This window comes from Taibaiella chishuiensis (assembly GCF_003014535.1).
Classification (GTDB): Bacteria; Bacteroidota; Bacteroidia; order Chitinophagales; family Chitinophagaceae; genus Taibaiella; species Taibaiella chishuiensis.
On sequence record NZ_PYGD01000005.1, the window covers coordinates 57,672 to 288,357 of the forward strand.

At 48.5% G+C, this 230,686-nt stretch carries 178 protein-coding genes and 2 tRNA genes (2 of these 180 only partly in view); 83 read left to right on the plus strand and 97 right to left on the minus strand.

The genetic code is table 11. From position 1 onward, the window contains the following. Both B0I18_RS14065 and B0I18_RS14070 read right to left on the minus strand, forming a co-directional pair. A protein-coding gene (locus tag B0I18_RS14065; RefSeq protein ID WP_106523365.1) for an undecaprenyl-phosphate glucose phosphotransferase crosses the window boundary here: on the minus strand, positions 1–207 show its 5' end (the start). The gene continues 1,212 nt to the left of window position 1, outside the view; the window shows 207 of its 1,419 coding nt (coding positions 1–207); its start codon is at positions 205–207; its stop codon lies off the left edge, out of view. A gap of 488 nt (positions 208–695) precedes the next feature. Beyond that, positions 696–1,442, minus strand: coding sequence for a tyrosine-protein phosphatase (locus B0I18_RS14070; protein ID WP_106523366.1), 747 nt, complete (start codon positions 1,440–1,442; stop codon positions 696–698). 120 nt (positions 1,443–1,562) lie between these two features. Here B0I18_RS14070 and B0I18_RS14075 point away from each other — a divergent pair, with 120 nt between their 5' ends. Then, positions 1,563–1,796, plus strand: a complete 234-nt coding sequence (locus tag B0I18_RS14075) for a hypothetical protein (protein ID WP_106523367.1) — start codon at positions 1,563–1,565, stop codon at positions 1,794–1,796. A gap of 823 nt (positions 1,797–2,619) precedes the next feature. Here B0I18_RS14075 and B0I18_RS14080 read toward each other — a convergent pair. The 11 genes from B0I18_RS14080 to B0I18_RS14130 all read right to left on the minus strand — a co-directional run bounded on the left by B0I18_RS14080 (position 2,620) and on the right by B0I18_RS14130 (position 23,726). Continuing rightward, positions 2,620–3,192 (minus strand): hypothetical protein, encoded by a 573-nt coding sequence (locus B0I18_RS14080; protein WP_106523368.1) that lies wholly within the window; start codon positions 3,190–3,192, stop codon positions 2,620–2,622. Continuing rightward, entirely contained in the window at positions 3,185–4,654 is a 1,470-nt protein-coding gene (locus B0I18_RS14085; protein WP_181358474.1) for a condensation domain-containing protein, read from the minus strand. Before B0I18_RS14085 ends, B0I18_RS14080 begins: the two co-directional genes overlap by 8 nt. A gap of 11 nt (positions 4,655–4,665) precedes the next feature. Next, positions 4,666–5,922 (minus strand): condensation domain-containing protein, encoded by a 1,257-nt coding sequence (locus B0I18_RS14090; RefSeq protein ID WP_219905979.1) that lies wholly within the window; start codon positions 5,920–5,922, stop codon positions 4,666–4,668. 19 nt (positions 5,923–5,941) lie between these two features. Continuing rightward, positions 5,942–7,153: a glycosyltransferase gene (locus B0I18_RS14095; RefSeq protein ID WP_106523371.1), complete on the minus strand. Its 1,212-nt coding sequence runs from the start codon at positions 7,151–7,153 to the stop codon at positions 5,942–5,944. Positions 7,154–7,161: 8 nt separating this feature from the next. Further along, complete coding sequence (locus B0I18_RS14100; protein WP_106523372.1) at positions 7,162–8,382, minus strand: glycosyltransferase; 1,221 nt, start codon at positions 8,380–8,382, stop codon at positions 7,162–7,164. Positions 8,383–8,409: 27 nt separating this feature from the next. After that, complete coding sequence (locus tag B0I18_RS14105) at positions 8,410–9,186, minus strand: alpha/beta fold hydrolase (protein WP_106523373.1); 777 nt, start codon at positions 9,184–9,186, stop codon at positions 8,410–8,412. Continuing rightward, entirely contained in the window at positions 9,177–9,476 is a 300-nt protein-coding gene (locus B0I18_RS14110; protein WP_106523374.1) for an acyl carrier protein, read from the minus strand. The genes B0I18_RS14105 and B0I18_RS14110 overlap by 10 nt, the downstream gene beginning before the upstream one ends. Further along, positions 9,464–13,738 (minus strand): type I polyketide synthase, encoded by a 4,275-nt coding sequence (locus B0I18_RS14115; RefSeq protein WP_106523375.1) that lies wholly within the window; start codon positions 13,736–13,738, stop codon positions 9,464–9,466. The genes B0I18_RS14110 and B0I18_RS14115 overlap by 13 nt, the downstream gene beginning before the upstream one ends. An 80-nt stretch (positions 13,739–13,818) precedes the next feature. After that, the gene (locus B0I18_RS14120) at positions 13,819–20,808 is read right to left on the minus strand and encodes a type I polyketide synthase (protein ID WP_106523376.1); all 6,990 of its coding nucleotides are present in this window, start codon (positions 20,806–20,808) and stop codon (positions 13,819–13,821) included. Between the two features lie 872 nt (positions 20,809–21,680). Next, complete coding sequence (locus B0I18_RS14125; RefSeq protein WP_106523377.1) at positions 21,681–22,790, minus strand: alkaline phosphatase family protein; 1,110 nt, start codon at positions 22,788–22,790, stop codon at positions 21,681–21,683. Positions 22,791–22,871: 81 nt separating this feature from the next. After that, positions 22,872–23,726 (minus strand): phosphatidylinositol-specific phospholipase C/glycerophosphodiester phosphodiesterase family protein, encoded by an 855-nt coding sequence (locus tag B0I18_RS14130; protein WP_106523378.1) that lies wholly within the window; start codon positions 23,724–23,726, stop codon positions 22,872–22,874. 245 nt (positions 23,727–23,971) lie between these two features. Here B0I18_RS14130 and B0I18_RS14135 point away from each other — a divergent pair, with 245 nt between their 5' ends. From B0I18_RS14135 to B0I18_RS14185, 11 genes are all read left to right on the plus strand, one after another. Beyond that, positions 23,972–25,057, plus strand: a complete 1,086-nt coding sequence (locus tag B0I18_RS14135) for a hypothetical protein (protein ID WP_219905980.1) — start codon at positions 23,972–23,974, stop codon at positions 25,055–25,057. Between the two features lie 4 nt (positions 25,058–25,061). Beyond that, positions 25,062–25,874: a cytidylyltransferase domain-containing protein gene (locus B0I18_RS14140; RefSeq protein ID WP_106523379.1), complete on the plus strand. Its 813-nt coding sequence runs from the start codon at positions 25,062–25,064 to the stop codon at positions 25,872–25,874. A 21-nt stretch (positions 25,875–25,895) separates the two neighbouring features. After that, positions 25,896–26,756, plus strand: coding sequence for a transketolase (locus B0I18_RS14145; RefSeq protein ID WP_106523380.1), 861 nt, complete (start codon positions 25,896–25,898; stop codon positions 26,754–26,756). A gap of 1 nt (position 26,757) precedes the next feature. Then, complete coding sequence (locus tag B0I18_RS14150) at positions 26,758–27,693, plus strand: transketolase family protein (RefSeq protein ID WP_106523381.1); 936 nt, start codon at positions 26,758–26,760, stop codon at positions 27,691–27,693. A 26-nt stretch (positions 27,694–27,719) separates the two neighbouring features. Continuing rightward, positions 27,720–29,066: an aminotransferase class III-fold pyridoxal phosphate-dependent enzyme gene (locus B0I18_RS14155; RefSeq protein WP_106523382.1), complete on the plus strand. Its 1,347-nt coding sequence runs from the start codon at positions 27,720–27,722 to the stop codon at positions 29,064–29,066. A 1-nt stretch (position 29,067) separates the two neighbouring features. Then, positions 29,068–29,871 (plus strand): SDR family oxidoreductase, encoded by an 804-nt coding sequence (locus B0I18_RS14160; protein ID WP_106523383.1) that lies wholly within the window; start codon positions 29,068–29,070, stop codon positions 29,869–29,871. An 18-nt stretch (positions 29,872–29,889) separates the two neighbouring features. Then, positions 29,890–31,341 carry an N-acetylneuraminate synthase family protein gene (locus tag B0I18_RS14165; RefSeq protein WP_106523384.1) on the plus strand — a complete coding sequence of 484 codons (1,452 nt, stop codon included), beginning with the start codon at positions 29,890–29,892 and terminating at the stop codon, positions 31,339–31,341. Then, positions 31,338–32,315 (plus strand): sterol desaturase family protein, encoded by a 978-nt coding sequence (locus tag B0I18_RS14170; protein WP_106523385.1) that lies wholly within the window; start codon positions 31,338–31,340, stop codon positions 32,313–32,315. The genes B0I18_RS14165 and B0I18_RS14170 overlap by 4 nt, the downstream gene beginning before the upstream one ends. Further along, the gene (locus tag B0I18_RS14175) at positions 32,303–32,728 is read left to right on the plus strand and encodes a DMT family transporter (RefSeq protein ID WP_219905981.1); all 426 of its coding nucleotides are present in this window, start codon (positions 32,303–32,305) and stop codon (positions 32,726–32,728) included. The genes B0I18_RS14170 and B0I18_RS14175 overlap by 13 nt, the downstream gene beginning before the upstream one ends. A gap of 321 nt (positions 32,729–33,049) precedes the next feature. Next, on the plus strand, positions 33,050–33,604 hold the full coding sequence (locus tag B0I18_RS14180; RefSeq protein WP_106523386.1) for an RNA polymerase sigma factor: 555 nt from the start codon (positions 33,050–33,052) through the stop codon (positions 33,602–33,604). Beyond that, on the plus strand, positions 33,601–34,773 hold the full coding sequence (locus tag B0I18_RS14185) for an outer membrane beta-barrel protein (RefSeq protein WP_106523387.1): 1,173 nt from the start codon (positions 33,601–33,603) through the stop codon (positions 34,771–34,773). Before B0I18_RS14180 ends, B0I18_RS14185 begins: the two co-directional genes overlap by 4 nt. A 179-nt stretch (positions 34,774–34,952) precedes the next feature. On the opposite strand, the gene B0I18_RS14190 is transcribed toward B0I18_RS14185, so the two are convergent. From B0I18_RS14190 to B0I18_RS14230, 9 genes are all read right to left on the minus strand, one after another. Next, positions 34,953–36,224 (minus strand): beta-ketoacyl-[acyl-carrier-protein] synthase family protein, encoded by a 1,272-nt coding sequence (locus B0I18_RS14190; RefSeq protein ID WP_106523388.1) that lies wholly within the window; start codon positions 36,222–36,224, stop codon positions 34,953–34,955. Positions 36,225–36,227: 3 nt separating this feature from the next. Next, entirely contained in the window at positions 36,228–37,517 is a 1,290-nt protein-coding gene (locus tag B0I18_RS14195; protein WP_106523389.1) for a beta-ketoacyl-[acyl-carrier-protein] synthase family protein, read from the minus strand. Further along, positions 37,502–38,017: a 3-hydroxyacyl-ACP dehydratase FabZ family protein gene (locus tag B0I18_RS14200; RefSeq protein ID WP_106523390.1), complete on the minus strand. Its 516-nt coding sequence runs from the start codon at positions 38,015–38,017 to the stop codon at positions 37,502–37,504. The genes B0I18_RS14195 and B0I18_RS14200 overlap by 16 nt, the downstream gene beginning before the upstream one ends. 11 nt (positions 38,018–38,028) lie before the next feature. Beyond that, positions 38,029–39,549, minus strand: coding sequence for an apolipoprotein N-acyltransferase (gene lnt / locus B0I18_RS14205; RefSeq protein ID WP_106523391.1), 1,521 nt, complete (start codon positions 39,547–39,549; stop codon positions 38,029–38,031). 84 nt (positions 39,550–39,633) lie between these two features. After that, complete coding sequence (locus B0I18_RS14210) at positions 39,634–41,211, minus strand: T9SS type A sorting domain-containing protein (RefSeq protein WP_106523392.1); 1,578 nt, start codon at positions 41,209–41,211, stop codon at positions 39,634–39,636. An 88-nt stretch (positions 41,212–41,299) separates the two neighbouring features. Continuing rightward, a complete protein-coding gene (locus B0I18_RS14215; protein WP_106523393.1) occupies positions 41,300–42,610 on the minus strand; it encodes a hypothetical protein in 1,311 nt (436 codons plus the stop codon). 255 nt (positions 42,611–42,865) lie between these two features. Continuing rightward, positions 42,866–43,642, minus strand: a complete 777-nt coding sequence (locus B0I18_RS14220; protein WP_181358475.1) for a sensor histidine kinase — start codon at positions 43,640–43,642, stop codon at positions 42,866–42,868. A 90-nt stretch (positions 43,643–43,732) separates the two neighbouring features. Continuing rightward, on the minus strand, positions 43,733–44,362 hold the full coding sequence (locus tag B0I18_RS14225) for a response regulator transcription factor (RefSeq protein WP_106523395.1): 630 nt from the start codon (positions 44,360–44,362) through the stop codon (positions 43,733–43,735). A 320-nt stretch (positions 44,363–44,682) separates the two neighbouring features. Continuing rightward, a complete protein-coding gene (locus B0I18_RS14230; protein WP_106523396.1) occupies positions 44,683–45,405 on the minus strand; it encodes a lysophospholipid acyltransferase family protein in 723 nt (240 codons plus the stop codon). Positions 45,406–45,509: 104 nt separating this feature from the next. On the opposite strand from B0I18_RS14230, the gene B0I18_RS14235 reads away from it, so the two are divergent. Then, positions 45,510–46,337, plus strand: coding sequence for an enoyl-ACP reductase FabI (locus B0I18_RS14235; RefSeq protein ID WP_106523397.1), 828 nt, complete (start codon positions 45,510–45,512; stop codon positions 46,335–46,337). Between the two features lie 9 nt (positions 46,338–46,346). Further along, entirely contained in the window at positions 46,347–46,832 is a 486-nt protein-coding gene (locus B0I18_RS14240; protein WP_106523398.1) for an acyl carrier protein, read from the plus strand. Between the two features lie 152 nt (positions 46,833–46,984). Here the strand turns inward: B0I18_RS14240 and B0I18_RS14245 are convergent, their stop codons facing one another. The 4 genes from B0I18_RS14245 to B0I18_RS14260 all read right to left on the minus strand — a co-directional run bounded on the left by B0I18_RS14245 (position 46,985) and on the right by B0I18_RS14260 (position 51,220). Further along, on the minus strand, positions 46,985–47,788 hold the full coding sequence (locus B0I18_RS14245) for a LamG domain-containing protein (protein ID WP_181358476.1): 804 nt from the start codon (positions 47,786–47,788) through the stop codon (positions 46,985–46,987). 1,126 nt (positions 47,789–48,914) lie between these two features. Then, on the minus strand, positions 48,915–50,015 hold the full coding sequence (gene dinB, locus B0I18_RS14250; RefSeq protein ID WP_106523400.1) for a DNA polymerase IV: 1,101 nt from the start codon (positions 50,013–50,015) through the stop codon (positions 48,915–48,917). A gap of 9 nt (positions 50,016–50,024) precedes the next feature. Then, positions 50,025–50,393, minus strand: coding sequence for a YccF domain-containing protein (locus B0I18_RS14255; RefSeq protein WP_106523401.1), 369 nt, complete (start codon positions 50,391–50,393; stop codon positions 50,025–50,027). A 23-nt stretch (positions 50,394–50,416) separates the two neighbouring features. Further along, positions 50,417–51,220: an XRE family transcriptional regulator gene (locus tag B0I18_RS14260; protein WP_106523595.1), complete on the minus strand. Its 804-nt coding sequence runs from the start codon at positions 51,218–51,220 to the stop codon at positions 50,417–50,419. A 135-nt stretch (positions 51,221–51,355) separates the two neighbouring features. Between B0I18_RS14260 and B0I18_RS14265 the strand changes: the two genes are divergently transcribed. Both B0I18_RS14265 and B0I18_RS14270 read left to right on the plus strand, forming a co-directional pair. After that, positions 51,356–52,810 carry an exonuclease domain-containing protein gene (locus B0I18_RS14265; RefSeq protein ID WP_106523402.1) on the plus strand — a complete coding sequence of 485 codons (1,455 nt, stop codon included), beginning with the start codon at positions 51,356–51,358 and terminating at the stop codon, positions 52,808–52,810. Between the two features lie 1,439 nt (positions 52,811–54,249). Next, positions 54,250–60,198: a TonB-dependent receptor plug domain-containing protein gene (locus B0I18_RS14270; RefSeq protein WP_106523403.1), complete on the plus strand. Its 5,949-nt coding sequence runs from the start codon at positions 54,250–54,252 to the stop codon at positions 60,196–60,198. On the opposite strand, the gene B0I18_RS14275 is transcribed toward B0I18_RS14270, so the two are convergent. Beyond that, the gene (locus B0I18_RS14275) at positions 60,195–60,839 is read right to left on the minus strand and encodes an START domain-containing protein (protein WP_106523404.1); all 645 of its coding nucleotides are present in this window, start codon (positions 60,837–60,839) and stop codon (positions 60,195–60,197) included. The two genes, B0I18_RS14270 and B0I18_RS14275, sit on opposite strands and share 4 nt — an antisense overlap. A 125-nt stretch (positions 60,840–60,964) precedes the next feature. On the opposite strand from B0I18_RS14275, the gene B0I18_RS14280 reads away from it, so the two are divergent. Then, a complete protein-coding gene (locus B0I18_RS14280) occupies positions 60,965–62,086 on the plus strand; it encodes a vWA domain-containing protein (protein ID WP_106523596.1) in 1,122 nt (373 codons plus the stop codon). Then, positions 62,055–63,560 (plus strand): MoxR family ATPase, encoded by a 1,506-nt coding sequence (locus tag B0I18_RS14285; protein ID WP_245882100.1) that lies wholly within the window; start codon positions 62,055–62,057, stop codon positions 63,558–63,560. Before B0I18_RS14280 ends, B0I18_RS14285 begins: the two co-directional genes overlap by 32 nt. Positions 63,561–64,151: 591 nt before the next feature. On the opposite strand, the gene B0I18_RS14290 is transcribed toward B0I18_RS14285, so the two are convergent. From B0I18_RS14290 to B0I18_RS14305, 4 genes are all read right to left on the minus strand, one after another. Continuing rightward, positions 64,152–64,928, minus strand: a complete 777-nt coding sequence (locus tag B0I18_RS14290) for a hypothetical protein (protein ID WP_106523406.1) — start codon at positions 64,926–64,928, stop codon at positions 64,152–64,154. A gap of 79 nt (positions 64,929–65,007) precedes the next feature. Then, positions 65,008–65,751 carry a pseudouridine synthase gene (locus B0I18_RS14295; protein ID WP_219905982.1) on the minus strand — a complete coding sequence of 248 codons (744 nt, stop codon included), beginning with the start codon at positions 65,749–65,751 and terminating at the stop codon, positions 65,008–65,010. 202 nt (positions 65,752–65,953) lie between these two features. Next, entirely contained in the window at positions 65,954–66,802 is an 849-nt protein-coding gene (locus tag B0I18_RS14300; protein WP_106523407.1) for an oxidoreductase, read from the minus strand. Between the two features lie 67 nt (positions 66,803–66,869). After that, positions 66,870–67,469 (minus strand): TetR/AcrR family transcriptional regulator, encoded by a 600-nt coding sequence (locus B0I18_RS14305; protein WP_106523408.1) that lies wholly within the window; start codon positions 67,467–67,469, stop codon positions 66,870–66,872. A 99-nt stretch (positions 67,470–67,568) separates the two neighbouring features. On the opposite strand from B0I18_RS14305, the gene B0I18_RS14310 reads away from it, so the two are divergent. From B0I18_RS14310 to B0I18_RS14320, 3 genes are all read left to right on the plus strand, one after another. Further along, positions 67,569–68,054, plus strand: coding sequence for a DinB family protein (locus tag B0I18_RS14310; protein WP_106523409.1), 486 nt, complete (start codon positions 67,569–67,571; stop codon positions 68,052–68,054). Positions 68,055–68,179: 125 nt separating this feature from the next. Beyond that, positions 68,180–69,268, plus strand: a complete 1,089-nt coding sequence (locus B0I18_RS14315; protein WP_106523410.1) for a T9SS type A sorting domain-containing protein — start codon at positions 68,180–68,182, stop codon at positions 69,266–69,268. Between the two features lie 190 nt (positions 69,269–69,458). Next, the gene (locus B0I18_RS14320) at positions 69,459–71,204 is read left to right on the plus strand and encodes an amidohydrolase family protein (RefSeq protein WP_106523411.1); all 1,746 of its coding nucleotides are present in this window, start codon (positions 69,459–69,461) and stop codon (positions 71,202–71,204) included. A gap of 937 nt (positions 71,205–72,141) precedes the next feature. Here the strand turns inward: B0I18_RS14320 and B0I18_RS14335 are convergent. From B0I18_RS14335 to B0I18_RS14350, 4 genes are all read right to left on the minus strand, one after another. Then, positions 72,142–74,571, minus strand: coding sequence for a TonB-dependent receptor (locus B0I18_RS14335; protein ID WP_106523414.1), 2,430 nt, complete (start codon positions 74,569–74,571; stop codon positions 72,142–72,144). 250 nt (positions 74,572–74,821) lie between these two features. After that, positions 74,822–75,331 carry a hypothetical protein gene (locus B0I18_RS14340; protein ID WP_106523415.1) on the minus strand — a complete coding sequence of 170 codons (510 nt, stop codon included), beginning with the start codon at positions 75,329–75,331 and terminating at the stop codon, positions 74,822–74,824. An 83-nt stretch (positions 75,332–75,414) separates the two neighbouring features. Beyond that, positions 75,415–76,491, minus strand: a complete 1,077-nt coding sequence (locus tag B0I18_RS14345) for a sensor histidine kinase (protein ID WP_106523416.1) — start codon at positions 76,489–76,491, stop codon at positions 75,415–75,417. Positions 76,492–76,576: 85 nt separating this feature from the next. Then, positions 76,577–76,774: a class I lanthipeptide gene (locus B0I18_RS14350; RefSeq protein WP_106523417.1), complete on the minus strand. Its 198-nt coding sequence runs from the start codon at positions 76,772–76,774 to the stop codon at positions 76,577–76,579. A 1,707-nt stretch (positions 76,775–78,481) separates the two neighbouring features. Between B0I18_RS14350 and B0I18_RS14365 the strand changes: the two genes are divergently transcribed. Further along, positions 78,482–79,240 carry a hypothetical protein gene (locus tag B0I18_RS14365; RefSeq protein WP_106523420.1) on the plus strand — a complete coding sequence of 253 codons (759 nt, stop codon included), beginning with the start codon at positions 78,482–78,484 and terminating at the stop codon, positions 79,238–79,240. A gap of 163 nt (positions 79,241–79,403) precedes the next feature. On the opposite strand, the gene katG is transcribed toward B0I18_RS14365, so the two are convergent. Then, on the minus strand, positions 79,404–81,707 hold the full coding sequence (gene katG, locus B0I18_RS14370; protein ID WP_106523421.1) for a catalase/peroxidase HPI: 2,304 nt from the start codon (positions 81,705–81,707) through the stop codon (positions 79,404–79,406). A gap of 297 nt (positions 81,708–82,004) precedes the next feature. Here katG and B0I18_RS14375 point away from each other — a divergent pair, with 297 nt between their 5' ends. Continuing rightward, positions 82,005–82,967 (plus strand): NAD(P)-dependent alcohol dehydrogenase, encoded by a 963-nt coding sequence (locus tag B0I18_RS14375; protein ID WP_106523422.1) that lies wholly within the window; start codon positions 82,005–82,007, stop codon positions 82,965–82,967. Between the two features lie 85 nt (positions 82,968–83,052). On the opposite strand, the gene B0I18_RS14380 is transcribed toward B0I18_RS14375, so the two are convergent. The 6 genes from B0I18_RS14380 to B0I18_RS14405 all read right to left on the minus strand — a co-directional run bounded on the left by B0I18_RS14380 (position 83,053) and on the right by B0I18_RS14405 (position 88,509). Then, positions 83,053–83,250, minus strand: a complete 198-nt coding sequence (locus B0I18_RS14380) for a KTSC domain-containing protein (RefSeq protein WP_106523423.1) — start codon at positions 83,248–83,250, stop codon at positions 83,053–83,055. Positions 83,251–83,353: 103 nt separating this feature from the next. Beyond that, positions 83,354–84,832: a M56 family metallopeptidase gene (locus tag B0I18_RS14385; protein WP_106523424.1), complete on the minus strand. Its 1,479-nt coding sequence runs from the start codon at positions 84,830–84,832 to the stop codon at positions 83,354–83,356. A 12-nt stretch (positions 84,833–84,844) separates the two neighbouring features. Continuing rightward, on the minus strand, positions 84,845–85,207 hold the full coding sequence (locus B0I18_RS14390; RefSeq protein WP_106523425.1) for a BlaI/MecI/CopY family transcriptional regulator: 363 nt from the start codon (positions 85,205–85,207) through the stop codon (positions 84,845–84,847). Between the two features lie 181 nt (positions 85,208–85,388). Then, positions 85,389–86,501, minus strand: coding sequence for a serine hydrolase domain-containing protein (locus B0I18_RS14395; RefSeq protein WP_106523426.1), 1,113 nt, complete (start codon positions 86,499–86,501; stop codon positions 85,389–85,391). A gap of 205 nt (positions 86,502–86,706) precedes the next feature. Next, the gene (locus B0I18_RS14400) at positions 86,707–87,555 is read right to left on the minus strand and encodes an SDR family oxidoreductase (RefSeq protein ID WP_106523427.1); all 849 of its coding nucleotides are present in this window, start codon (positions 87,553–87,555) and stop codon (positions 86,707–86,709) included. 33 nt (positions 87,556–87,588) lie between these two features. Continuing rightward, positions 87,589–88,509, minus strand: coding sequence for a helix-turn-helix domain-containing protein (locus tag B0I18_RS14405; RefSeq protein ID WP_106523598.1), 921 nt, complete (start codon positions 88,507–88,509; stop codon positions 87,589–87,591). A 364-nt stretch (positions 88,510–88,873) separates the two neighbouring features. On the opposite strand from B0I18_RS14405, the gene B0I18_RS14410 reads away from it, so the two are divergent. Beyond that, a complete protein-coding gene (locus B0I18_RS14410; protein ID WP_106523428.1) occupies positions 88,874–89,782 on the plus strand; it encodes a DMT family transporter in 909 nt (302 codons plus the stop codon). Between the two features lie 130 nt (positions 89,783–89,912). Here B0I18_RS14410 and B0I18_RS14415 read toward each other — a convergent pair whose 3' ends face one another. From B0I18_RS14415 to B0I18_RS14440, 5 genes are all read right to left on the minus strand, one after another. Then, positions 89,913–90,173 carry a hypothetical protein gene (locus B0I18_RS14415; RefSeq protein WP_106523429.1) on the minus strand — a complete coding sequence of 87 codons (261 nt, stop codon included), beginning with the start codon at positions 90,171–90,173 and terminating at the stop codon, positions 89,913–89,915. A 170-nt stretch (positions 90,174–90,343) separates the two neighbouring features. Next, complete coding sequence (locus tag B0I18_RS14420; RefSeq protein ID WP_106523430.1) at positions 90,344–90,787, minus strand: hypothetical protein; 444 nt, start codon at positions 90,785–90,787, stop codon at positions 90,344–90,346. Positions 90,788–90,977: 190 nt separating this feature from the next. Then, positions 90,978–91,328, minus strand: coding sequence for a cation transporter (locus B0I18_RS14425; protein WP_106523431.1), 351 nt, complete (start codon positions 91,326–91,328; stop codon positions 90,978–90,980). Positions 91,329–91,370: 42 nt separating this feature from the next. After that, positions 91,371–91,895 (minus strand): TlpA family protein disulfide reductase, encoded by a 525-nt coding sequence (locus B0I18_RS14430; RefSeq protein ID WP_106523432.1) that lies wholly within the window; start codon positions 91,893–91,895, stop codon positions 91,371–91,373. Between the two features lie 431 nt (positions 91,896–92,326). Further along, entirely contained in the window at positions 92,327–92,878 is a 552-nt protein-coding gene (locus B0I18_RS14440; protein ID WP_106523434.1) for a toxin-antitoxin system YwqK family antitoxin, read from the minus strand. A 645-nt stretch (positions 92,879–93,523) separates the two neighbouring features. On the opposite strand from B0I18_RS14440, the gene B0I18_RS14445 reads away from it, so the two are divergent. From B0I18_RS14445 to B0I18_RS14460, 4 genes are all read left to right on the plus strand, one after another. Next, positions 93,524–96,421, plus strand: coding sequence for a sensor histidine kinase (locus B0I18_RS14445; RefSeq protein ID WP_181358477.1), 2,898 nt, complete (start codon positions 93,524–93,526; stop codon positions 96,419–96,421). After that, positions 96,396–97,163, plus strand: a complete 768-nt coding sequence (locus tag B0I18_RS14450) for a LytR/AlgR family response regulator transcription factor (RefSeq protein ID WP_106523436.1) — start codon at positions 96,396–96,398, stop codon at positions 97,161–97,163. Before B0I18_RS14445 ends, B0I18_RS14450 begins: the two co-directional genes overlap by 26 nt. Before the next feature lie 184 nt (positions 97,164–97,347). Beyond that, entirely contained in the window at positions 97,348–97,929 is a 582-nt protein-coding gene (locus B0I18_RS14455; RefSeq protein ID WP_106523437.1) for a TetR/AcrR family transcriptional regulator, read from the plus strand. 43 nt (positions 97,930–97,972) lie between these two features. Beyond that, positions 97,973–98,764, plus strand: coding sequence for an SDR family NAD(P)-dependent oxidoreductase (locus B0I18_RS14460; protein WP_106523438.1), 792 nt, complete (start codon positions 97,973–97,975; stop codon positions 98,762–98,764). A gap of 153 nt (positions 98,765–98,917) precedes the next feature. Here B0I18_RS14460 and B0I18_RS14465 read toward each other — a convergent pair whose 3' ends face one another. Further along, positions 98,918–100,357, minus strand: coding sequence for an MFS transporter (locus B0I18_RS14465; RefSeq protein WP_106523439.1), 1,440 nt, complete (start codon positions 100,355–100,357; stop codon positions 98,918–98,920). A 298-nt stretch (positions 100,358–100,655) separates the two neighbouring features. Here B0I18_RS14465 and B0I18_RS14470 point away from each other — a divergent pair, with 298 nt between their 5' ends. After that, entirely contained in the window at positions 100,656–101,285 is a 630-nt protein-coding gene (locus tag B0I18_RS14470) for a helix-turn-helix transcriptional regulator (protein ID WP_106523440.1), read from the plus strand. 5 nt (positions 101,286–101,290) lie between these two features. After that, a complete protein-coding gene (locus B0I18_RS14475) occupies positions 101,291–101,746 on the plus strand; it encodes a lysozyme inhibitor LprI family protein (protein WP_106523441.1) in 456 nt (151 codons plus the stop codon). Positions 101,747–101,847: 101 nt separating this feature from the next. Here the strand turns inward: B0I18_RS14475 and B0I18_RS14480 are convergent, their stop codons facing one another. Beyond that, positions 101,848–102,291, minus strand: coding sequence for a DUF1801 domain-containing protein (locus B0I18_RS14480; RefSeq protein ID WP_106523442.1), 444 nt, complete (start codon positions 102,289–102,291; stop codon positions 101,848–101,850). A 104-nt stretch (positions 102,292–102,395) separates the two neighbouring features. After that, on the minus strand, positions 102,396–102,797 hold the full coding sequence (locus B0I18_RS14485) for a DUF6980 family protein (RefSeq protein ID WP_146146747.1): 402 nt from the start codon (positions 102,795–102,797) through the stop codon (positions 102,396–102,398). Between the two features lie 655 nt (positions 102,798–103,452). On the opposite strand from B0I18_RS14485, the gene B0I18_RS14495 reads away from it, so the two are divergent. Next, positions 103,453–103,902 (plus strand): hypothetical protein, encoded by a 450-nt coding sequence (locus B0I18_RS14495; RefSeq protein WP_106523445.1) that lies wholly within the window; start codon positions 103,453–103,455, stop codon positions 103,900–103,902. Positions 103,903–104,014: 112 nt separating this feature from the next. Beyond that, positions 104,015–104,461: a hypothetical protein gene (locus B0I18_RS14500; RefSeq protein ID WP_106523446.1), complete on the plus strand. Its 447-nt coding sequence runs from the start codon at positions 104,015–104,017 to the stop codon at positions 104,459–104,461. A 112-nt stretch (positions 104,462–104,573) separates the two neighbouring features. Here the strand turns inward: B0I18_RS14500 and B0I18_RS14505 are convergent, their stop codons facing one another. The 3 genes from B0I18_RS14505 to B0I18_RS14515 form a co-directional block, all read right to left on the minus strand. Beyond that, positions 104,574–105,497, minus strand: a complete 924-nt coding sequence (locus B0I18_RS14505) for a helix-turn-helix domain-containing protein (RefSeq protein WP_106523447.1) — start codon at positions 105,495–105,497, stop codon at positions 104,574–104,576. Positions 105,498–105,500: 3 nt separating this feature from the next. Beyond that, positions 105,501–106,016, minus strand: coding sequence for a YceI family protein (locus tag B0I18_RS14510; protein WP_106523448.1), 516 nt, complete (start codon positions 106,014–106,016; stop codon positions 105,501–105,503). Between the two features lie 170 nt (positions 106,017–106,186). Beyond that, entirely contained in the window at positions 106,187–108,040 is a 1,854-nt protein-coding gene (locus tag B0I18_RS14515; protein ID WP_106523449.1) for an amidohydrolase, read from the minus strand. Between the two features lie 711 nt (positions 108,041–108,751). On the opposite strand from B0I18_RS14515, the gene B0I18_RS14520 reads away from it, so the two are divergent. Together B0I18_RS14520 and B0I18_RS14525 are read left to right on the plus strand one after the other, a co-directional pair. Continuing rightward, complete coding sequence (locus tag B0I18_RS14520; protein ID WP_146146748.1) at positions 108,752–109,408, plus strand: hypothetical protein; 657 nt, start codon at positions 108,752–108,754, stop codon at positions 109,406–109,408. A 135-nt stretch (positions 109,409–109,543) separates the two neighbouring features. Next, the gene (locus B0I18_RS14525) at positions 109,544–110,896 is read left to right on the plus strand and encodes a HEPN domain-containing protein (RefSeq protein ID WP_106523451.1); all 1,353 of its coding nucleotides are present in this window, start codon (positions 109,544–109,546) and stop codon (positions 110,894–110,896) included. Positions 110,897–111,408: 512 nt separating this feature from the next. Here the strand turns inward: B0I18_RS14525 and B0I18_RS14530 are convergent. Together B0I18_RS14530 and B0I18_RS14535 are read right to left on the minus strand one after the other, a co-directional pair. Continuing rightward, positions 111,409–112,731, minus strand: a complete 1,323-nt coding sequence (locus tag B0I18_RS14530) for a T9SS type A sorting domain-containing protein (protein WP_146146749.1) — start codon at positions 112,729–112,731, stop codon at positions 111,409–111,411. An 87-nt stretch (positions 112,732–112,818) separates the two neighbouring features. Continuing rightward, positions 112,819–115,362 (minus strand): T9SS type A sorting domain-containing protein, encoded by a 2,544-nt coding sequence (locus tag B0I18_RS14535; protein ID WP_106523453.1) that lies wholly within the window; start codon positions 115,360–115,362, stop codon positions 112,819–112,821. Positions 115,363–116,059: 697 nt separating this feature from the next. Between B0I18_RS14535 and B0I18_RS14545 the strand changes: the two genes are divergently transcribed. Beyond that, positions 116,060–116,527 carry a hypothetical protein gene (locus B0I18_RS14545; protein ID WP_106523455.1) on the plus strand — a complete coding sequence of 156 codons (468 nt, stop codon included), beginning with the start codon at positions 116,060–116,062 and terminating at the stop codon, positions 116,525–116,527. Positions 116,528–116,695: 168 nt separating this feature from the next. Next, positions 116,696–118,546: a sensor histidine kinase gene (locus tag B0I18_RS14550; protein WP_106523456.1), complete on the plus strand. Its 1,851-nt coding sequence runs from the start codon at positions 116,696–116,698 to the stop codon at positions 118,544–118,546. A 314-nt stretch (positions 118,547–118,860) separates the two neighbouring features. Here B0I18_RS14550 and B0I18_RS14555 read toward each other — a convergent pair whose 3' ends face one another. After that, complete coding sequence (locus B0I18_RS14555) at positions 118,861–119,424, minus strand: hypothetical protein (protein ID WP_106523457.1); 564 nt, start codon at positions 119,422–119,424, stop codon at positions 118,861–118,863. A gap of 530 nt (positions 119,425–119,954) precedes the next feature. On the opposite strand from B0I18_RS14555, the gene B0I18_RS14560 reads away from it, so the two are divergent. Next, on the plus strand, positions 119,955–120,524 hold the full coding sequence (locus B0I18_RS14560; RefSeq protein ID WP_106523458.1) for a hypothetical protein: 570 nt from the start codon (positions 119,955–119,957) through the stop codon (positions 120,522–120,524). 50 nt (positions 120,525–120,574) lie between these two features. Here the strand turns inward: B0I18_RS14560 and B0I18_RS14565 are convergent, their stop codons facing one another. From B0I18_RS14565 to B0I18_RS14600, 8 genes are all read right to left on the minus strand, one after another. Further along, positions 120,575–121,228, minus strand: a complete 654-nt coding sequence (locus B0I18_RS14565) for a response regulator (protein ID WP_106523459.1) — start codon at positions 121,226–121,228, stop codon at positions 120,575–120,577. Then, on the minus strand, positions 121,215–122,861 hold the full coding sequence (locus tag B0I18_RS14570) for a tetratricopeptide repeat-containing sensor histidine kinase (protein WP_181358478.1): 1,647 nt from the start codon (positions 122,859–122,861) through the stop codon (positions 121,215–121,217). The genes B0I18_RS14565 and B0I18_RS14570 overlap by 14 nt, the downstream gene beginning before the upstream one ends. 461 nt (positions 122,862–123,322) lie before the next feature. Continuing rightward, positions 123,323–124,888, minus strand: a complete 1,566-nt coding sequence (locus tag B0I18_RS14575; RefSeq protein ID WP_106523461.1) for an SEL1-like repeat protein — start codon at positions 124,886–124,888, stop codon at positions 123,323–123,325. 33 nt (positions 124,889–124,921) lie between these two features. Further along, entirely contained in the window at positions 124,922–125,386 is a 465-nt protein-coding gene (locus B0I18_RS14580) for a hypothetical protein (protein ID WP_146146750.1), read from the minus strand. Between the two features lie 42 nt (positions 125,387–125,428). Next, positions 125,429–125,914 (minus strand): hypothetical protein, encoded by a 486-nt coding sequence (locus tag B0I18_RS14585; RefSeq protein ID WP_106523463.1) that lies wholly within the window; start codon positions 125,912–125,914, stop codon positions 125,429–125,431. 2 nt (positions 125,915–125,916) lie between these two features. Next, positions 125,917–127,275, minus strand: coding sequence for a hypothetical protein (locus tag B0I18_RS14590; RefSeq protein WP_106523464.1), 1,359 nt, complete (start codon positions 127,273–127,275; stop codon positions 125,917–125,919). Positions 127,276–127,309: 34 nt separating this feature from the next. After that, positions 127,310–127,945, minus strand: coding sequence for a porin family protein (locus B0I18_RS14595; RefSeq protein ID WP_106523465.1), 636 nt, complete (start codon positions 127,943–127,945; stop codon positions 127,310–127,312). A 301-nt stretch (positions 127,946–128,246) separates the two neighbouring features. Next, positions 128,247–130,655 (minus strand): TonB-dependent receptor, encoded by a 2,409-nt coding sequence (locus B0I18_RS14600; protein WP_106523466.1) that lies wholly within the window; start codon positions 130,653–130,655, stop codon positions 128,247–128,249. Positions 130,656–130,802: 147 nt separating this feature from the next. Between B0I18_RS14600 and B0I18_RS14605 the strand changes: the two genes are divergently transcribed. The 3 genes from B0I18_RS14605 (at position 130,803) to B0I18_RS14615 (ending at position 134,847) form a co-directional block, all read left to right on the plus strand. Then, entirely contained in the window at positions 130,803–131,969 is a 1,167-nt protein-coding gene (locus tag B0I18_RS14605; RefSeq protein WP_106523467.1) for a sensor histidine kinase, read from the plus strand. Positions 131,970–131,973: 4 nt separating this feature from the next. Continuing rightward, positions 131,974–132,693 carry a LytR/AlgR family response regulator transcription factor gene (locus tag B0I18_RS14610; protein ID WP_106523468.1) on the plus strand — a complete coding sequence of 240 codons (720 nt, stop codon included), beginning with the start codon at positions 131,974–131,976 and terminating at the stop codon, positions 132,691–132,693. Positions 132,694–133,320: 627 nt separating this feature from the next. Beyond that, entirely contained in the window at positions 133,321–134,847 is a 1,527-nt protein-coding gene (locus tag B0I18_RS14615; protein WP_106523469.1) for a T9SS type A sorting domain-containing protein, read from the plus strand. Positions 134,848–135,272: 425 nt separating this feature from the next. Here the strand turns inward: B0I18_RS14615 and B0I18_RS14620 are convergent, their stop codons facing one another. Beyond that, the gene (locus tag B0I18_RS14620; protein WP_106523470.1) at positions 135,273–137,144 is read right to left on the minus strand and encodes a hypothetical protein; all 1,872 of its coding nucleotides are present in this window, start codon (positions 137,142–137,144) and stop codon (positions 135,273–135,275) included. Positions 137,145–137,241: 97 nt separating this feature from the next. Then, positions 137,242–139,107, minus strand: coding sequence for a BspA family leucine-rich repeat surface protein (locus B0I18_RS14625; protein ID WP_106523471.1), 1,866 nt, complete (start codon positions 139,105–139,107; stop codon positions 137,242–137,244). 587 nt (positions 139,108–139,694) lie between these two features. Here B0I18_RS14625 and B0I18_RS14630 point away from each other — a divergent pair. Then, a complete protein-coding gene (locus B0I18_RS14630; protein ID WP_146146751.1) occupies positions 139,695–141,464 on the plus strand; it encodes a tetratricopeptide repeat protein in 1,770 nt (589 codons plus the stop codon). 325 nt (positions 141,465–141,789) lie between these two features. On the opposite strand, the gene B0I18_RS14640 is transcribed toward B0I18_RS14630, so the two are convergent. Beyond that, positions 141,790–141,863 (minus strand) — tRNA-Arg (locus B0I18_RS14640). 134 nt (positions 141,864–141,997) lie between these two features. Between B0I18_RS14640 and B0I18_RS14645 the strand changes: the two genes are divergently transcribed. Together B0I18_RS14645 and B0I18_RS14650 are read left to right on the plus strand one after the other, a co-directional pair. Further along, the gene (locus tag B0I18_RS14645) at positions 141,998–143,152 is read left to right on the plus strand and encodes a cystathionine gamma-synthase (protein ID WP_106523474.1); all 1,155 of its coding nucleotides are present in this window, start codon (positions 141,998–142,000) and stop codon (positions 143,150–143,152) included. A gap of 102 nt (positions 143,153–143,254) precedes the next feature. Next, entirely contained in the window at positions 143,255–145,567 is a 2,313-nt protein-coding gene (locus tag B0I18_RS14650; protein ID WP_181358479.1) for an OstA-like protein, read from the plus strand. 51 nt (positions 145,568–145,618) lie between these two features. On the opposite strand, the gene uvrC is transcribed toward B0I18_RS14650, so the two are convergent. Beyond that, positions 145,619–147,439: an excinuclease ABC subunit UvrC gene (gene uvrC / locus B0I18_RS14655; RefSeq protein WP_106523476.1), complete on the minus strand. Its 1,821-nt coding sequence runs from the start codon at positions 147,437–147,439 to the stop codon at positions 145,619–145,621. A gap of 91 nt (positions 147,440–147,530) precedes the next feature. Here uvrC and B0I18_RS14660 point away from each other — a divergent pair, with 91 nt between their 5' ends. Beyond that, positions 147,531–148,010 carry a DinB family protein gene (locus B0I18_RS14660; RefSeq protein WP_181358480.1) on the plus strand — a complete coding sequence of 160 codons (480 nt, stop codon included), beginning with the start codon at positions 147,531–147,533 and terminating at the stop codon, positions 148,008–148,010. A 45-nt stretch (positions 148,011–148,055) separates the two neighbouring features. On the opposite strand, the gene B0I18_RS14665 is transcribed toward B0I18_RS14660, so the two are convergent. Further along, the gene (locus tag B0I18_RS14665; protein ID WP_106523478.1) at positions 148,056–149,261 is read right to left on the minus strand and encodes an NAD(P)-dependent oxidoreductase; all 1,206 of its coding nucleotides are present in this window, start codon (positions 149,259–149,261) and stop codon (positions 148,056–148,058) included. Positions 149,262–149,402: 141 nt separating this feature from the next. Here B0I18_RS14665 and B0I18_RS14670 point away from each other — a divergent pair. Next, positions 149,403–149,486: transfer RNA gene (locus B0I18_RS14670), tRNA-Leu, on the plus strand. A 222-nt stretch (positions 149,487–149,708) separates the two neighbouring features. Here B0I18_RS14670 and B0I18_RS14675 read toward each other — a convergent pair. Further along, the gene (locus B0I18_RS14675; protein WP_106523479.1) at positions 149,709–150,080 is read right to left on the minus strand and encodes a hypothetical protein; all 372 of its coding nucleotides are present in this window, start codon (positions 150,078–150,080) and stop codon (positions 149,709–149,711) included. A 321-nt stretch (positions 150,081–150,401) separates the two neighbouring features. On the opposite strand from B0I18_RS14675, the gene B0I18_RS14680 reads away from it, so the two are divergent. After that, complete coding sequence (locus B0I18_RS14680; RefSeq protein ID WP_146146752.1) at positions 150,402–150,887, plus strand: hypothetical protein; 486 nt, start codon at positions 150,402–150,404, stop codon at positions 150,885–150,887. 25 nt (positions 150,888–150,912) lie between these two features. On the opposite strand, the gene B0I18_RS14685 is transcribed toward B0I18_RS14680, so the two are convergent. The 4 genes from B0I18_RS14685 to B0I18_RS14700 form a co-directional block, all read right to left on the minus strand. Beyond that, positions 150,913–151,863, minus strand: coding sequence for a hypothetical protein (locus B0I18_RS14685; protein ID WP_106523481.1), 951 nt, complete (start codon positions 151,861–151,863; stop codon positions 150,913–150,915). Between the two features lie 411 nt (positions 151,864–152,274). Beyond that, positions 152,275–152,751 (minus strand): macro domain-containing protein, encoded by a 477-nt coding sequence (locus B0I18_RS14690; protein WP_106523482.1) that lies wholly within the window; start codon positions 152,749–152,751, stop codon positions 152,275–152,277. Positions 152,752–152,759: 8 nt separating this feature from the next. Then, positions 152,760–157,877, minus strand: a complete 5,118-nt coding sequence (locus B0I18_RS14695) for a DarT ssDNA thymidine ADP-ribosyltransferase family protein (RefSeq protein ID WP_106523483.1) — start codon at positions 157,875–157,877, stop codon at positions 152,760–152,762. A 196-nt stretch (positions 157,878–158,073) separates the two neighbouring features. Next, entirely contained in the window at positions 158,074–158,943 is an 870-nt protein-coding gene (locus B0I18_RS14700; RefSeq protein WP_106523484.1) for an SIR2 family protein, read from the minus strand. Between the two features lie 701 nt (positions 158,944–159,644). On the opposite strand from B0I18_RS14700, the gene B0I18_RS14705 reads away from it, so the two are divergent. After that, on the plus strand, positions 159,645–160,286 hold the full coding sequence (locus B0I18_RS14705; RefSeq protein WP_106523485.1) for a response regulator transcription factor: 642 nt from the start codon (positions 159,645–159,647) through the stop codon (positions 160,284–160,286). A gap of 349 nt (positions 160,287–160,635) precedes the next feature. On the opposite strand, the gene B0I18_RS14715 is transcribed toward B0I18_RS14705, so the two are convergent. After that, entirely contained in the window at positions 160,636–161,556 is a 921-nt protein-coding gene (locus tag B0I18_RS14715) for a hypothetical protein (RefSeq protein ID WP_106523487.1), read from the minus strand. Positions 161,557–162,230: 674 nt separating this feature from the next. Continuing rightward, positions 162,231–163,184, minus strand: a complete 954-nt coding sequence (locus B0I18_RS14720; RefSeq protein WP_245882101.1) for a helix-turn-helix transcriptional regulator — start codon at positions 163,182–163,184, stop codon at positions 162,231–162,233. Between the two features lie 89 nt (positions 163,185–163,273). On the opposite strand from B0I18_RS14720, the gene B0I18_RS14725 reads away from it, so the two are divergent. Next, positions 163,274–164,374 carry an FAD-dependent monooxygenase gene (locus B0I18_RS14725; protein WP_106523600.1) on the plus strand — a complete coding sequence of 367 codons (1,101 nt, stop codon included), beginning with the start codon at positions 163,274–163,276 and terminating at the stop codon, positions 164,372–164,374. 153 nt (positions 164,375–164,527) lie between these two features. Here B0I18_RS14725 and B0I18_RS14730 read toward each other — a convergent pair whose 3' ends face one another. From B0I18_RS14730 to B0I18_RS14740, 3 genes are all read right to left on the minus strand, one after another. Further along, positions 164,528–170,947: a right-handed parallel beta-helix repeat-containing protein gene (locus B0I18_RS14730; protein ID WP_106523488.1), complete on the minus strand. Its 6,420-nt coding sequence runs from the start codon at positions 170,945–170,947 to the stop codon at positions 164,528–164,530. A gap of 207 nt (positions 170,948–171,154) precedes the next feature. After that, on the minus strand, positions 171,155–171,787 hold the full coding sequence (locus tag B0I18_RS14735; RefSeq protein ID WP_106523489.1) for a response regulator: 633 nt from the start codon (positions 171,785–171,787) through the stop codon (positions 171,155–171,157). Positions 171,788–171,954: 167 nt separating this feature from the next. Next, a complete protein-coding gene (locus tag B0I18_RS14740; RefSeq protein ID WP_181358481.1) occupies positions 171,955–173,700 on the minus strand; it encodes a tetratricopeptide repeat-containing sensor histidine kinase in 1,746 nt (581 codons plus the stop codon). Positions 173,701–174,015: 315 nt separating this feature from the next. On the opposite strand from B0I18_RS14740, the gene B0I18_RS14745 reads away from it, so the two are divergent. The 16 genes from B0I18_RS14745 to B0I18_RS14820 all read left to right on the plus strand — a co-directional run bounded on the left by B0I18_RS14745 (position 174,016) and on the right by B0I18_RS14820 (position 192,468). After that, complete coding sequence (locus B0I18_RS14745) at positions 174,016–174,507, plus strand: hypothetical protein (protein WP_106523491.1); 492 nt, start codon at positions 174,016–174,018, stop codon at positions 174,505–174,507. A 172-nt stretch (positions 174,508–174,679) separates the two neighbouring features. Next, entirely contained in the window at positions 174,680–175,264 is a 585-nt protein-coding gene (locus B0I18_RS14750; protein ID WP_106523492.1) for a hypothetical protein, read from the plus strand. Between the two features lie 162 nt (positions 175,265–175,426). After that, on the plus strand, positions 175,427–176,230 hold the full coding sequence (locus B0I18_RS14755) for an AraC family transcriptional regulator (RefSeq protein WP_342749507.1): 804 nt from the start codon (positions 175,427–175,429) through the stop codon (positions 176,228–176,230). Between the two features lie 62 nt (positions 176,231–176,292). Then, positions 176,293–176,871, plus strand: coding sequence for an NADPH-dependent FMN reductase (locus B0I18_RS14760; protein ID WP_106523494.1), 579 nt, complete (start codon positions 176,293–176,295; stop codon positions 176,869–176,871). 211 nt (positions 176,872–177,082) lie between these two features. Further along, on the plus strand, positions 177,083–178,906 hold the full coding sequence (locus tag B0I18_RS14765; RefSeq protein WP_106523495.1) for a cytochrome-c peroxidase: 1,824 nt from the start codon (positions 177,083–177,085) through the stop codon (positions 178,904–178,906). A 109-nt stretch (positions 178,907–179,015) separates the two neighbouring features. Then, the gene (locus B0I18_RS14770) at positions 179,016–182,237 is read left to right on the plus strand and encodes a metallophosphoesterase (protein WP_219905983.1); all 3,222 of its coding nucleotides are present in this window, start codon (positions 179,016–179,018) and stop codon (positions 182,235–182,237) included. A gap of 460 nt (positions 182,238–182,697) precedes the next feature. Beyond that, a complete protein-coding gene (locus B0I18_RS14775; RefSeq protein WP_106523496.1) occupies positions 182,698–185,253 on the plus strand; it encodes a T9SS type A sorting domain-containing protein in 2,556 nt (851 codons plus the stop codon). A 196-nt stretch (positions 185,254–185,449) separates the two neighbouring features. After that, positions 185,450–185,977: a hypothetical protein gene (locus tag B0I18_RS14780; RefSeq protein WP_146146753.1), complete on the plus strand. Its 528-nt coding sequence runs from the start codon at positions 185,450–185,452 to the stop codon at positions 185,975–185,977. A 299-nt stretch (positions 185,978–186,276) separates the two neighbouring features. Then, positions 186,277–186,825, plus strand: coding sequence for a hypothetical protein (locus tag B0I18_RS14785; protein ID WP_106523498.1), 549 nt, complete (start codon positions 186,277–186,279; stop codon positions 186,823–186,825). Positions 186,826–187,054: 229 nt separating this feature from the next. Beyond that, positions 187,055–187,630, plus strand: coding sequence for a hypothetical protein (locus tag B0I18_RS14790; RefSeq protein ID WP_146146754.1), 576 nt, complete (start codon positions 187,055–187,057; stop codon positions 187,628–187,630). A 167-nt stretch (positions 187,631–187,797) separates the two neighbouring features. Continuing rightward, positions 187,798–188,274, plus strand: coding sequence for a VOC family protein (locus B0I18_RS25345; protein WP_245882102.1), 477 nt, complete (start codon positions 187,798–187,800; stop codon positions 188,272–188,274). A gap of 141 nt (positions 188,275–188,415) precedes the next feature. Beyond that, complete coding sequence (locus B0I18_RS14800) at positions 188,416–189,120, plus strand: hypothetical protein (RefSeq protein WP_106523500.1); 705 nt, start codon at positions 188,416–188,418, stop codon at positions 189,118–189,120. A 261-nt stretch (positions 189,121–189,381) separates the two neighbouring features. Continuing rightward, positions 189,382–189,996: a TNT domain-containing protein gene (locus B0I18_RS14805; protein WP_106523501.1), complete on the plus strand. Its 615-nt coding sequence runs from the start codon at positions 189,382–189,384 to the stop codon at positions 189,994–189,996. A gap of 5 nt (positions 189,997–190,001) precedes the next feature. Beyond that, on the plus strand, positions 190,002–190,364 hold the full coding sequence (locus B0I18_RS14810) for a hypothetical protein (RefSeq protein WP_106523502.1): 363 nt from the start codon (positions 190,002–190,004) through the stop codon (positions 190,362–190,364). 136 nt (positions 190,365–190,500) lie between these two features. Continuing rightward, complete coding sequence (locus B0I18_RS14815) at positions 190,501–190,824, plus strand: hypothetical protein (RefSeq protein WP_106523503.1); 324 nt, start codon at positions 190,501–190,503, stop codon at positions 190,822–190,824. 93 nt (positions 190,825–190,917) lie between these two features. Beyond that, complete coding sequence (locus B0I18_RS14820) at positions 190,918–192,468, plus strand: S41 family peptidase (RefSeq protein ID WP_106523504.1); 1,551 nt, start codon at positions 190,918–190,920, stop codon at positions 192,466–192,468. Positions 192,469–192,566: 98 nt separating this feature from the next. On the opposite strand, the gene B0I18_RS14825 is transcribed toward B0I18_RS14820, so the two are convergent. Continuing rightward, positions 192,567–192,980 (minus strand): hypothetical protein, encoded by a 414-nt coding sequence (locus tag B0I18_RS14825; protein WP_106523505.1) that lies wholly within the window; start codon positions 192,978–192,980, stop codon positions 192,567–192,569. A 181-nt stretch (positions 192,981–193,161) separates the two neighbouring features. Here B0I18_RS14825 and B0I18_RS14830 point away from each other — a divergent pair, with 181 nt between their 5' ends. After that, entirely contained in the window at positions 193,162–194,439 is a 1,278-nt protein-coding gene (locus B0I18_RS14830; protein ID WP_106523506.1) for an epoxide hydrolase family protein, read from the plus strand. A gap of 113 nt (positions 194,440–194,552) precedes the next feature. Here B0I18_RS14830 and B0I18_RS14835 read toward each other — a convergent pair whose 3' ends face one another. The 13 genes from B0I18_RS14835 to B0I18_RS14895 form a co-directional block, all read right to left on the minus strand. Continuing rightward, the gene (locus tag B0I18_RS14835; RefSeq protein ID WP_146146755.1) at positions 194,553–195,146 is read right to left on the minus strand and encodes a hypothetical protein; all 594 of its coding nucleotides are present in this window, start codon (positions 195,144–195,146) and stop codon (positions 194,553–194,555) included. Between the two features lie 80 nt (positions 195,147–195,226). Beyond that, a complete protein-coding gene (locus tag B0I18_RS14840; protein WP_181358483.1) occupies positions 195,227–195,922 on the minus strand; it encodes a hypothetical protein in 696 nt (231 codons plus the stop codon). A gap of 7 nt (positions 195,923–195,929) precedes the next feature. Next, on the minus strand, positions 195,930–196,811 hold the full coding sequence (locus B0I18_RS14845; RefSeq protein WP_106523509.1) for a hypothetical protein: 882 nt from the start codon (positions 196,809–196,811) through the stop codon (positions 195,930–195,932). Positions 196,812–196,940: 129 nt separating this feature from the next. Beyond that, complete coding sequence (locus tag B0I18_RS14850) at positions 196,941–198,443, minus strand: hypothetical protein (protein ID WP_106523510.1); 1,503 nt, start codon at positions 198,441–198,443, stop codon at positions 196,941–196,943. Further along, the gene (locus tag B0I18_RS14855; RefSeq protein WP_106523511.1) at positions 198,436–199,134 is read right to left on the minus strand and encodes a hypothetical protein; all 699 of its coding nucleotides are present in this window, start codon (positions 199,132–199,134) and stop codon (positions 198,436–198,438) included. The genes B0I18_RS14850 and B0I18_RS14855 overlap by 8 nt, the downstream gene beginning before the upstream one ends. Before the next feature lies 1 nt (position 199,135). After that, the gene (locus tag B0I18_RS14860; protein WP_106523512.1) at positions 199,136–199,822 is read right to left on the minus strand and encodes an Imm19 family immunity protein; all 687 of its coding nucleotides are present in this window, start codon (positions 199,820–199,822) and stop codon (positions 199,136–199,138) included. A 93-nt stretch (positions 199,823–199,915) separates the two neighbouring features. Next, entirely contained in the window at positions 199,916–200,431 is a 516-nt protein-coding gene (locus B0I18_RS14865) for a hypothetical protein (RefSeq protein ID WP_106523513.1), read from the minus strand. Positions 200,432–200,434: 3 nt separating this feature from the next. Further along, positions 200,435–201,175, minus strand: coding sequence for a DKNYY domain-containing protein (locus B0I18_RS14870; RefSeq protein ID WP_106523514.1), 741 nt, complete (start codon positions 201,173–201,175; stop codon positions 200,435–200,437). A 32-nt stretch (positions 201,176–201,207) separates the two neighbouring features. Further along, on the minus strand, positions 201,208–201,642 hold the full coding sequence (locus B0I18_RS14875; protein ID WP_106523515.1) for a hypothetical protein: 435 nt from the start codon (positions 201,640–201,642) through the stop codon (positions 201,208–201,210). Between the two features lie 13 nt (positions 201,643–201,655). Beyond that, a complete protein-coding gene (locus tag B0I18_RS14880) occupies positions 201,656–202,168 on the minus strand; it encodes a hypothetical protein (protein ID WP_106523516.1) in 513 nt (170 codons plus the stop codon). Positions 202,169–202,207: 39 nt separating this feature from the next. Next, positions 202,208–203,086 carry a hypothetical protein gene (locus tag B0I18_RS14885; protein ID WP_106523517.1) on the minus strand — a complete coding sequence of 293 codons (879 nt, stop codon included), beginning with the start codon at positions 203,084–203,086 and terminating at the stop codon, positions 202,208–202,210. A 9-nt stretch (positions 203,087–203,095) separates the two neighbouring features. Then, on the minus strand, positions 203,096–204,382 hold the full coding sequence (locus B0I18_RS14890) for a tetratricopeptide repeat protein (RefSeq protein ID WP_181358484.1): 1,287 nt from the start codon (positions 204,380–204,382) through the stop codon (positions 203,096–203,098). A 30-nt stretch (positions 204,383–204,412) separates the two neighbouring features. Continuing rightward, positions 204,413–204,925: a hypothetical protein gene (locus B0I18_RS14895; RefSeq protein ID WP_106523519.1), complete on the minus strand. Its 513-nt coding sequence runs from the start codon at positions 204,923–204,925 to the stop codon at positions 204,413–204,415. Positions 204,926–205,188: 263 nt separating this feature from the next. On the opposite strand from B0I18_RS14895, the gene B0I18_RS14900 reads away from it, so the two are divergent. The 12 genes from B0I18_RS14900 to B0I18_RS14950 all read left to right on the plus strand — a co-directional run bounded on the left by B0I18_RS14900 (position 205,189) and on the right by B0I18_RS14950 (position 217,875). Continuing rightward, positions 205,189–205,869: a TetR/AcrR family transcriptional regulator gene (locus B0I18_RS14900; RefSeq protein ID WP_106523520.1), complete on the plus strand. Its 681-nt coding sequence runs from the start codon at positions 205,189–205,191 to the stop codon at positions 205,867–205,869. A 269-nt stretch (positions 205,870–206,138) separates the two neighbouring features. Next, complete coding sequence (locus B0I18_RS14905; protein WP_106523521.1) at positions 206,139–207,635, plus strand: IMP dehydrogenase; 1,497 nt, start codon at positions 206,139–206,141, stop codon at positions 207,633–207,635. A gap of 187 nt (positions 207,636–207,822) precedes the next feature. Continuing rightward, positions 207,823–208,353 carry a GNAT family N-acetyltransferase gene (locus B0I18_RS14910; protein WP_106523522.1) on the plus strand — a complete coding sequence of 177 codons (531 nt, stop codon included), beginning with the start codon at positions 207,823–207,825 and terminating at the stop codon, positions 208,351–208,353. Positions 208,354–208,716: 363 nt separating this feature from the next. Continuing rightward, the gene (locus B0I18_RS24955; protein WP_146146757.1) at positions 208,717–208,911 is read left to right on the plus strand and encodes a class I lanthipeptide; all 195 of its coding nucleotides are present in this window, start codon (positions 208,717–208,719) and stop codon (positions 208,909–208,911) included. 381 nt (positions 208,912–209,292) lie between these two features. Next, positions 209,293–209,706, plus strand: a complete 414-nt coding sequence (locus B0I18_RS14915; RefSeq protein ID WP_106523523.1) for a hypothetical protein — start codon at positions 209,293–209,295, stop codon at positions 209,704–209,706. A gap of 23 nt (positions 209,707–209,729) precedes the next feature. Then, the gene (locus B0I18_RS14920; RefSeq protein ID WP_106523524.1) at positions 209,730–210,155 is read left to right on the plus strand and encodes a hypothetical protein; all 426 of its coding nucleotides are present in this window, start codon (positions 209,730–209,732) and stop codon (positions 210,153–210,155) included. A 512-nt stretch (positions 210,156–210,667) separates the two neighbouring features. Continuing rightward, positions 210,668–211,591 (plus strand): hypothetical protein, encoded by a 924-nt coding sequence (locus tag B0I18_RS14925; RefSeq protein ID WP_106523525.1) that lies wholly within the window; start codon positions 210,668–210,670, stop codon positions 211,589–211,591. A 23-nt stretch (positions 211,592–211,614) separates the two neighbouring features. Then, the gene (locus B0I18_RS14930; protein WP_106523526.1) at positions 211,615–212,022 is read left to right on the plus strand and encodes a hypothetical protein; all 408 of its coding nucleotides are present in this window, start codon (positions 211,615–211,617) and stop codon (positions 212,020–212,022) included. Positions 212,023–212,156: 134 nt separating this feature from the next. After that, positions 212,157–213,845 (plus strand): hypothetical protein, encoded by a 1,689-nt coding sequence (locus B0I18_RS14935; RefSeq protein ID WP_106523527.1) that lies wholly within the window; start codon positions 212,157–212,159, stop codon positions 213,843–213,845. 9 nt (positions 213,846–213,854) lie between these two features. Further along, positions 213,855–214,424, plus strand: a complete 570-nt coding sequence (locus B0I18_RS14940; RefSeq protein ID WP_106523528.1) for a hypothetical protein — start codon at positions 213,855–213,857, stop codon at positions 214,422–214,424. A gap of 184 nt (positions 214,425–214,608) precedes the next feature. Then, on the plus strand, positions 214,609–215,430 hold the full coding sequence (locus B0I18_RS14945) for an SDR family NAD(P)-dependent oxidoreductase (RefSeq protein ID WP_106523529.1): 822 nt from the start codon (positions 214,609–214,611) through the stop codon (positions 215,428–215,430). A gap of 561 nt (positions 215,431–215,991) precedes the next feature. Then, positions 215,992–217,875: a T9SS type A sorting domain-containing protein gene (locus B0I18_RS14950; RefSeq protein WP_106523530.1), complete on the plus strand. Its 1,884-nt coding sequence runs from the start codon at positions 215,992–215,994 to the stop codon at positions 217,873–217,875. Between the two features lie 172 nt (positions 217,876–218,047). Here the strand turns inward: B0I18_RS14950 and B0I18_RS14955 are convergent, their stop codons facing one another. The 4 genes from B0I18_RS14955 to B0I18_RS14970 form a co-directional block, all read right to left on the minus strand. Further along, a complete protein-coding gene (locus B0I18_RS14955; protein WP_106523531.1) occupies positions 218,048–218,422 on the minus strand; it encodes a winged helix-turn-helix transcriptional regulator in 375 nt (124 codons plus the stop codon). A 91-nt stretch (positions 218,423–218,513) separates the two neighbouring features. Then, positions 218,514–219,119, minus strand: a complete 606-nt coding sequence (locus B0I18_RS14960; protein WP_106523532.1) for an XAC2610-related protein — start codon at positions 219,117–219,119, stop codon at positions 218,514–218,516. 51 nt (positions 219,120–219,170) lie between these two features. Further along, the gene (locus B0I18_RS14965) at positions 219,171–219,926 is read right to left on the minus strand and encodes a LytR/AlgR family response regulator transcription factor (protein ID WP_106523533.1); all 756 of its coding nucleotides are present in this window, start codon (positions 219,924–219,926) and stop codon (positions 219,171–219,173) included. Continuing rightward, complete coding sequence (locus B0I18_RS14970) at positions 219,923–221,017, minus strand: sensor histidine kinase (RefSeq protein WP_106523534.1); 1,095 nt, start codon at positions 221,015–221,017, stop codon at positions 219,923–219,925. The genes B0I18_RS14965 and B0I18_RS14970 overlap by 4 nt, the downstream gene beginning before the upstream one ends. 329 nt (positions 221,018–221,346) lie before the next feature. Between B0I18_RS14970 and B0I18_RS14975 the strand changes: the two genes are divergently transcribed. From B0I18_RS14975 to B0I18_RS15000, 6 genes are all read left to right on the plus strand, one after another. After that, a complete protein-coding gene (locus tag B0I18_RS14975) occupies positions 221,347–222,486 on the plus strand; it encodes an efflux RND transporter periplasmic adaptor subunit (protein ID WP_106523535.1) in 1,140 nt (379 codons plus the stop codon). Positions 222,487–222,522: 36 nt separating this feature from the next. Then, positions 222,523–225,669, plus strand: a complete 3,147-nt coding sequence (locus B0I18_RS14980) for an efflux RND transporter permease subunit (RefSeq protein ID WP_106523536.1) — start codon at positions 222,523–222,525, stop codon at positions 225,667–225,669. Continuing rightward, positions 225,666–227,078, plus strand: coding sequence for an efflux transporter outer membrane subunit (locus B0I18_RS14985; protein WP_106523537.1), 1,413 nt, complete (start codon positions 225,666–225,668; stop codon positions 227,076–227,078). Before B0I18_RS14980 ends, B0I18_RS14985 begins: the two co-directional genes overlap by 4 nt. A gap of 269 nt (positions 227,079–227,347) precedes the next feature. Continuing rightward, complete coding sequence (locus B0I18_RS14990) at positions 227,348–229,585, plus strand: Ig-like domain-containing protein (protein WP_106523538.1); 2,238 nt, start codon at positions 227,348–227,350, stop codon at positions 229,583–229,585. Positions 229,586–229,775: 190 nt separating this feature from the next. Continuing rightward, positions 229,776–230,552 (plus strand): DUF1223 domain-containing protein, encoded by a 777-nt coding sequence (locus B0I18_RS14995; protein WP_181358485.1) that lies wholly within the window; start codon positions 229,776–229,778, stop codon positions 230,550–230,552. Positions 230,553–230,570: 18 nt separating this feature from the next. Beyond that, positions 230,571–230,686: the 5' end (the start) of an alpha/beta fold hydrolase gene (locus B0I18_RS15000; protein WP_106523540.1), read on the plus strand. It continues 658 nt past the right edge of the window; only the first 116 of its 774 coding nucleotides appear in the window; it begins with the start codon at positions 230,571–230,573; its stop codon lies off the right edge, out of view.

Here is a 230,686-nt window from a genome sequence, read left to right on the forward strand (position 1 = left end):
GCGATAGAGATAATTGTCGTAAAGCTTAAACACCACCTGGATAAAGATCCAGCCCATATTGATGATCAGGCCGTAAGGCAATGCCTGCCGCAGCAATACGATATTAGTTCCGAAGAACAGATAGTAAGCCGTCAGCAGGGACAGGTTTAAAATAAATATGTCGAAAAAGAAATTAATCCACTTAAGATAGCGTAAAACACAGGGCATAAATTATATATTTATAATTTATAAATAAATAGAGGCCCACTTAAATCCTGAATGTTGTTTTTTATGTAATAAAAAGCTATTACATAAAAAACATACATATTCTATCCCGAAATAAGGTGGACAGAATAAAAAATTAAGTGATTAAATAAGACGGGGAATCGCAAAAATCAACTTAGGCAGATTTTTTTCAGGATACGAAATTTCGTAAGTACAATAGCTGGGAGCATTGCAGGTGTTGGTTTCATAACATTTGGTTAATGTACCCGGTTGGTCAGACCGGATTGGTTAAAAAGTGGTTGGTTCTATATGCAGGAAATTATTACTGCCGAAACAAAAGTACATTTAAAATGAACATATAGCCAAATGAATTTTAATTTAACAAGAAAAAAACAATTAGTTAACATCTGAAATGATTGATTTTCCGTTAGTTGGCTATTGCTCTAGGTTAAAGAAATAGAAATATTAAAATATAGATGAAATAGATATACCTAGAGACTCGCATTCAAAAAATTACCATGTTTAATTTTTGGATAATTTTTTGAATTTAACAACATCGTAAGCGCTTTAATATGCCGTTCGTGGTGGACATCCGATCCGCAGTAGTCGTAAAGACCGGCATTCAGCAAGCGCTCGGCCGCATGTAATACCTCTTTTCCGTAATAACCGGCAAGCGCGATAACATTTAACTGCAACAAACAGCCTTTCTCCTTTAAGTTTTCAAATAAAGATAAGGGGGCATCGTGGTAGAACACATACCGCTCCGGATGGGCCAGCACCGGCACATAACCTTTTGCCTGCACCCTGAACAGGGCATTGTCCAGCATCGGCACCTCCTGCATATAACCCATTTCTACCAATACATGATTGGTATTGCCCAGCGTAAGCAGTGGCGCCGGCGCATCCAGCAGATCCATAAACCCAAAGTCGATCATATATTCGGCAGCGGCACTTATTTCGATGTCTATCCCCCGCTCAGCCACGGCGTGTTGTAGTGAAGCCAGCGCCCCGGCAATGATTTCGGGCGTATTCGGAAAAAAATCGGCATTGATATGCGGCGTGGTAACCAGCTTTTTATAGCCAAAGGCCACCATACTTTCAAGTAGCTTCAGGCTCTGTTCCAGCTCTTTCGGGCCATCGTCTATGCCCGGTATAAAATGCCCGTGCATATCCGCATATAACCAGGCGAGATCTTCCGGTTGTTGTTCTGTCTTTTTTCTTTTAAAAATATTAAACATTCTGGCGTTTATTATGTAGGTATAGGGGAAATAAAAAAAATCCCATGGAGCTGTGCCAGAAATTTGGCACGGTATTTGTTATACTTTAACATAGACACCCGTTTTCAAACTGTATCGTCCATGTCCAGGAAATTACCGATTGAAGAAGTACTGGACCAGTATCGATCTACTTCGCTGTATTTCCGGGTATTGAAAACAGGTGCCGAAATAAAGGTCAAATTTAGCTTAAAAGCATTTCTTTACCAGCAGCAAATTATCGTTGCTTTATGGTCTGATCTGAACCAACTTGGTTTTCAACCGGTAGCAAAAACGTTTTTAGGAAGAATTAGATGCATTAAAATAAAACGTCAATAACAAAGGTTTAGTTTTTTTTTAGGTAAACATTAAGATAATCATCTAGTATTACCTATCTTTGTTCGGCAGAATACCCAAAACAGTACATTTTATTTGCTATAATAAGTTAATGCTTTTATAATTTCTTCAAAAGAAAATCTATAAAAATTAGAAATTCTTGTATTTTAAAAGTATTACGAGTAAAATACATCAAAAAAACATAGGTTATTTGAACAGATCATGTACCTTTGTGTTGATCAACAAATAAGCAGAAAAGTTTGCAACAAGAAGGTTTTAGGTAGGTCGACAACAACAATAAATAATATATCAATATATAAAGATGGTTACTCCATTTGGTTATGGAGTTGGTTCTAAATGCAGCTTCTTTTCAGGAGCTGCTATTTTTTTATATATGTGCCAAATGCCGGCGCGCCGGATGCTGGATTTTAGATGTCATCTAGAGCGCAGCGAAGGAGCTCTTTTTTTTAGTATCAAGTAGCAAGTAGTAAGTAGTAAGAGGGTTGTTGTCATTGGGAGCGTAGCGAAGGATCTCATCCGTAAGCTGGCTTTATAAGCGTGTAAAGAACGAAGTATCAAGAGGGCGACTGTCATCCTGAGCGCAGCGAAGGAGCTCATCGGTAAGCTGGCTTCACCGGCGTGTGGTGCATGAAGTATCAAAAGGACGACTGTCATCCTGAGCATGGCGAAGGAGATCATTAGTTAGCTGGCTTTATGAGCGTGTAAGGCATGAAGCATCAAGAGTTCGATTGTCATCGGGAGCGTAGCGAAGGAGCTCATTAGTTAGCTGGCTTTACCGGAAACAACAAGCATTTACTATCTCCTATTACCCTCCTACCCTTATTACAGCGGCGGCCCGAAGCTGGCCGATGGTCCGGTGCATAAAATAAAGGGCTACAGCGCCGGCATAAATGCCCATCAGCCCGCTCACCCAAAAGCCATTATAGGTATACCCGGCCGGCATGGCGAATTGCAACACGGCCATTACGCATAAAGTAAGCAAAAAGGTTAAACAGGCGTTAAGCAAAGACTGTTTCCAGAGGAATTGTTTGAACCGGAATTGCTCCGGCAGGGAGAACCCGGCCACTTTTTTCCGGAATAGGGTCCGTATTTTATTACTGGTATCGATCGTGACCAGCAAGGGGATGAAAAATGCGAGGGGCAGTAAAAAGCGGGCAATGCAATAGGTACCTTGGAACAGGCTCACCGCTTCGGGTTGTTCAAAACTATGGTAGGGCACCACGGAATTGAAGAAAACATTGGTGGCTGCATAAATGCATATATTTTTCCATACAAACCGTTTCCAGGTCCTGCGATCCAGGACCATAACCTCCGCAGGGGCAGGCAGCGGCACGTTCCACAGGGTTACTTCCTGTATATTATCCTCGATCTTATTCATGGGCAAGCGCTACCGGTACAACATTGTTTTGAAGCAGGGTCATAAATACATCCCGGATCATCGCGGCCCGTTCAGCCGGTAAAAATGTTTCTTCCGAGATAAACGAAAAATCGAACTGTCCTTCGAAGCTGGTTACGACCAGGGTATTGGGATTTTTCCAGGGCAATGCCGTGCTCGGCGAATACACCCGTTTCAACATAAATCCATTATAAGCAACAGGTATATTTATTTTGCCCATATTGGAGAGGGTCACATCATGGCTTCCCGGTGTACTCCGCAGGTGTTTCAGCATTTTATCGGCAGCAGGATGAAAGTACTCCGTAAGCACCAACAGTTGATTCGGTTTTAGTTTACCTACCTTTTGCTGCAGTTCCTGCTTCATACGGCGGGCCTCCTCCCAAAAGGCGCCTGCAGCCTTACCCGCACCACGGAGCTCTACCACCGGGGCAAAGGCAAACATCATGTCTTCTTTAATACCCGGTACCGCCTTGCGGATATCGACCGGGCAGATGAGTTTATTTTTAGCCTGTGCTCCCAGCACCGTACCAAAGGCCTGCAGGAAAGCCGTACCCAGCGCTGCCTGCACCGAGGTGCCGGCAGCCTTACCCGCACCACGGAGCTCTACCACCGGGGCAAAGGCAAACATCATGTCTTCTTTAATACCCGGTACCGCCTTGCGGATATCGACCGGGCAGATGAGTTTATTTTTAGCCTGTGCTCCCAGCACCGTACCAAAGGCCTGCAGGAAAGCCGTACCCAGCGCTGCCTGCACCGAGGTGCCGGCAGCCTTGCAGGCGCTGATCAGTTGCTGCGAAAGCTCGCGGTCTACCGACCAGCGTACCATATAATGCTGCCTGCCCGTAGCTACCGTTTTATTCCGGGTAAGCAGCGAGAGTACGCCACCCGCCACACCGGACAGCAGGCGGGCCTTGAGCAATGCCCCTTTGCCGGGCAACTGCTGCTGTGCCACCAACTCGGATACGAAAGAGAACGAAAGGTAGGATCCTGCGGGTTGGTCCTGACCGGCAATACCCGCCAGCAATTCGCGCATCAGGTTCACGATGGTACCGCCGTCGCAGATACAATGCGGCAATACGATAACCAGGTCGGACACGGTTTCGCCTTTTAACCAGCAAACCCGCATCAGGGGCGCCTGCCGGTAATCGAAGGGTTGTTGCCACTGCGCCATGGCCACCTGCATCCAGTCTTCGTTGCCCTGGCGGGGCAATACCTCCACTGCAGCCTTGGGCGCGGTAGCTGCTATTTCAAAATAAGGCCGTTGCGGCTCATCTTCGCGTATGGCGGCACGCAGCAAAGGATGTTTGACCAGCAAACGGGCAAATGCGGCTTCGATCCGCTCCTGCTGCAGCCGGCCTTCCAGCGTAACCGCGAAAACACAGTTAACGGGCATCGCCCCATTGGCATACATAATGCGTTCTCCGACAATAAGTCTTCTTTTCATAAGGCAATTCATCAGGATTGAGGCTGCAGTTGTAACAGCAGGCCGGTAAGCATATCTTTTATAGCTTCGGCTTCGGTATAGGGTATATACCCTTCGCTGGACACGAAGCTGAAATCCAATTGATTTTTAAACGTAGAAGCAATAAGCGTCGTCGGGTTGCCCAGCGGACCTATTACCGAAGGACTGAAAATCGTATCTACTTTAAAGTTCCGGTATTCGTGGGGGATATTCAGCAAGCCCATATTGGAAAACATACAGTCGTTGCTCGATTTGCCGTATTTCAGGAAATCGATCATACGTGGCAGTACGGCATGCGCCTGTTCGAACATCATCAGCGAATCGTAAGCATTGAGTTTGGCGGTGCGTTTGGTCGCCAACTCCTGCATGCGTTGTGCCCTGGCTGTAAAATCGAGGCCTGGCGTTTTATCCATAGAGAGTACCAGCATCAGGCCAAAGGCAAACATCGCATCTTCCCGGATAGCCGGTGCATACCGGCGGATCTCCACGGGGCAGGTAATTTTATTAAATGCATTTTTGCCCCGCACTACGTCAAAAGCAGTGAGCACGGCCAGGCTGATGGCCGTGTTGACCGTTACACCGGCGGCTTTACATTGCCGGAGCAGGTTCGTGGTTTCGGCTTCTGATAGCTTCCAGTTCAACAGGTAATCCTGCCCGCGGTCCCGGGCTTTCTTTTTTAAAGGCAGGGCATGTAACAGCAGGTAACCTGCCTTGCCCAGCACCCGGGCCTTAATCTTCTTAGTCCGGTTACTCAGTACGGCAAGCGGCACCACATCTTCCAGCCGGGTAAATACCTGTTCGGTACCGATATCGGCGCCCGGCTCGTCCAGCAACAGGAGCAATTCCCGTACCAGCGCCACCGCCGAGCCGCCATCGCACATACAATGATGAAAGACCATCAGCAGTTCCGAAACCGAAGCGCCCTGTATCCATACCAGCCTGATCAAAGGGCCGCTGCCCGTATCGAACGCGGTATTCCATTCCTTTACGGTTTCGGTATGCCAGGTATCTTCCCGGTCGCGCATCACGGTCCTTACCGGTATGGCAGCATGATGCGCCGCGCTTTCGAACCAGGGCATGCCTTTATCGTCGAGCTGTACCGCAGCGGCCAGTATGGGATGCTTTTGCTGCAACCGTCCAAGCGCATGCTGCAACTGGCTTTCGGTAAGCGCACCCTGTATCCGCAAGGGAAACAGGCCGTTGAACGGGGTTATACCATCGTTATACATCATGCGTTCAGCGAACAGCATTTTCCTTTTTATACGGGGTTCAGTCATGGATCATCGCTGGTTTTGACATGGTTTCGGCAGTAAAATTTTCAAGCAGGGATATGGCTTTGGCACTACCGCCTGCCGCTATAAAGGTGTCGCGCACCTGCAATGCGGCTTGCCGGAACTGCGGCTCACGCAGTAAGCGCCATACCGCTTCGCGTACATCAGGCACCCGCATCCGCTTGTAACGGATCTTTAGCCCGCAGCCCGCCTTTTCGATCAATGCCGCCGTATGAAAATGATCGTAGGCAATAGGTGTGATGAGCATAGGCAGGCCGTTCATAAAAGTATCGTTCACCGTATTGAAGCCGCCATGGCAGATTACGGCATCCATATGGGGCATCAGTTCCGACTGCGGTACAAAGCCCTGCACGATAAAGTTGTCGGGCCAGGCATCGATCACCGCCGGATCGGTAGCCGCGATGATCGTAAGTGGTTCATCGCGGAAGGCTTCGACCAGGCGGGTAAAAAATTCTTTACGGATATCGACCAGTAAAGTGCCCAGCGATACGAAGACCTTTGGCGTAGTTACCCGCGACAGGCGTTCCCAATCGAAGGGCGCATGGTTAGGACGACCCTGTACGGGGCCTACAAAATGCATATGCGGCTCCGGATCGGTAAAACCTGCGAAGGCGGCGGAGGTAAAGACGATATTCATTTTATGGGAATGAACAAAAATGCCCTCTTCTTCGATACCCACCCCATATTGCAGATCGCGGATCAGCTGTTGTTGCCAGGCATATACTTTAGGCGCCTGGTTGGCCGTATCTCCCATTACATCGGGTGGTACGGGTGTTGTGGTTACACAGGGTATGCCTTTCTTATAAGCAGCCAGTGCACCGGCAAAAGCGATGCAGTCGTTCACGATCACATCCGGTTGCCACTCGTCGATAACGCGCTCCAGGCCCGGCATCATGATCCGGGCTATGGGTATATACGTTTCTTCGAGCGCCAGTCGCATAACCTCCGGGCCAGACAGGGAAGGGCCGTCATCCTGTCGTTTTAAAATGGCGGCAACCTGCTCCCGGCAGGGTTCCAGCTCTTTTTCCGGAACTATAAAAACACCGCCATCGGGCAGGTGCTCCTGTTGTACCGGAACAATGCCCAGCCAGGCTACCTGGTGGCCCCGGGCGATAAGACCCGCGCCCACGCTGAGCGTAGGACTCAGGTGTCCGAAAAAAGGCGGTACGACAAATAAGTATCTCGACATAGTATCAATTAATATGCAGCGGTTGTTGCAGCAGCAAGGACCGGCGCATTGCGGGTAAATAATGTTTCTAAATGTGCAGCGGCGGTCTTTACGCCACCCGTGGCTTCAAATGAGGTACGGATAAGGTTTGCAGCGTTACGGAAGTGATCCTCTGCCAGCACCTGCAATACCGCATCTTTAAGATGATGCGCCTTAAACCGGTTGAAATTGAGCCGCAGTCCCGCTCCTACCCTTACTACCCTGCCCGCTACATGCGACTGGTCGTAGGCAATAGGGATCACGACCATAGGCAGACCATGGCTCAGGCTTTCGCATACCGTATTGTGTCCGCCATGACAGACAACAGCCTGCAGCTGCGGCAACAGCTCCAATTGCGGCACCCGTTGCTGTATCATAAAATTGGAGGGTACGGTATCGAACAGTTCGGGATCGGAGACGACCACAACACTCAGCTCCGTATCGCCAAAGGCTTCTGCTACTTTAGCAAAGAACTGCCGCTTATGTTCATGATCGAAGGTGGTACCGATGCTGACCAGTATTCGGGGTTGTGGCATCTGCTGAAAAGCTTGCCAATCGAAGGTTGCAGCCACTTTACGGTTAGCGATTACCGGCCCCACGAACCGGAAGGGATCCGGGAGGGCCATCTCGCCGAAAAAAAGTTGCGAAGTAAACACCAGCGTTAATGCATCCGAACAATCGAGGCTTTGCTCCCCGGGCCAGCCCAACTCCTTTTGCAAGGCCACGATCTGCTGTTGCTCCCATTCGTGTACCTTGGGCAGCTCCTGCATGACCTTGATGGCGGCAGGGGCCGTAACCGAAGTGGCATACGGAATATTGAGCTGTCGTGCAGCCACAGCGCCTGCAAACATCTGGTGATCGGCAATCGCCACGTTGGGTGCGAACTGCAGCAATTGCTCCCGGATACCGGCGTACATATAGCGGTTCAGGGGTACCAGCACTTCTTCGTAAAGAAATTTAATACTGTCGATACCATATACGCTTTTGCGGGTAATGATATCTAGATAAGCTTCCGTCTCCTGCTTTTCAGCATCGCTGCTGTCGTAGCGGATCAGCAGCAATTGCCCGCCCGCAGGCAGTTTGTCCTGCAGGGCCGGGTCCAGGCTGATCCAGCCTACCTCGTGCCCCCGGTCCAGCAATTCGCTGCCCAGGCTTAGTGTGGGATTGATATGCCCGGTAAGGGGCGGTACTATAATAGCAAATTTTGCCATGTCCGTTTTTGTAGTAAATCGTTTTAGCTATACCATCGCCACCTCGGCGCAGAGAAACTGCGAAAGGCTGGCGGCTACCTGTTCGGGGGCCTGTACCGGCACGTTATGATCACCTTCAATCTCCTGTAATACAGCGCCGGGTATCCGTTGCGCCAGGAAGTAGCCGGCCTGCAGGCAATTGGAACGGTTGCCATAGATCAGCAAAGGCTGATGGATTAACGCCCTGATACCGTTATCAGCGAAAAAACCGCGCTCCGCCAGCATATCCTGTTTGATGGAGGTCTGGTAAAACAGGTATTCGTACATCCTGTGATTGCGCTCCAGCTGCCGTTTGCCCATCTGCACGCGGGTAGTATCGGTAAAGTTGCTGATATAATGCTCCAGGAATTCCCTGCTGTAATCATCGATAATACCACGGGTCTTGTCGTCGGCCGGATCGGGCGCTTCGATCATCGCCAGGCCGTTGATCCGCCCCGGGAAGCGCATCGCCGTTTTCAGACTGATCAGTGCACCGAAGCTGTAGCCGACCAGGTGTACCCTGCCCAGGCCCAGGCCGTCGATCAATGCCAGCAGGTCGTCGCTCATGGTATCGAGGTCATAACCGCCGGGCGATCTTTCGCTCATGCCATGGCTTTTAAGGTCGTACAGCACCACATGAAAGTGCGCAGCCAGCACCGGTGCTATATTGAAATAATAAACAGAGAGGTTGCTGAACATGCCATGTACCATCACAACCGTCTCCGCGGCGCCCTTATTGAGCTCCTGGATATGTACTGCTTTCCCGTTGATCTGTATTAGCGGCATACGCTGATATAATTAATAATATCGTTAAGGTTGAGGTTGATCAGCTGATCGAGGTCCATACCCGATAACCAGCCTGTAAAATCGATATGCTCCCCGAAATGCGCTTTTACCTTTTCGGAAAAAGCAACGATCTCGATGCTGTCCATTTCGAGGTCGCGGGTAAAGGAGCTGGAAGGCTGGATATCCATCTCTTCCACGAACTCTTCGCCGATCACTTCGGTAATGAACTGTTTTAAAAGATCAAAAATTGCTGTGGCAGCAGCCTGGTTGCCCGTTGTTACAGTGTCCATCCTATGATATAGTTTTTGTATTGAATTGTTTGAATTTGTGTATCGTTGATCCATAACCGGTCTTCTGTTATCCGGGTCACTTCGTATGCCCTGGGATTACCGCGGAGTCCCTGTCCCAGCATTTTGCCATAAGCTTCTTTAGCCACCCACAGGCGTGTGCTCCATTCGGCTGCCTCTCTATCCGCCACCAGCCGGCGTTCGGCATCGGTAAAGGAGAGCCGCATAAAACCTTCGGTGCGCGCTGCGATCAGCTCGATATCGATGCCCACCGGGCGGCCGTTTGCCGCAATGGCTACGGCATCGGTACCCTTATGCGCCAGCGATACCTGTATGCCCGCCACAGCATCGCCGCTTACAAAGGGTTGCCCGGTATCCTGCCTGCCGGTAGGGAAGGTGATGGGAAAACAGGAATACGCTTTTTCCTTTTGCAACAAGGCCCGTACCGCATCTTTCAGGGCTACCCTGCTGATCATCCATTCTTTTTTCTTAGCCGGTGTCAGCGACTGGTAATATTGTTTTTCCTCCTGGTTAAAATAACGTTTCAGGATAAAGTCCCAGCTTACCATACGGGTATAGGCATTGCGGAACATAAATACACCGGGAGCGATCTCTTCGGATAAAAGATTATGCAATGGCGACATGGATACTTTCCATAATGCTTCATCGATCTCCAGCCTTCGGTTTTGCCAGCCGGTAATAATGGCCCAGGTCTTGCCGTTGCGTTTCATGATGATATTGGCCGTAGCAAATTCATCGTTCAGGGCCGTCAGCACACAGGTACAGTCAAACAGGCCTTGCTGGTCCTGCATATCGCCATAGAAGGCGATTTCCTGGATCTTAACCGGGAATGCGATACGGTCTTTGGTAAGCGTTAACTGTAACCATAAGCCGAACAACTGCCCCGCATTATCCAGCAGCGAGCCTTTACCGCCTGCACCCCGTATGTTGCCTGTTATGCCTTTGTCGCCTACCCTCGTAACGGAAACGATACCCTGATAAGCCGGTCCGTGGAACATGTGCTCCTCATAGATCTTAGCGGGGCTGGTGCTTATGCCCAGATCGGTACCGGTATCTTCATCGATTTGCGGCGCGGCCGGCAATACACCGGCCAGGAGCACTTCTGCAGCGGCATAACGCTCCAGGTCCAGCATAGCCCGTCCGGGTGCTTTCCAGCTGCCTTGAATGGTCTCCCGGAACGGTTGCGCCACATTCATCCATTGCAGTACTTTTGTATTTAAGATCTTATGCACCTTGCTGCCCGGGACCTGTGCCGCGGCTGCCTCGCCGAACAGCTCAAAGATCATCGTCATCGGGATTACAGGGTCCATGTCCTGCACACAGGGCCAGTCTTTAGGTTGCCGCAGTAAAGCATGGTCTATGAGATAGGCATGATTGGTAAGATTTATATCGAGTTGTTGCGTAAAAGGTTGGTTCTCCGGTTCCGGTTGTATCGCCTGCATCACCACAGCAGGTAAAGGCTGTTCGCCGGAGGGGATAGTCCGGTTGCGGAATAAAACCATCATATCTTCCTGCATACGGATCAGTTCGTCCACATTATCCTGCATGGCCTGCATTACCGGGTGCGCCACATCGGCCATCGACAGCTCGGGCCTTGTTGCAACCGGCCTGGTATGCTGTGCCAGTTCCCGTAGCGCGGGCCAGTTCTTTACCAGGGGCAGTCCTAATGCCAGCTGTATGCCTTTTGCCGGAGGTTGTTGCTGTTGCTCATCGATTCCGAGAAAAGCCAGGTCCACCGCGCGGCCTTCGGCAAACAAGGCGGCTAATACGCGTTGTAACTGCGCTATACCGCCACGGATGGGCACACTGGAGGCAATGGCACTATAGCTTTTGCCCTTGAGCGTATCGTCGATAAAGCCGGTAAGTCCACCCGATCCGACCTGGATAAATACCCGGGCCCCTTCGTCATACAGTTTAAGGATCAGCTCGCGGAAGCGTACCGGTTGTACCAGGTGCTCCACGCTTAGTTTTTTTATAGCCTCGAAATCGTCAGGATAGGTTTCCAGGGTAGTTGCGGACCAGAGCGGGATCCTGGTTTTCTGGAAACGCATCGTATCCATACCCTTGAGCAGCACATCCAGTTTGCCGGCTACGAAGGGCGAGTGAAACCCGGACTGGAAGGGCAATACCTGGTGAAAGACCTGGCGGGCTTTCAGTATCGTTGTCAATTGTGCGATAGCCGCAGGGCTGCCGCAAAGGATGACCTGGCTGGGACAGTTATCGTTGGAAAGATAAAGCTCCGGTATGCCGGCGATAATAGGCGCCATTACATCCAGGCCACAACCAACGGCAACAAACCGCGAATCTTTCAGGTCAAAGGTTTCGGGGTCCAGCATATCCAGCAACTGCATCACCGACTCTTCTGCCGCCAGTTCCGACGACCTGGCAGCCAGCCATTCGCCTAGACTGTGCCCGGCATTCATATCCGATATAATACCCAGGCGTTTTACGGCGGTATCCAGTATGCTGCTTCGCTCCAGCACCAGTAAGGCCTGGTTCAGCAAACCCTCTCCCATGGCGGATTGCAGCGGTAGGCCAAAATGAGCGGCAACGCTTTCTATTTCGCCACCGGCCAGGCCGTCGAGACCCGGGAACACAAAAGCAAGCTGCGCATCGTTGCGTAACAGGGGCTCGTTGGTAAACCAGATATCCTGTTTGTTGCGCCAGGCTTTGTCTTTACTTACGATCTTTATGGCTTTAGCCAGGCGCTCGGGTGTAGGATCAAACAGTGCAATCCGGTAATCGCCGGCGCCTATATGGGTTTCGCCATCGGTAAGCGCCTGGAGCAACCCGGCTTGCGTAGTGCGTGCCAGTAACAACAGTTTATCGGCGTGTGTTACTACGCTCTTTATTTCGTTTTGTCGCGTATAACCTTCCAGTACCACATGGGCATTAATACCGCCGAAGCCGAATGCATTCACACCGGCATAATGTTTTAGCCCGCTATCGCTCCAGGACACAGGCTCAGACACGGGACTAAAGCGGGTTTCGACCATCAGGCCGAGGGGTTGCCGGCAATGCAGGGTCGGTGGTAAAGTATCGTGGTATAAGGCCAGCGCTGTTTTGATGAGCCCGGCAATACCCGCTGCCGGCATAGCATGACCAATATTGGATTTAACACTGCCGATGCCCGCTTTGGGCTGTCCATCCTCTTGCCGCCCAAAAACCTGTTGCAGGGTTTCCAGTTCCGTTTTATCGCCGAGCGGCGTACCGGTGCCATGCGCTTCGATATACCCGACCTCTGCCACATCGATGCCAGCCTGGTTCCAGGCCTGTTGTATCGCTTTTACCTGGCCTTTTACCGCCGGGCTCATCACGCTGGCCCCGCTGCCATCGCTACTTACGCCTACGCCCCTGATCACCGCATAGATCTTATTTTGGTCCTTTATCGCTTCATCGAGCTTTTTAAGGATCACAAAACCGCAGCCTTCGCCGATCAGCAGACCATCGGCTTCCTGGTCGAAGGGCCGTATCTCCTGTTTACGGGAGAGGGCGCCTAATTGGTTAAAGATGCTCCAGAAGGCAGCGTTCTGCGCCACATGTACGCCACCGGCAATCATCATATCGCAGCGGCCGCTGTTAATTTCCTGTATGGCCTGGTCTACGGCCAACAGCGAGCTGGCACAGGCTGCATCTACGGTGTAGGCCGCGCCACCCAGGTTCAACCGGTTGGCCACAAGCGAGGCCACCAGGTTAGGGATCAGGCCCATGGCCGTATCCGGGCCAAAGCGGCCTTTACGTTCCTGGTATTCCCTTTTTACTTTTTCTATCTCGCTTTCGGCCAGTGCCGGCAATGCATGACGTAGCACCTCCGCGATCTGTTCGCCGGTGCGTACGATCTCGATTGCCCGGGTAGCGCCGGGACCGGCATAGTTGCCTTTCCCGATAATGATACCGGTACGTTCCAACTGCTCTTTGTGTTGCAGTACACCCGCATCTTCAAGCGCCTTACAGGTAAGATCGAGGGAGAGCAACTGGTCGGGCTCCATACCCGCAACAGCCAAAGGCAATATACCGAACCGTACAGGGTCGAAGGTAACCGCGGGTATAAAACCGCCCCGGTTACAATAAAAACGGTCGGCGGCAGTAGTAGTATTATCAAAATACAAAGCATCCAGGCGCTCGTCCGGAACCGCTTGTATGGCGTCTTTTTTTGTGACTATGTTTTTCCAGAACGCGGCAAGGTCTGCTGCGCCCGGGAAAATGCAGGACATCCCGATTATGGCAATATCTGTCTGGCTCATGTAAACATTCTGGCTTTGGACAACAGCAATGGAACAACCTTGCTGCGCCCGGGTAATTATGATTGGGAACGGATGCGGGCTTACCAGGTATCACCAGCCATGATCAATACCTGGCTTTCGTTACCGTATTTCAATTCTTCTACAAAACGCTCCAGTCCATCTTCCAGCGGGATCATTGCGATACCCCTCCGGTCATATTCTTTTTCCAGCGAGGCCGAAACCATACCGGCGCCTTTCCAGGGGCCCCAGTTGATCGCGGTTACCCGGCCTTTGATTTTTTCCTTCAGGGCCCAGGTATAACGGTCCATAACACTGTTGGCCGCCGCATAGTCGGTCTGGCCCCGGTTACCGTATACCGATGCGATACTGCTGAACAGGACCACGAACTGTACATCTGCTCTCAACTCTTCGATCAGCACGCGCAGAGGCGTTACCTTGGTGGTAAATACGCGTTCGAAAGATGCTGCGGTTTTATGTTGAAAAAGTTTGTCTTCCAGCAAACCGGCACCATGTATTACACCGTCGATACGGCCATGATCTCGGTATACCTCGTGTATAAAATCGCGCAGGGCCGGCTCGTCCCTCAGGTCAAGCGAGCGGTAGGTAACCCGGGCGCCGTTGCGTTGCAATGCCTGTATCGTTTGCAGGATCTGGTTATGCTTAAACAGCTCCTGTGCTTTCTTTTCGATCCCGGCAGGCGATTTCAATACCCCTTCCGCAATCAGCTGTTTCCTGATCTCTTCCTTCGTATTGCAGGCTGTATACCGGCCATCGTTGTGCTGCTGCGGATCGGGCGAACGACCCACCAGGATATAATGACAGGGATAGTCTTTTGCGAACCGGTTGGTCAACTCCGCAGTAATGCCCTGCGCACCGCCAAACACCAGTACTACGGCCTCTTTGTCCAGGTCGGGCATTGCCGCACCGGCACTACGGACCAGGTCTGCAGGCACCAGGTTATAATAATGTCTTTCCGTACCCCGGTACACTATTTCTGCAGGAGCATCGGTATACAACAATTCCTGTAATACGATCCGGGCAAAGGCTTCGGGCTCCAGCACCGACTGCAGGCTGATCATGCGGCATCGGGTCTGCTCCAGCTCGCGGTCGAGGCTCTTCATCAGACCGGGGTAGCCCTGGTAACGACGCAGCATTTTAAGATCGCCCTGCTGGTTCATATGCCCTGTAAGATCGCTGAAGGTAAAGATCCAGGATGCCTTTTCGGGGTTGAGTTTTTTTATAAGGGAAAAACCCTCCATAATGTTATAAAGCCGGGCAGAGGCGTGCGCGTTGATAATGATCAGCCCATCGTATTGCTCCAGGTTATCGTCCATGGTTACTAAACTGGCAATTGCTCCCTGTGCTTCGAGCACCTGTTTTACGGCGATCGAAATCAGCCCCTCATCGTCGGTGATGGCCAGGCGCCGCCCCTGCAGTAATCCGGGGTCGGCCGTCGCCGTTTGTGCGGCGGTTATTTCAAAACGCATTCTCGATATCCTGCTTGCTGCATGTTTATATTCCGGTTTAATACCGTCGTCGATAATCTGTTGCGCCTCTTCGACCGGGCTGGGGTTACGGCCCTCGTTCAACCAGCCCAGCAAACCGCTCAGGGTTTTAATGGCTGCCAGTTGCTCCATCATATCCTCTTCGTTACCGTCGCTGCCGCTCCAACCTATTGCCAGTTGCAGGGCGCCGATAATCTCCATGCGTTTAATGGAGTCGATGCTCAGGTCGGCTTCCAGGTCGAGCTCGAGCCCCAGCATATCGACCGGGTATCCCGTCTTGTCGCTTACCGTCTGTAATAGTATAGAACGCAGGTCGAATGCAGGTTGCGCTGCAGGCTGCACTGTGGCCGGTTCCGCCTGTGCCGTATTTGTTTTGATCCAGCCGATCAGGCTATTTAAGGTTTTGATAGCAGCCAGTTGTTCCATCATCTGCTCTTCTGCCGCTCCCGAGGTATTAAAACCACCCAGGCGATCCCGCAACTCCCCGATAATCTCCATGCGTTTAATAGAATCGATGCTCAGGTCGGCTTCCAGGTCCATTTCCAGTCCCAGCATCTCGTTGGGATAACCGGTTTTATCGCTGACTACATCGAGCAGCAGCGCCTTTACATCGGTAACTGCCACGGGTAAGGAAGCCGCCGGTGCCGCCATCATCGTTTGTGCCGGGGCAACGGGAATTACCGGTTGCGGTTGGACAACTGGCATTGTATTCAGGTGCATAGGGGCAGTCGTCACCGGCTGTCCCAGGTAGCTCATCATGACGTCCCGCTGGGCCTGGATCATCATTTTCATACCATTCAGGTATTCCAGCATCATTTGATCGGCAGCAGCAGTATGCCCTTGTGTCATAGTAACGGTTTGATGATTGAGTTGAAGAGGTTGTACGATAGGTAACGCGCCATGCGCCGGTAGTTTGCCGGAGGCGGGCAAGGCCTTATGCCCATCCACATGCCAGAGTGCAGGGCTTTTACGGTAGCGCTCCGGTTCGTCGATCATTACCTGGCGGGTATTCCGGTCTTTAAACAACTGTTGCAACTGAACGGTACGGCCCGTAGCCTGGTAAGCCGCGATCGTGCCCAGCAGGAAGCTTATACCGCCCTGGTCCTTTTCTTCGGTATGCAATACCAACTCGTCCTTACCCAGGATCGAACGGGTAAGACCGGCCAATACTTTACCAGGGCCGGTTTCTATAAATACCCTGGCGCCGGCTGCATACATCAGTTCTATTTCTTCGGTAAACCTTACCGGTTGTACCAGGTGCTCCGCCAGTCTTTCTTTGATCGCTTGCGGTGCTGCCGGGTATACACCGGCGGTAGTATTCGACCATACCATCAGCTTCGGCGTATGGAAAGGTACCTGCTCCAGGGCTGTTGCAAACAAGGCTTTGGAACCCGACAGCAGCGGACTGTGGAAGGCGCAGGCTACCGGCAATTGTTTGAACGATATCTTTTCTGCCTTCATGCGTTCCATCAACTGTTGCATAGCGGCTGTAGTACCGGCCAGCACCGCTTGTTTGGGTGCATTAAAGTTAACGGCCCATACCTCAGGTTCGTTTTCGATAAGTTGGGCCAGCGCATCGGCAGGCAGGCTTACCGCCGCCATAATACCCTTATCGTCGCCCACGGCGTCGAGAATGGACTGCGCCCGCGCCGCGCTCAGGCCCACCAGCTCCGCGGCGTCGAAAGCACCGGCAAAACACAGGGCCGGCAACTCTCCGTAACTATGACCGGCCACCATGTCAGGCACAATACCTAATGATTTGAGGTATTCGGCAATGGCCAGGTCTACAATGCCCAATAAAGGCTGGGCATTACGGGTATCTTTTATCCGTGCTGACTGCGCTTCGCGTGCTGCATCGCTAAAGACCGCATCGGGAAACAGGACTTGCCCGTAGTGCTTATGCGTGGCCAGCAGGCGCCGCATAACCGGGAAGGCCACGAACAGCTCCCGGGCCATATCGATACGCTGGCTGCCTTGTCCTGAAAAAAGGAAAGCAAGCTTGCCTTCTTTCTTTTGTGTACGATATACACCGGCGGGCGCAAGTCCCTGTGCGGCTGCCGACATGCGGTCGAGCAGTACAGCAGCACTGCCGGCTACAATGCTCAACTGTACGGGCATTTCGTTGTATACCGCCAGGCTGTAGGCAATATCTCTTAAACTTATGGTATCGTTGCTCTGCAACAACGCCGTTACTTTGTCCATTACCTGCAGCGCTTCCTCCATGGTGGTGCCGCGGAACACGAAAAGCTCGGCCGGCCAGGCTTCCAGCGCTGTAGCATCCGGTGTGGCCTTGTGGCTTTCGAGCACGGCATGGAAATTGGTACCACCAAAACCGAAGGCACTGATGCCCGCCCGGCGCAGGCTATCGGTCCAGATGCCGGCAGCGGCGTTAAAGGCAAAAGGACTGGTGGCGGCATTGAAATAGGCATTGGGTTGTTGCAGGTGTATGGTAGCGGGTTTTACTCCGTGGTATACCGCCAGGCTGGCTTTAATAAGCCCGGCAAGCCCTGCAGCGCATTTAGTATGACCAATCTGGGTCTTTACCGATCCCAGGTGGGTTTGTGCCGGCAAGGCGCCGGCATGCAACAGCATATCCGTAAGTGCACTAAGCTCGGTTTTGTCGCCTACTACGGTACCGGTACCATGCGCCTCCAACAGGCCCAGGCTGGCCGGCGATATGCCCGCCTGTTCGTAGGCGCGCTCCAGGGCGCTGATCTGGCCTTTCTTACGGGGTGCGGTCAGTCCAAGGCTTTTGCCATCGCTGCTACCGCCCACCCCCTTTATAACGGCATATACCCGGTCGCCATCGCGTGTGGCATCTTCCAGTCTTTTCAAGACCACTATGGCCACACCTTCGCCCAGGGCAATACCGTCGGCCGCTGCGTCGAATGTAGCGCAGCGCCCTTTGCGGGACAGCGCATGGGTGCTGGAAAACATCAGGTAGTCGTTGATACCGTTGTGGAGATCTACACCACCGGCCAGCACCATATCCGACTTTTCGAGTATCAGCTCCTGGCAGGCCAGGTCTATAGCCGCAAGCGACGAAGCGCAGGCGGCGTCTACCGTATAGTTGCGGCCGCCCAGGTCAAGCCGGTTGGTAATCCTGCCGGAGATCACATTGGCCAGTACACCGGGGAAGGAGTCCTCGGTAAGCTTAGGCAGTGCACGATCCAGCTCAGCGGGCATTTCGCCGAATACCTGTTTAAAATAATTCCGGAATCCATAACTGTTGGCCAGGTCGTTGCCGCCTTCGGCGCCCAGGATCACGGATACGTTTTCTGCGTTGAAGTTGCCGTCTTTATAACCTGCGTTTTCAAGCGCCTGTTTGGCTACCAGCAAACTCAACAGCTGGCTGGGTTCGATAGCAGCAAGCGATTGCGGCGGTATACCAAATTCGAGCGGATCGAAATCGATACGCGGGATAAAGCCGCCCCATTTGGAATGCGACATATCTTCCGCATCGGACCTGGGGTTAAAATACAGGGTTTTGTTCCAACGGTCGTTGGGTACTTCGGTTACGCTGTCGGCGCCCGTAATAATATTACGCCAATAGGTTTCGATATCTTTTGCCCCGGGGTAAATACAGGCCATGCCCACAATAGCGATGTCCAGCGCTTTACCACGCTTTTCAGGCAGGGCAGGCAATACAGCCTGTTCTATAAACCGGTAAGTAGCTGTTGTTACGGATTCGTGCAGTTCGTGCAGGCTCAGGGTATCCTGGTGCATAGCCGTTACCTGCCCGATCATATACATACCGTTGTTCAGTTGTGCGGCAGCATCCAGGTTTACCAAACCGCTTTGCTGCCGTTCTATACCTTTGGCTGCGATACGCAGGCGGCCTACATTCAGCTCCTCAAGTTGCTTCCAGATCTCTTTCTTATCCAGGCCTTCGCGGTTAAGGCGTTCTTTTTCTTTATTAAAAAAATCGGCAAAGGGAGAATACAGGCAACGGGTTTCGTGACCCGGCGCCGTTTCCAGCAATACAGTTTCCTGCTGCCGGATAGCTTGCTGCTGGAATTGTTCCAGCACCGCACCGGTTTGTACCGCCTCATGGGTAAAGATATAAGCCGTGCCCATGAGCACCCCTACCTTGGCGCCCCTTGCGGTAAGCGGGGCAGACATGACGGCCACAAAGGCCGCGGATAAAGCATCGTGGATGCCACCGGCAAAAAACATACTGGTACCGGTAAGATCGTCTTCCTGCAACAGGCGTTCGATCTGTTTTTCCCAAAGCACGGTACTGGTAAGCGGACCTACGTGGCCGCCGCATTCCCGGCCTTCGAATACAAAATGCCGGGCTCCTTCGCGCAGGAACATATCAAGCAATACCACGGAGGGTACATGCAGGAATACTTTTATGCCGAGCTTTTCCAGCGGCTTGGCCTGCGAGGGCCTTCCCCCGGCAATAAGCACTACAGGCGGGCATTCTTCCCGTATCAACGCCAATTGTTCCTCGCGCAGTTCGGGCGGCGCAAAACCCAATATGCCTACTCCCCAGGTATTGCCGGCCGCCAGGGTCTTGGTTTGGCGTACCAGTTCCTGCGCCTGTGGTCCCTTAAGCAGGCTGAGCGCTACGAAGGGCAAAGCACCGGCATTGGCTACTGCTGCTGCAAACCCGGGCACATCGCTTACACGGGTCATGGGCCCCTGAGCAATAGGATAAGTAATGCCAAGGTCCTGCGCCAGCGTATTGCCGGGCCGCAGGGCGTCCTGGGCGCGGGCCTGTTGCAGGTGCCCGTGCATCGCTTCGCGCAGGGCGAATACCAGGTGTTCTATTTTTTTATAACGGTTAGCCAGGCTGGCCGCAAAAGCCACGTCCTGTCCCAATGGCAACAGGTTAGTGGTAATATCCCATCCACCGAGCAATGGCCGGATGGACTCAAAATCCGCTCCGGCGGGTAATACCGGCGAGTCGGGACGTAACAATACCCTGTAGTTATCGATGATGCGCGTTTCGCTGCCATGCAGTTTTTCCGCTATCTTTTTAATGGCTTCGGGCGCAGCGCATTCGCGAAACAGCACCAGTTGGCTATCCAGCACCACGCCTTTGGCGCCCAGTGCTTTGGCAGCCGCAGCAGTATGTATACCCATACCGCCCTGCAGGTAAATATCGATGTTGTTTACCCGGGCAATAACGCGTTGAAAAAGGATAAAAGCCGACTCTTCGCCTACTTTACCCCCGCTTTCGTTACCCTTAACGATCAATGCAGCGGCCCCGGCAGCAGCGGCATCTATGGCTTCCTGCAGCGTTGTAACCTGGTATACCCGGCTGATATGCCCCTCCATGGGTACAACCGTATGCAGGGACCAGGGTGCAATGACCAGCACTACGTTTTGCGGTAGCAGTACGGGCTCCGGTAAGGCGGTAACCATTTGGATACCGAAAAGATCACGGTCCTGTTTCGCGATCGTTTCCAACGCCTTAAGAGTTTCATCCGTATTCCAACCCAGGTGTATTACGGGGAAGGCGCCGGCCTTCGATGCGGCTAAAGCCAGGTGCACATCCGGCTTTTCAAACGGGGAAATAATCAGTATATCGGATTCGGAAAATTTATTGCGCTGCATAGGTAAAAATTGGAGATAAAATATTATCCTATTTGGTTAATGATAATATTACTTTGGTGCAATATAATATTATGTGTTTTTTTCAATATATATAAACTAAGCCGCGGGCAAAAATACTTCGAATTATCGTTATTCTGTTCATCTAAAGATGTATTATCTAAATTATTTTTTTGAAAAGCATAATTTATTAACGAAATAATAAATTATAAATAAATTATCCTAATAACCTTAAAACCAACATTTTAAATAGAAATAACTGTTTTTAAAATTCTCCTTTACGTATTAAAATATAGAATTTGAAACATACTTAAATTTCCTATTCAATCGGTATTGCAACGGCTGCTGCTACCGTTCGTTATGACGCTTTTTTGCACCAGGGAAATACAGCATCCACCGTTAAAAAACTGAAATATGTTCAAGTTTATTATTGTAATTAATTATAATAAAAAAGCCAGTAGCGGTTTTTCATAACACATTATTTAGATTGATATGCCAATACTTTATACGAATACAAAACATAAATGAAATCATAATACATATAGACTTTGTGGGTATATTTCAGAATCCCAAAATCTGAACTGATGTACTATAGATATGGCAAGCTAATTATAGATTATATTGATACCATAAAGGGTATACAAGAAAGGTAACGCCATCAACCAAACACGCATAAAATATAATTACAAGACTATATTACCAGCGATAAAATGCAGCAAAATACATGCCACAGACCACGGGCCGCAGGGACATATACAGGTGGGCAAAGACCTTTAATCAAATGCTTTCGGGGAATGTTGTAGTGTACAACGATGCGGAAGGGAACAGCGTATGCCTTAGTAGATAAGCATGCGGGTAAATCAGGCACAGATTTTTTACTGACCCGAGGCGATCATAGAGGCCGGCGCTTCTTCGGGCAGGGGAATGCCTTTGCTCACGGCGTGCTCACAAACGAAATGTTCGTCCAGCAGGCCGGCTATGGTGGCAGCAACCTGCTTCTGGTACAGCACCTGTGCTGTTTTAATCTCGCCCAGGGGTTGAATACCCGGGCCCAGCATGGCAATCCAGATCTCGCGGCTGCCACCAACCAGGAAGAGGTGATCGGTCCAGGTATTGGGTTTACGCCCGCGGCCATGATCGGTAGTAATAATAAAGGTGGTATTGTCTTTATATACCGGGTCGGCCTGGACCATATACCAGAGTTCGGCGATCATCCGGTCGACCTTGGCAATAGACTGGAGGTAACGGTCGTATTGCCCGTGGTGGGCAAACTCGTCGGACTCGCCAAAGGCAAGCAACATAACTTTGGGATGTTGCTGCTTGACATATGCTTTAGCCCCCAGGAAAGTAAGCTCGTCGTAGCGGGTATGACATTTATCGGCAACACTGTCCTGCAGCTTATTGATCGCCGCGAACACGGCATTGCTGTCCGCACCTTCGAGCGCCTCATAACCGCTGTTGACCGGGAAGCCGCTGCGTTTTTCATTAAGGATATAGGGAAAAATATTCCAGGAAGTAAAGGCAGCTACCTTGCCCTGGAAACGCGGGCGCTTGTTGAGAAATTCGAAGATATTGGTATTGCGGTTGCTTACCGGGGTATTAGGCACAAAACGCCTTGAAGCAAAACCGGTAAACATTTCGCAGTAACCGGGGTAGGAAAATTTGTAAAAATTGGAGACATTCATTTTGTTGCCCAGGCGGCGGTTGCCATACAACTGGCCTTTACCGGCAACAATGTTCCAGAGAAAAGGCATGAGCTTTTTGCGACGCTCCGTGGTATTATCGTCCCAATACATTTGCTTCAGCAAAACGGGATCGGTTACATACTCCCGGTTGCCGACAATCGCTTTATCGGCGCCACCGAATACTTCCTGCCACCGCAGGCCATCGATAGTGATTATGAAGACATGCTGTGTTTTTGGGCTGGTCTGTGCACGGACAGCAAAGGCGCCACACAACAACAGGAAAAGGACAGGCAGTTTCATCGGGGAAAGTTTTACAAAATAAAGCAGGTTATGTAACCAAACCGTAAGGAAAATGTTATGCTATTACTATGTACGCAATCATCAGTTCGTATGCGTCAGGACAGTCGTTTCCGGGTTCCGGCTTAACAGGAACATCTTAAGTTTTTCCAGTTTATTCGTATTGATCAGGTCTACCCCGCAGTCGAGCAGTGCACGCCATACCGTTTCTTTTTCGGGCGATGCCCACAGTCTTACCTTCTTACCCTGCCGGTGTGCAAACTGTACGAAAGCGCAAAGCCGCTTCTTCTGGGCCTGGGGCATACTGCCTGTACCATCCCAGTCGAGCAGCCGGGTATAACGGCAGCTGGCAATGGGAAATACATCACTTACCGAGGTATCATTAACTGTCTTACGCAGGTCCTCATCGATAAAGGCCAGCCGGTTGCGCGCTGCGAGCAGGCCGGAAGGTTTGCGGCCGGTAAGCACTACGGTAACCTGCCGTTGTATGATCTGTCCGTCGTTATACTCGGTAAGCATGTGCCGGTAGCGTTCCAGTAGCGGCGCCAGCACTTTATAGGTTTTGGAGGAATTGGTTTTAATATCGATCATAAGGATCAGCGGGCGGTTGTCGCCTGCATAGACCGAGCCGCCATGGCTGCGTACCCGCTCCTCGATAGGTTGCAGGTACAGGCGTTCGAGCGTGCGCCTGCGGTTGTAAAACACCGGGTGCAGTACATGCGTTACGATCAATGCGCCGCGTTGCAGGTAAATATCGGCCTCGACATGGGTAAAGCCGTTGTCCAGCGCATCGTGCAGGGGGCGCTTATGCCAGTAATCGTTATGGGCAAAAGCATTCGGCAATACGACACATTGTGCATGCAACTCCTTATATCTTGCCGGTATCAAAAACAGGAACAGGTACAACAGGCTGATCCTTACAGGAGCGGCAGGCGTCATGGAATATTCTTTTGTCGCAAAAGTACCCGCGCTCTGTCATCGGAATATTAATTCGGTATCAACTAATTTTTAAATGTTGCTACCATCAACTATCCTGTAATGCCCGTTCAGCAAGCCATACAGGTATAGATATAAAGTTTGTATTATCACAATATTAATTATATAATATTTCCGGGTTAGTAAAATATCATCTGTATGTTATGTTTACTTTCCGGTGATTTTACGGTGCAGGTCCTGCTATAAGTTTGCGCTCATATTACGATTACCTGATGGGCATACACAGGAAAATACTGTTCCTAACCGGCTCCCCCAACCAGACTTCCCAGATGATGCAGATTGCTGCAGCGTTGCCGGAATATGATTGCAGGTTCAGCCAGGTTTTTACCGACGCACCGCTACTCCGTTTTCTGACCGAACATACCAACCTGGTCGACAAAACAATAATCGCTAAACCTTTCCGGCAGAAGGCAGAAGCTTTGCTCCGGCAGGAAGGCAAGCGCATCGATTACCGCGCACTCGACGGCATCTACGACCTGGTTGTATTTTGCAGCGACCTTATTGTACCGCACCGCATGCGCAAAACCCGGACCCTGTGGGTACAGGAAGGCATGATCGATAAATACACCGTACTCAGCCGCCTGGTGCAAAAGCTCAACCTGCCGCCGCACCTTTGTTTCAATACTTCGCTCAACGGCTCAACCAATGCCTGCGACGTGTATTGCGCGGCTTCCGAAGGATATAAAAATTACATCTCCGGGCTGGGCACCGAGCGCGACAAGATCCTGGTGACCGGTATTCCCAATTATGATCATGTAGCCCAATACCGCGACAATGATTTCCCCTACCGCGACTACGTCATGGTGGCCACTACCGACATGCGGGAGACGGCAAGGGTGGAGAACCGTCCGCGCTTTATCCGGGAGACGGTCGCTATTGCCCAGGGCAGGCCCATGTTGTTTAAGCTGCATCCCAATGAGAAGAAAGAGCGTGCTATCAAAGAGATCCGGAAATATGCACCCGCCGATGCGCTGATCTTCCAGGAAGGCAATACACACCATATGATCGCCAATTGCAGCGAACTGATCACCCAGTACTCGACTGTGGTTTATACCGGTATCGCACTGGGTAAAAAAGTACATTCCTGGTTCGACCTGGATACGCTGAAACGCCAGGTGCCGATACAAAACCAGGGTACCTCGGCGCTCAATATCGCACAGGTATGCCGCGACTTCCTGTTATTCAAAGGACCGAAATCCGATTTTAAAACGCAGTACTCCTATCATCCTGTGGCGCTGCCGCAGTATGAACTGGCTGCCGCAGGTAATTTATAAATACATGTCGTTACAGGACCATATCGTTATCATCGTACAGGCGCGTATGTCGTCGAGCCGGCTGCCGGGTAAGGCCATGATGCCCATACTGGGCAAATCGTTGCTGGCCCGTATGGTAGAACGGCTGCAGATGAGCTATTACAAGGCCACCATCGTGATTGCGACCTCTACCGATACCGGCGACGACCTGATCGAACAGGAAGCGGCAACCATAGGCGTGCCCTGCTACCGCGGCAGTATGGACAACCTGCTGGACCGGCATTACCAGGCAGCGGTACAACACCATGCGGATGTAGTATTGAAGATCCCTTCCGACTGCCCGCTGATCGACCCGAGGATCATCGACCAGGTGCTGGACTTCTTCTTCGACCACCGCTACAGCTACGATTATGTAGGTAACCTGCACCCCGCTACCCTGCCCGATGGCAACGATGTGGAGCTTATGACCATGGCATGCCTGGAACGTACCTGGCAAGAGGCTTCGCGCCCCCTGGAGCTGGAGCATACCACACCCTATATCTGGGAAAACCCGGAGCAGTTCCGCATTGCCAATGTACCCTGGGGTACGGGGCTGAATTTTTCCATGTCGCACCGCTTTACGATCGACTATCCCGAAGACTATGCATTTATATGTAGCGTATACCAGAAACTTTACCCGCGCAGGAAAAATTTTTCGTGTAACGATATCCTGCAATTGCTGGAAAACGATCCCGCTATCTACGAGATCAATGCCCGGTATGCCGGCGTAAACTGGTACCGCAACCACCTGCAGGAACTTAAAACCATCACACCGGACCAGACACGTATTCTGTCCTGAACCGGCCCCAATACGACGAACATGCTATTCTCCACAGAACAACACCGGCTGCTTGAAGAAAAAGCCTTTACGGTAAGACAACACATTATCCGCATGGCCACAGGCGGCGGTTGCTTTATAGGCGCCTCGCTCTCTGCGGCCGACCTGCTCGTTTACCTGTACTCCGGCTTCCTCCATATCGACAAGAGCAGCCTGGACCACGAAGACCGCGACTACCTCTTCCTGTCCAAGGGGCACGATGTACCGGCTTTATACGGCACACTGGCCGAAGCCGGCATCATTAACCGCGAGCGGTTACAGAACCACCTTTCGATCGACGATCATATTTACTGGCATCCCAATACGCGGGTATCCGGCATCGAATTCCATTCGGGGTCGCTGGGGCACCTGCCTTCGGTAGCTATTGGTGTAGCCATGGACATTAAGATCAGGCAGGGCAACAACCGCGTGATCTGTATCCTGGGCGACGGCGAACTGAACGAAGGCACCTGCTGGGAAGCCATGCTGGTGGCCCAGGCCTATAAACTCGACAACCTGGTATTTGTCGTGGACCGCAACCAGTTCCAGGCCAATGTAGCCACCGAGGAACTGATCCCCCTGGAACCGCTTACCGATAAGTTTGCCGCTTTTGGCGCAGCGGTACAGCGCATCAACGGGCATGACTTTGCCGCTATAGACAAGGCTTTCAGCGCCTGTACACCACAAGGAAAACCCCATGTGATCATAGCCGATACGGTAAGAGGCAAAGGATTGCCCAGTATCGAAAGCCGCGCAGACCGCTGGTTCTGCAATTTTTCCGGCGAAGAAATCGACCAATTGCTGGCGGAGCTCGATGGTAGCCGACCGGCCCTTTTAACTTCAGAAACCTTAGTCGTACGTTAATATGCCCTACGAACAACTACTCTCCGAAACCGCCCTTGCCGACGAACGCTATGTGGTGATGACCGCGGAAAACCGCGCCCTGGTAAGGAATATGCCGCGTATACTCGGCAACCGTTTTATCGATACCGGCATTACCGAGCAAACCATGATCGGCGCTGCTGCAGGCCTGGCTTTAAGAGGCCGCATACCCGTGGTACACGCCCTTACCGCTTTTCTTACCATGCGGGCCTTTGAATTTATCCGCACCGATATCGGGATTGCCAACCTGCCGGTAAAACTCAGCGGTTTTATACCCGGCTTCCTCTCTGATGCCAACGGGCCTACCCACCAGGCTATCGAAGATATTTCGCTGATGCGCGGCATACCGCATATGGAAGTTTATGCCCCGGCCGACGAAGACGACCTGGAGCAGATGCTGCCCGCTATATGGGCTTCGCCGCATCCTGCTTATGTACGGATCAATACGCGGCCCGGAAGTTTTAAACATGAACCTTTTGAACCCGGTAAAGCTGAGCTGATAGCCACGGGCGACGACATAACCCTGCTGACCTATGGCCTGATGCTGGAACAAACCCTGCTGGCCGCCGACATCCTGCGTGGCGAAGGCAAATCGGTAGGCATCGTAAACATGCGCAGCCTGAAGCCCGTAGATGAGAAAGCTATACTGCAAGCAGCCGACAGCCGGCTGATGGTAACCATCGAAGATCACTTCCTGACCGGCGGTCTGTACAGCATCGTGGCAGAAACCCTGCTCAAACACCGCGTTACCGCCAATGTATTGCCCTTTGCCCTTAAGGATAAATGGTTTAAACCCGCACTGCTGCCCGATGTGCTGCAGTTCGAAGGTTTTACCGGCAAACAGATCGCCGAGGAGATACTCGGTTATGAAGTAGGCCGCGAAAGCGTGCGGACCCAGCCCAATGAATTTGCAGAATAACCCCGATAACTTTTACAATTTTTCCCATGGCCAATACTGTTCAGTTTAACACCAATTACCCCGACATCAGCGCATCCAATGCCCTGTACGAACGCGCACTCCAGGTGCAGCATCCCGTTACCCAAACCCTCGCCAAAGGCCCCGGCCAGTTTACGAAAGGCGTAGCGCCCATTTACCTGCAAAAAGGCAAAGGCGCCCGGGTATGGGATGTAGACGGCAACGAGTATATCGACTACAACGCAGCCATAGGCCCTATATCGTTGGGATATGCTTATCCTGCGGTAGACGAAGCCATTAAAAAACAACTGGAGGACGGCATTACCTTCTCGCTGATGTCGCCGCTGGAAGTGGAACTGTCGGAGCTGATCCGTGAAGTGATCCCGAATGCGGAAGCGGTGAAGATCACCAAAACCGGCGCCGATGCCTGTTCGGCCGCCATCCGCGTGGCCCGTGCCTTTACCGGGCGCGACAAAGTGTTCTGCTGTGGCTACCATGGCTGGCACGATTGGTATATCGGCATTACCAGCAGGCATGCCGGCATTCCCGACAGCGTACGCGACATGACCTTTACTTTTGAATACAACGATATAGAATCGGTAAAAGCTGCGCTGGACGAGGATGTGGCCGCACTGATACTCGAACCCTTCATCTTCGAAGCCCCCAAACTCGGTTATTTACAGGAGCTGGCGGCCTTATGCAAAGCCAATGGCACCCTGCTTATTTTCGACGAAATGTGGACGGGCTTCCGTATTGCCCTGGGCGGCGCCCAGGAGTACTTCGGCGTAACGCCTGACCTGGCTGTGTATTCCAAAGCCTGTGCCAATGGTATGCCCATAGCCTTGCTTACCGGCCGTACCGATGTGATGTCGCTCTTTAACAGCGAAGTATTCAGCTATACCACCTTTGGCGGCGAAGCCCTCTCGCTCGCGGCCTGCATTGCTACCATACAGGAGCTGCGAGATAAGAATGTACCGGCTTATCTCGATGAGCAGGGCGCATTGCTGAAAGACGGCTATAACCGTATCGCCACAGAGGCGGGCCTGGACAACTATACCCATTGCATTGGCTACAACTGCCGCAGCATGGTGACCTTCGCACCGGCAGCAGGCAATGCACTGGAGCTGAAAACCCTGATGCAGCAGGAAATGATCAAACGCGGTATCCTGTGGGCCGGTTTCCATAACATGTGCTACAGTCATACCAGCGCCGATATCCAATATACCCTCGACGCCTACCGTGACATAATGCCGGTGATGAAAGAAGCCATCGAAAGCGGCAACATAGCCGCCTACCTGCGCGGCGCCGTACTGGAAGCCGTATTCCGCAAAGTAAGCAACCATAACATCAAACCTAAACCGGCCGGCGCACTGTAATATGGAACTATTCTCATTAACAGGAAAAACAGCCGTGGTAACCGGCGCACTGGGTCTGCTGGGTAAAAAACATTGCGAAGCCCTGGCGGCAGCCGGCGCCCATGTAGTAGTGGCCGACCTGGACGGCGAATCGGCCGGTACTTTTGCCGACCGGTTGGGCGAGCAGCACCTGGGCATCGGGCTCGATGTTACCGATAAAAATTCGGTGCAGGAAGCCGCTCAACAGGTTACTGCCCGTTTCGGCAGGATCGATGTATTGGTCAATAACGCAGCCATCAACGACCGCTTCGAGCATCCGGCCATGGCCAAAGAGCTCTCGGCTTTCGAAAACTACCCGCTCGATGCCTTCCGGCTTTCGATCGATGTAAATATTACCGGCGTATTTCTTTGCTCCCAGGTAATCGGTACCCTGATGGCGCAGCAGGGCTCGGGCAGCATTATCAATATTGCCTCTACCTATGGCATGGTAGGTCCGGACCAGAACATCTACCGCAACGATGCCGGCGAACAGACCTTTTATAAATCGGCGGCCTATCCCATAACCAAAGGCGCCGTGCTCAATTTTACGCGTTTCCTGGCGGCCTACTGGGGCCACAGGGGCGTAAGGGTCAATACCCTGTCGCCCGGTGGTGTAGAGCACCAGCAACAGGAGTTCTTTATCCGTAATTATTCTGCTAAAACCTTATTGGGGAGAATGGCTACCGCCTCCGATTACCAGGGAGCCCTGGTATTCCTGGCCAGCGAAGCTTCGACATACATGACCGGCGCTAACCTTGTGGTAGACGGCGGTTGGACTGCAATCTAAACTATTAAAATCAATCGTATGAACAGTATCATCTTAAACGAAAAAGCGAAACAGATTCAACTGCTGCTCACAGACTGCGACGGCGTACTGACCGATGCAGGCGTATATTACAATGAATTTGGTGAAAGTCTGAAAAAATTCAACCTGCGCGACGGTATGGGTGTGGAACGGCTCCGCAAATTTGCAGGTACAGAAACCGGGATCATATCCGGGGAGAACTCTGCAGCCCTGCACCTGCGTGCCGAAAAACTGAAGATCACAGAAGTACATGCAGGTATTAAAGATAAAGCAGCGTTATTGGCCGGTATTATGCAGAAACACAACCTGCAACCGGAGCAGATAGCCTTTATTGGTGATGACCATAACGATCTCGGTATCATGCAGCTGGTAGGGTTCAGTGCCTGCCCGGCCGATGCGCTGCCCGCCGTACAACAACAAGTAGACTATATCTGCAAAAGCAAAGGCGGCGAAGGCTGCTTCCGCGAATTTGCCGAACTGATCATTACCGCACGCAACCATAACAGCGACGCCTACCAGGCCCGCAAAGGCGTAACCCTGCAAACCGGCCGCAACATCGACAAAGGACAGCCCTGTTACATTATTGCCGAGATCGGCATTAACCACAACGGTTCGCTCGAAACCGCCAAAAAGCTGATCGACGAAGCCGTGGCCGCCAAAGCCTGCGCCGTAAAGTTCCAGAAGCGTACCCCCGAAGTATGCGTACCCAAAGACCAGTGGGAAGTGATGCGTGATACGCCCTGGGGCCGCATGAGCTATATCGATTACAAAAGGAAAACCGAATTCGGTATCGAAGAGTATGCCGCCATCGACCGGTATTGTAAAGAGCTCGGTATAGACTGGTTTGTATCGCCCTGGGATACCGGCTCGGTAGACTTTATGGAGCAGTTCGATACCGTGATGTATAAACTGGCATCTGCCTGTCTTACCGACTTCGACCTGATCAAACGCATCCTGTTTACGGGCAAACCACTGATGCTGTCTACCGGCATGAGCACCATGAAGGAGATCGAAGCGGCTGTAGCCCTGATCAGGAGCTACGATGAGGCTTATCCCTTCTTTATCGCACATTCTACCTCGGCCTACCCTTGTAAACTGGAAGAGCTGAACCTGAATATGATCCCTACGCTGATGAAGAAATTCCCCGGCGTGCCTATCGGTTACTCCGGTCATGAAACCGGCCTGTCTACCACGGTAGCTGCCGTAACCCTTGGCGCCACCTTCGTAGAAAGGCACTTTACCCTGGACCGCGCCATGTGGGGTTCCGACCATGCCGCATCGGTAGAGCCCCAGGGCTTCCAGCGCCTGGTACGCGATATCCGCGATATCGAGACCGCGCTTGGAGACGGTATCAAACAGGTATACGAATCGGAAATAGGCCCGATGAAAAGGCTGCGGGTACACATCAACCCGGTTGAAGTACAGGTACAAAAAGACAAAGTGCTGGCATGAGTCAGGAAAAACTATTAATGCTGACCTCGGCGATCCTGCTGCTCTGGGCCGTAGTGATCATCGCCTGGGAACGTATTGCCCCCTACCGCAAAGGCCTTTCCTTATTCAGGGAAGGCTTTTGGGTAGACCTGGTATGGTATACCATCATCCAGAGTTTCGTACTGAAGATCGTGATCTTCGATTTTATCATCGCGCCGCTGCAGCAACATATCGATTGGTCGGACTGGCAGTTTGTAAGCAAATGGCCCATATGGGTCCAGGTTGTATTTTTCCTCGTTACCCACGACCTCTATATCTACCTGTTTCACCGCTTCCAGCACAGTAACAAGATCTTCTGGCGCATACACGAGGCGCATCATTCCGGCAAGGAGGTCGATTTCCTGGCTGGTTCGCGTTCGCATGCCCTGGAGATCATTATTAACCAGACCATCGAGTTTGCCCCGATCATCCTGTTGGGCGCCTCGCCCGAAGTTATCCCGATCAAAGCGCTTATCGATTCGATGTACGGTATGTTTATCCATGCCAATATCAATGTACGCATGGGCAGACTTAAATACTTCTTCAATTCGCCTGAGCTGCATCTCTGGCACCATGCCAATTATAAAGAAGTATTTCATGCCAACTTTGCCACCAAATTTTCCATCTGGGATCACCTGTTCGGCACGGTATACGACCCGGGGCACAAACCCGGCGACAAGCCCGAAAACTGGGGCCTCTACTACGATTACCCCAAAGACTATTTCCTGCAGCATGCTTTTTCCGTAAAACGTTTCGACGAGCAGCAACTGCTCCGCTACCCCTGGTTTAAAAAGTACTACGGGTTACGCCCGGCACTGATGCACCGGTTGGACAAATTGCTGGGCTTGTCTGCAAAACGCCATGCCCGCCAGGATACGGGCCTCCAACCGGAAACCGTAACAGAAGCCGCCACCGAAACCTCCCACACGCAAACCCCGACGCCTTGTCCAGAATAAGTACACACAGTAACCTTTACTATTGGTTGTTTTTACTGATCGCCGCACTGCTGGAAGCAGCCTGGGCTTTCTCTCTGAAATTCATGCAGGTATCGGCCCTGAAACAATTGACCTGGCAGAATTTTTACCTGCCCGGGAGCGGGCTCAAGATCCTGCTGCCTTTTGTGGGTTATGTCTTGTTTGGCGTGGGCAATGTGTATTGTTTCTCCATCGCCACCAAACAGATCCCCCTGGCCATAGCCTTTGCCGCCTGGACCGGTATCAGCCTGGCTATGATCAAACTATCGGAAGTTTTGTTTTTCCGGCAGAAAATGGCCTTGGCCGAACTTTTCTTTATGCTGCTGATCATGGTAGGTATTGTTGGATTAAGGGCATATAACCTGCGTACCAGCGGCGCTCCCGAACAGCCTTGATTTTATACCGCGATATCCGATACGATTTACGTCCGGCAGGATCTCCTGCCGGATTCTTTTTTGCCGTGCTATTGTAAAAAAATATTTATTTCGCTGCTAAGAACCGCATTATATCCTGCGTCTCTTAATTAGAACGGTGTAACCACAGCGCAGATGCGTGGCGCAATTTTGCTCCATATCATTTAAAAACAACCAAAAACAAACCGAAAAATAAAACATTAAAAAAATAGCTTACCCCAAAAGATAAAAACAAGGTACCAGGGCGGATAATTATTTCCCATCGCAAAAATCTGCAATACTATAGACGGGCACAGGTTACATATGATCATAGATGGCTGTATCAGGGGTAAGACCACGATGCAGAAGGAGTTCTATTATGCATTCTATAGCATGCTTATGAAAATTGCCATCCGTTATGCCCCCTCCCGGGAGGATGCGGAACAATGGGTACACGACGGGTTTCTGAAAGTATTTGCCCACCTCGGCCAGTTCAAGAACGAAGGCTCTTTTGAAGGCTGGATCAAGAAGGTGATGACCCGTACCTGTATCGACAACCTGCGATCGCGCAATGCCCTTAAATTCGAGGTAGACAATAAAACGGTATATAGCAATTACGAGATACCCGCACACGATCAGCCCGTCAGCAATGCCATCATCCAGAAGTTTTCGGCCGACGAGGTGCTGCGGCTCCTGAAAATACTACCGGATAAACAGCGGACTGTTTTTAACCTCCATGTTTTTGAAGAATACGGGCATAAGGAAATAGCCGAGATACTGGGTATTACAGAAAATCATTCTTACTGGCTGTTGTACCAGGCCCGCAAGAAACTGAAGGAGCGGCTTACCACCACCCCGGAAAAGAAAACAACGTTATGAAATTAACTGAATTAGAACAACGGATGAAAGCAGACTTCGACGAAAACGAATTTTCGCCGAAGGAAGGAGATTGGGAGCGAATGCAACAGGCATTGCAACCCAAACGCTCTTCTGTATTGCTGTTGCTGCCTTTCTCCAAAGCAGTGGCAGCCGCTGCCGTCCTGGTAGCACTGGGCACATCAGGCTTGTACCTGTTCTTTTCACATACGGGTAAAACGGGCAGCATAGCTCAATCGGCGCCGGCGCCGGTTAAACCCGCGGCACCATCAAAATCCCTGGCCGCGCATAAACCAGATGCTGCAGAAGAGGCGCCCTACCCCGGTTTCAGCGGGCTCGACCAGGCGAGGATAAAACCTGGCAAGACTAACGAAAACATTTCCCCCGCACCACAAGACAAAACAGATAATAAAACCAGTAACGAAACCTATACGGCACTGGCCGACCAGGACCAGGCCCAAACCACGCAGCCCCTTAAACCTGTTTCACCGGCAGACCTGCGCAACAGCGAACCCTCACCTACTTCCACAGGCCCCGCTTATACCCCCTACCAGGTGGCACAGGCCAATCCCCTCCGACTGGGCCTGGCAGCCGGTGTGGGCAAACCCAGTCTCGGTAATGTACAGTATAATGTAAGCGTCGTAGCCAGGACCCAGATTACCAACCGCCTGTTTGCCGAGGCCAATGTATCCCTGTCTTCAGGTAATATCAACTATTCGGAAAAAGGCGCTTTGCCTCCATCCGGCGGTAACGGTGGTAACGGCGGTATCCCTAGCGATGGTCTCAATAATATTGCAGAGCCGCCAAGCCTGAATTACGCCAGCAATATCATATCAGTAGGGGTAGCGCCATCGCTGGGTTATAAGATCAGCTCCAACCTCTCGGTTTCGGGCGGAGCAGATATTTATAAGGCATTGAACCGCGATCTGAAATACCAGTCTGCCGGCAATCTGCCCCCCGATAAATCGTACAGCCTGCCCATACCGCAACGCAGCATCACCGACTGGGATTTCGGTCTGAAGGCCCAGGCTGAGTTCCGCTTAAATAAAAACTTCTCGTTCAGTACCCAGTACCGCCAGGGTTTAACGCAGTATATACTCATAGATGGCCGGTCGCTCAAGAACTCAAACTTTACCGTTGGATTCCGGTATTACCTGCTTAAAGTGAAGTAGGCAAAAGTAGCGGACAACCCGGAAGAATGTACTCCTGGGCACAACAGGAGTACATTACCTATTAGATTAGAGCCAGAACCCGTTTACATCGGCGCAAGCTACGCATCAGTAAGATCCTTCGCTACGCCGAGGAGGGCAGCGGGAGCACCGGTAACAGGCCGTAACCGGTACATTATTCATTAACCGGTCCCCTTCTTCAATAGCACACAGGCATTAGCGCCGCCATAACCGGTGCTTAATTTAGCAGCGATACGCAGGGGCGCCTGTATAGCCGCCTGGCTAACGACCTTGCTTTCATCGATCAGGCTTGCTACTTCGGGATGCAAGGGCATAACATTACAGGTAGGATGCACAAAACCATGATAAAGCTGCAATACCGAAGCGATCGTTTCAATAGCGCCGGCCGCGCTCAGGCAAGTACCGATCATGGACTTGGTAGCATTCACATACGGGAAGTGCAGGCCCCTGCGGTCCAGTGCCTGCACCCAGGCCCGTATCTCATCACTATCGCGCCCGTTGGAAGCAAAGCTGCCTGATACCAGGTCTATATCGCCGGGCGCGACACCACAAGCGTCCAGGGCTTTGCTGATACAGGCCGTCATACCCGGCACCGAGTGCGCGGTAACCGGGTCGCCGGGCAGATCATGCCCCGAGGCAATATGACCACCCAGCACCTCAGCATATATCCTGGCGCCACGGCTTAACGCCGATTCCCTGCTTTCCAGTACGAGTGCGCCTGCGCCCGCACCCGGCACAGCGCCGGCAGCACGTTCGCTCAACGGCGCCAATGCATGTTGCGGTGCTGTGTTACTACCGGCATTCAGACGTTCGATCTTATCGAGGGCCGCCCATATATAAGGGCTATTGCTTTCCGAACTCCCCGCTACCATACGCGTTGCATAACCAAAACGGATACGGTCGTAGGCCATAAGCAACGCCTCTACCCCGGTAACATGATCGGATGCATTGGTCGTAACCTGGTTGCCGAGACCCAGTACACCACTCAGGTAGGCGCTTACGCCACTATTCATCGCTTGTTGGGCAGTACGGCCGCCGAGTTTTTTGACCATACCGGCATCAATATCCACGATACCGTTCCGAATAGCCTCGATACCATTACATACCGCTCCGAATATCGTGCCGCTATCCCAGTCCGGATCGGCTAAGGCAAACGGCAAACCCGCATCCCGCCAGGCTTCTACACCGGCCATACAGCCGTACAGGATGCCCGAACTCTTTAGTTTAACCAGGTTAAAGGTTTCGCAAAATGCCTGGACTTCCGCTTCCGAAAGTTCGGGAACACCGCCCAGAAGGCATTTGAAGCCGATGCTTTCCAGTTCGGGAAAGAAACGGATACCCGAACGGCCTTCCCATAAGGCCTTCCTGAAATTATCGATGCCCACACCATTGGGGCTCACTACACCAAGCCCGGTAATCACCACTCTATTCATGATCTACTCCTTGTTTTGCCATTTTTTAAAAAGTACACAGGCGTTGACATCACCAAAACCGAGACTGATCTTCGCAACGACATTCAGATCGGCCTCCAGGGTTTGCCGCGGTATTTTATCCCGGCTTACTATTTTTGCGATGTCGGGATGCACTTTCCGTACATTGAGCGATGGATGCACAAACCCCTGGTGCAGCTGTAATACTGCGGCTACCGATTCGATAGACCCTGAAGCGCTCAGGCAGTGACCGATCATGGACTTCATGGCATTTACAAAAGGGAAAGCCCTGCGCGAAAGCCCCAATGCCTGCTGCCAGGCTTGCATCTCGTTGGTATCGCCAATAGTAGAAGAGAGGTGTCCTGAAATAAGGTCGATATCGCCGGGCTTAATGCCACAGCTTTTCAGCGCCTGTTCGATACAACGTACCATACCGGCAACATTGCCTATCGTCATGGTACCATTACCGCGCTGGCCGCCTGCATTGATATGTCCGCCCAGGAGCTCAGCATAAATAAGCGCGCCCCGTTGCCGGGCCGACTCCAGCGTTTCGATAACCAGTGCACCTGCTCCCGAGCTGGGCACAAACCCGTCGGCATAAGCGCTCAATGGCCTGGATGCCTGCTGCGGGGTAGCATTGCCCGAACGGGTAAGGGCAAACAGGGAGTCGAAGGGTCCCCAGGCGTAGGGGCTGTAACTCTCACAACTGCCTACCAGCATCCGTTCGGCCTTGCCCATCCTGATGCGGGTATACCCGTCCAGCAAAGCTTCTGTGCCCGTATTACAAGCGGAGGAATTGGTCGATACCTGGTTACCCAGCCGCAGCACTTTCCCGATATAGGTACTTACACAACTGTTCAGCGATTGGATGGCGGTATACGCGTCGATACGCCCGGGCTCCCGGTTATCGACATACTGTATCGTTTTACGGGTAACATCGATACCGCTGCTGCCCGTACCAAAAATACAGCCGCTGCTTTCGTCACGCGGCGCTGCCGGATCCGGTACAGATGGCATCAAACCAGCGTCGGCCCAGGCCTCCGCAGCCGCGATGCACCCATACAATACACCGGTACTATCGATCACCTGCAGACCCGAAGTCCGGAGGAAGTCCTGTACCTGTACCGTGTCCAACCGGGGTATACCGCCTACCTGGCATTTAAAATTAAGCCGGTTCAGCTCCTCGACAAACCGGATCCCGGAGCGGCCTTCCCGGATGGCGGCTTCAAAAGCCTTTGTACCCGTGGCATTGGGGCTTATTACACCCAATCCCGTTATTACTACTCTTGACGCCATATATCCTGTTTCAAAATATTTTCTATATTGACGATGCCCGCCATGATACCTGAAGCAACAGGCTGGCCCGCGGCTGTTTCTATGCGTACATTACATTTGAGCTTATACAGTTTAAAAAAAATCTTTTCTGCATAAACCATAACACGTTCGCCGGGCCGGACGACACTTTTAAAAGCGAGGTCGGAAGAGACGAGATAAAACAAGTCGTCCATTTTAGAAGCCAGCAATTGTTCCTTATCAAAAGCGACTGCTGTTTTATGGTATTGAAGAAGACATTGTAATCCCAGGGGAATAAGCCCGATCTGCGCAGCAGTCTCCTGCAGGATAGAGCCCGGTACAACCGGGTTGCCCGGGAAATGCCCTTTAAAGAAAAAAGCATCGGGCGGGTAGGTGTAAGCGCCGGTAACCCTGCCTTCTTCCAGGGATATGATCTCGTCGACAAACTTAAAGGGTTCGGTTATCGGGAAGTGGGTAAGGATATCATCAGGTGTAAGCATCATAAAAATTCGGGTTATGTATTAAGGGTTCTGTAGCGATACACTAAAACGGTGGTAAAGGCAAGGGCCGCTATAACCAGCATCAGGTAAGGATATGCGACGGCCGGCGTCAGCCCTTCGTGGTTACGGACCAATAGCGTCTCCACATAAGGCTGATCGGTCTTTTCCCGGAAGACGATCCTGCCGCTGGCCTGCACCAGGCCGGAGTAGCCCAGGTTACTGTTCAGAATGATATCACGGCGCGTTTCGATGGCCCTTAAGCGGGCATGAAAAAAGTGTTGTTTGGGAATATACGAATCGGTGAACCAGCCATCGTTGCCCGGGTTGACCAGGAAGGTAGCGCCGGCCCTTACAGAAGCATACGCAGGCTCCGGTACCGACGATTCGTTACACAACACAATACCGGCCTTGCCATAACCGGTTATCAGCGGCTGGTCCGTAATGCCTTCTTTTACCCGGAAACCGGTACTGTTGAAGAAGGGCAGCAACATGCCGCAAAAAGGCTTTTCGATAAGGCTTAGGGCCAATCGCTTGTCGTACCTGCCGGCCACGGTATTGCCGGGCTTGATGCAGTAAACAGAGTTATAAAAGGTACTGCCCCGGTAATCGGTATTGATACCCGTGAGGTGCGTAACCCCGGATGGCCCGGTAATCTTATCGATCTCGTTGAGGAAATCATCGCCCGGCGCATAGTTCCAGGGAATAGCCGATTCCGACCATACCGCCAGGTTGGCTTTAGCTTTAGCCACCTGTACATTCAGCAGGAACATGCGTTCTGCAAAACTATTGGTATTGCCATAAGCCCATTTGAATTCAGGATTTATGTTTTCGGCAATGATTGCCGCCCTGAAGGGGGGCGGACTTCCGGTGGGTTGCCGCTGCTCGAAACGGGCAAGCAACAGCCAGCCCCAGCCCAGGTAAACCGCGATGAACAAAGGGGGGAAAAAGACGAACCGCCAAAGCCGGTAGTACAGGATATGCGCCAGGGCCGCATTGACAAATACGATAACGAAGGTAATCACCAGGGGGCCGAGTACGGTAGCGGGCTGCAGGGCAAAGATATTATCCCCGACTGCTACATAAGTTACAAACAGGGCCAGCGCGAAGCTCTTGGCCACATAGATCATAAAACCGTCGAGAAATACCCATAGTGAAGCGATAAGTGTTGCATTGACCAGGCCGGTCCGGATCGATGAGCCCCGGCATTTTAAACGGGCATACAACCAGGCGATGCCACCACAATACAGCGCGAAGAATAGAGCCAGCCCGCCAATGGCAAGTAAACCAAACAACAGGCCGGTACCCGTAAAGCGGCCGGCACTCGAAAAGAGCCAGGAGAAATTAATAACAGCCGTAACGCTACCGATCATTACACCCCGCAGGAAAGCCGTGCGGGGCGTGGCTTCTATAAAAGTAAAAAAGACGGCCACATACAACAACCACGTAAGCGGTGTATCGGCCATTTGAATACTGAGGCTTACCGGTATACAGCCCAGTATAGCGACCAGGTTAAGCTGCCTGCCGGATCGTATCATAAATTGCGGTTTTATTGCTTATGGTAAAGAGGCTGCCCCAGGTTTTCCAAGACAGCCTCCCTTTTTTACACTGAACTTATTGCACTAATATTTCACGATCTTAATCGTCTGAATAGTATTGTTGTTGTCGGTTACCGAGATCAGGTAATTACCTTTACCCAGCGCCGTTGTATTCAGCGTTTCGTTTTCAGCGCTAACCACCTGGGTCAGTACCAGCCTTCCGCTTATATCGCTCAGGCGGATCACCTGGCCGGGTTTCAGGCCATTAATCTGTACTTTGTCGTGGCAAGGGTTGGGGAAAACGTTTACAGCAGCCACCTGGCCGAAGATTACTTCGCGGATCACGGTATAACTGGATTTGCCATTCTGGCCGAGCTGTTTTAAACGATAGTAATTCACGCCCTGCAGCGGTGCTGCATCTACATAGCTGTACTTAAGGGTTTCGTTGCTGTTGCCGCCTGCAGCCAATGAAGGCGCAAAAGCGATCTTGCGGAAAGACTTACCATCGCTGCTGCGCTCGATGTCAAAGCCGGCATTTTTGCTTTCGCTGGCCGTAGCCCATTCGAGGTTTGCCTGTGTACCGGCTTTCGATGCATTGAAGTACAGCAGTTCAACTGGAAGTACAACATTGTTCTGTGCAGTAACCAGACCATCGCTACCGCTACCGTAGCTAAAGCCGGAGCCACCGGCTGAGGAGGAATTGCTGCCTGCAGTTGAAGGCCTCATAGTCATAATAGCCGTAGTGGGCACGGGGCCGGGAAAGGTTACTGACATATGGCAGATCTTAACCGGTGTGGTCGTGGTAAGGAAAGGATCTGTACCGCCGGGTACGATATTTACCGCGAACTTGGCCGATCCATTAACGCTACCACCAGCAAAATTGGTCAGGCCGCTGCAGGCGTAGTTTGGATAGAAATCAGAAGCGACCACGGTAGATTGAGCGCCGCCACTGGGCTGGCCAACATCGGTCATATTGAAACGCAGGGAAATAGCACCGCCATTTACACTGGAGGCTGCATTATAACCGGCACCGCGTTCCAGCATTACGTCGAACGTCATTACATTACCGGCTACAGATACATTCATAAAAGAAGCTTTCAGTTCCGGGGCCGAAAACCCGACGGTGTTCTGTGCAGTAACCTTACCATCGGAGCCGCCAGTATAGCTAAAGCCCGAACCGCCATTGGCAGAGGTATTGGTTCCTGCTGTCGACGCCCTCATCGTCATCACCGCTGAGTTGGGGATCGTACCGGGGAAGGTAACGGTCAGACGGCAGATCTTAACTGGCGTAGTTGCGGTAAGAAAAGGATCGGTGCCGCCGGGTATGATATTTACGGCAAACTTTGCAGCGCCTGCAACATCGCCGCCCGAAAAAGTAGTGAGACCGCTACAGGTGTAGTTGGTGTAAAAATCGGAAGCAACTACCGTAGATTGGGCGCCACCCGCAGGCTGACCTACATCCGTCATATTAAAGCGCAGGGAGATAGCGCCACCGTTTACGCTGGTGGCTGCAGTATAATTGGCTCCCGGCGCCAGCATCACATCAAATGCCAGTACACTGCCGGAAATCGATACATTGGTAAAAGAGGCCAGTAGTTCCTGGGCCGGGGCAGCGGAGAAGATTCCGCAAACAGTTGCCAGTAATAAAAGGATTCGTTTCATTGATTTTTTGTTTTTTGAGGAGGAGTGGAGCGCACTCCTTATTGAGTTTGATTAAAATAGTGGCTGAATGGCTTCAATTTATACCGGTCTAAAGATCGCCGTAGTCCATAAAAGCACCGTTCAGGAAGCTGTTTTTTACATGGCCTACGTCAGAGGCGCCGGTCTCCGCATCCATGTCCAGGTCTGCGTTATTATAGGTTCCGGCATCTCCGTTCAGGAAAGAAGCGGTAACCGGCGAGATGTCCGATGCACCCACTTCCCCGTCCTGGTTGATATCGCCGGGCCACATTACTTTGAGGGCGCCTGCTGCCTTCTGCGAGGTGGTGGTGCCGGTACTGAGGTTAACCGTAGTGGTGGTCATGGTATTATCCAGGGTTACCGCCTTTGCTGCGGCAAGGTGGTTGCGGTGTTTTACCGTAATCACAAAGTTGCCGTTTACATGCGGCAGCACCAGGTTGTTATAAGGCGACACAGGACTTACTACCGATCCGTTACTCAAAAGCAATGCAGGATAGCTATTGGTCGGTGTTCCGGGCGTTGCGGCATTGCTCAGCTGAACGGTTACCCAATCGGTTACACGTTTGCCACCTACGGTAAGTGCATTGATATTGGATACCGTAGCGCCGCCGAAGGTTGTGGGTAACAAGCCGCTATTAGCCAGCAGGGTTGTCATGGTAGAGGTTGCGGTAACAAAGGGGCCGCCCAGGAAAACGGTGAGCGCCGCGCCGGTATTGGTAACCTTGATATTAGCCCCGGTTTTGAGATTGGGCACACCACTTAAATAATTGTATGCCTGGGGTACCTGGGCTGCTCCGCCCGAAACGCCCTTATACCGGAAATAATAAACTTTGTTGTTGTCGATATTCGACGTCGGTTTAATGGTAAACTCCACTTCATAACGTTTACTGGTTTGTACCGTACTCGTAGCATAAGCAGAGGTGGTTACCGCACCGCCGGAGAAAGGATCGTTAGGCGAGGAAGCATTGCTATTCGTTCCCAACTGGTTCGTTGTCGGGCTAAAGGTACCTGTGATAAAAGCACTGGACGAAAGGGTGAACGCGGCCGTTGTTGCAGTACCCTGCGCCGGTATATCGATCCAGTTATTATCATAAACGTTGCCAAGACCGAAACCCGAAGGTGAAGCAGCATCGGCATTGGTGGTATACTGTAACATAAGCGAACCGTTATCGGATTGGTAATTGGAGTAGATACTGATCCTCAGGCGCACGGGAGCAAAAGGATCGTTGATGGTAACCTGGTTATTGGCCGCAGCTTTCCAGGTTGCCGCAGCTTCTCCGCCATCATCATTTCGCCAGCGCCAGTGGCCCACCTGCGTCGCGGTGGCAAAGGCGGTATGACTAAGCACTACCGCCAACAGCGCAAATAAAGTTTTTTTCATTTTTTGATAATTTTTAGGTTTAAATAAAGGAATCATAAAGCACAAGCGTTTAATGCACACCCGGCAACAGGACCAACAAGCCTGCCGGGTAAAAGTGTGTTGGGTAATTATAAATCGAAGCCACTCGAATGACTGTTGGCAAATGTTATTCCATTATTCGCGGCCTCCTTCGGGAATTAGTTTATAAAAACTACGGCTATCTTATTCTATGATAGAGTACAAAAAAGGCCGATAACACCGCATATGCTTCAATGCTCAAACCGGGAAAATTGCAGTCACTTCCGTTCCTTCTTTCCCGGATCTGATCTCCAATACCCCATTCATTTCCTGCATACGGCGCTTCAGCCCCTGCAGGCCTATTCCCTTTTTCCCGGGCTCCGTGCCGGTATCGAATCCTACACCATCGTCTTTAATAGTCAGTACCAGGCCCTCGATATCTTCATAGAAAAGAATGCTGACATGTTTAGCAGATGCATGTTTGCCAATATTGACCAGAACCTCCCTGATCACCAGCAGCAGGTTGAAGCGTTGGTCCAGGGGTAAGCGTTTCAGCGCAGTGGCATCAATCGAACAGGCCAGCTGGTAAAGCGGGGCAGGCAATAAGGTGTATATCATGTCGACGGCTTTGTCGGCAAATACCTGCTCTGCCCGGTCGGCTTGCCGGTAGTACAACTCGTGGCTCTCGCTCCTGGCAATGTCGTATACTTCTTTTACGGATTGCGACAACCCCGAGAGCCATTCTTGCTGGTCACTATTCTCCGTCATCAGCAGGCGCAGCTCTACCCTTCTGTGCAATACGGCAATAGCGCCTGCCAGGTGTTCATGTATCTGTGTACCCACCTCTTGCATCTCCTCGCGCAAGGCAAGCAGGTATTGCTGCTCCTGTACAATACGCTCCAGTCGCGATCCGGTAGTAATCGTTTCTATCGTTATCGATAGCCGCCTGTTTTGCCGCCATAGTACAAGTATCGTAACCAGGGCAACCATCAACAGGAAGGCCAGGCAATACAGTACAGGGGTGTTGCATATCATAGCAGCATAAAATCTTCGCATTTACGGGGCCGACCTATAGGAAGCACATCCATACCGTACTTTTCTATAAACCCATATCCCCCTTACGCTTTAGTTCAGGTTATTCTCAAACGCATACTTTACCAATTCGGCAGCGCTATGCAGGTCGAGTTTGCTCATAATATTTCTCCTGTGCGCCAGTATCGTATAGGTGCTCAGGTAGAGCATGGCAGCACTTTGTTTTACAGAATGGCCTGCTGCTATGGATTGCAGCACTTCCAGCTCTTTTTTTGTAAGTATGGATTGTTCGAGCAGCCGGGCCTCTTCGAGGAAAAGCCGGCAAATATCTGCGCTCAGCAACGGCTTCTGATCATGCCTGCTTTCAACAGCGCCACGCAACTCGTCGCAGCTGGTGCATTTACTTAAAAAACCATTCACCCCCAGCTTAAGACAATGCCTGATCTGGGACAAAGCCAATACGCTGCTCAGCATAATAATGACCAGATTCGGGTTATTATTCCTGCAATCGGCCAGGAAACTTTCCGTCAGGTAAGCCGGTTCTGCAGGAAAAAGCAGGTCGAGAAAAAGAAAATCATAACTCCTGGTCTTCAAGGCAACGAGCGCCTCCGAAGGTGTTCTGAGGGTATGCACCACGCAACCCGACCACATAGACTTAAAGACCGCTACCATACCCTCAGCAAACAAAACATGATCATCGACAACCAGTATATTGCACAACATAAAGTAGTTTTTGAAATACCTTGACCGCTAAAAGACACATACACAATGCAATAAAAGCATATAGTATGCATAAACAATGGCGGCAAAGATATTGCATGCTTAATCTATAAACATACTCTCGATAAGCTATTTTAAACGAAACAGATTAAATTGATATGAAGTCAAGAAAAGGACATTTGTATTAATTTACATTATTTAGACCTGTTTTAGGTAGCTGCAAAAAAATACATCAGCAGTCGGGTCATAACCAGGCCCGCAGTTAATCCATAAACATAATAGATAAGTCTAGTTTGTAAAAACTATTTATAACCCACAAGCTGTTATGGCTGTGCTAAAGACCATGCTTTTTCCATTACATTTATCGCATCGTTTTTTAATTGCGCCGTTTGTCCGTTATCGTACCTGCTTATGAGTATCCTGTCGGAGAAGATAACACGGACACGGCCCGGATTGAGGGAAAAGATGCTCCGGTAATGCATACGGTCGCGGTTGTCGGGAAAGAGCATGGGTTGCAGGTCGATTTTGCGGGCAAGGGCCAGCTTGAATGCCCCGTTATAAAAGGTCTTTAACACCGCGCCGGACTCGTTAAAGGTACCCTCCGGAAAAATGAGCACAGCATAACCTTTAGCCAGCGCCTTATTGAGCATGCGCACACTCATTGCCCGGTCGCTGCTATCCTGGCGATCCACACCGATCACAAGCCGCCGGTAAAAGAAGCCCAGCAGCGGGATGCGCCCCATACCGCTTTTACCCAATATGCGGTATCGCCCCCGGATCGAAGCCATAGCCGTAAGGATATCGAGATAGCTGCTGTGATTAGCAATAAGGATACGCTGCTCCCGGTTATAACGGGCTTGCCCGGTAATCCGTAACCTCAAAAAAGTGAGTCCTAACCAAAGCCGGGCTATATACCGGAGCAGCACATAGGCCAGGTTAATCGCAGCGTCGGTATTGATAAACACACAGGCAATAAACAAGGGGCCTGTAAGCAGGAAAAGCAGTACCAGGCACAACACACCATAAATAAAAAAGACGATACGCATCGCCTGCAAACATAACCAAACGACAACTTGAAAATATAGTTTCCTAAGGGTATAATTGATTGCAACATGCCCGGTGGCATGATGTTTGAAACAGATTCGACAATATGAGCAAAGCAAAATCCGGCCAGTTATTAAAAGGCAAAACGGGCATTATCCTGGGGGCGCTCAACGAACAGTCCCTGGCCTGGCATATAGCCCTGCAATGCAAGCAGGAAGGGGCACGCATCCTGCTAAGCAATAACAGGGTAGCCCTGCGGCTGGGTTGGATACATGAACTGGCAGCGCTTACCGCTGCGCCAGTAGTCTGTACCGATATGGCCGACATGGCCCAGGTAGAGCAGCTTATCGATGACGCTATGGAGCACTTCGGCGGCAAGATCGATTTTATACTGCATGGCGCTGCCATGAGTTACAACATCAGGAAACAGAATCCCTATACGGATCTCGATCATATACTGCAGCAAAAAACCATGAATGTGTCGGCGCTGAGCCTGCACAAGCTATTGCAGGCCGCCTTTCAGAAAAATGCCATTAACGAATGGGGCAGCGTGGTAGCGCTCACCTTTGCCGCGGCCCAACGCGTGTTTCCAGGCTATAACGAGATGGGCGATGCCAAGGCCCTGCTCGAAAGTATAGCCCGCAGCTTCGGTTACTATTATGGCAAAACGCATAAGGTAAGGATCAACACCATATCGCAGTCGCCTGTAAAAACCATAGCCGGCGATGTGATCGATAATTTCGACCGCTTCTTCCATTATACCGACCAGGTAAGTCCGCTGGGAAATGCGCCTGCAGCAGCTTTGGCCAAATTTTGCGTCACCCTGTTCAGCGACTATACCCGTTATCTTACCATGCAAAACATCTTTCACGACGGGGGCTTTAGCATGACCGGCATCAGCGACGATATCGAAGCATTAAACACCATAAAATAATATTGACCGATGACAGTACAGGCAACAAAAAGTCCGAAGAAAAAAACAGCGACCAAAAGCGTAACAGCCGATAAGCCGGCACGGCCGGCAAAAGCCGGGATAAGCACCGGCGACGAGAAACCCGAATCTAAAAAACCGGCTGCCGCGCCTAAAAAGGCCGCGACCAAAAGCAAGCCCAAAGCGGCAGACGTACCGGCCGTCGTTATGCCCGATGCCACACAGGACGTTGTGTTCGATCCGGAGCTGGTCGCTAAAATGAAAAAGATCATTGCCGCTTATACCGACCAGCACGCGGCCCTGGACCAGATTACAGAGGATACCGACAATAACTTTATACAGGTATTGCATATCGATTCGGTAGATGTGGTGGAGATCATTATCGATACCGAGAAAGAGTTTTCCATCACCATCGAAGATGAAGAGATCAAACATCTGAAGACCTTTAAGCTACTGTACCTGCTGGTGGAGCAGAAGATAAAGGCTGTTGCTTCATAAGCCGTCATGCTCTGCTGCATTCAGCATGACGGCCGGGAGTGATGGGATACATAACATATAAACTGAAGACGGTCGTTCTGAGCGAAGCGCAGAATCTCAGCCCCAAGCCGGCTTTGCCAACATATCCTGCCCTGTACAGGGCAGGATATGTTTTATTCCGTCAGGCAACAGGGTTCCATATCACGCAACGCGATAACCTCAGCCTGGCTAAGCGTTTTACTCAATAGCACTACATCATCCATTTTACCCTGGTATCTTCTTCCTAGTAAAAGATAACCCAAATCCTGTACTGTAGCGTTATTTACCGGGATGGTTTCTGTGTTTTGCAACACGCCATCGCGGTATATTTTAATTTGTTTTGCAGCATAGTCGTAGGTAGCTGCAAGGTGATGCCAGCTGCCTGTTCTTACCTTTACCTCATCCATGCAGGATGCTGTAGTGCCTATGGGCAGAATATTCTGGTCCCATACCGAAGTGGTATACTCAAATACGGCTTTCCGGCAATCGAACAGCGCAACTGCCCAGGAGTATTGCATAGGCGCATAACTATTAGGGGCTTGCGTACGGCAGACTAAGGTCTCTAGTGGCAGACGAGAAATACTATCAAAAGGTTTATACCAAAGGGAAATGGAAAATTGAGTAAGGCCATCTAAAAACGTGGCATCCGTCAACCCGACGTATTGGTTAAAGTTTTCCAGGCTATCGGCAAAGTTGAAAGCACAATTTGGATTGCCATTGCGGTCGGCGATGGGTCCATTATATGAGGTATTGGTAAGATGATGGCCGTTGCCCGAAAAGTCGTTAAGGCTTCCTTTATCAAAGGGGTAAAAAGCAAGCACAGAGGACTGCAGGCTGGCAGGAATACAAGGTACCGTTGTACGGCTTTTACTTTTGTTACAGGCGTTCAGCGACAGCAAAGCAAGGGCAGCCGCCAGGAAGGGGAGTTTTTTTTTCATGTCATTTTTTTTAGTGCTAACTAAGAACATAGAAAAAAAACGCAGCAATGCATTGGTTATTATAAACATTCAAATTATTTTTTGGCACACAACCTTGCCCAGGCTCTTTGTATTTATCGCATATGCCACCATGGTTACCCACAGGATATTCAAACACGCTACATTTCAGCAGTAGTACGGGCAACCGGCAAAAAAGGCGTGACACCTAAAAAGTGAGACTGTCATCCTGAGCCCCGCGAAGGATCTCATCGATTAGCTGGCTTTATTAAAGTGGCCCTATTGGAGTGTTCCTATCCTGCCGGTTAATGTACGTTTCACCTGTAATAAATGGGAACAACTTAAACCTGTATCGCATCGGAGACTCCCGACGTTAATATCCTTCGCGGGGCTCAGGATGACATAGGACTAACCTAAAATGGACAAGCTACACGTACTTCCTCCGGTAGCTGGCTTTATTGGAGCGATTGTATTAGAGGGTTGTCGTCATCGGGAGCCCCGCGAAGGATCTCGTCCGTAAGCTGGCTTTATCAGCGTGATTGTATTGGAGTGTTCCTGTCCTGTTGCGTAATGCATGTTTGGTCTGTAATAAATGTGAACAACTTAAACCTGTGTCGCATCGGTGACTCCCGACGTTAAGATCCTTCGCGGGGCTCAGGATGACATAGGACTAACCTAAAATGGACAAGCTACACGTACTTCCTCCGGTAGCTGGCTTTATTGGAGCGATTGTATTAGAGGGTTGTCGTCATCGGGAGCCCCGCGAAGGATCTCGTCCGTAAGCTGGCTTTATCAGCGTGATTGTATTGGAGTGTTCCTGTCCTGTTGCGTAATGCATGTTTGGTCTGTAATAAATGGGAACAACTTAAACCTGTGTCGCATCGGTGACTCCCGACGTTAAGATCCTTCGCGGGGCTCAGGATGACATAGGACTAAATAAAATGGACAAGCTGCGCGTACTCCCTCCAGTAGCCGGCTTTATTAACATGATTGTACCCGAGGGTTGCTGTCATCGGGAGCCCCGCGAAGGAGCTCATCGATTAGCTGCCTTTGCCAGGCAGAGGAATCCCTCTTCCGCCCTTGTTGGTGTTGTCACCAACAAGCTCCTTTACCAGGTCAGCATCCCCCCTCAAAACAACCGCAACTGTTCCCCGTCTTTGGCATCATGATGATCGGGCTCTTCGAAGTTAGAGAGGGAAATACCCAGCAGGCGCACCTTACGATCGCCAAGACCTGCACGGTCCAGCAGTTGACGGGCTGTAAGCCGTATGGTGTCCAGGTCGGCAAAGGGTATAGAAAAAGAATGATTACGGGTTATCTGCTTAAAATCGCTGAACTTGACCTTGAGCGTCAGCGTACGGCCTTTCAGGTTTCTTTTTTCCAGGCGATCCGCCACCAGCGCGGCGATGCGGTCCAGCTGCGCATAGAGCTCGTTAGATAATTCGATATCGTAGGCAAAAGTATCTTCGGCGCCCATCGATTTGATCTCGCGGTGCGGCTGTACGGCCCGGTTGTCGATACCGCGGATAATGCGGTAATAAAAACGGCCGGGCTTACCGAAGTGTTGCAGCATTTCGGCTTCGGACAATTGCTTCAGATCGGCGCCGGTAAAGAGCTGCATGCGTTTCATCTTTTCGGCGGTAACCCGGCCCACGCCAAAAAACTTCTCGACTGGTAACTGCTCCATAAATGTTTCGATCTGCGAGGGACCAATAAAGGTAAGACCATCGGGCTTGTTCATATCGCTGGCGATCTTGGCCACAAACTTACTGACCGATATCCCGGCTGAAGCCGTAAGGTTGAGTTCAGCTTTAATAGCGGCACGGATTTCTTCGGCAATGGTAATGGCCGAACCTATGCCCAGCTTATCTTCCGTAACATCTAGAAAGGCTTCGTCGAGCGAAAGCGGCTCGATAAGATCAGTATACCGCTGAAAAATTTCGCGGATATGGCGGGATACCGCTTTATATACATCGAAACGCGGATAGACAAAGATCAGTTGTGGACAAAGCTGCAAAGCCCTGCTGGAAGCCATTGCCGACCGTACGCCAAACTTACGGGCCTCGTAGCTTGCCGTAGCCACCACGCCCCTGCCCTGCGGCGAACCGCCCACAGCAATGGCTTTACCCTGCAGCTCGGGGTTATCGCGTTGTTCGATCGAAGCATAAAAAGCATCCATATCGATATGGATGATCTTACGTTGCCGGTATGGATGCACATCGTCCTCCATAATGATTACTTACACCAGTTGTTTACCAAAGGGCATCATCGAAAGCTCGAGCAGCTTCAGGTGCTGTTTGGCAAAAGGTATACCCACTACGGTAAGCGTAAGCACTACCGCCCAAAATAAATGATTAAGCGCCGTAAACAATCCGCCGGACACCAGCCAAAGCAGGTTGGCAAACAACGAAAGGCAACCGCCCGAATAAGGATGGCTTTCGATACGCAGGCCAAAAGGCGCCAGGGAAGCGGCCGCCAGCTTGAAGCATTGAAAACCGAAAGGCATGCCTACAATGGTGATACAAAGCAGGATACCGCCAAACACATAACCCAGCGCAGTAAACAGGCCACCGCAGATAAGCCAGATGAGGTTACCAATCAGGTTCATAATGATTAATAAGGTTGAGGGAATTAGTTCTTTTTCATCTTCCGTAAATCTTCCTGGATTTCCTTAATGGCCTTGGCCATTACCTGCATATCGGTTTCAGGCTCGGGCACCTCGCGGGTCTGGTAACTATAAAAGGCCCATACCTCCAGCACTTCGGCCACAGGCACCCGGTAAGGTTCGTAAATTTTATTCAACGAGGCCAGCAATACCTGCCCGTCCTTTTCAAAAGTTACCTGTTTAAATACAAAATCCTGCTCGCCTTTCAGCACCACGATGCATAAGGTAGCGGGCTTTACATCGTGCCAGTCCTGTACGAATTTGCAAATCACATCGCTGCCTTCGGGTATGGGCAGCATAGAATCTCCAGTGGTCGGAAACATACGGAAGGTGCCCGACCGGGGCAGGTTGGGCAGGGAAAATTTAGGCAAGGCGGCAATAAACTCAGGATCGTTGAACGCGGCCCGGTAACCGGCTTTGGCCTTTACGGGCACGTATTCCATATTCTCCCGGTCGTCCTTATCGACCGATACGGCCAGCACGCGCAACTGGTTGCCCGAGCGATAGCCATCGCCACCCGCTTCGAGTTCGCGCAGTTTAAAGGCGCTCAACGCCGACAGGTCGAGCCGCAACAGGTTGTCGATACTGATACGGAAGTAGTCGGAAATGCGGATCAGGTCGTCGACCGGCGGGTTTTGCGTTTGCCCGTTTTCGTGGGCATTGTACTTCGACCGGCTCATACCCAGCTGTTCCGACAAGGTATCCTGGCTTAATTTTTTCCTGGTTCTCAGAAACTTAAGATTGGTAGCCCAAAATTTTTCTACACCCATGAAGCGTGATATTATTAAAGTCGTATTTTTGTCATTGTAGGTGCCAAAAATAAATAATTTTTCGCACATTGCGGAATAAAGATATACCCTATCCCGTTTTATACAAACCAATGCGGTAATACAGGAATGCAACCTATGAAAAACAAGACGCAATATGCGATCGTGGATATCGAAACAACAGGCGGTTATGCAGCGGGCAGCGGCATTACAGAGATCGCCATATTGATACACGATGGCGAACAGGTGCTGGAACGTTTCGAAACCCTGGTCGATCCACAGCGTTATATACCACCCGCTATCGAAATGCTGACGGGTATCAGCGAAGACATGGTAAGCGGCGCCCCGGTATTCGAAGATATTGCCGAACAGGTATACTACCTGCTGGCGGGACGGGTATTTGTAGCCCATAATGTCAACTTCGATTATTCCTTTATCAAACATCATCTCGAAGCCGCGGGGTACCAGTACGCCGCCCCCAAACTGTGTACTGTAAGGCTGAGCCGTAAGATAAAACCCGGCCTGCCCTCCTACAGCCTGGGCAACCTTTGCGATGCATTGGGCATACCCATCAGCAACAGGCACCGGGCCGGCGGCGATGCCGATGCAACGGCGATCCTCTTTACCCAACTGCATGCCTGGGACGAACAGGGACACATCGGCGACATGCTGAAGAAGACCTCGAAAGAACAGGCCCTGCCGCCCAACCTGCCCCGCGAAGATTTTGAAGCGCTGCCCTCCTGCCCCGGCGTGTATTACTTCCGCAATAAAGCCGGAAAAGTGATCTATGTAGGCAAAGCGACCAACCTGCGCAAACGGGTATCCTCGCACTTTACAGGGCATAACCCCAACCCGCAACGGCAAAACTTCCTGCGTAATATTTATTCGATCGACTTTGAACGCTGTGGTACCGAGCTGATGGCCCTGCTGCTGGAGACCACCGAGATAAAACGCCTGTGGCCCGAATACAACCGGGCCATGAAGCGCCAGGAGCCTAAATTTGCGCTCTATGCCTACGAAGACCTTAACGGTTATATGCGGTTGGCCGTGGGCAAATACAACAGCAGTATGCAGGGCATCCATGTGTTTAACCGCGAAAGCGATGCCCGCGATGTACTGCACCGGCTGGTACGCAATTTCGGTCTTTGCCCGGCGCTCAGTATGCTGGGACCCTGTACAGGCAACTGTTATACCCACGAGGACCAGGAATCGGAGAACACCTGTATGTCAGTACAACATCCTGATATATACAATACCCTGGTACAGGATGCGCTGCGGCATTATGAAAACAACCTACCCTCTTTTGCCCTGTTCGACAAAGGCCGCAAAGAGGAGGAGCAAAGCTGCATCTGGGTGGAGCAAGGACGGTTTTACGGAATGGGTTATATAGACCTTTATACCGATATACAAAACCCGGCAGACCTGAAGTCGCTGTTAACGCCTTACAGCGGCAATGCCTATATGCTGCAGCTGATCCATACTTATGCCGATAAGTATCCGGCAAAAGTAAAACGCTTCGATCAACTGCAACAGCCCCCTCTTCCGGAACAAGAAGCGCCTTTGCTGGGTGCTGCGTATGGAGCAATCGGATAGCCAGCTATTGAGAGAGTACGCGCAGCTTGTCCTTTTTACTTAGTCCTATGTCATCCTCCAATACGACCACGCTGACAAAGCCAGCTAATCGATGAGATCCTTCGCGAGGCTCAGGATGACGACAATCCTCTAATACAATCACCCCAATAAAGCCGGCTACTGAGGGAGTACGCGCAGCTTGTCCATTTTAGGTTAGTCCTATGTTATCCTGAGCCTAGCGAAGGATCTTAACAGCGGGAGTCGCCGATGCGATACAGGTTTAAGTTGTTCCCATTTATTACAGGCGAAACGTACATTAACCGGCAGGATAGGAATACTCCAATAGGGCCACTTTAATAAAGCCAGCTAATCGATGAGATCCTTCACTACGCACAGGACTACAGCGTTCGCTTTGATACCTGATACTTGATACTAAAAAAATGAGATCCTTCGCGGGGCTCAGGATGACAGCAATCCTCTAATACAATTACGCTAATAAAGCCAGCTTGTTGATGAGATCCTTCGCTAGGCTCAGGATGACGACAACCCTTTAATACAATTACATTAATAAAACCAGCTACTGAAGGAGTAGGCGCAGCTTGTCCATTCTAATTAGCTCTATGTCATCCTGAGCCTAGCGAAGGATCTTAACAGCGGGAGTCGCCGATGAAATGTAGGTTTAACTTTTCTCCTATTTATCGCAGGCCGGGTATGCTGCGCTCCCGATGACAGCAACCCTTCAATACAATTACGCTAATAAAGCCAGCTACTAAGGGAGTAGGCGCAGCTTATCTTTTTTAGGTTAGTCCTATGTCATCCTGAGCCCCGCGAAGGATCTTAACAGCGGGAGTCACCGACGCGACACTGGTTTAACTTCCCCCTATTTCTCGCAAGCGAAGCATACCTTACACAATAGGACAGCAACCCTCCAGTACAATCACTCCGACAAAGCCAGCTAATCGATGAGACCCTTCGCGCGGCTCCCGATGACAGCAATCCTTTAGTACAATTACATTAATAAAGCCAGATTGGGGGGATGAGATCCTTCGCTGTGCTCAGGATGACAACAATCCCCGGATACAATCACGTTAATAAAGCCAGCTTATCGATTAGACCCTTAGCTACGCCCAGGATGACAGCATTCGCTTTAATACTTGATACCTGATACTTGATACTAAAAATGAGATCCTTCGCTAGGCTCCCGATGACAGCACCCCCTTCACATCCCACATCTCACATCTCACATCTCACATCTCACATCTCACATCTCACATCTCAATACTCATATCCAATCTATAAAATTATTACTACACCCGGTACGAAATGGCAACAGAGTTGTCCGTATAGTAGAAGGGCTTTAACATTTTATTGCACAACCGGGATTTTGTTATTATTATTACCAAAATCCTGTATGGATGCAGGTTACAGCTATAGCCAGGACATTCTAAACCGACCGTTCTATGAAATTACGACTACTCCTGTTCGTACTTGTCTTTGTAAACATAATTACCGGAGCACAGGCGCAACACCCCACACTCGACAACAGCTACAAGTCCGCTTACTATTATCGCATCAATGACCAACAGGCCCTGCAACTCTTCAGGGAGACACCCGGCATCCCGGACAGCACTTTTTTCACCAACCTGGCCTATATAAAGCCCTACCTTAGCGATAGTTTACCGCTTGCTCCCGGCAATTACCTGAGTGTGGCATTCGATGGGAGCCACCTGATCTACGCTTATCAATGCATTACGCCCTGGCGGCTTTACCTGCTCCAAAACGGCAAAGACCTGGTGGTACAGCTATTGGACCAGCACAGCCATCAAGCGATAAGCGTAAATAAAGTGAGCCTGGATAAACAGCCTATTCCCTACGACCCGGTAACACAGAGTTATACCCTGCGCGGACGAAAAAAAGGAGGCACGCTCTTTGTAACCGATGGCAACCATACCTATTACTTCAGTACCCGCAACACAGGCCCGCAAAAGATTCCGGTACTCCGGCGGCTTGCAACGCGCCGGCCCTTCCGGTATTTCCATACCCTATTCCAGCTCTATAACCAAGGCCTCTGCGATGTATTCCATTCCATAAAATACGGATATCCTTATGGCGCCGTTGCCGCCACCCGTTACGATGCCAGGTATATTGCCAACAAGATAAGTTCCCCCAGGGCGCCCCGGCAATACAAAAGTTATTTTTACTTCAGCAAACCCAAGTACCGAGAGGGCGATACCATAAAATTCAAAGCCCACCTGCTGGACGTTGCGAGCCAGAAGTGGTACGACCAGCCGCTAAAAGTCTTTATCGGCGATACATACGGACCGGATAAAGAGGACGACACCTATCTCGGTACAGCTTATTCCAGGGGGAAAGGCGCCGGGTATAGCTTCCGGTTTGTGTTACACGACAGCATGGATATATCGCTTGACGATGATTACAACATCTACCTGGAACAACCTAAGGACTCTACCGTAATCGGCAAAGGCAAATTTACTTACGAAGATTATGAATTAAAAAAAGCGATGTTTGCACTCGACCTGAAAGAAGACGAGCAGATCAAGGGCAAACCCTTTTACGTAAACCTGACCGCTAAAGATGAGAATGGCCTGCCCATGCCGGATACCCGCGTGTCGGTAACCGTAAAAGCCCAACAGGTAAACCGCGTTAAACCCGACCGGCTTTTTGTGCCCGATACCCTGTGGACCTACAGCACGACCATTACCAAAGGCGAAGACAAGTTACAAATACCCGATTCCATTTTTCCTGATGCCGCAGTACGTTACCGGTTGATCGTAGTGATGCAGAACAGCGAAAACGAACGGACCGACCTGGACCGGAGCATAGACTTCAGCCGCCGCACCGACAACCTGAGCATCAAATTACAAACAGACAGCATCCTGGTGGACCAACCGGAAAAAACGGGCGAAAAAATACAGGTATATGCCGAAGACCGGTTTGGCTTCCGTATACTCGACACCTTCGTTAAAGCACCCTGTACCCTGCCCCTGAACAACAATGCCGCTAAATATACGGGTGAAACCAAAGACGACGACCAGGAGCTGGACCTTGGAAATGCGGAGGACCTGGTAGCTGTCTATTGCAGCAAAACCATTGATTCTACTTTTATATCGATAGCCAACCCAAGGCGATTGCCAGCTATCTATCATATATACAAAAACGCTAAAGAAGTGCAACGGGGCACCTGGAAAGACTTTCCGCTGCAGTTTGCATCGCGGGAGGACGTGCTCTACAGCGTAGTGCTGGAATACGTATGGGCAGGCGAAACAAAACGGCAGCGCTACCGGCCCTTATATCCGAAAGGGAAGGTGAAATTCGACATCAAACAACCGGCAGTAATAACACCCGGCAAAGAGACCGACATACAGGTAACCGCTACCGACCAGGAAAACAGGCCCATAGCGGGTTTGAACCTGCTGGCCTACAGTTATACCCGTAAGTTTGAAAACCAGGACGAAGACCGGGACAATTCTGTGAACGACGCTCCCAACCTGCCTTTGATCGGGCTAAAAAATCCGGCCTGGAAGTTGAACCAAACTTTTGAAGTAGACGAAAAAGACAAAGTTGTACAGCAACCTTTGGATTACGCGTTCTGGAATGAGCGGATGTTATTCGATACCAATTGGGCCTATCGTTTCCGCTACCCCGCCGCCGACTCCTTCGAGTATACGACCATGGTCATGCCCGATAGCATTACGCAGGTGGCGCCCGTGGTGGTGGAAGAAGGTAATATCCAGGAAGTATACTATGTGCTGATGGATGATGTACCCGTATATTTCGGTTTTACCGATTACAAAATGCCCTATAGTTTCCAGGTCGATACCAATTTCCACAATTTCAGGATCCGTACCCGTAACCGCCTGGTGATAATCGAGCACATTAAAGTAAAGCCCGGGCACAAAACCCTGTTTTCGGTAGACCAGGGCCAGCAAAACGGTTTGTTCCGCTCCATAAACTACCCCGATAGCCTCGACATTTATGAACGGTCGCGATTACTGCCCTATATCATGGCGCTGCAAATGGAGCCGGAACAATTAAAATATGCTTATATGGAAAGCGACAGGGTAATAGACCTGAGTACCATAGGCTGGCGTGACCAAAAGACCATAGGCCCGGTAACCCAGCGCTACTGGCGCTTCCGGGCCTACGGCAAGTTTGACCGGCTCTTTGAATACGAACCGCAGTACACCTATACCTTATCGGCCAGCCTGGTAAAAATGAAGAGCAACAGCCCCAATCAGCTGTTGCCCATAAGGCCGCAATCCGGCCTGCCCGGTATCAATGATGAAGTGCTGAGCCGCGACAAACTGGTTGCCCGTTTTGAATATGACCTGCTCCAGGCCCGCAAAAGCACCTCCATCGACATGCTGAACAAGACGGTAACCGGCCCTGCCAGCCTGGATCTCGACTTTGCCACAGATCTGAAATACAGGCCGGCCAATATCATATTGGGCAAACCCAACGATTTTAATTTTCTCCGCATCTATGGCGGCAACATAAGAGATTTAGATAAAATACCAGCCGGCCAGTATCAGTTGCTATTGGTCGACGAAAACAACCAGTATAAAAAAACGGGCCTTATCGAGGTCAAAGCCAACGGCAGGAACTTCTACAGGATTACGGAAAAAGACCTGGAAACATTGCCTGCCAACGATATCAGGGATCTTAATAAAGTGCTGAGCCGCTTGTACCGTAAATCCGCGGACGAACGCGACACGTTTATCAACCTGGTTATGAAAGCCTATACCAGCGCGACCTACAAGGGGGCCTCAGCCGCCTACTCCGGTACGGTATATGATGAACGCAAAGAGCCCGTACCGGGCGCTGCCATTAAAATAGCCGGTACTTCGATAGGAACGGTATCGGATGCAGATGGGGTTTTCGAGATTGATATCCCCGGTAATATAGAGCCCCTGTTGATCATTTCAGCTACCGGTTATGGCGGGCAGAAGGTAACAGCAAAACGCAATATGGCCATCTATTTGGAAGTGAGCAGTACCATGCTCAACGAGGTCGAGATCTCCGAGCCTTACGGGCCAGCGGTAACCAAAGAAAGATATGTGGGGGCAGCGGACATCATTACCTCTAAAGAAATTTCGCTGATGCCCGTTTCGGATATTACACGGGCGGTAGAAGGCCATGCAGCCGGCATACAGGTTACCAATGGCAGCAATGGCCAACAGATCGTCAGTATAAGAGGAACCGGATCGCTTGTCGGCGATACCCTGCCCCTGATCGTGATCAACGGTATGCCCTACAATGGCGCCCTGGCCACCTTAAACACTTCGAAGATCGCCTCGATCCAGGTACTCAAAGATGCAACAGCGACAAGCCTCTATGGTTCGCGGGGGGCAAATGGCGTAATCCTGATCCTTACCCGGGAAGGCGCCGAACTGCCCGAAGAGATCAGGGCCGGCCTGCAGGAACCCGCGCCACCCATGCCCGAAGAGCTGATGGTGAGCGGCATGCGCAACAATTTCAGGGACGATGCCTACTGGCTACCCGACCTGGTAACCGATAAAGAAGGTAAAGTCAATTTCCCGGTAAAATTCCCTGACGATATCACCAACTGGAAGACCATAATCGTAGGCACCGATGATAAAAATCATACCGGCATGGATTTCGGTAATATCAAATCGTACAAGCCCCTGGGTGCATCGCTTTACCTGCCGCGCTTCCTGCTCGATGGCGATACCGCAATGCTTATCGGCAAATCGGTAAATTATACCACCGATACCCTGCCCGTTACCACCAGCTTTTACCATAATGGTATACTTAACACCGAAAGCAAAACACAACTCGCAAAGTATTACAACGACACCCTCCCGGTAAGCGCTTCGGGCATGGATTCGCTTACGCTCAAATACCTGCTGACTAAAGCCGACGGATATTTCGACGGAGAAGAAAGAACGATACCGGTACAACGTATCGGCACCAGGATCGCCAGGGGCAGCTTTATGGCATTAGACATGCCCGATACCACGTTCTCCATCCCCGCAGGCAATGCCAAAGACACGCTGCACCTGGCCGCAACGGCTTCGCTTACCGATATCGTACTGCGGGAAATTACGGTATTGCGCGACTATGGCTACCTCTGCAACGAGCAAATGGCCTCGAAAGTTATCGCCATGCTCGACAAAGAAAAGATCAGCAATATCCTGCAACAGCCTATTGACGAGAAAGACCGGACATACGTACAGGGCCTGATCGATAAAATAATTAAAAATAAAAACCAGGAAGGGCTCTGGGGCTGGTGGGGCAATGCCTATACCAGTTCCTGGATATCGGCCCATGCGCTGGAAGCCCTGCTCAGGGCAAAACAGGCGGGCTACCGGGCTTACTTCAAAGAAGACCTGTTCGTAAGCCGCTACCTCAGCAATCTCGAAAGAGATACCACCCTGGTGGATATACCCGCCCTGAAGCTGCTGGCGATGAGCTCGGCCAAACCCGACTTTGAAAAATACATCGGCCGTATGGAACGCAATAAAAACCTGTCGCTGCAGGACCGTTTCGAACTGATCGCGCTGCGCCAGAAGCTGCACCTGCCCTATAACCTGGATCGCCTGACAAAAACAATGGACAGCGATATTTTTGGTAATATCTATTGGAAAGATACCAGCGCCCTGGTGTACCGGAATGAAGTATTGACTACGCTCAGTGCTTTAAAAGTACTGCGTAACGATACCACAGCCACGATCAACAAACAAAAGGTCGTGAACTGGATGCTGCAGCAACGCAGGCCCGGGGGATGGCGCAATACCTATGAAAGCGCACAGATCATCGACGAGCTGATCCACTTCCTGCCCCTGAACAACAAAGTGGCCATGAAGCCCAGGATGCAGTTCAGCGGGGGGATAGCACAACAGGTGGATACCTTTCCCTACCACCGGTCTCTGCCGCTTACTATAGCAACTACGGTACATAAAACAGGGGCAACACCGGTTTACTTTACCTGGTACTACAGCAAGTGGGATACCTCGGCGGCCGCTTCGGGCAATAACTTCAGGCTGCAATCCTGGTTCGAGAACCGGGGTAAACACACCGGTTATTTGCCCGCGGGCGAACCGGTAACGATGAAAGTAAGGGTAGAAGTCGTAAAAAATGCAGAGTATGTGATGCTGGAATTGCCCATACCCGCCGGCTGTTCTTATAAAGACAAAAAACAACCCGGTACCAATCACGAATTACACCGGGAATATTTTGAAGACAAAGTTTCTGTTTTCTGCGAAAGACTGCCCAAAGGCACCTATGAATTTGAGGTAACGCTGTTGCCCCGGTATGCAGGACATTATACCCTCAACCCGGCCAAGGCGGAACTGATGTATTTCCCGGTATTTTATGGCAGAGAGGGTCTTAAAAAAATAAATATCCGAAACAATGAAAATCCTTAGTCCGTTATAAACCCGAGCCGGGCATTTTGGTAAACAGGACGTTTAAGCATTTCCTTCATTTTGATAAAACTATCGATAGGCCCCTGCGACGAGAGCGCATTGACCGCCCAGGCCGGAATCATGCCGCCCGGGTCGACCTGGAGGCTATAGCTAACGCTTACCCTGTTCTTGTCCAGGATGCGGATCGTCCACAAACCGATCGAATGATTGACCCGTACAATACCTTTTTTGTCGGCCACCCAGCCGGGAATAGCCGGTGCATGAACGGTTACGGTGCCGGATTCCTTGTCCTGCGATACTTTTACATGCGCCACAAAATCGCGGTTTTCGAGCGGCCAGGGCAGGTTTACCTCTGAATAGTAGTACAATTCGGCCGGCGACACCTGTTTGAGGAGCACACAGGATTTGGTATGCGACACCCAGTCTTCAGCGGCAGGCACATCGAGCAGCAAGGTCACCAGGGCCGAGGCGGTTGTATTGAGTTCACATTCGACCCTCAGGGCCTTGACCTTGGAGCCGGTAACAGGCTGGGAATAAACCTTAATACCTTGTTTTTCAGTAAGAAATTTCCAGCCCGATTGGGCCAACGCCCCGGAAACAGGGCCGAATAACAGGAGCAGACAGAGGAGGGAGCGGTACATTTGCGCGACCGAAGTTAAGGCCCCGGCCCTAAATTACCATAGTATTATCTTTGATACCGCTATCAGCAGGTTTTATGAAAGGTTAACGCCCCGTTGCCGCAGATATGTCCTAATTTTAGGTGTTTATGGAACAAGCACACAGGAAAGGTTTCCTATTCAGCAAGTATACCGCCCCCGACATAGCCCCCTTCGACAAGCTTTTCGAGATCTTTACAGAACTGATCACCCATACCTCCGGCGACCTCGACGAAGCCCTGTCCTGGCTGCGCGAACTGGACCAGGAGTATGAACTGACCGACGAAAACTATACGATCGACGACTTTATCGAGGATCTGAAAAAGAAAGGATACATCCGCCAGGAAGTGAGCAACGATGGCTCCGACGGCGGTTTAAAAATTACAGCCAAAACCGAAAGGACGATCAGGCAGCAAGCCCTAAAACAGATCTTCGGCAACCTGGGCAAAAAAGGCGCAGGCAATCACAAAACCAAATACTCCGGCAGCGGTGATGAACATACCGGCGAATTCCGCGAGTACCGCTTCGGCGACGGGCTCGACCGCATCTCGCTTACCGAAAGCCTGAAGAATGCCCAGGTCAACAACGGCTCCGACGAATTCCGGCTCACCGAAAACGACCTGGTGGTGGAAGATGCACAGTTCAAAGCCCAGATGAGCACCGTACTGATGATCGATATCAGCCACAGCATGATCCTCTATGGCGAAGACCGCATTACACCGGCAAAAAAGGTAGCCATGGCCCTGGCCGAACTCATCACGACCCGTTATCCCAAGGACACGCTCGACATACTCGTGTTTGGCGACGACGCCTGGACCATCGCTATTAAAGACCTGCCCTACCTGCAAGTGGGCCCTTACCATACCAATACGGTAGCCGGTCTGCAACTGGCCATGGACCTGCTCCGCAGGAAACGCAATACCAACAAGCAGATCTTTATGATTACCGACGGCAAGCCCAGTTGTGTACGCGAACGCGACGGCAGTTATTATATGAACAGCGTGGGACTCGACCAGTATATCGTAGAGCAATGTTATACCATGGCGCAGCAGGCGCGGAAATTGCATATCCCGATCACTACCTTTATGATTGCCAACGACCCTTACCTGCAACGTTTCGTAAACCAGTTTACCGAAGCCAACCAGGGCAAAGCATTTTATACCGGGCTTAAAGGGCTCGGCGAAATGATCTTTGAAGATTATGAAACCAACAGAAAAAAACGAATCAAATAAGCAAAACAACCCGATGGATACTACGCAGATCAAAACTTTAGGCGCCTTAAAAAAGGCCGGATATAACAGTAAAAGCATTAAAGATGAACTCCGGGATAACCTCCGGCAAAGGATCAGCAAGGGAGAAACCGTGTTTGAAGGGATATGGGGGTTTGAAAATACCGTTATACCCGAACTCGAACGCGCCATCCTCTCCCGTCACAACATAAACCTGCTGGGGCTGCGCGGCCAGGCCAAAACCAGGCTTGCGCGCCTGATGGTGAACCTGCTGGACGAATGGATTCCCTGTATTGCCGGCTCCGAGATCAATGATGATCCTTTAAAGCCCATATCCCGCTTTGCCCGCGACCTGATTGCCGAGCAGGGCGACGATACGCCCATTAGCTGGCTGCACCGCGACGAGCGCTTTTACGAAAAGCTGGCCACGCCCGATGTTACCGTAGCCGACCTGATCGGCGATATCGACCCCATCAAGGCCGCCAATTTGAAACTCTCTTACGCCGACGACCGGGTAATCCACTTCGGTATGATACCCAGGGCCAATCGCTGCATCTTCGTGATCAACGAACTGCCCGACCTGCAGGCCCGCATACAGGTGGCCCTGTTCAACATCCTGCAGGAAGGCGACATCCAGATCCGTGGTTTTAAAGTACGTATGCCGCTGGACCTGCAGTTTATTTTTACCGCCAACCCCGAAGATTATACCAACCGCGGTAGTATCGTTACACCGCTTAAGGATCGTATCGGGTCGCAGATCCTGACCCACTACCCCGAAAATATACGTATTGCCCGTACCATTACCGAACAGGAAGCCCGCCTGGACGGCCGCCAGACCGAAGGCATCCATGTACCCTCGCTGGCCCAGGACCTGCTCGAACAGATCGGTTTCGAGGCGCGCAAAAGCGAGTTTGTAGACTACAAAAGCGGTGTGAGTGCCAGGATGAGCATTACCGCTTTTGAAAACCTGCTGAGCACCGCGGAAAGAAGGGCACTGCTGGCCGGTGATAAAACCACCACAGTAAGACTTTCAGACTTTATGGGCGTGATCCCGGCTATTACCGGTAAGATAGAATTGGTATATGAAGGCGAACAGGAAGGTGCCGCCGCAGTAGCCGAACACCTGCTGGGCAATGCCATCCGTACGCTGTTTGCCGAATATTTCCCCCGGATCGAAAAGCTGGAACGCCAGCGCGAAGTAAGCCCTTACCAGGAGCTTACCGACTGGTTTACCGAAAACGAGCTCGAACTGCTGGATGAAGCCACCGATAAGGCGTACCGCAAACAACTGGATAGCGTAGCACCCTTAAAAACCTTGCAGGGCCGCTACCAGCCGCAAGTTCCGGCTGCAGACAAGTACTTCCTGCTCGAGTTCCTACTCTGGGGCCTCTCCGAACACCAGAAGCTGGGCAAGAACCGCTTTACAGAAGGCTACCAGTTCCGCGACCCGCTGGGCGCTTATATCAGCAAACTCTAAGCAATTTTTCATATCCTATACAAAAGCCTGCCTCCTATACGGGGCAGGCTTTTGTCTGTCATCATATTAAGTATCAAGTAGCAAGTATCAAGTAGCAAGTAGCAAAAGGGCGATTGTCATCCTGAGCACAGCGAAGGATCTCATTGGTTAGCTGGCTTTAATAAAGGAACGTGCATCAAAGGGAGTCTGTCATCGGGAGCCCCGCGAAGGAGCTCATTTTTTTAGTATCAAGTATCAGGTATCAAGTATTAAAGTGAACGCTGTCATCCTGAGCCTAGCGAAGGAGCTCATCAACAAGCTGGCTTTGTCGGAGTGATTGTACTGGAGGGTTACTGTCCTGCTGAGCGTAGCATACCCAGCCGGTAATAAATAGGGGAAAGTTAACCAGTGTCGCATCGGCGACTCCCGCTGTTAAGATCCTTCGCGAGGCTCAGGATGACATAGGACTAATTAAAATGGACAAGCTGCACCTACTCCCTCAGTAGCTGGCTTTATCAGCGTGTGTTATAGAGAGCATAGCGAAGGAGCTTACCGGTTAGCTGGCTTCATCAGCGTATGTTATAGAGCGCACAGCGAAGAAGCTTACCGGGCTTACATCTTCTCGAAGTACTTACCGGTGAACTTATAACGGATGGTGTTTTTCGTAACCTGGCCGTCTTCATACACTACCGGCAAGGTAATGATCTGCTGCACGGGATCATAACGGATCAGCGCATCATAAAAATGTCCTGTGTCCTCTATGGTAAAAAAGTCATACTCAAAACCGATATCATGCTGTAAGCCGGTTTTGGTTTTAATCAGCCTGGCCTTATCATCCAGGCGATCTGTAGTGATCGCAAACACCTCCAGGTTCTGGGTGCGATCCTTATTGGAAAGCCGGCTATTGCTCAATGCAAGATAATAGGTCTGTTGCGCCGCTTTAACGGTAAACAAATGAGCATAATAACCACCGGGATCCTCATCGCCGAAGTCCTGTACAAAGGTCCGGATGCCTTTTGCCGTTTTGTACTGGAATACATTTTTATAGAAATGCATGGAGCCCCCGGTCCAGGTATCCCAGCTGTAAATACGCAAGCGGCCGTCCGCCGATGTTAAGACCCAGCAGACCTGGCTATCCACAAGGGTTTTAAAAGGATATCGAAAACTTTCCGGGTGTTTGGTAAACATCGCTTTCATCCGGTTGTTAAAAGCGGCCCGGTAGTAGTCCGCGGTATCCGTATTTTCATAAGCGCCATTCACGATCGACATAAAGATCTGCGTCAGCTCTTTTTCCTCTTTGGCCAGGGAATACCCTTTCTGCGCGCAGGAAGTACCTGGCAGGGCTTGTAGCAGCAGGAAGGCAAACAGGGGTAACAGGATACGGCGCATGGTCGGCGAATTAAAAAGGAAAGGTACGCAGTACTACCGGCTATAAATACAAACAGCCGGTATTCGCCGGCTGTTTGTATTAAAACGTTTCATTATCGCGCAGGTACCGCCATTTACCAGGCGGCAATTGTCCCAGCTGTACTTTGCCCATGCGAATCCTTTTCAGGCCTACCACGTGCAGGCCAACCAGTTCGCACATCCGCCTGATCTGGCGCTTCTTGCCCTGTTTCAGGATAAACCGCAACTGGTCTTCGTTCTGCCAGCTTACCCTGGCCGGTAATAACTTTTGCCCGTCCAGGCTGAGGCCATGGTTCAGCAGTTTCAGCCCGTTGTCGCTCAGGCGGCCGGTAACCCGCACCAGGTACTCCTTTTCGGTACTACTGGTTTCGCCGATCAGTTGTTTGGCAATACGTCCATCCTGTGTCAGTACCAGCAGGCCTACAGAGTCGATATCCAACCGGCCCGCAGGCGCCAGCCCATAGCGGTGTTGCTCCCGGAACCGTATATTACTTTTATCTTCCGACCACTGGTTAGCTGCTGTAATCAGCTCCACAGCCGCTTTATAGCCTTTTTCGGGCTGTGCGCTCACGTAACCCACCGGTTTGTGCAGCAGTATCGTTACCCGGTTGGATTGTTGTTGCTGTGCCTGGTTATTCAGGGTTATCTTATCGCTCTCCGTTACCTGCATGCCTTTCTCCCGCGTTACTTCCCCGTTTACCTTTACCCAGCCTTTCAAAATATAATCATCCGCCTCCCTTCGCGAGCAAAACCCGAGATGGGCCATACGTTTGGCCAGGCGCATACTGTCTTTCTCCATATTCATAAGCAACCGGTATAAGTAAGCCGGCTTCAAAGTTTAGCCGGTAAAATTACTGCAAAAAGCCGGAACTGTATGACAGTACACAGTAGTAGGGAAATAAAACGGCCGCTTCCACGCGGGAAACAGCCGCTATCTTATAGCTCTACCCGTTAAAAGTCGGGCACAGCACCGGAATCGCACCAGAGGTCGACCCGGACCGGTATACCTACCCCTGCACGTGATCAGTAGCTTTAATAACGGGTTCCCATGCCTTTGCTTCCTCCAGGATAGCAGCGGTCTTAGCCTGCAGCATGTTCCAGGCATCGGTTCCGACCGGCAGGTGTAGAGGCGGCTGCTCCATAGCGGCAAGCCGGATCAATACCGCGGCGAGTTTAACAGGATCGCCGGGCTGGTTACCGTGCAGACCGGCAACGGCTCCGCGGGTCTTGCCCACCGTAGCCCCGTAAGCCTCCAGCGCTGTTGCAGAAAAGCGGAAAGAATCGGCGGTTACGAAGTCTGTGCTGAACAGGCCAGGGGCAACGGCGGTAACCTTTATGCCCAATGGCGCCAGTTCCTGGGCCAGGCCTTCGGTAATACCTTCAACCGCATACTTGGTTGCGCCATACAGGCCAAGACCCGGCACTGTAGCGCCGTAGCCAAACAAAGAAGAGATATTGATAATATGGCCACCCTGTTGCGCCCGCATTACCGGCAATATCGCGCGGGTAAGGTTCAGCAGGCCAAACACATTGGTATCAAATTGCTGCCGCGCCTCCGCATCGGTAACCTCTTCGGTAGCGCCCAGTAGTCCGTAACCCGCATTATTGACCAATACATCGATGTGGCCAAAATGAGCCACAGCGGCCGCTACCCCTTGTTTTACCTCGTCTTCCCGGGTTACATCCAGGGTTACCACCATCAGGTCAGCCGGGTTGCCCAACTGCTCCTGCAGCCCGGTAGCATTGCTGCGTACGGTAGCCACTACGCGGTCGCCGGCTTCCAGGGCTGCTTTTACGATCTCTTTGCCGAATCCCCGGGATGCACCGGTAACCAGCCATACTTTTTGTTTTTTCATTTTAATTGTGTTGAGACGATTTCAAAAATGACCGATCGGTCATTTTAATTATAAAAAAAACCGGGACTCAGACCAGGTGGTTCCCGATCTCTTGTTTAATGATCTTACAAACAGTCTTCATTTTAGCATTATGTCCCGCCACACGGCTCATCATTACCCCACCCTCTATAAGGGCAAACATTTTGGTGGCAAACTCTGCCGGCTGCCACCGGCTGTCGAACGAACCCGCAGCAATGCCCTTGCGTACAATACCCGCAATACGGTTCTGCGCGGCATGCAGCGCCTTATCCACCTCAGCGCGGATCGCAGGGTACAGATCGTCGGCTTCCATCCCAAAATTGAGCAGGGGACAACCGCCCGCCACCGGCGGATGCATCGGATCGGCAAATACCTCCAGAAAGGCCAATAACCGTGCAGGGGCATCGGCTACATCACGTAAAGCACGTTCTACGCTGTCATTCAACAGTTGTATATTATATTTCACTACGGCCAGGGCCAGGTCCTCTTTATCTTTAAAATGGACATACAGGCTGCCCTTGGAAAGACCCGTAACGGCCATAACATCACTCATGGCTGTAGCGGCTATGCCCTTGGTATTGAATACCGGGGCGGCCTGTGTAATGATCAGCTGGCGCGTGCGTTCTGCCTTGTCTGTAGCGGGTATCATAATAATGCAAAGATAATGACCGATCGGTCATTGCCAAAAGTTTTTACCATAGTTTTATCTTATTAAGCTATACATTTGTCATTATCACAATACGGCAATATGGACAGGATATTCAGGAAAGGCGCCTGTGGCGCATTACTGGACGAGTATGAACAGGTAATCGATACCCTGAAAAAAGTGATCCGGCCCATCCCGGACAGCGAACTGGCAACTATAATCGACCCGCATACCGCAGACGATAATTGCAGGTCCCTGCAGGCTATCCTTAGTCATGTAGTACATGCCGGCTACGGCTATGCCACCAGTATCCACAACCTTAGCGGGCCGGCGCAAACACGACCCGGTAAAGCACTGCACCCGCAGACCGCTGCCTATCTCGACGATCTCGACCATATGTTCCTGTTCACCCAACAGGTATTCCGCGCTATCGAAGATGCCGACCTGGAACAAACAGATAACCAGCGCAAAATAATGTCGGGCTGGGGACAGGTATATGATATCGAACAGATGATGGAACACGCCATCGTACATATCATGCGCCACCGGCGTCAGATCGAGCGGCTCCGGCAGCAAAAGAGCGGGTAAAAGTATCTAGCCTTGGCCTCGCTTTTCATTAAATAAAAATTACATTAAAATTTATAAACCTTTTAAAGCAAAAATGTGTTACCTCATTTTGTTGCCTCTCTTTAACGATATAAAAATGCACCATTATGAAAGCACTTTATACCCTGCTTATCCTCCTGTTGCCTTTTTCGCAAAGCCATGCACAGGAGTTCGTTTTACCCCCTTTCAGCACCGATGTGCCCTGTTATGACGGTAGCGCCTACACGCTGAACGTACGTCTTAAAGTTACCGGCGTCCGCGTGGTTAACGTTTATTCCGATAACGGCGCCAGCGGTTCTTTTTCCTTCGAATTATTATTTGAGTACATCAACCTGTTTACCGGAACGGTCGGAACCGGCGCCACCTCGTTCTATACTTATGATGTAACCTTTTACTCCGACAACCCCAACCTGGCTTCTCCCCAGATCAGTAATAACCTGCCCGTACCACTGGTAACAGATACCGGCGATAATATTTCCCTGCACAACAACAACACGTATACCGGCTCTGCGTCCGCCATGGGACTTGCAGCCAACACTACCTATAACAGCCAGTCCGTTATCGACCTCTTTGGCTTCGACAGCGTTCATGTAAACCTCGGAGCACCTTGTCTTACCGCTACCGGAACCGCCGTACCGGTAGTACCGCTGCCCGTAACCCTGAGTGCCTTCTCTGTTGCCCGGAATGGAGCCGCTTTAATATTAAACTGGACGACCCGGCAAGAGCGCAACAATAAAGGTTTCCAGCTGCAGCGGAGCCAGGACGGCAAAGACTGGAGCAACCTGGTATGGGTTAACGCGCAGACACAAAACGGCAACAGCAACGAGGAGTTAAACTATACTACCCGGGACCAGGCGCCCGCTTTGGGCGACAACATCTACCGCCTGTTGCAGACGGACCTCGATGGCCGTACCGAAATCAGCAAAACGGTCCGTTACAATTTCACCAACAGTAATAACAGCAACTCCGGGATAATGGCCTATCCTGTGCCGGCCAACGGGCTGCTTAAGATAAGGTATACCGACCCGGGCCTGATCCCGGACCAGGTAAGCCTGTATGATATGACCGGCAAAAAAGTACTCGGTTATAAACCGGCCGGAACAGAAACCACGATCAACATCTCGCAGCTTCCGAATGGCAGCTATTGGCTCCGGTCCGGCATACAGTATCTCCGGATTACTGTTATACATTATTGATATGTACCCCGCATGGGCGAAATATAAGCAGAACAGGGTCCGGCGCCGGATCCTGTTCTGCGTTTACAAGAGAGTCGTGTTTTCAAAAATCACACAGACATAATTGTTTATACAGATCATCATCTGTAATTTTGAGCCAGGGCGCAAGCGCCCGCACAAACCATAAACAACATAACCTAAAACCGCATCGATGGACAATACCGCACAACCGGAACCGGTGGTGAATTGCCATACCCATATCTTTACCGGCGACCATGTGCCGCCTTACCTGGCCAAGACCTTCCTGCCCGGCTTCCTGTACTGGTTATTGCCACTCAACCTGGTGGTATACCTCTGCCGCAAATGGTACAAACAGGTCTATCCGCTGCAGTTCCGCCCGGCTTATAAACGCCTGCAACGGGTGGTGTATACCATCCGGATCTTTATCAACCGAACCTTCCTGTTGCTGGCATTCTATTGGATATTCGGTACCTGGCTCACCTTCCAGGTTTTTAATATTGTTGCCGCTTTCTCGGGACTGCAAACATCGCTGCCCGCCTGGATCCGCAGGGTACTGGCCTTTATGGCGCAGCACCGCCTGCTGATCAAAGAGCCCGGTACGATTTCCAGCATATTGTTGGTAATGGCCTTATGGCTGTTCTTCCCTACCGGCCGCAATTTCCTGCTCTTTGTATTTAAGAAGTTCTGGAGCATACTGGGTATGATGCCGGGCAAACAGACCAAGGAACTGGCCGGGCGTTATATGAATATCGGTCGCTTTGCTTTTTATGAAAACCAGAAAGATGTATTCCGCCGTTTGCAGCACCAATATCCCGATGGTACCCGTTTCGTGATCCTGCCGATGGATATGGAGTTTATGGGCGCCGGCAAAGTAAAACAGGATTACTACCAGCAGCTTCGGGACCTGGCTGCGCTGAAACAGAACGGCGGCGATATCGTACTGCCTTTTATCTTTATCGATCCCCGCCGGATCAGGCGGGATGCGGATTTCTTCCGGTATAAGATCGAAAACGACCGGGTAGTGTTGGAAGACTGCGTTGTAAAAGAGTATATCGAAAAACAGGGATTCTGCGGCTTTAAGATTTACCCGGCACTGGGTTACTACCCTTTCGACGAGGACCTGCTGCCGGTATGGCGTTATGCAGCCGAAAACGGTATGCCCATTACCACGCATTGCATACGCGGTACTATTTTTTACCGGGGCAAAAAGAAGAAAGCCTGGGACCGCCACCCGGTATTCCAACAGGCCGACGGTAACGATCAATACAGCCCGATGTTGCTGCCCGAACGGGCCAATAAAGACTTTAGCGTCAACTTTACCCACCCGCTCAACTACCTCTGCCTGCTCGACGAAACCCTGTTATTGCGCCTTTTGTCCGGCAAAGACATCCGGCAGGAAACCCGCGACCTGTTTGGTTATACGGGGCCGGAGCAACCCTTAAAACATAACCTCTCCCAACTTAAGATCTGTTTTGCGCACTTTGGCGGCGAAGACGAATGGCAACGGTACTTTGAGCTCGATCGCGATAATTTCAGCACACAGATTGTCAAACATCCGGGTATCGGGATTACCTTTTTGAAAAATGCCAAAGGCCAGGTTACGAAAGGCAAGCTGGAAATGCTGTGGAAAGGTACCGACTGGTATTCTATAATCTGTAGCATGATGTTGCAATATGATCATGTGTACAGCGACATCAGTTATATCGCACACGACAACAACATTCACGCCCTGCTGAAAAGGACCCTGCAAAAGGAAAACAGCAAATTGCGTCGTCGCGTATTATTCGGTACCGACTTTTATGTGGTAAGGAATCACAAGTCGGAGAAGAAGATCATGGCCGATACCATTGCAGGATTGAGCACCGAAGAGTTCGACCTGATCGCCAGGCAGAACCCAAGGCGTTTTTTGAGGTTAGATGTGAGGTATGAGATGTGAGATATTAGATGTTAGATGTGAGATATTAGATGTTAGATATTAGATGTTAGATATTAGATATTAGATGTTAGATATTAGATGTGAGATGTTAGATGTGAGATGTTAGATATTAGATGTGTCATCGGGAACACACGCTATTAAAGCCAGCTAATCAATGAGAACCTTCGCTGCGCTCGGGATGACAGACTCCCTTTGAAGTACATTCCTTTATTAAAGCCAGCTAACTGGTGAGATCCTTCGCTAGACTTCCGATGACAGCGTTCACTTTAATACTTGATACCTGATACTTGATACTAAAAAAATGAGATCCTTCGCTAGGCTCAGGATGACAACAACCCTCTAATACAATTACGCTAATAAAGCCAGCTATTGGAGGAAGTACGAGCAGCTTGTCCATTTTAATTAGTCCTATGTCATCCTGAGCCCCGCGAAGGATCTTAACAGCGGGAGTCACCGATGCGGCACTGGTTAACTTTCCCCTATTTATTGCCGGCTGGGTCAGCTACGCTCCGGATGACAGCAACCCTCCAGCACAATCACTCCTGCAAAGCCAGCTTGTTGATGAGATCCTTCGCGGGGCTCAGGATGACAACGAATACGTCAACAGTTCAAAATTCAAAACTCAAAATTCAAAATTTCCCTGCTGCGCTCCCGATGACAGCAATCCTCTGTAACAGCACGCTGGTAAAGGCAGCCAAGGGGTGAGATTCCTTTAATACATGCCCCTTTATCAAAGCCAGCCAATCAATGAGATCCTTCGCTGCGCTCAGGATGACAGCGTTCACTTTAATACTTGATACCTGATACTTGTTACTAAAAAAATGAGATCCTTCGCGGGGCTCAGGATGACAACCATATCTTGATACCTAAAATCTAATATCTAATATCTAATATCTAATATCTAATATCTAATATCTAACATCTAACATCTCACCCATCAGTTACCGAAGGTATAGGCAAAGTTCAGGGTAAAGTTCCGCGGGCGCTGCGGGTTTACCGACCAGTAACCGATATAATAAGTAGTATTGGTAATGTTGTTCAGGTTAAAGGCAATCCGGTAATGCGCCGCGCTGTAGGATATCGCTGCGTTTACCAGGGTATAGGCCGGCAGGTTGAATACACCGGTTACACTATTGTCGATCACTTTATAAGTACCGGCATAGTTGCCGCCGATGCCCAGCCCGAAGTTGCGGAGCGCTCCTTTCAGGAAACGGTAATTGGCCCAGAAGTTGGCCTGGTCCTGCGGCCCTTGTCCACCGGGTGCACGGCCGGGCTCGTTATAGAAGTCTTCGTTATTGCCTTTGGTAATTTTGGTTGTATTATGGCTGTAACCTGCTATCAATTGCAGACCCGGTATGGGGTGCGCATTCAGGTCGATCTCGAAACCTTTACTGCCCACTTCGCCGCCCTGCAGGGAGTTGTTCGGATTGGCAGGATCGGGATACACCCTGTCGGCCACGCGTATGTCGTAGTAGGAAACCGTAAAACCCAGCTTATCCGCGAAGAGCGTGGTCTTTACACCTGCTTCCCATTGGTTGGCATGCTCTGGTTTAAAAGACAGTACCCGGGGGTTCCTGCCATCGGCATCGGATACCGTTTGCGGCGATACGTTTACGAAGGCATTCATATAATTGGCAAAAAGGGATACCTTTTCCAACACGGGCTGGTACACCAGGCCGAATTTAGGCGACAGGGCGAATTGGTTAAAGTCATCTGCCGTTGTACTTTTTTCCCCTTTGGAGACAAAATAATCGGCCCGTAAACCGACCATTGCGATCAGTGAAGGCGTTATATTGAGTACATCGGAAACATAGGCGCTGTAAGCGCTGTTACTCACATTACTCTTCGTACCGCCGGTATTGGCCAGCGCCTGGTCCACAAGTGCGCGCGTCAGGTATACCGGAGCTACGGTATCGCCGGTAGCCGGGTTGATGTATTGCACCTCGGCCTGTTGCGGCGTTACGTGTCTTACGGTAGCCCATCCGGAGCCGTTATTGATCACGTTACGGTTAAAGTAATCGAGGCCTACCAGCAAGCGGTTACGCATCTTACTGATCTTAAAGTCGCCGTTAAAGTTCTGCTGTATGTCGGTGGTTGCCGTAGTCATCATCTCCTTATGGAAATACTGGCCGAAGTAATTATCGCCATAGTCGTCATCCCAGATATAGGAGTAATAACCATCCGACTTTACCGAACCGCGCGACACTACGGTTTGCGAGCTCCAGTTGGGCGACAGCTTGTACAGCATCTGGGCCTGCAGGTTAAACCTGGGGTTCTTCAGCGTAAGATCATTACTCATAAAAGATTGGCGGTTGTCCAGGTTCAGGGCCGCGATGTCTTTGTACAATAAAGGATGGGCGCGGTCGGAATGAAAGAAGATCGGCGCTACGGCACGCTCCTCCTGCAGGATTTCGGTAAGCACCTGGAACGACAGTCTTTCGTTGACTTCGTAAGTCAGGGAAGGCGCAATGAAAAACGATTTCTTGAAGCCCGCATCCTGGAAACTGTTTTCGGTATGATAAGCGGTATTGATGCGCAGGGCTATTTTCTCTGTTTTGCTTAAAGGTGCGTTTACGTCGGCGGTAACCCGGTTCAGTCCGAAACTGCCCGCTGTATACGATACCGCGCCGCCGAAATCGAAGTAAGGTTTCTTGGTTATGGTATTGATCATACCGCCATAAGCATAGGTAGCGCCGCCGAACAATGTGGCTGAGGGGCCTTTGATGACCTGTATCTCTTCTACGTTGGCCAGGTCGAGATTACCGCTGGTAAGACCGGGCAGGCCATTGATCAGCGAAGGCTGGGCTTCGAACCCGCGTAAGGCGAAATAAGTAGCGCCATCGCTGCCCCTGCCCGTAGACTCCCAGGTGCGGGCAATACCGGGTACATTGCGCAGGGCATCGTCATAATTGGTAATGCCCTGTTGGCGCATGGTTTCGATCGACACACTGTTATATACCTGGGGATTCTCCAGGTTTTTAAGCGGCATTTTTGCCACTACGGTATTCACTTTATCCGAACGGTCGAAGGGCACCACCACTTCTTTAAGCTGGGCGGCATTCTCTTTCAGGATAAAACTCAGGGTAACGGTTTCGCCTGCTGATAGGGTTACGGGCTGCTCCTGCGGCTCCAGGCCTACCGAAGTAGCGGTGAGGATATAACTGCCCGCGGCAATACGTTTGAGCTGAAAAGCGCCACCGGCGCCGGTTACCGTGCCTTTGGCCGTACCCTTCATACCGATTGTCACCCATTCGGCGCCCTGGCCGTCGGCGGTTTTAACTACGCCCTTTATGATGCCATCCTGCCCGAAGATAAACGGGACATACAGGAAAAAAGAGAGGAACAGGAGCGGTAATTTTCTGATCATGTGCGTTTTTGTTTGTGTATTAAAAAGGAGCAAAACCTTTACCTGCAGCAGCTTACAAGCCGTTGCTGATTATTTTTTTGCCGCGCAAAGGTATTACACAGAAAAAACAAGAACGATCAAATGCAGTAAATACTTTTGTAAAATGTTTATGACAAAAAAAGCCCTTGCCTGCTGATGCGACAAGGGCGGAAAGATGTTCCCAAAGGAAGTATAACACTTTAGCAGCGGGTAAGAACCGGATTCCGGCCGGTTAATGCGCCTGCTGGTCTTTTAATACAACCGTACCCATATGGGTATTATCGACCACGACCATCAATACCGGGCGTATCGTATAGGATTGTTTGGCGCCCTTTATCGTCTCGTAGGTAAAGACCAGTTGATCACCCGTCTCCTTTTTAAGGCTTATGGGCTTCAGTTCGGTGGCCATATCGGTTTCATCTGCCACGACTGCGATCACAAACTGTTTGGCAAAATCAATAGCGGTGGGCATACCATTTTTCCCCATATGCGCCGCCGCTCCGAATATATTATCGAAGTCCTGCTGCGTGGTAATGCGGGGAGCAGGTAAGGGCCCTGGCTTCACGGTGTTTTTTACAAAGTACCCCTCGGCCACGGTATAGGGAACGTCGGCGGTCGCGGGCGCCGGGCTGGCTTCCTGTACAGGTGCCGCCGGCAAACTGTTTTCGGAGGTTTTACCGCTGCCGCAGGACTGCAACAGGCAAACGCCCAGTAAGGCAACAATGGATGTTTTGTATAGCATAGCTGTCCGGTATTTTTAACAGTTAGGTTTTGATATATGTGTTAGTACGTGCATACGGATACAACACGCTTTCGGCCGGGCTATCAGGCCGGGCTCACCTGGCGTTTCGCCGTTTTCAGGGTTACTTTATCGATAGCGTTGATCCGCAGGAATACATAGAAATCATCGTCATCATCATTGATCAGCAAAGTATGCCGCTCTTTGTAACCGTTGTTCAGGTGGCGTTTAATCAGCGGAATACCAATACCGGCACTGTGTTCCTTGTTCCGCACCCCTTTCTTGTTATAGACCGCGAATATCAGATCGCCCTTGTCTATTTTAAGCTGGACCACGATACTTTTTACCGGGTCGTAGTAGGCGCCGTGTTCGAAAGCATTCTCCACGAAGCACATCAGTACATGGGGCAAAATACGATAGTCGGCATGTGCCGGCACAGATTTGGAATAGGAAATATTAATATCGGGATACCTTCTTTTGTAAATAGAGATAAGACTTTCCACGGTTTCGATCTCGCGGCTTAATGCGATCATGCCATCGCTGCCCGTTTTTACAACGGAGGATTGCATGATGCTCATCAATGCATTCATATCGCGGCCCAGGCCCGGCGATAAGGCTTCGATCTCATGCCGGAAGGAGTCCAGGGTATTAAACAGGAAATGCGGGTTGATCTGGGCTTTTAAAGCGGTATTTTCCAGCTCCAGGTTCTGCTGCTTCATTTTCTCGATTTCGAGGTCTTTAAGCCGTAACCGGTTGCGCTTGTCCATGCGGGCGAACCAGTAACTGGTAGAATACACCATGAAACCGAACCACTGCCAGGTAAAGACAAGGATGATATAATAAGGCGATGTGCCCGCAGTAGAAGGGGTAACATGAAAGAGGTAGGGATCTATGATAAAGGCAAACAAATAACGCAATAATACGCTGCCGGCCCATAGCCCTACCTCTGCTATACCAAACTTGAAGTATTTGCCCGTCTCGTAATAACGGGGCAATACCCATAGTGCATTCACATAAAAGATCAGGGCCGAGATCAGGTTAGATACTATGCCCTCATAAATAGTGCCCCAGAGGTCGTGGCCAACATGTACAAGAATAGATAAGGTTACATAAGCAACCCAAATCAGTAAATGCCAACCTGCTTTTGGTATACTACGATTCATGCTCCGGATTGTTTTTAATTGGTCAGATATGCGGCAAAAAATGATCGATATATGACAACAAAGTTGAATCCGAAGATATATATTTTTATTGATTAGTTACAACACATTCGTTTCTTGTGTTGGGATAAAAATAGGGAGGAGCATTGTAAGGTGGGGCACAAAGATACGTTTCGCGGGGGGCTGCAAGCGCTTCCTCTCCGGCCCGTACAGCCTGCATTACATCGGGATTCAGCCTGATCAGGCTATGCTTTTTCAACACCAGCTTTTTGTTTATTTGTTTCATAATGAACGTTTTTTCAGAAAGTTAAGACAAATAATTTTCAGTTTCGCATAAATCACAAAAAAAAAGAAAATATTCAACAACACAAGTAAAAATTATCTATAAAATACTAAAAACTAAACACTTGAATACAAACATAAAACATATAAACCCGTATAAAAATGGCCTTAAAGCCGCTAAAATGGCTTGATGACCGGAATAAAAACAAGACCAATAAAACACGTTGTAACCCGGCATTGCCGGTCTTACATTTTTAATAAATTTAACATTTTCGACAGCCATAAAATAGCCCCGAGCAGGCATTTTTTCCGGGCTTTTTCTTTTTTAACAGCGAAAGCCGATAATTGTTTTAATTTTTTTAATAAGTTCTATAAAGTTTGTCCCGCCCTCTTTTTGGCTTCTTTTGAGGCACAAGATCAACATGTAAAAAAACACAAAACTGTTGTTATCTGAACCTTTTTTAGGGCCGGACAGGGCGCCGGAGCGAAATGCGTGCTTGCAGCAACCAGGATCAAGCGGAATTTCGGGTCAAGCAGAATTTCTGGGGGATAAAAGCCTTGTTCTTAAAACGAATCATCATTTTGCCAGATCCCTATTTATTTGCTTAGCTATTCTTAGTGCCTCGCTACGAATTTACATGGCCTGGCAGCTACTACTATTTGCATCAGTGGAATACGTTTTTTCTCGCAGCGATACGGCGACACAGTGAATGGGTGAATATTGATCATAACATCTGGCCACCAACCGCATAGGAATGCTTTGCTAGACGCCCATTACATGCATTGCCGGGCGTCTAGCCAGGAAACAACCAAACATACCGACCTTTAGAAAAAGGGCGTTAATAAACCGCGTAGCGTTCATGAGCACCAACAGGAAAATAAAAAATACAGCGAATAAATGCTGCAGGACGACGTATAGAAAGAAATACAGTTCCCACAGTCTGGCCCTGTACCTTAGTTCGTTCGTCATTCCTTCGTCCATTTTTTGCTACCGCCCGGACTTATTTCTTTTAGGCGTACAAGGCATTTTTAGCACTTTTTCTACAGTCTTGATTTTTGCTTCTTTGTATTAAGACAAAGAAGAATAAAAATCAGGGTAAGTATACCGGAGCCCCCAGGTATTCCGCTTGATCCGGAATTTCCAGGTGGACATTAAGCATCGAGTTTGCAGATATGTTCCCGTAATTATCAAGGGAAATAATAGGGTGCGCTTAGGCTATCCAGAATAGATAAATGTACTACAATACCAGAGGTCCTCGCGGGCGAATGTGATCCCGTGAAATTTATATTTTCTAGCCGCGGCACTGCGAGAAAATAAAATATGGGTTGAAATAAAAAATTCCCGCGTAGTAACGGGAAAAGAAAAAAGCCTGGTGAACCAGGCTTTCCGGATAGTACCGGGGGGAGTACCACCCTCTTCTTAAAAAAACGAGGTATAATGAGGCATTTATGCCAGGATCAGCGACCTGATGTTTACGGTGTAAAAGTGCTCATAATTCATGATACAGTCTACATAACGCTGTTAATTACTGTAAATACAACGCGTTAATTACTGTAAAGCACTTTAAAACAACAGTTTCACAAGCAACAGGTGTTGCCCCCTTGCTGCCCTCATTCTACCAAGAAATGTGCTACAAGGCTTGTATTCCCGGCACAAACACCTATCTTGTTTTTATATACCTGTTCACAACCCTGAAATCATTTCAACTACATGGCAAATCCCAGTAAATTTTACCTGACCCATATGAACGCACGTACCCAATACCGTGCCACCTGGGATCCTACCAAGAAACTGGTTATCGGTTATATCGGCAAACTGCAAAACGGCGTACTGAGTATTTATTCTTCCCTTGAAAAAGAGGGCATTCCGGCACAGGTGCAGATCGACGACTCGGGTGCAGCCATGGATTATACCTCCCACGATAGTGTCAGTATTACCACCAAACTGGCCGGATCGTCGCCGGTAGCCGGTAGTGTGCTGACCGACCTTGATGCGGGTTTCAGCCTGGCCTTTAAAAGCGATCGCAGTATTGTTTTCCAGACCAGTAACCACAAAGTGCACCAGCTCGTTAACCTGGCTGAGATCGAACAGGCCGTGCTCGACAAATACGAAAATGGAAGCTGGAATAAGGAATGGCTGATCGTTACGGAACTGGTAGAGGCCGATTCGGCTACCATCATTATTTCCAACAGCAGCAACGGTGTACTCGACCTGAAAGCCAATGCCAGTGCGGGCACCGCTCAACTCAGCCTGGCCAATGCCGCCCTGGGCCTTTCTGTAGCCAGGGAGCAAGGCAGTACACTCAAATACATTACCCAAAACGGGTTAACCCCGCTCTACCGGGTCATGGGTATCAGGCATCCCTTCCTGGGCGACCCCTCGTTGCATACAAAAAGCATTCCTGCTACAGGCGGGCAATACAGCCCCTTTCAAATACAGGAATTTGACGAGCGCGAACTGGCGGATTAAGCAAGCCGGCATTTCCGGATACCGGCTAAAAAGAGCATTTACAGGCAGTTTCCGAAAAACAGAACAGAACCGAAGGAATACAAAACTAAATTATATACCTAATAAAATAAGGCATAAAAAAAGGGCAGGTGAACAACACCTGCCCTTGCTATAACACGGATCTTTATTTCAGATCGAAACGATCGAGATTCATGACTTTTACCCAGGCCGCAACAAAATCTTTTACGAATTTATCGCCGGCACCGGCGCTGGCATATACTTCCGCAATAGCCCTGAGTTCGGCATTGGACCCGAATACAAGATCGGCACGGGTAGCGGTCCATTTACGGGCGCCACTGGCACGGTCGGTACCTTCGTATAATTCCTGGTCGCCGTCTATTGCTTTCCAGGCCGTATTCATATCCAATAAGGCCGTAAAGAAGTCGGGACTCAGCTGCCCCGGGCGTTGGGTAAAGACACCATGGGCAGAACCGTCAAAGTTGGCGTTCAGCGTGCGCATACCGCCCACCAGAACGGTCAGTTCTGGCGCTGTAAGTGTGAGTTGTTGCGCCTTGTCGACCAGTAATGCTTCTGTAGGAATAGCAGAGCGGGTTTTACGATAGTTGCGGAAGCCATCGGCTTGCGGTTCGAGATAACCGAACGATTCCACATCGGTCTGGTCCTGCGTAGCATCGGTACGTCCGGGTGTAAACGGCACAGTAACGGTAAACCCGGCATCGGCCGCCGCTTTTTCTACCGCTGCACTACCCGCCAGTACAATAAGATCGGCCAGTGCAATTTTTTTACCGCCGCTCTGCGCCGCGTTAAAGGCCTGCTGGATGCCCTCCAGCGCCGACAGGGTTTTCGTGATCAAAGGTGTATTGTTGACCTGCCAGTACTTCTGGGGGGCCAGGCGGATACGCGCGCCGTTAGCGCCGCCCCGCTTGTCGGAACCGCGGAAAGTAGACGCAGCAGCCCAGGCCGTGGTTACCAGTTCGGGTATACTAAGACCGGCCTCCAGTATTTTGCCTTTTAACGCGGCAATATCATTATTATCAACCAAAGTATGATCTACCTCCGGTACGGGATCCTGCCAGATCAGCACTTCCTCCGGCACCTCAGGACCAAGGTAGCGCGCACGGGGCCCCATATCGCGGTGGGTCAGCTTGAACCAGGCGCGGGCAAAGGCATCGGCAAAGGCATCGGGATTTTCGAGGAAACGCCGTGATATTTTCTCATAAGCCGGGTCGAAGCGCAGGGAAAGATCGGTGGTCAGCATGGTAGGCAGATGCTTTTTTGAAGAATCGTAAGCATCGGGGATAATTGCCTCAGCATTTTTAGCGACCCACTGGTGTGCGCCGGCAGGGCTTTTGGTCAATTCCCAATCGTAGGCAAATAGGTTTTCGAAAAAGTTATTGCTCCATTGTGTGGGGGTTTTGGTCCAGGTTACTTCCAGGCCGCTGGTAATCGCATCGGCGCCCTTACCGCTGCCATAGCTGTTTTGCCAGCCCAGTCCCTGTTGTTCCATGCCCGCCGCTTCGGGTTCTTTACCCACATTGTCGGCCGGGGCCGCACCATGCGTTTTACCGAATGAGTGGCCGCCGGCGATCAGGGCCACGGTTTCTTCATCGTCCATAGCCATACGGCCAAAGGTATCGCGTATATCTTTAGCGGCTGCAATCGGATCGGGGTTGCCATCCGGGCCTTCGGGATTTACATAGATCAACCCCATCTGTACAGCGGCCAGCGGCTTTTCGAGGTTGCGCGAATGTACATCGCCATCAGCATCATCGTCCGTTACTACAACGCCGTGGTGTTCGCGCACGCCATCCGAACCATGGGCATAACGGATATCGCCGCCCAGCCAGGTGCGTTCCGAGCCCCAGTATACATCTTCATTAGGTTCCCATACATCTTCCCGGCCACCGGCAAAACCGAAGGTTTTAAAGCCCATAGACTCCAAAGCAACGTTACCGGTAAGGATCAGCAGATCCGCCCAGGAAATTTTATTACCATATTTCTGTTTGATGGGCCAGAGCAACCGGCGTGCCTTGTCGAGGCTTACATTGTCCGGCCAGCTGTTAAGCGGGGCAAAGCGTTGCTGTCCCTGTCCGGCGCCGCCACGGCCATCATGCACACGATAGGTGCCGGCACTGTGCCAGGCCATACGAATAAACAAACCGCCATAGTGGCCAAAGTCGGCCGGCCACCAATCCTGGGAGTCGGTCATCAGGGCATGCAGGTCTTGTTTCACGGCTTCCAGGTCCAGGCTATTGAAGGCTTCGGCATAATTGAACCCTTTATCCATCGGGTCGGATAAAGCCGAATGCTGGCGAAGCGTGCTTACCCTTAACTGGTTAGGCCACCAGTCGCGGTTCCTCGATCCGCTGCCTGCTACTTCTTTCAATTGTCCTCCCGAAAACGGACACTTACTTACGTCTCCCTGAGGGTGTTGTTCACCGGAGCTGTGGGGCTTGTTGTTTTCCATAAGCTTGTTTTGTTTTTTCTAAATCAAATTTATCAAAGTTTCCCGACCGTTGTATGCCGGGGAAGATAGAGTAATTTTAGCCGGAAATAGAGTAATTCGATAGGCAACCCGGGTAATACACCTGCAAAACCTTACCCATAAAGGATTACAGGGCATCTGTAATGGTACCTGAAACAAGGCGGGAAGGGTACGGTTGCGGGTAGCAGGCTAAAAGTTTAAACAGGCTTAGCATAGACACCGCAGAATTTCCACTAATTTCGAATGCCCTTTTTTAGCGGGCCCCTACCTATGAACAACATGAAAGCTATCGTTTACCGCAAATACGGTCCGCCCGACGTGGCCCGACTCAGTACCCTGCCCCGGCCTGTACCCCGCGACAACCAGGTGCTGATCCGGGTAAAAGCAACCACGGTAAATCGCACCGACTCCGGCTTCCGGAGTGCCGAGTACTTTGTATCGCGCTTCTGGAGCGGCCTGATCAGGCCCAAATACCCGGTACTGGGTTGTGAGTTTGCCGGCGAGGTTATAGCCACCGGCAGTAAAGTAAAACAGTTTAAGGCCGGCGACCGGGTTTTCGGATACAATGATAAAAGTTTCGGCGGCCATGCCGAGTATATTGCCGTAGACGAGACCAGTGCCCTGGCCTTAGTGCCGGCCAGCCTGGATTATGATACCGCAGCGCCGTTAACCGAAGGTGCGCACTACGCCCTTAACAATATACGCGCCGCTAAAGTAAGTCCCGGACAACAGGTACTGGTTTATGGTGCAACCGGGGCCATTGGCACGGCGGCGGTACAGCTGCTCAAACACTTCGGTGCACGCGTTACCGCGGTGTGTAATACTAAAAATGTAGCGCTGGTGGAGCAATTAGGGGCTGATGTTGTGATCGACTACCTGCGCGAGGACTTTACCCAGACCGGCGAGCAGTATCATTTTATTTTTGATGCCGTAGGCAAAAGCTCCTTTACAGCATGCAGGCCTTTGCTTACCCCGCAGGGTATTTATATTTCAACGGAATTGGGAAAACGAGGCGCCAATATCTTCTATGCCCTTACCACTGCACGTTCCAAAGGACAAAGGGTACTGTTCCCGATCCCGGTCATCGACCAGCAGGATGTACTCCTGTTACAAGAACTGGCGAAACAGGGCGCCTTTACGCCTGTGATAGACCGCTATTATAACCTGGAAGAGATCGTGGAAGCTTACCGTTATGTAGAGACGGGACAGAAAACAGGGAATGTGGTGATTAAGGTAGCCTAGCAGGGAATGGTTATTTGCTTTACAGCAAACGGCGCTGCTGATGCATGCTGCCGTATACGGCAAAAAAGGCAGTAGGATACCGCCTTTAATGCACTGGTTCAAATTCGTACTGGTTCCGGATATACCGGTTAAAGTAGCGGCCTTTGCTCTGCGCCTGCTTTAAACCTTCGTAGATCCAACCCGGAACATCCAGGTAGTTATAGTAACGGCCGGATACGAAGAGGAGGGTCAGGATACGGGTATCCCGGTCATAGGTAAATCGTTGGATGACGGATGAAGGCATGGACGTGTCATACAGGAGCCTTTACGCAAGGAAGCCCTGCAGTTATAACCTGTGATTACCGATATTGTTTTATATGCCCGGGCTTTATTTCTAAAAGATACGGCTATCTTTTCCTGGCTTTGAAAGCCCGGGGCTCATCATGAAACACCAGTTGGCTGCCAGTAAGGAGGAATGCCGGTACTGCTTTACCCTGCAACATCGCCGGCATCCATTCGGGACTCTCATTTACGATCTTATCGATCACCGGGGTATATATGCGATCCTCCAGGTCCATACGGGAATAATAACCAGGAGCCGACGCTGCAGGCTGGCCGCCCACGCGGTCGATCGGATTGCGTGTACTGTAAGTGACCGTCACATCATAATATACGATTTTACCTTCGGCATTGACCACCATATTTACCAGGTCGATACGCAACAGACTATCGGGAACGGAGCCCAGTTGTTCCAGTAGTTTCGCTTTCAGGTACTCATGAACACTCTGGTTCTTGTATCGGAATTGCGGTACAATAGCTGTAGGTATACCTGTAAAACTGCTCTCGGGATAAACTTCCGCCCCGTTCAGTGCAATGATCTGCGGATCCGGTATCGCCCAGATCTTTTGCACCTCTTTGGTAACGGCATCCTGCACCAGGATGGTGTCGACAACGTCCATTCTCCATTTAAGTATATTGCCCCGGTAAGTGGTGGCATCACCAGTGCGGACCCTATTACCGGAGTCATTGGTACGTGCCATCAGCAATGTACAGCCCATCAGGGCGGGTACCAGGGCCAGGTATTTCCAGGTACTCTTTTTTCCTGCTTGTGTAAGCATAGCGATTCTGTTTTTTATGGGTGAATAATGAAAAGAGTGAGCAATAGGATGCGGGGCTTTTAACAGGGTTTGCTGCAGCAGGAAATGGCCATAGCTATAAGGGTCGTCGCTTGCGGCGTAGTGATCGGCTTCGTACTCATGCTGTAGTTTAAGCAGGTGCCGGATACGCCATACCAGGGGATGAAACCAGAACACCACCAGGAAACACTGCAGGATCAGCACGTCCAGCCAGTGCCGGCTTTGATTGTGGGTATCTTCATGTTTCAGGATAAACCTGATCTCCGTATCGGAGTAGACTTCCGGCCTGCCAATGAAGATCCAGCCAAAGAAAGAAAAAGGCGCATGACTCCTGCCGGTATTGAATATCCTGTGCCCTTCATATACCTGGTAACTCCCGTAGACCGCCTTTCGAAAGATCAGCACGACATCGTAAAGGCAAAGCAACAATACCACCAGCGCACCGGTATAATAAAGCCCTTTCAACCAGGCGCCCAAACCCGGCTGTTCTGTATCCATGACCTGTGCTACCGGTCTGGCTTCGAGTTGTTGCAGTGGCTGGGTTATCCGCGACAAGGTAACTATGCCGGTATCAGCCGGCGCAGCTTCGGGTAAGGTAAGCGGCAAGGCCGGCAGCACCACACCCAACACAAGGGTAAGCAACAGGTAAAGCCTGTTGAGCCTGTAATAAGGAGACCGGCGGTAAAGCAGCTCAAAACAAGCCAGCAGCAGGCTCCATACAATCGTAACTTTAAGGAGATAGATCCACATAAGAACCGGGGTTTATTTTTTTAAGGATTCGAGTTGCTTCATGAGTTGCGCCAGCTCTTTAAGATTGAGCTCGTTCTTTTCTACCAGGAAGGACACCAGTTGCTTTGGAGAACCGTCGAAATAGTTCTCTATCCAACCTTTCAGGCCGCTTTTGGTATAGTCCTCTTTGGGGATCAATGGAAAATATTCATGCGTCTTGCCATAAGCCTTGTGGCCAACAAAACCTTTCTTCTCCAGGATGCGCACCACCGACGATACGGTACTGTGGGGTATATCCGGGTCGCCAAGGGCTTGTATAATGTCGCGTACCAGGCACCGTTCCTGCTCCCATATCACCTGCATAACCTGTTCTTCAACTTTTGTAAGTGCTACCATAACGTAATCTTATTTTTTATAACGTAAAACTACGTTATAAATTTGAACAATACGCCACGTGCGGTAATATTTTTTTTGCTACGGGGATATAACCGGGTAAAGCGACCCGGTATCAACAAAAAAAAAGGAGCGCAACCCGCATTCCCGGATTACGCCCTTTCAACAGTAAATGGCAGCATCGTTATTGTTCTGCGTGGCCCAACTGGTCTACAATTTCCTTAGTCAGCTCGAGGGCCAGCGGCCGATGACGGGCCTCCAGCGCGGCAACAACTACCGTTGCGTTCAGCCCGGGAATATAAATGGCATCCGTGCCCAGTCCGCCACCATGGTTATAGGCCGTAAAGCCCGACACCTTTATCTTACGGATGCCAAGGCAATAATTGATGTTCAGATCCGGCGGCACATCGGTATACATCCGGGCCAGCAAGCGCGGGTCGGTAATTACCCGGCCCGTAAACAGGTACCGGAAATACATCGCCATATCGGTTATGGTAGCCACCATACCCCCACCGCCATACAGATCCCAGGACGGATCCAGGTCGTAGGTATCCCAGGCAAACTCGTCCCAGTACTGGTGAGCACGCGGGGCAACACCTGCTGGTGCGCGCTCCAGTTTGGCAAACCAGGTGGCATTCAGTTTAAGTTTATCATAGTTCAGCAACCGGCGCATGGCCTGGTAAAAAGGTTTCCGGGTACAATGTTCTATCACTTCGGTAAGCAACAGGTAATTAATATCGGCATAACGGAAAGTATCGCCCGGCGCGGCAAGCGGCTTACCCATACCCGCAGCCCTGGCCACCTGTTCGTCGCGGGTCCAGGCATGTTGTTTATGGCTGCCGATAAATTTAAAATAACCTTCGTCTACATAATCACGGATGCCGGAAGTATGCGCAAGCAAATGCTTCGGGGTTATGATCGCCAGGTCGTAACCCGCAGCCGATAAACTCTTCCGGGTTTTCGTACCCAACAGGGGGCCTACCGGGCGATCGATATCCAGGAGGCCCTGCTCCTGCAAGCGCAGTATAGCTGCCGCTACGTAAGGTTTGGTATTACTCGCGATCAGCACCGGCCGGTCGGCGGTGAGCTTTTGTTTGGTTTTCCGGTCGGCATAGCCCACGGCATAACTCCAGGATAGTTGCTGATCCGGCGCTTCTACATGAACGAGGAACCCGGTCGCATCAGGGTGGGCAGCATACACCGAATCGATAAAGTGTTGCAGGCGGTCGCGGGAAAATTGCGCCTGTGCCGGCACTGCCGACAGGCAAAACAACAGGAAGTACAAACACGTTCGCATAGAGAAAGACAGATAAACTTGAGTAATAGTGCCTGCAGTCCTTTGCAGGCAGCGACTAAGTCCATAAACGGATGACAAAACTAAGGGTTAAATACCAGATGCCCTGCGCCGCACCAATGCCGGGTACGGACATACATTGATGCTGCAGGGCGCAGGCCGGTTGACCTGCTCCCTGCAACAACTTACTGCTTTAACCTTATCTTTTTTATGCCTTATGATCAAAAGCGCCGGGCATAAACAGTTTCCGGGTATAATCGACGTACTCCTGGTCGGCCTTACCGCCATTACGCAATTGCAGCATCGGTTCGATATCGGGACCCGCTACATAACGCAGCTGCTGCGTACCGTCTGTCGCCGCAGTATAGATTACCTGCGCCACATCAGCGGCAGAGAAGAGATTGTCGCCACCGGCAAAGGATTGGAAAAAGGTAGTCATTGATTCGGAGAAAGCCTGGTAATCCTCCAGGCTGGCATCGGCGGCAAATTCCCCGCCGGCCCGGTCATAAAAGGGAGTAGCGATATAACCCGGTTCTACGATCTTCACTTGTATCTGCTGCGACGCCAGCTCGAAAGCCAGGGACTCTGAAAAGCCTTCTACCGCGAACTTAGAGGCGCTATAGACTGACAACAAAGGAGTAGTAACACGGCCGGCCCCGGAGGATACATTGACAACCGTACCCGATTTATGCGCCCGGAAATGCGGCAATATAGCCCTTGTAACATGCATCAGCCCGAATACATTGGTATCGAATTGCGCCTGGATCTTGCCGGGGGTAATGGCTTCGAACAAGCCCTGCTGTCCATACCCGGCATTGTTGACCAGTACATCGATCCGGCCAAACCGGCCGATACCGGCCTTGATTGCTGCCTCCGCCGCTGCCGGATCTGTTACGTCCAGCGCGGTTACCAGTATATTGTCCTGGCCGGCAAGCGTGGTTTCTTTTTCAGGGCTGCGCATGGTTGCGATCACATTCCAGCCCTGTGCTGCAAAATAAAGGGACGCAGCTTTCCCTATACCGGAGGAAGCCCCGGTAATCATTACTGTTTTTTTCATGTTTAAGTTTTTAATATTGCGGCATAAAAGCCATTAACCCGGATCGCGGAATGCCTTAGGCGACATCCCCGTTTTATTCCGGAAGAGTTTGTTGAAGGATTGTGGGTATTCGAAACCCAGCTCGTAGGCGATTATGCCTATGGGTTTATTACTTTGTACCAGCTTTTCTTTCGCCAGTGCTATCACGTGTTGGTGGATATGTTGCTGTGCCGTCATACCGGTAAGATGCCGGAGCAGGTCGCTTAGGTACTGGGCCGATACGAACAGTTTTTCGGCGAAGTAGGAAACGGCCGGAAGCCCTTTGTGCAGGCCTTCTTCCGCCTGGTAATAACCCTGCAGCAAGGCTTCGAAACGGCTGAGCAGATCGTTGTTTGCCTTGCGCCGGGTCAGGAATTGCCGGTTATAAAACCGGTTGCAATAACTCAGCAGCAGGTCGATATGCGATACGATCACATCCTGGCTAAAGGTATCTATATTGCCTCGGTACTCCTCCCGGATACCTGCCCATATCTTTTCGATCACCTGTTGCTCCTGCGCCGAAAGATGCAATGCCTCCTGCATCGCATAAGCAAAGAATCCATAGGTTTTGATCTTATCGAACAAGGGGTACGGCCGCACCAGGTCGGGATGAAAGATAAGCCACTCGCCCGTTGCGTCCTGGTTAGCCGACACTTCGGTAGCCGTTACCTGGCCCGGAGCGTAGAAACTGAGCACGCCGGCATCATGGTCATAATACGTTTGGCCGTATTTTACCTTGCCTTCAAAATTTTTCTTAATACAGATCGAATAGAAATGATACACTGCCGGCCGCGCATTGAGCGCCGTAAACGACTCCGCCCTGATCAGCCCGTTTACACTGACCAGCGGATGCTCCGGTTCCGGCAGTCCCAACAACTTATGAAGCTGGGGTATAGAATGGATTTCCTGTACCGTTTCGTTGGATCGTTTGTTCATAGCCTGTTTTTGATCATAAAAGGCGAAGCCTCTGATAAAGTTACTGCGTTTACCGTGTTGCATACGGGCTTTATTGCCTGTATTTCCCTGTTGCAAAGGTCGCATGACAGGAATGGCCGGGTGGTGCCAAAACAAATAATTTTGTATCCAAAATAAAGCAACCGGATTTAAGGTTTATATTTGCCATCCGAGTATACAAATCATGAACAGAACAAGCTGTCTCCCCCCTCCTGCCCCTTAATAGTCTGGTACTTACCTGGCTTAAACCTGATTGCCGCTACCGGCAACCGTTATAGCCTGCCTGTTATTTTCTTTATCTTACTATTAAAAATATACCTGCCGCAACAGCGGGGAATCATGCTTTATGAAAAAAACATACCTGGCACTGCACCTTGCAGTGCTGCTAGCCGGTTTTACCGGTATATTCGGCAAACTCATTACACTTAACGAAGGGCTGCTCACGGGGTACCGCGTGCTTTTTTCGGCCATATGGCTGCTGCTGATCCGGAAATGCTTTACCAAAAGCATACCCATAACCGGCCGGGACAGATTACGGATCGCAGCTTCGGGCATGCTGCTCACCCTGCACTGGGTCTTCTTTTACGGCAGTATCAAATATGCGAATGTGTCGGTAGGTGTTGTCTGCTACAGTCTCACCAGCTTTTTTACCGCGGTCTTTACGCCATTGGTCTACCGGAAAAAACCGGTGCTTTCGGAGCTCCTGCTGAGTGGTATTACGCTATCGGGCATCGCGCTTATTTTCCATTTCGACACCGCTTACCAAATGGGTATCGTACTGGGCATTATCTCTTCGGCATTCGCCGCATTGTATACCCTCTGCAACGAACAACTGGTCAGAAAGCACGACAGCATATCGATCAATTATTACCAGATGACCGGCGGTACACTAGGCCTGGCCCTGCTTATGCCGGTTTACCTGTATTATTTCCCGGTACCGGCACTCTTGCCCGGTATTAGCGACACCATTTACCTGTTGTTGCTATCGCTGTTTTGCACCGTAGCGCTTTATATGCTTTTCGCAGAATCGCTGAAACGCATACCGGCATTTACCGTCAACCTGAGTTTCAACCTCGAGCCGGTATATGCTATTGTAATTGCTTTTCTATTTTTTAAGGAGGGCAAGGAACTCAATGCCTCTTTTTATGCGGGCTTGTTCCTGGTGGGCGCTTCAGTGGCTTTACAGACGTTGCTTTCGTTGCATAAAAAGAAAAAGAATGCCCTGTTGCAGGAACCCGGGGCGGTTGCCGGTTAAATAAAAACTGCGACCTGTGTTTTACAACCAGGGCGTTTATCGAATAGCCGTTAATAGCTGATGCTTTTAACGGCTATTCTTCTTCCGGGAAAAAGGCAAGCGGAGGAAAACAGCACAGGCATTTGCCGTATCAGGACTTGCCTGCGGCATCCCGTGCCTTCAGTTCCTTGTTCACCGCGTTCATCTGGATCAATGCCGGCAACAAGGTAAGCGGCAGGATAATCATAGGAAAAAAGGTCGTAGCACGCGCTTTATTAAGGAGCAGGAAAATAGACACACCGATCATCAGCAGCCATAAAACAGCAAATGCGATCAGGACGCTCTTCAAAAGGTTGCGGCGTTTCAACAGATCTTCAGTGCTTAAAGCGGACAGGTTGTTCTTTTCTTTCATAGTCGTTAAGTACGCCCGGGGCCACAAGCCCCGGAACTGCAGCGAAGTTAGGTTATAGCGCAGGCATTAACAATACCCGGTAAGGCATCCGCTATAAAGGCAATATGGCATGACCGCTTGATCATGCCATACCCAATTCGGCCTGGTACATCTTATATATGCCGTTGCTACTAAGGCAGCAACACAATAATAGCATCGTTGTTACTTCCTCCGGGGTTCCATTGCACGGAATAGAATCCTGGTGTGCTTTGATTGGTCGGGTAACCCATATGATTGCCAACCCTGCCTACGGCGCCGTTGTTGGAGGGCAAACCAGCGCCAGTGCAAAAGCCTTTCATGCCGACAAACATACCGGTAGACAATGCAGGCAACCCGGGGCCGCTTGGCGAAGGCAGAGCCGTAGGATCGGCAAAGCCAACCGTAGTCGTACCGGCGGGCGCCACTACATATTGCTCGTAATAGGTGGAATAAGAGGAGGGCCAGGTATTACTTCCGATCAGGTAACCTTCATAATTATAACCGCTGAAGTTGTAAAAAGTAATGCTGCCGGCCTGCGCGCGGTGGGCGGTACCTGCCAGTACAAAAAAGACAAGCAGTGCTAAAACGTTTCTCATAGGAAAATTGTGTTTGGATGAAACACAAAATTGCAAACACCCGGGGGTATTTATTGCCCCCCGCTTCATTTTTCCCCAGATGGAAACTGTTATCCTAACCGGGAGTATAATAACAAGACAGGGACACATGCCCGGAATCCTACTCCGGCGTGCCCCTGTCTTTATTCCTGGCCATGGTCAGGCATTCGTATTATTCTGCTCCGCGGCAGCAGGCATCCAGTTTGGCCAGCGCTTCAGCAGGCGCTTTTACCTCGTCGGCATCATAACCCGAAGCTGCAATCGTGTTTTTGATTGTTTCCAGCGTGATCTTTTCGGAGTGGTATACCACCTTGATGGTCTTATGCTGATCATCTACATCTACGCGTTTAATGCCCTTCTGGTCATACAGGCTCTTTTCCAGCCTAGCGCCGCAGCTCGGACACATTTTGCAATGATCGCAGTTGATAGTTGTTTTTATCGCTACCGTTTTGATCTTATCGCCGGCCCATAAGGCTGGTCCCGCAAAGGCCAGCATACCGGCGATCATTAGTGCTTTTCTCATCGTGTATATACTATTGCTTTTTTTGTCAATAAAAAATGGTGTTTACTCTACAGGTTCTCCCTTGCTGGTCTTCTGTACAATGCCATAGATCACGTCTTCATCGCCGGGGGTATAACCGCCCTTCGACCATACGACCGCGCCTTCGCCATTCAGTACAAATACATAAGGACAGAACGGAACATTCATGGCCCGTTTAAAATCCTGGTTGGGATCCAGGTATACATCGAAGCCCCAGCCCCGGCTGGTACTCAGCGGTTTTACACGCGAGGAGCTGCGGTTATCGTCGATAGAAACGGCCAGTATCCGTACTCCTGTTTCCGTTTTCCATCGGGGATACAATTTGGCTACGTTGTTAAACTCCGTAATGCTGGGCTGGCAGCTTACCTCCCAGACAAAAAGAATGATGGGCTTCCCATCGTTTGTTATTTTGGACAGGTCTGTCGTTTTACCGTCGAGCTGTTTTACGTTTACCGCGGGCAGGGTACGTTGTGCGTACGTCATACCGGGGCAACCTGCCAGCAGGACAGCCACAGACAACAGCCCGGTTAACCGGCGTATTGTCATCATATTATTTTTTAGTATAAGAAATTACAATTTCCCCCTGGAGTCGGTCAGTCGGCAGGTGGCCTGGGAGGTTGCCAGAAGCTGTAGGGCATATCGTGTGTAGGACTTACCGGCAGTATACCCGGATATTTGATGGCAGCAGCCGGGATTGCCGGCACGCTCAGCCCAGGAAAGAACGGTACCAGCACTGCAGTGAAACAACAGGAACATTGCTGGAAAGGATTGCAGACGCCTTCACAGGAAGACTTTCCGTCCGCATGCTCCGGGCCATCATTACAGGCGCCCGATGCGGCACAGCAAATGTCCTCCCCCGGCACTGTGGCACAAACAGGTTGCACAGACAGCGCCATCACTAAAAAAGCGAGGAAGAAACAAAGCCATTTCACAGGAACGAATATACGTATTTTATGCAGGATTGCTACAAGCCCAGCCGGTTAGTCGCCGCAACCCATAATCCGGGATACTTCGGCTTTACCGGTCGTTGCAGCCAGGCGCGCGGCCAGTTTCATCAATTGAGCAACTTCGGTATCCGGCGCTCCCTTACTTTGTATTTTCCAGATCAGTTTACCCTCGTCAAAATAATAACGGTTCTGGTATTTTACTTCAACCGGGTTGGCAGCGCCTCCATAGGCGTTGTTCTGGTATACAAAGAAGAGTTTGCCATCCCTGAAATAAAACTCTTCCTTCCATTCGCCGTGATCCTCACCACCCTCGCTGTAAATCTTGACCAGCTGAGCGTTTTTATAAAAATAAGTCACGGTACCCTCCATATAAGCGGGTTGGCAACTATCGGGACTGCTCCAGCGAACGGCTTTCCGGGTAAGGGTCGATTTATTGATCTGCTCGTATTCAGCCCGGATCTTCCGGATCTGTGCATCGGGCGCTGCAGCTGGATCGGATTGGGCATGCGCTCCCGGCAGTGCAGCCAGGAATAAGAAGCCGTATAACAGGAAAGTCCTGCAACGGCGAAGGGATAGCATTTTCATAGGCGGTTTTATGCCTGCAAAAATAATAAAGTGCGCCCGATGCTATTGCACCGGTATATCTTTCGGCGCCAAAAGTTCCATTATTTAATTTATCTATAACAAGGGCTACCTCAAAAAAACATTGCCACCCGGGAGGCCACGCCCGGGCAGCAATGTTTCAATGATCATGGTTATCGCTCTTCATGGCGCCACGCGCAGACGGGGTGGCAGGATTACAGGGGGCAGATCAAAGCCGGGTGCCATCCTATAGAACCAACAGGCGTACCGGACAGGCTTGCGCCTGATTCCGGGGCTTTTAACCGGGCTGCAATTTGCGGACTTTTGCCACGCGGGCAAAAAGGAAACGAGCAACTGCCCCCGATCAGCACACAATTGCAGCAGTGTACCTATTATCTGCACAACATAAACCATTGCAAATGCGGGAGGTATTAAAGCGCAGGCCCTGCGTAACCTGCTTTTTTTCAATAAAAAATCAGAATGAGCAATTGCAGCCTTACAGGAGCAAACGTTAGCCCGTATTGAGCAACTGCACAACTGGCAGCGAGGACAAGGTCCCGCAAAACCTCATCCTCGTTCTTTTGTTTATCTTGCCTCCATTATCGTTTTATGATACCATATACCCGGTTGTTTCTTTTATGGTTAAGCATGTTATTGTGCAGTACGCAGCAGGTTGCAGCAACATGGCAACCGCTTGCCCGGCACATAACCATGCAGGACGGGCTGCCGAGTAACGTGGTGTATGACGTATACGAGGACAGCAAAGGATTTATTTGGTTCTGCACCGACCAGGGTGTAAGCCGTTACGATGGCAGCGTTTTCCACAACTATTCTATTAAAGATGGGGTACCGGACATTATGGTATTCCGGATCAGGGAAGACCAGCAACAACGCCTGTGGCTGATCTGTTATAATCAAAAGGCCTGTTACCTGCTACATGGTAAAGTATACAATAGTACCAACGACGAGCTTTGCCGCCGGGTAGAGGCGGAGGATATAGCCTATGATGAAATGTTTACCGACCGGAACGGTAACAGTTGTCTTGCCGGAAAGAAAATAGGCATATTGAGTGCCAAACCACCCTATGTGCATATCATGCGTGGCATTACCCAGCCGAAAAATCCCTTACGGCATTTCCGGGATCAGCATGGGGAAGATCATATCACCGTTGCAGCTGGTGTATACAATATTAATACCCGCGCCTACTTCCCGCTTTATATTTCAGAAGGATATATCGGTATTTCCTTTTATGACGGACGTTCTGTTTTCACCACCGGTGTAGGAGCGCCGGATAAACCCCAGATGCTGGACCAATGGCAATTGGAATCAGGGCGGTACAAGATAGTAAAGCAGCACCCTATACCCGCCCGTGTCTATGAAATCGGCCCGGCGAAGGGTAATAACATTATCCTGAGTACGGCCGGAGGCATGCTGCTTTTCGATCCTTCTTCCGGCAAAGTGATACCGGACACTACCTTCCCCGCGGGCCTGCAGGTCAACCGTATGCGTACAGACCGGGAGGGCAACCGCTGGTTAAGTACCCTTAAAAATGGGGTATACTGTATGTCTGCAGGTGGTGGCAGGATGATAGACCAACGTTCCGGCCTCAACTGGAGCAATATCCTGAGCGTTGGTTTGGGCAAAACCGGTGATATTTTTGCCGGTGATGACGCCGGCCATGTATACCGTATCCGGCAGGACAAAGTACAAACCTACACCCTGCATACGCCGCATGGCAACAACCGGGTACTCTTTATAAAAGAAAATATAAAAGGCGAACTCCTGGTGGGTAGCGATGTCGGCCTATACCGTATCGATCCTGATAATAAGGTTCACTTCTTAACAGTCGACGCCTATAAAGCCGGCGCAGCATCAGGAAATCTTTTCTATGCCGGCTCTGCCGCCACGCTGACCATATACGACAGGAACACCGGGAAGCTGATTAGAAATTATGGGCACCGCACAACCGCGGTAGCCGTCGATCAGCAAGGCATATTATGGACTGGCGGCATCAAGGAAGTGCATTATTATAAAGACGGTAAACGCATGCCCTATACCGGGGACAGCCTGCTGACCGATTGCTTTATTTCCAACATTACACCCGCACCGGGTGGCGGTGTGCTTATCGGCAGCAATACCCTGGGCCTGTTTATCGTGAAAGACCCTCGGCTCCCGGCCCGGCGCCTGAACACAGACAACGGCCTGTCCAGTAATAATTGCAAAAAGGTTTTCATTGCCAGGGACGGTTATATCTGGATAGCTTCCGATGCTGGAATCGACCGGCTGCAACTCTTCCCGGACGACAACTTCCGGATAAAGCGGTTCTCCCTGCCCCAGGGGATAGCAGGTAACCGGATCAATGACATGGTAGAAAACGACGGGCGCTTATTTGTCGCAACCGGCCAGGGTATACTGGTGCTGAACAGCAGGGATACCCAGCAATATCAACCGCCCCGCTTATATATCGAGACCGTAAATGGTAATGCCCTCACCGGGCAGCCGCTCCGGTTTGCCTACAAAGACCGGAACCTCCAGGTTACCTATGCAGGCCTGAGTTATAACGGCGGTACGCCGCTCCAGTATAAATATATCCTATCGGGCGGTACCGACGATACCTTATACACCCAAACACAATCCATCGATTTTACGGCATTAAGCTCCGGCGCCTACGAACTGCTGTTGTGGTGCCGCAGCCCGGGCAGCCCATGGACGGCCCAACCCGTGCGGCTGGCGTTTACGATACAGCCGCCGTTCTGGCGCCACCCGTTGGTTATCGTGCTGGCCCTTTTGCTTGCCGCATCGGTACTGGCCCTGCTGTTCCGGCTCAGGATACGGAAGGTAAAAAAACGGGTAGCGCAGCAGGCCCGCAATCAGCAACAACTGGCCGAGCTCGAGATGAATGCCCTGCGCGCGCAGATCAATCCGCACTTCATTTTTAACGCCCTGAATGCGATACAATTTTATTACAGCCAGAACGATGAAATAACGGCCAATCATTACATGACGTCCTTTGCGCATTTCATCCGGCTTACACTCACCTATTCGCAGGCGCATTGGTTGCCCCTAAGCGAAGAAGTCGCTATGTTGCGTACCTATTCGGAACTGGAACAAATCCGGTACCAGCAACTGTTTGCCGTTACCTTCGATATAGGGCCGGGACTTATAGAAGACCGGGTGGCTATACCCGCCATGATGATCCAGCCTTACGTGGAAAATGCGATCAACCATGGCCTGCGGTATCTTAAAAACCGGAAAGGCAGGCTCAACGTATCTTTCAGCATTAAAGACAATACCCTGTGCTGTATCGTGGACGATAACGGCATAGGCCGTAAACAGGCTGCAACCTATAAACAGGCCCAGCATACTTCGATGGGTATGAAGATTACCCATCAGCGCATAGAGGCCATTAACCGTATGTATGGTATTACGGTGCGGATGGAGATTACAGATAACCCTGATACCCCCGAAGGCCCCGGTGGCACAAGGGTATCCTTATATATACCATTAAAATTAACAGACCATGATCTTAAGCATCCTGATCGTTGACGATGAAGAAGGAAGCAGGAAAACCCTGCGCCATTTCCTGGAACGTTACTGCACCGACGTACAGGTCGTAGCTGAAGCCGACTCTGTGGCTACTGCGGTACTGGAAATAGAACAACATAAACCTATGCTCGTATTCCTGGACATTAATATGCCCCAGGAAAATGGTTTTGCCCTTTTCAACAAGATACCCAAGCCTTCGTTTCAAACCATATTCGTTACCGCATACGACAGTTATGCGCTGCAGGCTATCAGGCAACAGGCCATCGATTATATCCTGAAACCGCTAAACGTTAAAAGCCTGACAGAAGCCGTAGAACGTGCACGCCAGTACTGTACGCAACAGCAGCTGGCAGAGCGCGTGGGCGACCTGCTGGTCAGCCTGCAACCCGGTCCGGCGCCTAAAATAAAAATAGACCTGCCAACGACCAACGGCTTTATTTATGTATCGGTTGCCGAGATCATCCGTTGCGAAGCCCTGGACAACTATACCTCGTTTCACTTTACCGATCGTAAGCCGGTAGTGGTATGCCGTACACTGGGTCATTATGAAACTGTTTTAAAAGACTTTGGCTTTATCCGGGTGCACCATCAGCACCTCATTAATCCCGATCATTTGCTGCAATACCAACACGGCCGGGGCGGCACCCTGCTGATGAGCGACCAGGCGGAAGTAAGCGTATCGCAACGGAAGCGCGAAGAGTTCCTGAAATCCATCCGGATTAAAACCGCGCAGAAGAAATAAAGACGCTATAACCCTTGCTGATCGTCGTGTTCCGGGTGACCGGGACTACCCTTGTATTGTTTTTCCCATAGTTACGGAAAGTCTTTTTCGGGCCGTACCAGCTCCCGGATCATAAAAAATTTTGTCCCGGGGAAAGCCGGAGATCGTTTATTTTCCTATTTTTGTAATGATCATTACAAAATAAATGAAAGGAAGACCCAATATTCATGATGACCAGGAACTGGTCCTTAAAGCACAGGAAGTATTCTGGCAAAGGGGTTACCACGCCACATCGTTGTCTGACCTCAGTACCGCTACCGGGGCGGGCGCCGGTAGTTTATACAACACTTTTAAAGGCGGCAAAAAAGAATTGTTCCGCAAAGCGCTACAGCAACGGAGCGCCGACCTGCTGACCTTTAAACAAAAGCTGGAACAAAGTGAAAACCAGGTTGCGCCGATTAAGCAATTCTTCCTGGATATCGCTGATGCCGATCCGATAACCCACCAGAAAGGCTGTATCGTCGTCAATACTCTTACCGAAATGACGTGTGTGGATGAAGACCTGAAACAGGAAGCCGCAGAGATTTTAACCGAAACGGAAAAGCTCTATAAACAGGCTATTGCCCATGCGCAAAAGCACGGCTATATCGCTTCAAAAACCCCGGCAGATACCCTTGCCAAATACCTGGTTACCTTTTGGTGCGGCCTTAACGCGCTGCGCCGGATCTATCCCGACAAGAAAGTCCTTAAAAGACAGATAGCCCTGCAGCTGCAGGTACTGGATTAACCGTCCGGTAATTTTATCGATATACCTCTTTACAAATACAATAATGGATTTACAACTAAAAGGAAAAAAGGCATTCATCAGCGGTGCTACACAGGGCATCGGGTTTGCCATTGCCTCACAACTATTAGAGGAGGGCGCTGCCGTTATTATTAACGGCAGCAACCCGGATAAAGCGCGTAAAGCCCTGGATCAGCTACTACAGGCTTTTCCCGGTGCAGCTGTAACTGCAATCGTCGCCGATCTGTCCGACCGGGAAGCGGTCGAAAAAATGTTGCCCCAACTGGAAGACATCGATATCCTGATCAACAATGCCGGCATTTTCGGCATAGGCGATTTCTTTGAAACAGCAGACGAAGATTGGTACCGGTACTTTGAGATCAACCTGATGAGCGCTATGCGCCTGTCCCGGCACCTGCTTCCCGGCATGATCGGTAAAGGTTGGGGAAGAATTATTTTTATCAGCAGTGAATCGGGCGTTAATGTACCGGGCAATATGATTCCCTATGGCATGACCAAAGCCGCCATGAGCGCACTCAGCAACGGGTTATCCAAGCTGACCCGGGGCACTGCCGTTACCGTCAATACCGTATTAGGCGGTCCTACCTACTCGGAGGGCGTAGCCAAGGCGGTAACAGAGATAGCCCGTGCCCAACAGATGGACATCGCACAAGTGAAAGACATGATCCTGCAACAATCCAATCCGCATATACTGCTGCAGCGGTTTATAGATCCCGGCGAGATCGCCAACCTGGTAACCTACCTTGCCAGCCCGCGTTCTGTCGCCACCAATGGATCCAGCCTGCGGGCCGACAGCGGTGTTTTGAAAGTAATATAAACACCAGGACCCGGACCAATACCCCTGTAGTTGCAGCCGCTTCCCGGAAGAGAAGCGGCTGTTGTGTGTGATCATGGGCGCCGGGCATATGGAACAAGAGTATATAGTGGCATCTTTTATTTACCGGGAAAAAGAAAATGTATAGATGATCATTTATTTACGGGCGCCCCGGAACATATTATCCCGGAAATTTTTATGCAGCAACAGCAGCAGGAGCACCAGCAACGGACAAATCATAAAAAAGCCGTATAAGGCCACGGATGCGGATTTGGCGCCGGCCAGGCCGCCGGGCAATGTCATACCGTTGTAATTAGCGACCAATCCACCAAAGGCTGCACCCAGGGTCATGGTAATCAACTGTACAATCGTGATCGATGCGGAAGTTCTTTCCTCTTCGCCTGCCGGCGCAGAAGAAAGGATACGCACGGAAAGGTGCGGCCAGACCAGCCCAAGGCCGGTACCGATGGCAAGCAAGGCCAGGCCGAGCAGGATCATTTCGAATACGGTAGCCTGTTCGTGCGCCACCAGCATAAGCCCGTACAGACCAGCCATAAGCAGTATAGCCGCTATTACGGTAAGCTTACCCAGGTGCCGTACCGGTATGCCCGCAGAGCCCATGGAAGAGAGGCTCCAACCCAGGGCGATCAGTACCGCAAGGTACCCCGACTGTAACGGCGAGTAGCCATAAATGACCTGTAAAAAATAAGGGATAAATATTTCGACGGCCGCGACCAGCGAAAACAGGATCATGACCAGGTACGAGGAACCCAGCAACGTACGCAGGTTGTAAGCCCCGGTGGGCAATAGTTTTATACCCTTACGGTTTTCTGCCATCACCAGGGCCGCCAGGAAGAGTACGGCCAGCCCGGTAAAGAACAGGTTGATGGTAAGTCCCTCATAAATACTGCCGATAGAAACCATCAGCACCACCAATACCAGCAATACTAATTTAAACCAGGAAACGGGGAGGCTCTTACCCTCTGTATGTTTTTGAGGCAGGCTATACCGGGCAAGCACCAGCAAACCGGCCGCAAGTACCAGGATACTTACAAAGCCGAGGCGCCAACTGCCATGTTCCGCAAAAATACCACCGATAAAGGGCCCAACAAAGGCGCCTGCGCCCCACATAGCAGATATAAGGGCCATAACCCTTGCCCAGAGCCGTTCTTCGAAAATAATGCGGATCATCGCATAAGACAAGGCAAAGAGCAAACCGCCACCAAGGCCCTGGATAAGCCTGCCCATAAGCAACACCTCCATTACCGGTGCGGCAGCACATACAGCGGACCCGGCCATAAACAACAACAAGCCAGCCTGGTAAGCCTTACCCGGCCCCGCAGCCGCAAACAGCTTTGCGGAATATACCGCACCGACAATCGAAGCAATTTCAAACAGGGAGGTATTCCAGGAGTAAAACCGGAGGCCGCCGATCTCTTTTACAATCGTGGGTAAAACCGTAGCGGTAATATAAATATTCGATACGTTCAGCAATACCGCAACGGCGAGTACAATAACCTTGTATTTATTAACGCCGGCAAACAAAGCGCCCCAACCGGCGGTGGTAACCTTATCAGACGATGTATTTATGCTCATAGCTATTCATTTTTGTGTAGATAGAGGAATCAAGCTTAACCCTTGTAAATGCGGTATCGATGACCGGCAGCTTTACTCCGGGTATCCTGCACGCAAAAGTAGCCGCTAAAAAATATTAAACCAAATAAACACTTTGTATATTTGATAAATAAAAGCGCGAACAGCAGCTTACCGGTGCCACCCAACCGGCGCAAAGTCCCCTGTAGTGCGGCACCGGCTATGCCGGAGCCAGGAGCATAGATATATTTTATGCCCGGTTAGTGAAAAATATATTGTGCTTACTAAATTTGAGGTCGAGATGAATACTTCCATTATAGCCAACGACAGGGCAATCCGTATTTTGAAAAACAAGGGCGCCCTACCCCTCACGCAACTGGCCCGCGAACTGGGCCTTACGAATGAGGGTGCGCGGTTTAACCTGATCAAACTTGCCAAAGAGGGGCTGGTATCCGCATCGGCCGTGGTTACCGGGCGCGGCCGCCCCAAACAGGTATGGGCATTGACCGGGGCGGGTCATGCCCTCTTCCCCGACGCACATGCTGAGGTAGCGGTAAAACTTATTGAACAAGTGAAAACTTTATTTGGTGAAGAAGGTATCAGGGCCGTTATCAGCGCCTCCGCCCAGGATGCCCGCTTACGCTACCAGGCCGCTCTTGGCGGGCTACAGGACCTGGAAGCCAAAGTAAAGACGCTGGCCGCCTTGCGCGACCAGGAAGGGTATATGGCCCGCTGCGAACAGGCGGAACAGGGCTACCTGCTTATCGAAGATCATTGTCCCATTTGCAGTGCGGCCGCCGCCTGCCAGAACTTTTGCAGCAGCGAGCTCCAGGTATTCCGTGATGTATTACAGGCCGACGTGAGCCGTACAGAACATGTACTGGGCGGCGGAAGACGTTGTGCCTACAAAATTGTACCCTTAAAACAGTAATAACAATGTTTAGGTCTACCGGGAACTTCTGTATACGTGTAGTCTTTATCCTTGTGCTGCAAATAGCGGGCAACCCGGTAACCGGATCTGCCCAAACCCTGCAAACGATCCGCGATATCGAAGCAGTTACACAGCGGCATTTGGACGAGGGTATAAATATGTTAGGTTATACTTCCGGGTTATATATGCAAATGGACAGCCTGCTAAACCTGGTTTATAAACAACTCAAGCAGCAGTTGAGCCCCGCCGGTGCAGCACAGCTTAAACAGGAGCAACGGCAATGGCTCCGGCAAAGAGACCGGCACTTCCAACAATTATACAGCGAGACAGCAAAAGAAAGCGGCACCGAACGGTCCGCATGGGGCGAAATCGAATACCTGGGTATTTACTATGCAGAAGCCGTATTTGTAAAAGAAAGAGTGATCCAACTGATAAAGCGGCGCGATAAGAACAAACGCTAAGCGTACCAAAGCCTTACCGGTAGCCGGTTTTCCACTGCTTACCATTAGCCATAGATCGGCTGCCCTAAGCCTTACCTGCGTACATAACGATCAACACGACCTTAAGCACCTTCCCTTACCTCATCCCCGGCTTCGAAGCCATATTGTATGGCCGCTTCCAGGGTATCCAGGTCGATATTTTTCAATGTCCTGAATTTAATACAATAGCCGGTAATACTCGCTTTACCCAATTGCGCGCCATAAGTCCGGGCTAAATAAGTTTTATCGGCAATACCCATAATATACACCGAGATCCCCGTTGTGTTGGCGCTCAGGCCCACCTGGTAGAATTTCCGGCTCGTGCCATCAGCATATTTTATCGTATAAGAACCATAGCCGATATTCGGGTTAGCCACCACTTTACCTTCGCCGTTTCTGCCATCCAGGAACCATAAGGTACAACCCGGCGACAACCTGCGGATCAAACGGTCCAGCTCCTGCAGTTCCGCTTGTTTGGCCCCCGGCTGGCCGGTAATATAGGCTGCTATCTGTTCTGCTGTATTCATAAATAAGGATTGAAAAGGTATTAAGCTCATGCCGTGGTACGGATACTACCCGTTAATCGACCGGCGTACCAACAAAGGTATTTATATAGCGCGAGCATGTGTAGCTATTCCTCCTCTTTTCGGTATTTTGTATAATAGTCGAATTGTGGCAGGCGCTTGCCACACCAGGGGCAGTAGTCAATCGGTATACAGAATTTTCGCGACGGATGCTGAATACCGAAAGCCCTGAAATCTTCCCAATAGATCACGAACTTTTCAGGGCTTGGCCGCTGGTCCTTGCGTACGGTCTGCGTCAGGTCCTCGAGATGCCAGCAGGCAAGTTCCAGGCAACAGAATTGATCGACATCTACATGCAGATCCTTAAACCGCTGTCTTATATACCAGTTCCGGCACTGGGGCTCCTCGGTAAAGGCCATAGCAAACGCAAACGGGGCCTTGGTGGTGATCTCCGTTATGGGAATCCTCGAGTATAATAAATACTGTTCCATAAAATCTCTCAATTCCATTTTCGGCATGTGGTTATTTGAAACCAGCAGGAAAATAAACAATTTTCCAGGTATTTTTTCCTGGTCGCTTTTCTGCAGTGCATGATGTAGCATGCTGCCGGCGCATGTGCACCCCTGGAAATACCTTAGCAAATACTGAAGCCCCCCAATTCCGCAAGTCCGGATTGCTGAGAACCGTTTTTGCTACACTTATTCGTTTTTTCCTGCACTTATACATTTGTCCTTGTGCCGCAAACCGAAACTTTGTTGTTTTGAGTATAAACAGGCTGCAGCTTGAAACAGGTAACCGGGCCCTGCATTTTTACAAGCACGGAACAACATTCCTGTAAGCTCCGTCCCGCAACAGGCGGAGCCAGTACAACAACCTATTGCCCCTACGGGAACCATCCGACAGCCCCTGAAGCTTTTTATCACCACTAAACAGTAAGGCTACTTACAGCCATTATATCCTATGCAACAAAAGGCATTTGCTGTTTACCTTACCCGCCGGCCTAAGCACCGGTATCCTGTACTACCCCGGGCGGGAGGGTAACGGCAACAGTTACCGGGTCTGTGGTTTTGTGAAAACAGGCCCGCAATTTATCGCCCGGATTACAAAAAAGAATCCGGTCAAAACCAAACCAATCCTCATCTCCGGTTTTAAAACACCAATCTTATGAAAAAACTATTATTAGCTGCTGCCCTAACGATCGCCAGCATAGCAGCAAGAGCACAGGCAAAAGAAATCTATTATTTTAACCACAACCCGACCAATTTAACCCTCTACCTGGAAGATGACCGGAGCTGCGGCACTCTTATACCCGTACCGGGGATCTTCGTTCCACCGGTGCCGCTGGTACCGGGTTATAACTGGATAGCCCTGGGCGCCGGCAGCACTTATCCTGCGTTGAGGAGCTTCGACCCCATGCATGTTTCCATTGTGGGTGTAACCGCCATCTTGTATGGGATCGTATATACGGTAGGAGAACCCGTAAGCAGTGCCTGCGGTACGCCTACGGGCTTTGTTTATGGTATTGGAGGTGGAGGCCCGGGAACACAATACCAGGTATCCTTCAACTACCCTACGTTCTGGGGCCCGGGCATTGTAGACCTGCGCGATTATTAGTACAGGCAGGTATACAGTCCTGCCGTACGTCAATAACCTATGGCATTCCGGACAGCAGGACAATACCTTTAATGATAACAATACCCCTTTGTTTTAACCTTTAATCATTCGCATGATGAAACATATCTTTTTAGTAATCCTGGCCATAACTGCCCTCCATATCCGAAGCAAGGCGCAATCGCTGGAACTGATAAACAACCGGCCCTGTGAGGCTTACTTTATCGTCTATGGCGGTTGTCCTGGCGATCCCTGTTCCTATTCGCTGACCTTTATCATTCCGGCACACGACAAACGTATATTCCCCGTAGTGCCACTTGCTATATTCGGATCGGTCAACCCGGCTATGGCCCCTCCCGTATGTGGTCTTTTTGAATGGCATGGAGCGGATATACAAAATAACGGCCTTGACTGCTGCGACGGTGGCGGGCTGACCGTTGGGGACGGCGCCTGTGCCCTCGGCCCGGCTACAAATTGTGTCACGCCCTTATGCAGCTCCTTTTGTGCCGACTGGATAACCGTTTCCACGCCCCCGGGTTCGGCGCAGGTCATTGCAAACTGATGGCCTATTAATGCCGTTAAAAACGGGAAGAATTTATTCTAAACAGGAAAAGCACCGGCAGGTACCGGTGCTTTTTTGTTGCGCGCAGCATATAGGTGTATGAAGCGGCCCCTCAGCTAAACGATCGCCGAAACGCCACAGGCGAAAAACCCGTCCTGGTCTTAAAAAGCCGACTGAACGATTGTACCTGTTCAAAGCCTAATTCGTAAGCAATTTCGCTGACCGTAAGATTTGTGACAGATAATTTTTCTTTGGCTTTTTCAATTAACTTTTCATGAATGTGTTGCTGCGTATTTTGCCCGGTCAAAACGCGCAGTACACTACCCAGGTATTTAGGCGAAACATTCAAGGCATCTGCAACAAACCGGACGGTTGGCAAGCCTTTGGAAATGATCGCTTCACTATTGAAATAATTGACCAACAGTGCCTCCAGGCGTTCTAAGATCTGATGATTGGATTTTTCCCTTGTCAGGAATTGGCGGTTATAAAACCTGTTCGCATAACTGAGTAAGTTTTCAAGATGTGTTATGATGATTTGCTTACTGAACCGGTCCCTACCGGATTGACATTCCTGCTCGATAAGCGCTAGAATCCCGTTGAGCGTTTTTTCTTCTTTTTCTGACAGGAACAAGCCTTCGTTTACTGAATAATCAAAAAAATCATACTGCCCGATTGTTTTTGCAAGTGTGGTATTCCAGATAAAATCAGGATGGACTAAGAGTGCCCAACCTGACTTTTCAGGTAATTCGTTTTTGTCGTCACAGGCAATACTAAAAACTTGTTTGGGCGCCATAAAGGACAAGATACCTTTATTAAAATCGTAGACCTGCTGTCCGTATCTCGCAGTTGCATTTGAAGAACGCCTGAGCGCTATCCAGTAAAAGTCCAAAGTAAATGTTGTATTTCCGGCAAGCCCTAAGGGCCGGAGTTGTTCAAGATCGATCACGCTAATCAAGGGATGACCGGCTTCAGGAAGCTGTCTTAGTCGATGATAGGCGCCAATTGTCTTAACCGTATGTAATTGTCCACGCAACATACCTTATACTTGTTTCACGACTTGCAGGTTACTCTGCAACATTATTTCGTTGCCTAACCCCGGGTTGTCCGGCCCCAGCCCAAAATCGCGGCGATTGATTTTACCGGTAAGGGTAAAGCCTGCATGCGTATTTCCGAAGCGATCTTCAGCCCTGCCGCCAAATTCCACATCCAATACAATGGCTTTGCTGATGTCTTTAATGATAAAATTACCATATAATTTATAGTTGCCGTCATCAATTTTGTCCATTTTCAAACCTTCAAAGATAATTTCCGGGTAGTTTACCATATCGAAAAAATCAGCAGTTTTCAGATGTTCGTCACGTTGTTCGTTATTGGTGTCGATTGCATTTACTGCTGCAACAAATTTAATTTTTGCACCCGTAAAATCGTTACCTGTTGTCTCCATAGTAATGCTGAATTTTCGAAAAAAACCGGTAACGTTTGAAATCAGCAGGTGTTTAATTTTAAATTGAACTTCACTGTGCGCAGGATCTGATATCCATTTTGTAGTTGCCATATCTTAGTTTTTTGATCCTGCAAATATCAGCACAACCCCCACCACAGGTTTAGCCGGAATGCGCTTTGTTTTAACTGAAATGCCCGCTGGCTTAATCCTCCTGCTCAAAAAAAATACCACCCCGCCAGGAGTGGTATTTTTGATTTTCATAAGCCCGGTTCCCTGCGGAACTATTTATTGATGTATACCGGTGTGCCGTCCACCCAGGTCTCGAGTACCGGGATATGGCGCATATATTTATACGGGTTCTTTACTTTAAGCGGATCTTCTGCAAGGATCACGAAATCTGCGAAGTTGCCCGCCACCAGCGAACCGGTCCATTGTTCTGCATTGCACTGCCAGGCCGCATCGTAGGTAATGGCGGTTAATGCCTGCTCTGCCGTGATGCACTCTACTTCGTTCAATACATGCTCTCCCGGTATCGCTTCTGTGATGCGTGTGATCGATTGCTCCATCATTCTCAGCGGTCCCAGCGGACTTACCTGGTGGTCGCTGTGTAAAGTAATGCGCATACCTTGTTCCAGCGCTGATTTGCAGAGGTCGAGCATATTGGATTTATCCTGGAAGATGGCCTGCTCGAAGGCGTAGCCCCAGTAGCCGACATGACCGATCAGGAAACTTGGAGAGACACCCAGCTTTTTCATCACGACCAGCTGATCCTGCGTAAGCAGGGAACAATGCTCGATACGATGCCGGAGACCCTGTTCCTGCTGCTTCGGTATATTGTTTGCATACACATCGATGGCAAACTGAACAGCACGGTTACCATTGGCATGGATCATCAGGGGCCAGCCTTTGCCGGCGATCACCGTTTCTACCAGGTTGTTATAATCGGAAGGCGGTGTTTTGGGCCGGGTATCCGGCGCACCGAAATTAAATATACCGTAGTTCTCCTTCGGTTTACATAAATAAGGTTCCGATTGGTAGCCGGTCAGCCCCTGGTTGGAACCGTCCGATACGATTTTGACATTGCCGATATATACATCTTCATACTTTTCATGTTTCTTGTACGGCTTCAGGGAGTCCACTGATTTGGCATCGCAGATCTCTGCAGCGCCGATCCGAACAACCCGGTTGTGTATTTCAAGATAAGCTTCCAGCAGGGCTTTCATGCCACCGGTCATACCGGCGTCATACAAGAACGTTACCCCTCTTTCATTCGCCGTTTTCAGGAATGCTTTGATATGTTCGAAAGACTGTAAGGCCATATCCTTAACCTGTTGCGTAGGGATCGTCTTGATGGCTGGATCCATGCCCGGCGCTTCCTGTAAACGGCCATGCGTTTTTTCGAGGTATTCGATCAGTTTGGGATAATCAGGGTTGGCCGATACCCCATTGCTGGTGTTATGGTATATTTTTTCCAGCGCAGGTGTATTGGCGTACAGGGTATGCATCGAAGCCGCCAGTATCAGTACCGGTACCTCTACGGTAATTTTATCGAGCAATATGGCATTTATGGTGACCAGGTTTTTATTATCGTCGATTAGGGGCATTAAAGCCGGGTCCAGCCCATAACCGAGCAACCACTCGCCTTTTTTAACAGAGGGTACCTGGTCGCGGATAAGCTTGGTGATCATTTCAACGCTGTACCCTTTCCTTAATTCCTGTCCGTCGAACCCGCCAAGATCCAGCCAGCCCATCAGTAAGGCCGTAGGTACGATGTGTACGTGGGGCTCGATAAGGCCCGGCAGTAAGGTTTCGCCGTCTTTTAATACGCGCTGCCGGAAGCCGGGATGATGTTGCTCCATATAATTTTTAACCTTATCCTCGTCGCCCGCGACGGCAACCTGGCCATCGGCAATACCGATAGCCGCTACAGTATCGACCTTGCCCTCGATCATCGGGCGTATCGTGCCCCCGCTGAACATCAGGGTTTGTGCGGCTGCTTTTGTCTGTTCCATCCTTTCGGAAGGCAGGGTGGCAAGGGTTGCTTCGCCAAAGAGTTCCTCTTTTAATGCCGCCAGTATGGGGTTGTTGCAGGCGCATTGTGTGCAGGAATGGTGGTGTACGTGTGGTTGTTCCATCTATTTACAGGTTTTGGTTATGATATGGAATAGTGTACCCGCGGGAGTTCCGCAACGGGGGTATAAACCAGGCTAGCGGCCTCCTGGTGTGGTATGTACCCTTTAGAACAACGAAAGTAGTGCACGGGCACCACTGGTTTTCCGGTGAAACCGCCTGTTTATGTAAACCCGTGTATATACCCTGCCGCGGGAGGAAATAACCTGTAAGCCTTATGCAGGCCGCATCAGTGACATGGAATAGCTTCGCAGGCAAAGCTTTGTTACTCAGGGCGCGGGGTGTGTATAAAACAAAGCATTAGTACGCATGCGACAGGCTGGTTTACAAAAGTGGTTAGAGCAAGGCGTCCTCTAAAATTAAACGGTCCGGGTGGAAGTTCTTTTTTGCATACCTTGTAACAGCCACCCGGTTAAAGAAATGCACAGTATGGAATGCACATATTAGAGCGTTTAAGCAAAGGGCAAATCATGAAACGTACACGGTTTATAACATTAAAGATCTCGGGAATATAAACCGGAAGCGTTTGCAAAAGCCGGTGTACAAATATTGCCTACGCAATACAATGGTCAACGCAGGCAATGACTGATACCAATTGCGCCTAGTGAAACAGGCAACTTATCCGTATTGAATTTAATTAAGACCTCCAGATGACTTTACATTTTAGGTATTTTCGGGCGCAGGTGTTATTTTCGTCAGTTAACCATATAACTCAAATGAAAACAGAATCGGTAACGTATATGAATGTCGAGCTTGTCTTCCATGTTTATGAGGGAAAAGTTCAAGGGCTTAATAAATTTGTACAAACGGATACTCATGTATCAGGCGGTGGCGGAACTATCCGGACAGGATTTCTATCAGGTAAAGTATCCGGTACAACTAATCCCATTTCGTCAAGTACAACACACACATATATAACTGAATTTGCTGTCGTTGAAGAAGATGGTGCAGAAGCTTCCCTTACCCTTACCAACCTTCAGCTGGTATTACGCAATGATTTACCTATATCTGTTTGGGTGGAAGAGAAAACAAAATCAGTCCATAAAATTATTAATGCCAATTCGGGAGCAGCTGCAACCGTAAATAGTATAGAAAAGATACTCAAGAGAACGGACTATTATTTCAAACGATTTATTCAGAACAACACCGTTCCCAAATATATCTGGTGGTCCACGCTGTTAGTAATCACCCTTTATATCGCCTGGGTATTTTGGGATGTGTTCTCCCATAGACCAGGATTACTCACTATACTTATTGCTTTAGTATTTCTCCTGCCTCCTTATTTTCTTTACAAGATCGTAAAAAAGGCACTCAACCGGCAACTCACAAAAGGCTTAAAAGAACAGGTGGCAAAGCAAATGAACCAGATTTAAAGTCATGCACAAATACGCTTAGGAATCATATATTGATGGTTTCAAACAAGCCTCTGGCTTGCTGTTATCTCCTGTTTTTAAAACCGGTTCCTCAGAAAATTCGTTGGATAAAAACTACTACAAAATCTTTATTTCATGGCTAAGAGTATCAACCATCAAAGAAACTGCATTAATGCAGCTAATCGTTTTATAAACAATAAAGCACACTTTGAAGACTATAATGGATTTGAAGATTGGTATCTGGATGCGTCTGAAAAAGATGAGATAGCTACTAACAGAGAACTTACCTACTTGGATGCGATTAAAAGACACTTCAACATTGAATTAAGAAAGAAAGATTACTTTATTTCTTCAAGTGCTCTTGACGAAATTATATTTCATTGTATTCAAAATTCAAATCCCGAGGAATTTATAGCCGACGTTTTATCTCACATAGAATTGTATAAACTCAATGGAAAGTCTGTTGTAATATTTCCAGTCCACAATTTCGGTTTTCAATTTATCGGCTTTAATAATTTATTCAATAGAGCACTTACTACTCTTTCCTATGACAATTTTCTGATCACAACCCAAACTAATTCTCTTACTAAAACAATGCGCATTATTGATGATTTTTTGCGTAAGAAAATCGAAAAAAGATTAGATCAGGCATCGTTCGATCACTATTACAAATCGCGATCACTAAAATGGTTGGAGAGCAATCCCCTATTGTTGTTTAGTTTTAACTTTTCTCAACTAAATCCATATGAGAATCTAGCAATTATTTTAGAAAAGCTCTCTCATTTCACCAACCAACTGTACTTTTTAGCTGTGCTACGAAGCGGCAATTCGGACGTCGGAAGGCTCTTCTCAACCAAACAAATGAATAATTGGGAGACTCTTGACCTCAAGCACTTTCTTACGATTAATGGGTTCAACAACAAAATATTATGCAAGCCCATCCATTATAAGTACGACTTACTCTTCAATGAAATGCATTTAAACATTGATTTGCTTGCTACGAACAAAAGCATTTATCAATGGGAAAAGGAAGCTATAAATTGTTTGGATGAAATTTATGAGGGAAACAAATCCTTTTTATTAACCAAGCATTTAAGATACTCTGTTCATCACAAAATAAGCAACTCGCTAAAGTACTTTAGACGAAGCCTGAAATCTGTCAATGTTGAAGACAAAATTATTAATATCAATATAGCTATTGAGGCACTTCTTCTGGATAATGAAGGCGACAAAGTTCGAAAAATTTTTGTTCGACTGGCCAAATCTTTAAAATACTATAGGGATAAAAGCGCTGCTCTAATTGAGGTGGATAAGGTTATAAAAGAACGGAATAATATTGTCCATAATGCTACTATTGTGACACATGACATTAACTTCACTAAAATATATAGAATGTACTGCAAAGTTGTTGCATTTCTTACCAAGAACATTGGAAGTATAGATGGAACAAAGCCAAATAAGATGAGTATCTTTTTTGAGTCTACTTAGTATTTATTCGGTTTTGAGCCTTTTTTATACAAATGAGATAAAAAGAATTTATTACAGCTTTAAGCCCGAATCTGGTCGAATAGGAAAGCTTAACATTGTATCTGGACTAACGCCTTTTATTTTCTATAGTATTGGTGGTTATCCCGATCCTGTCTTATTGCTTCAATCTCTATTCCGGTATTTATAAGAAAGCCTGTTGTGCTAACCAATACCTACTTCTAGGATTGTTTTGGAACCGATTGTCCGGCTTATCAACCAAACGCGAACAACTAGTCTGGGGAACGTCTTTCCTGTACTACCGCAGCCACTACGCTTATTACTTAACTTATTTAGGTATTACCGATCCAAGCGGTATTTCTATACCATTCAACTCAGGGCGTGCTATAACGAATAGAGCCCCCGGGTAGACAACCGGGAGCTTTTTCACACCTTTAAGCGTATAACCTATGAGGTCATCATCTTAAAAACAATCTTACACCAGAAACACCTGACAACACCAGACAATGCTCCGGTTATCGCTGAACGGTGATCTTGACACTATGTACATCCCCCCCGGAAACGATGCGCAGGATATAGTTGCCGGAAGCCTGCTCCGGGAACTCAAGCCTGTTTTCAAGGGGGTGATAATTGACGTAGATATTCACCAGCTGGCCGCTTATGGTATATGCGCTGATATGGGTAATATTGTTGCCTTTTACTTGTACAACGCCATTTTTGGCGGGGTTGGGATATACTTCGATAGCAGATGCCGCGGCAAATGAGATGGCTTTAACTTCACTCAGGACGGACTTACCGTCTTTGTCGATTTGTTTCAGACGATAGTAGTTAAGACCAGCCAGCGGCTCGCTGTCTGTAAACTTATAGGACAACGCTGCGTTGCTGTTACCACCTGGCGCCTGTGCAGGCACGAAGCCTATTGGGCTGAAATTTTTCCCGTCGGCACTTCGCTCCACCTCGAATCCTTTGTTGCCTTGCTCATTGACCGTTCCCCATTTCAGCAGGGCGGTGGCGCCCTCTTTGGCTGCATTAAAATATTGCAGCGTTACCGGAAGCGATACCGGGGAAAACGAAAAATTGTCAAACAGGTAATAGGCGCCTTGTCCGTCGGGGAAGGAGGTTACGCCATGCCGGAACTGCCCGATCGTCATATACTGTTCGCCTCCTGTGGCCGTATATTGCAGCGTTACCATCACCCAGGTATTACGCGAACCGGCGCCATAGACATCCGTATTGCCGGCCGGGATGAATACCCTGCCCGATCCGAATGTATTTACAATGGAGGTGGCGCCAAAGCTCCCGGAGCCACTTTCGGTATTTGCTGTAGTTGGAGCGGCGACAGAAAACAGGGCCCCGATACTACCTTGCTCCGATAAGGGCAAATCGGTGTAATCTATAACCGGCAACATATTCGCAGGCGAAGCGCCATACAGGTGAGCCGTGTAAAAGGAAAAAGTATAGGTAACGCCGGCAGTAAGCGGTGCGGACAGCTGGGTGGTAATATACTCTTTATAGTTCGTTATTGTGGAGGGACTATAAGTCAGTTCCATATAACCTCCGGCAAAGCCGGTACCGCTATTGGCGCTTATTTTCGAATCAATATTATAACCGCAGCTATTAAAATAATCCGAGGTTCCGCCTGTTGGCCGCGCCCAGCCTGTTGCTCTCGATATTTGTGTCTGACCGGTAGGGCATGTACTCAATATCTCGAAGTCCGGGTTGACAATATTCTGGCCCCTGGCCAGAAAGCCCATAAAACATAAAACTATAGCGAGCGCCGGTTTTACAAGAGGCTGGTCGCCCGGCGGGGTGTTCTTTTTTATCTGTGTTCTTTTCATTTGCAAAAAGGTATTCTTAAAATACAAATAAGCAGGATGGTATAACCGGGCTAAACAGCCCGGGCGCTTTATCCTGCGCAGGATTTATTACCGGATAAGCGTGAGCTTTTTCGACAGCTTATCACCACGCGAAGTGATTATAACCAATTGATAAATCCCATTCCGGAAGTGCTGCAAATCGACGCTTGTATTGTTGCCTGTCGCCTTGAAGGAGCTCAGCAACTTACCCGTTGCATCATACAGGCTGATCGTTTCACCGGTATTCAATCCGCTGACGGTAATATAATCCGTTGCAGGGTTAGGGTAAATATGGATACCGGCAACGCCTTCGAATTGTACCTGCCGGATTACACTGTAATGATAGGACTGGTCATTATCTGTTAACCGGATACGGTAATAATTGGTACCCTGCTGTGGCTGCTCGTCGGTAAACCGGTAGTCCAGTCTGCCATTACTATTGCCGGATGCCGTAAGCGATTTTACAAAGCCGATCTCTTCCCAGCTTTTACCATTTGCACTACGCTCTATTCCGAAACCTGTATTATTTTGCTCCTGTACGGTAGCCCAATCCAATACTACATTACCAGCCCATCGCGTGGCATTAAAGCTTTCCCAGGCAACAGGTAAAGGACAGCTGATGTCTACGGCTACCGTATCAGCACTGATACAGCCGCCAAGTGGTGTTGTAATGGTCCAGGTAAATTTATAAGTGCCGGATTGGGTTAAACCCGAGACTGTGGTTATAGGCGAAGAAGCGCCGGAGAATACCGGCGTGGCGCCTGTGGGTGCGCTTACCGTAGCCCAATGCCCGGTACCGGCTCCTGAAGCATTACCCGCCAGCGATGCACTTTGGGTACAGCCCGGGTTCTGGTCGCTGCCGGCATTGGCATTGATCAGGCTTTCCACGTGTATCGTGAAGTCGGCCTGCAGTGTTCCGTTTATGTTGGAGCAGGCATACTCCTGGACAAGGAATGGTCCGTAGTTGCTGTTACCACCGCTGCTCACCGTCATGCGGAATACGTAGTCGCCGGTCTTATCCAGGTTAGCGATCACCGTACTGCTATCCGCAATCGTCCGCAAATTACTTGTGGTAAAGGTGGGTGTCGATGCACCGGCAGGCTTCGACAACACGGTAAAATTATAACGCCCGGGCAGCTCCTGTAAGTAGCTGCTGTTGACTACACCCTGGTACCGCGCAGGCAAAGGAACGGTCGCGGCAATGGTGCCATTACCCGGGTAACAGACACTGACATCCGGCATCGCAAAAGCAGGCCGGTTATTGTCGGAAATATGGATGTAATAGTTTTGTATCTGTCCGCAGTTGCCGCTGGCATTACGCACATACACATCAAAACTGTAAGTTCCAACGCGCCATCCACCTGCAGGTGGTGTTACCGTAGCGACCCTGTTATAGGTACCGGTACCGGATACAGTAACGGTAGGTGCGCCACCGGGAGGCATAATGCCGGATGGCGTAACATCGGTGATCGTGGTTGCCGGGTCTGCCGGGTCTATACTGAAATAAAAATTTTCGGGGGTACTGGTATTGGCAATGCCGCAATGCACCTCACCACCACTGCCGGCAAAAGAATAGATCGTTAACTGCTCGGGAGCCCCATGCCCCGCCGGCTGGAAGCTTACATCATTGGGCACTGTGCCGGAATAAACATAAGTCATATTGGGCGTTGTATAACTTCCGCAGCTATTGGTTACGGTCATGTTGAATACATAGGTACCCTGTACCGTTACGCCATTTAAGTAAACAAGATTGTCATCCAGCTTATCGAACGATATATTGGCCCCTGCAGGCTGGCTTACTGCGTTGAGCACGATCGTAGTGCCCGTACCTGCGGCGCCTGGCGTATTCGTGGCAAAATAAGGTGCAGCCGTCAGGTAGAAATAATGACCGGGATCGGAAGTACTGATGCACCTGCTGTCGCTGGCCGGGATATGGATAACCGGGTTAGGAATAAAGCGCACAACCGCTGTATCCTCATAGGTACAGATACCGTCGTTGGACGTAATTTTCAAAATAGCATAATATGAGGGATCGATCTCATGGTTGGCTTTATTGATCAGCGAAAAGGTAGGCGTAGCTACCGTTGCGCTGCTGAACTGTGCATTGGTAGTTTCTGTAGTGCCATACCGGTTCAGGCTGTAGATATTTACATGCCGCCATTGCCCGGTGAAGCCGGCCGGGATAACACCGGCCAGAGTCGTGGTGCCCGTAGTCGCACAAACACTGGTCCGGTCAGGACCGGCCGTAAAACTCGCGGGCTTCGGATGTGCCGTAATGGTTACCTGCGATTGCGCCGTGCCGGTGCCGCAGGCCTGGCTGAGCGTGAAGGTATAATTACCGTCGGCAGTCATGCCGGTAACGTTCGTGGTCAGGCTGTTCGGTGTTGCAATTACAGGGGTTACCGGTCCGCTGGTAAATACCCAGGTAGGTGTACCGGTACCGGCCTGCCCCGAAAAGCTGCCTGTTAATGTAGTACCGGAACCGCATATGGTCGCATTGCCGCCTGCGTTTACCGAACAGTTCTGTGCGGATGCCGAAGCCGCTATGCCCAGGAGTATAGCAGCAGTTCCCGTCGTTTTAATAAGCCTCAATAATGTACATGTTGGATTCATGGTGATCAGACAGGTTTTGAATTGTTGATGAAGAAATAAACAGCTTTTCAAAAAAGATCAGTGTCGGCTTCGGGATAAGGCGGTAATATTTTATCCTCATTGGTTCGGGACAAAAGTAGGATCTGAAAAATGATGATTCTTTATAACTTGAACCATTTGAGTGATGGAGTTGCTTATCCTGAATAGGCTATAACCGGGCATTACAGCTAAAAAGAGCAACAAAAAGCGGCAAGCGACAGCAGGTTAACAACCGGGATCGTCCTGTAAAGCAGCACGGAGCCTGTAACACCTCCGGCAGACCGGGCCGTATAGTACAAACTGGCCCAGCGAATAAAAAATGCCTTTATGCCTGTTGCGGAGGTCGCTGCACCGGGGTATATATTCAAAAAATGCTATTGTACTATTCAAATTGTTCTATACCAGGCAAGCGCGCTTAAAAAGAATATTATTTTAGTCCATCAGCTTAACGATTTAGTGTGTGCAACTGTAATGCTTAAGCGAAGCACGGGGGGACTTGTACGCTTTTGAAGATGCAGGCGCCATGTGTCAGAGAAACGGGCCACCCGATGGTCCGCTTCCTGGTACTATAAAACCAAAGCAGGCTTAGATTCCGGTGTCCCGATAATCGCTCCCTGCCCCCCTGTCCGACGGCCATTTCTTTTGCAGCCACTTTATCCCGCTATGGAAAAACAATGCGATGAATAAAAATTTACAAATCTCTGCTGTGCCCCTGGTCATAGCCAGCTGCTCCCAGATCATGCAACACGGTATACATCTTATACTGGGAAAGCTAGCAGGATCAATAAAAATCAAAGCGGCAAAAAACGATGAAGAGCTTATAAACGTTATGGGCAACGGCACAACCGGCATGCTGATCACCGACGGCACGCTGCCTTATCTTTGCGACAGAGGATTGGAGCCGGCTATACAGCCGGCACCGCCATGGCTAAAAGTGGCTATATACCGTAAGGCAAAAAACAGTCAAAACGAAGATTACTATTGTTTAACCAGTAAATTAGTCTACCTGGAAAGCGCATCCGGCATAACAGCCTTCCTGGATGCTATAACAACAATGCTGGTCTATCTTAAAAATCCGCTGCAAGAGGCTTCCGGGTGCCGCCGGAGCGAATTAAGTGCGTACCACCCTATCTCGTTTTCCTTATAAGTTCTTTGTCGCAATGCCCTGCCGGCAAACTACTTCCGGATGACGGCAAATGCTGCGCATTGCCGGCTTCGCCTGCCTGTTATATTACCGGTATTTTACTTTCTCGCATCGATACGTCATATTCTGGCTGGGTCTGGCTATTTTTGACGGCTAGTCAACCATAAACCAATGAAACACTTCTTTATCGTTTTACAGGCTACCCTGTATTTATTGCTAACCCAGGCGGTTTACGGGCAACCGGCCAAAGACTCGGCAACCCGGGTGCTATACCGTATATCCACAGCGTACCAAAAGGGACTGTTGCCAGAAAGTAGCTTCCTGGATACCGTACAGTTTACAATGCGTAAACTGTTGTCTGAAAACGTCATTTTCACCAATAAAGAGCTTTTAAAAATGCTGACGGTGTATCGTACGGCTATATGGAGCGATAAGAAGAATGAGGCGCATAAACGCGACTACTATGCTATATTGAGCAACCAGGCACAAATGGGAGATAGAAACGGGGAAATGTTGTATTACGCCGGCAAGTTCGATCAGCTGGAAAGAGAGACGAAGAACCGCAAGTCGCTTACCGCACTATCTGTCGTTGCCATCTACTATGACGGTCAACGCGCCAATGAAAAGTTAGCAGAGCTCTACAAAAAAGAAAAAAATTACCTGGCAGGTATACCCGGCATTGTCGATAGAGATCAACTGAATGTAAGCGATCTTGTTCAGGCAACGATTGCACTTGAATTGATGGCAAGGGCGCTTTATGAATTGAACGATACGATTGCCGGTGCGCAGGCAGAAACTACACTCGGGAAAATAGCGGTAATAGCTAAGGAAAAAGCGAAGGGCGCCCCCGATGTAATAGCAAGGGTCGATGCGACCCGGATCTTTTCCTTTTACCGGGGGGCTGTTGCCAAAAACGATCCCGGGCTCATGCAGGAGGCATTCCGCCGCATGGACGAATTCGTTGCAGACGCGCATACCCCCGGGTATATGAAACCCGGTATGGCCATAGCGGCCGCAGATGCGAAAACAGCTTACTATATCCATTATGCCCGTATCGATAGCGCCACTTATTACCTGGAACGTTACCAGGAATTCATGAACGGTAACCAGAATCTATACAATAGGTTTGTGGAAAAAAAATACTGGGCACGGCTGCTTTACATAGAAAAAAAGTACAAAGAAAGTGCAGACCTGTATGAAACCGCTATGAACATGCTGGACAGCTCCCGCACCTTAATCTCCAGGGACATCGGAGATATGATGTACGCGAGGGCGGAAAGTGAAGAACAGCAGCTATTGTTGGCCGAGGCTGAAATACAGAACAGGATAGCAGAAAAGAAGCTCCTGATCGGCGGTGCGACAGGCTCTATATTACTGGTCTGCGCATTTTTCCTCATAAGACACATACGCAGGAGACAAAAAGACAAGCTTTTGGAGTTTAAATTCAATATGGCGCGTAACATACACGATGAAACGAATCCCGCATTGCTCTATGCTTCAGCACTGGCCAAAGCATCGCGATCGACGGAGCATGCCGTTACAGCAAGTACAGAACTGGAACAGCATATCGGGCATATCATGGAGCTTATCCGGAGCCTGTCGCACGATCTGAAATCCGATAAACAGTATGTGTTGTACGACCTGGTAGCGATTATGAAGCAGACCCTGATCAAATTGAATGTCAGCGGCGACTTTTCATTCGATATACAGGCTGGTCCGGGGAAAAAGCGGTTTATCAGTCATTATCAGTTCTCCCAGTTAAGGTCCATTTTAAATGAGTGTATCACCAATTCCATCAAACATGCTTCGTTTGATAAAATAGATCTGGCATTTACCAATAAAGGCAACAAGCTTGTGATAAGGTACCGGGATAATGGCGCCGGCTGGCCAATGTCGCTGCAGACTGGCGGCATCGGCATCGACAATATGAAAGACCGTGTACGTCAGCTCAACGGAGAATTGGAAATAGCGAACGATTATCCGAACGGGTACCGGATTACCATTTCCTGCTTATTACGATAACGGTAGGCTACAAGAATCTGATGCGTATCAACTATTTTTCGGGATGAAGATAACGGAAAAGGAGTCGCCCAGCCTGCTGTTCTATCGGCGACAAATAAAAAGCCGCTTTTATACCTATTAGTTACGGGTCTCTTATTAAACACGCTCCCACTTATTATGAGCCGGTTTTTCGCTGTACCGGATGCATGAGCCGGCTTTTTATCGGGGTCGGGACTGGCCTTGGAAGTCATCGCCCTTGTGAAGGCGGACCGTAGCCGGAAAGGACGAAGCTGTAGCCCATCGGCAACGGGCTTGTAAACTCCTTATGCGAAGTCTTAATAACTTTCTGGATCAAACCACCTGGTGCCCACATTTACATTCAAATATATACTAAAGCCCGAATAGTCTGATTTGTTGATACAGTTATTATAGCCAACGTACAGACCGGCATAGTCAAATAGCGATAAGCCGATGTAAGGTGCAATGTTGACATAGGGATGAAGATAACTGAGGTCGAGCCGCGCAGCCACCACGAAAATGCGCCCCTCGACACTGACTTTAGGGCCAGCCCTGAACTTACCGTTGGTTACAAGACCACAAATGGATGTCGTAGCACCATATTCGTAAAATTCCGCAGACTCGCGAAAATTGATACCAACATCGAAGCTATGCCCTAAAGATTCGGAGAAGTCCAGGAGTTGATAGCCGATGCTTAAGCTTTTCATCTTGTCTGTTTCAAAGTTTGCAAAACTAATGTCTTTAGCCGATGCTGTAATGATGCTTGAGCTTTTCCTGTTGTATGCATTAAAAATCGCCCCTTCAGCATCTTTAGCTGAGGCCGGAAAAAGGTAACAACTCATCAACACGCCCGCTAACATCCTTTGTAATAATACAATCATAACGAAGGGTTTTTAGGAAACTAACCTACAAGGCTTTACCCGGAAAATTTACAGCGTTGATTATAGTTTTGAAGATCGATGCTCTTCCATGCCACAACCGCAGCCCCGGGGTTTGGAAGTATAACAGGAACTCATGACAAGGATTATAATTAATGCCACGAAAAGCGATGAGCGTTGTATGATGTTCTTCATTATAGCCAACTTGATAGATGAATAAAGATACATGATTATTTCACTTATGGTATTTTTCACCAGCAACATAAGTGCAATATTTATCAAAACATGCGGATTGGCTGATTGCGTGACCCTTAATATGCCAACCAGAGCCGTAGCATCCCGCTACGACTATCTTTACAAAGCTGGTTTATGCCGCCGTACAAAAGCCTTCTTTATCCCGCTCGGCATATGCCGGTAAGTAAAAAAACAAGGCACTTTAATTTTAAGATTTTTTATAGACCTGTCTTCCGCATATTGCAACGGTAAATGCTACATTTGAACGCAAAACAAAGCACAAACCAATCCGCGTAAATATGAGCAAGTTGTTTCCCGGTGTTCTTTTAGTATTTCTTTCGTTTAACTTTTTTGGTAGCCCACTTTTTGCGCAGACCTCAACAAAACCGGTACCTAAAAAAACTGACGTCAGCGCCATTCCGGTTTCCAACGCTGCACTCGGCGAATTTCCCTATATACAGTTGCCCGCAGGATTAAAGCTACTCAACAGCCAGGCCTATACGCATCAAATGGATTTTTTGTTTTTCCCGGTCGATGGGCAAATGCAACGCCTGGAAGGCAAGGTATGGCGGGCCTTTATTACCGATGACGGATCGGTAGGTAACGGATGGTCTTATGATTATTTTGAACGGAAAATAATTGCCGCGATAACACAACTCGGCGGGGTAAAACTATTTGCGGGAAAAGTGCGTAAGGCAGAGCTGGACCGTATCAAAGAGGATGCTACCTATTTTGGAGATGAAGGCTCGATAGACTACTGGAATAATAAGGTTTTGGTTTATATGATCCGGAGACAGGATGGACACAATATCTACTGCCAGTTTAGCGGCAATTCCGCAGGCGGACAATTACAGGTACTGCAGCAATGATGGTAAAGACGGTATTACAGATGCGGCAAAGCACCTTTTCCTAAGTTATTTTACCCTTCCATTCCATTATGAATAGCAAACTTAACCAGGCCCACAGTGCTTTTACAGCCTGTTTTTTCAAGAATATTCGTCCGGTGGTTATCTACCGTCTTTTTGCTGATGACCAGTTGCCGGGCAATTTCTTCACTTGTAAATTCCTTTACGATAAGCATCAGTATTTCTTTTTCCCTTGCCGATAAGTGGTTCATCTGCTCCTCTTGTATTTTCCGCTTATGGTATTGATTATAAATAATAGGTACTATATCCTGTGAAAAATAGGTGCCGCCATTCGTGATGCGGTGAATTGCTTTTAATAGCTCATCCTTACCCGCATTTTTTAAAATATAGCCGTCCGCTTCGGCAAAAACCGCCTCCTGTACCGCCGTAGCATTGTTGTACATCGACAGGACCAGTACCTGTATATGCGGGAACCGGTCTTTAACCATACGGCAAAGCTGCGTGCCACTGAGCAGGGGCATGCTTATATCGGTAAGTAATAATTGAAAATTATGCGGATCGGCCTCCAGCATTTCGTAGGCCATCTGCCCGTTGTTGGCCTCGGCCAGCACAACCAAATTATCTTCTTTACCGAGAATATCCTTCACACCATCGATCATCATCTGGTGGTCGTCAGCCAATAAGATGCCAATTTTAGTTTGCTCCATTTGAGGGTAAGGTTATTTCTATTTGTGTACCTGAAAGCTGTTCAGACTTTACGTTTATTTTCCCATCCAGCATATGCACTCTTGCATTAATATTTTTCCAGCCCATGCCTTTTGAATTATCGATATCCTTAAGGTCAATGCCACGGCCATTGTCGTTAACGGCGATCAAAACCTGGTTGTCTTTATACTTAACGGACAGGTTGATTTCACTTGCCCCGGCATGTTTCAGCATGTTATTCACCACCTCCTGTACAATGCGGTAAATAGAAAGCTCATTTTGCATTTCGAACTGTAAGGTTTGTATTTGTCCGGGAATATCAATATTCATTTTTGTAGTCCCGGAAGCATTTACTTTTTCAGCCAGGTTTTCCAATGCCCTGAGGATACCGAAATTGAGTTCCTGTGGCAGGAGGTTGTGCGAAACATAACGTACCTCGTCTATAGTTTTGTCCGTAAGTGCCATCGCTTTTTGTACCGCTACATCACCGGTTTCCAACGTAGATAAACTCATTTTTACCAGGGAAAGCATTTGCCCTACCCCATCGTGCAAATCGCGGGCAATACGTATGCGTTCGTTTTGTTCGCCATCGAACAATGCTTTTGTTTCTGCCGCCTGCCGGTTAAAGATTTCCCGTTGTAACTTTTGCTCCTGCCGGCTTTTATTCAGCGCGAAAATAAAACAGGTTGCAATACAGCCAGCCAGCAGCCCTATGCCCCCCACCCATAACCATTGCTCTCGCTTAGCTATTTCCTGTTTTTGTTGTTCAATAATGGCCTGCTTTTTCCCTGCCTGGTATTTTTCCTGTAAGTTAAGCATGGCTGTTGTCTTTTCCTCATTCAGCAGCGAGTCTTTCAAAGCCATGTACTTTTCAAGAAACGCCAGAGCTGGCTTATATTGCTGCATATCTTTTTTCAGCAAATAAGCATACTCGTAGGCATCCAGTAATTTTTCGGGACTCTCACTTTTTTGCGCATAGTATAACGCCGAATCTAAAAAGCTATTGGCAGGCAAATATTTCTTTTGAATACGGTATACGTCTGTAAAGTTCCCGTACACCGTCGCTTTATGATAATCCAGGCCCCAGCCGGGCGGGTTTTCCCGGAGGCTTTCCAGAGAGCGGCTCAGATAATGAATAGCGGAATCCGTTCGTCCTGATTTCTTATAAGTATTCCCCAGGTTATTATAGGTGGAGTGCACTCTGTTCCCGGCGTAAGGCAATGCCTGCAGATGCGTGTGTATGGCTTTTTCGTATTCCTTATTATCGTCGTAGTTAATGGCCAGTACATTAAACGCATCCCAGCGGTAATAGTCTTTAACCGCGGGATGCGTGGCAGCGGTTTTTAAAGCTGCACGGGCATATTCAATCCCCTTTGCGTAGTTTTTAGCATCGTGGAATGCATTGGAAATACTTACATAAGCTGATACAACCATGTCGATATCGCCTGCCTTTTCAAAATCCTGAACACTCTGGTTCAGATATAGAAAACCGTTTTCAAAATCATAGCGCCGGCTAAACAATATACCCATATTAAGCGCAGCGTAACCTTTCCACAAATAGTTTTTTGCATGCACAAAATAGTGTTGGGCCTTATCGTACCATGCAACAGCTTCATCTGTTTTTTTTAATGCCATACGGGTAGTACTGATCAGCGTAGCACCCCTGCCCATATAGTCTTCATTGCTTAATTGTCGGGCCCGTAGAAAAAAAACAACAGCAATAGAGTCCGCCCGGGCTGCATTACTGTTTACGATATTGTTGTATGCCGTAGCCAATGCCTCGAAAGCCACGGAATCCTTAAGACTAAGGGGGTGTGGTTGTGCATGGCTCTTATACCCCAATAGGATAAAAGGGAACAACCAAAGAATTATTTTGCATCGTATTGCGCCCATGAAATATAGCTATTCAATTTACATACAGGATATTACCAGCAAATATATTAATAATATACCTGCTATTGATAATTACAGCCGTTGGCCCGACCCTGCAAAAATCACAAGGCCATTTTCTTATAGCACCTGATGCCAGAGACCCGTACCGGTAATCCCAATGCCCCTGAAATAATCCCTACCGGCCAGGGGGTACAACTACCTTGCTATTCGTATTTAAATCCCCGCTTCATTTGCTTTTCTGTATCGCGGTAAATCTGGTCCATGGCGCGTTGATGCCTGTCGGACTCCGATTGGGAACCCGTTCTGTAAGTGGCCTGTGGTATATTCTGATTAGGCATGGGTCTGCTGTTTTGTGAACCGCCTCTGCCATAGGTTTTCTCCCACCATTCCTCATACGATTCCCCGGTTTGTGTGGTAGTAGCATTTTTGGCGGTAGCCGCTCTCTGGCGGGCCGCTTCCAGTGCAGCGAAATAGTCCAGTACTTTTTGCTTTTCTGCCAGGGCTTCCTTTTTCCCCAGGTCGGCAGATTTCTGGTAATATTCAATGGCCTTATTATAATCAGCGCCGGGTATTTTGCCCATATGGTGGAGTACTGCAAGCCCGTAATAAGCATCGGCATCATGGCCTTCAAAAGCTGCTAGTTTCCACCAGCGGAGGGCTTCTTCATAATTTCCATTGTCAAACGCCGTATACCCGTTTGAGTAAGCATCCCTGAGCTCCAGGGCCGCCTCCGCTTTATCCAACAGCGTTACTTTCTGCACCGCCCACATATTGCCGGTCTGGGCAGCTTCATTGTACCAGTACCGGGCCTTTTTCTTATCGATCAAATAAGCATACCGGTTCCTGTCGGTGGGCATCGGGATATCGTCACCTGTTGCGTGCTGATAAAGCGTACCCAAAAAATACATGGCTGGCCGGTACCCTTGTTGCGTTGCCTTTTGGCAATAAAACAGAGCAGAATCTATTTCTTTTTTGGGTGGGTTAACCTGTCCCGCTGCGAAGCCCCGGGCTAAATAATAAGAAGCCTTGGGCATATGGCCCGCCGCATCATATTTTCTTAAAATTTTAATGGCCGCAGGGGCACTGGCGGGATATTTCATTTTTTCGGATGCCGCTTCTATTTCGGCATCCGGGTTATTATCGGGCATAGTCGCCTTACCGCTTACACCTTGCGCAGGTGTGGCTGTTGCCGCTATGGCCCTTGTATTTACGCTACGTTCCCCATCCTGTGTTTTCCCGTTTTTATCAATATGAAGATATCCCTTTTGGTCCGCCACCAAAGCAACGCCACCCGAAAAATCACGTGCAATCCGGTACTGCACCCGGATCACCATCCGCCCCTCTTTGTTGATATAACCCCAGCCCGCTTTTTGCACCGGCGCAACAGCCGCCATTCCTTCCTTAAAGCCATTGACCCAATCATAGGCAGGGGCAACAATCTGTTTGCCTTGTTTATTGATAAACCCCCATTTGCCCCCGGCTTTAACCGCGGCCAGGCCTTCGCTAAAGGGTTCTGCATCTTCGTAAATAAACGCAATGCGTTGCTGATCGTTTTTATCGATATAGCCCCATTTACCATTGAGTTTAACCGGCGCCAACCCTTCGGCAAATGTGCTTGCCATTTTGTATTTATAGGGTATTACCAACACGCCTTTGCTGTCTTTGTAACCCACAAGGCTATAATCGTTATTCCAGGCGACTTCTAACTCCTGCGCGTGGGCCGGTATGCTTAATACCACACCTAGTAATAGTAGTATTGATTTTATCATCTTGCTTATATTTTAGTAAGCTATTTTATGGTTTTACCCCATACGACTGAATAAAAAACGAATAGCGCCGGTATCATCTAAAGTAGCCGTCAGCACCGTTTTACCGGTATCGCGGCTTTTCAGCACAATTTTGCGCACAATGGTTGTTTCATTTTTTTTGATAAGCCCCGGCCGGTCTTTACTATCGAAAACAAGGAATGGAATTTCATTGAAGCGGTCATAAATGGTATCCATGGTTGCCGCATCGCCTCTTTTTACATAGTCTGCCGAAAGTATATTGCCGACTACGCCGCTTACCATATAGCTTACCGCAAACCCTTCGAGCTTTAATGCGGTGCGATAACTGTTGTAGCCGTCGCCTGCCTTGACTTCGTGTTGCATGAGACTGGATGCATCGGCCTCAATCAGCGCTTTTATCTCAGCCGGGAAGTTTTTCCCGGTTTGTGCATAAACGATAGTGCAGGAGAGCAGCAATGCCATGCTCAACGTGATTTTCATTATTTTTAAGACTTTCACCTGATTGCTTTGCATTTGAATTTATTATTGGCTGTACATCATGATGGCAAACCTGCTCTTCGAAGCATTTTCCTGATTGCGGTAACACATCGTTTGAAAAACCAGTAATGGCTTTCTCGCCCCATCGACCCTGTACACACTATGGGTAGCAATACCGCCCGGCTCTTCCGCTTCATCTAAGTTAACTATTTTGTATAGCTTATTACCGGAGTACATGGCTTCAATAAATCGCGCAACGGCTGCCTGAATGGCCTCTGATTGCCCCAAAGGAACTTCCCAGCACAACACATTTGCGTAGGGAAATTTTCCAATCCTGATTTCGCCCAGGCCGGCTTGTAGCTTTGCGGGATAAAAGACCGAAACGGTATCCGTTTGTTTGTCCATTATATCCATAAAGTTATTTTTGGAGTGCCGGTAAAACGTGTCTAGCAGCGCTCTACAGTCTTGTTGCTGTGCCTGTGCAACCGTTATTGAACAGAAAAACAATAGCCAGAGCAATACTTGTTTCATATTTATGGATTGAGTTTTACAATTTCCATGTGGTAATGCGGATCTCCGATCCTGTACCTGCCATCTCCCGTTGGATAGGCCAAAGCGTAATAAGCGCCGTCCAGGTATCTGCAGGTAGACAAGGTGAAGTCCTTTTGTACAGTTTGTCCATAGGTAATGGAAGAGATTACCTTAACGCCCGAATTATTGACCTCCCATAGTTTGATCGCAGGATCGGCAGGTTGCGGTACGTTTGCTTCAAATCTGGCCATCGTGTACAACGTTCCGTCTGGTTTTAAGCGCCACTCATTCAGCATATTTTTATTTATATATACTTTTACAGCATTGCTGAAATCGGCATCCTGATCCAGAGAAGCCTGCCAGAGCCGGGTAAGCGAGCCCTGCCTCCAGCGATAACAGTATATGTTTTTGCGGGCGTCACTTCCGGAGGCCGCAGACTGGAAGTCATCAAATACAAAAGTAATTTCCCCGGTTTCGGTATTATAATCGTAAGTAAGTAACTCTAAAAAGTCGGCAGGGAAGCCACTTTGCGGCATATTGGCTACCGTCCCGGCATCTACGATTTCGTAATTGGGTGGCGTAGCCCCGTAAGTCCGGTCTTCGCGGCAACGGATCACCATAAAGGTGGTAGCCCCATCTTTGGAACACAGCGAAAACTCGTAATAATTACCATCCGCAGCTTTTACCGGTATATTGAATAACCTTTTATGACCTTCTATTACACCCGGACGGTACGTAGCACTGAAATCACCGATGGGGTCAGGCGGATTTTTATAATGCCATAAAAACGATTCATGCCCCGTCCACATAGAACCGGCCAGGAATGTACCATCGTTTGTATACTTAAAGGTGGGGTAATTGCTTGCCGGCGCCCCTGCAATGATATCGCCGGTGCTGTTTCTTAATTGTATGTAATTATTGTTATAATCCATTCCTGTAAAAACAGGTATGACGCTATTCGGTAACAATTGACCGTACCAGGTAAAAGGGCTCGAATTACCCCCGCCTGAGAAGATCCCGAAACTGATTTTTTGCAGGTTAGTAGCCGTTGCATTTTCGGATACTACTGTTTTGTAAAAATAGTCTGATGACACGTGAGCAACAGGCTCTAAACTATGCTGGGTGTATAACACGGCAAATTGGCCATTTGCTTTTTGAAGGTCAAATCCTTTCATCGCATTGTAAGGCGTAGCGCCGCCGCCTAACCCGTCAAAAGGTATTATGGCTACCCTTTTCCAGCCGGTTGCCGGCTCGGTGAGCAGATCATCGGCATTGTCTGAATCGCCATCTGAGGGGCTGGTCTTTGTGCAGCCTGTGGCCATCAGCAATAAAGCCAGGGACGCATACAGTATTTTTTTCATTTCCATGAGGTGTTGAATTGAATAGGGTGATGGATTAATCATGCTTTGCAAACAGCCAGCTCATATTTATGGAGCAATTCCGGTTCTTGACCGATGGACTATTGCTAAGCCCTTCGATATTCGTTAACCCGAAATCGTAATGAACATGCAGGCCTAGTTTTTTACCCATCCTGAAGCCGGTAGTGAGATGGAGTCCAACGTCCAATTTTTTAAATGCCCCGGAGGTAAAATCATGCTTTGCGCTGTTGCCATCGAACGCAAAGGTTTGTTGTATGGCTTTTACGAGATAGGCCATATACAAGCCGCCGCCTATTTCATAGTCCAGATCATCGCTTACCGGTATTGCAGCCATTACAGGCAGGGTCAACTGGATATAATTGAGCCTGTTGGTATTTTTCATGGGCCCGGTATAACCAATCGGGTAATCGTAATACACCCTCGTGCCTTTTTGCGTAAAACTCAATTCAGGCAACAGGAAGAGATGCCCGTTCAATTTCTTTTTGTATTGAAGTCCGGCATTAAAGGAAAGCAGTACTTTCCGGTGCACATCAAAACGGCTTTCGCCATAGTGGTACTTGCCGATATTAGCGCCTGCGGTAATGCCCAACTGTGCATAAGCGCCTGAAGATAAAACCAGGAACAGGAGTGTATAGGCTATATTTTTGGTCATGTTTAGTATAAATGGTTGATCACCCTACAAAAGTGAAACACATTTAAACAAACCACAATAGGTAAGTATCTTCAATTATATAGGTACATGTACCTATATAATTGGCAACAGGCAGGTAAGAATGGAACGGGAGTTAGAGATTTCGACATACTTCCCAACTTTCGCGCCTGATCGGTTGTAGGGCTTTGAATATATGGAAACCCAAGCCTGTATTGTATTTCGAACAAAAAAAAACGCGTAGTGTGTACTACGCGCCGGTGATGGGACTGGCTGGTTATTCTATTTAACGGAAGCACCTCCACTAACGGGTGATCCTGTTTTTTTCCTCTTGCGATGCCGTATTGCGTACCCGTCCTTCTTTCACGTTACTATTCCCGAACTTCCAGGCCAGGCTAAAGTATACTCTCCTGCCCTCCCATTCATTGGTCCATTTAATATCCAGACCGTTACCTGTAATGTGCGCGCGATAAGCATTGGGACCAATAATATTGGTGGCATTCACCTTAAGTGTAAGCCGGTCTTTCAGTAAGAGCCGCTGGATACCCAGGTTCCACCCGTAATAACACCGGAGCCGGGCAAGACCATTTCGTGTTGGCATGCCATAGTAAATATCTGTCTGTATTTTATATTTCCCGAAGGTAAACGTATGATTGGTGCTGAACGAAGCAGCCATGGCTTCCTGGTTATAAGCAAACCCCGGTATGGCAGAATAGTTTTTATTAAAGGCTATATTGGCATTATTATCGCTTTGCCACCATGAAGTAACGGGCAGGCTTAACGTTATATCCAGGCGCAGGGCTCGCGCAGAAGCCGCATTCTCTTTGGTATTGGTAGTTATCCCGGTCTGCTGATCCTGCCTTATTACTTCCGTCTCTACATCTGTATCCATACGGTAGCTTAATGCGGTAAACAATATCTCCTTCCAGGCATGCTTCAGCTCCAGGGCATTGCTATAGGAAGAGCGGAGAAATGGATTGCCCACAAATAAAGTGTAAGGATCTATATAATCGGTAAAGGGATTCAGACTCTCGTAACCGGGCCGGTTGATGCGCCGGGTATAGCTGAAGCTTACCTGGTTTCGGGTATCGATGGTCCGGGTTATAAACAAACCGGGAAACCAGTCCAGGTAATGCCTTTCCTGTACCTGTCCTGTAGTAATGGAATTGCCGGTACTGATGGTTTGTTCGACGCGCAAGCCGATCTGTATAGCTGTTTTTTCCAAAGAATAGGTTGCGGTAGCGTAGGCGGCATTGATGTTCTCTTTGTAAATAAAATGATTACTCCGGTTACGATCGGGTATCCAGGCGCCCTTATCCCCGGTTGAATCGGCGAGCAGGTTATTGTCTGTTGTCACCCAGCTGCTTTTCATACCCGCTTCCAGCTTGAGTTGCTTACTGAAATAACGGGTAAAGTCCAGCTTGCCGGAGCGGATCGTTACCCTGGAAGGTTTACCCGTCCTGAAGATATAAGGATCACGAATCGCATTGCCACCCCGGTCGAAGAACAGGTTGTCGTTACGGCTTGTTTCGCGGCTATTATAATGGCCATAATCCAGGTCGATATTCAACTCGCTTCCTACGGTATCCAGCAAAGTCTGGAAGTTAAGATTATACATAATATTTTCGCTACGGCTCGAATCGCTTGTCAATGCATCGATGAACTGATAGGGCTGCTTGTTTTTATCGCTCAACGTAGTATGACCATCATTAGTAGCCTTGCTTCTATCCACATAACCGTTGATTAAAAGTCCTGCTGTAGTTTTACTGCTCAACGCATAGTTCAGGCCGGCCTTAAAAGAGGCATTGGTAGCAAAAGGGTGCCAGTAGCGGCTCCGGTCCTGGTACACGATATTGGTGTCGTTGCGTACGATGCTGTTATAGTTGAGCTGGTTAAAAGACTCGGAGTGCCCCAGGTACCCATTACCGAACAAGTTGATTTTGCTGTTGCGGTAATTAAGACTAAAGCCCCCGTTTTGCCTGAAATAACGCCCCCTGCCAAGACTGGCATTAAGCGTGCCGTTTGTACCATAAGCCTTGTTTTTCTTTAGTTTTATATTAATGATCCCGGTACTTCCCGCGGCATCATAACGGCTGGAAGGATTGGTGATGATCTCTATTTTGCTGATAGCATCGGCCGGAAGCCCCTTCAGGTATTGGACCAGCTGATCCCCGGCCAGGTAAACTGGGCGTCCGTCTATATAGATCGTACAGCCGGCGCCTTTTAATAAGATATTATCGTCTTTGCCTGTAGTTACCGAAGGCGCTTTACGCAACAACTCCCAAGCCGAGCTGCCTGTCGCCAAAACATTATGCTCTATGTCCATCACCATTTTATCGGGTTGAACTTCCAGTAAAGGCATTCGCGCCGTTACCTGTACATCTGCCAGTTGCTCCCCCAAGCGTATTAACTCCAGGTCGGGCAACCTGTAATCTGCATCCTTTACTTCGAACACATCTGTACTGACGGACCGGTATCCTACGAGCGATACCGTAACCCTATAGCTGCCTGCTGCTACACCGTCGAGACTGAAGCTGCCGGACGAATCGGTAAGCGTACCTTTCAGCACCCGGCCGGCTTTCTGCTCCAGGACGATACTGCAAAAAGGAAGCGGCATGCCCCGGACACCGGTAACTTTCCCGGTGATGGTAAAGGGTTGTGCGCAAACGGGCAATGTGATGCAACTGATGAGTAAAATTATCCAGGATTTCATAATACAGGTTATTACCGGCACCCGCTATTGGAATTAAATCCATAAGCAGTTAGGTCGACAGCATAGGAAGGAGGTAAATACGGAATCAAAATTGCGGGAGTTGGCACGGACTTTTATAATTAATCGGCAAACGCCCTGAAGAAGAACATGAAAGCTTCCGGCAACAAGGTGAACGGTTTGTGGTCGTATTTGGCCTATTGGCGAACGATTGAAGCCCGTTGGCAGAATATAGGCCCCGGAATGACGTTATGGTACTACATTTACATTTCGACTACCCTGGCCATGAAACGACACTACAAAATAGCGCTCCACCTGTTCTATTGGTTCTGCTTTTTCGGATGGAGCACCCTGTCCCGTACCCTTTATAACCCGGCGTACCATTTTGATTTCCACCACCTGTTCGGTCCTTTAAATATGGCGGAGTACCTGGTGTTCATGGGGACTTTCTATCTCAACTACTGCTTTATCATGCCCCGTTTCTTCAAGCAGAAACAATATAAACGCACCTGGACAACCTGGTTCCTGTTATTGCTGTTTTTCATCTGTTTCCGTTATTTCGTAGAGCAGTACCTCCTGATGATCTGGTTCCATATACAGAATTACTATGAAGGCGTATCCATCGATTTCTTTGTTTTCGACAACCTTTATTTCGGATCCAATGTCATCCTGATGAGTGTTGTCTTTTGGGCGATTGACAACTGGATGAAAATACAAAAAGAAAAGACAGCCCTGGAACAGGAAAAGGCAACCGCGGAATTGGATTTCCTGAAGTCGCAGCTCAACCCGCATTTCCTGTTCAATACCTTGAACAACATTTATTCCCTGGTTTATCACCAATCGGATAAAACATTACCTGCCATATTGAAGCTGAGTGAGCTGATGCGGTATATGACCCGGGAAAGTACAGTCGATAGTATAGAGCTATCCCGCGAGCTGGAATACATCGAAAGTTTTATCGCCCTGGAGTCGTTGCGCACCGTGGGCACGGCAGCGGTGCAATTTACCATACAGGGCGCCACCGAAGGCCTGAAGATAGCGCCCCTGCTGATGATCCCGTTTATCGAGAATGGCTTTAAGCATGGCGTAGTTAACGATAAGCATAATCCTTTCCTTATTGAATTAACTTTGCATAACCGGCAACTGGTATTGCATACCCGCAACAAGATCGGGAATCACCATAAAGACAGCGGCAGTGGTGTGGGGCTTCGCAATGTGCGGCGCAGGCTTGAATTGCTCTATCCTGGTCGTTATCATTTAGCAGTAACACAAAACGGGGATCAATACAATTGTACGCTTCAACTGGATTTAAACTAGAAAAATGATCAAATGCATAGCTGTAGACGATGAGCCCTGGGCCTTGTCCTTACTGGAGAACTATATCAGTAAAGTGCCTTTCCTGGAATTGGTACTGGCAACGGAAGATGCCATAAAAGCACTGCATTGTGTACAAACAGAGCAGATCGACCTGGTTTTCCTCGATATCCAGATGCCCGAAATCACCGGTCTCCAGTTTATGAAGATCACGGCGGGTAAATGCCGGGTAATCCTGACCACTGCTTATAGCGCTTATGCACTCGACGGTTATGAATACAATGTGATCGACTATTTGCTGAAACCCATTTCCTTCGATCGCTTTTTTACGGCGTCTTTAAAAGCGCAGCAATTGCTTGTAATCCCCACTAATGCTGCACCTCAGGCTATGCCGGTAGCCCATACCCCCGACTATATTTTTGTAAAAATAGATACGAAGGCCGTAAAATTATTACTCTCCGACATCCTGTTTATCGAAGGCCTTAAAGATTATATTGCCATACATACGCTCGCCGAGCGGCTAATCGTACAAGAGCGGTTAAAAGCGTTTGAAGCGGGGCTTCCCCAGGACCGTTTTGTAAGGGTTCATAAATCGTATATCGTTTCCCTCGAAAAGATCGACAGCCTGGAGCGGAACCGTATCTTCATCAAAGATCAGGTAATACCCGTGGGCGATACCTTCCGCGAGTTTTTCTTTAGCCATATCAAGGACAGGCATTTTGGCTAGGCCAGGTATTGTTTAGCTTGTTACCTTCGTTTTCCCTATTGGGATTTGCACCCAAAGACGCTTCTTGCCCTATTCCGTGATACGAAGTGGTTTATTGTTCAATGATCCCTTTAAGAGGCCTTTACAACGCCTTCCTTTGCGACGCAAAGGAGTTTCTCTTTTCTCTTTTCTCTTACAAAAGCAAGCTTTCGCCCGTTTCGGACCAAGCAAGCCTCCCCGCTGCGTGGGGAGGCTTGCTTGGTGAACAGGATTGGATTATTTTATGATCCCTTGTTGGGTGGCGTCTGCAAAGCTTCTTTTGTTATGCAAAGGAAGCTTTTGTTTTTCTCGCTCACTGACTTTCTTCGGATAGGAAAGCCATCAAAGCAGAAAGAATAAAACTTAGCGCGAATGGCTAATCCGATAAATCATAAAAAACGTTTGATGAAGAATTATCGGCAGTTCATAAAAAAACGTTAAGTCCATAAAAATATATTTCTATTTTGATTTCGTAAGGCGATCCAAATAACCTTGGAAAAGTCGCTGTACAGATATCGGAACAATCTTGATTTGTCGCATATGCTCTTCTTGAATAACGAACAACGGAAGTTTGATTAAGGACGATCAGCAAAGAAAAATACCAGATTTATGAATAACAGAAAAAATTTCATGACCCTTAAAAACAAACTACAGATGAAACAGATTTATCGCTTCGCCCTCATTCCGGCGCTGTGTTTATTAAGCTTCCATAATGGAAAGCTACATGCCCAGGCACCGCAAAAACCGCCCCGACTCGCAGCTGTCATTCATGAAGAATACGATGGAACCCGCTTCAAACCCTCCAGAGATTCGACGAAGATACACTGGCACGATACCTGCGGTACAGGTTTCAATTATTTCACGTACGCCTCAGGTTCAATTCCAGACTACTTCTTTACTTCGCTTATAGATACCCCCGCGGCGACAAGTGTGAGAGCCTACCATGAGCGGTGGCTGCAGCCCTTTGATACCATGTCCACCTATGCACCTTCTCCATCGGGCACCGGCTACCTGCCAACGCCGTCCGGCATCACCGCGCAGACCATAAACAACCGCAATATGCCTGAAAACATTTTGATACAGGAAAATGGAACAGCGGTCAGAAGGGAGGAACTGTTTTATGATGCATCCGGTAACTGGAAAGTATCCAGACGCTATAATACGCAAACACCAACAGGACTAGCTTCAACACCAAATAATATAGACTCTTTCACCTATGATAACAACGGCAACTTAGTATCCATAAAATATGTGGACGCGCTCGCGACGCCGCCTTACGTGGATAGAACTTCCATGCGCACCTACGACAACAACAATCGCATATTAAAGGTTAAAGACAGTATTCGCTTTGGTGCCAGCGATCCCTACCAAGCATATGGCGGGGTAACTTACGAATATAATTCTTCAGGACAGCTGATCAGCGTCACGACGGAAGTCGCCCCCGTAACAACGGGTGTGCTTGCTAATCAGTATTGGGAAGGACGTACCTATAACAGCAGCAACCGTGTAGAGACCCACACCTTCAGAGAATGGTCAGGCACAGCCTGGGATACCACACAGCGCTACTCCTATTCCTACGCCAGTGTTACCGGCAACCTGGAAACGGTTTTTATCTTACAGGGCCCGTCCTTTGATACGACCTGGCGTGTCCAGTGGCACTACGGCAGTAATAACCGCTGGGACAGCGTGATCAGCTATCGCCGGATAGCAGGGCAATGGTTGCGTAGCAGTAAAGTAAGTTATCTTTATAATGAATTCGGCCAGATCACCTATATTGACGACAAAAGTGGCTGGAACCCAGCCACGAATGCCTGGTACTACCAGCACGGCGACCGGAAAGCCCGTTGTTACTATGAGTCTGTCCCTACTTCCGTTAAAGAAAAAATTTCCGCTCTGCCTTTTTCCGTGTACCCTAATCCCACAAGCAATAAGGAGGGGCTTCATATTCGTTCAGGCGGAGAAGCAATCCGGCAACTCTCCGTATATAACATTTCCGGCAGCCTGCTGATCCGGCAAAAGATAAATAACCCAGCTAAGGACGTTGTGTTCGATTTAGGGCCACTTGCTTCAGGTACGTATATCCTGCATGTAAGCGGCGAAAAATCGAAAGGCAGCACGAAGATTACCGTACGCTAAAACAAAATACACCTATTGTATCATAAAGGCCACGCTTGCTAAAGCGTGGCCTTTAAAAAGGCGGCCGTATTGCCGCCTTTTTAATAGCTAGCTCCGTTGGCTCTTAATTTTTGCTGCCTTAGATCTAATTTTCCAACTTAACATCAAGCTCACAGACCGGTTATAGCAGCTATTGTTGGCGACACGCCTAAACATTGCGCTCGCAAAAGAATCTTTTCTTTTCCATCCTTGCTTTTGAAAGCGGGCTTTCAATGCTTATCTGAAAAAGAAAGGCCTTCCACATGGTGGAAGGCTTTGTGAACGACATGGTACAGAATTCGAACCATTTCACATATGATTTAATTCCGCTGAGTCAAATGAGGATTGCATGAATATCATTATGTCAATTATTTGGATTGCATAATGCGAATCTTTGTAATTGTTGCTTAACTGTAGTTCATACACGCATTAATCGCGTTCATATTGGCCTTGGTTATGTCAGCAATGTACCGGCGGCCTCGTTGGTTATTGTTCATGGATATACCAGTAAGCTTGTTTTGGAGATCATTGTATACTGCATTGATCACATCAGCATTGTACGCACCGGACTGAATATTGGTATTGGAACCATCTGTAAATTGTACAATCACCTGTGCAAAATTTATAACCGGTGTATGGCCCTCTGCAGGTACAGCAAAGCCCATCAGAAGAATGATATGGTCATCTTTAGAATCATCAGTGGTTTCACAATCAATTTTGCAAGAAACGAACATACCCAGTTTCGCAGCAACAGAAGACTCCTGGTACCAGGTGCGGTAAGCGTTGTTTTGATAAGTAAATTCAACTACCTGGTTGAATGTGCTGGTTTTGCCGCTTGCACTTTGCATCCAGTTATTTGCCGAACCATTACCACTTAACGCATCGCGCAATGCAGTCGGGAAACCACTATTGCTGAAAGCCATCTTGTAATTATTTCTCGGGTCGTTGGCATTTGTGTATGCCGGGTAGTTATAAGGTTTGGCAACCGTTGTACAAATGCGGTTCAGGGTATGGCAGATCACTGGCAGGAAATAAAACTGCCCGCCATTGTCTGTAGCCTTGTAAACAGCATTTGCAATTTTATTGAATACGTTGCAAACAAAATTAAAGACCTCAATAAACACACCGGCCACTTCCTCACCGACGCCAAACGATACCAGCGATGATGCTGTACCCAAATACCAGGCGACCAGGTCAACACTTTTAATAACCGTTTCCGGTACCTGGAATGCGCCATCTGAAGACCATTGGAAGAGTTGAATAGATGCCAGTTTACCATTATTATCGAAATACGCATCGTATTCCGCTTTGTCGTTGTGCGCGCCGGTATTCTCATGTTGTTGATAAACATGATACATTGTCCAACCATCGGTTGGCAGCAGGGTGTAATCACCCATTAAGTATACAGAAAGTAATTGTGTGGTCGATTGATACTGGAAGTCGGGTTCGTCAATTTTATACGTTGAATCTCCTACCACGTATTCTATATCATCATCCGTTACCTTGCCGGAAGGAGAAGGATACAGGCTATATAATGTTGCGAAGTCGATATAGGCCCGTGAATATGGAGTAGTCCAAAAACCAGGCTGGGCCGGATATAAAAGGAAGCTGTCAATTTCGTTTTCCCAGTTTCCTTTTTTATTACCATTGAGATCTGTACGCAACCAGTCGCTTAATTTGTCTTCTGTTGTGTTCGGATTGATCTTCTTAAAGTTTCCTTTTGCACCGGTTTTGTCAAAAATGATCATCCATACGTTAGGGCCCGTTTTAAGGGAACTGATAGAATTAATGCCTGACATATTGATACCGTTCGTTGTATACCCGACGTTGGACATATTGGGGCCATTGAAGGGCGCTGTAAAGGTGCGGTTGGCACCCATGAAATCGTCATTCTCCGCAACACTGGCCTGACCATCGTGCAGTACAAAAAGCTGCGATTTACCGGGTTGTGTATAATCCGCTCCTATATCCCAGAAAGCAGGCTTCTGCTTGTACAGGATAAAGCTTTGGATATCGTTTTTCCAGTTCCCGATTTCCTTGCCTGAATGATCATGTCTGTGCGTCTCACTCAGGCTACGGATATATTTACCCGGGGGAATTTTCTTGCAGTTGCCGGTGTAACCTGTATCATCGAAGATGATTACCCAGGTACCTTCCGAAGTTTCCAACGAATTATCGTTGGCATTGAGGTTGTCTTGTCCTTGTGGTCCGGTATAGGAGTCAGAGTAGCCGCCTCTGTCATCGTTGTTCCATACCTGGAAATCTCTTCCTGTTGTCATTTTTCAGGTTTTTATAAGTTTACGTTTGGTTGAGTTCTACTTTATGAAAATGATTCCTGGTCCGATAACAATATTAAAATTCCTTTAAGGTATTTAGCTATTCTACTACTATCGAACGCAGTGTTCCAGCTTCCTGTTTAATCAGGTAAATGCCGCTCGCCAATAAACTAATGTCAATAACCTGCAGGCCTCCAGAAACCCCTGCCTGCTGTACCAGTTGACCCATTTGATTGAATATCCGTACCGTACCGTGCTTTGTTGCCCTGATATAAAGCCTGCCATCACGTACAGGATTAGGAAAAATAGAAATCGTTGAAGCGGTTGTAGTCTGATGGCTTACGGTTTGAGTGCGGCTATAGTCGGTTTTTCCGTCAAGGTCAACCATTTTGAGCCGGTAAAAAGCCTGACCTTCAGGTTGCGGCAGGCTAATACTGTAATAGCTACCGCTACCTGTTGCAAGAACTTTGTCAGCACTATGAAAGTTGGTTCCATCCACCGATTGTTCAACGCTGTAATAATTCAGGCCTAACTCTATAGCACTTTGCCAGGTTAAAACAGCATTGGGATCACGATATATAGCATTGAATGAATGTAGCGTCACAGGCAAGGGCGTGCCACATCCCGCATCGTACATGTCACCATTTATAGTCCAGCCTTGTGTGCCCGTAAGTGCTGTATGCGCCGCTAATGCAGTACTGTTATACACCATGCCTACTGCACCTAATGAAATGCCATTGGGTGTATTGGTATTGGCTTCCCAGCCATTAAGCATAAGCGAGTAGTTAATGCAATCCATACCGCAATTTTCAAACATCCATGACATGGAGTTTATGGCAGAAAGATTCCAGGTACTAAGGTCCTGGTTAAATGCGGAAGCATGGTAAAACATACCATTCATATTCGTAACCGAACTCACATTCCAATTTCCGATGTCCTGGTTAAAGAGGCTCGATTCAAACAATGAAGTCATATTTGTTACAGATGAGGTAACCCAATTATTGAGGGGCTGATTAAATGCAGCCGTACTTTTAAACATATCTAACATATTGGTAACGGAACCCACATTCCAGTTATTAATGGGTTGATTAAAAGCCGTCGCCCCGTGGAACATACCTGACATATCGGTAACTGAACCCACATTCCAATTATTAATGGGTTGATTAAAAGCCGTCGCCTGACGGAACATGTACTCCATATTGGTCACGGATGAAGTAGTCCATGATCCTATAGGTTGATTAAAATTGATTGCAGATCTGAACATATTGGCCATATTGGTCACAGAACTGGTATTCCAACTGCCAATGCTGCCATTAAAGCTGGTGGCATTCTCAAACATATTAAACATACTGGTCACATTACCGGTGTTCCAGTTATTTAGGGATTGATTAAATAAAATTGCTCCCCAGAACATGCCAGACATATCGGTAATGGTGCCTGTTTGCCAGGTATTAAAAGTGCTGTTCCCAACAAGATTGGCACAGAAGGTGAACATTTGTGACAAAGTTGTTGCCTGGCTTAAGTTTGGCGAATCTGTGGCTGTCACATTCAGGTTGGCGCATGAGCGGAAAGCCTGATAAAAGCCAGACCAGGCGGTACTGCCCCATTGTGTTACTGCTATCAGCTTTAGCTTATCCTCAGTTTGCTTAAACGTTGTAAATGTACCGGATGTGGTAGGGTCCACCCGCACTCTATAGGTAGCTGCAGTAGGAAATGTAATGAGTTGATAATTGCCGGCGTTAATTGTACCTGCTACCAGTGTACCGTTGTTGGCTATTTCGTTACCCACTTCTTCCCAGATAATAGTATAGCCTGTACCCGAACCATAGAACCTGATTTCATTGGCACCAGATTGCCCTGGGTTGTTGGATTGCCACAACGTAATAAATTCATCTGCAGGCCCGGCGAAGACAATCGCAGCATATAGTAATAATCCTGATAGTAAAGCGGAAAATTTAAATTGCATAGTATCTTAGGTTTTTTGTCAAAAATTAGGGTTTAGTGTAAAGCCTGGATCTATACCAGGATAAGAATCGCTCTGTTTTACAGTTATGCTCTTTAGAAAAGGTGTCGGATGGGATTTGTGGTATCATGGAATCCGGACCAATACCGGCAATACCCCAAAGTAATTATATTAATACCGAGGGGTCAAATTCAGCGCGTGACCATGCCGTTGCATTACCGTTACAAAAACGTTGCGCTTATTAAAAAATGGTTTTCAAAGAATTGTATGTTATTTAATCAATGAATGAATTAAAAACTCATTATGATGCATACATAATATTCGGATTAAAATTAATTAGTTGTAACAAAGAGATAGCGTGGTCTATATATTGTGTGGCCATTCTGAAGTAAAAAAGATTATACATGAACGGGAACATTTGACCGTTCATTAGTTTTCCGGAGCCGGGTAATATCAACCAGAGTTAAGCGATTATTTTTATTTTTGCCTGCATACATTCGTCTACCAGTATTATTGTTGTTCACCATAATATCAGGAGCCTATTACCAGGCTTTAATTATTTGTATACCACATATAAAATCAAAAAAAAATTGCGAAAAAGTCCGCTTCCCGGCAGTAAGCTTTATCAGATATTTAGGACATTGTTTCTCATAATCTGCCTTCCTCATTCCACAAATGCAAAACCAACTTATGATTCCCTGTTCCATCAATCTTATGCAGTCCGCTCTGTTTATTTCGATCAGGCAATTGCATCTGATTGGGTAAAACTAACGCCGGCGGCCTATTTGCAGAAACTGGACGTTCTACAACAACGGGCAAAAAAAGAACAGGATTATGGGGCAGAGCTTGAAGTAATTATAGGTAGATTTCAATTTAAAGATTATGCCAACCTTATAGCCTTGGATGAAAAAATAGCAAGACTGGAAAAACTGCTTAAAACACCGGACCTGGAGCGATATCCGGAATACAGGGCCGTTATCATGGATTACCTGGCGCAGAATTATTATGGCAAAAAGCGTAATTATACCTTAGCCTTCGAACATTTTATTAATGCTTATAATATTGCTACACAACTTGCTCAGAAAGACTTTCCAGATAAAAAACAACTATTGGTGGGTTTAGGCAATCGTTATTATACCATTGGCGATTATGAAAAAGCTAAACGGATCTTATTGGAAGCAGATAGCCTTAATCATCCCTGGGACAAGTTTGTAACCTACAATGGAGAGAATACATTAGGCCTCATTTACCGTTCATTTGGTCATTATGATACTGCAATTAATTATTTCGAACAATCCAAAAAACATGCACTGACCGATGGAAACAAGACTTGGGCAGCTATTGCATCGGGAAATATCGGTATCTCCTATTACCAGCAACAGGATTATGACAAAGCAATTCCTTTACTGGAAGAGGATATAAAAAGTAGTTTCAGTACCAGCAAGGCCATGGATAATGGTATCCATTCTCTTTTGATTCTTGCCGATATTCATTTACATAAAAATGATCTTACAAGCGTTGCCGCAGATATCCGGCTTGCGCAACAATACCTGGATAGTTGCAGAGATAGGATTAAACCGCGGGGCATGCTATATCCCGTTATGGCACAATATTATTTTAAAAAGGGAGATTATAAAACTGCTTATAGCTACCAGGATTCTGCTGCAAGATATAAAGACATCCTTTACGAGAGGGATAACATTTATAAGCTGGCCAAGGTGGAGCATAAGAAAGATCTTGAAAAGGTGGATACGGAAATAAAAAGGCTGGGCGCTGAGAAAAAGTTACTTTCTTTTACCAGAAATGGGTTGCTTATCGGTATTGTCTTATTATTTATTATAACCGGACTTATCATTAACAGGCAACGATTAAAGCACCACATAAAACAAGTAGCTATACTGGCAAAAAAGGTGCAGGCCGAACATGACCTGAAAGCAGCTACATTGGAACTGGAAAATTTCACAAGGCACTTACAGGAAAAAAACCTGCTGATCGAGCAATCGGGACAGGAAATAGAAAGATTAAGAATAGCACTGAATGATACAGAACAGAAAACCAATGAAGTCCTGCAACAAATATATAACACAACGATTCTTACAGATGAAGAATGGACCAAATTCAAATTACTTTTTGAACAAGTACATAAAGGATATCTACAACGCCTGAAAAGCAAAATGCCTGAGCTTACACCTGCTGATACGAGGTTTGTCGTATTGAGTAAATTGAACCTTTCCAATAAGGAGATGGCAGGTATTTTAGGTGTTCAGGCTGATACCATCCGTAGTTATAAACATCGGTTGAGACGACGCTTTGATCTGCCGGAAGATGCAAGTATTAAAGAATTTGTAGATTCTATTTGATTTACACAGCAACTTGCAAAGTTGGGAGCAAAAAGCCAGCATAAAAGAATAATGGCTTTTGGATTCGAACCTGTAGCCGCCGGAAACGAATGGCATATAATATGAATATAATAACCAAAACTACAAAACCCGCTCTCAGAACGGGCTTCAACGTACTTTGTGATCCGGATTGGATTATTTCATGACCTTTTGGAGGGGCGTCTACAAAGCAAGCCTTCATCACCTTTGGTGATGGGTTTTGTTTTCCCCTTTGCCTCACGAAAGCAAGCTTCCGCCGGCTCCGGAAAAAACAAAACCTCCCTGCTGCGCAGGAAGGCTTACTTTGTGATCCGGATTGGATTCGAACCAATGACCCTCAGCTTAGAAGGCTGATGCTCTATCCAGCTGAGCTACCGGACCCGCTGAATGGCGGCAAAAGTAGTCAAAAAAGGCGAAAATTTCAAGTTTTATTAATTACATCCTAAAATACAGCGATAACCGCATCTGCTGACTTAATTCTTTACCTTTGCGCTGTTTTAATATTAAAATAAGATATGAACAATAACAGCTATAAAGCAGCTACCAAACTGATCCACGCCGGTGTAGAACCGGATCCGTCAACAGGCGCCATTATGACCCCGATCTACCAGACCTCTACCTATGTACAGGAAGCGCCGGGTGTACATAAAGGTTACGAATATGCCCGTACCCAAAACCCTACCCGTACCGCCCTCCAACAGGCTATGGCGGCAATCGAAAATGGTAAGCATGCTTTAAGCTTTGGCAGCGGTCTCGCAGCTACAGATGCGATTATCCGCCTGCTGGTTCCCGGCGACGAGGTGATCGTATCGAACGACCTCTACGGCGGCACTTACCGCATCTTCACTAAGGTTTTCGCGGTATACGGCATCAAATTCCATTTTGTCCCTATGGATGACGCTGCCAGCATCGAACAATATATCAATGCCAATACTAAAATGATCTGGGTGGAAACCCCGACCAATCCCCTGCTGAATATTATCGATATCGAAGCGGTAAGCGCCATCGCGAAAAAACATGGCATCAAAACCGTTGTAGATAACACATTCGCTTCGCCTTACCTGCAAAACCCACTCGACTGGGGCGCCGATATCGTGGTACACTCTGCTACCAAATACCTGGGCGGCCACAGCGATGTGGTACATGGCGTAGTAGTCGTAAACGAGGATGCCCTGGAAGAAAAACTGCGCTTTATCCAGAACAGCTGTGGCGCCGTACCCGGCCCCCACGACTGCTGGCTGGTGCTGCGGGGTATTAAAACCCTGCATGTGCGTATGGACCGCCACTGCGAAAACGGGGAGAAAATAGCCAAATACCTGCGCAGTCACCCGAAAGTAGACCGCGTGCTTTGGGTTGGCTTTGAAGACCATCCTAACCATGCGATCGTTAAAAAACAGATGCGTGGCTTTGGCGGCATGATCTCTTTCGTACTGAAAGAAGACAATATGGAAGCGGCTACCAACGTTCTGAAGAACACTAAATTATTTGCCCTGGCGGAATCCCTGGGTGGTGTGGAATCGCTGATCGGTCACCCGGCATCGATGACCCACGGTTCTATCCCAAGAGAAGAAAGGATCAAAAACGGCCTGCCGGATTCCCTGATCCGCCTGAGCGTAGGTATAGAAGATGCCGACGACCTGATCGAAGACCTGAAACAGGCGATCGGTTAAGCGAAAGCATAAAGCCGTACGGAATTCCCGCTGCGGTTAAGATCCAATACCGTTTTTTGAATGCCAGCGATCAACAGCACTAAAGTACAATTACCCGTTTTAATGAGCATACTTGTCATGAGTATGCTCTTTACTTGTTTCAGGGGTAATGCCCAGGCCCGCTTAGACAGTGCCGCCCGGAAAACCTCCAGCATCCTCATTCTCGGCAACGAGATGGGCGAATATATCCAGCAGGACAGCGCCAACGTGGTGCACAAACTGCTCTGGGATGTAAAACTGCTGCATGGTTCGGATACCCTCTATTGCGACAGCGCTTTTTTCTATAAAAACAAAAACAGCGTGGAAGCCTTTGGCGACGTGGTGGTACGCCAGGCCGACGGTACCGAGGCTTTTGCCGAATATATGCGCTACCAGGGCAATACCCGGGTGGTATATATGAAAGGCAAAGGCATGAGCGAAGTACAGCTGTCGGACGGTAAGGAAAACAGCCTCTGGTCCAGGGAAATCGAATACAACCTGAATACCAAAACCGGTAAGTATAAGAACGGCGGCTTCCTGCAGACCAAGGCCACCTACCTGACCAGCAATACCGGCACTTATAACCTGAAGACCAAAGACGCCCGCTTCCAGGGCAATGTAGACGTATCCGACCCGGAATACCATGCCCTGTCCACCGACCTGGGTTATAATACCGATACCCGCGTGGCCTTGTTTTTCGGGCCTTCGGTGGTCAGCAACGATAAGTCGATCCTGTATACCACCAATGGCGTATACGATACCAAAAACCGTATTGCGCACTTTACCGACCGGTCCTCGATCTTAAGCGATGCCCAATATATCGAAGGCGATACGCTGGATTATAACCGCAACACGGGTTTCGGCCGGGCGCGGGGCAATGTGATCGCCATCGACACTACGCAAAAATCGACTTTGTACTGCGGGGAAGCACATTATAACGAGATCCGCAAAACCTTACTGGCCGTAGATAAGCCCTTGATGAAAACGATCAATGGTAAAGACAGCCTGTTTATTAAAGCCGATACGTTTTTTACAGAACCGGCCAGCCTGGAAGGCAAAAAAATGAGTGCCCAGGACAGCCTGGAACAAACGGTAGGCGAGATCCAATCGGCTATTGAAAAAGATACGACCGCAGCCGGGGCCGACTCTATGGCCCTGCCAGGCATTACGGATAGTACCCAACTGCAGCCGGACAGCAGCAAAATACCTGCTGCAGATAGCGCTGCGCATACCGCTCCACCCGACACCGCAGTTATTGCGCCCCCGCCGCCGCAGCCAAACGGTCAGCCGGCAAAGGATTCGGCCGATGTGATGATGGATGAATTGCCGTTTACCTACGAAATGCCCGAACCGGAAGATTCGATAAAGGCGCCGGCACGACCGCCGCACACCGATTCTTCAAAGGCGGGAGCGGCCAGGAAACGCATGGATGCCCTTATCAACGGGACAAACCGGGAGAAAAATACCATCACGACCGGTGCCGATACCGCGCATGTGCAGGAAAGCAGTATGGCCGCGAGGAACCGCATGGACTCGCTTTCCCATTCCTATAACAACAAACCTCAACAGCCCGATACCTCGGGACCGCGGTATTTTGTCGGTTATCATAATGTGCTTATTTACTCCGATTCCTTGCAGGGCAAATGCGACAGCATACGCTATTCGCAGGTAGACTCGCTGCTCCGCATGTATAAAGACCCCGTACTCTGGCCCCAGAAGTCGCAGCTGAAGGGCGATGTGATCCTGATGCAAATGGACAGCAGCAAGCTGAAAGAGATTTATGTGCCGCGTAATGCCATTATGGTGTCGCGCTCCGGGCCGGAACAGGCCGATATGTTCGACCAGATCCAGGGCAATGCCATCAAGGGTTTCCTGCGCAACAACAAAATGGACTCGCTGATTGCCTGGCCCAATGCATCCAGTATCTACTTCATTACCCAGGACGATGGCGCCTATGTGGGCAGCAGTGAAGCGAAAAGCGAAAAGATAGAAGTACTCTTCGAAAACGATAAGATCAAACGTATTTATTACCGGGTGGATGTAACGCAAACCACGACACCCATGAAGGATGTAAATCCCTCGAAGCTGCGCCTTAGCCGCTTTGTATGGCGCGGCAAGGAAAGACCGGAGACCCTCGAAGCCTTCCTGGCAGGGGTGAGCCTCCCCCATCCTACCGAACTGTTCGGGCGTACCAATGAAACGCCGACCGAAGAACCGGAAGCGGACAACACGCCAAAAGAGGCGCCGAAAACCAAAGCCGCGCCTAAGAAAAAGGACAAAAACAAGGACCGGAAAAATACGCCGTCCCCGAAAGCAAGCGAGCCGGAAGCAGGTAAAACAGAAACGCCACAGCCGGCTCCCCAACCTCCTGTCCCGGAAAAGCCGGAAGGACAATAAACCTATTCAGAAGTACAAAAAAGAACAGCGACCCGGTGGTCGCTGTTCTTTTTATAAGGATTGGTCCTCGTCGGGATGGAAATATTCATACACCACGCGGGCCTTGGATGCCCCTATGGTCATCGTTAGCTCGCGGAGGGTCATTTGTTTCACTTTAGTTACCGAACGATAGGTCTGCAACAACGTCTGCGCGGTCTTGCCGCCAATGCCGGGTATATCTTCCAGTTCGTTCTTAATAGTGCCCTTACTGCGGGTATCGCGGTGAAAGGTAATACCAAACCGGTGCACCTCATCTCGTATGCGCCGGATCAGCAGCAGGCTCTGCCCGTTGTACGGCAACTGCAGCGGATCTTTATCGCCCGGGTAAAATATACTCTCTTCTCTTTTGGCCAGGCCCACCACGGTCATACGCCCGGTAAGACCCAGTTCTTCGATACTTTGCATAGCCGCCCCCAGCTGCCCTTTGCCCCCATCGATAATCACCAGTTGGGGTAAGGGCTGCTCTTCGTCCATCAGTCTTTTGTAGCGGCGTTTTACGATCTCCGACATCGAAGCGAAGTCATTGATCCCCTCCACGGTCTTGATATGAAAATGGCGATAGTCTTTTTTAGAGGGCACGCCATCTTTAAAACACACCATAGCCGCCACCGGAAAACTGCCCTGGAAGTTGGAGTTATCGAAACACTCGATATGAGCCGGCAGTTCGGTCAGCTGCAGATCATCCTGCAGCTGTTCCAGGATCTCCATATGATCTTCATGCGTCTTATCGCGCAGCAGGAGCCGGGCTTTATGCTGTTGTTCCTCCCGGAAATATTCGGCATTCTTGAAACTCAGGTCCAGCATTTTTTTACGGTCGCCGGTAATCGGGATCGTTACCTGCAACTCATCTACGGTATCGACCGGGAAGGGCACGACCAGTTCTTTAGACTGCGAATGGAATTTGGGACGCAGGAAGGCCACGGCATAGGCCAGCATTTCCTCGGGCGTCTCCTCCAGCTTACGTTCCATCTTAATGCTCTTGCTGTGGATGATCTTACCTTCGGTTACCACCATATAGTTAACAAAGGCTTCATCTTCGTGGGTAATGATACTGGCCACATCGGTATTGATCAGGTGGCTGCTGATCACCGTAGACTTACTCTGGTAGCCCTGCAGCGCCTGTATTTTTACCTTCAGCAATTGCGCGGCCTCGAAATTGAGGTTGCTCACATGCGTGTTCATTTCCTCCTTAAGGGCATTGATCACCGGGCCCAGGTTCCCTTTTACCAGTTGCCGTATGGTGTCTATACTGGCTTTATACGCCGCCTCGCTCTGGTGCCCCTCGCAGGGCCCGTTACAATTGCCGAGGTGGTATTCCAGACAAACCTTAAATTTGCCTTTTTCTATGCTGGCCGGTGTAAGGTTTAGACCGCAGGTGCGTAAGGGAATCGTTTCCTTGATAATATTGAGCAATTCCCGCACGACAAAAACGCTGGTAAAGGGCCCGATATACTCCGATCCGTCGCGTATCATGCGCCTCGTCAGGAAAACCCTGGGGAAGTGTTCTTTTTTGATCACCACATACGGGTAAGTTTTATCGTCCTTCAGGCTTATATTGTAGGCTGGCTTAAAGTGTTTGATCAGGGAATTTTCCAGCAGGAAGGCGTCATGTTCATTATTGGTGATGGTCCATTCTACGGTATCTATCAGCGAAACCAGCCGTGCGGTCTTCCTGTTGTCCTGAACTTTTACGAAGTAAGAGGTAACGCGCTTACGAAGGTCCTTGGCCTTGCCCACATACAGGATTTTCTTATCGCTGCCATAATATTTATATACCCCGGGAGCATGGGGTAAAGTCGAAGCTATATTTTTCTGGAAATACTCTTTAGTCATACTGCAAACAATACTATAACAAAGATAAGATAAACAAATTAGCCCCCGATACTGTTGAATGGGCTTGCAAAATACCAACTACAATCAAAATATGACCATATCTGAAGCCATTGCCAGCCATTTGCTGGATGTGTTTTTCGGCGAAAGCTGGACTGACGTATGGATCTTCCATACCCTGGAGGACCTGGACTGGAAAGAAGCGATACAGCCGACTGCCGGCTCTCCCAATACGATTGCCTCCCTCCTTCATCATATCACATTTTACAACAAAGTAATCCAGCAACGGCTACAGGGTACGGATCCCGTTATCGGCGAGGCCAACGGTTTCGACCTGCCGCCGGTACACAATGCAGAAGACTGGATCTGGATGAAGACCCTGAACCTGCAGTCGGCCACCGACCTGGCCGAAATGATCCGCCAGCTGCCCGATACTGTATTGCACCAATCCATTGGTAATGTGCCCGGCGCCAGCTCTTATTACAAGCAGTTGCACGGTGTGATTGAACATGCCTATTACCACCTGGGCCAGATCGTGATCCTGAAAAACCTGATCCGTAAACAACAGCAATAAAAAAGTGCCGGCATTGCCGGCACTTTACGCTTTATATAAAGCAGGTTAGTTGTAAGCGTAGTCGCTGAGGTATTCGAAATAGCTGCTCAGCTTGCCTTCCCGGCAGATCGTAGCCCGTTCGAGTATCGTACTCTGTGCGGCCAGCAGTTCGGGCAGGATATATTTGATAATATGTTCGCCGAAGTGTTTGGAAGCATCCCTGGGCAGTTCGTTAGGCAGGTTATCCACCGCCATCACGTCGATCGTCGCATCCGTATTCTGGAAAGGCTCCGTCTTTTGCAGGCTGGCTTTATCGATGCCGTATACAGGATCGGCAATTGTAGAAGCGCCCATATTGATCGGCACCGAACCGTCTTCGTCGCAGGTCACATCGGAGATCACATTCATGCGGAAAGCCGGATCTGCGATATCTGTTTTTTCAAACAGGCGGGGAACGGTCTTATCCCAATAGATCCCGTTCATCAGGATATCTGCGGCCCTGGTAAAGGGTTCAAATTTGCAACGGTATTTTTCGGGGTGATGATGGAAATCTTCGCGGGAATAAGTACCTGTCTCTTTATTTTCATACAGGTTAGCGCCTTTCAGCAGGGTATATACCGGGTAGTCGTATTCTTTAACCAGGAAATCTTCGGGTTCAACACTTTCGATATCCCAGTGGTGCATAATCTCCAGCAGGCCTGCAGTTACCCTTCCGGAGCCGGTTACGGCAATCTTAACCGGGGGCAGTTTTACATAACGGTACTGGTGCAGCATTTCCTGCATGTCTTTGCATACATGCGCGGGGATCAGCGAGAATTTTTTTGTCTTTTTGCCATAGGTCATCAGGCCGTTGTGCGCGCCCACGACGCCGGCGAAGAAGCCGAAACCCAGGATACGTGCGCCATCGTCGTAAGTCAGGGCTTCGTAATCGATCATACGGATCTTTTTTTCGATCAGCGCATGCATCAGTTTCTGGTTATAAGGTTGTTTCTTTTTAGTATGCGAGAAGAAGAAATAAGTTTTGCCGGGGATCAGCTTATCGATGGGTACTTCTTTAATACCGAGGAGCACGTCGCAGTCACTGAGATCGGCTTGCATCCGGATGCCCGCGTCGATATATTCCTGGTCGGCGAAAGCACGGTTGGGCGAGGGTTCTGCTACGAGTTGTATTCCGGGATAAAGTTTCAGCACATCGGCACATTGTTGCGGAGTAAGTGCGACGCGGGTATCTGGCGGTGTTTTGCCTTCCCTGATCAGTCCAATTTTCATCATAAGTAATGCGGTATAATGCGCCGCAAAGATAAGCTATCAGGGGCAAGGGCGGCTACCCGATTTTTTTAATAATTTAGTAAAGGGTGTTTGTTTTTTGAAAAGAAAAAAATTACCTTTGCGTCCCGTTGAATAACGACTGAGGCCCGGATGGCGGAATTGGTAGACGCGCTAGACTCAAAATCTTGTTTCCGAAAGGGAGTGCAGGTTCGATTCCTGTTCCGGGCACTGAAAGCAGAGTACAAAACCCCAATGCTGTAAGGCTTTGGGGTTTTTCTTTGTGATTTCAGAAACGAAATAGAAACGGTTTTGTAAAGATTCCGGTTTTCAGAGAGATTTCGCCGTGATAAATAAGCATTTTTCAGATCAATGTTGTTACCAGAGATTTGAAAATATTACCCCGTCAAAATCTGGTCCTTCTTCCAGAAAATCTGGAGTCTAATCTGTTCTTTAGCGACTGGCATAGTAGTCATTAATTCCCATCGTTGGGTTTGCTTTTAACCACTGCCACAAAGCTGGGTCTCCGGTTTTATCGTCGCCTTTGACCATTTCCTTACTGTTATCTGCTATTCTTTGCAGATTATCGGCAGAGATAATAAAAAGCTTGATCAGTTCCGATACTGCCATCAGGATTACAAAAGATACAACGGAACCAAGGATAACAATCAACCCGATTCCTATTGTTTTGCAAGTTTCAAGATATGGATTTTGCAGGTTGATTACGATGCCATATAAGGCTACGGTTATTCCGATGATCAATGAAGCATAAGCAAGAAAAAGCAGAAATTTAGCAACGATTCTTAATGATTGGTACGATTTCATAGCTGGTTCTTATTTTTTGAGTTTAAATTTTCCTTCAGTGATGACAACTGGTATATCGCTTTGTGCCCCATTGGCATCGGTTGCCTTACAATCTGAGGCAGTGAACTCCCCAACGAACCAGAAAGCATCGTTTTGCGTGATTTTGAATGTAACGTAATGGAATGTGGTATCCACTTTACTGTTCCCCGTATAACCTAACTTGTAGGTCAACTGCACATTGGGAGAATTAGAATTATAGCTGATAATAAACTAATCGAAGCTAGTGACTTTATTCACCATCATTTGGTTAAGCACATAAAGTACTTAGATACAGATATGGCTATGAAGATAGCAATAGGATACTTTGATTTCTATTTCCCATTCGGTTTTGATCAAAGTGGCGGCTATGAGATGGAAGTTTTCCTAGAGGCAGCGGAGGAGATTGGTCGTTATGAGCTGGTTGCATACATCAAACAAATTGTTGAGCTCCTGCTTGTGGCCACAAGTGATTCATCCGAGGCAAGATACCATCTTGAAAGACCAATGAGGGCATTGGCCTCTCTAGTCCAACCTTCGGATGAGGATTGGATCTTAGAAAAACTGGATTCTATGAAAACCAACGAAGGCTTTCAATTCCCAGAATTGCGAAGATCAGCGGAATGTTTGGCATACGCAGGTAGTATAAAATCACTACCATATCTTCAAAAGATCGCAAACCAGTTTAAAGATAAGGAGGCCATCGTTAATATTTGTCAGTTTGCGTTTGAGCGAATCTGTTCGAGAGAAGGCATGCTAGTTGATAGCGATGTCCTAAGCTATTCCGTGTAAAACGTCAGATAGTTATCCTATGAAGCTAGTCGTTAAGAAAACGGAGATTTTTTTGAACAATCTCAAATTTTTCAATCACAAGCTCTTTTAGGACTTTTGTGAATTCATCAATATTTTCAAATAAGGCTGCAAGCTGTCGGAAGCTATCTTTGTCTCCTAAGTATCTATGGTAAAGGGCGCTCCGAACAATGGTCTTGGCGCTGGCATCCCCTTCCTTTAAATTTCCCCTTATCATTTTAAACTTACCGCGATCATAAAGTAGTCCAACAATATTTTCTAACGCATCGGACAAACTATTTGATGGTGCTATACCATATCTGTTTTCTTTGGTGAGCAGACCTTTCTTTAGCTGCGTATTATTACTTAGGATATAGCTTATAAACCGGGCATTGATCTTTTGGTCGCTATCAAGACGATCCTTACAGTCATCGAAACCTAAATTGCAATAACGACCATGGTGCTTAACGAAATCTATTTCTATAGCATGTCTAAGACTCATGTCTTGCTCGAACATAAATTCAAGACAATATTTTCCATTCCAATAGTGGGTATTGGATGCCTTGTCAAAAAACCATGGACCCTTACCATCGGTTGGATCGTAACGTTCAAGAATGCCATCGTAATCTTTCTCTGTGATCAGTATCCTGCAAGCATCCGGTGTATAGTTGATTGACTCTACCCAATAATAATTTTTATGCTTTACCAATGGAGCGAACTCGAACTCAAAGGAAATATTGCCGTAGCGAGACCCATTGGCCCAAAAATTCGGAGATAGCCAGCAGACTAATATGCGGTCCTTATTTAATTTGCTCTTATCGTAAATAAGGCTCTGCTTTATTTTCCCATCTTCTAAGATTCTTACAGCTGTCTTCAAGTGCGCAACATGATAGAGTTGTTCAAGCGGTCTACAGCTATCACTACCGAGTGCGCCTGAAGAAGTAGGTCCTACTTTGTATTTTTCCCAAGGTCGAGTCATACATCGCCTTTTGTTTAGGTGTTTATAAATGCATGCATTGCTTTGAAGGTACTAAATCTTGAAAACTCAAATAGCCATTTGAGAGAAAAAATCGCCAAATCATCTAAATAAGATATTAAAATTGAGAAACGATTTACAATAAAAGGGAGGTAATGATTTTCATCACTTCCTTTCCTAAATTCATGCTCAAAGTGGGCTACGAAATTTGGCAACTACTGATTTTAATCAAATATGCAATTTTGATTTTTCATTTTCTAAAATAAACAAATCCCTTAATTAAGAGAGATTTGTTTGTTATTTTGATTAGAGTGCGGCATTAAGGTGTAAGCGATTTTTATCATTGACTGTATTGATTAGGAGAAAATTCAATTATCAATTTTAAAGATTCTACTTTTACGATCCTGTTCGGTTTCAAAGGCCCGTCAAAAATAATGCACCTGAATTTTCGGCCTTGAATTTCAAGTAAATGGTAACAGGTATATCACAGGTTGCTAAATAGCGTTGCATAAGATTTAGCGAAATATCTGGGTCAATGCCGCCATTACTCGCGCCCAGTAGAGGAAACGCAATTGAAGTTATATTTCGCTCCCTGTAAGTCAACATGAATTTTTCAAGTCCTGCTTCCAGAAAATAAATTTCACTTGGTGCCCGCCAGTCGTATTTTGTTGGGAAGTTTAGAATCCATCGATTTTCAGTCTTATAAAGCCACAATCTTCCAATATCCAATAAGCCCTTTCTACATATATTGGAATACTCTTTAAACATTCGAGGGTACCTGTTTTTGAAATTTAATGCGAGACCTTTGCCCATAACACCCATGCAATTTACTGTGTTTACAATCGTTTGGGCATCGCTCTCAAATAAATCTCCCGCTTCAATAATATTCATAATTGCAATTAAATAAGTGATTCCAACTTGGCAAAGTTACTCTCAACTTCTCCTTTAAACAGTAATCTTTCTTTCACATTGTCAAATACCAAGTCTCCAGTTACGTCATCTGAAAGAAATATCCTATCACGAAGTGACTGATAACCTGCAGCATCGCACTGATAGAATATTGTTATATAGGGAAACAACTCTGTTAATTCCAGATTTAGAGACTGCGCCATTTCATTTAAAAGTTGAATTGTTGTTGTTAAGTTATTCGACTTATGCGGATTTAGATAGCGCCCAAGTGGATCACCATCGATAATTTTTTTTGCCACTTCAAGGCTATCCTCAGAATATGGAAGCATCGGCATTATATCGTCAATAATCTTCAAGGTCTCCTGATGTTGCAGATCCTTGTTACCTAGTCCGATGGCAACAGGCTTTCCGATATCATGTAAAGCAAGGCAAATTAAATACTCGTGCTCTGTTGAGAATAACTTTTGTTTAGAAGAGAAGTAATTCAAATAGTTTTCAAGCACGGCAATGGTGTGCTGCTCTAAAGTTAGACCATCTGGGCCACCTACCTTTTGGGCATAGAGGTAGGCCAAAACCGGGTGCTGTTTCAAAATTGATAGCAGCACTTCGATATTCATTGTCTCATTTTCCATCCAGGATTTAAGCCTATTCTTAATCCACAAAATATCGAACGTTGACTCATTTGAGTTTGTATAAGTTAACCAAATATTTCCCTTGTAATGATAGAACAGTTTATAAATAATTTCTTCATTATTACTCACCAGTTTGATAATCTCGGGAGTAGTCGTAGTCACCCACTTGTCGCTCGTTGACTGGGTAATTTTATTGTCTGTTATTATACCACTTTCTCTATTTGCTGTATGCTGCAAGATAAATTGTCCTTTGTGAGGTTTTGATAAGCTTGCAGCGAAAATTGGTGTCGAATCTTCTATATTTACTTTTGGATTCTCGTTATTATAAAGAGAAGGTATAATCCGAATTCGATGTTCCCATTTCGTGTTATCATCTAATAAGGCCAGCAGACTTCTTTTGGCCGATTCATTCTGAACTCCAAGCAAATATTTAACGTCATTGAGATTCAGTTGATCTTTTATGAGGAACTCCTGGTGCGCTGATACAAGAAATCTATTCAATGGAATTTCAGGCATATCTTTATAAACTCCCTCAAAATCAAATTTACTAACTAAATCAAAATCGTTGCCAAATTCAACATTTGGAGATGCCAGTGATCCAAGACTGATGCTCCAGTCCACATGATCAATTACGTTTTCCAGCGAAATGATAAAGAAAATTGGGACCGGACAAATAGGATCGCTCCCAAGTCGAGCAATAGATTGTTCAGCGCGCCCAAGATTTTCAACATAATACTGGGTAGGCGTTTTACCGCGAAAATAGAACCTCGCAAACGTCTTTCGTTCATCATCCGTTTGCGAAATAATACCTGAACCAGCCGAATCTTTAAATGTAGCAGAATGTCGGCTTTTAATTGCACCTTCTTTGATTATCGAAACCGCATTCTCCAAATGGCTGAAGTGAAAAATACAAACCACCTTTTTCGGGCAGTTCGCCTTGAGGCCGTTATACAATAGTGTCTTTGGATCATTGCCAGACTGAGCTATTAAAGTTGCGTTTTGTTTTACGTTTTCCTCCCAAAGGACATGGTAGTCCTTATGCTCTCTGTGAGTAAGGTCATAATCACTTCCGACAAGGTCAGCGCCTTCATCAATAAGCGGTGAGGCTGACCGAAACTCTGAGTCTTCAATATTAGCCGTTGGTGGGAGCCCGATTCCTTCTTCAGTGAAATACTCGATAATTTCCTCTTCGTCAGAATTCAACAGGAAAGTTAATTGGTTTTGATGTTTTTTGGCATGGGCCAGTTCACAAAGCTTTTCTGAAAGCGAGAATATTACTTTAGCCGAGGTCCATTTTGTAACGACATATAATTTGTCGCTTGCAAAATAAATACTGACTTTCTTTCTCCAACTATCTCCATGTGTTATGTTCAATTTTTCAGCCTCGAAAACCTCAAGCGTCTTAAAAGATATTTCAAGCTCTGAAAGCATCTCCTCATAACCGCTTTGCTTTTCATTTTCACGCCACTTTGCCCAATATGGAATGATTTGTTTCAATTTCGCGGCCAGACTGGTAGAGGGTTTTGCTTCAGGCGCATCAAGGACAAATTCGCTTTGCTTTAGAATCTTAACTTGAAGGAGCGCGAGCAATTTTTCAAGTTCATCATGCCTTTGATTGCCAACGCTAAAATATGCAAACGTGAATCCAGCTCCTAAGGCAGTAGAGTCACCGTCGAGGTAGTAATGGAGCTCTTTAGGACTGCGGTAATTGCCTGACTCATCAGCAATCATTCCAGAGACCGACCAGCTTTTTATACTGGCGAGCTCGTCTTCGTTATATGACAAAAAACTTTCAAGGAGGTATTCAAATACCTGTTGTTGGGCTGTTTTACCACTATCAGGATCTTCGCCAATTTTAGTTAATAATAGGAGGTAATCTGCCAGTTCCAACTTGGTGCGAAACTTAAAAAATGATCGCCAGTCTGCATCTAGTTCTGGTCCATCAAATACGGGAAGATACTCGCCTGCCAGCTTCGTAATCGTATCAATGTTTAGGAGCATAGCCTCAGCAGAACGGCAAGTGCCATCCGATGCAGGAAGGCAGGCTATTTTTCTAACGTACCAGCTAATATAATTGGGGACATCATCGCCGGTATCTGCACCGGGATATCCAGTACGCCCCCAATAGGCTGTAGCTTCCTTTTGAATTTCTTTTAAGTCGACTGAGTTTATTACGTTTTCCCAATAGACCTTTGAAATCTTAACTTCATTTACCCGGTGTAACAAAAAAAGTGTTGCTATGTTGCGGTAAGCAAATGGACTGAATTTCGTTGTAAATGGCTGCTTAAAATCAGTAAATTGATCAAAATATCCCTGCTCAATACCCGATGAACGTAATTTAAAAACGGTCAAGCGCTCGGAATATAATTCGCGCGAAATAGCATCTTTGACTCCTAATGAGGTAAAGAAACTCCTCCAATTAGATGCTTTTGCACTTTCGGTTATGTATTTTATACTAACGAAAATGTCGTCGTCTAAATGGCTCTGTAATTTTAAAGTCGGATGATAGTCATCAGAAAGGAAACAATCTTTTGCAGGTAATAGAGATCCTCCAATTGTCAGCAATTTTAACCTGGTAAGTTTCGCGAGCGTATCTTTCCCAATATCTCCTTTTTCGAATAGATTAAAAATATCCTGGATGGTCTTGAGCGCATTTTCTTGTGTGACAAATATTTCAGCATTGGGGATAATCGATTTCTCTAAAAATGTCACATCTGATTTCTCGACTATACCAAGGCTTTCGAGCCAATTCTTTACATCAGAATTCCCCTGCGTCCATCTATCTATGTCGGGATGAATAAAAAACAATCGACTTTCCGGATCTGGTTCCTCGCCAGGCGCTGGGAAAAAGAGATCTTTGGGGCATCGCAAATTGAGGTTAAGATCAAGCATAAATGGCCAGCCGGAAAGAACTGTGTTGCTTATATCGGTAATTTTTTCATTTTCGCTTAAGCGCTTGAGATGAAGGATTAGTTCTTTGTTATTGGTTATGTTCCTATTCGCGGCAAATGCTTCGTCAGCCAGTAAATTAGGCACTTGGGACCAATCAAAATAATTTACACCAAACGACTTTAACTTTTTGTCATCTAACGACTGAACAAGTGGTTGCATAGCAAGTTCGGCAAAGCCACCCTTTGTGCTCATATAATTACAAACTGACGCAGCCCCAACGAAAGCTTTTTCTGATAGAAAGGTGAAATCTATAAGCGCTTCTTTAGCTCTTAATAGTGTACCAGCTCTACTTAAAATAAAAGGAATATTGGTTTTGGCTATTCCCAGTTGTTTATTAAATGCTGCAGTCAGGTCATTACCGTTTTCGAGTAGAGTTGGTAACAATTGATAAACACTGGATTTGAACTCGCTGAATACTAATTCTGCTACCCAATTCAAAAGTTCACGCGGGATGTTTTCAAAAAGCCACTGATTCCATTCGTTCTGTTTATGGAGTGACTCTCGATTAGCGACCATATAGAAAGCGGCGTTAACCAGAACCGGAAAATGATATCCTCGTTCTTCCGTAGGTAAGTAGGCGTATAGCCTTCTTTCGGCACTAGGAACTGGGATTATTTCACCATCCTGCAACTTGGCAGCAAGGACAATTTCGGCTTTCGTTGCTGACTTAATTTTGTCTGGAATTTCAGTGTTTTTGCTCAGTTTCGACCGTAGATCATCGGGCACTACTAACTCAATCGTTTTTTTTAACCAATGCGTCTGTTCCGATCCATTACTTTTTATTTTGAAGTTATGTTCCGCTTCTTCAATAATTTCAAGCTTGACTACCCGCCCAAAATTAAATTCAAGTTTATTAATATTCTTCAAAAAGAGGTACATGTCAATTTTTTGCGACAGTTCAGTAATCGCTTCCGTAATTTCAACTACCTTCTTCAGATGAATGATTGTGGCAACATTCCATTCCCCTTCAGTCAAAAATTTATGTATAGGTTGCTCCACTTGTGCAGCCTCTGTGTAAATCGGAATAATAGGCCAAGGGTAGTTGAATTTCCGATCATTTTCTACCTCCCAATCCTCTTGAGTACCTTGCCAACTTTGATTCCATTCGTGTTCGTAAGCGGTATCAAATCTAAAATATTCCCCATCGGAGTAGATGGTCACTTTTTCCGACTGTCCAAAAACTGCCTTAAAACCAATTCCTTTATATCCGGTCTTATCGTTAGCTTTTTTCTTTGTACCGTCTGCAATACCGGAAATACCTCGAACATCTCTCTCATCAAATTTTTTCCCTGTATGAGCCACTACAAGGTTGTCACCAAATAACTGAATGACAACCCTTATTTTTTGGTGGTTTATGGAAGAGTCATCTGCATTTTGGAGTAATTCGTAAATAAATCTTTTTGAATCTTGATAGAGATCACCAGAAAGCGACCCCAATGAAGCCATTTGAGTAACGGCCTGTTCCGGTGAGTTGTAGTTAGTAAAATCTTTGAATATTTTTTCAGTAATTGGTTTTAGTGACATTGGTTTGTATAGAATGACATTGGTTTGTATAGAATAATGTGTTGTAAGAAATGACAAACTGTTAGTCTTAAATTAACAGTAGGTTTACTACTCGTTATTTTCCTGACTTGTAGCAATCTGAAGGCTCAGCTATGATAAGTAAGAAGGGAACTTAATCTAATAAGATTTGGTAACTTCTTGCAATCAAAAAAATAAATTAGATAGATGAGAGTATCTCTTTATAGTAGGATATTCCATGAGCCTTATTGATAACCTTAATCTCAACTCCATTCGCTTTTAATAAGTCTAACTTGAAACACGCAGTTTTTACGAACGCTTCAGGGATATAGTATGTAATATTATTAGTGAATTTTATTTTCTGTTTATAAAGCAATTGCCTGGCTCGGTATGTTAGCAACCACCATAGGTCTGTCTCCACAAAATCAAGGGTAAGCCCGATGATGTGTATGTCTTTTACAAAAAAGAGATCAATCCAGGATTGAATAATTTCAAATTCTTTTCCTTGCTGTAGGCGTTTAACAAGTGAACGCTTTACAATGCGATTTGATTTATAATCTGGTACGGAGGCCGCATAATTCCGCATTTTTTGCAGCTGTCCACCATAGTGTTCATATCCCAGATTTATGCTCATTGGTGATCTACAATCACCGTGTATATGCCAGAAGGTTGTCGTGCCAATTTCGTATCGACGAAAAATGCTGTATAAGTTTTCGTAGACAAGCCCATCATTTTTTTGAGGCTCGCTACCTTCCAACAGAAAATCGTAGTTTGTTGTTATTACATGTGCTGGTGCGATGTTCCGGATAAGCTCATGTATTTCGTTAGCTTCAATACGTGATACATTTTGGGCGATGAATTCTTTTAAGGCAAGTTCTTTTCCGATCCGCTTGAGTTTGAATGCGTTCAAAAATATCTCCTCATAAAATAAGGGGAACGGTTTCTGCTTGTCTTTGATACTGCAGTCATCTTTACAAAAAGCAAGAAGATTATCAAGTAAATTGTCCCATGTAATGCCTTTTGAGATTGCATTAACGCCATTGCCGATAAGCAACGCCAAGTCTTTCATAGCTGTTGGTTTAATAGGTTTCAGAGAATCCAATCAATGTGTATTCACCACTCAAATAAAAAATTCGATCTTTTATCTAATTAGCTGTCTCTGACGCTGCACAACATAAGAATTTAATATTAAACAACAACCCCCATTTTGGTGGGGGCTTAATGTGAATTCTCAGTAAAGAAGATTTTCTGAATTTTCAGACACGAAATAGACACGGTTTACAAGTAAAGAAGAGTAAAATGCGGCTGTTTGGAGAGTAAATAAATCCTTGTTTTATTAGGATTTAAGGTTTTAGCTAGTTTGTGCTACTGCCTGTTCCGGGCACAATAAAACCCGCGCTGAGCGCGGGTTTTGTCTTTTTACGACTATCACCATTCTATATCCCACAGACTCTGCCTTTCAAGCACCCTACATTAAGATACAGAAACCTGTAAGCCTTACAAAGCTCTGTCCTCAACTTTAATTAAAGCAAACTCGAGGCTGCCACGAATTAAATCGCATTCAGGTGTTATAATCGACGTTACTCTCTTATAAAATATGCCAACTCTATACGGGAGAACAGTAAACTTCTCAAGGCTATAAAAAATTCAAATAGCACTGATCCTCTCTTCATGAAACACTATGAAAACTTTCGTTTTATTGAAAAAATAATGCAAAAAAGCGAAATAAATATTACAATAGAGTATCTTTGCTAAAAGTGTAAATTCTGCATGCGCATCAATAGCAACTTAAATATAGCCGTTGTGGATGATCATCAAATCATTATTGATGGAATCCGTTTACTGTTAAGGGACAAGGTAAATATTGTACTCGAAGCTCATAATGGGTTAGATTTTTGTAAAAAGCTTAAACACCTTAAGCCAGATGAACAATTAGATTTAGTACTTCTTGACGTAGGAATGCCGATTATGGATGGATTTGAAACGCTTGACTGGATAAAAAAGAATTACCCATCATTAAAGGTTATTATACTAACAATGCATAATAGCACAGAAAGCGTTTTAAGAATGATTGAACTTGGGGCAGATGGTTATATGCTTAAGTCTACCAATAAAGTTGAGCTCTTAAATGCGTTGAATGGTGTGATTAATTTGGGTAGCTATTACCCCAATTGGGTTTCTGAAATTCTGGCCAAACAATTCAGAAAAAATACCCCAACATTAAACGAAAGAGAAATAGAATATATAAAACTCGCAGCTTCCGACCTCACCTCAAAAGAAATAGCAAGCAAAATGGGAGTTGGTGTAAGAACAGTAGAAGGAGTAAAGTCTTTCATTTTGTCGAAACTAAATATCCGTACATCTAGTGGATTAATTGCATATGCAATTAGAAATAACCTTATAAACTTTTAGCTTATAACCTATTTATATGGATAGACCCAATTCAAAACAAAGGGATGAAAAATTTACAATAAGCTTTTGGGGATTAAAAATAAATTGCGCCAACCCAGGAAAACAATCAATTCTTATCTTAATTATAGTTTTTCTGTTCTTGTTAGTTATAATAATACAATTAAAGCCTTATATATTTGCGCTTGCAGCAGCTAGTAAGGGCAAAGGTATCCTGACAAGGATCATAAACTAAGGAAATTATAGTGTATCAACTTATAATGTAAAAGTGGCGAGGCTAAAAACGGATAGAAAGGATGGCAAAAAGCCCCTCAAAATGAGGGGCGTTACAATAAGGATTACAGATTATGCACTACATTCTATTTAGGAAAAACCTGATATTTCCAACTGATCCGGACAGCTTGTTACGATTCCTATCCTCAATTGTTAGTATGTAATATTTATACTGACCTGAACCGTAGGTAAGCATTTTTATCAGATTAACATTTGGAAGTACTTGAAAAATTCTTATCTCTTCTGTTTCCGGAGGTTTACCTTCTAACTCCCCACCTAAATAAGTAATCTTATCTTCTTTAATCACTAAAGCATTGGGGCCACCATTTTCCGATGCATAATGCCATTGTCCGGAAAAGCGTTTAATTGCCCGTTCCGGTTCATATTCTTCAGCTTGAAGTATTAATCTTTCTTTGTCACGTGTAAGTTCTTTATTAGAATCAGAGAGGGACGTATTGTACTTTTTCACTTGCGTCATATCCTGAGCAGATTTTTCATCTTTCTGTTTCAGCTCTAAAATCCGTTCTTCCAACCCAAATATCTTTGACTCTAGTTGACTATATCGTATTTGAAGAGAACTTTCTTCTTTAATAATTTCTTGCAGGCGCTTCGTCCTATCCATATATTCTTTACGTAACAACAAATACCTATTGATAGATATTGACCCGTTTTCGGAGTACTTCAAAACGGCATTTGACCCTTCTTTTCTTCTCTTCGCATTAAAAGCGGAAATAAAATTTTTCAAATAAGGATATCCGAAAGTATATAGAATCGCCGATCCAGCCGGGATTCCCCAAAGCTGATACCAGGGTATTTCAAGATGCATTATGTAATCAATTGCACCTTTCATTTTCATTTCTGAGAAGTCCTTCGAATCATACTTCATCAATATTACAGGAATTTTCCAGTTCGTTATGAGCCAGGAAATAGCGAAGGAAGAAAACAACGGGCTTGATGAACGGTCTTTCAGCTCTTTAAAAAATTCAGAAACCTTGTCCAATATGTGCTTTTTTTGCAAATATATAAAACATACTTAAACCACCAAGTATTCTATTCATTCGCCAAAACTGGCCGCTTTTTTCAACTAGTTAAATTGTCGTTCCATTTCCTGCAATTCAGACCATACAATATTGCCACGAAACGGTTTATCTAGTTTCTTATCCAGCTTGGCAATCAGTTCCAGCAGACGCTGTACGGCTTCGGAGTAGAATCCCGGATCCTGCCGGAAAGAACTCGCGTTTGTACTTTTATAGGGCTGGAGTGTACCACCGTTACGATAATGCCCGGAATATTCGATCCTTTCGACAGCGCCCTTATAGTTTAGAGCCTCTGCAGCTCTGCATTTGAGAGCTCAATGCAATCCCATACTCACCTGTTAAAATTGGCCGCTCTACCATTGTTGATCTGCTTTTGCTACATTTTTTGTTCGATAAATGCAGCTAAATCAACAATACGGCCTCTTGTAAGATTACCAGGCATAAATTGGAAACGACAATCTATTGCCCTCCGTCGCAGATGCAGCCATTTAGCCAGCTGAGTAATGGGGCAAGTTCATCGGATTTTCCATTACACAAGCCATAAAGCAATATTGTATTTAGAGAAAGGGATTCCCATGCTATATTTTTTTGATTGGGAAATCTGTTACAATCGTAGTCTTACACGCTTGCGCTTTTTTTACGCCAATTCCTTGCTGTATTTTTTGGGCTTCTTCCCAATATGTTTTTCGAATACCCTGGAAAAGTGACTGAGATTCTCAAAGCCCATTTGATACCCCACTTCTGATACGGACAACTGCTCATCCCGTAAAAGGCGTGCAGCTTCTTTCATGCGTGAATGCTGGTAATAATCGTAAATACCCATTCCGAAAACCTGCGTAAAAAGTTGACGCATTTTTAATTCGTTCATTCCTGCAATCTGCTTTAACGTGGCGATAGCGCTCGGCTTGTCCAACGATGAAATAATTTTGTCCCTTACGCTGTAAATAGCTTTTATATCCTTACTGCTTAGTTTTTGATGAACAGATTGCTCCCGTTTGTTCAAACTTTGAAACAAATAGAAAAGTAGTTCCATTGTTTTTAGTTTGTAGTAGTAGCTATTGAGTGCCTCTGGTTCTTCCTTTCTGGCAATATCATTTATAGTGCGCAGTATATCATCCGTCATCATTTCTTCAATCAAAAAATTGCTGCCCTTGTCGAAGAAAAACGGGAAATGCTCCGCATCATTTTTCAAAAAACTTTTCAGGTACTCGGCACTGATAAATACAGACACCACCTTTACATGGGAATTGCTCCTGAAAACGCTGGTGTATGGAAGTTCGGAAGGAAACACACGTACATAGGGCGGCTTTTCCTGTGTTTTTAATTTTCTTTTGCCCTTTGTAGGTTCGTCATCATCAAAGGCATTGTGAAAGAAAAAGCGGATGCTGTTTTGAATATGCTTAGGCGGTGTCGTATGTCGTGAGAACGTTTTTTTTACTTTATAGGAAGCAATAAATAAGGCAAAATCAGGTAGGAAATCGAAGTTTTTTTGAAATTGCACCTCTATGTTTTGCGCCATACGTTCCCCGATATCGTAACCGATTTTATGCGCAAACTGAAGAAAGTTTTGTCCTTCTCTTTCCGTCATCATAATTTTTACGACTATTTTTATTAGTTATTGAATTATTTTATTCGTAAAAATACAGACAATTTTGCATGGTAAAACAAAAAATAATTGATATGAAAAAGCAGGTTTTAATATCAGGAGCAAGTATTGCCGGCTTAACCTTAGCCTATTGGTTGCATAAATATGGCTACAAGGTCACCGTTGTTGAAATTTCAAATGGCTTGAGAAGAGGCGGATCTCCTATAGATGTAAGAGGGGTAGCCTTAAACGTCGCAAAAGAAATGGGTATACTGGAGAAAATAAAGGCGAAAGAATTTATGCACACGGATGAAATTGTAAACGCGAAAAATGAAACAATCGTTACGTTTTCCTTAAATAAGCAACCCGAATATCTCGGTGATATTGAAATTCACCGGGATGATCTGCTGGAGATACTCTATGAAAACATCCCGACGAATGAAGTGGATATTATATTTGACAACAAGATTGAAAAACTAGTGCAGTACGATGACAACGTGGAGGTAACGTTTAAAAATGGGGATAGCAGCACTTTTGATTTTGTTTTTGGTGCAGATGGAACTCATTCTGCCGTAAGAAAGCTGGTATTTGGCGCGGAAGAAAAGTACTCAAAATTTTATGGTGAATATTTTGCATTTGCAGAAGCGCCGAATATTAAAACCAAACCCAACGTAGGGTTGATATACAACGAGCCATGTAAGTTTGCGGCGCTCTACCCGTTTAAAAATGCCGTGAATGCGCTTGTTGTTTTCAGATCGCCCAAACTGAATTGGGATCACAGGAATCACGAACAGCATAAACAAATTTTGAAAGAAACTTTCCAAAACAGCTCCTGGAAAATACCTGAAATTTTAGACGCCATGTTGCACTCCGACAATTTATACTTTGATGAAGTTTGTCAGATTCACATGCCTTCGTGGACACAAGGGCGGGTGGCATTGGTTGGTGATGCAGCACATGCAGCGAGCTTCCATACAGGAATGGGCACGAGTCTGGCCATGCAGGGCGCCAGTATTTTAGCAAAAGAATTGTATTCAAATGATCATTACGAAACTGCATTCGCTAAATATAATGACACTTACAGACCGTTTGTGGAAAGTGTGCAGGCAAAAATTTACCGTGGAATAAATTATCTGGTACCCGAAACAGAGGAAGCGATCCAGGAGGCCTACAAACGGTTTATGATTAAAAAATAAAGCATGAAGCCTTGGGTCGGAACCTGATCCATACTGTGCCCGGTAGCAGCGTTTCAGTATTCCTGTAGCTTGATTTTTAGTTTGTAATTTAGAATATTCGACTCTTTAATAGCCGCATGTTGCATATTTACAATGTTCAAGACACACCCTGCGTTATGGGCTAACCTTTGAAAAATGGCGCGTCAATTTCGTGGATGATGTTTGGTAAATAAGGACATAAGTCCCTTCTGCCAAAGCTGCAATATCAAACGAATACAAACCCGCGCGGATAATAGCTTTCGATTGCAGCAACCGGCCATCTATACTATAAATACCGATCGTAGCCGCCTCATCACTACCGGTGCAGTTTACAAACAGTTCTTGATTTGCAGGGTTCGGATATACACTCATCGTTATGGCATTAGCCGCATCAGCCATCCTGACTTTTACAATCTGGCTGTGAGTAAACACACCATCTTTGTCCACCATTTTTAACCGGTAGAAATTATCCCCCGTTTGCGGCTGCCGGTCGATGCTGTAATATTTATTACCACCACTACCCATCGCATTTACCGACGAGAACGCCGTAAACCGGTTACCATCCGTACTTTTTTCCACCTCAAAATGATGGGTGTTTTGCTCATTAGCAGTTTGCCAGTTAAGCAGTACCATGTTGTTCAATAGCTTGCCAGTAAAGGCAATCAGGGTAAGCGGCAATGGTGTAGTCGTATTAGTTGATGCAAAAAAACCGCTAAAACCCGTTACGGGGAAGGTTGTTTCCCAACGGCTGCGGACAGCATTCCACGCCAGTGTTGGGGCGATCAGTACATTGGCCGGACCAACACCGTCCCAACCCGTAAAACTGCCGGGGGCGCCGGTACTGCTGCTGCCATGTTGCTGAGTAACGCGGAAATTGCCCGCCGCAGCATCGGTTGGATTTGCAGGCAGGGCAGGCAACGTGCCGCGGTTGGTATTGTAATCATCAAAATCGGCCTGGGTAAAATAGAGCGTAATCGTGGCTGTGCCCGTATTGGCCACGGTAGTATTGGCCGGTGTAATATCGTAGTGGCGGCGCACATAGCGTTGACTATTGTACGTAAGTGCTGTAGCATCAACGTACACTTTAGCTGTAATACTGCCCGATGCAGGGGCCGGATTGATACTGGTAAGGGTTGCTATAAGGCTGCTGCAATCCTGAGCGTAAAATTGTGTACCTGACTGAGTCTTTGTTGTGGCAATAGTGGCGCCGGCTAAGCTGGCGCTGGTATCCGCGCTATTGTCTGTTGCTTCGTAAGCACCTATATCAACAGTACCCAGCTGTATGCGGGCATTTCCTGCTATGTCCATAGTTATACCTACAGGAATACTGTCGTTTCGCCCCGCATTGATGGCGGGGCTGCAGGGCAGCAGGCGGTAATCTCCGGTTGTAGCAGGTGCTGCTGATGCCGGTTGTGGGTTTACAAACAACGGGTCGGTATTACCATTGATGTTTCCCATACCGGTGTTGATACCCTGTACTAAACTGTAGCTGATAACAGGTGTACTGTTGTAATTATAAATGCCCGAGCTATTACCATAAATGATCGTATTGGCTATGGTAGCATTGGTGGTGTAATTAGACATGCCACCGCCGCTACCGGCATTATTTCCCGAAAAGGTACAGCTTGTCATGGTGAGTGCGGAGGAGGTGTTATACATCGCGCCGCCGTTGCCTGCCGTATTACCCGAGAAGGTACAGTTTATTAAGGTGGGCGCAGAGCCGGTGTTATACATCGCGCCGCCATGGTTGGCAACACTATTTCCCGAAAAGGTGCAGTTGGTTATGCCGGGCGCAGAGCCGGTGCTGTACATCGCACCGCCGTAGTCCCATGCAGTATTTCCCGAAAAGCTACAGTTGCGGAAAGCCATCCTGGTATTGCTGTTATTGGAGGCTATATCCATTCCTGCCCCCCTATTCTGAGTAATGAATGTAGTACCATAAATAGAATAGAAGCTACCATTTGCATTACCGGCAGTTACGGTTATACCATCTACCACCACGCTATCGGCTTCGGCTGCTAATCCTGCAATCACCATTACGTGGAAGCTGTTGTCGGCATTATTGCCGGCCGCATTAATATCCCCGCTGATGATAGTTGGATTTGTAACAATGTTGCGGACGCCGCCACCTGTGGGATAGCCGCCATATATTTTCAAACCACCTCTTGAAATAAGGAATGTCGAATCCCTTTTAGTGCCGGTTTGCGTTCCGGTAGGATAATAGGTGCCTTTAGTAACCAAAATTGAATCTGTAAAATCGCAAAGCTGCGCTGCTTTAAGGGCATAGGAAAGTGTTTTAAATGCCGTACTCCATGTGGCGCCGTTGTTCGCATCGTTGCCATTGGCACTGTCCACATAAATAGCAACGGTAGTGGCTGCCGCAATGCCCTGGTATTCGTAAGCACCCATATCTACGGTGCCATTGTTGTATCGGCGGGCATTACCATCCAAATCGATAGTAACGCCGTTAGGAATAGCGCTATTATTACCCTTGTTAATAACCTGGCTGCAGGGTTGCAGGCGATAATCTCCGGCTGTAGTAGGTGCGGCTGATACAGGCTGTGGGTTTACAAACATTGGGTCGGTATTGCCATTGATATTGTTACCCGTACTGGTGGTAGTACCCTGCACCAAGCTGTAGGAGATAACCGGTGTACTGCCGTTATTATAAATCCCCGAACTATTGCCAAAAATGATGGTATTGTAGATAGCAGGATTGGCGTAGTTGTTATAGATCCCGCCGCCATTGCCGCTGACTGCGGCATTACCCGAAAAAGTACAGTTCGTTAGCGTTACCGGGGAATAGGAGTTATACATCGCGCCGCCGTCGTATCCGGTATTACCGGAGAATGTACAGTTCATTATGGTTGACGGGGAAGAGGCGTTATGCATCGCGCCGCCGGCGTACGCAGTATTACCCGAAAAGGTACAGTTCGCTACGGTGGGCGCGGAGCCGGAGATATACATTGCGCCGCTCCCGAGATAGGCAGTATTATCCGAAATGGTACAGTTGCGGAAAGCCATCCTGGTATTGCCATTATTGGATGTTACATGCATTCCTGCTCCGCCGGACTGATCAATGACGATAGCGCCGTAAGTAAAATTGCCGCTCCCATTTGCATTACCGGCGGTTACCGTTATGCCATCGACCACGACACTATCGGCTGTGGCGGCTAATCCGGCAATCACGATTACGTGGTAGCTGTTGTCGCTATTGTTGTTAGCTGTGTTGATGTCCCCGCTGAGGATGGTTGGGTTTGCCGCAATGTTGCGGGTGCCGCCACCTGTGGGGTAGCCGCCATATATTTTCAACCCGCCTCTTAAAATAAGGAATGTAGAGTCCCTATTGGTACCGGTTTGTATTCCTGTCGGGTAGTAAGTGCCTTGCGCTATCAGAATGCTATCCAGATTAGCGAAACAAGCGGTATTTGCAACTTTAAGTGCATAGGATAGTGTTTTAAAGGCAGCCCCCCAACTGGTCCCGGTATTTGTATCATTTCCGGCAGCACTATCTACATAGATTACGGGATTGACAATTACTATGTTTGTTTGAATTTCGTAAGCACCCATGTCCACAGTTGCGCCAAATATGCGCGGATTACCGTCCAGATCGGTAGTGATACCGGCAGGAACAGCACTATTATTACCCACATTCATAGCGGGGCTGCATGGTAGTATCCGGTAGTCGCCGGCTGTGGTGGGTGCGACAGATGCGGGTTGTGCGCTTACAAACAGCGGGTCGGTAGTATCAGGCAGATTATGGACATTAGCCATATTGCTGCTATAGTTATACCCTTGCACCAAACTATAAGTGATGACCGGGGTACTGTTGACATTAGAAATCCCCGAACTATTGCCAAAAATAATGGTATTGGAAATAGTGGGCGACGAGAGGTTGTTAAACATCGCGCCACTCAGGCTGCCCGATGCGGTATTTCCCGAAAAGGTACAGTTCGTTATGGCGGGTGCGGAGCCGTAGGTGTATATCGCACCGCCAACGTTGGCGGCATTACCGGAGAATATACAGTTCTTCAGGGTTGAGGAGGAGGAGGAGTTAATCATCGCAGCGCCGTAGTAGGCAGCATTTCCAGAAAAAGTACAGTTTGCCATGGTGGGGGCGGAGAAAGAGTTATACATTGCGCCACCCTGGTCAGCTGCAATATTTCCCGAAAGGATGCAGTTGCGGAAAGTTATTTTGGTATTGCCACTGTTGGATGCTGCGTGTATTCCAGCTCCGGTATTCTGGTTAACAACGGTAGTGCCATAAGTAACAATGCTGCTGCCATTTGCATTGCCGGCGGTTACGCTTATGCCATCCACTACCACACTATCGGCTGTGGCAGCTAATCCGGCTATCACCATCACGTGGAAGCTGTTGTCGGTATTGTTGCCGGCAGTATTTATGTCCCCGCTAAGGATTGTCGGGTTGGCTGCAATATTTCGGGCGCCACCGCCTGTGGGATAGCCGCCATATATTTTTATACCGCCTCTTTTAATGAGGAATGTTGCATCCCTGTTGGCGCCGGTTTGCGTTCCCGTAGGATAATAAGTGCCTTTTGCCACCAAAATGCTATCGGTAAGATTGCAAAGTTGCGCTTTGTTAAGCGCATACGATAGTGTTTTGAAGGCAGTTGCCCAGGTACCTCCGCTGTATGCATCACTGCCGTTGGCACTATCTACATATACAGTTCGAAAAACTGTACCTGAATTGGCAGTTTGATACTCATAGGCGCCCATATCTACCGTGCAGCCCATAATGCGGGGGTTGCCAGCAAGGTCAATTAATGGTGTATAGCCGACACTGTCGTTATTACCGGCATTGACGGCCGGTGAGGAAGCTTGCAGGAGGTAATTTCCGGCTGTGGTAGGTGCCGCCGATGCAGGCTGTGGATTTATAAACAGCGGGTTGGTACTGCCATTGATGTTGCCGGGACCGGCGGCGATGCCCTGCACCAAACTATAGGTGATGACTGGTGTGCCGCCGAAATTCAAAATCCCTGAGGTGTTGCCATAGATGATGGTATTGGTTATAGTGGGATTAGCGGTTCCATCATAATTATTTATGGCCCCACCTCCAGCGTTGGCCCTATTGCCGGCAAACGTACAGTTTATTAAGGTTGGCGAACAGTTAGAAAGGTTATACATACCGCCGCCGTTGAAGCCTGCGGCATTGCCCGAAAATGCACAGTTCGATATGATAGGTGAGGAGTTATTCTCATTATGCATACCACCGCCATGCAAGGTTCCGGTGTTCCCCGAAAAGGTACAGTTCGTTAAGGTCGGCGAAGAGGCGTAGTTACTCATCCCGCCGCCATAGGTGCCGGCAGTATTCCCCGAAAAGGTACAGTTCTTTAGCGTTGGCGAGGAAGAGTAATTATCCATCCCGCCGCTGGAGGTGCCGGCAGTATTCCCCGAAAAGATACAGTTCGTTAGCGTTGGCGAGGAGGCGTAGTTATCCATCCCGCCGCAATAGGTGCTGGCAGTATTCCCCGAAAAGGTACAGTTCGTTAAGGTTGGTGAAGAGGAGTAATTGTACATTCCGCCAGCGTTGTCGTCTGATTTATTCCCTGAAAAGGTACAGCCCGTCAGGATTGGCGATGAGCTTCCGAAGTTCGTCATCCCGCCGCCGTAGTAACCCGTAATATTTCCCGAAAAGGTACAGTCCGTTAGGGTTGGCGATGAGCCGTTGTTGTTTTCCATCCCACCACCGTCGGTCCCCCCGGTATTTTCCGAAAACGTGCAGTTTGTTAGGCTAGGCGAGGAGTTTACGAAATTACTCATCCCGCCGCCGGCAGAGCTTGCTGTATTTTTCGAAAACATGCAATTCTTTAGCGCCGGCGAGGAGTTGGAGTTACATATCCCGCCGCCATATCCATATGAAGACGCAAAATTGTTCGAAAAAGTACTGTTCACTATCGTAGGCGATGAACTCAGGTTATACATTCCGCCGCCCCGTTCAGATGCAGTATTTCCCGAAAAGGTAGCGTTGCGGAAGGCCATTTTGGTATTGCCGTTATTGGAGGCTACATTCACTCCTGCTCCGGCATTCTTATTAATGACGGTAGTGCCATAAGTAAAACTGCCGCTACCATTTGCATAACCCGCGGTTACGGTTATCCCATCTACCACAACGCTATCGGCTGTGGCAGCTATACCAGCTATCACCATTACGTGGTAGCTATTATCAGCATTGTTGTTGGCTGCATTTATGTTGCCGCTAAGCATAGTCGGGTTTGCAGCAATGTTGCGGGTACCGCCACCGGTGGGGTAGCCGCCATATATTTTTATGCCACCGCGTGTAATCAGAAAGGTACTGTCGCGATTAGTGCCGGTTTGTAGTCCGGTGGGATAATAAGTGCCCTGGGCAATGTATAGGGTATCACTTGTAGCAGCCGCATTGGCGACTGCGAGCGCACTGGATAAATATTTGTATGCATCTGTCCATGAACTGCCGTTGTTGGCACCTGAGGCGGTGTTGTCCACGTAGCGTACAGTCGCATTACTAATAACAGGTGTCCACAGCAGCCATGCGATGACCAGGTATATTTTTCTCATAAAAGCGTATCCTTTAGTTAGGATTACACAAAACTAAAGTGCGCCTGAACGGAACGCAATAGCGAATAATAGCTATCGCCAATGTGGTGGGACAACGGCAAAGCGGTGAGCAATATACAGTTGACCATATGCGCGGAGGAGTTTGCGGTAAGGACTCTACTGTTTTCAATGACCGATGACTAATAAGCCAGCGACCAATAACCGGATCTATACCAGGCGTTGCAGTATGGCGATTTTAACTGCTTCGGTGGCGCTGTTCACGTGCAATTTTTCGTAGATTTTTTTTATATGGTTGCACACCGTATAGTAGGCTATATTACTTTTCGCGGCAATCATTTTATAACTGTGCCCTTCAACAAGCAGTTTAAGAATGTCTTTTTCGCGCTCGCTTAACTTATACGATGGTGATACCGGCTCTTCTCTAAAAAACTGCAACACTTTTATGGCAACAGTCCCGGTCATAGGAGCGCCGCCGTCAAAGGCTTCCCGCAACTGCTCTAATAGCTTGTCCGGCGGTGTCTTTTTAAGCAAATAGCCGTTTGCACCTGCTTTTATAGCTTCAAATATATTTTGATTATCATCAAAAACTGTTTGCATAATAACCGGCAAAAGGGGGTATGCCGACTTGATCCGGGAAGTGCCGTCTATACCATTTCCCCGGGGCATATCAATGTCCATCAATACCATATCGGGTTCGGTTTGTGCAACATGAGTAACCGCATCGGCTGCACTGGCGAATGCGCCTACGCATTCCATATCGGGGCACATATTGAGTAGCATAGAAAGGCTGTCTCTTCGTGTGGTATCGTCATCAAAGATGATAATGCGCTTTTTGTTCATACCTTAACTCCTGTGGATTTTTTGGGTAAAAATAATCCCCCCGATACAGGGCGATAGCCTGCAAAGCTATGTGCATTTTAGGAGGATATGCAATAGCTAATATTAGCTATACGGGAAAGATAAGCAATTAACAACTGGCGGTAGATGAAGCAGTTCTTAGGGAACAATTACCCAATAACAGGCAGGGTAAGCACTATACTGGTTCCGGTATCCGGATGACTCAGGATGTTAAGCCTGGCGTTAATCTCATCGGCTCTCCGCTGCATATTTACAAGGCCGTTGCCTGCCTGTTTTGCCTTTGGATCAAAGCCGGTCCCATCATCTTCAATGGTCATACATAAGCTGTCCTGGTCGATTTTGAACGAGATGGCTATTTGCCTGCATTGGCTGTATTTAACCGCATTATTCACGGCTTCTTTATAGATGAGGTAGATATTTTTCCGCATGTCCATTTCTGAATGTAAGTGCGCAATTGCTGCGGCGGCATTAAATGTGAATTGTACATCCGCATTCTCCGCCATATCGGCACCAAAGGCGCGCATCCGCGCCAGTACCTGGTCCATCGCATCCAAACTCGGGTTTACACTCCAAATGATATCGCTGATATTTTCCTGTACGTTTTGTGTGGTGGCTTTTATTTTTTCCAGAATATTTTTCTGTACATCCGGCTGCGGCAGCATCAGGAGCGACTGGGTATAAAGCGATATGCTGCTGAGGGTGCTGCCTATATCGTCGTGCATATCGGCACTAAGGCGTTGCCGGAGTTCCATCGTGCGTTTCAGTTCCTCCACATGTTTTTTTTCTTTTTCCCGCAGGTTCCGGTAATATCTAACCACTAAAAAGGCCGTAAACGCCGATGCAAAGATGGCGACTAATGCCCACATGCGTATCCGTGACAGTTGTTTGTAATTATCCAGTTTTTGTTTTTCCTCGGTCAGTGTTTTCATGTCTGCACGCTGTTGCGCACGCATAACCAGTAAGCTATTGAATATGGAATCACTTCGTTTAACATCGCGCATGGCCGAGTCGAGATAGACCAGGGCAAGCTGAGGGTTGCCGGTAAGTTGCTCATATTTGCTTTTAACGAGAAAATATTTTTCATACTTTAATAAGTAATTGGTTTCGGCAAGGTATTTCCGGGCAAGGATGAGTAAGGCATTTGCCCTGCCCCATTTTTTTTCTGTAAGATAAATATCAGCCAGGGGAATAGCAGCGCCCAGGGCCAATCCTTTGTCGCCAACCCTCAGCGCCCCATCCAAATCAATTTGTATCAGCGGCCTGGCTTGCTGGAATTTTTTTTGAAGATAATGGCAATAGCCTATGTTACCCAAGGTTATGGTCCGGTTTATATCGGGCATCTTTTGTTCTACCGTTGCATCCAATGCTTTCTGCAGATAATAGATCGCGGAATCCGGATTGTTCAACTCGATAAAACACACCCCGATATTGTTATAAAAGTCCCATTTTCTATTGGTATAAGGCTGGCCTTTCTTCATTAGTTCGATGGACTTTTTGTAATTTCTAAACTTGTAATATGCTTTAGCTATTTCCGAATAATATTCAGCGTAGCCCGTAATTGCCCCCGGGCCATGCAATTCCATTAATTTTTCTACTTCAAGAAAAACGGCAAATGCCTGTTCGTAATTCCGATGGGCTTCAAAATATTTTTGGGCGCAGACCACGTAACCCATTGCCTGCAGGTTAGGCAACTCTTTATACGCCTTGTTTATCTTATCTAAAAACGCATCAACCTCTGCGGGATTTTTATCTTCATGCCCGTAAAAGCTCATTATCGCAACAAATGCAAGCAGCTCGTTGTCTCCTGTAGCTTTTGCCTGTTGCTGCCAGCGTTTTTCAAGCGCGGGTCTTAACGCAATGCTATCTATATAAACAGCTCTTAACGAGTCTAACATCAGCCCTTTTTTATAGGTGCCGTTCGTTTGAGCGTTTATAAAAGTGCCTTGTATTATACAATAAAAAATAAGTATGTAGACTAGTCTCATCTGTAATGATATACTATGCACTACGAATATAAAACTGATTTAACAGAAATCAGCGTGTAACATTCTAAATTCAATGTACCAGTTTGATCGAAAGCTACGCTACTGCAATAACTGGAAGAAAAAGTCATCAGCAATTTCTGTAATTTGTAAATTCAGGCAAATTTTTCACCGGAGGCACACATCAAAAAAAACCGGGATCCGCAAGAATCCAAAAGCTTACTGAATATGGCAAACGATATCATTAAATTATTACTTCAACTCGTGATCCTGGGTATTGTTGGTGGCGGGGTCTCTTATTTGTACAACAGGCTTCAAAAGAACAGGGAGCTGGTACTCAGTTTAATCAGCCAAACCTCGAACGTTCATACGGATTTTCTGGCGCTTCGCTATAAATACAATGCATTTTTCGATGACAGCGGCAAACCCATCAGGAGCGGTTTGCAGCCCGATGATATCGAAAAAATAAAATGGAAATACTATGAAGAGGTCTGCATCCTGCTCAGCAGGTTCCAAAGTTTAAAACCACTATTGAATAAATTTCTACCGAAAAATAATACCGACATTTCCATGATAGACGGATATTATCAAACTTTCCGCAGAAACGTAAGAAGTAACCAACCCATCTTTCAAACAGAGGAGGGTAAAACAGGTGAAGGATTGAAAGCGTTAAAGACATTGCATTATCACCTGGTTAGAACATTGGCAGACAAAACATGAGCGAAGACATGGTTACCTTAAATAACAGTTACGAATTAACTAATCAGGATCAGATTGAATTTACCCGGTAGAAAACTGTAGCTGTTGTTCCGTAACGACCTTGTTCTTGAATATCTTTCATTTTATGCATAATCGATACACTATCCCCAGGTATTCGTTCCTCCACATTTCGATGATCATCGTGGTTATACACCTACTGGCACAATGGCCCTGCACCGTAGATGCAAAAGACAATCCGGATCACATCGACAATAGATTTAGTTATCAGGAGTTTCAGGGCAACAAGTTTACCTGGTATAATGGCATAGATACGGATTACGTGATGGATCCGATTGCCGATACGCTTGTTTACTTCCTATTTATATATCCCCAAAGAATCGTGAGGGTAAATGAAGACTCCGTCCAGGTAAAAGAGCTTGCCAATTTCGAAGGTGAGGGCTCCCCAATAAAGGACTATTTCAAGAAAATGTTCAGCAAGGAGATTCCGGCCCTGCTGGATACCATAGAAGCGCTATGCTTCAGACACCTCGTTATTGATGATCAAGGTAAAATTATTTTTTATGAAGCACGATGGTACCGGCAAGAAGAATATCATGAAATAGAAGACCCGTATTTTTTAGATAAAATTGCTTCGATAATCGCACGAAGCGGTCCGTGGTTAAATCCGAAAAAGAGCAAAGAACATTCCTTCGGCTATATTCCCGCCGGCTTTACCTTATATATTAAACAAGGGGTAACTGTTACTGATGAACAGTAAGCATAAGGACAGATATATGCAAAAACGGGCACTTACCAACGATGTGGTAACAAAACGAAAAATCGGTGTATGTCCTGCTCAAAAAAATTGTAATTTTCCTAAGCCTTAATGAATCGTCTTCAGACGCAAACGGGCCACTGTAATCCATTACACGCATTTCCGATGATATACAAAGAAATAATACCACCGCCCATCCTGCAACCTTATATCCACCAGTTGCTGCTGATCAAAAGCGAGGGTAAGACGGCAGGAACAACAGCGTTTAAGGTATTTGCAGATGGTTTGCCCGGTCTTATATTCCAACAATATGCCGGTTCATTTTGTGATCGGGATGGCAACCCATTACCGCAGCTGTTCGTACACGGATTGACAACAAGGTATTCCGAAAAAACAGCAACGGGCGCGTTCTACAATCTTACTGTGCGCCTGAAACCCTATGGACTAAAAGTGCTTTTCGGGGTTGATGCCCATTTGCTCACCGACTGTTATCTACCCCTGGAGACATTGGTAAAAAATTCCCTTGCTGAAAAACTTAGCGAAGCCATAACGCTGCATGATAAGATAGCAATACTGAATGCTTTTTTTATTGCCCGGATCGGCGCCGGCCAGGATAGTGAGCAGGCGAAGATCGCACAGGTTGTCAAAAAAATCCACAGTACCAACGAAGATTTATCCTTAAGTAGTATCCCGGCTATGCTGCGCATTTCGGAGCGTTCATTGGAACGCCTCATGAAGCGTTATGTTGGTGTTAGCCCAAAACTTTACCAGAGGATAGGCCGCTTCCAAAACACATTGACCCATCTTTATAATAACCCCACCGATCGGTTAACCCGGCTGGCCTATGCCCATGCCTATTCCGACCAATCACATTATATAAGGGAATTTAAACAATTCGCGGGTATGTCGCCGGGCGCCTTTCGCAAAAGGGGATTGTCGCAGTTGCGCAACTTCCCGGAATGGCGCTAAACGGCTGTCGGATTTATACTATTCCCGACGGATTGCCTGTGCGTCCTTTGCATAAAAAAGAAATGCAAAAAGAGAAATTTACCGTTGCCGTTATTGTCGGTAGCCTGCGCGCCGCTTCGTTATCCTTAAAAATGGCAGATTTCCTGTGTAACCAGCAATACCGGCTATTGGCGCTACAGATCATTCCAATAAACGACCTGTCGTTGTATAATGAAGACAGGGAAACAGCGCAGCCACCCCGGGCCTGGCAAAAGTTCCGGGACTGCATCCGGGAGCAGGATGCTGTACTCTTCATTACACCCGAATACAACCGGTCGGTACCCGCAGCACTGAAAAACGCGGTAGATATAGGTTCTGCGCCGCATGGCCACAATGTCTTCCGGAATAAGCCTGCCGCCATCATCAGCCTCTCTCCCGGTAAAATGGGCGCTTTCGGGGCCAATCATCATTTACGGCAAAGCCTGGTATTCCTGGATATGCCCACCCTGCAACAGCCCGAAGCCTATATCGGGAACAGCGAAGCGCTGTTTACGACAGCGGGAACAATGACTGACGGGCACACCAGGGATTACCTGGCTGGCTTTATGGATGCCTTCGCCGGTTGGATCAGCCGGCATACACAGGCTAAACCCGGCCGATAGTGCGCCTACAAGCCTAATCTTTGCATACAGGATGTTATAAAGCTGCTACAACACGGTAATACCCACCAGGCACGTTCAATTATTAATAATTTGACAATACCTTGATTCATAATATTCTGGCACTTTTGCATGTCGCAAGATCTTCCTTACCTGCGCAGTATAACCGGCAACGGCTACCGGCAGCGGAAGGAAGCAGGACGCGTTGAATATTATGAAAAGAATTGTTTGGTGTGCGTTGAGTGTACTGCTTTGCCTGTTGATTGCATTCTCCCTGTCGGCAACAAGAAACCAGGATATCCTTTCCCAAAATGCGATGCTGCAATTCAAGCAGGATGCAAAGGCCTTTGCCGGCGCTGCAACAACATTGCAGGATAAAATGAACGCGCTGAGCGCCGAAAACCCGGAGACTATAACTGCGGCTGTTAACGCTTTGAAAGCTACAAGGCTCGCTTATAAAAAGATCGAGTATTTTATGGAGTACTACTTCAAGTATCCCGTCAATCTTTATAACCGAGCGCCTGTTTATGAAATCGAGGAGCCTTATATGGAATTCCAGGCCCCGGTGGGCCTGCAGGTTATCGAAGACCTGTTATTAGACGAAGCCTGTTTCGAAAATAAAAAGGCGCTATTGGAGCAAGCGGCAACCATTCAATCTTCGGCTGCGGATATACCGGCAATCCTATATGGCTTAACGGTCCATGACGGACAAATTGCCGCAGCAATCAGGCAGGAACTGGTACGCATAATTACCTTAGGCATTACGGGTTACGATGCACCCAAACTAAAAACCGGTATTACCGAATCTGCGGCTGCGTTACAGGCCGTACAAAACGTGTTGCGCCCGCTATTGGAACATGACCTGAGCCCCAACGCAGACAGCGTTTCGAAGTACCTGGATGCCAGCCTGGCCTATTTAACAGGAGATGTTTCTTTCGACGACTTCGACAGGATGGCCTTCCTTACGCAAGCGGCCTTACCGTTACAAACACACCTGAATAAATGGATCAAAAACCAGCATTGGAGCGTCGATGATGCATCCCTGCTGAATGACCATGCGCCTAACCTGTTTAGCCCCGGCCTTTTTAAGCAGGATTCTTTTCTCAGCAATCCTAAAGACACGGGTGTTTTTATTGTCCGCCTCGGCGCTGCACTCTTCGCCGAAAAAAAGCTGTCCGGGAACGGGAAAAGAAGTTGTGCTACCTGTCATCGGCCGGATAAATATTTTACCGATGCCCTACCCCGGAGCATTGCTTTTAACGAGGTAGATACCGTGGTGCGTAACGCGCCCAGCTTATTATATGCCGCTTTGCAACATGGACAGTTTTTAGACGCAAGAGCAGCATCGCTGGAAGAACAAATCGTCGCGGTGCTGGGCAATCCTAACGAGATGAATGCAGATTTGAAAAAGGTTGCCGGTAATATCAATGATAAAGCCTACCGCAAATTATTCAGGAAGGCATTCCCCGGAGTGCATAAAGATTCCCTGGTTTCCGTTGCGACTATTTCAAGGGCCATTGCTGCTTATGAGCGAACGCTTACACCCTTCAACGCTCCCTTTGACCGGTATATACAGGGAGATCGCAGTGCCATGAATGCAGCACAGATCAGGGGATTTAATTTGTTTATGGGCAAGGCCCAATGCGGCACTTGTCATTTTGCACCGGTATTCAATGGCTTGCTTCCGCCTTTATACACCGTTACAGAACTCGAAGTACTTGGCGTACCCAAAAACGGGAGTCTAACCGAGCCGTTATGGGATGAGGATGAAGGAAGGTATGGCGTATTTAAAATTAAGTTTTATAAAGGCGCATTTAAAACGCCTACCGTCCGCAATGCCAGTGCAACGGCGCCCTATATGCACAACGGGAGCTTCAAAACCATGGAAGAGGTTATTGAATTTTATAATAAAGGCGGGGGAACCGGTATAGGTCTTGACCAACCCACACAAACGCTTTCTGCGCGGCCGCTCCACCTTAGCCCCGGGGAAGTAAAAGAGATTGCAGCTTTTATCGTTGCGTTGCAGGATCAAATCTAACCGGTAAGATCCCGTCTCTTGCAGGACGAAACAATTTCGTCACAATTAGTTAACTTACAACCTGTTATTAAATGAAAGGAAGGGGCGTCCTTTGCGCAAAATTACCAATATGCTCAAAAAGATACCCGCTTTGTTGTGCTCCGGCTTACTCCTGCTGGCCGGCGCAACAGCCTTTGGTCAACCGGTGCAAACCTTGATCAGAACCGTTAATTCCGTGGAAGACGATGCAGAACAATGTATACCGGGCGGCACCGGCGTTTTCGGCAAAATGAACCTTGGCAGCTCCGACCTCGATATCTGTACCGATGGTACGCAAAAACTGATGATGGGCATGCGTTTCAAGAACCTGCCTATTCCATCGCAGGCCATTATCCAAAGCGCCTACATCCAGTTCACAACTAAAGGCGATTCCAACCCGATCGCAGGCGATGTCTATATTACCGTACAGGACAGCGACAGTACCGCCGCCTTCGTAGATACCTTATACAACATGTCGGGCCGGCCTATGGTGGCGGATTCCACACTATGGCCTACAAATGCAAGCCCCACCTGGTCCGGCGCAGCAGGCGGCACAGCAGGCCCGGATCAGAAGACCACCAACTTTGCCAGTGTGCTGCAAAAAGTAATCAACCGGCCGGGCTGGAATGGCAGCTCGCTCGTGGTCACGATGAAAGGTGAAGGCACCAAGTCTGCCTGGACCTATAATGGCAGCCCCTTATATGCGCCAAAGCTGATCATCCAGTACGAAGGTTATCCGACACCGATGCCGGTTACTAACTTCCCGGTACGCAAAGCAAGCTCCTGGAAATACCTCGACGACGGTTCGGATATGGGAACGGCCTGGACTGCCCCCACGTTCAACGATTCGTCCTGGAGTTACGGTCCCGGAAAATTAGGATACAATGATAATGCAGCCGCAATTATCAGTTACGGCCCCAATCCCGCGAACCGTTACATCACCTATTATTTCAGAAAGCAATTCAATATACCCAGCCTGGCAGCGCTTGATGATACACTCGTTGTAAGCCTGCTGAGAGATGACGGCGCTATCGTTTTTATAAACGGCGCAGAAGTACTGCGGAGTAATATGCCCTCCGGTGCGGTTAACTACCGTACCAAAGCGCTTACCGATGTCAATGGCACAGACGAATCTGCATACACTTCATATTATGTTCCCAGGAATTTATTTGTAAACGGCCTGAATACAATCGCTGTTGAAGTCCATCAAAAAGACAGCCTGAGCGACGACCTGGGCTTCGATCTCGAACTTAAAGAAAGAGCGCTGCCCGCTTTGATCAGGGGACCTTACCTGCAAATGGCCACGCAAACCAGTATGAATATCCGCTGGCGTACCGACGAACCCGTAGCCGGGCAGGTACATTACGGCACCTCGATCGGGGCGTTGACGCAAGTGGCCGCCGATCCCGCATTATTGACGGAACATGAAATCAAGCTTACCGGCCTTACGCCTTATACTAAATATTATTATGCAATCGGCACCTCTTATGGCGCTCCCCTGCAAGGCGATACTGCCAACTATTTCTACACGCTTCCTCCTGCAGGTAATAGCGACAATCTCTACCGCATTGGCGTGATCGGCGATTGTGGCAACAACTCTACGAACCAGCGCAGCGTAAGGGATAAGTTATCGGCCTACCTGGGCAACAATTATATGAACGCCTGGATTTTACTGGGCGACAATGCCTACAATACCGGTACGGACGCAGAATACCAGGCAGAGTTCTTTAATATCTACAAAGACCAGTTCCTGAAACAGAATCCCTTATTCCCGGCGCCGGGCAATCATGATTATGGTAACAGCCAGAGTTCCCCTTCTGTAGGCAATCATATTCTTGCACCGTATTACCAAAACTTCACCATGCCTACCCATGGCGAAAGCGGCGGCCTGGCTTCAAACTCAGAAGCATTCTATTCCTTCGATATCGGCAATGTGCATTTCCTCTCCCTCGACTCTTACGGCAAGGAAGATGGAGCAACAACCCGGCTCTATGATACCACCGGAGCCCAGGTACAGTGGATCAAACAAGACCTGCAGGCCAATAGCAATAAAGGCTGGACGGTTGTCTACTGGCATCATCCGCCTTATACCATGGGTTCTCATAACTCAGATGCAGAAACAGAATTGGTGAACATCAGGCAGAATTTTATCCGTATCCTGGAGCGTTATGGTGTAGACCTGATCCTGTGCGGTCACAGTCATGATTACGAACGGTCCAAACTGATGAAAGGACATTATGGCGCCGAAGCTTCTTTCGATCCCGCCACGCATAACCTGAGCCAGTCGACAGGTTTATATAACGGTTCTCTGAATTCCTGTCCTTATATCAAAGATTCAAGCAATAACTACCAGGGAACAGTTTATGTCGTTTCCGGTTCGGCAGGACAGCTCGAAGGCGAGCAGCCTAACTATCCCCACGACGCATTGCCATTTGCAAATTCGACAGTGGGCGGCTCTATGATCCTGGAAGTAAAAGGAAACAGGCTGGATGCCAAATGGATCTGTTCAGATGGCACGATCCGCGATAAGTTCACCATGATGAAAGATGTAAACAAAAAAGTGGTTGCCCCGATTACTCATGGTGCATCCATCAACCTGGAGGCAAGCTTTAATAGTGACTATACCTGGCAGGGCGTAAACAGCAACAGCAAATCAGTAACCGTTAGTCCCGTCGATACAACCGTCTATACCGTAAAAGACAGCAACACCTGTCTCGCAGATACATTCGTAGTCCAGGTGAGCAGCGCTCCCTTGCCGCTTAGCTGGGGTTATATCAAGGCCAGCCGGTACGACGAACGTTCCAACCTGGTGTCCTGGGAAACCTTACAGGAAAAGAATGTGCAGGTATTCGAAGTCGAGCGTTCTGAAAATGGCGCTTCCTTCTTCCCTGTCGGAACAGTAGCAGCGACGGGCAATTCGATGACTCCGGTCGCCTATACCTTCCTGGATAAGACGATCGCGATAAGCAAACCGGTATATTATTACCGCATCCACCAGAAAGACATCGATGGCAAATCGAGTTATTCCGCTACGGTACAGGTATCCGGTACCAACAATACGGCCGCGACTACGGAAGTTATCGTAGCGCCGAATCCTGCACATGCCGGTCAAATGCAGATATCGATAAGCGGTAGCGGGTCCGTTACCGCAAACATGGTACTGACCGACCTGTCCGGCAGTGTGATCACTAAAAAAACATGCCAGCTCACGAACAAGGGACAATTGTTCCTGCCGCAAATAAACAGTGGTATCTACCTGCTCTCCGTGATCACGGAAGGCAACTCAAGTGTACGAAAAATCGTCATTCCATAAGCGAAAAAACACTGCTACCACTTACGTGGCCTATAAAACCCAGAGCCGCCCGATATGGGGCGGCTCTCCTCGTTTTACGGAAAACGATTAACGGTATATTTCCGGGATGATAGGTAAGTACCCGAAATAACTACACCGCTCCTCCTTCGCATCACACTAATTAACAGTCCGGAAGAGCGGAGTTGCCAGCCTTACTATATTTGTAAAAAATAGATAATACCTTCAAAAAATCAGTGTAACATTTAAAAAATACACAGCACGGGAATTATGTGCAATCCGCTATAGGCTTACCTTTTAAGGTAATCATAGTCACACAGCAAAGGGACTTTATGTATTGTACAAATTTATACTCATTAACACAAGTTACCTTACCCCAAAGCCAATTTGGAGAATTTTTTGCCAGTACAATAATCAAGTGTCAACGATAGAAAAGACACGTTTCCTTATTAATTTAAAAAGTATGCAAAAAACATCTCAAAACAACTCGTTGGCGGCGTCTCAATATTTACGTCTGCTATTTTTATTCGCCGGGGCATTTTTCTCCACCCAGGTAATACACGCACAGAATTGTGCAGTGAATGCCGGTGGTAACCAGACCGTATGTGGTTCTTCTACCACGTTAACGGGTTCGACGGGTGGTACTTTAGGTGCCGGGTCACCGGTTTGGTCCTTTATATCGGGGCCCTCTGCTCCGGTAATCGCATCCCCTAACAGCCTGACCACAAACGTAAGCGGTATGATTGCCGACGGCGCCTACCTGTTCCAGCTCAGCCAGCCTTGCGGCACAGGAACTGCTACATCACAGGTAACAATTACCGCGCACAGCAGGCCTGCCTCTTTTACCGCGGGACCGGACAAGACCAATATGTGTGCTACAGCAGGCGGTGTAACGCTTAACGGTGTTATACCTCCGGGCTATACCGGCTCCTGGTCTGCCATCCAGATTTTCCCCCTGGAATTCCAGAACGCCACCGTAACAGGCACTTCGTTCTTCAGTAGTACGACGACAGGCAACCCCGTATTTTCCGTTCCGGCCAACCACAATACCGACCCGGCATATTATGCCGTACTTACTATTGTATCTGCGGATGGCATATGCACTTACAAGGATACAACGGTTGTACGCTTTTGCCCTAACCCGGCGTTACAGGTGGCCAACAGCAGTATCTGCGCCCCCAGTAGCGGCTTGCCCTACTTTGACCTGCCGGCGGCATCGCCAGCCTTTTCCACCGTTACACCAGGATCTGCAGGAGCGGCGGCCAACGGCACCACAATTACGCTCAACGTGAGCAGTCAGCCTGCAGGCGGCAATATCACCTTTCAATCGCTTAACGGGCGGCGCGTAACGGTTACCGGTGCTACAACACCCGGCAACTATACCTTTACCATAACCGTAAGCAACTGCTGCGGCTCCGTTACCTCCGCACCAATGACCTTCACCGTGAACGGCGCCGCTCCCAATTATGTAAATTTCCAGCCGGCCGGACATGCAGCGCCCGAGCAACTTACCGTTTACGCTTCCAGTTATTCCGGCGGCGAAGTACATTGCGGTATAGCGAATACCGCTACACCGGAATTATTTTATTTTGATGTGGATGCCGCCAATCCCGGTATAACCACAACGGTGACCAACTCCGGCATACTTCCGCCAGGCGCCAGTACGCCCGTTATTACCCTCTCCGGCGCAGGCACACAACATAGGATTGCAAGCGTGAATCCCGGAGCCAGCGGCTGGAAAGTGGGTACTTACCGGTTTAACGTCACCTCGGGTACCAGCCCCTGCACCGTCAACCAGGTTTACTACATCCATATCGCAGCCGGCAACAATCCTGCGCCTTTAGCCATAGCAGACACGACACTCTGTTATTCCGGATCCGGTACAACAAGCGGCAATATAAAATTGCCCGCTGTTTACCAGGGAGCGATCAATCCAAGCTATCTGCAGGACTTCCTGGGATACTATAATTTCCAGGTCATCTCAAAGCCTGCAGGAGCTTCAACGCCCCAGTTTCCCACACCCGACCAACGACGCATTACCCAAAGCTCGATCACGATATCCAACCTGGATAAAGCGGGCGATTATGTAATCCGCGCTACCACGGTTAACGGTAATGGTGTAGGCGCCTTTCTGGAGCAGGAATATGCCTGTTCGGGCATTAGCAGCACCCAACAGGACACTTTTGTTATTCACCTCGAAGAAGTGATCAGTGCCAGCGCAGGAGGAGACCAGCTCCTGAGCTGCGGTACAACCACAACCACGCTTGTAGGTAATAGCTTCGGTTCCGGCAGCGGTCTCTGGAGCATAGGAGCAGTACCTGCCGGTACAACGCCTGCGCTTTCGGCTGCCGCTAACCCCGTTACCGATATAACAGCCATGTCAGCTGCCGGTAATTATTATTTTGCCTGGACCATCACGAATCCATCAGGTAATTGTAAGACATCCGATACGGTCCTGGTCACAATAGACTGTCCGCTTTCCATCAAGCTGCTTGAATTTACAGCCGACAAACAGCAGGACCAGGTACGCTTACAGTGGACAACCGCATCAGAACAGAACAGCAAAGGCTTCGACCTCGAGAGAAGCGGCAACGGAACGGCATGGCAGTATGTGGGCTTTATCAACACGCTTGCTGCCGATGGGAACAGCGATAAACCGCTGAAATACACCTACACCGACGACAAGCCCCTCGACGGCAGCAATTATTACCGGCTGAAACAGCTTGATCGCACCGGTACGTATACCTACTCGCCTGTACGTATCGTAAACAGGAATGGCAGTTCCACTTTGGAGGTATATCCCAACCCCGCCAAGAATAAGATTACGATAACAGGTCTATCCGGTAACGAAAGGATTTATATCTATGACGCAACGGGCAAAAGGGTCATGCAGTTGATCAACAAAAACGAAACAGTTGCTATCGATATTACGCACCTTAGCAGCGGCATATATCACATACAATGTATTACCGAAACGGGTAGCCCACGCGCAACAAAACATTTTATCGTCTCAAAGTAAACCTGTAGCCTTTATACAGAACACCCACAAGTGTTGTTCATACCATGTGAAGGGCTGACTGATAGGGTCTGCCCTTCACTATTTTTTTGCGTACGGGCCATTTTGTATTTTTGGATACTGCTCAAAAAAACACATGAGACATATAAAGCGTTTGGTCTTACTCGAAACCTGCTCACAGCAACGAAAACCCTTACGATTGATACGAAAGATTATACTTATCGGGCTGCTTCTTTACGCCGGTTCGTCCGCCCATGCACAAAAGGATAGTTTATCCGCATTATTTTCAAGTGCGGACAAAATCGAGATTTTAAGTCACCAGGATCTGTATCTACCAGCGACAACCGGTGAATTGCGGCAAGGTATAAACGGCCATTGGCGAAGCCTTGCGGATGCTTCCGGCAACCTAAACACCTGTATTGTTGTTCGCCGGTTGGAGCTTAAAGAGCAAGAGAAAAGAAGCCTTGCAAAAATCCTGTTTGATACCAGTCAGCCAGGTATCCCTCCGGATAAAGCATCCTGCTTCCTGCCCCATCAAGCTATAGTTATGTATCGAAAAGGGAAATGCTTTTTGATCGATCTATGCTTTGACTGCCGGCGGTTCTCTTCTTCCGAACAGATCCTTTTACCAAACGGTTTCCTTTTGACCGATGAACAATGGTATAAGCTGGAACATTTTTTTATTGCGAGGGGCATAAGACCCAATATTGAGGATAAATCCGGGTGAGCCAGTGTGTGAGATGTAAGATGTTAGATATTAGATGTTAGATGTTAGATGTTAGATATTAGATATTAGATATTAGATATTAGATATTAGATGTTAGATATTAGATATTAGATATTAGATGTTAGATATTAGATGTTAGATGTTAGAGGTTAGATATTAGATGTTAGAGGTTAGATATTAGATGTTAGATGTCTTTTGGTCGTGACATCCCGCGGCGAACTGCCAATCGCTCCCACCCCAATTGAAAACCAATTGCCCTGGTATACTTTTAGGTATAATGGCCACAAATCATTTCCCCCATGAACGCCCTGTTTAAACTACTCTTCCTGCTTGGTCTGCTGCCTTTACCAGGAGTCCCTGCTGCTAAAATTACACTGAAACTGGCCTTGGAAAAGCGCCGGGACCAATACCATGAAGTATTCCAGCCCGGAGACGCAGTAGAAATACATCAAAACGGACAGACGGTCTTTTATCTCGACCCCTATATCCTTACCGATGGCATGGAATTAGTACTTAAGGATACCACGCGGATGGAGGCTTTTTACGCCAATATGGGACATCGCGTCTTCCTGGGTACCATAATACCTTCGGATAGCATAAACGCACCGGTAATCATAAACATGCCGGTCAGGTATACCTTTGAAGGCCAAAAAATAATTTGCCCGAAATGTGGAAAAAGCGACCAGACCGACATTGCAGCCCCACAGGCCTATTGGTTCGAGGTTACCGAAGCAGGCGGGGAAATTGTAACATACATTTCTGAAGACACTACCCTGGCGCCCCATGTCGAAAAGCATAAGATCTGGATGGGCAACTATATCTGCAAGAGGGATAAAATAGCCTTTTAATTTTGTATGCACACGAATGGTTGTACATCGGGGATGAAGATACCGAAGGCTTTGAGCTGGCCGGGGCCAAAGCCTCCTCATACCGGGAAAACAACAGCACTGATCCCTTAAGTACGATGCATAGATACTACTACGAAAACAGGAATCCAGCTTCGATCCGGGCTTGATTTGCTGCCGGAAATACCGTATATTCACGAGTCTGTGCAACTTCATCACTTCCTTTAGTCCTATGACCTTACCGCATGAAATCAATAACCTGGCAGCGTATCTTAACGCGGTAAGAATAAGGCCGGGCATGTACCTGGGCACGAATCAGATTTCAAAACTGTATGACCATTTGCAGGGTTACCGGATGGCTTGTATGCTCCATCAATTGTCCCCCGAAGCAGACGATAAATTCTTTGATGAATTTGATGCATTTGTTTACGGCTATTACGAAGTAGCGCCCTATGGAAACTGGAAAGACATTATCCTCGAACAATCTTCCGGTAACGAGCAACAGGCTTTGGTCCAGTTTTTCGAATTGTTTGACCTTTTCCTTAAGAATACCCAGCGTAAACCCACGAAAAAAATAGTACTGGATTTCTTTGACCAGGTCCTGCAGGGAACCGAACTAAAATCCAGGTTAGGCAATTCCTTTGACAACATCCGACAGGAAACCATAAACCTGGTAAAAGAGCACTTAATGAGCAACCGGAAATCGGATTATGATGATGTGCTGGAGCAGCTTGAATTAAGGGCCGAAACAATTCCGGAACTGGGTATAATACTGGCGCATATAACGGATGGCTACCAAACAGGTTGACGGGTTTACCTTACCTGATTACCGGAACGGATAAAACAAATTATACCCGAAATGCCGCATAGTCCTGATTCCGGGAACAAGGCGCCGCGCTATGCCAACAGGCTGTCGCCGCAATTTCTTCTCATTTAAAAAGCCATTTTATATCTTGCAGAAAAATACATGGGGATATGAAAAAGGCAATACTACTACTTGTCCTGGTCGCCACCTCTTTTGGCCTGGGATTCGCTTTTAAAACAGCGCTGACACCCGAAACCAGCCCGGCTCCTGCAGGAAGGGTAACCGGCATCGGCGGCATCTTTTTTACCTGCAAAAACCCGAAGCAACTGAAGGCCTGGTATAAGCAACACCTGGGTCTGAACACCAATGCCTACGGCGCGACCTTCGATTGGTATGCAAGTCCCGACAGTACAGCCAAAGCGCAAACACAATGGACGCCCTTCCCCGAAAAAACAAGCTACTTCGCACCCTCGGACCAGGACTTTATGATCAATTACCGGGTAGACGACCTGGATGCACTGGTTAAGAAACTCCGCCAGGAGGGGGTTACCATTGTCGATACCATAGCCGCCTACGATTACGGCAAGTTCGTTCATGTGCTCGACGGCGAGGGCCACAAGCTTGAACTCTGGGAACCGAAGGACTGACAACTACCACACCTAACAAGGCTTTTCACTTTTACGCGGGTATAGTATAATCCGAACCTCCTGGCTGGTGGCACAAGTATAAATAATGAGTACCTTGCCACAGATTCCTTTATCCCCTTATCAAACAAAAACAAACAGACCATGAAATTATCCGGGATAGCCGGTTTGCTGCTCCTGCTCCCCTCTTTCGCATCCGGGCAGCAACAACCGGACCGTATTAAAATCAATTCCCTGCAACCCAATGCTTATCTTGAAGGTTATCTCTATCCCGCGTTCGGAACCGGTAGAGTATATGAGAAGGATGGCAGCTACGGACAGGCGAAACTCAACTTCAACCGGCTTACGAACGAAATGGTTTTTATCGCGCCAAAAGGCGATACGATGAAACTGGCCCACCCGGAGTCGGCCTCGCTGGTGACGATCCTTTCCGATTCCTTTTACTTTTACCAGGGCACCTTTTTACGAAAGGCAACCCATTACGCACAACCGCCCGAGCTCTACCAAAAGCTGGAGATGAAATATGTAAGCGATGAAAACAAAAGCGCCTATGGCTATTCCGACATCAGCGCCAAAACCTCGGTTCAGAATTTCAATACGTATTTCGGCACTACCTTTCTACCCGAAGACAAGAACATTAAGTTTGAGCAAAGTCGCGACCTGTATATCTTAAACGATAAAGGCGTTTTTGTGGCGGCAAAAGAAACGGTGTTGTTCAAAATGTTCCCGCAGTATAAAAACCGCCTCCGGGAGTTTTTGTCCGAACATAAAATTAATTTCCGCAAGCCACAAGATGCGGCACAGGCCATCGACTTTATCCAGAAAATAATGTCACCCGCCGCCGAATAACCGGTGTCCAACACCTATTCTTGATACAGGAAATGAGCTGCAAAAAAAATGCAGCTCATTTTTTTATTGCCTGCTCCTGCCCTTTGCATACCTAAGTTCAGTATCCGGACAAAAGATATAAATTATAACCGATCCTAATTCAAAATGCAATCAAGATGTATATCTTATGCAGTATTAAATTTATAATTTTCTTTGATACGAACATTCTTCCGTTTACTTTTGACGACCATAATTTCAAAACCAAACCAATAAGCAACACAAATGAAACCAGTAAAAGTCCTGCTACTCGCAGTGCTGCTCTTCCCCTTTTTGTCAAGGGCCCAGCAACTAACAGCCGTCACCAGCACCGGCAACAATTCCGTCAAAGCAGAGAAAGCCCTTGTACGCGGGGTTAGCTTCGAAGATTTTAAAAGCTCGGTAACCGACTTCGCCGACGCCGCCAAAGAACCATTGGCACAGCAGGCCTGGAACCTCTGGAAAGCAGAGCAGTGGGCAGAGCTGGAAAAGTTCTTTACGGACAATAACCTGAATGGCGGCTGGCCTCCTAACCGCGGCGCGGTAAACCTGAAGATCGTAACGCTGAAACAAGGTCTTGTTATAGACCGTTATGGTGGTTACTATGATACGGATAGCGTATTCCAGGATAAGGGTACTTTTGTTTCGGCCAAAGATGTGCCTTTCGCCAAACGCGCCTTACCGGATAAAACTTTAAATTCGCCGTACCGCGTTTATAAGATCACAAAACCCATCGCCAATGTACGCGAAGGCAAAATCATTCCCTGGTTTGGCAAAGAAGGCCTGGGCATCCAATATGAATTACCTTACACGGTGAATGACCTTAAAAAAGAAGGTTATCTCCAGGAAGAAAAACAGTAACTATTATGATCACGAAATCCAATACAGACCGGGCGCTTCTGTTCGACGGCCCGGAAACCGACCTGCACAACAAGTTGTTTGACCTGGAAGCCACGCCCCTTAAGGGCCAGGACCTGTCGCTCGACCATATTACCGGTAACAGTTTCGAAGAACTGGAACAGGAGATCGGCAGCGAAGATTTTGCTGCCATCGTAGCAACCGGGAACTTTAAACCGGATGAAGGTTTCCTGGATCACTACAAGAGCGAGAACAGGCTGAAGTTATATTACCTGAAACAAGGCGGTCACATTGCCGTGTTCTCGTTCGGCGAATTTCAGCCGACCCGTTACCAGCTTTACTTAGAAGGAACCTGGACACTCGGCGCGTAGGCACCGGGATGTAACCTACCTGTAAAAGACTGCCCGGACCGGGCAGTCTTTTTTTGCACCAAATTCCGCCAGCTATCGCCAGCAGCTGTTATGCCCTGTACAATTTGTTTCCGTACTTTTATAAAAAATACCGGAGATGAATACACTCGCCATTATGATGCTGGCCCAAAAGGACGGCAAGCTTTCCGGCGCCGAACTCGAAGCCCGGCTCACAGCGCTGCGTTCGATGAACTGGCAGCTACTGCAATGTATCGCCTATGTCCGATACAACCAGGACTGTTCGCTAACGGAAGCCAAAGGTATCGTGCTTGGTTCGGCAGCCTGGTCCGATGAACAGGCACGTTTTATACAACACCAGGAATCGATACAGCAGGAGTTTTTAGAATTCGCAAAGGAAGAGGGAAAAACCATAACCATGGTAATTACTCCCGAAGGCACGCGGTATGAAATCACGAAATAAATACCGTATCTGCCCTGGCACAGGCTGCACCAACTTGCAGCAAAGCAAAAGCAGGCAGAACAAGGCATCCGGCGCTTAACCACGAACCAAAATATGAAAAGAATATTGATCCTGCTCCTCCTGGCCCACCAGGGATGGGCACAATCCCCTACCCGTCCCGTTGCGCATAAGCCACCACAGGACAGCACCGCCATGTACAACCGCATCCTGCGCCCCGACGCGATGCAACAGGACCTGCAATTGTTTCTCGATATCCGGAAAAAAGCCAACTCGGGGCTCTATCGTTACCATAGCCGGCAACAGGTCGACAGCATTTACCACTGGGCCTTTAAACAGGTAAAACGCCCGATGCCTGTACTGGAGTTCTTTAAGATCATTTTACAGCTCAGCGACTTTGAAGGCAGCTGCCATAACTATACCGAGCCGGATGCCGGGCTGGTCGCGTATTACAACCGGCAACGCGCCTTTTTCCCTTTTGCCCTGAAGTATATCGGCGGGCATATTATTTTTAACAGCAAGACAGACCAGGTACCGGTAGGATCGCGGGTCATGCAGATCAACGGTGTTACGGACCAGAAGCTGATGCAATCTTTCTATAAGTACATAACCACCGACGGCTTTAACCAAACGGCCAAGCTATCGGGCAGCGTGGACCGGAGTTACAGCCTGCGTTACCTGCTGGAATACGGGCTGAGCGACAGTTTTACGATAAAGTTCCTGCCCCCGGGCGCCAGCGGCGAACAAAGCATAACGGTGCCTGCTGTAAGCCTGGAAGAACGTAAGGCCAACCTGGTTAACCGGCACAGCGCACCGGTGGATAGTATTATCGACTATAATGTACAGCCCAAGTACAGCTTCAACATGATCAATGCCGCTACCGGCCTGCTGAACCTGCGTATATTTACCATGGCTGATGACGCCGGCGATCCCAATTTCGCGCCCTATGTGGCTTTCCTCGATAGCGTATTCCAGCTGCTCAGCGACAAACAGGTACCCAACCTGGTGCTCGATATCCGGGGCAACCCGGGTGGCAGCGATCCAACCTTCGAGCAACCGATGATGTACCTTACCGATTCGAATTTCAAGGAGAATACGCTGGCCTATACTATTTTCGAAAACGAGATCCCCTATGAAAAATATTTCTGGGGCGTATCGACGGCAGAAAGAATGGACTCGGCCGCCAAGGCCGCCGGCAAAGTTATGTTACGCGACTACTTCCCGGCACTGCATAACGGCAGGAACCTGCAAAATGCAAAGCACAACCCGGTATACCACCCGAAACAACCGGCCTATAAAGGACACCTGTACCTGTTGATCGACGAGGACGTGGGATCTGCGGCATCGCACCTGGCATCGCTGGTAAAGGCTTATGCTCGCAACGTGACCATCGTGGGTGTGGAAACCGTAGGCGGGTATTACGGGCACAACGGGCATATGGCCATGATCTACGAATTGCCGCATTCCAAAATAAAAACCAAGTTCTCGATCGTATACGTCGACCAGGATGCGCCGCATAAGCCCGACCAGCCCGAAGGACGGGGCATTATACCGGATCATACGGTATGGCCTTCGTTCCCTGATTTTATGCACAATAAAGACACGCAAATGGATTATGTACTCCGCATGATTGCTACCAGGTCCTAGACCTGCACCGCACAGCAACGCCAATAGCGTTGAGTTCAACATAAAAGCCGCCATGCAGACGATCTGTATGGCGGCTCCTGTTTATACATTACACGCAACTAGAAAATAAGCAACACGGCATTGTATGGGGCCATATTGGGTTCGTTCCAGTACATATCGAAAGGTATATTGTTGTTGCACATATTAAGCGTACCCACCGCCTGGTGCGATGACGGCCCACCGGCATTTGGCGAACCTATAGCCAGATCATAAGGATTGCATATACCAAAGCCGGAAACAACCCGGCCGGTGGTCCAGGCGCCGGTTACACCCGGCAGCAAGGTAGGATCGGCAAATGGGTGTGGCCCGGGCGTAAAGGTAATAGGCGGTGTGGTAAACACACTACCATCGGGATTAAAGCCCCAGAAGGAAAGTGTTATAGGCACCGAAAGCAGGTTTTGCACCGTCAGGGAATTGGCTTGCGCCATTGCAGCGCTTACCACCAGGCACAGGGAAAGGAATAGTTTTTTCATATGTATCGGTTTTTTAAATGAAGAACAAAACTCAGGAACACCAGGGGAATTAAATGCCCCGCAACTTCGGGACCGCGAATGACCGGTTCGCCAGTCAATTGGTCGGCCTGCCCCGGTTGACAGGTGGCGCGCAGCAGCAGGTCTTCTACTTTTGCCGGGCACTCTTCAAAAGATAAAGACAATGAACAAAAGCAAAAACATGCTCAGCATCGCTATCGCAGCACTCGTATTACAAAGCAGTCCGGGTTACGCCCAACAGGCTGCGGCAACAGTATCCTCCGCAACTGCAGCTATCCGTCCCTTCCAGGTGCACTTCCCCGAAGAAGCGCTTACCGACCTCCGCAACCGCATACAGGCAACAAACTGGCCCGATGCAGAAGTAGTAAGCGACGCGTCGCAAGGCGTACCGCAGGCGACTATGAAAAAGCTGGCCGACTATTGGGCCCATACCTACGACTGGCGCAAAGCAGAAGCACGGCTCAATGCATTGCCCCAGTTTATCACCACGATCGATGGCGTGGATATTCATTTTATCCACGTCCGCTCCAAACACAAAAACGCGCTGCCGGTAATCATTACCCATGGCTGGCCGGGATCCGTGATCGAACAGTTAAAGATGATAGACCCGCTCACGAATCCCACGGCTTATGGCGGTAAGGCGGAAGATGCCTTCGATGTGATTATACCTTCCATACCGGGTTATGGATTTTCGGGCAAACCAACAGAGACCGGCTGGGATCCGGCACGCATCGCCAAAGCCTGGATCACGTTGATGCAACGGCTCGGTTACCGGAAATTTGTAGCCCAGGGCGGCGATTGGGGCGATGCCATTTCCGAACAGATGGCCCTGCTTGCTCCACCCGAACTGCTGGGCATTCATACCAATATGGCGGCTACCGTACCACCCGCTATTGCCAAAGCCCTGAAAGATGGGGCAGCCAGGCCATCAGGCCTCCTGCCCGACGAGCAACGTGCTTATGACCAGCTGGACTTTTTCTTTAAACATGGTCTTGGTTATGCCACCGAAATGGGTACCCGTCCCCAGACCTTATACGGCATCAACGATTCGCCCATAGGCCTGGCCGCCTGGATACTGGACCATGATGCGCAAAGCCTGGCCCTGATCAGGCGCGTGTTTGACGGGCAGGAAGAAGGACTGAGCAAGGACGATGTCCTCGATAATATTACGCTATACTGGCTTACAAAAACGGCTGTTTCATCGGCCCGCCTTTTCTGGGAAAGTAAACTGGCCTTCTTTGATGCGAAAAATGTACGCATCCCGGTTGCGGTAAGCGCCTTTCCCGATGAGATCTATACCGCACCGCACAGCTGGGCCGAACAGGCATTCCCGAAACTGATCCATTATAACAAATTGACGAAAGGCGGCCACTTTGCGGCCTGGGAACAGCCGGAATTGCTGGTCCGGGAGCTACGCTCCGCCTTCCGCCCGCTCCGTTAAACGCCATGCTTTAATACACGCTTTATTGCTGATTCCAGCAAAAAGAAAAACCCCTGGCCAGGGTCCAGGGGTGCTTTCATGGATTATACAACCCGCTGCTGAAGCGGGTTGTATCAGCTCTTGGCCACCTTCGCATCCAGGTAGGTTATAACGACCTCCCGGAACTCAGCCCGGGTCATATACCGTTTAAGAAACTCCTCCAGGGGGCCTTCACTTTCGATCTCGGAAAAGAATTGTTCATGATCGGTACTGTAGACCGTAGGATTACCGGGTTGCGGATCGGTAAGGCATACGAAATAATGATCGGGATAACCGTAAGAAGAAAAAATACAGATAAAATCAAGTTCGGTTCCTGCAACAACTTCCCGTACCTCATCTTCTTCCACCAGGCCGTCCAACTCGCCATGGTCTTTAGAACCGGCCCGGAAAGGCGTAAACAGCCAATCGCGATGAAAGTCCTGCCCATAAGGCAACTCATGATCGGAATAATAGTGCGCGACCAGGTTATCGTAGAAGGCCGTCCTGTCATCGTGGTACAAGGCCCGGTTGCCGGTATAGTATTGGTCGATGCCATATACATCCCAGTCCTGGTCAAAGAGCCCGTGTCCAAACCGGACAGCGCGCCACTGTTCTTCGAAGCCGGCGCCGGCCGCGGGTGCTACCACTGCGCCTAATGCCCGGAGTCGTTCTGCTATAGCTGCTTCCATCGTTTGTGTTTTATGATGTTCTGTTACCGGCAGGAAACTGCCTTTTAATGATACGCCGGTATACACCGGCTTGGCCTGGTTTATTCATCGCAATACAGGAGGTCGCCCGTATGCATATTGCCCACCAGCTTCCTGGCATACTCCTTACTGATGATATAGATCAGACCTTTATAATGCGATTGCCCGGAGGCCCCGCTTAAAGTACCCTTACTTTTATCGGCTACCACATGTAATGTATGCTGCGTATCATCGAAGAGCGGCACATACTTGATCAGGCGGTCTGCCGCCTGCCAGGTATAGATATCGAATGGGTTCATAAACGTTCCCTGTGTTTTCCGGGCATTGCCGTATTTTTTATCCAGCAGGGCAAACAAAGCCTCGCGGTCATCGGCATTAACCCGGTCTGCCACACCGTTAACCAGGATCACATCCCCGCTCAATGTAGCAACCAGGTTAACGGTATTAAACCCGAGATCGTCAAACCGGGCCAGTTCATCGCGCGAGGAATAACCGCGGCTGCGGTATTCGATCCACTGCGCTTTAGGAGCGTCGCTGAGCTCATCATCATAAACCGTATCCACTTCGATGGATGTACCTTTTACTTTATACCAGCCGGCATAATGATTATCTTCCGTGTGCTCCGGCAAGAGTTCCGTTACCGTTGTCGTAAAAGGAAAATGTTCGAGGTCGAGCACTGCGCGGTCCAGTGGCTTAACGCGCCCCGTACAGGATACGCTCAACGGCAGGGCCAAAAGAAGTCCGTATACTTTTCTCATCATTCGCTTAATTACTTGTAAGTTCCAGTTCGTGCAGCGACCCTCTCATGGTTTTGAGGTCCTCCAGTTTCTCTTTAAAACTTCTGATCCTGACTTCGATCTGTGCCAGGTCGGTTTTGGGCAGGGTTACCGTTTTGCCATTGATGGTGAGCGCCTGCACCTCCAGGTTCAGCTCCAGGTCATAATTGGCCAGGTTAGGGTTGGCTACAGGATGGGCGGGCATTCTTCGCAGCAGGGGGTTATCCTCGCGGGTGCTGCTCAGCGGGATCTGTTCGCGGCGGTATGCCCCGGGTTCCAATATACTTTCGCTGCTTCCGAACGTAGCGCTCCGGGTATTGATGGCCATATTCGTCGATTTCTTGCGGACCTCGCAGGCAACGGTCTGAGCCCCCCTTAAAGGTGCATTGCCTGTATATTGAAAATCTACTTCCAGCTGAGGCACCATTTCTCCGAAACACTCTGCCTGGACCAGCGTAACCGAGCTGATCCTAAAAACACTGAGTTGCCGTTTTATATTTTCAAAGTCCGTCTTTACCTGGTTGAGGCTATCGATCTCCTGCGCAGCCAGCGCCATTTCTTTCTTATTTCTCCGCTTCAGGATATCCTCTGCCAGGGTAACCACGGCCGTATAGGTCAGGCCATCCACCAGGTCGAGGGTAATGCGGTCGAACGACTTGCCTTTATACGACTCGGGATCTTCCCACTTGCGGCGCATAGCTTCGAGGCTTAACACACGTAAAGCCTTATCCAGGTTGGCTTTCTCCGTTTCGTTCAACATTTTTTCTACCTGCTCCCTGGAGCGGCTGAAGGCCACTTCATTTTCTCCGCTTAACTTTTGCCGGCAGGAAACCAGTAAAGGCAATATCAGAAACAACAAAAACTTTTTCATAATTATCTGTATCTGTAATGGATTAAAAAATTAGTGTAAAAAACAATCTTCACAGCTTCAATGATATGCCTGCTCCAAGACCTGCAATACGTTGCTACATGCGTCTAAGGGACACGACACTTAAGTCGCTTATTCGGAGCTTATGCCCGGATCTTTAAGCCAGTCCTGCACTTTGTAGGAGGCTTCTTTTTTCAGGAGCCTGCCTTTAGCATCATACACCCGGAACCAAATAGCGCCATCCAGTTCCGAAGCAACCTTGCGCTGCTTTATTTTCCCTTTGCTGTCATAAACCGTGATCACCTCGTCCATCAAACTGTAACGGTCGGTGATCTCCACGCGAAAAATCACTTTACCGGCTTTAAAGTGCCTGATCGTCGCAGTACTCTTTCCCATGTTCCAGCGCTCCTCCCATACCAGCTGGCTATTGCGGTATACTTCCTTAATCACCAGGTCGCCCTGCTTGTATTCCCGCTCCCCATCGGTCACTGTATTACTAGCTGTAGCCGGCAAAGGCGGAGCAGCTACGGTCATCACAGCGGGCGGATCTGCAGACTCTGTTTCCCGGTCCAGGCCCGGGTAATGATAAGACCTGCCCGAATCATCGTTACAAGCGGAAAAGAAAAGACTGCCGGTTGCCTGAACGGGCCGGGCCTGTTTCGTTTTTGTTTCCGGCGACAGCTTCACATATCTGCGCAACCTGCGATCGTCGTCATAGGCATTGCGGCCATCATATTCATCCTGCTCCGCCGCATCTTTACGGATATACTGGTTGGTTACACTGTCGAAGCGGTAATCATTGCCATCTTGCAGGAACAGCTTGTAGTGCTTGTTCGCCAGTAAACCCAGCTTTACGTTTTCTTTATCCCGGTAATACTGCGTCTTCATTTCCAGAAGCTCGTTCCATTCCTGGCGCCGGCTTTCGTCCGCAAGCGATTGCTTCGGATATCCTTTCCCGTCGCCATATTCGGACAGGAAAAGGTTTTGCTTATCGCCATTTTGCCGCAATACCGCTACAAAGTCCTGCTCTTCACGCCTGGGTTTATGGAAGACCCAGATAAAGTCGTTGTAACCCGAATGCTTGTACTGCCACGTATTTACAGGAACAGGATAACCAGGCTCTTCTTCTGCTATGGTGCAGGATAACGTAAAGTCGCGTAGCTTATGGGACAAGGAGTATACAAAAGGTGCATCAAAACAATTGGCATCGTCATTAAACACTTGTTGTGCCGGCGCATGCTCCCACTGCACAACCGCCTTGCCACCGCGCTCAAAGCCACGGAAATTGATCCGCGTACTATCGCCTATACCGGGGTTATACGTCGCATATACCTCGAAGAGATCCGGCTTGTCCGGGTAAAAAAACAACTTTCCGTTCCTGGATACATAATGCCCGAACACGGCTGTAGCGTAGCCATAGAGCAAAAACGTACCATCATCGAAAAGACAAACGCCATCATTATTGCCATACCAGCCGCTTACCTGTTTATAACGTTCCGCAGCCGACGTATCGGGCCGTGCATACGCGTTGGCCATCGATGGCGATACGAGTACCAGCAATAGGGCCATGACACAGCATTGCAACAGGTTCCTGTTTGTTTGTGCCCCGGGGCGGGCCTGCTTTTTTTCAGACATCGTCCTCCTCCTCTTCTTCTTCCATATCATCATACGAACAATAATCCCAATCCACGGGAAGCTTATCCATCAGTGCATCGAAGCGTTCCTGGTCTGCAGTACAGGCAAAAATCGCGGTACAGGCGCCTTCATCGTCAAAGGATAAACTGATCACTTCGCGAAAATCGCGGGTATACACTTTCTGCTTATCCCAACTGATCGCGGGCACGGCCGTCCAGTTTTGCGCGACCACCGTTGCAACTGCCTGGTCCAGCGGACCAAAGGCATTGGCATTGTACGGCAACGCCCCCATGGTTCCGTTATACACGGCCATCAGTAACCAAAAGTCGCTCAGGGCGGCTGATTCCAGCACCCAGTCCGGCGTTTCTTCAGATCCGTAATTACCCCATACCGGCGGGTCTGCGAGCTGCAGGTCGGTTTGCTTGATAGCCCATTGTACCACACCCTGGTTTTCTTCGTAAAACACCAGGTAACCCGCCGCCGACAAGACAATCTCCCCGGGCTGCAGCAAACAGTTATGCGTGTTGTTCAGGTTTTCATGGGCGCCGAGATCGCGGTAGTAGTCCAGCAGTAAAGCTGGCAAAGGCCTACCGATACGGGCCTCCAGGGCTGCAAGCTCCTGTTCGGGAAGCGCATAGCGCTGTCCCCCGGGCAAATCGTAGAGTTGTCTTATTGCTTTCGTGTAATCCATGTTATGCTTGTTTAGGTAAGGTCGCCATTTTGATTACTTCATTGATCTTCCTCAGGTCGTCGTCGGCAATCGATTCGTTGCGTTCGGAATGGTTACGGCTGGTTACCCAACCGGTATGCTCCTGGTAGCGGAGTACATTGGAGACCCGGTCACGGAAGATCAGGTGCCTGCAAAGCATATGGGTAAGGGTTTGCAGCTGTTCTTCCCGCGGTTGCAAGGCCGTTTGCCGCAGGTATTTCTTTATTTCCGCGCCAATCTCTTCCTGTTCTGTTTCGTTACCGATCACGAGGGGCAGCAATAACAAAAACAAAAGAGCGGGAACAGCCGGTTCGTTGGCGACGATCGTTTTAAACTCGCGCCAGCTTAATAAAGACAAATGAAAATGCCCGCCTGAATTACCCAGGTAAACATCATTAAAAAAGTATACGGTTTCGTAGGGGTGGAATTCGGCGTAAAAAGTTACGGCTTCATTAACCGGGTGAGCAAAGGTGTATCCGAGCCAGGGCGATGCTTCGTTACCGGCATCGTCCGTAGCACCCGTAAGCTCGGTAAGCCATGCGCCCGCCGGCATGTCGAAGTTTTCGATCACATAATCTACCAGCATAATCTCCTGCACGTCGTCCGCCCCGAAGGGGAACTGCAACAGCAGGAACAGACAAAAATCCCGGTTCGATAAGCTTAAATCCATAGTATAAAATTGTTCTGTATATCATCTTCATCTTCCATTGTACCATACCTATGTTGTCGTGCAGCTGTATATCCTGTTCGCGCTGTGCCTTTCTCAGGCGCTCACGGGTACTGCGAAGAGGCGTTCTATCGATGTTCCGAACGACTGTACCTTAAAAAGCCGTTCCCGGTACGTGGCTACCAGGCTGCTGTCGGCAGAGCGGGCAATAACGTCCCAGGCACAATACCGTACGTCAAGGTCCTCCTCTTCGTTCTCCATTGCAGCCACGCACTGGTCCAGCACATCGCTGAACCCATTAAAATTCGAGGCCAGGCTGATATAAGCGTATTGTCTCACCAGTTCATCCGTTTCCAGCGCGATGGCCCTGAGCACGGTATCTTTTACGGTAACCTGCATCTCTGCTGAAAACGGCTCCAGTTCTATCAATTTGTAAATATTGATCTTCACCAGGTCGTCGGTATCCTGCTGCTGTATCAGGGTTAAGAGAAAAGACCATTTGTCTGTATCCTCAAGATCGCCAAACGCCTTAGCGATAAGCTGCGCCCGGGTTTCTCCGTTTGGCCCGGTAGTGAATGTTTCGATCAGTTGCTGCAGGTGGGTCATATTCATTATTTACTTGTCGCCAATATTATCTTTAATCAATGCGGTATAATCTTCTTCGGTTATGCTACGGTCAAACTGGAAATAGCTGCTCCTGTCGCGCGCTATGGTTATGTTATGCGGTACGGTTTCGAAACTTGCATAATCTGCTGCAGTCAGCAGGTTATCCTGGCAGATAACGTGGTTGGCATCCCTCCCGTAGTTTTCATTCCAGGCCTGGAAACTGCCCGGGTCTGCCTTTTTAACTTTCTTTCCCTGCCAGATCACATACCTGACGTCCTTCGCAAAGGAAGCGTTGATCCGTTCAAACGTAGTGCTGTCCACACCTTTTACGGCAACCGGTTTGTACTGGTAATAGGTCATCATCCAGAGACCGTTCTTATCTTTTGCGTAGGAGGTCTCATCATGCGCCCGGCCATCTCCGCCTGTCCGTTCACCGGTATCCAATACTTCGAAAGTGGCATAGTCTACTTTTTTATCGATACCCTCCCGGTTGTAGATATGGTTTTTATCCCGGGCAAAATAACGGTTCAACACTTCAAAGCTTGCTGCGTCGGCGCCCCGGAAAGCCTCGCCCATACGGTAACACCTGTCTTTATCTTTAGCAAAGCCATACCGGTACATAAAGGTCCCGGGGTCGGCATGTTTAACCGGGTAAGTATTATAGTAAATGCCGGCGCCGGCAATGTTATAGTAACGGTTACCAGGTCCCGCCTCTTTCAGCGATGTGATGCATTCGGGTTTAAGCCACATTGTTCTGATTATTTTAACTGCAGGTCCTGCGCTTAAGTGAAATGGTATTTCGCTTTATCCTGCTCTGTATAAAAACAAAAAATAAGGCCGTCGTAATGTGCTTCCCCAATATTGGCCGACAGCCAGTCCGGCAGTTCACCAGGATCTTCGAGCTGTTGCATAGCCACCGTATCGAGTGCTGCATCCGGGAACAAAACCAATATACCGGTTTCCTGTACCAGGTTAGCGCTTAGGGCCTCATCCAGGGGGAAAGAGCAAAAGATCTTTTCCCGGTTCCTGGCCACCAGGATAGGATGTGTGCCCCGCTCTTCTTTTTCAAACCAGGCGTCGGTTCCCATAATGTACCAGAATGGGCCGCCGGCGTCTACGGCATTATCTTTCAGCTCCTCCAGTTCGTTGCCGTATACGACAACCACCATGTCTCCGCCGCCAATTGTAAGACAAATATTATCCTGTCCGGGTACCATATGTAGTCGTTTATTATTTCCGCCTGAAGACTGCTGTTTCGATTACCTTATTCACAAATTTCCTGCTGCCGGTTATACGCTCAAAAGGTATATGCCGGCTTATTTCATCCAGGAGCGACAGCAGCGCAGCCGGGTCGCTGGTATCGCGAAAACTGGCTACCAGCCTGTTTTGCCTGTCATAAAAATCGGCACGGTTCCATGCGGTTATATTCCACTCCACCCGGTCGATGACCTGCAATGGCACTACTTTTTCTTTCTTTCCTTTTTGCCGGATCATCATCTTCCCGGCATCGATGGTAATGCTCAAAACGGGATGTACGAAGCGGAGCAATACCAGCAGGGGCGCTATAACAACCAGGGCCACGATAAAGCCTGCCGCCTTCGGGCTACCCATACCGTTAACCCGGTCGGCCATGCCGTCTATACCGCCAAACGCGAAATAGCAGATAAGGAAAACGGCCGCCAGGTAAGCGATACCGATTGGCAATGCCATTTTACTGTGTTGTTTCACCTGCAATGTTTTCATGGTTTCTGTTTTTCCGTACCTGTAATTCTTTGCTGTACCCTACTCCTGGTAATACGTTTTAAACTTCTGCAGGCTGCTGTCGTAGATCACGGCGAGCACTACATCCTCTCCGCGAACAATTATACCGTCCTGCGGCGCGGGTACAAAATGCTGGGTATTCATAAAAACCGAAGCGCGTTTCCTGAACCCGTGTACCTTCATCCTGTCGGCATAATTTTCGGCAAAGGCCACATAGGGTTGCCGTGTGGCCTTATTAGTACAGAGAATAAGCAAGCGGCATACCTGCTTCTCGTTGTTATCCATCAGCACGGCGATATCCTTCATCCCATCGCCGTCGAAATCGCCTGTAGCCAGGCAAACGCCGGCCCTTTCTGCATTTTGCGTAATGCTGTACTTATTGCCATCGCTGTAGTTTTCCGCCAGCAATACACTTTTCACAGCCGGGCTCAATTCGGAGAATGGCGCCAGCGAAAAATTGTTTTTGTATTCTTCAAAACGGTATTCCTCGATCAGCGATCCCGGGTTGACCTGGTAAGCAGTACCGCCGGGATACCGGTATGGATTCTTCAGCAGGATTATTTTGCGTGTACTACCTGACTTCCTTTCATCTGCAAATACCTTGTCGCCGAATAATAATTTCGCGCCGGGTAATACGATGCTGTTTGCGACAACCCGGTATTCGCTGTACGGCGACTCTTCTTCCTCACCTTCCGGCTCTTGCGGTTCAACAGGGGGCGCCGGGGCACTTGTTGTTTTTTCGGGAACGGGTATAGCAGCCGCAACCGGCGCTACAACCGGCTCGGGCGTTGTGTTCCGGTATTGCCACAGGAACAAGGCACCTGCTGCCAACACCAGGGCAAGCACCGTAATAACCACGATTGAGGTACTGCTGCCTTTTGCCTTTCCGCTGTTTTCCATAATACCTTCTTAGTTGTTGATATAACCTTTACGCAGTATAGCGGTCATTCCCTGTCTTATTTTTTCGCTTGGCAGATGTTCCATAATCCTTAAGAGTACCGGCGCTACTGCTTGCTGCTCTTCCGGTGTTTTGAAGTGCTGCCGGAACAGGACAAAGGTTTCAGACACGCCCAGGTATAACTCTTTATCCGCCATCAATTCTGCTTCGCTGTATTTTTTTCCTTTTTCAAAAAGCCCTTCAAACAGGCTGATCGCTGTATCCATCAAGGGTTGGCTTATTTTACCATTATGCGCCTGGTAATCCCTGACCAGCCGTTGCAGCCAGGACAGGTATTGCAGGCGCTTCAGCAGCACCTTATTTCCCGGTTCTGTCCCGGATCGCAGCAGTGTCGTCGCATCGTCAAAAACCTGTTCGTAGTCCCTGCTGATATAATAAGTATACCAGAGTCTTTCTGCCGCCGTGCTTTTCCCTGTTATCGCTGCAAACAGCTGTTCACACAATGCCTGCGGGTAAGCGTACCTGTGGCAGAGGTTATTATTGACCAGGAAAAGGCGGAGCAGTTTTTCTTTCAGCGAATCGGTTCCGCATACCGCCATCAATGCCTGTATACGTGTAATCGCGGCCTGCAAGGCTTCCGTACCCATTTGCTCGTCGTCCAACAGGTAAACATAGGCACAGACCAGGTTACGCTGCTCCATGCGCCTGTCGATCACGGCCAGATCATCCTTACCCTGATCCTCTTTAAAGAACTGTTCATAATTATCCACACTCTCCTTATACCTGCCCGTGCCCAGGTAACAACGACCGTATAAGGTGAAGAATGCAATGTCTTTCGCTATCGTCGCCTGGTCCATGATCCGGATCGCATCCTCGTAGCGGCCCAGGTTTTGTGCGTGTGAGGCGGCATTCCACAACTTGATATCCGACTTCTTATCCATGTTATAAGCCTTCACTGCGTACTCGTAGGCCCTGCTATAGTCTTCGAGATGGGCATAACAGGCCGATAAATTGGTATAGTACAAAGCCATTTTCTCCTTATCGTCAACAGGACAATACAATGCTGCCAGGCGAAATTGCTCTTTCGCTTTCCGGTATTGCTGCAGGTGGTACAGGCATAAACCTGCTTGCCCCAGCAGATAGGTATCTTTGCTGCTGGATTCCAGCAAGGCCTCGTATATTTTAAGCGCCGGTCCGTATTGTTTATCGTAATAATACAGCTTGTCGGCAGTCTCCACATCCCGGGCCGCAGGCTGCTGCGCCCGGGCCGCCAGGGCCGTAAAAACCCAGATCAACATAAAAAATCGCTTCATCATATCCCCCTTCCGTTACTGCTTACTACTTGCCTCGTTTATTTTTATGCCGGCTTTATCGAGAAACTGGAGCTGCACTTCCAGGCATTTATCCTCCAGCGCACCCAGTTCTGCTTTCCGGGTCGCCAGTTGGAGCCGGGTAGCTTTCCTGTCGCTGCTATCCTGCTGCGTTACATATTGAACCAGGAGGGGCGTATAGGCCGTCTCGATCTGCGACATATAATTGATCACCGCTGCATGAAAAGCATTGGCGGCCTCGCTATGCGTCACCGTTTCAGCCTCTTCCCGGATCTCTTTACAATAGGCGCCCAGGCGTTTGGCTTCCTTCAGGGCCATTTCGAAAGATTGGTGATCGCTCGTATCCTTGTCGAACCCACCGTCCATCAATTTCCCGTGCTCATCATCCAGCTTTTCCTTACAGCTGTAAAACAGGCTGGTCACTTTTTCGTTATACCCGTAATCCAGCCTGCCGCTGCAGGACACCAGCGCAATCATTATCGCAAGCAGTAACAGTCCGTATTTTTTCATAAAAACCCACTTGTTAAAAAAAATGATTATCTTATACCGTTTTTTTCCTCTGGCCACTACAGGGTATTCCCTGTATTTAGGGGCAGCCGGATTTAGCTCAAAATATCCTCAAAAACCCGCCCACCCTGCATTCCGCCGGATTTAGCCTTCCTGCCGGCGCGACTGAATTAAAAAAATCTTGATGCAAAAATAAAATAACTCACCAAATGGTGACTATAAAATTATTTAACTTTGAATAATAGGTTCACTCTTTATCATTTTTTATGGAAAGAAAAGTAGTAGAAGGCCCGGTGCGAAGCAGGGAGAAAAGCAAGCAAAAGCTATTGAACGCAGTAGGAAAAATACTTAAAACAAAAGGATTTACAGCACTGAAAGTCAACGATATTGCTACCACTGCAGGTCTTGATAAAAAATTGATATATAATTATTTTGGCGGTGTCGATCAGCTGATCGACGAATATATCCGCAGCCAGGATTTCTGGAGTAATATTACCCTGGAAAATGCCGCTGACATGCCCGACGACGGGGGCAGGGAATTTATGAGGCTTATGTTATTAAGCCAGTTTGATTATGTAGCGAAAAACAAGGAATTACAGAAAATATTATTGTGGGGACTTTACGAAAGCCGTAAGTCGCTGAAACGGGTAGCCGACGACCGGGAAATAGCGGGAGAAGTATTGCTTAAGCATATCTCCGATCCTTTTTTCGGCGAAAAAGCCCTGCATTTCCGCGCCTTAATGGCAATCATTGTTTCCGGCATTTATTACCTCGATATGTTTACGGCCGTAAACGGGAAGACCTTTTGCGGCATCGACCTTACGCAGGCCGCCGGCAGGACCGAGATCAAGAAGGCCCTCGAATCGCTGGTCACGATGATATACGAAACCCAGCAACCGGTAAAAAAGAAAAGAACGGCTCCCAAAAAAACAGTTGCCCGGCCATAAGGCCCCATCGATATTGATCAACAGCTTTTTCCCGATGCCCCCTGCAGTAACTACTGCAGGGGGCATATTCATTCTAACACACACGGACACCCTGTATACCCGGGAGATAGGCCTGCCTATAGCCTGACGCCGGTTTGCGGATGCAAAACCATGATAACAGCCCCCTAGCGGTTGATATTTTTTATACATTTGCACCACGAAACAGGGCTACCGGAACGGGCAATCCAGCGCTCCTGACTACCAATTTACATAATTCAATTTCGGCATATATGGCACAGATTATCAATGAAGTCTCCAGGACTTTCAATGAGTACCTGCTCATACCAGGGTTAACGACAAAGGCTCATACCCCAGACAATATCAACCTCGAGACTCCCTTGGTAAAGTTCAAAAAAGGAGAACGGGCCAGGATCTCGTTAAACATCCCCCTCGTTTCGGCTATTATGCAATCCGTTTCCGACAGCGGACTGGCCATAGCCTTGGCCAAACAGGGAGGCTTATCCTTTATCTTCAGTTCTCAATCCATAGAGAGCCAGGTCAATATGGTTGAAATCGTAAAAGGGTATAAAGCAGGCTTCGTAGAAAGCAGGGCCAATATCACGCCCGAACATACGCTGAAGGACATCCTGGCGCTGAAGGAAAAAACCGGCTTTTCTACGGTAGGGGTAACAGACGATGGTACAGCCTCCGGAAGGCTGCTGGGCATGGTAACCAGCAGGGATTACCGTGTCGGCAAAGACAACGAGCATAAAAAGGTTAAAGATTTTATGACCGCTTTCGAAAGCCTGATTGTAGCGCAGGACGGCATTTCCTTAAGTGCGGCAAACGACATCATCTGGGAAAACAAACTTAACGCGCTTCCGGTAATCGACCCCGATCAGCATTTAAAATATTTTGTATTTCGTAAGGATTACGAGAACAGCATCCAGAACCCGCATGAAATCACCGATGCGGAAAAACAGCTCCTGGTTGGTGCAGGCGTAAATACCAGGGATTATAAAGAACGCATACCCGCTCTCGTTAACGCAGGCGCAGATGTGCTTTGTATCGACTCCTCCGACGGCTTCTCGGAATGGCAAAAGGAAACGATCCGGTTTGTAAGGGAAAATTATGGCAACGAGGTCCTGATCGGCGCCGGCAATGTTGTCGACAAAGAGGGCTTTCTTTACCTGGCCGAAGCAGGCGCCGATTTCATTAAAGTAGGTATAGGCGGCGGTTCCATTTGCATTACAAGAGAACAGAAAGGCATAGGCCGCGGACAGGCCACCGCCTTAATAGAAGTTGCTGCTGCCAGGGACAAATACTTCGAAGAAACCGGCAATTATATCCCCATTTGTTCGGACGGAGGCATTGTACAGGATTACCATATGACACTGGCGTTGGCCATGGGCGCCAACTTTTTAATGATGGGCAGGTACTTTGCCCGGTTCGACGAAAGTCCCACACGAAAATTACTGGTAGGCGGAAATTATGTAAAAGAATATTGGGGCGAAGGTTCCAACAGGGCGAGAAACTGGGAAAGATATGATATGGGGGGCAGTGGCAATCTGAAATTTGAAGAGGGCGTAGACAGTTATGTACCCTATGCCGGTTCGCTGAAGGAAAACCTGGATATAACCCTGGGTAAGATTAAATCGACGATGTGCAGTTGTGGCGTATTATCGCTGGAAGAGATGCAAAGCAATGTAAAAATAACGATGGTATCTTCCACGAGTATCATAGAAGGCGGCGCACACGACGTAATTTTAAAAGAGATGAACAGCTAACCGCTAAGCATATTACAAAACGGGATGAACGCAGGCAGTATATCTACTGCCTGCGTTTGTTTTGAACAGCACATCAGGCTGACTATACTAAAGAATTGCATTCGGCAAGGAAGCGCCAGGCTGAGCAAGATCCGGGTTTCCCGGCTTTTATTTTAAACTGAACTTGCAGTTTAAAATAGAAGACAACATGGAAATTAAACATTGTGTCCTGCAGGATACAAACGAAATCATGTCGCTTTACGAAGCAGCGAGAAACTTACAAATTCAGCGAAAAATGGTAGTCTGGCCCTTTTTTGAAGACACCTTCATCCAAAAAGAAATAGCGGAAAAACGGCAGTGGAAGATCATCGTTGATCGTGCGATTGCCTGTAACTGGGCTGTTACTTTCGAAGACCGGGAAATATGGGGTGAAAAAGATATTAACGATGCCATCTATATTCATCGCATATGTACGAAGCCCGAATTAAGAGGAAACAGGTATATCGATGCCATTGTCAACTGGGCCAAACAATACGCCCTGAAAATGGGCAAACGATTCGTTCGTCTTGACACCTTAGGGAACAACACCAGGCTGATTGAACATTACACATCGGCAGGGTTCGATTTTAAGGGCATGGTACAACTGACCGATACAGGGAATTTGCCGGCTCATTATCAAAACGAACGGAATTGCTGCCTGTTTGAAATGGATGTGCCCACTGCCGGTATATACCTGTAATCCTGTGCTACATCTTTCTTTTCAGTGTCTTGTTATTCCTATGCGAAACACCTCCCCTTGTCCTCTGCACAGCAAACAACACCGGTTAATCATAAGTCTAAGCCGTGCAGGGCCCGCTTCCTGTGCAGCGAGGGGATTTTATTTCCGATAGTAAACAGGCGTATAGTCTGTAAGTGGAAGCGCGCCGGGCTGTACCCGGTGTTGTAACTATTAAACCTATACGGACTTCGCACACTTATGTGTTCCCATCAACCTCTTATGAACCGGTGCCCAGCACCTGTGAACTATAGGTTTCACTGAACCAGGCAACAGCTTAACTTCATTATGAACAACATTATCGTTTATTAATTAAAACCAAAATCAATGAAAAAGAAAACATTAAACCTAAAAAAACTGAGCCTGGCAAAAGTAACCATCACGGAGCTGAACATGAACCAGGCAAGTAGGGCAAAAGGCGGAGGAACAATGGAAATTACCGCATGTGGAACTTGTGTTACGAATGTCGGCACTGTTTGCCTTTGTGAATCGAGGTTGTGTACATCTAAACTTGGATGCTAGGTCTATTAACTTCCAACAATCCAGGTTAACTAAAAACAAACGCTTAATGAATAGCGCTACTGCTATCATTAAGCGTTTGTTTATAATGGACAATAAAGATAACGTACAAATGCCAATGCTTGAACGGTCGCATTGTTTGAACATTCAAGCTTTTTTTACCAGGCTATTGACATGAGCGTTCGCGTAAGCTGGTCTTTTTACCTATTAAACCTATGTAGACTTCGCACACTTATGCCTTCAAATTAATCTCTGATGAACCGGGCCGCAACGGCAGCGAACTGGCAGTTTCCGGAGCCAGATAACAACATAACTTCATCATTGATATCATTTTTTGCCCGTGAATTCACAGACATTGCTAACCTCAAAAAAATCTAACTAAAGATGAAAAAGATCCTGTTCCTTTTACTGCTCAGCTCCTTGTTTAAGTTCAACCAACTTCATGCCGGCAGCATAACCATTGTAAATAACTCATTAACTGCCGTCTTCGAGGGATATCTTATGGCCGACAATAATGTAGCCAACCCTTCTATATCCACAACCTACGGAAAGTATATCACGGTTCCGCCGTCCACAAACCTCAGTTTTGCGAGCCCTGCCGCTCTGCCCAGTCCTGTCGGTATGGGGCTGCCCGCATTACCTACAGGCGCTTTTATCGGCATCAAAGCCTCGATCAATCCCAACCCGTTCAACGTAGGAAAAGCCGGCGTTTATCTGGGTTATCCACCCTACGTAGTCAACGGATATATTGTAACCTGGACCCAGATAGGCGATGATGCATTAATTAATATTTATTAACCCCTGTTACTTTTAATTTAAAAATGAAAAAAGCACTGATCACTTTCGCAATACTTGCCGGCGCAGCATTACCGGTAGTGCACGCAGGTTCTCTCAGAATTGTAAACCAGCGTCCGGTTCCCTATGTTGGCGAGATCGTCGCTACGAATAACCCCTCGGCTCCGTCTATTGCAACTGCCATATATGCCCAGGTTACTGTGCCGGCAAATACCACGGTCTTCTATCCGGACCCGACGAATATGGTAAGTCCTTATGGCCCCGGTGCACCGCCATCGGCAACCGGTGTTTTTATTGGCCTTAAAGGCGGCCTTACGGGAATTCCCCTGGACGGAACTGTAGGTGTGGCGGGTACTTACCTGGGATATCCCCTGTTTAGAAATAATTTACCCGCATTTCTGATCACATGGTCTCAACCAACCCCGACGGACGCGGTAGTTACCATACTTTAGGTTTTAAGGTATGCTCATCTCATTGTTAACTTACCACACGCAATATTAAAAAGTGCCGGCAATTAAACTGCCGGCACTTTTTATCTTTTGGCCCCGCAGGGCCCGCCTTCCCTCGCCGACATAACCTATGAAAACAATACGCTATAACCCTTACCGGGTAAGTATTCCAGCAGACCATCCCTTTATCCTCAGCACTGACGTGCCGGCCTACCTAGTATTAGGTATTTTACAGTCCGTGTGCTTGAGAAAGAAAAAAATAGTACGAAATTGCGACAGGTAAGACAGGCTTTGCTGTAAGCGGAGAACAGGCTTTATGCAACCGGCATCCGGACTAGCCTGCTCTTATCAGGTAAGATACAGAACCTGTCCGGACCAGATTACCACGACCACCCTTGTCTCCCCTACTGTGACGCAACTAAGTTTACGATAATTTAATCTCCATTGTGTCCGGGCCCCTCCATCACCCTTTAATTACACCCTATCTTTAAAGTAAATAATTCTGAAAATCTGGCATGTTAAAACTGATCAGCATTTCGATATTTGTGTATCTTTTTTACAAGATTTATAAGTCTTTAAAAGGAACGATAAAAAAGAGGCCCCGCATTAGCGCTGCGCCAGAAACGTTTCATCCGATTGCGTCTTCGGAGGAGACTTTTCATCACGACGAGTTTAAAGAATTCCCAGAGCCCATACCGGAAATAGGCGGCGGGTGGCTTTCTATGGGCAAGGACAAGCGGCTGCTCAATGAATATGCCGAACGATTGGATCAACATGGTTCAACCATCCGGGATAGAGCATCAAGGGCCATCGTCAGGTTCAGAAACGACAATGAACAATTAAACAGTCAGCAGCTCCAGTTATTCCGGAGGATTTACCAGTCGAAAAGATTATTAAAAAGATTCCCGGAATTAAAACGGCAACGGATCACCGCCGGCGACCTCCCGGTAACACTAAGAATCATGCTGCCGTCAAACCCTTCGTTTCTGAACATAAAACAGCTCAACAAGAGTTATGATCATACCCCGGTAAAGGCCGGTCAGGCAGTCGGTAAAATATTGACTACACATCATGGCCTCAACAATAACCAAAAAATCATAGGGGTTGCCATCGCCATGGTTGCCGTTGCCGTAAAATCCAAATCAAATATCTCGAAGCTGAAAAGAGAGTTGGAGTCCGTACGGGGCCAGGTTTCCAGCTACGCCATATCTATGAAAACCACCATTATGCAATTGGGCAAATCCCATATGGAAATCGTAGCATTATCCGGCCAGCTTAAAACAACGGAAGCGGAACTTATCCAACTGGTTAAGCAAGCCGCCGCCATTCCCCCGAATAAAAAAAGCTTAAGCTCCTTATCTCCCGATGAAGCCGGCAAGCTCCGAACTCTTTATTTCCTGATGCTGCAGGCAGAACAATACGGGAAAACACACATATAGTCTAATGTTCAACAAGCAAAACCATGAAAACATCCGGTACCCAGGTACACCTCGTCCACGCCATGGACAGGGCCAAAACGACAACATTTACGCTCTCCTCTACAGAGATATATGGTTTATTGAGCGAATCGCTCCAGCTCATGAAGCTCTTAAGTACAGAAAAACGTGATCTCGAGGCGATCAGAAACCACCATGAGGAAAGAAATATTTACCTCCGGAATCTGCACGAAGAAGTGATGTATCATATAGAAAGAACATATACGGAACGATCGCAAATGATCGCCGAGATTTCCAGCATTTCCAAAACGCTCATCGAATCCGGGAATATAGACGCAGGGACCGTTTTAATGAACAGGCTGATCGATTTCGTATCCAAAAACAGCCCGTTAAAATCATCCCTCGATTTCAAAAACGAAAGACTGTTACTGTAAGAAGATACTGCTTGCTCAACCCGGCCAGCGCCATAATTTTTTTATGCAAAGCAGGCAAGATTATAATTTACCCGGTAAAAATCTATTCCTGATTGCTCAACCCGTGTTATTCATCCTTTGCACAAGCAGCATCTATGAAAGACAAACAACAACCTTCAGGCCATAGTCAAAGACTTGGCAGCAAAATATTTCCCGGAACGGATCAGACATCGGGTTATGATCAACTGGCCAGTTATCATGAACACGAACACCTGGTTGTCAATTCAGGCACGCTTTATGGCATCATGCTCAATTGTTATGAGGGCCTGGCCATGATGTCGGCGGCACAGGATCACTTTGGCAAAATCCATTCGTTTCTATTATCCCAAAGCCAGTTAGCCCATGAATGTTATGCCACCTGGGTTTCTATCGAAAGATCGCTAAACAATAATGAACAGCTTACGCTGCCTCAAATAATAGCGGAGTACCCGGAGTATGAAAAGTATTACAGGATAGCAGAGCAACTGGTATCCGGTTTGACGGGTTCTTTTTTCCGGAGAGCAGTCATGGCTTCGGCCATGTATGTTTCCTTCCATGCCTGCAAACCCTGCGACCTGGTTATGGAAAATTTCAGTAACCCGGATTTTGAATTCGGAGACAACCTGGAATTCCCCAACGACCGGTTTTTACATATTGCCAGCGTGTTTTCTCCAGACACCATCAGGGAAAGTGTAGCAACATTTATAACGTCGAAAACCGGTGACCCGTGTTACCAGTTCCTTTGCGACGAAGCGAACGGGCTTCCGGCTGAGGCCGATAGCGCAATGGTTATGAAAACCCAGGAAGCGTTGATGTACTTTATGTTCGACCTCTTTGCCCGTCATTTCGAACAACGCAGATCCAGGAGTTATGCGCTGGATTATGGCCCAACATTTCAGAAGGCCATCAGCCAGCAATTGATCGGCTATGTTGCACTAACCGAAAATATTTCCACAGACGATATCGGCCAGTTCAATGAAATGAGCAGCTATCTTTCCGATCCTTTAAAGGTCCATCGCAGCATAGGACATACCTACGAATCCGAATCGATCCAGCTTAGTCCGGAACCCCACTTTTGCACGATTATCCAGCCATCTGAATTGGGTGTACTCGCTTCGCAAATATATGAGGGAGACGATTTCAAAAGGCTCAATATTATGTTTCGTAGCGCAGATTCCATGAAAAGACAATACCACTTCCTGGAAGCGCGGCACAGGGAATGGTTCGAGGAAGCAAATCAACAAAGGATATTTATCCGGAAATTATATACCTACCAGGATAGCACCGTTATCATCCTGGTTCCATTTGAAGACCCCAACGACCTCACTTCATTTCTGAAGGAAGTGCCGGACGATATCCAAACCCTTGCCTGTGTTTCGCATAGCATTGTCCCCATGCTTGATGATCAGTGGCGCGCATTTTTGAGCACAGGCATAGACTACGTTTATTATCTGAATGACAGGTCGCTTGTAGAAGTACTGGATAGCGATGCATTAAAAGAGGGAGAAACAGCGATGTTTACCGATGTTCTTATTGAATATAACGATGTCAAAGCCGTTGCCCTGGTGTTTTGTTACGATAATAAAGCAACAGGGGTTAAGGAAATTCATGTCGTACCCTGTTCTCCCGGTTATGCGGATTTTATCCTGGGTTATATTCCCCTGTACTACCCGGGTTATGCATATGATTCGGTTTTTTTCGACCTGGATATTTATATTAGTGTTCAATCTGTAATGCGTTCGATTTACATGGAGGAAAAGAGTTGGTATTTCAGGTCATTTTACATTTCAGACATCTTTAAATAAATCTAAAACATGGAGCAACCGGACCACATTCAAGTAAATGAAAAATACCTGGAAGACTATTGGCGCACAATGATCAAAGGAGACGAAACGGTAGACTTCTACCGCGCTCAGCTGAGGTTTATAGATGCTTTTAAAAATGAGCTTTCCATTACGGGCGCAGATGGATTGTACCTCAAGAAAGATATTTGGAATGTATCCCTGAACCCCGATGCACTGCAGAATTTTGTTACGATTCCAACCATAGTCGGCATCCTGGACTATATCGGGTGCACACAATTGGCGGCAACGGTGATCCCTATCGTGTTCCAGGGATTATTCAAGGTTCAGAATTTCAAGATCTCACTCAAGGACGAAAAAATTTTTCTCAGCCTTCCTCTGATGGACGACAATGTTTACAAGTCGGCAGAGCAGCTGTATAAAAGCCTTCCAAAAGCAACGAGAAAAAAGATCAGCGAGTTTGATTTTTTTGACACTATCGAAAATTTCGTAAAAGCCGGGCTTGCACAAGAAAAGGATGGCAAGTACCTGATCCTGGAAAAGAATCAGACCAAGGTGCAATTTTCATTTATGCCCAGGTAGGGAACGGTCTTATTGCCGTGTATAGCAGCAGCTAAGCCTTAAACCCGGTGCATGATAGAAACGGCATACCCGCGCGTCGGTCGCGGTCTGCCCTTTACTGTCCCGAATGCCCCTTTATTTGTCCGGATCATACAATATCGGAAGCGTTGTTCCGCAGTACATTTGAGTAACTAATAACTATACTATGTTACTACAAGGTAAAAACGCGATTGTGTACGGGGCTGGCGGATCGCTTGGCGGCGCTGTGGCGAGCGCGCTTGCCGCTGCCGGCGCCCATGTATTCCTTACCGGTCATCATCTTACCAGTGTACAAAAGACAGCCGCTGGCATCGAATCTGCCGGAGGAAAGGTTTCCGTCCACCAGGTCGATGCCCGGAACGCACGGTCGGTAAACGATCATATTCAATCTGTACTGGACACTGCGGGCTCGGTCGATATCTCGTTCAATGCCATAGGCTGGCAGGACACACAGGATATTCCCTTAACAGAAATGAGCCTCGAAGACTTCCTGCGCCCGGTAAGCATTGCCCTGGAAACACAGTTCCTGACCGCGACCGCTGCTGCGCGGGTAATGAAAACACAGCAATCCGGTGTCATCCTTACGTTGACCGCAACACCGGGCGGTATAGGTTATGCCAATGTAGGCGGGTTTGGCCCGGCCTGCAACGCCGTAGAAGGGTTTTCCCGCAACCTGGCCGCGGAGTCAGGTCCCTACGGCATCCGCATCGTTAATATCCGTTCGGCAGGTTCGCCGGATTCAAGGATCTTCAAAGAAGCCATAGCCGCAGGTGGCGAGGCGGTAGAGCAGTTTATCCAGAAAATGAAAAACGATACCATGCTTAAAGCCTTACCGCTTATGGAAGATATCGCCAACACAGCGGTATTTCTTGCATCAGCTATGGCCGGTAAAATAACCGGCGTTACCATCGATGTTACCGCCGGTACGACAAGCGCACTGAACTATAAAGTGACGAATGTCGCATTCTTGAAAAAAGAAACACCATAATTCAGTATCCCGGCAAGCAGTCGTATAAGCCTGTTGAAGGTTTGGGATTTTGCAGCAGAAGACAATAAAGCCATCCTCCGGGATGGCTTTATTCGTTTCCGGTCAGCTATCCTGGTGCGTTGATACCACAACCGGCACACCGGCCTTTAATTTTATTTTAGCAAACCGGCAAACAGCGATCAGAAAATAAGGTAATGCCATCCGGCGACCGCTGGCTTATGCCCTGGCTACTCCTTTACCATCAGTTATTTGTAGCAGTCCCGATAGCAAAGCCTAAGCAACACTTACATCTTACACATTTTACAATACCAGCACACAATGCCCGTAGACCTTACCTGCAGGGCTTTTCCGCTTTACAGTAATTAACAATACCACATAGTATATGCAAGCCTATAAGGTGCCTATGGTAATGACAACGCGGCAGACGGTAAGCGGCTTTAGCATTTTTTTTGAACAGGACACACACCAGTATAAGCAACACGATACCTATTTAAACCGCCTGCCTGATACCAGCGGGTTCATACCCTTTATCTATTTTATTCACTGATTAATTTTAATTGCATGGCTGTTATTTGGTTTAAACGAAAAGGTAATGAGACAAAAAAATGGATGTTGGCGCTGACTATGATCGCGACATCTTTTTCCTCCACATGGGGACAGATCAGCAGTGGCGGCTTCCCGCTAAGCAGGCAATCCGACATGCCCCTTAATTATGTACCGGCTACCCAGGCCAGGCTCCCGGATATCGAAAGCAGTCTTAAGAAATGGAATACAGACAAGGGGCCAAAACCTGCTCCTGTAGCGGTCATGACGCCCGTAGATCTGAAGTTTCCCGATGCGGGCGCTTTGTATACGACCGGCGATGGTACACGCATATGGCGGGCGCAGCTCGACATGGCCGGCGCTAAGGCCATCGGGCTTTACTTTTCGAGGTTTCGTTTACCCGAAGGTGTAAAGCTGTACCTGAGCAATGCCAGCGGCACACAGGTAATGGGCGCGTTTACGGCTGCCAATAACGATCCCGGTTCCTATAAATTCGCTACCGAGCCGGTAGCGGGCGCCACCGTTTACCTGGAGCTGAATATAGCACCCAAAGTAAACCTCGCTAATATCGACCTGGATATAGATAAAGCAGCCGCCTATTTTGCCGGCATCGAACAGCTGCGCAAATTCTCGGATTACCAGACCCTGAGCGCTTATGACGATATGTTTACCGGTGAGTCTTCGGTGTGCATGATCAATGCGGTTTGCCCGGCGGGCAACGGTTACGAAGCACAACGTAATGCAGCATTAAACATTTTATTTCCCATTAAAGTTGGCAATGATGAATTTGTAGGCACCTGTAGCGCCACCATGGTAAATACCGCTGCCAATACACCCGCCAACTGTAAACAATACACCCTGCTTGCATCGCACTGTATGGATGGCACCAATACGATAGCCGATTCCTCGTTCAGCCAGGTCATCCTCAGGTTTAATTACCAGCATACTGGTTGTACGCCTGCAGCTAACGTAATTCCCAATACGGATCAAACCAGTATGGTTGGCGCCAAATTCGTAGCACGCTCCATACTGCCACTTAAATACGACAGCAATAGTCCCAACGACAGCACCGCAGACGTAGGCAAACTGAAAGGCGACTTTTTACTGTTGGAACTCCGCTCTGCAATCCCCGCGGCCTGGAATATTAATCTTGCAGGCTGGAACAATGCAGCCAATATACCCTTGACCAACAGCGGCAATAAAAAATTCATCGAATTCCATCACCCCGGCGGCGATGTCAAAAAGGTTTCATTCTCCCATAACCTGCAAAGCAGCAGCGGCATAGCAGACCCGCCTTCGCACTGGGGCACCACGATGGATTCGGGACTTATCGCACAGGGCAGTTCCGGTAGTGCGCTTTTTGATGCAGATGGCCGGCAGATCGGTATTGCCAGCTTTGCGCCCATAGGCATTTCGGGTGCCTGCGCCGTAAACAGTAAAGGAGCAAGTGTGGCCGATAGAACGAGCGCAACTCTATACTATAGTAAAATGTCCTACATCTGGGATTATAGCGTGGATGGGCCAGCAGCGATCCGTAAACTGAAACCCTGGCTGGATCCGGCAAACAGCAATGCCGTAACCGTAGATGCCGTAAAATCCAATTGCAGCCCACTGGGTGGTGGTACCGGTATTACCATAGACAAAGGCAACCTCGATCAGTCAGTTGACGTATACCCTAACCCCAGCCAGGGCCTGACGCATGTCCAGGTCAATCTCAAAGAAGCGGCCAACCTTAACCTGGAGTTATACGACATCAGCGGAAGGAAGCTACGGGATTATAACATGGGTGCTGTGCGGAAAGCTAACTTCAGCCTGGATTTAAGCGGTTATCCCGACGGCATGTACCTGCTTAAAGTGACTGATGGTTATCATAGCACCAGCAAAAAAATCATGATCCGATAGCTGTGCACTTTGCCCATCTTCTTTGTGTGATGATATGTTTAGCCGGTCTGTGTTGCGGTATTCGTAACACAGACCGGATATATGTTTAGGAGAAAAGCTACGAAGGTTCGCGAACTCAGCATTTTTCAACGGATTGGTTTATTGATCCCATTTTTAAGGCCTGTGTTCCGGTTTAAACGGTAGTTGCACCAGGTATATGACCCGCATCTGCCATGAGCTCCATATCTTTCACCCCCCATTCCTGGATCGTTTTAATAACCGGCAACAGGCCCCTGCCATACTCAGTAAGCGCGTACTCCACTCTTGGTGGCACCTCGGCAAAAACAGTCCGCCCGATAATCTTATCTTCTTCGAGTTCCTTAAGCTGGTTGATCAGCATCTGCTTGCTGATATGAGGTATCGCTTTCTGCAGCTTACTGAAACGGTTACAACCGGTATGAATAGCATATACCACTAAAACCTTCCATTTCCCGCCGATCTTGTTGAGAAAATGCGTAACCCCGCAATTGTAGGGGTTAAAGTTCTTGTTTTTTCGCTTCGCTGCCATAGGCTAAAATAATGTAACAGGTACAAAAATAGGATCCACGATTTATTATAGACCGAAAGTATCCATTTTGTAAAGCAAACGGACAGCGTTTTTAGCGCTGCCGCTGTCCTGCCGCCGGTGCAACCCAATCCTTACGTTTCCGGATCTTACGCAGGGCTTGTTCGCGGGCTTTATCGTCGTCGCCATCGATGGTAATGCCAAAGTCGCGGACATGGTCGCCCTGTACCTGGTAAAAGCCGCTCCAGTTGGTACCGGACATAACGGTATTACTCACGAGATTATCTGCCGCTATGTAAAGCGGGTTCTTGATCTGCTCGAAACCTTTTATCTTTTTTAAGCGCCCCGTTACGGTATCTACCAGGTATAGGTAACTGCCCTGGTTGCTTCTTACATCGGAGTAATGCTGCAGCAGTATATCTTTAATACCATCGTTATTAAAGTCTTCGAAGTCTACGGAGGGATTACTGCTGAATACCGAATCGCGAAAGAGTGCCCGTTCCTGTCCTTTTTCCTGTTGACAGAACGAAAAGACCATATTGGCCCGTGTTTCATCGGTTTCCTGGTTATTAAACACCTGCAGCCTGACCAGGTACCCTTTACCGGGATAAACCGCATCGCAGGGAACGGTAGCGATCTCCTGCGCAGTAGCCCTGAGCGCCAGGCCAAGCAGGACCAGCAGGACAGTAAATGGTTGCATAGCTCTATTTTTTGGGCATCAAGATACGGAATACCCTGTTGATACCGCGGTCTAAAAATTAAGCCAGCTCTTGAACAGGGCCGCCCGCTCGCGGCTCACCAATACTTCCAGGCCCGGATTTTTGCGGATATCCACTTTAAGCTTGCCATTAAAATAATTGTGCACCTGCTCTATGGCATCGATATGAATAATAAACTGGCGGTTGGCCCTGAAAAAATGCTTGGGATTCAGTTGTTGCTCCAACTCTTCCATGGTTTGTGGTACACATTCCTCAAGACCGTTGTCCAGCTTCACTTTCGTAGTCTTGTGCTCGGTATAGATACAGAGAATATCATTAACCAATAAAGATTTGTAACTATCGCGGAAAGGCAGCAGGAAGCGGCTCCGGTATTCTTTGGGTTGCAGCAATTGCCGGAGTTCCTCGAGCGAAGCGCCACCCAACGGTTGCATAGCCGATTCGAGTTTATCCAGCGCAGCCTTAAGTTCCTCCTGCTCTACCGGCTTAAGCAGGTAATCGACGCTGTTTACCTTAAATGCCCGTACCGCATACTCATCGTAAGCTGTGGTAAAGATCACCGGGCAAGTGATGGGCGTACGGTCGAAGATCTCGAAGCTTAAGCCATCCGACAGGCGGATGTCCATCATCACCACATCGGGTTGCGCATGGGTAGCAAACCACGTTACCGCGTCGGCAATACTGTCGATCACAGCCACGATCACCACCTGGGGCCTGGTGGCGTGTATTAACCGGATCAGGCGGTCGGCATTGGGTTTTTCATCTTCGATAACTACGATATTCCGGATCATACTTTTAACAGGGGTAAGGTTACGGTAAAACAATGGCCATCGTCATTGATCTTCAGTTGTCTTTCGGAAAGCAGCCTGTAGCGCCGGTCGATATTTTTGAGCCCGATCCCCGAAGAGTCGATGTTTTTGCCGATCCGCATCAGGGTATTCTTCACCACCAGTTCATGTTGATCGGTATTGAATATCCAGATCACCAGCGGATCCTTTTTAGTGGTTCGGTTATGCTTCAGGGCATTCTCGACCAGCAGTTGCAGGGTCATGGGCGGCAGCAGCAGGAATTTAGCGTCTTTACTGACACTGATATTAAACTCCACCCCATCCCCGATCCGGTGCTTTATGAGGAACATATAGGCATCGAGAAACTTCAGCTCATCTTCCAGGGGAATCACGTCCTTCCTGGAGTTGACCAGCATATAACGGTATATTTTGGTAAAGTTCTCCGCATAATCATACCCCAGTTGCTGGTCTTCGAGGATCAGTTCGGAAAGCACGCTCAGGTTATTGAAAACAAAGTGGGGATCGATCTGCAGTTTGAGCGATTGCAGTTCCGCTTCCATAGCGGCCTGGTTGTATTCTGCAGCCTTGATCGCGGCATTCTTCCAGTTCAGGATCAGGTAGTCGCCGGTATTAATGCCCATGATCATAAAGGCGATAGCGGCGCTTACTACGATCCAGTGGATCATGCCTTTGGTTTCTTCGATAGAAAGTATGGAGTTTACCGAAGCGGCGCGGTCGCTGTCGGCGCAATGCACGTATACAAATGTAAGCAGCAGGTTGATGAGCAATACCATCAGCATATTCAGGGTGGTCTCCACGATAAGCCTTTTCAATGGCTTTTCGGTCCATATGATGCATTTATTCAGCTTCCGGCTGGTCAGTATACTGGTCTCGGAGATCACCGCGCTGGTAAATACGGAGAATGCAACATCCTCCAGGATCTCCCAGGCCGGCCGTGTAAAAAATGTTCCCCAGTACGGCGCATAAGGATCGATGATATACGATACGATATACGTGAGGATAAAGGCAAACAGGATAAAGAGTACCCGCTTCCCGGTATTGTTCAGAAAAAGGTCTTTCTTCGTCTTCTCCATAGGCCTTAATGATCCCCCATAACCTGAACCCGCATTAAAAAGTAAGTACAATATATTCATTGTCGGGCAAAATTGGTATTAAAAAAATTGAATTCCTTCTTTTTATCACTTAAGCGGCATTTTTAATACCCGAACCTACAAATTGCCTTACCGAAATGAAACCATGACACCCAGGATGGCAAAACACGGCATCGGGGCGCTTAAATGACCGGTAGTCCTTCGGGATACCGCATTAGCGCTTCAGGCAGGAAAAAGTACGCTTCGGTAACATAATACAGAGTCACCCCGTTTTTGTTTCGGTGCTTTGCTGGCGAAAATAATTTCCAGTCATGACGACAAGCATCTTTGCCACAAGACCAATACTCGCTACCACCGCTATTTTTCTATCTGTATTGGGCGCATCCTGCAGCGGATCTGCCGGCGAACAGGCGCCTGCTACAGCCGATAAAGTAGATTTTATTGAGATCGCCCCCGCTGAAACGCCTATCGAAAAGCGGTATCCCGGCGCTATCGAAGGCAGTGTCAACGTCGATATCAAAGCACAGGTTACCGGCTATCTCGACCAGATCTATGTAAAGGAGGGCGACTATGTAAAAAAAGGCCAGTCGCTGTTCCGGCTAAAAGGCGACGTCTACAACGAACAGGTAAGCAATTCGAAAGCAGCCTACGATGCGGCCCTTGCCGCCCAGCAGAATGCCCGTATCGAAGTAGAAAAGATACGGCCGCTGGTAGAAGGTAAGGTGTACAGCGAGTTGCAGCTGCAGACCGCAGAGGCCAGCCTGGCGGCCGCCAAAGCACAAGTGGCGCAGGCCCGCGCTGCATTGGGCTCCTCGCAGGTAAATGCGGCCTTTACCCTGATTACCGCGCCGGTAAACGGTTATATAGGCCGGATACCCAACCGAACGGGCAACCTGGTAACACCTGCCGATGCCACGCCGTTAACCACGCTTTCCGATATCGAGAAGGTCTATGTCTACTTTTCGCTCAGCGAAGCCGACTTTATCGCGTTCCTGAAAGACCGTAAAGCCGATGAAGGCATGAATACCGTATCGCTCGTAATGGCAGACGGCAGCGTATATGACCGTCCCGGCACGATAGAGCTGGCCAGCGGCAATATAGACCGGGGTACCGGCAGTATGGCGCTTAAAGCCATCTTCCCTAATCCCGATAAAATATTGCGCTCGGGCGGTTCCGGCAAGATCGTACTGACCCGGCAAATGAGCAATGCGCTTGCCGTACCCATGGGCAGTGTAAAAGATATACAGGACCGCTATTTCGTATTCGTGCTGAGCGCCGGCAATAAGGTGGCTATGAGGCCGGTCGAGGTATCGGGCAAATCGGGCAACCAGTACTATGTCATCAAGTCGGGCTTACAGGCCGGCGATAAGGTGGCCCTTAACCGTATCGACGCCCTTAACGACGGTACGCCCGTAGTGCCCGCCGTACGCCAGGTTACCGAACGTAAATAAAAACAGGCAGCGTCTGCCAACCCAACAACATAACCTATGCTTAAAAAAATAATAGACAGACCGGTGCTCGCCACCGTAATTTCTGTCGTGCTCGTCATACTCGGTATTATAGGCCTGCTGCGGCTGCCTATTACCCGTTTCCCCGACATCTCGCCGCCCACGGTAATGGTAAGCGGCAGCTACCCCGGCGGTAACAGCGAGGCCGTTTTGCGCTCGGTAGTAACCCCGCTCGAAGAGCAGATCAACGGCGTGGAGAACATGCAATACATTAAATCCTCTGCCAGCAATGACGGTTCCTTCTCTATTTCCATCATCTTCAAACAGGGCGTTAATGCCGACCAGGCTGCAGTAAACGTACAGAACCGCGTGCAACAGGCTACGCCTATCCTGCCCCAGGAAGTAGTACGGATGGGATTGACCACCTCCAAGCAGCAGAACAGTATGATCATGATCTTCGACATATTTACCGAAGACAATGCGAAATACGATGAGCTGTTCCTGCAGAACTATGTGAACATTAACCTGATCCCGCAGATCAAACGCGTGCCGGGCGTGGGCCAGGCACAGATGTTCGGCACCAAGGACTATTCGATGCGTATCTGGCTGAACCCGCAAAAGATGGCCAGTTACAGCCTGATACCCGAAGATGTAACCGGCGCCATAGCACGCCAGAGCCTGGAATCGGCGCCCGGTAAACTAGGTGAAGAGTCAAGTGCAGCGCTGGAATACGTGATCCGCTATCGTGGCAAAAAAAGCAAACCCGAAGAATATGAGAACATCATTATCCGGCAAAGCGGCAACGACCTGGTGCGCCTGAAAGATGTAGCCCGTATAGAATTCGGTTCCATCAGCTATAGCGGCAACACCACGTCCAACGGTAAGAATGCCGTAACCATAGCTATCCTGCAAACCACGGGCTCCAATGCCAATGACATCGAAGTAGGCGTTAAGAATGAACTGGCGCGTGCAGCCAAGTCCTTCCCGCCCGGCATACGCTACCAGAGCCTGATGAGTACCAAGGACCGGCTGGATGAAGCCACGGGACAGGTAAAATCGACACTGATCGAGGCCTTCCTGCTGGTATTCGTCGTAGTGTTCCTGTTCCTGCAGGATTTCCGCTCGACCCTCATTCCCGCAATTGCGGTACCGGTCGCCATTGTGGGTACTTTCTTCGTGCTGCTGGCACTCGGGTTTACAATCAATATCCTGACCCTGTTTGCCCTGGTACTTGCCATCGGCATCGTGGTCGATGATGCCATCGTGGTTGTAGAGGCCGTGCACAGTAAGATGGAGGGCAGTAACCTCTCGGCGCGCGAAGCCACGCATAGTGCTATGGGCGAAATAACAGGCGCCGTTATCTCCATTACGCTGGTAATGTCGGCCGTGTTTATCCCGATCGGTTTTATGACGGGGTCCTCCGGCCTGTTCTACAAACAGTTTGCCTACACCCTGGCTACGGCTATCGTGATTTCGGCCATCAATGCACTGACGCTGACGCCGGCCCTCTGCGCCCTGTTGCTGAAAAATACGCATGCTCATCCCGGCACAAAGCAACCCGGGTTTAAACAACGGTTCTTTACGGCCTTTAATGCCGGCTTCAGTAATATGACCGGCAAGTATGTTACCAGCGTAAGGTTCCTCGGCCGGAAAAAGTGGCTGGCAGCGGGTTTCATTGTGACCACCTTTGTACTGGCCGCCTGGTTGATGAACAGCACGCCCAAAAGTTTTGTACCCATGGAGGACGATAACTTTATCGCCTACAGCCTGACCATGCCGCCGGGTACGGGTTTGACCAAAACCACCGAAGTCGCTAAAAAGATGGACAGCCTGATCATGGGCACCGAAGCCGTAGACCGCAACTCGAGCATTACCGGCTTCAGCCTGCTGAGCAATGCGGCCGGTCCCTCTTATGCGATGGGCTTTATTAAACTTAAGGAACCCAAGCAACGCGGCGCTATTAAAGATATCAATGTGATCCATGGCATGATCGCCGAAAAGCTGGCCACGATCAAAGAAGGGTCGGTAATCGCGTTCCGTTTCCCACCGGTGGAGGGTTATGGCGTGATCAATGGCGCGGAGATCGTACTGCAGGACCGGACCGGCAAGGACCCGGCATCGCTCAAAGCCATGGCCGATAAAGTGATCGGGCAGATCATGCAGCAAGAAGGCGTACAATCTGCCTATACCACCTTCAGGGCCGACTACCCGCAGCTGGAGCTGGAAGTGGACGAAGAACGGGCCAGCCAGTTGGGTGTAGATGTAAGCAGTTTGCTCAGCACCATCCAGACTTACTTTGCCGGCGACCAGTCGCTTAACTTCAACCGCTTCGGCAAGTTTTACCGGGTAAGCATTAAAGCCGACGGCATCTTCCGTACCGACGAAGCAGCTTTCGACGAAATCTTTGTCCGCAACAGCAGCGGCGGTATGGTGCCTGCCAAGGCCATCGTAAAACTGCATAAAGTTTACGGCCCGGAAACGATCAACAGGTACAACCTCTACAACGCCCTTACCATTAACGTAGAGGCGAAACCCGGCTACAGTAACGGCGCGATCATGGAGATACTCGAAAAGCAAGTATTGAACAAATTGCCCGGCGATTACAGCTACGAATGGACCGGGCTGAGCCTCGAAGAAAAAGCATCGGGCAGCCAGGCCGCCTTTATCCTGCTGCTGAGCCTGCTGTTTGTATACTTCCTGCTGGCGGCGCAATACGAGAGCTACCTGATACCGCTTGCCGTACTGCTATCCATTCCTACCGGCGTTATCGGCGCCTTCCTGGGTATCAAAGCCATCGGTCTCGATAATAATATTTATGTGCAGGTAGGTTTGATCATGCTGATCGGCCTGCTGGCCAAGAACGCGATATTGATCGTAGAGTTTGCCATACAACGCCGCAAAGCGGGCATGAGCATAACGGAAGCCGCGCTGGAAGGCTCCAAAGCGAGGCTGCGGCCCATTATCATGACCTCGCTGGCCTTTATCGTGGGCATGGCGCCGCTGATGATGGCAACCGGCGGTTCGGCTGCAGGCAACAAATCGATCAGTACCGGCGCCGCATTCGGTATGCTGAGCGGGGTATTGCTGGGCGTGTTCGCCATTCCCCTGCTCTACATGCTATTCCAGTACCTGCAGGATAAGGTATCCGGTAAAAAAACAGGAAACGACCAAACAACAGTATCATGAACAAAAGACACCTGAATATACTTACCCTGGCCCTGCCGGTCCTGCTGCTGCAGGCCTGCAGCGTAGGCCGCAAATACAGCCGTGGCGACCTGGCCATGCCGGCACAATACCGGCAGCAAGTACCCCTGACCGCCGATACCGTAATCCTGCCCTGGCATAGCTTTTTTAAAGACCCCTTGCTGGCAGACCTGGTACAAAAGGCATTGGAAAAGAACAGCGATATTGCAGTAGCCATGCTGAGCCTGCAACAAACCGAGCTAAGCTATAAACAAGCAAAGCTGCAGTTGCTGCCCTCCGTAGACCTTACAGCGGGCAGTAACCGCAACTGGTTATCGCAAAACTCGCTGAACGGCTCGCTGGGCCAGCAGTTTGCCGGCACCAATTATATGGACGACTTTAATGCGGCCATCAACCTGTCCTGGGAAGCCGACATCTGGGGCAAGGTAAAAATGCAGAAAGAAGAGGCCCGCGCCAATTACTTTATGCAAAAGGAAAACCTGGATGCCCTGCGTACCCGCATTATAGCCGAAGTAGCACAGGCTTATTACAACCTGGTAGCGCTGGACGAACAGATGAAGGTGGCGGAACAAAACATTGCCCTGAGCGAAAACACGCTGCAGATGATCCGCCTGCAATACCGCTCGGCCCAAACCAGTTCGCTTGCCGTAGGACAGGCCGAGGCCCAGAAGAAGACAGCAGAATTGCTGATCCCCCTGGCCAAACAGAATATAGCCATCCAGGAGAATGCCCTGAGCATTTTATGTGGGGTATATCCCGACAGTATCCGCAGGGCTGCCAGCCTCGACGAAGTTATACCCGAAAGCAGGCTTGCTGCCGGCGTACCGGCAGTATTACTGAGCAGGCGGCCCGATGTAAAGGCGGCAGAATATGCGGTAATGGCAGCCAATGCACGCAGCGGCCTGGCCAAGGCCAATATGTACCCGGCCTTTACCCTTACGGCCTCGGCCGGCGCCAACTCTTTCAAGTTCAGCAACTGGTTGGACCTGCCCGGGTCGATAGCTAAAAACCTGGGTGTGGGCCTTACCCAGCCCATCTTCCGTAAGCGCGCGCTAAAAACCGCTTACGATATCGCCCTGCTGGAACAGCAGAAGTCGGCGCAACAGTTCCGGCAAACGGTATTGGTTGCGGTGAGCGAGGTATCCGATGCCCTGGCTACCCTGGCGCATAGCGACGAACGCCTGCTGCTGACCGGAGAGAAAGGCCGCTCGCTGAGCCAGGCCACCCGCGATGCTACGGCATTATACAAAAGCGCCATGGCCAGTTATCTCGAAGTAATTACGGCACAAAACAATGCCTTGCAGAACGATCTCGACGCGATAGCCATTAAACGCGAAAAGATGCAGGCTATAACCCGGCTCTATCGCGCCCTTGGCGGCGGCACACAATAAGACCGGCGATTCCCCGACACAAGACATGAAAGCCACCGTTAATCAACGGTGGCTTTTGCATATCAAAATAAATGCAAAATATTTCAATTGTATTATTTAACGATACAGAAAGTATTTATTTATGAATAAAAATGCAATTTTTATGACCTTAAAATGTGGGTTATACATAAACGCCGGAAGCGATACCCATCCTGTCACACGGCCATGATCGCAGGCCATGACTATGCAACCCGGGATGCCGGTATCCTTCCTCAAAAAACAAAAAAGTAATGAAGCACCACGTACGCCAGATTCTTAAAAGCTATATGGCCAAGTCTGTTTGTATCGGGCTGGGGCTATCAGCCCTTCCCCACGCCGGCTATGGGCAATATTGCACGCCTTCCAGCACACTTTGCGGCTATGGTGATGCCATCACCAATGTTACCTTTGCCGGTGTCAATAATACCACTACCTGCAGTACCAACGGCTACGGCAACTATACGGCCAGCGTAGCAGCCGCAACCGCGAGCGCCGGTACTACCTACCCGATCTCGGTCAAGATCGAAAACGGGGGTACCGAGCATGCCTCAGTCTGGGTTGATTTTAACCAGAACCAGGCTTTTGAAGCCAATGAATTTTTCTACCTGGGCTCCAGCACCAACGGCAATGCCATTACAGGGAATATACCGGTACCTGCAACTGCAGTCTCCGGCGCCACGCGGATACGCATCAGAGGAAGTTATGGCCCCACGGCTCCTACCGCATCAGCAGCCTGTAACTTCACCAGCTCATCTTTTGGTGAAACGGAGGACTATACCGTAAACATCAGTAACGGCGTGCCCCCGCCCACCTGCTTCGCTCCCGCAATGCCGACAGCCACGGCCATCACGACCACTACCGCATCGCTCAACTGGACCCAGGCCGGCACACCGTCCCAGTGGCAGATCAAATACGGTGCTACCGGGTTTCCTTTAGCCACGGGCGGTACAAACATTCTTACGCCCACTAAACCCTATACCCTAAACCCGCCGCTTACGCCCGGCACGACTTACGATTACTATGTACGGGCCATATGCGGCGCCGGCGATACCAGTGCCTGGTCGCCGGTTGCCACGTTTACCACGACCTGTATACCGCCCACGATCAGTTCAAAAACAGACAGCTTCCGTTGCGGACCAGGTACCGTTGTTTTAAAAGCAACACCTTCGGCAGGAAGTATAAAATGGTATACCGCACTTACCGGCGGCACCGCCGTATTTACCGGCAACACCTACACCACACCCTCGCTAACCGCCACCACAACCTATTATATCACTGCGGCCACCGGCACCTGCGAAAGCACGCCCAGGCAGGCCGTAACCGCTACCATAAGACCGTTACCGGTTGTCAATATCGGCAACGATACCACCATATGCCCCGGCACATCTTACACCATGAATGCGGGCAATGCCGGTGCCACCTATCTATGGAACAACAATGCCACCACGCAAAGCATTACCGTAAACCAGGCCGGCAACTACTCGGTATTGGTTACCCTCAACGGCTGCAGCAATTCGGATGCCCGGCTGATTACCGACGGCGAAATACCGGTGCGCAACCTGCCGGCTACGATAGATCTTTGCCAGGGTCAGGTAGCCAACCTGAACGCAGGCAACGCAGGCAGTACTTATCTCTGGACACCCGGCGGGCAAACCACACAAACGGTTAACATAGGCACCGGCGGCATACATGCCGTGACCATCAAAAGCACCACAGGTTGCGTAATCCGCGACAGTACCCTGGTGGTAATGCGACAGCTCCCCGTTGTTGATCTCGGTAACGATACAACGGTCTGTATCGGTGCTCCGGTTACGATCGACGCGGGCGCTTCGTCCCACAAGTACCTGTGGACACCCACGGGTGATACCACACAGACCATTACTGTATCGGATTCCGGCACCTACCGGCTGCGTGTAACTACGGCTTTTAGCTGTGTCGATAGTTTTGACCGGCATATCGCCTGGCTGCCGGCGGTGCATACCAGCGGTTTTAATTTTATCCCCTTGTTTTATGAAGACCTGGGTAAAGTCAGGTTCGAACCGATCGATCCCATATCCGTTACCAGCTACCTCTGGGACTTTGGCGATGGCAGCGCCACCACGACAGAAGAGCGCCCCGTACATACCTATAGCACTACAGGCCAGTATATCGTTACTTTACTCGTATCGGGCGGCTGCGGTACAGATACGACACGCTTGCCGATCCATGTAGACCTGGCTACGGGTATTGCCGGCCCGGGTCAGGCAGAGGAATCCCTGCTTTTGTATCCCAACCCCGCGCATGACCGGCTTACGCTGGAATGCCGCAACCCCGACTTACGGCCCAGCGGGTTGGTTATCTATAACACGCTCGGCGCAGCCGTTTACAGGCGGGAAATACATCATCTCAAAGAGCAGGTAAACACCCGGGTCCTGGCGGCCGGCAGCTATGTCATCCGTATACAGACCAACAGGGGAAGCATCACCCGGAAATTCGAAGTCGCCCGTTAAATATTTTTAATGAAGACGCCTCCAGGCACTTCGTTTATGCCCATGTTTCCCAAAGGGAGCATGGGCATTTTGCGTTAGCACTTCGCAAGCCGGCATTTCCGGTTCCCGGTGCAAAATGTCCGGCTTAAGGTTTTGGGGCTTCCCAGCTACGGGTGCCCCCATTACTTTTGGTGTATCAAAATCAATAAACATGAACAGATCACAAAAAGTAACCCTCTTTTCCGCAGTACTCCTGCTGTTCCTGCTCCCCTTTACGCTCAAACTCAGCGCCTGTGCTAAGCCGCCTGGTATTGCAGACAGTACCGGCCAGGGTTTTGCCGTACTCGAACTCTTTACTTCCGAAGGCTGTTCGAGTTGCCCGCCGGCGGAGCAATTGCTTGAAACCCTGCAAGGCGAATCAACCGGCAAACCCGTATATATCCTGGCCTACCATGTCGATTACTGGGACCGGCTGGGCTGGAAAGATCCATTCAGCAGTGCAGCTTTCTCCCTGCGTCAATACGACTATAGCCGCTACTTTACCGGCCAGGTATACACCCCGCAAATGGTACTTAACGGCCAGACCGAAGGCGTAGGCTCCAACGAATCGCTGATCAGGCATACTGTAGTAAAGCTGCTGGACCAGGCAGGTACGGCAACCCTGGCTATAGAAGCCACGCCTAAGGCCGGCGAAGCTACTGTCCGCTACCAGGCGGCAACAGGCAACAAGAGCCGGCTGGAGATTGCCATCGTGGAAAAGCATGCCATAAGCAAAGTAACCCGCGGCGAAAATGAAGGCCGCACCCTGAGCCATGTCCAGATCGTACGGAGCCTGCAAAGCTTTAGCATCGGCAAAAACGGCGCCGGCGCCGAAAAGATCGCGCTGCCCAAAGACTTCAATACCACCGACTGGGAAATAATAGGCCTGTTGCGCAATCCCGGTACCGGCGCTATCCTTGCGGCTAACCGGGCAACCTTTATACTTTAACCCATAAATACACACAAGATGAAATCCATAAACTGCCTGCGCGGATTCGCCAAACCGCTGATCGCCGCATCGCTCTCCCTGTTTGCCCTGACCGCGCATGCCGGGCAACCCAAGACCAAAAATATCGTACTCGT

What these genes read in the sequence shown, in the direction of transcription:
- B0I18_RS14070 (WP_106523366.1), bottom strand. Translation starts at nt 1,442, where the DNA reads ATGTTTAATATTTTTAAAAGAAAAAAGACAGAACAACAACCGGAAGAT.
- B0I18_RS14075 (WP_106523367.1), top strand. Translation starts at nt 1,563, where the DNA reads ATGTCCAGGAAATTACCGATTGAAGAAGTACTGGACCAGTATCGATCT.
- B0I18_RS14080 (WP_106523368.1), bottom strand. Translation starts at nt 3,192, where the DNA reads ATGAATAAGATCGAGGATAATATACAGGAAGTAACCCTGTGGAACGTG.
- B0I18_RS14085 (WP_181358474.1), bottom strand. Translation starts at nt 4,654, where the DNA reads ATGAAAAGAAGACTTATTGTCGGAGAACGCATTATGTATGCCAATGGG.
- B0I18_RS14090 (WP_219905979.1), bottom strand. Translation starts at nt 5,922, where the DNA reads ATGCTGTTCGCTGAACGCATGATGTATAACGATGGTATAACCCCGTTC.
- B0I18_RS14095 (WP_106523371.1), bottom strand. Translation starts at nt 7,153, where the DNA reads ATGTCGAGATACTTATTTGTCGTACCGCCTTTTTTCGGACACCTGAGT.
- B0I18_RS14100 (WP_106523372.1), bottom strand. Translation starts at nt 8,382, where the DNA reads ATGGCAAAATTTGCTATTATAGTACCGCCCCTTACCGGGCATATCAAT.
- B0I18_RS14105 (WP_106523373.1), bottom strand. Translation starts at nt 9,186, where the DNA reads ATGCCGCTAATACAGATCAACGGGAAAGCAGTACATATCCAGGAGCTC.
- B0I18_RS14110 (WP_106523374.1), bottom strand. Translation starts at nt 9,476, where the DNA reads ATGGACACTGTAACAACGGGCAACCAGGCTGCTGCCACAGCAATTTTT.
- B0I18_RS14115 (WP_106523375.1), bottom strand. Translation starts at nt 13,738, where the DNA reads ATGAGCCAGACAGATATTGCCATAATCGGGATGTCCTGCATTTTCCCG.
- B0I18_RS14120 (WP_106523376.1), bottom strand. Translation starts at nt 20,808, where the DNA reads ATGCAGCGCAATAAATTTTCCGAATCCGATATACTGATTATTTCCCCG.
- B0I18_RS14125 (WP_106523377.1), bottom strand. Translation starts at nt 22,790, where the DNA reads ATGAAACTGCCTGTCCTTTTCCTGTTGTTGTGTGGCGCCTTTGCTGTC.
- B0I18_RS14130 (WP_106523378.1), bottom strand. Translation starts at nt 23,726, where the DNA reads ATGACGCCTGCCGCTCCTGTAAGGATCAGCCTGTTGTACCTGTTCCTG.
- B0I18_RS14140 (WP_106523379.1), top strand. Translation starts at nt 25,062, where the DNA reads ATGTCGTTACAGGACCATATCGTTATCATCGTACAGGCGCGTATGTCG.
- B0I18_RS14145 (WP_106523380.1), top strand. Translation starts at nt 25,896, where the DNA reads ATGCTATTCTCCACAGAACAACACCGGCTGCTTGAAGAAAAAGCCTTT.
- B0I18_RS14150 (WP_106523381.1), top strand. Translation starts at nt 26,758, where the DNA reads ATGCCCTACGAACAACTACTCTCCGAAACCGCCCTTGCCGACGAACGC.
- B0I18_RS14155 (WP_106523382.1), top strand. Translation starts at nt 27,720, where the DNA reads ATGGCCAATACTGTTCAGTTTAACACCAATTACCCCGACATCAGCGCA.
- B0I18_RS14160 (WP_106523383.1), top strand. Translation starts at nt 29,068, where the DNA reads ATGGAACTATTCTCATTAACAGGAAAAACAGCCGTGGTAACCGGCGCA.
- B0I18_RS14165 (WP_106523384.1), top strand. Translation starts at nt 29,890, where the DNA reads ATGAACAGTATCATCTTAAACGAAAAAGCGAAACAGATTCAACTGCTG.
- B0I18_RS14170 (WP_106523385.1), top strand. Translation starts at nt 31,338, where the DNA reads ATGAGTCAGGAAAAACTATTAATGCTGACCTCGGCGATCCTGCTGCTC.
- B0I18_RS14180 (WP_106523386.1), top strand. Translation starts at nt 33,050, where the DNA reads ATGATCATAGATGGCTGTATCAGGGGTAAGACCACGATGCAGAAGGAG.
- B0I18_RS14185 (WP_106523387.1), top strand. Translation starts at nt 33,601, where the DNA reads ATGAAATTAACTGAATTAGAACAACGGATGAAAGCAGACTTCGACGAA.
- B0I18_RS14190 (WP_106523388.1), bottom strand. Translation starts at nt 36,224, where the DNA reads ATGAATAGAGTGGTGATTACCGGGCTTGGTGTAGTGAGCCCCAATGGT.
- B0I18_RS14195 (WP_106523389.1), bottom strand. Translation starts at nt 37,517, where the DNA reads ATGGCGTCAAGAGTAGTAATAACGGGATTGGGTGTAATAAGCCCCAAT.
- B0I18_RS14200 (WP_106523390.1), bottom strand. Translation starts at nt 38,017, where the DNA reads ATGATGCTTACACCTGATGATATCCTTACCCACTTCCCGATAACCGAA.
- lnt (WP_106523391.1), bottom strand. Translation starts at nt 39,549, where the DNA reads ATGATACGATCCGGCAGGCAGCTTAACCTGGTCGCTATACTGGGCTGT.
- B0I18_RS14210 (WP_106523392.1), bottom strand. Translation starts at nt 41,211, where the DNA reads ATGAAACGAATCCTTTTATTACTGGCAACTGTTTGCGGAATCTTCTCC.
- B0I18_RS14215 (WP_106523393.1), bottom strand. Translation starts at nt 42,610, where the DNA reads ATGAAAAAAACTTTATTTGCGCTGTTGGCGGTAGTGCTTAGTCATACC.
- B0I18_RS14220 (WP_181358475.1), bottom strand. Translation starts at nt 43,642, where the DNA reads ATGATATGCAACACCCCTGTACTGTATTGCCTGGCCTTCCTGTTGATG.
- B0I18_RS14225 (WP_106523395.1), bottom strand. Translation starts at nt 44,362, where the DNA reads ATGTTGTGCAATATACTGGTTGTCGATGATCATGTTTTGTTTGCTGAG.
- B0I18_RS14230 (WP_106523396.1), bottom strand. Translation starts at nt 45,405, where the DNA reads ATGCGTATCGTCTTTTTTATTTATGGTGTGTTGTGCCTGGTACTGCTT.
- B0I18_RS14235 (WP_106523397.1), top strand. Translation starts at nt 45,510, where the DNA reads ATGAGCAAAGCAAAATCCGGCCAGTTATTAAAAGGCAAAACGGGCATT.
- B0I18_RS14240 (WP_106523398.1), top strand. Translation starts at nt 46,347, where the DNA reads ATGACAGTACAGGCAACAAAAAGTCCGAAGAAAAAAACAGCGACCAAA.
- B0I18_RS14245 (WP_181358476.1), bottom strand. Translation starts at nt 47,788, where the DNA reads ATGAAAAAAAAACTCCCCTTCCTGGCGGCTGCCCTTGCTTTGCTGTCG.
- dinB (WP_106523400.1), bottom strand. Translation starts at nt 50,015, where the DNA reads ATGGAGGACGATGTGCATCCATACCGGCAACGTAAGATCATCCATATC.
- B0I18_RS14255 (WP_106523401.1), bottom strand. Translation starts at nt 50,393, where the DNA reads ATGAACCTGATTGGTAACCTCATCTGGCTTATCTGCGGTGGCCTGTTT.
- B0I18_RS14260 (WP_106523595.1), bottom strand. Translation starts at nt 51,220, where the DNA reads ATGGGTGTAGAAAAATTTTGGGCTACCAATCTTAAGTTTCTGAGAACC.
- B0I18_RS14265 (WP_106523402.1), top strand. Translation starts at nt 51,356, where the DNA reads ATGAAAAACAAGACGCAATATGCGATCGTGGATATCGAAACAACAGGC.
- B0I18_RS14270 (WP_106523403.1), top strand. Translation starts at nt 54,250, where the DNA reads ATGAAATTACGACTACTCCTGTTCGTACTTGTCTTTGTAAACATAATT.
- B0I18_RS14275 (WP_106523404.1), bottom strand. Translation starts at nt 60,839, where the DNA reads ATGTACCGCTCCCTCCTCTGTCTGCTCCTGTTATTCGGCCCTGTTTCC.
- B0I18_RS14280 (WP_106523596.1), top strand. Translation starts at nt 60,965, where the DNA reads ATGGAACAAGCACACAGGAAAGGTTTCCTATTCAGCAAGTATACCGCC.
- B0I18_RS14285 (WP_245882100.1), top strand. Translation starts at nt 62,055, where the DNA reads ATGAAACCAACAGAAAAAAACGAATCAAATAAGCAAAACAACCCGATG.
- B0I18_RS14290 (WP_106523406.1), bottom strand. Translation starts at nt 64,928, where the DNA reads ATGCGCCGTATCCTGTTACCCCTGTTTGCCTTCCTGCTGCTACAAGCC.
- B0I18_RS14295 (WP_219905982.1), bottom strand. Translation starts at nt 65,751, where the DNA reads ATGAATATGGAGAAAGACAGTATGCGCCTGGCCAAACGTATGGCCCAT.
- B0I18_RS14300 (WP_106523407.1), bottom strand. Translation starts at nt 66,802, where the DNA reads ATGAAAAAACAAAAAGTATGGCTGGTTACCGGTGCATCCCGGGGATTC.
- B0I18_RS14305 (WP_106523408.1), bottom strand. Translation starts at nt 67,469, where the DNA reads ATGATACCCGCTACAGACAAGGCAGAACGCACGCGCCAGCTGATCATT.
- B0I18_RS14310 (WP_106523409.1), top strand. Translation starts at nt 67,569, where the DNA reads ATGGACAGGATATTCAGGAAAGGCGCCTGTGGCGCATTACTGGACGAG.
- B0I18_RS14315 (WP_106523410.1), top strand. Translation starts at nt 68,180, where the DNA reads ATGAAAGCACTTTATACCCTGCTTATCCTCCTGTTGCCTTTTTCGCAA.
- B0I18_RS14320 (WP_106523411.1), top strand. Translation starts at nt 69,459, where the DNA reads ATGGACAATACCGCACAACCGGAACCGGTGGTGAATTGCCATACCCAT.
- B0I18_RS14335 (WP_106523414.1), bottom strand. Translation starts at nt 74,571, where the DNA reads ATGATCAGAAAATTACCGCTCCTGTTCCTCTCTTTTTTCCTGTATGTC.
- B0I18_RS14340 (WP_106523415.1), bottom strand. Translation starts at nt 75,331, where the DNA reads ATGCTATACAAAACATCCATTGTTGCCTTACTGGGCGTTTGCCTGTTG.
- B0I18_RS14345 (WP_106523416.1), bottom strand. Translation starts at nt 76,491, where the DNA reads ATGAATCGTAGTATACCAAAAGCAGGTTGGCATTTACTGATTTGGGTT.
- B0I18_RS14350 (WP_106523417.1), bottom strand. Translation starts at nt 76,774, where the DNA reads ATGAAACAAATAAACAAAAAGCTGGTGTTGAAAAAGCATAGCCTGATC.
- B0I18_RS14365 (WP_106523420.1), top strand. Translation starts at nt 78,482, where the DNA reads ATGGCAAATCCCAGTAAATTTTACCTGACCCATATGAACGCACGTACC.
- katG (WP_106523421.1), bottom strand. Translation starts at nt 81,707, where the DNA reads ATGGAAAACAACAAGCCCCACAGCTCCGGTGAACAACACCCTCAGGGA.
- B0I18_RS14375 (WP_106523422.1), top strand. Translation starts at nt 82,005, where the DNA reads ATGAAAGCTATCGTTTACCGCAAATACGGTCCGCCCGACGTGGCCCGA.
- B0I18_RS14380 (WP_106523423.1), bottom strand. Translation starts at nt 83,250, where the DNA reads ATGCCTTCATCCGTCATCCAACGATTTACCTATGACCGGGATACCCGT.
- B0I18_RS14385 (WP_106523424.1), bottom strand. Translation starts at nt 84,832, where the DNA reads ATGTGGATCTATCTCCTTAAAGTTACGATTGTATGGAGCCTGCTGCTG.
- B0I18_RS14390 (WP_106523425.1), bottom strand. Translation starts at nt 85,207, where the DNA reads ATGGTAGCACTTACAAAAGTTGAAGAACAGGTTATGCAGGTGATATGG.
- B0I18_RS14395 (WP_106523426.1), bottom strand. Translation starts at nt 86,501, where the DNA reads ATGCGAACGTGTTTGTACTTCCTGTTGTTTTGCCTGTCGGCAGTGCCG.
- B0I18_RS14400 (WP_106523427.1), bottom strand. Translation starts at nt 87,555, where the DNA reads ATGAAAAAAACAGTAATGATTACCGGGGCTTCCTCCGGTATAGGGAAA.
- B0I18_RS14405 (WP_106523598.1), bottom strand. Translation starts at nt 88,509, where the DNA reads ATGAACAAACGATCCAACGAAACGGTACAGGAAATCCATTCTATACCC.
- B0I18_RS14410 (WP_106523428.1), top strand. Translation starts at nt 88,874, where the DNA reads ATGAAAAAAACATACCTGGCACTGCACCTTGCAGTGCTGCTAGCCGGT.
- B0I18_RS14415 (WP_106523429.1), bottom strand. Translation starts at nt 90,173, where the DNA reads ATGAAAGAAAAGAACAACCTGTCCGCTTTAAGCACTGAAGATCTGTTG.
- B0I18_RS14420 (WP_106523430.1), bottom strand. Translation starts at nt 90,787, where the DNA reads ATGAGAAACGTTTTAGCACTGCTTGTCTTTTTTGTACTGGCAGGTACC.
- B0I18_RS14425 (WP_106523431.1), bottom strand. Translation starts at nt 91,328, where the DNA reads ATGAGAAAAGCACTAATGATCGCCGGTATGCTGGCCTTTGCGGGACCA.
- B0I18_RS14430 (WP_106523432.1), bottom strand. Translation starts at nt 91,895, where the DNA reads ATGATGACAATACGCCGGTTAACCGGGCTGTTGTCTGTGGCTGTCCTG.
- B0I18_RS14440 (WP_106523434.1), bottom strand. Translation starts at nt 92,878, where the DNA reads ATGAAAATGCTATCCCTTCGCCGTTGCAGGACTTTCCTGTTATACGGC.
- B0I18_RS14445 (WP_181358477.1), top strand. Translation starts at nt 93,524, where the DNA reads ATGTTATTGTGCAGTACGCAGCAGGTTGCAGCAACATGGCAACCGCTT.
- B0I18_RS14450 (WP_106523436.1), top strand. Translation starts at nt 96,396, where the DNA reads ATGATCTTAAGCATCCTGATCGTTGACGATGAAGAAGGAAGCAGGAAA.
- B0I18_RS14455 (WP_106523437.1), top strand. Translation starts at nt 97,348, where the DNA reads ATGAAAGGAAGACCCAATATTCATGATGACCAGGAACTGGTCCTTAAA.
- B0I18_RS14460 (WP_106523438.1), top strand. Translation starts at nt 97,973, where the DNA reads ATGGATTTACAACTAAAAGGAAAAAAGGCATTCATCAGCGGTGCTACA.
- B0I18_RS14465 (WP_106523439.1), bottom strand. Translation starts at nt 100,357, where the DNA reads ATGAGCATAAATACATCGTCTGATAAGGTTACCACCGCCGGTTGGGGC.
- B0I18_RS14470 (WP_106523440.1), top strand. Translation starts at nt 100,656, where the DNA reads ATGAATACTTCCATTATAGCCAACGACAGGGCAATCCGTATTTTGAAA.
- B0I18_RS14475 (WP_106523441.1), top strand. Translation starts at nt 101,291, where the DNA reads ATGTTTAGGTCTACCGGGAACTTCTGTATACGTGTAGTCTTTATCCTT.
- B0I18_RS14480 (WP_106523442.1), bottom strand. Translation starts at nt 102,291, where the DNA reads ATGAATACAGCAGAACAGATAGCAGCCTATATTACCGGCCAGCCGGGG.
- B0I18_RS14485 (WP_146146747.1), bottom strand. Translation starts at nt 102,797, where the DNA reads ATGGAATTGAGAGATTTTATGGAACAGTATTTATTATACTCGAGGATT.
- B0I18_RS14495 (WP_106523445.1), top strand. Translation starts at nt 103,453, where the DNA reads ATGAAAAAACTATTATTAGCTGCTGCCCTAACGATCGCCAGCATAGCA.
- B0I18_RS14500 (WP_106523446.1), top strand. Translation starts at nt 104,015, where the DNA reads ATGATGAAACATATCTTTTTAGTAATCCTGGCCATAACTGCCCTCCAT.
- B0I18_RS14505 (WP_106523447.1), bottom strand. Translation starts at nt 105,497, where the DNA reads ATGTTGCGTGGACAATTACATACGGTTAAGACAATTGGCGCCTATCAT.
- B0I18_RS14510 (WP_106523448.1), bottom strand. Translation starts at nt 106,016, where the DNA reads ATGGCAACTACAAAATGGATATCAGATCCTGCGCACAGTGAAGTTCAA.
- B0I18_RS14515 (WP_106523449.1), bottom strand. Translation starts at nt 108,040, where the DNA reads ATGGAACAACCACACGTACACCACCATTCCTGCACACAATGCGCCTGC.
- B0I18_RS14520 (WP_146146748.1), top strand. Translation starts at nt 108,752, where the DNA reads ATGAAAACAGAATCGGTAACGTATATGAATGTCGAGCTTGTCTTCCAT.
- B0I18_RS14525 (WP_106523451.1), top strand. Translation starts at nt 109,544, where the DNA reads ATGGCTAAGAGTATCAACCATCAAAGAAACTGCATTAATGCAGCTAAT.
- B0I18_RS14530 (WP_146146749.1), bottom strand. Translation starts at nt 112,731, where the DNA reads ATGAAAAGAACACAGATAAAAAAGAACACCCCGCCGGGCGACCAGCCT.
- B0I18_RS14535 (WP_106523453.1), bottom strand. Translation starts at nt 115,362, where the DNA reads ATGAATCCAACATGTACATTATTGAGGCTTATTAAAACGACGGGAACT.
- B0I18_RS14545 (WP_106523455.1), top strand. Translation starts at nt 116,060, where the DNA reads ATGAATAAAAATTTACAAATCTCTGCTGTGCCCCTGGTCATAGCCAGC.
- B0I18_RS14550 (WP_106523456.1), top strand. Translation starts at nt 116,696, where the DNA reads ATGAAACACTTCTTTATCGTTTTACAGGCTACCCTGTATTTATTGCTA.
- B0I18_RS14555 (WP_106523457.1), bottom strand. Translation starts at nt 119,424, where the DNA reads ATGATTGTATTATTACAAAGGATGTTAGCGGGCGTGTTGATGAGTTGT.
- B0I18_RS14560 (WP_106523458.1), top strand. Translation starts at nt 119,955, where the DNA reads ATGAGCAAGTTGTTTCCCGGTGTTCTTTTAGTATTTCTTTCGTTTAAC.
- B0I18_RS14565 (WP_106523459.1), bottom strand. Translation starts at nt 121,228, where the DNA reads ATGGAGCAAACTAAAATTGGCATCTTATTGGCTGACGACCACCAGATG.
- B0I18_RS14570 (WP_181358478.1), bottom strand. Translation starts at nt 122,861, where the DNA reads ATGGCATTAAAAAAAACAGATGAAGCTGTTGCATGGTACGATAAGGCC.
- B0I18_RS14575 (WP_106523461.1), bottom strand. Translation starts at nt 124,888, where the DNA reads ATGATAAAATCAATACTACTATTACTAGGTGTGGTATTAAGCATACCG.
- B0I18_RS14580 (WP_146146750.1), bottom strand. Translation starts at nt 125,386, where the DNA reads ATGAAAATCACGTTGAGCATGGCATTGCTGCTCTCCTGCACTATCGTT.
- B0I18_RS14585 (WP_106523463.1), bottom strand. Translation starts at nt 125,914, where the DNA reads ATGAAACAAGTATTGCTCTGGCTATTGTTTTTCTGTTCAATAACGGTT.
- B0I18_RS14590 (WP_106523464.1), bottom strand. Translation starts at nt 127,275, where the DNA reads ATGAAAAAAATACTGTATGCGTCCCTGGCTTTATTGCTGATGGCCACA.
- B0I18_RS14595 (WP_106523465.1), bottom strand. Translation starts at nt 127,945, where the DNA reads ATGACCAAAAATATAGCCTATACACTCCTGTTCCTGGTTTTATCTTCA.
- B0I18_RS14600 (WP_106523466.1), bottom strand. Translation starts at nt 130,655, where the DNA reads ATGAAATCCTGGATAATTTTACTCATCAGTTGCATCACATTGCCCGTT.
- B0I18_RS14605 (WP_106523467.1), top strand. Translation starts at nt 130,803, where the DNA reads ATGAAAGCTTCCGGCAACAAGGTGAACGGTTTGTGGTCGTATTTGGCC.
- B0I18_RS14610 (WP_106523468.1), top strand. Translation starts at nt 131,974, where the DNA reads ATGATCAAATGCATAGCTGTAGACGATGAGCCCTGGGCCTTGTCCTTA.
- B0I18_RS14615 (WP_106523469.1), top strand. Translation starts at nt 133,321, where the DNA reads ATGAATAACAGAAAAAATTTCATGACCCTTAAAAACAAACTACAGATG.
- B0I18_RS14620 (WP_106523470.1), bottom strand. Translation starts at nt 137,144, where the DNA reads ATGACAACAGGAAGAGATTTCCAGGTATGGAACAACGATGACAGAGGC.
- B0I18_RS14625 (WP_106523471.1), bottom strand. Translation starts at nt 139,107, where the DNA reads ATGCAATTTAAATTTTCCGCTTTACTATCAGGATTATTACTATATGCT.
- B0I18_RS14645 (WP_106523474.1), top strand. Translation starts at nt 141,998, where the DNA reads ATGAACAATAACAGCTATAAAGCAGCTACCAAACTGATCCACGCCGGT.
- B0I18_RS14650 (WP_181358479.1), top strand. Translation starts at nt 143,255, where the DNA reads ATGAGCATACTTGTCATGAGTATGCTCTTTACTTGTTTCAGGGGTAAT.
- uvrC (WP_106523476.1), bottom strand. Translation starts at nt 147,439, where the DNA reads ATGACTAAAGAGTATTTCCAGAAAAATATAGCTTCGACTTTACCCCAT.
- B0I18_RS14660 (WP_181358480.1), top strand. Translation starts at nt 147,531, where the DNA reads ATGACCATATCTGAAGCCATTGCCAGCCATTTGCTGGATGTGTTTTTC.
- B0I18_RS14665 (WP_106523478.1), bottom strand. Translation starts at nt 149,261, where the DNA reads ATGATGAAAATTGGACTGATCAGGGAAGGCAAAACACCGCCAGATACC.
- B0I18_RS14675 (WP_106523479.1), bottom strand. Translation starts at nt 150,080, where the DNA reads ATGAAATCGTACCAATCATTAAGAATCGTTGCTAAATTTCTGCTTTTT.
- B0I18_RS14680 (WP_146146752.1), top strand. Translation starts at nt 150,402, where the DNA reads ATGAAGATAGCAATAGGATACTTTGATTTCTATTTCCCATTCGGTTTT.
- B0I18_RS14685 (WP_106523481.1), bottom strand. Translation starts at nt 151,863, where the DNA reads ATGACTCGACCTTGGGAAAAATACAAAGTAGGACCTACTTCTTCAGGC.
- B0I18_RS14690 (WP_106523482.1), bottom strand. Translation starts at nt 152,751, where the DNA reads ATGAATATTATTGAAGCGGGAGATTTATTTGAGAGCGATGCCCAAACG.
- B0I18_RS14695 (WP_106523483.1), bottom strand. Translation starts at nt 157,877, where the DNA reads ATGTCACTAAAACCAATTACTGAAAAAATATTCAAAGATTTTACTAAC.
- B0I18_RS14700 (WP_106523484.1), bottom strand. Translation starts at nt 158,943, where the DNA reads ATGAAAGACTTGGCGTTGCTTATCGGCAATGGCGTTAATGCAATCTCA.
- B0I18_RS14705 (WP_106523485.1), top strand. Translation starts at nt 159,645, where the DNA reads ATGCGCATCAATAGCAACTTAAATATAGCCGTTGTGGATGATCATCAA.
- B0I18_RS14720 (WP_245882101.1), bottom strand. Translation starts at nt 163,184, where the DNA reads ATGATGACGGAAAGAGAAGGACAAAACTTTCTTCAGTTTGCGCATAAA.
- B0I18_RS14725 (WP_106523600.1), top strand. Translation starts at nt 163,274, where the DNA reads ATGAAAAAGCAGGTTTTAATATCAGGAGCAAGTATTGCCGGCTTAACC.
- B0I18_RS14730 (WP_106523488.1), bottom strand. Translation starts at nt 170,947, where the DNA reads ATGAGAAAAATATACCTGGTCATCGCATGGCTGCTGTGGACACCTGTT.
- B0I18_RS14735 (WP_106523489.1), bottom strand. Translation starts at nt 171,787, where the DNA reads ATGAACAAAAAGCGCATTATCATCTTTGATGACGATACCACACGAAGA.
- B0I18_RS14740 (WP_181358481.1), bottom strand. Translation starts at nt 173,700, where the DNA reads ATGTTAGACTCGTTAAGAGCTGTTTATATAGATAGCATTGCGTTAAGA.
- B0I18_RS14745 (WP_106523491.1), top strand. Translation starts at nt 174,016, where the DNA reads ATGGCAAACGATATCATTAAATTATTACTTCAACTCGTGATCCTGGGT.
- B0I18_RS14750 (WP_106523492.1), top strand. Translation starts at nt 174,680, where the DNA reads ATGATCATCGTGGTTATACACCTACTGGCACAATGGCCCTGCACCGTA.
- B0I18_RS14755 (WP_342749507.1), top strand. Translation starts at nt 175,427, where the DNA reads ATGATATACAAAGAAATAATACCACCGCCCATCCTGCAACCTTATATC.
- B0I18_RS14760 (WP_106523494.1), top strand. Translation starts at nt 176,293, where the DNA reads ATGCAAAAAGAGAAATTTACCGTTGCCGTTATTGTCGGTAGCCTGCGC.
- B0I18_RS14765 (WP_106523495.1), top strand. Translation starts at nt 177,083, where the DNA reads ATGAAAAGAATTGTTTGGTGTGCGTTGAGTGTACTGCTTTGCCTGTTG.
- B0I18_RS14770 (WP_219905983.1), top strand. Translation starts at nt 179,016, where the DNA reads ATGCTCAAAAAGATACCCGCTTTGTTGTGCTCCGGCTTACTCCTGCTG.
- B0I18_RS14775 (WP_106523496.1), top strand. Translation starts at nt 182,698, where the DNA reads ATGCAAAAAACATCTCAAAACAACTCGTTGGCGGCGTCTCAATATTTA.
- B0I18_RS14785 (WP_106523498.1), top strand. Translation starts at nt 186,277, where the DNA reads ATGAACGCCCTGTTTAAACTACTCTTCCTGCTTGGTCTGCTGCCTTTA.
- B0I18_RS14790 (WP_146146754.1), top strand. Translation starts at nt 187,055, where the DNA reads ATGACCTTACCGCATGAAATCAATAACCTGGCAGCGTATCTTAACGCG.
- B0I18_RS25345 (WP_245882102.1), top strand. Translation starts at nt 187,798, where the DNA reads ATGAAAAAGGCAATACTACTACTTGTCCTGGTCGCCACCTCTTTTGGC.
- B0I18_RS14800 (WP_106523500.1), top strand. Translation starts at nt 188,416, where the DNA reads ATGAAATTATCCGGGATAGCCGGTTTGCTGCTCCTGCTCCCCTCTTTC.
- B0I18_RS14805 (WP_106523501.1), top strand. Translation starts at nt 189,382, where the DNA reads ATGAAACCAGTAAAAGTCCTGCTACTCGCAGTGCTGCTCTTCCCCTTT.
- B0I18_RS14810 (WP_106523502.1), top strand. Translation starts at nt 190,002, where the DNA reads ATGATCACGAAATCCAATACAGACCGGGCGCTTCTGTTCGACGGCCCG.
- B0I18_RS14815 (WP_106523503.1), top strand. Translation starts at nt 190,501, where the DNA reads ATGAATACACTCGCCATTATGATGCTGGCCCAAAAGGACGGCAAGCTT.
- B0I18_RS14820 (WP_106523504.1), top strand. Translation starts at nt 190,918, where the DNA reads ATGAAAAGAATATTGATCCTGCTCCTCCTGGCCCACCAGGGATGGGCA.
- B0I18_RS14825 (WP_106523505.1), bottom strand. Translation starts at nt 192,980, where the DNA reads ATGAAAAAACTATTCCTTTCCCTGTGCCTGGTGGTAAGCGCTGCAATG.
- B0I18_RS14830 (WP_106523506.1), top strand. Translation starts at nt 193,162, where the DNA reads ATGAACAAAAGCAAAAACATGCTCAGCATCGCTATCGCAGCACTCGTA.
- B0I18_RS14835 (WP_146146755.1), bottom strand. Translation starts at nt 195,146, where the DNA reads ATGGAAGCAGCTATAGCAGAACGACTCCGGGCATTAGGCGCAGTGGTA.
- B0I18_RS14840 (WP_181358483.1), bottom strand. Translation starts at nt 195,922, where the DNA reads ATGAGAAAAGTATACGGACTTCTTTTGGCCCTGCCGTTGAGCGTATCC.
- B0I18_RS14845 (WP_106523509.1), bottom strand. Translation starts at nt 196,811, where the DNA reads ATGAAAAAGTTTTTGTTGTTTCTGATATTGCCTTTACTGGTTTCCTGC.
- B0I18_RS14850 (WP_106523510.1), bottom strand. Translation starts at nt 198,443, where the DNA reads ATGTCTGAAAAAAAGCAGGCCCGCCCCGGGGCACAAACAAACAGGAAC.
- B0I18_RS14855 (WP_106523511.1), bottom strand. Translation starts at nt 199,134, where the DNA reads ATGGATTACACGAAAGCAATAAGACAACTCTACGATTTGCCCGGGGGA.
- B0I18_RS14860 (WP_106523512.1), bottom strand. Translation starts at nt 199,822, where the DNA reads ATGGATTTAAGCTTATCGAACCGGGATTTTTGTCTGTTCCTGCTGTTG.
- B0I18_RS14865 (WP_106523513.1), bottom strand. Translation starts at nt 200,431, where the DNA reads ATGAATATGACCCACCTGCAGCAACTGATCGAAACATTCACTACCGGG.
- B0I18_RS14870 (WP_106523514.1), bottom strand. Translation starts at nt 201,175, where the DNA reads ATGTGGCTTAAACCCGAATGCATCACATCGCTGAAAGAGGCGGGACCT.
- B0I18_RS14875 (WP_106523515.1), bottom strand. Translation starts at nt 201,642, where the DNA reads ATGGTACCCGGACAGGATAATATTTGTCTTACAATTGGCGGCGGAGAC.
- B0I18_RS14880 (WP_106523516.1), bottom strand. Translation starts at nt 202,168, where the DNA reads ATGAAAACATTGCAGGTGAAACAACACAGTAAAATGGCATTGCCAATC.
- B0I18_RS14885 (WP_106523517.1), bottom strand. Translation starts at nt 203,086, where the DNA reads ATGGAAAACAGCGGAAAGGCAAAAGGCAGCAGTACCTCAATCGTGGTT.
- B0I18_RS14890 (WP_181358484.1), bottom strand. Translation starts at nt 204,382, where the DNA reads ATGTTGATCTGGGTTTTTACGGCCCTGGCGGCCCGGGCGCAGCAGCCT.
- B0I18_RS14895 (WP_106523519.1), bottom strand. Translation starts at nt 204,925, where the DNA reads ATGAAAAAATACGGACTGTTACTGCTTGCGATAATGATTGCGCTGGTG.
- B0I18_RS14900 (WP_106523520.1), top strand. Translation starts at nt 205,189, where the DNA reads ATGGAAAGAAAAGTAGTAGAAGGCCCGGTGCGAAGCAGGGAGAAAAGC.
- B0I18_RS14905 (WP_106523521.1), top strand. Translation starts at nt 206,139, where the DNA reads ATGGCACAGATTATCAATGAAGTCTCCAGGACTTTCAATGAGTACCTG.
- B0I18_RS14910 (WP_106523522.1), top strand. Translation starts at nt 207,823, where the DNA reads ATGGAAATTAAACATTGTGTCCTGCAGGATACAAACGAAATCATGTCG.
- B0I18_RS24955 (WP_146146757.1), top strand. Translation starts at nt 208,717, where the DNA reads ATGAAAAAGAAAACATTAAACCTAAAAAAACTGAGCCTGGCAAAAGTA.
- B0I18_RS14915 (WP_106523523.1), top strand. Translation starts at nt 209,293, where the DNA reads ATGAAAAAGATCCTGTTCCTTTTACTGCTCAGCTCCTTGTTTAAGTTC.
- B0I18_RS14920 (WP_106523524.1), top strand. Translation starts at nt 209,730, where the DNA reads ATGAAAAAAGCACTGATCACTTTCGCAATACTTGCCGGCGCAGCATTA.
- B0I18_RS14925 (WP_106523525.1), top strand. Translation starts at nt 210,668, where the DNA reads ATGTTAAAACTGATCAGCATTTCGATATTTGTGTATCTTTTTTACAAG.
- B0I18_RS14930 (WP_106523526.1), top strand. Translation starts at nt 211,615, where the DNA reads ATGAAAACATCCGGTACCCAGGTACACCTCGTCCACGCCATGGACAGG.
- B0I18_RS14935 (WP_106523527.1), top strand. Translation starts at nt 212,157, where the DNA reads ATGAAAGACAAACAACAACCTTCAGGCCATAGTCAAAGACTTGGCAGC.
- B0I18_RS14940 (WP_106523528.1), top strand. Translation starts at nt 213,855, where the DNA reads ATGGAGCAACCGGACCACATTCAAGTAAATGAAAAATACCTGGAAGAC.
- B0I18_RS14945 (WP_106523529.1), top strand. Translation starts at nt 214,609, where the DNA reads ATGTTACTACAAGGTAAAAACGCGATTGTGTACGGGGCTGGCGGATCG.
- B0I18_RS14950 (WP_106523530.1), top strand. Translation starts at nt 215,992, where the DNA reads ATGGCTGTTATTTGGTTTAAACGAAAAGGTAATGAGACAAAAAAATGG.
- B0I18_RS14955 (WP_106523531.1), bottom strand. Translation starts at nt 218,422, where the DNA reads ATGGCAGCGAAGCGAAAAAACAAGAACTTTAACCCCTACAATTGCGGG.
- B0I18_RS14960 (WP_106523532.1), bottom strand. Translation starts at nt 219,119, where the DNA reads ATGCAACCATTTACTGTCCTGCTGGTCCTGCTTGGCCTGGCGCTCAGG.
- B0I18_RS14965 (WP_106523533.1), bottom strand. Translation starts at nt 219,926, where the DNA reads ATGATCCGGAATATCGTAGTTATCGAAGATGAAAAACCCAATGCCGAC.
- B0I18_RS14970 (WP_106523534.1), bottom strand. Translation starts at nt 221,017, where the DNA reads ATGGAGAAGACGAAGAAAGACCTTTTTCTGAACAATACCGGGAAGCGG.
- B0I18_RS14975 (WP_106523535.1), top strand. Translation starts at nt 221,347, where the DNA reads ATGACGACAAGCATCTTTGCCACAAGACCAATACTCGCTACCACCGCT.
- B0I18_RS14980 (WP_106523536.1), top strand. Translation starts at nt 222,523, where the DNA reads ATGCTTAAAAAAATAATAGACAGACCGGTGCTCGCCACCGTAATTTCT.
- B0I18_RS14985 (WP_106523537.1), top strand. Translation starts at nt 225,666, where the DNA reads ATGAACAAAAGACACCTGAATATACTTACCCTGGCCCTGCCGGTCCTG.
- B0I18_RS14990 (WP_106523538.1), top strand. Translation starts at nt 227,348, where the DNA reads ATGAAGCACCACGTACGCCAGATTCTTAAAAGCTATATGGCCAAGTCT.
- B0I18_RS14995 (WP_181358485.1), top strand. Translation starts at nt 229,776, where the DNA reads ATGAACAGATCACAAAAAGTAACCCTCTTTTCCGCAGTACTCCTGCTG.